We start from the raw sequence: 230,686 nt of genomic DNA, 5'->3' as shown, positions 1-230,686 counted from the left end.
GATTTTCACATGAGCAAAGTACTGGTTCTGAAATCAAGCATTCTGGCAAACTTCTCTCAGTCAAACCAACTGACCGACTACTTTGTGGCGCAGTACAAAGCCACTCACAACGGTTCACAGGTCACCGTACGTGATCTGGCCGCGGATCCAATCCCGGTTTTGGATGGCGAACTGGTTGGCGCACTGCGTCCTTCCGATGCTCCGCTGACGCCACGTCAGGAAGAAGCGCTGGCGCTGTCTAATACCCTGATTGAAGAATTACAGGCTCATGACGTGATTGTTATTGCGGCACCTATGTACAACTTCAACATCCCGACTCAGCTGAAAAACTACTTTGACCTGGTAGCCCGTGCCGGTGTGACGTTCAAATACACCGAAAAAGGCCCGGAAGGTTTGGTGAAAGGTAAACAAGTTATCGTTCTGACCAGCCGTGGTGGTATCCATAAAGACACCCCTACAGATCTGGTTGCACCGTACCTGTCTCTGTTCCTGGGCTTCCTGGGAATGAGCGATGTAGAATTCATCTTCGCTGAAGGCATCGCTTACGGTCCGGAAGTCGCGACTAAAGCACAGGCAGCAGCGAAAGAAGCTATCGACGCAGCAATCAAACAAGTGGCTGCGGCGTAATTACCCTACGTATTATCACATTCAGGAAAGAGTCATTACCCTCAAAATCTGTTGTCTGCGGTCCTTCCTGAAGTTGTTGTGATAACGCTATTGCGCGCTGGAAAGCGCGCTTTTTTTTGCCTGTTTTTTACTTAGCGCTTCAAAGAAAAACGAAGCAGTCTTCTTACTTCTGCAACCACTGTCCGTTAATCCCTCGCACGAACTCGCCCTTCCCGGCTCTGGCCACCAGCTTCTGACCCGCCAGTTTTGCCACATCAGAGGTCGTAACCTGATTGTTCTGTGCCACCTGCTGATACTGCTGTTCACGCCCTGCATTAATACGTTTAACCAGTGTCAGGGTTTCATCGTCCTGCTGAACCGGTGCCAGATAGCCAGACAGCGTCTCTCCCACGCGGCCCTGCTGCTTGGCTTCATCCAGCGTTAAGGCAAACGCCGCCGAGCTAAACAATAAAACAGAGGCCAGCAGAACTTTGGCTGAGTGTCTGACGGTGGACATTTTTATCTTCAAAGAACGCATACCGACTCCCGAATCAGAACAGATCGCTTTGGTTTTTCAGCAGATTTTCCACGTCTTTATCAACTTTAATGTGGATCTCATGTTCGATTTTAACGTTCATATTGATGGTGATCGGCTCTTTCGGCGCAGACAGTTCGATGCGCGGCACACAGCCGTTGAGCAGCAAAACCGAGAGCGCCATCAGGGCAGAGACCAGCGTACGGTAAGCGGATAGCGGTTTCATTGTGGGGTCCTCAAATCAGTGTCCTTTTTAGTGCGCGAGGAAGTGGCCTCAGATTGATGAGACAGCGCATTCGCCGGCAGCGAGATCTGCTGTTGTAGCCATTCCTGCAAATTGTCACCAAAGCGCAAACTGCGCCAAAGCTGATACACATTTTCCTGATGGGTGTAGTTGAGGATCACTTCGCGATCCTGCTTATCGGACGTATTCGCTCCCATCACGTGGGAGGCCATGGTCAGCTCCCCGAGATTATCCAGATTGACCTTAGCCTGCATCTCGCGGATCTCCATATAGCGTATCCACTCAATGACCAGGCGGTTGGCAATATTGCCGCTGGCCATCGCATCGGCAAATTGTGGGTCGAGGCGCAGCGTCAGCCAGCCATCGTTTTTAATCCAGCCGTTACGGATGATCCACTTGGGGTCATTCACATACAGCGGCAATTCCCCGTCTACGTTACCGGACATCGCCAGCTGTTTAGGTTTAAGAACGGTGAACAGTTCGCTTAAATTGATTTTGTCCAGCTTAAGCACCGCTGCATCATGCTGCGGCATCCGCAGTGCCGAAAGACTAACGTGACCGCGCAACATATCCACCCCCAGATTGCTCAAAGTCAGCGGGGACGTTTCCGTCCACGGATAGTTGCCTTGCAGGTCAGCGGTAATGTTTTCCAGTTTAGCGAGGTTGTTCACTTCACGGATACGCAACATCACCGGCTCTTTGACGCCTAACATCCAGATCTGATTTTTCAGCCGGTAAGAGAGGCTGAAATCCATGCCGCTGAGGTCGCCGTCGGGTAACCACATCCCGCCGTCTTTCACCACCCAGTGCCCACCGGCCACAAAGCCCTGCCCGCGCGCCATTGAAAACGCCGTCTGTGCATAGAAGGAACCTTCACGCAACTTGATACCAAAATCCGGGGTCAACAGCGGCTGGAATGCGGTCAGTTGTTGCTTCGGCCACCAGCCCTCACCGCGCAGACGCTCACCGTCCCAGCGGCCGCTCAGGCGTATAGGTCCGATAGGTCTGGCGTCCAGCATGCCCCGTACGTTGAAATGCTGCGGATCCGTGCCGTTGAGTAACAGTTGCAATTCCGCTGGCGGCAGATAACCGCCATTTTCCAACGCAATTTTTTTCGCCACCAGTTTTATCGCCCCGCCAAACTGTAAAGGCTGTGCCGGAAGCTGATCCTGATAACGCGGCGGCACCGGGCGGCGCCAGGTCAGCGGTTCCTCCAGCGTCAGGCGTGGCGCATCAACATCGACCAGCCCGTAATGCAGACGATTAAAACCGGTCGACAGCGACGTCAGGGTGATCAGATTATTGTGCCAGCGGCCTTTACCGGACATATCCCACTGCCCGGCCAGCGGCGGCAGTTTGCCGTTGCCCCAGTAGTTGAAATCCCACCGTCCCTGATCCGGCCAGAATTTTTGCGATTTACCGTTCAGATGCAGGTCGAACGCGCCCCAGTAACTGTCACGCGCTTTGACGATAGCCTGTAACGGCCCGCTCACCCCTTCGGCAGAGACTTTAACGCCCGCCAGTGGCCAGCGCACATCCTGCAAGGTCAGTTCAGGGGTCGGTTTCCCCCAGGCGCGCAGTAAGGCACCGCTGCGCAGGGCAAGCTGCGGGTTAAGCACTGAACCGGTAAGGGTTCCCGGCAGGGAAACACTCAGTGAAGTGACGATCATGTTTGCCTGACCGGTCAGTTGGAAAGCCAGGTCACTGTCGAGCAGGCCGATTTTCCCCGGCCCCAGCGTGAGCACCACGTTGGCTTTGCCGTTATGCCCCTGAGTCAGGACGTTAAGACGTGCGGTGATGTGAGTCTGATCAAAGGTATCGCTCCAGTCACTCAGCGTCAGGTTCACGCCACCGGTCAGCGGCTGTGTGCCATAAGGCCAGCGCCACTGTCCCTGAGTGATCTGTAACTGTTTCTCCTGCAAGGCCCACGGAAGCATCGCCAGCGGCTGTGTGCTGCCTTTTTCCATCAGCGTCAGTACGCCGGAGTTTTTTTGCCATTGCAGGGTGATATCCAGCGGATTCGGCACTTCGGCGGTTTGCATTTCGCCGTGCAGTTCACCGGTTTGAGGAAGCTGGTCAAACGTTGCAGGTAAGGTCACTTTTCCGCCGAGTGACAACGGCACATCGCTGCCCGGTGGCATCAGTTGCAGAGACGTGATGGTCAGCTGTTGCTGACTGTCTAGGGAGGCGTCAAGTTTCAGCGCGGCCCCCTTTACGGTGAGGTGCTGGGCCGCGCCGTCATTATCCAGATGCAGTTCACCGGCGTAACGCTGCCACGGCGTGACCAACAACTGGTGAATAACCAGCGAACCAGAGGGCAATGTGTTCTGGATATCTGCCAGCGTCAGGGGTTTACTCCCAGCGCTGGCGGGCATATTGCTCAGACAAGCGGTGTCGACGGTCAGTGCATCCATTTCCAGCGCCCAGCGGCCGGTGCCCTGACTTAAACGGGCATTTTTCGCCTGTGCCAGTACGCAGTCCCCGGCTTTATAGCTGAGACCGGACAATGATAGTTCGCCGTCTGACCAGCGTGGGGAGTCGGAAAGGCTCAGTTGTGTCCCTGCGGGTAGCCAGTGCTGGGCCAGTGCGGGCAACCAGCGCGGAACGGTTTTCCACAAAATCAGCGCCAGCAATAGCAGGATCAGCACGACGGACAGCGCCACCCGTACGAATATTTTCAATCCTTTCCTCATGAAATGCCTTGTTTTTCACTAAACCGCTATAAGATACCATAATTAGAGTATCTACTTAAAAAGCCTATCATGGAGAAAACTGATGAAACTGGCTGTCTACAGTACTAAAAATTATGACCGTAAGTACCTTGAGCTGGTAAACCAGCACTACGGCTACGAGCTGGAATTTTTTGATTTCCTGCTGACACCGCAAACGGCTAAAACTGCGCTTGGCGCGGATGCCGTCTGTATTTTCGTTAATGACGATGGCTGCCGTGAAGTGCTGCAGGAGCTGAAAACGCTGGGCGTAAAAACGCTGGCGCTGCGCTGTGCGGGCTTTAATAACGTGGATTTGGAAGCGGCGAAAGAGTTCGGTATTTCCGTAGTACGCGTGCCTGCTTATTCGCCGGAAGCCGTCGCTGAACACACCGTGGGCATGATGCTGTGCCTTAACCGCCACATTCACCGTGCCTACCAGCGCACGCGCGAGGCAAACTTCTCGCTCGAAGGGCTAATTGGTTTCAACATGCACCAGCGCACCGCGGGGATTATTGGCACTGGCAAGATTGGCGTCGCCACCATGCGCATTCTTAAAGGTTTCGGTATGCGTATTCTGGCATACGATCCGTTCCCAAGCCCGCTGGCGCTGGAGTTGGGTGCTGAATACGTCGATCTCGATACGCTGTATGCCGAGTCAGACGTTATCTCCCTGCACTGCCCGCTGACGCCGGAGAATCACCATCTGCTGAATGCCACCTCTTTTGCCAAAATGAAAGACGGCGTGATGATCGTTAACACTAGCCGTGGCGCACTGCTTGATGCCACCGCTGCCATCGACGCGCTTAAGAAACAGAAAATCGGCGCGCTCGGTATGGACGTGTACGAAAACGAGCGCGACCTGTTCTTCGAAGACAACTCCAACGAAGTGATTCTCGATGACGTCTTCCGCCGCCTCTCGTCCTGTCACAACGTGCTGTTCACCGGCCACCAGGCATTCCTGACCAGTGACGCGCTGACCAGTATTTCGGAAACGACATTAATGAACGTGTCGCAGTTAGCGAAGGGTGAGCATTGCCCTAATGTGCTTTAGTTTTTAACCGGGCGGACTGCCCAGGCCTGCTTTTAAATCTTCAAATTCAACGTCGTGGGCGTCGGCCCACACCGAAGACCTTGGGCTGCCGCCCAAACCGGCCTTAAACCTTGGGCCTGCTGCCCAAACCCGCCCAAGAGGAGGCGTAAACGCGCCTCCTCTTGGATCTCCTGCGTTTTTTAACTGCGCGCTATCGCTGAATCGGGATGGCCGTGTTTCAGGGGCCGCGGTTATAGCCGCAAAATAGCGCCGCGTTGCGGTACCTTCATTTCGGGTTCGGACCAGCTCGCATAAAAACCGCTCGCCGTTTCTCACCTCTCATTCAGCGCGATTTTTGAATGCGGCCGAAGCTTCTTCCAATTCAAAATCGTCACTGTATTTGTCTTTAAAAATGTCAAGACCGCGTTCAAAACGACGTCGAGGGAGAGGCGCAAAACCGCGTGGATTTTTACGCGGGTTGAAGCCCGAACTGAGAGCACCGCGCAGCGGCGGAGTTTGCGGCTATAACGGAAATACCTGAAACACGGCCATTGTGATCAGCGCAGCTACGGAAGCCTAATAAAAAGGCGCGGGATGTCCAGAAGGGCCGCGCCTACGGCCATTCTGGGCGGGTGTGGGCAGCAGGCCCACGACCTTGACGTTGAAGTTGAAGATTTAAAGCGGTCAAAGGCCGCAGGCCTTTAATCCTCACCCTGCTGTGCATCGCCCCTGCATCAGCGCTCCTTCCGAGCACTGGCGTCCATTCGCCATCGAACACATCCCGACACGGCTGCCATCGAGCTGAGGGGCCAGACGTAATTGCCCACCCGCCATTGAACAGGCTGCATAAGCCGGGCTGTCCATATTCACGCTGTGGTTGCTGAGATTCACGCTGTTTCCTTTCTGGGGAACGTCGGCGGAGTCATCGTGGCTGCTGCAGGCTGCCAGCACCAATACGGCTCCGGCCAGTAGAACGCGTAACGCAGTGATCATCAGTGCGGCTCCTGAATATGAATGAGGGGGAATTATTAGCAGCGCTCATCTTATCCGAGCCATTCCTCAGACGTCGAGCTTTGCTGTCAATTAATATCAACTTTTTCCTAAAAATAAACGATTAGATACACTTTATTGCGTTCGGTTATTTCTTTGACTCATAAAATGAAAGCTAATTAATCGTTTTTAGCCATCGAACGCCTAAAATAATCATAAAAACATCGTCAGAAAGGAGACCTGCTAAATGCTGACAGATTTACTATTACGTATTGCTCTCGCCGGTGTATTGGGAGGGCTGATTGGTATCGAACGCCAATTACGCGCCAAAGAAGCCGGGCTGCGAACCCATGTGTTAGTAGGTATCGGCAGCGGAATGTTTATGATTGTGTCGAAATATGGTTTTCAGGATTTGCTGGCCTTCGGCCACGTGAGTTTTGACCCAAGCCGCGTCGCCGCGCAGGTCGTGAGCGGTATGGGTTTCCTCGGTGCGGGGACCATCATAATTCAAAAACAGGTAGTCAAAGGGTTAACCACCGCCGCCGGATTATGGGTGACCGCTGCCATTGGTTTGGTGATTGGTAGTGGCATGTATGAGATCGGTATTTATGGCGCCTTTATGACGTTAATTGTGCTGGAGGTATTCCGCCAAATCAGTAATAGGCTGATAGGCCATCACCATCTGATTGAAATACGCCTGGCCCCGCAAAGCGTTCCACCGGTATTAATTGCCTTGCAGAAACTGCGTATTCGCCCAGGTCACATTAAAGTCAATCAACGTGATGACGACGACACCAAATGTGAATTAGTACTGGACGTCGTACTGAGGCCAAAACAGAGCGTCGATATACTGTACGAATCACTCATGGCCGTCGGCGGCATCAAACGTATTGATATTAATTAATTCCGTTCGCCCTTTTATCATTGTGATCCGGGCCATTAATCACGGCCCGTCATTAATAAATATCCTAAACCTCATCTTCCCTGGCTAACCCTCTCTTTTCTTTCAGCTATTCCCCCTGCACACAATCAGGATAAATCGTTGCGACTGCCCGGTGATAGACTTTTTCGCATCAGACCGGTGCAGGAATGCTGTATCCGGTTGCAGTTAAAAAGCATGAAGGGGTTTCCATGATCACCACTGACGGTAATAACGCAGTCGCTTCCGTGGCCTATCGCACCAACGAAGTGATTGCCATCTATCCTATTACGCCAAGTTCGACCATGGCTGAAATCGCCGGCGCCTGGTCAGGTGAAGGGAAAAAGAATTTATGGGGCGATGTCCCAACGGTGATGGAGATGCAGTCCGAAGCCGGAGCCATTTCTACCGTACACGGTGCGCTGCAAACCGGTGCGCTCTCCACCTCCTTCACGTCATCGCAGGGTTTACTGCTGATGATCCCAACGCTTTACAAAGTGGCCGGTGAGTTAACGCCGTTTGTATTGCACGTCGCCGCCCGTACCGTGGCCACCCACGCGCTCTCGATTTTTGGCGATCACTCTGACGTGATGGCCGTGCGCCAGACCGGTTGTGCACTATTAAGCGCCGCCAGCGTGCAGGAAGCGCAGGACTTCGCGCTGATTTCACAGGTGGCCAGTCTCAACAGCCGCGTGCCTTTCATTCATTTCTTCGATGGTTTTCGCACGTCGCATGAAATCAATAAAATCTCACCGCTGAGCGATGACACACTGCAACAAATGTTGCCGCAGGCACAAATTGACGCCCACCGCGCCCGTGCGCTGACGCCAGACCGCCCGGTGATCCGTGGCACCTCCGCTAACCCGGACACCTATTTCCAGTCGCGTGAAGCCACCAACCCGTATTACGACGCCACCTGCCAGCACGTGATTGACGCCATGAACGCCTTCGCCGCCCTCACCGGCCGCGAATACAAGCCGTTTGAATACGTGGGTCACCCGCAGGCCGAACGCGTTATCGTCCTGATGGGTTCCGGCATCGGTACCTGCGAAGAAGTGATAGAAACCCTGCTGGCGCGCGGCGAAAAAGTGGGTGTGCTGAAAGTGCGCCTTTACCGCCCGTTCAGCGCTGAACATCTACTGTTTGTCCTGCCGTCGTCGGTGAAAACACTGGCCGTGATGGACCGCACCAAAGAGCCCGGTGCGCTGGCAGAACCGCTCTATCTGGATGTCATGACCGCTTTAGCCGAAGCCTACAGCCGGGGTGAGCGCGACAGCCTGCCGAAAGTGATCGGCGGCCGTTATGGCCTCTCCTCCAAAGAGTTCGGCCCTGATTGTGTGCTTTCCATCTTTGACGAACTGGCGCTCAGCCAGCCGCGCCCGCGCTTTACCGTCGGTATTTATGATGACGTCACCGGCCTGTCGCTGCAGGTCAATGAAGAAGAGTTACCGCAGCACGCCTCGCTGGAAGCGCTGTTCTATGGCCTTGGCAGCGACGGTTCGGTATCCGCCACCAAAAACAATATCAAAATTATCGGTAACAGTACGCCGATGTTTGCTCAGGGTTATTTCGTTTATGACTCCAAAAAGGCCGGTGGTCTGACCGTCTCGCATCTGCGCGTCAGCCAGCAGCCTATCAAATCAGCTTATCTGGTGACTCAGGCGCATTTCGTGGCCTGCCATCAGTGGCAGTTTATCGACCTCTATCAGATGGCAGAACGCCTGCGTCCGGGCGGAATTTTCCTGCTCAATACGCCGTTCTCGGCTGATGAGGTGTGGGAGCGCCTGCCCCTGGAAGTTCAGGCTGCGCTGCACAAACGCGACGCCCGCTTCTACGTGATCAACGCCGCCAAAATCGCCCGTGAATGTCATCTCGGTGCGCGCGTGAATACCGTCATGCAGATGGCTTTCTTCCATCTGACACAAATTCTGCCGGGCGATCAGGCGCTGAAAGAGTTGCAGGGTGCCATTGCCCGCAGCTACAGCAGTAAGGGTGAAGAAGTGGTGATGCGTAACTGGCAGGCGCTCGGCGCCACGCTGGAACAGCTGATCGAAGTGCCGTTACAGGCTATTCCTGAAAATCCACGCAAGCGTCCGCCTATTGTCTCCGACGCCGCACCGGATTTCGTCAAAACCGTTACCGCCGCCATGCTGGCTGGCCTCGGCGACGCCCTGCCGGTTTCCGCCTTCCCGCCGGACGGTACCTGGCCGACCGGAACCACGCAGTGGGAAAAGCGCAATATAGCCGAAGCGGTGCCCATCTGGCAGCCGGACCTCTGTACACAGTGTAACCACTGTGTCGCGGCCTGCCCGCACTCAGCGATTCGCGCCAAAGTGGTTCAGCCGGAAGCCCTCGACGGCGCCCCTGCTGCGCTGCAATCGCTGGATGTGAAATCCCGCGATATGCGCGGTCAGAAGTATGTGTTGCAGGTTGCGCCGGAAGATTGCACCGGGTGTAATTTGTGTGTCGAAGTCTGTCCGGCCAAAGACCGTAAAAATCCGGAAATTAAAGCCATCAATATGGCGGATCGTATCGAGCACCTGGAAGAGGAGCGCGCTAATTATGACTTCTTCCTCAAGCTGCCGGAAATCGACCAGAGCACGCTGGAACGTATTGATATCCGTACCTCGCAGCTGATCACCCCGCTGTTTGAATACTCCGGTGCCTGTTCCGGTTGCGGTGAAACGCCGTATATCAAACTGCTGACCCAGCTCTACGGCGACCGCCTGCTGATTGCCAATGCTACCGGTTGTTCTTCTATCTATGGCGGTAACTTGCCGTCCACGCCGTACACCACCAATGCCGAAGGCCGTGGCCCTGCATGGGCAAACTCGCTGTTTGAGGATAACGCCGAATTCGGTCTGGGCTTCCGCCTGACGGTGGACCAGCACCGCCGCCGCGTGCTGCGTCTGGTCGCGTCGCTGGAAGAACATATTCCGGCTGACGTGCTGGGCGGCCTGCGCGATGAGACCTCAACGCCCGAAGTCAAACGTCAGCATGTTACTGCGCTGCGTAACATTCTGGCCGAGATCGACACGCCGGACGCCCGCCAGCTGGCAACGGACGCCGATTACCTGGTGGATAAATCCATCTGGCTTATCGGCGGCGACGGCTGGGCTTATGACATCGGTTTCGGCGGTCTGGATCACGTACTCAGCCTGACCGAAAACGTCAACGTGCTGGTTCTCGATACCCAATGTTACTCCAACACCGGCGGTCAGCAGTCGAAAGCCACGCCGATGGGTGCAGTGACCAAGTTCGCCGAACAGGGGAAACGCAAATCGCGTAAAGATCTGGGTGTCAGCATGATGATGTACGGCCACGTTTACGTGGCGCAGATTTCACTCGGCGCTCAGCTCAACCAGACGGTAAAAGCCATTCAGGAAGCCGAAGCCTACCCCGGTCCTTCACTGATAATCGCTTACAGCCCATGCGAAGAGCACGGTTATGATTTGGCGCTCAGCCACGACCAGATGAAGCAGTTGACTGCCACCGGTTTCTGGCCGCTCTACCGATTTGACCCGCGTCGCGTTGATGAAGGAAAACCCGCGTTGGCACTGGATTCACGCCCGCCAAACAGCAACCTGACCGAGACGCTCAACAACGAGCAGCGGTTCAGGCGGCTGAATGCCCAACAGCCGGAGGTAGCAGCGCAGTTGTACGCGGCGGCAGAGAAAGAACTTCAACAAAAATATGAGTTCCTCGAACTCCTGGCAGGGAAAAGGACGGATCGCGATCCGAACTCGCTTTAACTTTAAGGTCAACACCTTGGGTTGCCGCCCACACCGGCGACCTCGGGTTGCGATCCGAACTTGCTTTTTAAATTCAAGGTCGTGGGCTCGCCGCACACACGGGCCCAAGGGAGGCGTAAACGCGCCTCCCTTGGAACCCTGCGTTTTTTAACTGCGCGCTATCGCTGAATCGGGATGGCCGTGTATCAGTTACCACGGCGATAGCCGCAAAATCCCGCCGCGTTGCGATCCCCTCCGTTCGGGTTACACCCGCGCAAAAACACGCGCAGTTTTCCACCTCTCCTCCGGCGGCATTTTTCAATGCGGCCTCTACATTTTAAAGGTCAACACCATGCGAGTTTTTAGCAGGTTTTGAATTTGAATTTAAAAAAGCTCCGGCCGCATTCAAAAATGTCACCGACAAGTCGGTGGCGAGACAACGTCTTTACCGTTGGCTCAAACCCGCAGCCGGGAATCGCGGAGCGATGACATTTTGCGGCTATAACAGAGGTGACTGAAACACGGCCATTGTGACCCGCGCAGCTGTTGTTTTTAAAAAGCTCGGAGTCCAGAGGGCCGAGCGACTGCGGCCCTCTGGTCGCTGTGGGCCGACGCCCACGACTTTGAATTTGAATTTGAATTTGAATTTAAAAACTTTCATCCAAGCCTGTGCTTGTGGCCTCTCATTAACCCCAGCGAAGCCGAATACGCGGCTCCTTCGTCTCCCGCCATGATCGCTTCATAAATCATTTTATGCTCGGCAAGACACATGCCGCCTTCTTTGGAGGAATACTCAAAGAACCATTTGAAAATGGTGGTCAGCACGTTACCAAAGGGGACGTAGAAACAGTTGCCGGAAGAGATAAAAATCAGGCGGTGAAACTGAGTGTCGATTTCTACCCACTGCGCCTGATCGAACTGTTCGGCGACCTGACACATCTGGCGGTAAATTCGTGATAATTCGATGCGCTGCTCTTTGGTGGCGTTGAGCGCCGCCAGCGCGGTGGCATGAGGCTCGATGGCTTTACGAAATTCCAGAAACTGGTGGTAGATCTCTTCGGTTGCTTCCATCCCCTGCATCCACTCAAGTAACTGCGGATCAAGCATGTTCCACTGCGGACGGTCTTTGACGCGGGTACCGATTTTTGGCCGCGACTCCAGCAATCCTTTGGAGGTCAGCAATTTTAACGCCTCACGCAGCGCCGTGCGGCTGACACCAAACTGCTCACCCAGTTCGACTTCGCTTGGCAATATCGCGCCCGAGGCCAGCTCGCCGGAGAGGATCTTACGGGCGATATCGCGGGCTATATGAGTATTGAGGCCACGCGTCATGCCTGCGGCTGTTTCAAACTGCATCGTCATGCTATTCCCTATTGTCTGTGCAGATTGCCGTCATGATAGTTCAGACTGCGGGGCAGCGCATGTACAAGCCGCCCCGGATGCGACGAACGGCGCGTTATGGCGCCATTTGCCCGCCGTTGACATCTAGGATCTGCCCGGTGATGTAGCCACTACAGGCGTGCGAGGCGAAGAACAGGAAGCTCGGAGCCAACTCTTCGCTGGTGCCAAAACGCCCCATCGCGATGCCGCTGGAGATTTTATCCCGCACTTCCGCGCTTTTATCCGCATGGAAAACGGTATCGATAGTGCCGGGGGAAACCACGTTGAAACGGATATTATCTTTGGTGAACTCTTTCACCCAGTTGCGGTGAATATTGTGCAGCCAGGCTTTGGACGCCGCATAAATCGCCGCGCCCGGACCACCGCCTTCTCGACCGGCAATCGAGCCGGTGCTAATCACCGACGTGGTTTTACCGCTCTGTTTAGCCGCACTGCGCAGATGCGGGATGGCATATTTGGTCACCATCAGCGCCGAACGAGCGTTAAGATCCATGACGTGCTGATAAAACTCATCGTCAATGATCTCCAGACCTTTTCGCCCGCCCAGACCACCCGCGTTGTTAATGAGAACATCGATGCCGCCAAAGCGTTCGACGAAATCTTTCACCAGCTTTTCGCACTGATCGGTTTTGGTCAGGTCCGCCGCAAAGTACTCCACTTCGCCACCAAGTGCCGCCACTTCTTTGGCAAGCTGTTGCAGGCTGGCGTCACTGCGGTGGCCGTTAAGGCCAACTTTGGCTCCTGCCCGGGCAAAGGCCTGCGCCGTTGCCAGACCGATACCTTTAGTGGATCCGGTAATTAACACGCGTTGGTTTTTCAGGTCACTGAACATAAAAACTCCTTTAACGGAATGGAAAATGTAGGGACGTGGTTTCTAAAAATAATAAATAACTTCGGGCCGGAGGATCACTGCCACGCGGCGCTGAACTCAGTGCCAGCCTCTGGCGCATCACGGTTGTTGATCACCACCTGTAAAATGCGGAGATCCGCACAGTGAATACGCAGTTCAGTTATTGCTTCGCTGTCAGACAGCACCTCGACGCGGGCCACTTTCCCCCGCGCGTCGCGAGAGGTTTCGGTGGCTTCATCAAAGAATCCGTGGCTTTCAATTACGCTCGCAAACAGCACGTCCGCGCCGTGCTGACGCAGCAACAAGGCCGGTTCATTGCGCAGGTTAAAATGCGGGTCGCTGGCACCGCTGCGGGCAACAATCAGCTCACCGCCCTCGGACATCGCGCTGACCAGCGTGGTGTAACTGTGCCCGTCCAGCCAGCTGAACAATGCGGACTCCCCGGCAGGCACCTCTGCCCGTGCGCAGTCCCACAGGTGTTGGTAACCGTTGCCGGTGCCGAGTGGTTTCAGGGTTTCGGCCACACGAAGCCCGGCGTCACTGCGTACGAACTGCCCCAGATGATGCAGGCAGTAATCATATTGATGAGGCTGCGCACTGGTGATACGAAACACATCCACCAGCAGCGGTTGTTCAAATTCGGGCAAGTCGAGCATCAGCACCGTTCGCTGCATCAGCACGCACGGATAATAGTCATGCAGACGGGCGCTCATGCCCTGTCCCGCTGGATTATCCGCCGCGAAAAAGTGTCGTTCGCCCCAGCGTTTTTCAGCTTCAGCGCTCTGGCCGAGATTCTGACTCTGTTCGTCCACCACCACGGTATTGTGGGCGACGGTTTGTTTGCAGTAGGTGTTGTTTTCTGGGATGTAACGACCGCCGAATTTAGGCTCGACGTTCACCCAGCGGCCAAAACCGTAATCGCGCAAGGATTCACGCCCGCTGCTAAACACGCTCAGATGCAAACCGTCGAAATGGCCGTGGTTCAGCGCCGAATGCAACCGGGGGATGCTGCCGTGCTGGCCGTACCACATCAAAGCCATCAACAGATCGCCGTGCGCATTTTCCTGCCGCAAAATAGCCAGTTCACCCTGCCGGCCCTCCGGCCCGTCTGACAAGGTCAGGCTACCCCAGTGATGTGGGTGCGCAGGCTGATATTGCATCGCAACCGACAGCGCCAGACCGGCGGCGCCGACCCACAGATTGCTCTGCTGCCAGGCGGTGGCGACCCACTGCGCCTGATGCCCATACCGGTGGAAACAGACGCTGGCCGCCACCACCGCGCCGTCATCATGAATGTTCATGCTTTTTGAAGCGTCATTGAGTGCAGGCAGCGTGCCGTCCGGGAATGCCGTCTGCATCAGCGCTTCGCAGGTTTTGCGGATGATCTGCCCGCGAAACTGATAAATATTCAGTTCCGGCTGACGGCGGTGAATGGCTTCCGCCAGCAACAGCAACGGACGCAGGGCAAAGCGCTGGTAGTACGGCCCTTCGATGTAATAGCCGTCAGGGGAAAAGAGTTGTGAAAGCTGGGCGAAGAACCCGCCGCTTTCACGGTCCCCCTTCAGCCCGTACAGCGCGTGATCCACCAGTTTCTGATTGCCCGTGACGTACCCGCACACCGCCGCTGCCGCGACCGACCAGACGCCGTGGTTATGCACGATGTCGAAATCTTGGGTGTGCCGCGTCAGGGCGTCATCCACCATCACACGAAACAGCTGGCTTTCGATCATGCTGCGTTCAGCGACCTTCAGGGTCGGTATAATGCAGTGATAACCCTCTGCCGCGTTCAGCAACCACATGTTTTCATTGAGCGTCTGATGAAACAGCCGCCCCGGCGCATTGCTGTCCTTGCTGACGTTGCTGCCAAGCCAGGGGTAAATCGCCGCATAACCGTTCAGCAGCCGCAGCGCGAACTCCCGGTAGACGGGATTCTGGCTAATCATAAACAGCCGCCCCGCCAGATTGATGAAGAACGCATTCTGCTTGTGACGCGCATGTTCCGGTCCGCCCGCTTCGCCCTGTCCTGGGATCTCCACCGGCTGCGCCAGATAAGCGTCAAGGGCGGCGATCTGCTGACGCAGGACGCGGCCCATCAGGGAGTCGGCGTCGATCTGGGCGCGTAACTGCTGCGCTTCGTCGGGTGAGATAAACAGCGGCTGCCAGTCGGTCATGATGAGGTGTCTCCGGTTTTCAGCGCCGGTTGGGGCGCGACGTAGCCTTTGGCCCAGGACGGCAGCGAGAGCAGCCAGGTTTCGCGCTCTGCTTCCATCACGGCACCACGGGTAACATCCGCGTGATAACCGTCTTTGAGTTTCTTACCGGCCGGCGGCAGGCTGAACGACGCGCTGCGGATCTGCTGCTGATAGCGGGACGTTCCGGTGGCGTTATCCGCCCAGGAGAGCAGCGGCACCGGCCTTACGCTGATACGGTCGAGTGTTTTGTACGGCCACGGCTGGCTGTCGTCAGTGTATTTCGCCATAAAATCCAGCGATTTGATGACGCTGCCCCCCTGCAGCGTGGGGTAATTCCACAGGTCGATGCCATTTTTCTGCGCCAGTATGGCCATCATGCTGATGGCCTGCAGGTCAAAATAGCTGTAATGGAAGGAACGGGTACGCGCCAGCTCGGCTGGCTGGGTGCCGTCTGGCATCAACTGGACGTCGAGTTTGCTTTTCATCAGCGCCGCCATCTGTTTAATCACCTGCGGCTGATCGAGATACCAGGCAATCCCCGCCACCTGCGTCACATACCAGTTACCGTGATTGTTCTCGGTGCGTCTCTCTTTTTTAGCAATCTTATTACCCTGTAACCACGCCAGATAGTCAGTCATCCATTCGTGCATGGCCTGATCATCTGAGGTTTTCCACGCCGGATTGCCGTGCAGCAGCACCACCGAATCTACAATGCGTGTTGAGAAGTAACGCCCGTCGAGTACCCCTGCGTTACGCCCCGGCGCAATACCCGGCACGCCCTGTGCAAAATTGAGATTCGGATTCATGCGGGTATCCGGGTCAATAAACCAGGTGCGCATCAGGCTTGCGGCTTTATCGGCATATTTCTGCTCACCGGAAAAATACCAGGCCAGCGTCAGGTTCTGCACACGCGCGGTAAAATCAGCCAGACGCACGCCGTCGCTTTGATCGTTCTTACTGGCCGGATTCACCTTGCCGTCTTTGCGGATCCACGGCAGGCCATCGGGTTTGCTATCGTCCGCCCACCAGTAAGCGCTCAGGCTCAGATAGTCGTGCTTCGACCCGCTCGGCGGCGTCATGCCTTTATCCGTCACGCTGAGATTGGGTTTGCCGAGGGCGTTGTCGGCCGTTTTAAGTAACTGCTTATAAGCCGCCGTAGTTTGCGGCGCGGCCTGCTGGTCAGCCAGTTGCCGTTTAATCACCGCCAGTTGCGCGGCGTTGAGAAATGCCGGTTCCGCCGCCATCAGTGAAGCACTGAAAAACAGTCCGGCGACGGCGCTGAGACCTATCGTTAAACCTGAAACCTTCATGCACTTTCCTCTTAAGCGATACCGGCCACTCCGCCTTTAGTAATACAAATAAAGCAGAAGCTGTTTGAGTTCGCCACCTTAAAAGTGACTTTTGCACGTTTAATCCTGCATTAATGCCCATGAAGTGACCATTGTCACATTCTGATAACAAATACCGGGTTTCTTATTTGTCGGACTATTAATTTCAAATCTCTCTCCTACTATTGCTCATTAAGCCTGTCCAAAAGATAACCAAAAAAACTCACCCTACACTGAAGAGATTAACGACGATGGATATTAACGTTCTAGTGATGATCGGTTACTTCGTGTTAATGATTGCGATCAGTTATGCATTTAAAAAGATGGCCTCCGGCTCCTCCAGCCACTATTTCCGCGGTGGCGGGCGAATGCTTTGGTGGATGGTGGGCGCGACGGCCTTCATGATCCAGTTTAGCGCCTGGACCTTTACCGGCGCCGCCGGGCAGGCCTACCGCTACGGTTTCAACGTAGTCAGCGTTTTCGCCGGTAACGTGTTTGGTTATCTGGTGGCCTGGTGGTGGTTCGCCACCCGCTTTCGCCAGCTGCGCGTGGACACCGCGACAGAAGCCATCAATCACCGTTTCGGCAAAGGCAACGAACAGTTTTTTACGTGGATGATCATTCCGCTGAGCATTCTCAGCGCCGGGGTATGGCTTAATAGTCTGGCAGTGTTTGCCAGCGCCGTTTTCAAGCATGACGTAACGCTGACGCTCTGGGTGACCGGGCTGGTGGTGCTGGTGATTTCACTGCTGAGCGGCGCCTGGGGCGTGGTGGCCAGTGATTTTGTGCAGACGCTGGTGGTCGCGATTATCTCCATCGCCTGTGCGGTGGTGGCACTGGTGAAAGTCGGCGGGCCGGTGAATCTGGTGACTGAATTCCCGTCCGGGTTTATTACCGGGCCGGACGTCGGACCGCATTACATTTCCCTGCTGGTGGCCTGCTTCCTGTTCTTCTTTATTAAGAACGTGCAGAGCATTAATAACCTCCAGGACTCCTACCGTTTTCTGAATGCCAAAGACAGTTTCAACGCCAAAAAAGCCGCGCTGTTTGCACTGGTACTGATGTTTGTCGGCACCCTGATTTGGTTTATTCCGCCGTGGGCCGTGGCAATTCTCTACCCAGATGCTGCCACCGCGCACCCGGAATTAGGTAAGAACGCCACCGATGCGGTGTACCTGATTTTCGCCGAACGCGCGATGCCGCTCGGCACCGTCGGGCTGCTGATGGCCGGTCTGTTTGCCGCCACCATGTCGTCAATGGACTGCGCGCTGAATCGTAACTCTGGGATTTTCGTACGTAGTTTCTGGACGCCCATCGTCAACCGCAACAAAGAACGCAGCGATAAATATCAGCTCCGCGTCGGTCAAGCTGTCTGCGTGGTCAACGGCGTGCTGGTGATTTTTGTCGCGCAGTACATGCATACCATGCAGACCGTCAGCCTGTTTGACCTGATGATGAAAGTCGGTACGCTGATGCAGGCACCGATCGTGGTACCGCTGTTCCTTGGGGTATTTATTCGCAAAACGCCTGACTGGGCCGGTTGGGCCACGGTGCTGTTCGGGCTGATGGTCTCTTACGTGGTCGCCAACGTGTTTACCGCGCCGGACGTGGTCAAGCTGCTGGGCATGAACTTTACCGCCCGCGAAATGCTCGACATTGCCATTATGTGGAACATCTTCTCGCATATGGTCTTCACCGGCGGTTTCTTCTGTCTGACCACGCTGTTCTATAAAGAGCAGGCAACCGAACGCACGGCCATCCGTAATAAGTTCTTCGTTGATATGGAAAGGCCGGTCTACGCCGACGACGAACAGGACGAATTCGACCGTCTGCAACGCGACAAGATCGGCAAAATTTCGATGTATATGGGGGCCGGACTGCTGCTGATGGTATTGGTGCCGAATCCGCTGTGGGGACGGGGTCTGTTCCTGATCTGCGCCCTCTCCATTCTGATCTTTGGATGGGTATTACACCGCAGCGCGGAAAAAGGCATGCAAGCCGCAACGGCGGAAAAATCTGCCGTGGCGGCCTCTCACCGCTAAGGGGAATAAGTACAAAATGCAGGGCAGTCCTTCGAGGTGCCCTGCATAGATCGGCTCAAAACAGGTATTGGCTTAAAGCAATCCACGCTGTTTTAGCGTAATGCGCGTGGCCTCGTTTAAGTCGTACTTCGTTAAATCTTCTTTGCACACCCAGGCATAACGTTCAAACTCGTCGTTCAGGGTTATCGTCTGGTTCTTCGCCTGACAGGTAAATATCAGGTAAATCATGTAGATCTCTTCTTTGATGCCATCAGGAAACGTCTTTACACGGATATCATCGCGGAAAGTCCACGGCGTGATATGCGTCAGTTCCAACGCCTCGCCCAACTCTTCGCGCACTTCCCGCAGTAACGCCTGTTCAATAGTTTCACCCGGCTCCATCCCGCCGCCCGACAAGGCCCACTGGCCGGGAAACACCCCGCGACTGGACGACATTTTACACAGCAGATACGTTCCTTCGTATTCAATTAACGGACAAACAATGGTTCTCTGACGCATAGCAACCTTCACTGGTTAGGGGTCTCTTCAGAGCATGAAAAATAGCATCTTTGTGGTTACTGGCATGGGAGTTGAGTCAAGATTGGTGAAATTTCACAAAATCCACCTGACAGAAGGGAGCAAAATCCGTACCCTACTGCGCATAGAGTCAGGCGGCCTGCGCCGCAGTTCCCAATACGAAAGAGATCTTTGTGACAACTCCAATTCAAAAACAGAAACACAACCTGGATAAACTGCAAAAGCGCCTGCGTCGTGACGTGGGTAAAGCCATTGCGGATTTCGGTATGATTGAAGAAGGCGACCGCATTATGGTCTGCCTTTCCGGCGGCAAAGACAGCTACACCATGCTGGAAACTTTGCGTAACCTGCAACAGAGCGCGCCGGTAAATTTCGAACTGATTGCCGTCAATCTTGACCAGAAACAACCGGGCTTTCCGGCGCATATTCTGCCTGCCTATTTAGAGCAGCTGGGTGTGGAATATAAAATTGTTACCGAAGATACCTACGCGATCGTGAAGGATAAAATCCCGGAAGGCAAAACCACCTGCTCACTCTGTTCACGCCTGCGTCGCGGTATTTTGTACCGCACGGCGACCGAACTGGGCTGTACTAAAATCGCGCTCGGTCATCACCGCGATGACATTCTGCAAACCCTGTTCCTCAACATGTTTTACGGCGGCAAGCTGAAAGGTATGCCACCTAAACTGATGAGTGACGACGGCAAGCATATCGTGATCCGCCCGTTGGCTTACTGCCGCGAGAAAGACATTGAGCGTTTTGCGGTTGCGCGCGAATACCCGATCATTCCGTGTAACCTGTGTGGTTCACAACCTAACCTGCAGCGTCAGGTGATTGGTGACATGCTTAACGACTGGGACAAAAAATATCCCGGCCGTATCGAAACCATGTTTACTGCGATGCAAAACGTGGTGCCATCGCATCTTAACGACGCCAGTCTGTTTGATTTCAAAGGCATTAAGCACGGCGGTGAAGTGGTCGATGGCGGTGATCTGGCATTTGACCGGGAAGACATCCCTATGCAGCCGGTTGGCTGGCAGCCGGAAGACGAAGAAAACGCCGCAACAATTGAGCGTCTTAACGTGTTAGAAATTAAATAATTCAGAGCAATAAAAAAAGCAGTACTAAAAAATTCGCCCGTTTCATCATGAGACGGGCTTTTTTTATGCCGTTTTCAGGCCAGAAATTCCACCTGCTGCCAGTTGTAGTTACACATGACCAGCCTGACCGGCACTGAAACATCGCCAAAATTCTGATTCTGAAAACGTAAAAACAGCGCATACAGTTCAGGCGACACTACATCGGCGTTGTAACGCAATAACGTGCTGTGCCAGAACGGCTGAGGAATATCCCCGTCCGGGTAGCGCGCCCGCACCTTACCGGCCCACGTTGAAGCCAGCAGCGCCTCAGCAAATTGTTTGCGCACCCGCAGACTCTGCGCATCGGGCAGCCCCGCCAGCAGAATCTGATTAGGCAACGCCACCAGCCGCAACTGGCTGATGTGCATGACATGATCTGCGCAGCAGCGGGTAAACATGGCGGCCACCTCATCGCGGTCCTGCGCTTCTTCCACGCTGTCATACAGGGCGTTGGTCACCGGGAAGAAACTAAAATGCAAACCTTCAGCCGGGTTGGGATCTGCCAGCGAGTCGCCCTGCGTGGACGCTTTCATCTCACTGAGCAATGACAGCAATTCGGGGCTCAGCGGGGGTCGGTTACCGCTGGAAATCGCCAGTTTGGTCGGCGGATAAAACGGTTCATCGCGCACGACGCCCTGGCCGGCAGATTTTTCCCACACTTTCAGCGTTTTTTGAGTCACATCTACATAGGCCTGATGAAGGCTTTCTAACGGCGACATAAAATCTCCCTGTCTGACAAAACTGCCCCTATGTGCTTCACAGAACTGTTCAGCAAAGCACCGGCTGGCGACAAAATCCAAAAAAGATTGCGCGAAATCAACATATCCGTCCCGCAACAGGTCCAGTATCTATTCCGCAGGTGAATGCAACGTCAAGCGATGGGCGTTGTGCTCCATATTGTCTTATTTCCAATTTTTTAGAATTAATCCGCTAGATATTTAATTCGAACGACGCCGGTCTTCTGACCGGCTTTTTTTTGCCTTTTTCCGCCCACTTCCGCGCTATAACCACTTACTTTTCTTCAGCCACCAGGCTACGCCGCCCACTAATACCAGCAACGACAAGCAGAAAACGGTGAATCCATAGGGCGACGTATTACCCGGAATACCGCCGAGGTTGACCCCAAACAGCCCGGTCAGGAAGGTGGTCGGCAAAAACAGCATCGCCAGCATCGACATGGTGTAGGTACGGCGGTTAAGCGCATCAGCCATCAGCGAGCCTATTTCGTCCGCCAACACGCCGGTACGGGCAATGTTGGCATCAAGATCATCCAGCCCGCGTCCCAGACGGTCGGCAATTTCCTGCATGCGGCGGCGCTCGTCGTCGTTCATCCACGGCAGGCGTTCGCTGGCCAGACGCGAGAACACATCGCGCTGCGGCGACATGTAACGACGCAGCACGATCAACTGCTTGCGCAGCAGCGCCATCTGGCCACGTTCCGGCACCTGCTGCTCCATCAGGTCGTCTTCGATATCGATGATCTTGTCATGCATATCTTCGATGAAATCACTGGTGTGATCGGTCAGCGCATCGCAAATCTCCACCAGCCAGCTGCCGGTATCACTCGGGCCGGTGCCGTGCTGCATGTCTGAGATAATCTCATCCATCGAAAAGACTTTACGGTGACGCGTGGAGACAATCATTTTACCCGTGAGGTAAACGCGAATCGTCACCAACTGGTCGGGGCGCGAATCAGCATTGAGATTGATACTGCGCAAGGTGATCAGCGTCCCCTCGCCCATACGCAGGACTTTCGGGCGGACGCTCTCGCCGGCCAGCGCTTCACGCACGGTATCCGGCAGGACTGGCGTGGAGTTTATCCACTGTTCACTGGCCGGCAGCGTGTAGTCCAGATGCAGCCAGCATGGCTTGTCATCACTGGCGACACACTGGGTATTAATTTCGTTAACGCCACCCTTGCCGTCGAACTGGTAAGCGTATACTGCATCAGACACCTGAAGTTCTTTACCCTTAATGACTTCCACGACATTCCTCGCTGTTAAATTCGTTATCTGTCCGGCAGTTTAGCGTTTAACGCAAACCTGCGGAACCCTGGGTTGGCAGCTGCATTTCAGCCAGTGCAGGCATCACACTGCGCATCATGTCGAAGAATTTCCTCAATCGGGCTGGATAATACGTTGAATAGGGATAAACCAGATAGACCGGCAGTGGCAAGGCGCTCCAGCCGGGTAAAATCTGCTGCAATCGCCCTTCGGCGATATCTTCCATGACAACCCAGGAGGAGACGACTGCCGCCCCCAGCCCGGACAGCGCAGCCTTACGCACCGCATACAGGCTGTCTGTTGCCAGCCTGGGCGTGATGATGCAACTTTCCTTGCGCCCGTCGCTTTCGTGACGCAGCGTCACCTCGTTGCGATAAAAAGTACTGAATGACACCCAGGGAAGCCGCCCCAGTTCGCTGACCGCGGTCACCGGAGAGTGACTCAACAACTCAGGTGTTGCCACCATAATGCGTGGCACTTCAGCCAGCAGCAGCGCGATCATCGACGGGTCATCAACCTGGCCGACCTGAATTGCACAGTCGATATCTTCAGAGATAAAGTCGGGCGTACGATCGTTAAGCATCCAGTCAATCGTCACTTTCGGGTAACGTTGTAAATAACGGGTCAGCGGTTCAATCATCTGATCCTGCCCGAAAGCGTGCGGTGCACGAACGCGCAGCGTGCCCACCGGTTCATCGCCGGCGCCGTGCAGTTCATCCTCCAGCGCAGCCCAGCGTTCAAGCAGTAATTTGGCCTGCTGGTAGCAGCGTTCGCCGTCGTCGGTGAGTTTCATCGCGTGGGTGGTGCGCAGAATCAGTTTCACCCCCAGCATCCGCTCGAGCGATTGCAACCGGCGGCTGATGGTCGGCTGGCTGGTATTGAGTTGTACGGCCGCGGCGGACAAACTGCCACTCTCAACGATGCGCACCAGAGTTTGCATCAGGTCTATGCGGTCAATCCCGCTGGGATTCAATGTGTTCATACGTTATACGTATAACAGTTTTACCTTCCGGCTGGCTACCGTCTATAACCGTTCGGATGAAAAATAGCGCTCAGGTCATCTCATCCATCGGGAATCACATCATGTCAGAACTTACCAATGCCCCTGCGGCAGAAAACGAACCCGAGCTGTCCGGGAAAATAGTCTTTACGCTGGCGGCGGGTGCAGGTCTCAGCGTGGCATCAATCTACTATAGCCAGCCGATGCTCAGCCTGATGGGCCAGGGAATGCAGGCTACACCATCGTCTGTTGGCATGATCCCCACGCTGACGCAGGCCGGATACGCGCTGGGGATCCTCTTACTGGTGCCCCTTGGCGACCGTTATGACCGCCGCAAGATCATTTTGCTGAAAAGTATTTTACTGGCCATCGCGCTGCTGTTTTGCAGCATTGAACCGGCGATAAACGGCCTGCTGGTAGCCAGCCTTATCACCGGTGTAGCGGCTACAATGGCGCAGGACATTGTTCCCGCGTCGGCAATACTGGCTCCCGCCGCGCAACGGGGAAAAACCGTCGGCACAGTGATGACCGGGTTGCTGGTGGGGATCCTGCTTTCGAGGGTGATCAGCGGATTTGTTGCCGAATATTTTGGCTGGCGGGTGATGTATCAACTGGCAGCGGTGAGCGTAGCACTGATTGGTCTGGCGCTTTGGCGGGTGTTGCCGCGCTTCACACCGGCATCGCGTCTCAACTACTCCAGCCTACTGCTGTCGATGTATCACCTGTGGCAACGCTACCCGACGCTGCGCCGTGCCGCCATCGCACAGGGCCTGCTCTCCCTGGCGTTCAGCGCTTTCTGGTCCACGCTGGCGATTATGCTCAATGAGACTCATCACCTTGGCAGCGCTGTGGCCGGTGCCTTCGGACTGGCCGGAGCGGCAGGCGCGCTGGCAGCACCGCTGGCCGGAGCGGTGGCCGACAAAAACGGACCAGCGCGGGTCACGCAGTTTGGTGCGGCTCTGGTGATGATCTCTTTTGCGGCAATGTTCCTGCTGCCGCTGCTGCCTGCGGAAGGACAACTGGCGTTAATTGCGGTCAGTGCCATCGGGTTTGATCTGGGTATTCAGGCCACGCTGGTCGCCCATCAGACGCTGGTTTACGGGCTGGAACCCGCAGCACGTGGCAGGCTGAATGCCCTGCTCTTTACGCTGGTGTTTATCGGCATGTCGGCCGGCGCCGCACTCGGCAGCTTTGCTCTGGAGAAAGGCGGCTGGCCGGCAGTGGTATTACTGGCGACCGTCGCCTCGGCCGTCAGCCTGACGCTACGCATACTGAGCCGCCGTCTGCACTGATGGGCTGATTGCAAAAAAAAGAGCGCCGTTGATGAACAACGGCGCTCTTTGTCTTTCTGACGCGGAAAATCAGTGCTTGAGAATGTACATCTCCTGACTGTACGCCACGTCTTCAGGATTAGTGATTGGATAACCTTTCACCCAGGGTTTAATCAGGCGGCCGTTAGTGTACTGATAAATCGGCGCGATCGGTGCCTGTTCGGCGATGATCTGCTCGGCCTGGTTGTAATCGGTATTGCGGCGCGCGTCGTTGGTTTCACGGCTCGCCTCGCTGATGGCTTTGTCATAATCGGCATTGCTGAACTTACTGATATTGCTGTTGTGCGTTGAAGTCAGCAGCGACAGGAAAGTCGAAGCTTCGTTGTAATCCCCCACCCAGGAGGCGCGGATCACGTCGAAGTTGCCGGTATTGCGGCTGTCGATGTAGGTTTTCCACTCCTGATTGACCAGCTTAACGTCAGCGCCCAGCGTCTTTTTCCACATCGAGGCCACGGCAATGGCAATCTTCTGGTGACTTTCTGAGGTGTTGTAGAGCAGCGTCAGCTTCAGGGGCTTATCCGGGCCATAACCGGCCGCCGCCAGCAGACTCTTGGCCTGCGCATTCAGCTCTTCCTGCGTGTATTGCTGAAGAATGCTCTTGGTTGGCGTAAAGCCATTGGTGACATCCGGCGTGAAGTGGTAGGCCGGGATCTCACCGGTGCCCAGCACTTTTTCGGCAATGATTTTGCGATCAATGCTGTAGGACAACGCCTGACGCACGCGCGGATCGTTGGTCGGTGCTCGCTGGGTGTTAAAGGCATAATAGTAAGTCCCGAGCTGGAACGGCGTGTAAACCTGCCCAGGAATATCTTTCAGCAGCTTCTGATACTGATCTTTCGGGAAGGATTCGGTGATATCGATATCGTCAGCCAGATAACGCTTGGTGGCATTGGACTCTTTGTTAATGGGCACAAAGGTCACTTTGGTCAGCACGGTATGCGCATGATCCCAATAGTACGGATTGGGTTCGAGCACCAGTTTTTCATTAACTACGCGCTCTTTGAGCACATAGGCACCGTTACCCACCAGATTGCCGGGTTTAGTCCAGTCTTCACCAAACTTCTCCACCGTCGCCTGATGCACGGGGAACAGGCTAAAGTTCGCCAGCAGGCTGACAAAATACGGCACCGGACGTTCCAGCTGCACTTTAAGCTGATGGTCGCTGATGGCCGTTACACCGAGCTTATCGACCGGCATTTTCCCGGCAATGATGGCGTCGGCATTTTGAATTCCGGCCAGCCCCGCAAACCACGCGCCGGAGGATAGTCCCTTCGGATCCACCAGACGGCGCCAGCTGTAGACAAAATCTTGCGCCGTGACAGGGTCACCGTTAGACCAGCGGGCATCTTTGCGCAGCGTAAAGATAAAGGTCTGATTGTTCTGGTTCTGCCAGCTCTGCGCCACACCCGGCACGTTTTTGCCGTTAGCATCCTGATTCACCAGCCCTTCAAACAGGTCGCGGGCCACCTGGGCTTCAGGCAAACCGATCACTTTGATCGGATCCAGCGAGGCGGGTTCATCTTTAATGTGACGGACGATTTCTTGCTTATCCGCCAGTTGGGTTCCTGCCGGAACCTGAGCTGCCGTCGCGCTGCCTAAAGAAAGCGCAATCAGCCCGGCGCAAACGGTGTAAGAAAATGGACGAAACAGTTTTCCCTCAAGCATGAACTTCCCCTGACAAGCAATTGATTTAATGATGTTCAGGAGTTGTATCATTCATTGATTTCATACCCTATAAAAATTCGTGACATATTGGTCTCAGCGCACAAAACTTCAGCGAAAAATGTGCTGAAGGTTGAGAAAAGGTGATAAATGCCCGCCGCCGAACAATAAAGCTACATTCCGGCGGCAAACTGCGGTAAATAAAAGCCATCCTCATCCCATTATTGTTCTGGAACTTTTATGACTGACATTCGCCCCCGTCACCTGCGTGGACGGTTAAGCACGCTGGGTACACCCTACGGTAAATCCCTGCTCGGCGCGCCGCTGATCTACTTTCCGGCCGCCAAACCGGATCACACCACAGGCTTGATTCTGGCCGGTACGCATGGCGATGAAACGGCGGCTGTAGTTTCACTCTCCTGCGCGCTGCGCAGCATTGAACCGGCGCAGCTTAAGCATCACGTGGTGCTGGCAGTGAATCCGGATGGCTGTCAGTTGGGGCTGCGAGCCAATGCCAACGGCGTCGATCTCAACCGCAACTTCCCCAGCGCCAATTGGCAAAGTGGTGAAACGGTGTATCGCTGGAACAGTGCGGCGCAGGAAAGAGATGTGCTGCTGTCTACCGGTGAGAAAGCAGGCTCAGAACTGGAAACTCTGGCGCTGTGTCATTTGATCCACAGACTCGCCCCGAAATGGGTAGTGACCTTCCACGAGCCGCTGGCCTGTATTGAGGATCCACACAGTTCCAGCCTGGGTGTCTGGTTGGCAGAAGCCTTTACGTTACCGCTGGTGACCAGCGTGGGTTACGCCACGCCGGGCTCTTTTGGCAGCTGGTGCGCGGACATCAGCCTGCCATGTATAACGGCTGAATACCCGCCAGTTTCAGCCGATCACGCCAGCGAAATCTACCTGCAGGCGCTGATAGATTTACTGACCGGTGTGGCGCAGTAATGTCACTGTGAGGCGCTGAGATCAATGACGCCGCAGTGGAACGCCAGCGGCGGTTCGACGTCCTGCGCCAGCCAGGTCGGACCGTCGAGGTCAATAAATTTAGCCCCGACGGTGAGCGGTAACGCCGCGCGTACCGCCAGCGAGGTGCATAACATGCAGCCAAGCATGATCTCAAAACCCTGCTGGTGCGCCTGCTCTGCCAGTGCCAGCGCACCGGTCAGCCCGCCAGTTTTATCCAGCTTGATATTCACCATCTCGTAGCGCCCTTTCAGCCGCGGCAAATCCTCTGCCGTGTGGCAGCTTTCGTCAGCGCAAATCGGCAGCGGGTGAATAAAGTTCTCCAGCGACTCATCCTGCCCGGCGGGCAGCGGCTGTTCAAGCATCATTACGCCAAGGTCCGCCAGTAACTGACAGCGCGCCGCCAGCCCTTCGCTTTGCCATGACTCATTGGCATCCACAATCAGCGTGACATGCGGAACGGCGCTGCGGATAGCCACCATGCGTTCGGTGATCAGATGGTCATCGAGTTTAATTTTGAGCAGCGTGGCCCCGTTTTTTTGATGGCCGATAGCCGCCTGCGCCATCGCTTCCGGTGTATCCACGCTCAGGGTTTGCGCCATGCTGATGCACGAAAGCGGCGCGATGCCGGTCAGTTGCCAGAGCGTCTGCCCGGTGAGCTGGCTTTCGAGATTCCACAAGGCGCTGTCGAGCGCATTACGCGCAGCACCGGCGGGCAGAAGATGTTGTAACGCAGCGCGATCCGCGCCCTGCTCAATGGCCGGAAGTGCGCTGGCAATCTGCGCCATCACACTGGCTTCACTTTCGCCATAACGCGGATACGGCGTGCACTCTCCTACACCACGAACTCCGTTTTCTTCAATTTCTACCGCAACCACTCTGGCTTCGGTCCTGCTCCCACGGGAAATGACAAAGGCCGTATGCAACGGCCAGGCTTGCGGATAAAAGCGCACACTTCTCATCGATGGCTCCTGACGGCTCTTTTCGCTGCCTCCGGCTGATGCACGGAGGTCATCACTCAACATAGTTCACTAAAATGATTAGCAAACTTTATATACCAAATTTACATTTGATACCCTAAACTGATTGCCGTTTGTCTCATCTGTACAAAGGAAAATACCATGACCCAGACAGTACATTTTCAGAGTAACCCGGTCAGCGTTGCTGGCCAGCTTCCGCAACAGGGTGACGTTGCCAAACCTTTCACTTTAGTCGCAAAAGATCTCTCTGATGTCAGCCTGAGCAGTTTTGTGGGCAAACGCAAGGTGCTGAACATTTTCCCAAGCATTGATACCGGTGTTTGCGCGGCATCCGTGCGTAAATTCAACCAACTGGCTGGCGAAATCGACAACACTGTAGTGCTGTGTATTTCTGCTGACCTGCCGTTTGCCCAGTCACGTTTTTGCGGCGCTGAAGGCTTGTCGCACGTGGTGACGCTTTCCACCCTGCGCGGCGGCGAGTTCAAAAATGAGTACGGCGTGGCAATCACCGATGGCCCGCTGTCTGGCCTGACTGCCCGCGCAGTCGTGGTTCTGGATGGTCAGGACAACGTCCTGTACAGCCAGTTGGTGAATGAAATCACCACCGAGCCTGACTATGAAGCTGCCCTGGCCGTGCTGAAAAAATAAGCCTGCACCAGCCTCGAACGATACAAAAAAGCCCTGCAAATGCAGGGCTTTTCTATGGAGGGGAAACGGGTAAATTACTCGTCGCTGGTGTCTGACTTCCTGCTGCTTAAACCGTATTCCCGCAGCTTGTTGGCGATGGCAGTATGGGAAACCCCCAAACGCTTGGCCAGCTTGCGGGTACTCGGATAAGTGCGATAAAGGCGCGTCAGCACCGAGCGCTCGAAACGCTTGCTGATGTCATCAAGCGAACCGTTCAGCGCCTCTTCACCCAGCGTCACTTCCGCATCGAAATCAGGCAGAACGATGTCCTGCGGTCGCAGTTCACCACCTTCAAGCTGAGTCAGCGCGCGGTAAATGGCGTTTTTCAGCTGTCTGACGTTACCCGGCCAGCCGTAATGCGTCAGGTAATTTGCCAGTTGCGGCGACAACTTTGGCCGCGCCATGCCCTGCTCATCGGAGAAACGCGCCACGAACAGCTCCGTCAGCGGCATGACATCGGCCTGACGTTCACGCAGCGGCGGTAGCGTCAGGGACAGCACGTTGAGGCGGTAATAAAGATCTTCGCGGAACTCACCGCGCTGCACCAATTCCACCAGATTCTTCTGCGTGGCGCACATCACCCGCACGTCAACCCGCACTTCATGCTCTTCACCCACACGGCGGAAAGTGCCGTCATTGAGGAAGCGCAGCAGTTTAATCTGCATACGCGGCGACATTTCGCCAATTTCATCGAGCAGCACCGAGCCGCCATTGGCCTGTTCGAAGAAACCTTTTTTGCCTTCCAATGCGTTGGGGTAAGCCCCGGCGGCATAGCCAAACAGTTCGCTTTCCACCACATCATCCGGCAGTGACGCACAGTTGAGGCCGAGGAAGGCATTTTTGCCACGGGCGCTGCGCAGATGGCAGGCGTGAGCCAGTAAATCCTTGCCGGTGCCGGTATCGCCAACGATCAGCAACGGAGCGTCGAGCATCGCCAGTTTGCGGGCCTGATCCAGCACCTGACGCATTTTGCCGCTGACGGCCACGATATGGTCGAACTCACTGTCATCGTTAACGGTCAGATCTTGCAGCTGACGCCCCATCCGCGCGGCGGATTTCAGCATCACCACCGCGCCCACCACTTCACTTTCCTGATGTTCATCATCATTAAGTTGAATAGGCGTCAGGTCCATCAGGAAATCCTGAGAGCGAATGACGACACGTTCAGAGTGCGGGCGGTTGCTCTCATGCTCCAGCCAGCGCGTAATGTTGTAGCCAGAGATCAGGCTGGCAGCGGTTTGCTGACGAATCTTATCTTCGTCGAGCTCAAACAGCGCCTGTGCCGCGGGGTTGGCCAGCTCCACTTTGCCCTTCATGTCGATGGAAAACACCGGCTCAGGCATAGAAACCAGCAACGCACGCAGTGCGCGGTGCTCACGTTCGGAGGGCATAAAAGGCACGGTGCGCACGTCGGTCACGCCATCAATACGGCGGATTTCGGCCATAAGGGCGCGGAAAGTATCAAAATCCAGTTGGGAAAAATTCAGGTAAATACGGCCAATAGCGGCAATTTCAATGCCACGCAGATCGATGCTGCGCAGAACCAATAAATCGAGTAACTCTCGGGCAAGACCCAGGCGGTCTTCGCAAAAAACTTCCAGACGCATCAGTGTTGACCTTTTTCTGCCGGTGCGGAAATCGCTGAGGGGCATAATACTCTTTCATGTACAGCCAAAGAAGGGACTGTCACAAAATGTTGACAGAAATATCTACTAAATTTCCTAATCACTGTCATTCATGCCCTTTTACCGTGGCTGCCCTGCGGGCGAACAGACGCGACTGTACAGTCTGCTCCACGTACCATTCAGAAAAAGAATCTGCTACCATCGGCTCCTGATTTCATCGCCAAATGGTTCCCGACTATGAAGTTCGTCTCCTTTAATATCAACGGATTGCGTGCGCGTCCGCATCAGCTTGCCGCGATCATCGAACAGCACCAGCCTGACGTCATCGGTTTACAGGAAACCAAAGTACATGACGATATGTTCCCGCTGGAAGAGGTCAGCCAGCACGGCTACCACGTCTTCTATCACGGGCAGAAAGGCCATTATGGCGTTGCCATGCTGACCAAACAGGAACCTGTCGCCGTACGCCGTGGTTTCCCCGGTGATGACGAAGACGCGCAGCGCCGCATTATCATGGCCGACATCGAAACGCCGCAGGGCCTGCTGACCGTGATCAACGGCTACTTCCCGCAGGGTGAAAGCCGCGACCATCCGACCAAGTTCCCGGCCAAAGAGAAGTTCTACCGCGACTTGCAGGATTATCTCAACACCAGCCTGTCGGTGAACAATCCGGTACTGGTGATGGGCGATGTCAATATCAGTCCGACGGATCTGGATATCGGCATTGGTGAAGACAGCCGCAAACGCTGGCTGCGCACCGGTAAATGCTCGTTCCTGCCGGAAGAGCGTGAGTGGATGGAACGCCTGAAAGGCTGGGGTCTGGTGGATACTTTCCGTGCCGCTAACCCTGACGCAGCCGACAAATATTCATGGTTTGATTACCGCTCACGCGGGTTCGATGAGAACCGCGGTCTGCGCATTGACTTGCTACTGGCAAGCACCCCGCTGGCTTCGCGCTGCATTGCGACAGGCATTGATTACGATATCCGCGCCATGGAAAAACCCTCTGACCACGCACCGGTGTGGGCTGAGTTCGATCTGAAATAAGGTCCGGCCATGAAAGTCATTGACGTGGTGGCGGCCATTATCGAACGTGAGGGCAAAATCCTGCTCGCGCGCCGTGATGCCTCAGGCGATCAGGCGGGTTTCTGGGAGTTTCCCGGCGGGAAAGTGGAAACGGGTGAAAGCCAGCCGCAGGCACTGATACGAGAATTGCAGGAAGAACTGGGCATCACCGCGCAGGTTGAAGAGTGGATCGCCAGTCACGATTTTCAGCAACCGTCACGAATTATTCGCCTGCATCTCTGGCGAGTCAGCGGGTTTACGGGAGAGATAACGTTACAGTGTCACTCGGAAATTGCCTGGGTTGTTCCTTCTCAAGCCCACCACTTTGCGTTAGCGCCTGCCGATGTGCCTTTACTGGAAGCCTATCGTCGTAAATAACATGTCAGAGGCAGAAAAGTGAACGGGGGCGCAGTGTCATACTGCGCCCCCGTTGTTTATCAGTGTTACCCCGTTAATCGGCCACGGCGCCTTTCGTCACTTTCACTTCCTGAGACACCTGCTGCGCCTCTTCTTTCGCGACTTTCTTCGCATAACGCGCCGCCAGCACGGCGCAGACCATCAGCTGTACCTGATGGAAAATCATCAGCGGCAGCACCATGGCTCCCACGGCAGACGCCGGGAACAGCACGTTGGCCATCGGGATACCGTTCGCCAGGCTTTTCTTCGACCCGCAGAAGACAATGGTGATTTCATCTTTGGTGCTGAAACTCAGCCAGCGCGCCACCAGCGTGTTGATGATCAGTACAATCGTCAGCAGCACAATGGAACAGACCAGAATCGCCAGCAGTGACCAGCCATCAATCTGATGCCAGATCCCTTCGACGACCGCGGCGCTGAACGCGACGTACACCACAAGCAGAATCGAGGAGCGGTCGGTGACGTTAACAATCTTCTTATGGCGCTGCACCCAAGCCGCTATCAACGGGCGGCACAGATGGCCGATGATAAACGGCACCATCAGTTGCAGAATGATCGACCCAATCGCATGCAGCGTATCGTTGGTACCGCCCTGCGTATGCATTAGCAGACCGACCAGCACCGGCGAGAGAAACACGCCAAGAATACTGGAGGCAGACGCGCTGCAAATCGCCGCCGCAATGTTACCGCCCGCCACCGAGGTATAGGCGATGGCCGACTGCACCGTCGCAGGCAACGCGCAGAGATAAAGGAAACCGTAATAGAGGGTTGGCGTCAGAATCCCCAACGGCACCAGCCATTTCATGCCTAAACCCAGCAGCGGGAAAAGCGCGAAGGTGCTGAGAAACACCACCAGATGCAACTTCCAGTGACTTATCCCCGCCATGATCGCTTCGCGCGACAGCTTGGCCCCGTGCATGAAAAACAACAGCGCAATGGCGGCCGTGGTCAGATATTCAAAAATCGTCTTATAAATGCCTTCACAAGGGAAGAAAGAGGCGAGCACTACCACAGCAACTAATATCACCAGGAACTTATCAATACGCAGACGTTGCAACCAGGACATGGAGCGTTTCCTTGCAAAAGAATAAAGGGGAATTTAATAAAATCTTAGTCAGAAAATAAAAAACGCGCACCCTCCGCAGTGCGCGCTTTGTCTCTCAGCGCATTCAGTCTTTAGCGACTTTTAATGTTTTCTGCTGTTGAGAGGAGTGGATGCCCAGCTCAATTAACTCCATTACGCGGATAGCGTCAGAAGCCGGTACCGGATTTTTACCTTTTCCGGTGATCGCATCACGCACACCGGCGTAATAGGCCGGATAATCGCCCGGCAGCGTCGGCAGATGTTTATCCGCCTGCACGCCTTCAAAGCTCAGCGTCAGCACGCCATCGCGCTTATCCTGACCCCAGTTTGCCTGCGGCGGACGAACGCCAGCTTTCAGGCTATCTTCCTGCGTATCCAGCCCGAATTTTACAAAGCTGCCCTTTTCACCCTGCACGATAAAACGGGCAGTTTCAGCGGAGGCGTACACCGTACTGTGCAGCACCACGCGGCGGCGACCATAGGTCAGCACCGTGTTAAAGTAATCCACCGCTTTACCGCCGGGACGTACCACAGCGAGATCGGACTGAATGGTGTCCGGCATCCCGAACAGCACCAACGCCTGATCCAGCAGGTGCGAGCCTAAGTCATACCAGATACCGCTCCCCAGTTCGTCGTTTTCGCGCCAGCGCTCCTGGACCTGCGGTTTAAAGCGGTCGTAATGCGATTCGAAATAGACGATTTCGCCCAGCATCCCTTCGTTTATCAGCGCTTTGACGGTGAGGAAATCAGAATCCCAGCGGCGGTTGTGGAACACCGAAAGCACTTTGCCTTTTTCCTGCGCCAGGATGTTCAGCGAACGCGCTTCACCCAGGGTCACGGTAAAAGGTTTATCGACAATCACGTGTTTACCGGCTTGGAGCGCTTGCTGCGCCAGCGGAAAATGGGTGGTGTTCGGGGTGGGGATCACCACCAGATCGATGGAGGGATCGGAGAAGATTTTCTCAGGCGAATCCACCACGGTGACGTTAGGCCAGTCGGCATGGACCTTGGCGGCATCGCTGCTCGATACCACGGCCAGTTCTAAGCCCGGCGTACCTGAAATCAGCGGGGAGTGAAATGTTTTGCCAGCAAAGCCATAGCCCACCAGCCCGACGCGTAGGGTATCAGTCATTTCTTTATCCTTTTATTTACAAAGCTTCAACCTGATTTGACACCAGCAGAGCAGCCGCGACAAGTCTTAAATGTGACAAAGGCCACATCGTGTGGCCTTTCGCAGCAGCAGGTTTCGCAACAACCCGATGTCAGAATTGATACGCAGCGGCGTTTTCCGGTTCAGGCCACGGGTGCGAACGGTAAGGTTTGGCCGGATAATTGATTTCCACGCTGCGGCGGCGGAAGTCACTCGGGCTGACGCCGACCCGTTTGCGAAATACCCGGGAGAAGTAAAGCTGATCGTCATAACCGACCACGCGGCCAATGGTGGCGATGGACTCCTGCGTGGTTTGCAACAGCAGTTTGGCGCGGATCACCCGCTGATCTTCACGCCAGCGCAGAATGTTAATGCCCACCTGCTCACGAAACAGATGCGCAAGTCGCGACGGCGAAAGGCAAACGTGACGTGCCACTTCATCGATACGCAGCTCACCGGCCAGATTGCCGGTAATAAACTGACAGGCTTCAATCACCCGCGGGTCCATGATTTTCTGCGGGCTTTTCGGATCCTCTTCCATCGCGCGTAATAACAGGCGCTCCAGCAGATTCATCCCCAGCTCTTCGCAAAAACGCCGTCCGGACTTTTGCGTCTGTTCGATATTGGCAAACAGACGGTCAAACTCCAGCAGCAACGTATTGTTAGGCAGCGAAAGCCGCCCGACATCGTTGGTTTTGGTGTGCCACTCCAGCCAGTCAGCCCAGTAGGCACGTGGGCGGAAATAGACCCACCGGTGATACCAGCAGTCGCTGTTGGCAGAACGGCCATAGAGATGACGCGCTTTGGGCGGGAACAGCAGCAGGTCGCCGGGATTGCAGTAGAAGGTGTCTTCTCCGTCAAACACTTTTCCCTGACCTTTCACTGTCAGGTTAAGAATAAATCCTTTCATGCCGCCGGGCCGGTCAATGGCGAAATCCAGCGGGCCGTCGGCCAGTATCGGGGTCATCCCTGCCACCAGATAAGCGTTAAAACTGTAACCCGGTAACAACGGGTTTTGCTGTTGATCCTGGATCATGCGGTGATACATCGGGACCTCCTGAAAATCACTCTGGGGCGGGTATTCTTCTATTCTATCGACCGGTGAAAGCGCTGCCAGAAAACGTTGCAAAAATGTGAACAAAAGCGGACTTTTGCGGTATCTGACCCGTAAAAGCGTTAGATGCCGCGTGTCTACTTCGTGAAAGCGTTATCACTAACCTCCTTTATTCTTCGAATCGCGGATGCGCTGGTGGCACGTAATTCCCCAGTCACATCATTATGTATGCGCTTGGTGCGCTGGCGTTTGCCGCCTTCCTGCAATTCACATTATTTTTGGGGACTGATTAAACTACCCTTTTCGCTTTCTGTTTGTAGCGGTCAAATATCACCGCCGCCAGCAGTATCAGCCCGCGCACCACATATTGCGAGAACGGCGAAATGTTCAGCAGGTTCATGGCGTTTTCTACGGTACCCAAAATCAAAATACCGGCCACCACGTAGGAGATTTTACCGATGCCGCCCTTAAGAGAAACGCCACCCAGTACGCAGGCGGAAATCACAATCAGCTCATAGCCCAGCGACGTCATTGGCTGGCCGCTGGTCATGCGGGAAGCCAGAATGATCCCCGCCGCCGCCGATACCAGCCCGGACAGCATAAAGATGATGATTTTGGTACGCACCACCGGTACACCGGCCAGCCGTGCAGCGTCCTCATTGCCGCCAATCGCCAGCGTGTTGCGCCCAAAAGTGGTTTTATTGAGCAACAGACCGAAAATGATCAGGCAACCCACCGTCAGCCAGATCGGCGCAGGCAGACCGAACCAGTTGGCGTAACCCAGCGCGAAGAAACGCTCGTCTTCGATGCCTACCGCTTTACCGTCGGAGATGATATACGCCAGGCCACGCACGATCTGCATGGTGGCCAGCGTGGTGATCAGCGCATTGATTTTCAGCCGGGCGATAACAAAGCCGTTCAGCAAACCGGTCAGCATCCCCAGAATCAAACCGGCACCGACGCCAATCCACAGGCTTTCGGTCAGGTTAATCACCACTGCGGTGGTAACACCGGCGCAGGCAATCACGGAGGCGACAGACAGGTCGAAATCACCAGAGGCCAGACAGAAAAGCATACCGCAGGCCACCATGCCGGACATGGAGATCGCCAGCAGCAACCCTTTCATATTGATAAACGAACTGAAATTGGGGACGAATATCGTACAGGCCAGGAACAGCACGGCGAACACCACCAGCATGCCGTAGCTGTCCCAGATGCGCATAATGCCCTGACCGCCACGGGCGGCGGCAGAGGAGTGCTCCGGTTTACCGGAATTTGTGGTCATAGATGACATAATTTTATGCTCCTGCCGTCAGTTCTGGCGTTCTTAACATCGCCAGCCCTAATGCTTTTTCTTCAGTGGCGTCGTCATGCAGCAACTCGCCGGAAATCGCGCCTTCGCGCATTACAATAATTCTGTCCGCCAGCCCTAAAACTTCGGGCAAATCACTGGAGGCAAACAATACGGCGATGCCCTGCTTCGCCAGCGCATAAATCACGTTGTAAATTTCGTGCTTGGCACCGACATCAATGCCGCGGGTCGGTTCGTCGAGCAGGATCACTTTCATCTCCTCCGACAGCCAGCGGCCCAGAATGGCCTTCTGCTGATTACCGCCGGACAGATTCATGATCAGTTGCTGCGCACTGGGCGTTTTGATATTCAGCGAGGCGATGTGCTTGTTGGCATTCTGCATTTCCCACTTGTTATTAATGAGGCATCCGGCCGTAACCGTTTTGCGCCGTGCACTGATGTTGATGTTGTCCTGCACTGAGTGAACCGGAATGATGCCATCGGCTTTGCGGTCTTCCGGGCAGAGCATGATCCCCTGACGGATGGCATCGGCGGGCTTGCGGATATTGAGCACTACGCCGTCGAGCGAAAGCGTACCCGCCGTGATCCTTGTGCCGCCAAACAGCCCTTTCATCAGCTCGCTGCGCCCGGCACCGACCAGCCCGAACAGGCCGACGATCTCCCCCTGACGCACGCTGAGGCTGATGGGTGTTTTCACACCCGGCGCCTTGACCGCGTCGAGTTGCAGACGGATTTCTCCATGCGGACGCGGCGCGTAGTCATAGATATCGCCGAGATTACGCCCGACCATCGCCTGCACCAGTTTCTCGTTATTCACCTGCGCCATATCATCAAAAGTGCAGACATAACGGCCATCTTTGAAGACGGTGACGGCATCGCTCAGGGCAAAAATTTCCTCCATGCGGTGAGAGACATACAAAATCACCCGCCCTTCGGCGCGCAGTTCACGGATAACGCGGAACAACTGCTCGATTTCGCGGGCCGACAGCGAACTGGTCGGTTCATCGAAGGCAATGATTTTGGCATTACGCGCCAGCGCCTTGGCGATCTCCACCATCTGCCACTGCCCGATAGACAGGTATTTCAGTGGGGTATCCGGGTCGATATCCAGCCCCAGATGCTCCAGCTGAATTTTGGCTTCATAGCGCAGCAGTTTGCGGTTCACACAGCCATATTTGCTGGGCAACTGCCCGAGATAGATGTTCTCTGCCACCGTCATTTCCGGCACCAGATGCAGTTCCTGATAAATAATCGCCACACCGGCGTCCAGCGCATCGGTGGTATGAGTAAAACTCACCGGCTGGCCCTTGATGTGGATTTCACCCTGCGAGGGCTGGTAATTACCGCTGAGGATCTTGAGCAGCGTGGATTTCCCTGCGCCGTTCTCGCCCATCAGGGCGTGAATTTGCCCGGCTTTACAGTTAAACGAGATGCCATCCAGCGCTTTCACGCCGGGAAACGTCTTGCCAATATTGTGAAACTCCAGATACGGCACAGCCGCATCAAACGCCGTCAGCGACGGTTTCAGCAGCGAGGCATTGAGTAAGGCTTGCTGAGTCATAGTAGTTACCTGAAGACGAGAAAATGGGGTCCTGATCATTAACGACCAAATCTTTCCTCTGAATACTTCGGGTTGCAGGCAGGCTACAACCCGAAGTATGACGAGGAAATTACATCAGGCCCTTCTTCTTCAACTCCACCTTGAAGTTGTCGCGGGTAATTAAAACAACGTCGGTCACTTCGGTGAATTTCGGTGGCTCAACGCCTTTGGTCACCCACTCATTCAGCATCTGGATACTTTTGTAGCCATGAATGTCCGGGCTTGGCAGCAGGGAACCGTAGAAGCCGGTCTGCGCGCCTTTAGAAAGTTCGTTCACCGCGTCAACACCGTTGATACCGATGCCGATCACGTTCGCCGCTTTAAAGCCCTGTCCTTCGGTGGCACGCACGCCGCCGAGAACGGTATTGTCATTCATGCCGAGGATCAGCCAGTTTTTCACCTGCGGATGTTGTACTAACAGAGAGTTACCGGCATCCAGCGCGCCCGGAATATCGTTAGATTTGGTCGGCACTTTATATATTTGTTTATCCGGGAAACCGGCCGCTTTCAGCGCGTCCATCGCACCAGTGGTACGGCGGCGTGCTGTGTCGAGCTCATCTGCGGTGATGGCCATTACGCCGGTATCCGCCACATTCCAGCCACGTTTTTGCATCTCTTTATACAGTTCCTGCCCCTGACGCTCACCGATTTTGGTGGCGGCCATCATCACTAACGGGACCTCTTCCATCGGTTTGCCTTTGGCATTCACAAACTGGTCATCGACCTGAATCACTTTCATATCGTAGCTGCGGGCTTTCGCCATAATGGCCGGTCCCAGACGCGGATCCGGCGTACAAATCACAAATCCTTTTGCCCCGTTGGCCGCCAGACTGTCGATAGCGTTCAGCGTTTTTTCGCCATCCGGTACTGCAATTTTGATCACCTGGAAGTTCAGATCCTTGCCTGCTTTATCCGCGAACTTCCATTCAGTCTGAAACCACGGCTCTTCCGGTTGTTTAACCAGAAAGCCCAGCTTCATGGTCTCCGCCATAGCTGAATGTGACATAACGACAGCAAAACCTGCCATCGCTAACGCCTTAGTGAATTTATGCATGATGTTCTCCGACTTTTATTGTTGTCGCTCGCGACGTTGCGTCGAAATCTCTCAGCTCAGTCGCGGCGTGAAAACGTTCTCAGTAGGGTGAAACCAAAAAGCGAACCTGCTTTCATCTGCCTTATAACGGCGTTTTGTGGACAAGATCGCTCTTTTTGCTAAACAGGACGGGGACAGTTTTAACGGGAAATTAACGCTGGAAGGTAGAGCGCTATCACACTTGGGGATTACAGCAGGATCGTGCATAGATATAGCGATTTTAGCCAACCGTTAACTTTTGACTAACCTCACATAAACATCATGAGGAGCAGGATTGTACATACTTGTAGCTAACGCCTCCTCACGCAACACGCTCACCCACGCACAGGATATTCAGCAGACATATTTCATCTATATCTTGGGAGTGAGAAGAATGACGCAAGGTGCAATTGCTCTTGGTCTGGATTTTGGCAGCGACTCCGTACGCGTGCTGGCCGTGGACTGCCAGAGCGGTGCAGAGATCGACACCGACGTGGTTTACTACCCGCGCTGGCAGGAAGGTCTGTTCTGCAACGCCGCGCAGAATCAGTTCCGCCATCATCCGCGTGACTATATAGAAGCGATGGAACAGGCGATTGTGAATCTGGTGGAGCGCCTTGGTAGCGATCGTTGCGCGAAGATTATCGGCATCGGCGTGGATTCCACCGGTTCCACCCCGGCGCCGGTGGATGCACAGGGCCAGGTGCTGGCACTGCGTCCCGAATTTGAAAACAACCCGAACGCCATGTTCGTGTTATGGAAAGACCACACCGCGATTGAAGAAGCCGAGGAGATTAACCGCCTGTGCCGCAGCGGCGACTTCCCCGACTACTCCCGCTACATCGGCGGCGTTTACTCCTCTGAATGGTTCTGGGCCAAAATTCTGCACGTTTCCCGCGAAGACGCCGCCGTGCGCAAGGCCGCGGCCTCCTGGGTTGAACTGTGCGACTGGGTGCCTGCCCTGCTTTCCGGCACCACGGATCCGGCCGATATGGCACGCGGACGCTGCAGCGCCGGGCACAAAATGTTGTGGCACCCGTCCTGGGGCGGCCTGCCGCCGCGTGATTTCTTCACCGCGCTGGACCCGATTTTGGTCGAAAATCTGCCTTATCCGCTGTTTACCGACACCGTCACCGCCGATAAACCGGTCGGTACACTGACTGCCGAATGGGCCCGGCGTCTGGGACTGCCGCAAAGCGTGGTGCTCTCCGGCGGCGCATTCGACTGCCATATGGGTGCCGTCGGCGCCGGTGCGCAGCCTTACACGCTGGTCAAGGTGATCGGTACCTCCACCTGCGACATTCTGATTGCTGACAAAGAGCGAGTGAATGACCGCGCCATCGGCGGGATTTGCGGTCAGGTGGAAGGCAGCGTGGTGCCGGACATGATTGGCATGGAGGCCGGGCAATCGGCGTTCGGCGACATGTACGCTTGGTTCAGCCGCCTGCTGAGCTGGCCGCTGAACCAGGCCATGCATGCCCATCCTGAACTCAAACCGGTTCTTTCCATCCTGCAAAAAAATCTGCTGCCGGATCTCACGGCGGCCTGGGCGGCGAATCCGTCGCTGGATCACCTGCCGCTGGTGCTCGACTGGTTTAACGGACGCCGTACCCCCTTCGCTAACCAGCGTCTGAAAGGGGTGATCACCGACATTAATCTCGGCACCGAAGCGCCGGAGCTGTTTGGCGGATTCATCGCCGCCACCGCCTTTGGTGCGCGCGCCATCATGGAGTGTTTCGAGCAGCAAGATATTCCGGTGGAAAACGTCCTGACGCTGGGCGGCATTGCACGTAAATCACCGGTGATCATGCAGGTCTGCGCCGATGCCATGAACCGTCCGCTGCAAATTGTGGCCTCGGATCAGTGCTGTGCGTTGGGCGCGGCCATTTTTGCCGCCGTCGCCGCTGGTGAGTATTCCGACGTGCCGGCCGCGCAGAAAAATATGGCGTGCAGCATCGAACGCACCCTGTTACCTGACCCGCAGCGCGTGGCGCAGTACCAGAAACTTTATGAACGTTATCAGCAGTGGTGCAGCACCACAGAACCGCTGTTTGCAGCAAAAACGACTCACTGAACCCCCTTCTTAATTTGTGCAGGAGTAATAAATGGACGCGTTTAAACATCTCGAAGTTTGGTTTGCCATCGGCAGTCAGCACCTTTATGGCCCGGAAACATTGCGTCAGGTAAAAGAGAACGCCGAGAAGGTGGTCAACGGTCTCAACAATGAGGCCGGTTTGCCGATTAAGCTGGTGCTAAAACCGCTGGTCACCACGCCGGACGAAATCACCGCACTTTGCCGCGAGGCCAACTACAGCCAGTCATGCGTGGGTTTGATCACCTGGTTACACACTTTCTCTCCGGCGAAAATGTGGATTGCCGGTCTGACTATCCTGCATAAGCCGCTGCTCCAGTTCCATACTCAGTTCAACGCCGAAGTGCCGTGGGATACCATGGACATGGACTTTATGAACCTCAACCAGACCGCCCACGGTGGCCGTGAATTTGGTTTCATCGGTGCCCGCATGCGCCAGCAACACAGCGTGGTGGCCGGTCACTGGCAGGATGGCGAATCTCATCGCCGTATTGGTCAGTGGATGCGCGTGGCTGCCGCTAAAAACGAAAGTCAGAACCTGAAAGTGGCCCGCTTTGGCGACAACATGCGTCAGGTTGCGGTGACAGAAGGTGATAAAGTCGCGGCACAAATTCAGTTTGGCTATACCGTCAGCGCCTTTGGTATCGGCGATTTAGTGGCCGTGATTAACGAAGTGAGCAAAAGCGACGTTGATACGCTGGTCGAAGAGTACGAAGCCACTTACCGCCTGACCGATACGGTCAAACTGCACGGTGAACGCCGTGAAAACCTGCTCGACGCGGCAAAAATCGAGCTGGGCATGACCCGCTTCCTCGAACAGGGCGGATTCCACGCTTTCACCACCAACTTCGAAGATCTGCACGGCATGAAACAGTTACCGGGGCTGGCGGTTCAGCGCCTGATGCAAAAAGGCTACGGTTTCGGTGGCGAAGGTGACTGGAAAACCGCCGCCCTGCTGCGCATCATGAAAGTGATGGCCGGTGGCCTGAAAGGGGGTACCTCGTTTATGGAGGATTACACCTACAACTTCAAAACCGGCAACGATCTGGTGGTGGGTTCGCACATGCTGGAAGTCTGCCCAAGCATCGCCAAAGAACCAAAACCGCTGCTGGATGCGCAATACCTCGGCATAGGCGGCAAAGCCGATCCGGCGCGTTTGATCTTCTCCACCCCCGCCGGTCCGGCCGTCAACGCCAGCGTTATCGACATGGGCGACCGCTTCCGTCTGCTGGTCAATCTGGTCGATACCGTCGAACAGCCGCATGAACTGCCAAAACTGCCGGTGGCCCGCGCCATCTGGAAAGCCCAGCCAACGCTCGCAACAGCGGCTGAAGCCTGGATCCTGGGGGGCGGCGCGCACCACACCGTGTTCTCGCAAGCGCTGGATATCGACCATCTGCGTTTGTATGCGGAATTCCATAATATGGAGTTACTGGTGATTGATAACGACACGACACTGGCGGACTTTAAGAATCAAATTCGCTGGAATGAGGTTTATTTTAAACTTTGCGGAAAGTAATACCGTTTTAAAATCGACTTCAACTTCAACACCGTGGGGTGGCGGCCCGAACCCGCCTTTTTAAATTTAAGGTCAAGGTCGTGGGCACCGGCCCACACCGGGTTAAGGGCAGTAAACGCTGCCCTTAACAATCCTGCGTTTTTTCTATGTGGCTCCTCCAGCTGCGCGGGTCACAATGGCCGTGTTTCGGGCATTAAAGTGATAGCCGAAAAATCCCGCCGCGTTGCGGTCCCCTCCGTTCGGGTTACAACCCGCGCAAAAAGACGCGCGGTTTTCCACCTCTCCTCCGGCGGTACTTTTGAATGCGGCCAAAGCTCTTTAAAATTCAAAACCAGATTGGTTGTAATTTTTTCTTTTCATTTTTTGACCTAGATAGCCGCTAAGGCGCAGTCAAAAATGGCACCGGATGAGCGGTTCGAGACCAAAGGCTCGAATCCCGAAATGCGGGGACGGCGTAGCCGTGACATTTTGCGCCGTGAACGGAAGTGGCTGAAACACGTGCCCTGTCAGCAGCGTAGCTGTCGGTGTCTCATGAAAAAGCCCGGGGGTCCAGGGGGCGGCGGCGACTGGCCGCCCCCTGGTCGGTGTGGGCCGACGCCCACGACCTTGAATTTGAATTTGAATTTGAAGATTTAAAAGCGGGTTTGGGCAGCAGCCCAAGCGCCCGTTATTCGCTAAATAACCTGTCATATACATGTTGCAAATGCCCCTGCATCGCCGCCCTTGCGCCCTGCGCATCTCTCGCCAAAATGGCGTCGGTGATGGCTTGATGATCGGTGTTCATTTCGCGGGCAAAGTCGGTGTCGGTGTAGTGGGTTTCCAGACGCACAAAGCGGCGGGTATTACGTTTGTCCCATAAGTACTCCATCATGTCGCGCAGCACTTCGTTGCCGGTCATTTCGCTGATCATCAGGTGAAAACGGCGGTCCTCTTCCAGAAACGCATCGTTATTCATGTTCAGTTGCGTCAGTTCGTGGTTAATCTCGGCCAGTTTTTCACGTTGATCGTCGGTGGCGTTTAACGCGGCCAGTTCAGCCGTGGTGCATTCATAAATCTGGCGTGCCTTGATGAGCGATTGCAGGCTGAACTCTTCCTCGCTCTGGGTCACCGGTTGCAGCGGTAGCGGGTTGCTGACATAGACACCGTTGCCGGTGCGGATCTCAATCCAGCCCGTGATCTCCAGGGCAATCAGCGCTTCACGAATCGACGAGCGGCTGACGCCAAGCTGTTTGGATAAATCGCGCTCGGAGGGAATCATCTCACCCGGCGCAAACTGACCACTCTTAATGCAGTTGATCAGAACATTTGAAATCTGGCGGTACAGCCTTTCCACTTTTAGGGTTGGTAATTCCATTCTTATTCTCCGGCTGATGCCTGTTTTCTGGTCGGCAGGTAGCATACAAAAATTTCTGTCGATCCGAAAATTGCCAAGCAGATCACATTAATGATCCTTTTCATACTGAATGATGTACCGGTCAGGTGGCCTGACCACCCTACCACCTGACCATGCAACGTTTGTAGATTGAACTTCCAACCTGCACGGCGTCAAGAAAACTAAAACTAGTGATGTCACAGATTGCGCATTTTTCACCAGAACCGCGCAGGACGATTGATGATATCCGCCTTATGAAAGGACCTGCTATGTCTTCTTCCTCTGTTGAACAGGCTCTGCCGCAGAACATCGCCAGATCGCAAAAAATTAAACGTATTCAGACCATTTCCCTTACCCTGCTGTTTTTAGCCGGGATCATTAACTTCCTCGACCGCGGCTCGCTGTCGATTGCCAATCAGGCCATCCGTGCGGATCTCGGTCTGTCAGCGACCGAGTTTGGTTTCCTGCTCTCGGCATTCTCGCTCTCTTACGGGATTTCACAGTTGCCGAGCGGCATCCTGCTGGACCGCTTCGGCCCGCGCGTGGTTCTCGGCGGTGGCCTGCTGTTCTGGTCAGCCATGCAGGCACTGGCGGGCAGCGTAAACAGTTTCAGCCACTTTATTATGCTGCGCATCGGTCTGGGCATCGGCGAAGCGCCGTTTATGCCAAGCGGCGTGAAGGTGGTCAACGACTGGTTTAACGTCAAAAAACGCGGACTGCCGATGGGCATCTTTAACTCATCAACCACGCTCGGGCAGGCCTTCGCCCCGCCGATTCTGGTGGCGCTGATGCTGGCCTTTGGCTGGCGCATGATGTTTGTGATCATCGGCGTAGCCGGGATTGCCGTCGCCATTTGCTGGTACGCCTGGTACCGCAACCGCGACCAGATGAACCTCAGCGCTGAAGATCAGGCCTATCTGGACGAGGGCAGCAAACCGACCGCCAAAACGCGTCTGAGCTTTGCCGAATGGGGTTCGCTGTTCAAACGCCGCACCGTCTGGGGCATGATTTTAGGCTTCAGCGGCGTGAACTACACCGGCTGGCTCTATCTGGCGTGGTTACCGGGATACTTGCAGGCGGAACGCGGCCTGAGCCTGGCAAATACCGGTTGGGTGGCAGCAATTCCCTTCCTGTTTGGTTCGCTCGGGATGCTGGTGAACGGCGTCGTTGCCGACAAACTGGCTAACAAAGGCTACTCACTGCTTAAAAGCCGCAAGGCGTTGATCTGCTTCGGGCTGGTCTGTTCTGCCGCCTGCACCCTGCTGGTTATCCAGTCAAGCAGCACGGCGATGGCCGTCGCATTCATCAGTATGGCGCTGTTCTTCATTCACTTTGCCGGTACGTCAGCGTGGGGTCTGGTGCAGGTCATCACCCCGTCACGCATGGTGGCCTCGGTCAGCAGCATTCAGAACTTCGGCAGTTTCATTTTTGCCTCCTTCGCACCGATTATTACCGGCTGGGTACTGGATACCACCGGATCATTTAACTGGGCGCTGGTGGTCTGTTCCTGCGTGACCTTCGCGGGCGCACTTTCTTACTTCTTTATCGTCAAAGATCCGATCGAGTCGGCTGAATAGCCCTTTATTGTCTGTAACACTGATTGTCTGAAATTTTTATTGTTTGAAAAATTGGTTAAAGCTAAACACACACATTTGAGCACAAGGAGTTTCACATGGAACAAACATGGCGCTGGTATGGCCCGAAAGATCCGGTCTCACTGGATGACGTAAGACAGGCTGGAGCAACCGGCGTAGTGACCGCCCTGCATCACATTGCTAATGGCGAAGTCTGGCCGGTTGAAGAAATTAAAAAACGTCAGGCCGAACTGGCAGCGAAAAATCTGGTGTGGTCGGTAGTCGAAAGCATCCCGGTGCACGAAGAGATCAAAACCCGCAGCGGAGACGTCGAAAAGCACATCGCCAATTACCAGCAGTCCATCCGCAATCTGGCGGCCTGCGGTATTGATACGGTCTGCTACAACTTCATGCCGGTTCTGGACTGGACCCGCACCGATCTGGGCTATCTGCTGCCGGACGGTTCACGCGCCCTGCGTTTTGACCACATCGCCTTTGCTGCTTTCGAATTGCACCTGCTGCAACGCGAAGGGGCAAAAGAGTATTACTCTGCCGGCGAGCAGGCACAGGCGGCGGCCTACTTTAAAGCGATGAGCGACGCGGAAAAAGAGACGCTAACCGCCAATATCATCGCCGGTTTGCCGGGCGCTGAAGAAGGTTACACGCTGGACCAGTTCCGCGCCCGTCTGGCGACCTACGACGGTATCGACAAAGCTAAACTGCGCGAAAATATGGCGCACTTCCTGCGCAGTATCGTGCCGGTGGCCGAGCAGCACGGTCTGAAACTGGCCGTGCATCCAGATGACCCTCCGCGCCCGATCCTCGGCCTGCCGCGTATTGTGTCAACCATCGAAGACATGCAATGGCTGAAAGAGACGGTAGACAGTATTCACAACGGGTTCTGTTTCTGCACTGGCTCCTACGGCGTGCGCGAAGATAATGATCTGGTGAAGATGATGACGACCTTTGCTGACCGCGTGCATTTCATCCATCTGCGCGCCACCCAGCGTGAAGCCACGCCGGGCAGCTTCCATGAAGCCGATCATCTGGACGGTGATGTTGATATGGTGGCGGTGATCAAAGCGATTCTGACCGAAGAACAGAAACGTCAGCGAGCGGGCAATCTGCGCCCTATCCCTATGCGCCCGGACCACGGCCATCAGATGCTCGATGACCTGCATAAAAAGACCAATCCCGGTTATTCGGCGATTGGTCGTCTCAGAGGGCTGGCTGAACTGCGCGGCGTTGAACGTGCATTGAAGCAGACGCTGTTTGCTGAGTAATAGCGATATCCTCCCCTGCAAAGGGGAGGAATTTTTACTCCCCCCAGGTTCTTTCCAGCACGTTGACCCAGTTTTTATGGGCAATCTTGCCGATCAGCGCTTCTCCATAACCGGCCTCACGCATCGCGTTAATCAGCACCGGTAAACCGCTCACATCTTTCATGAAAGGGGCCATCGAGGCACCGTCAAAATCTGAACCAAAGCCCACGTGATCTTCACCCAGTTTTTCCACCAGATAATCCAGATGACGCAGATAGTCCCCTGTGCCGGTATCCGCATCACGCGTGCCGTCGGCCCGCAGGAACGGCGTGGCGAAGTTCAGGCCGACAAAGCCCTGCGTCTCCTTAATGGCTTCCAGCTGGCGGTCGGTCAGATTGCGCGACTGCGCGCAAAGCGAAAACGCGTTGGAATGGCTGGCGACCAGCGGTGCATCTGAAATTTCTGCCACCTGCCAGAAGCCTTTTTCATTCAGATGCGACAAATCCACCATGATGCGTTTGCGGTTACAGGCTTCAACCAGTTTCACGCCAAGGTCGGTCAGCCCCGGTCCGGTATCCGGCGAGGTGTTGAATTTAAACGGCACGCCGTGGCCGAAGATGTTCGGGCGGCTCCACACCGGCCCGAGCGTGCGCAGCCCCATCTGGTAGAGCACATCGAGCGTGTAGAGATCCGGATCGATGCCCTCGGCCCCTTCGATATGCATAACGACAGCTAATGCCTGATTTTGCATCGCCTCTCGGATCGCTTTCGCGCTGCGGCAAATTTTCACCGCCCCCTTCGACTCCGCTTCAATACGCAGCAAAAAAGCCATCATGCCAATTGTGACGTCACGCGCAAATTCGAAAGAAGGTGTCGGAGAAAAATCCGCATGTTTTTGAGTACCTTCCAGTAAAAAACGTGGGTCGATGGTGAGATCCGGCACGCTACTTGCAGAGTCAAAACGTGGAGACGGCACCCAGGCGGCAAAAAGCCCGCCGGCAAAGCCTGCTTCACGGCAGCGCGGCAAATCCATCTGTCCGCTGGCGGGACCATTAAGGAAAGTCTGGGCCGGATTTTCGCGATGTTCATTCCAAAGTTGCAATAAAACATCGTTATGTCCGTCAAATACCGGCATTAAGCCTTCAGTTTCATGCGCTACGTTATTCATAAAAAAGGTCTACCCTTGGTTAAGCATGACAAAAACCGCTGACAGTTTGCTCGTCCACGGTGCATTTAACGCCCGTTACTGCACTACCGATGATCCAATGTCCAGATTTTCAGATGAATTTTTCTGAGAGGCAAAAGCAGCGTTTTAAACGCGTGGCTGATTTTCAATTAAAACCACCAGCATGCTTTCAAGTCAAGGGTCCACCAGAGTCATTTTCTATTTTTGATTTAACTATCAACATCATGGGAGTTATTATGGTTACCAGACGTCAATTTGTTACCGGTTTTGCAGCCGTACCTGTTCTGTCCTACCTGAGCTTTGAACCTGTCTTCGCCGCCACCCCGACCTCGATATTGGTGATGGCTATCAAACTCGACATCATCACCAGTCTTGATCCCCACGAAGGCTTTGAATCGGTAGGCAGCGAAATCACCGGCAATATTTATCAACAACTGGTGAAACCAAAACTGGCTTCCCCTGACGAAATTGAAGGCGACCTGGCCGTCTCCTGGACCGCCTCACCTGACATGAAAACCTTCACCTTTAAACTGGACCCGAAAGCCAAATGGGCCGACGGCAAACCGGTCACCGCCGAAGATGCCGCGTTCTCTTTGCAACGTTCAGTCAAACTGGACAAAAGCCCGGCTTATATCATCAACCAGTTTGGCTACACCAAAGACAACGTTGACACGTTTATCAGCGCACCGGACGCCGAAACATTGGTGATCAAAACCGCCGATCCGGCTTCTGAATCCTTCCTGTTGTACTGCCTGAGCGCTAACGTGGGCAGCATCGTGCAGAAATCCGCCTGCATGGCGAATCAGGTGGGCGACGATTTAGGCAATGCGTGGCTGAAGAAGAACAGTGCCGGTTCCGGCGCGTTCAAACTGCGTGACTGGAAAGTCAGTGAGTCGGTCATTCTGGAAACCAATAAAAACAACCCGCACGCCGGTAAAATTCAGCGCATTATTCTGCGCCACATCGTCGATCCCTCTGCGCAACTGCTGATGCTGAAAAAGGGCGACATCGATATTGCCCGTGACCTGAACACCGAGCAACTGCGTCCGCTGGTTGACGATAAAAACTTCACGCTGGTGCGTAAAGGCATCGCCGGTACGATGATGCTTTCCGCGAATACCGCTCACCCGAACCTCGCCAAACCGCAGGTGTGGCAGGCGATAAAATGGGCCATCGATTACGACGGCATTCAGCAGCATATTGTGCCGCTGACACACAAAGTGCATCAGAGCTTCCTGCCCGAAGGTTTCCCGGCGGCGGTGAACACCATCATGTACAAGCGTGATGTGGCAAAAGCCAAAGCGCTGATGGCCGAAGCCGGTTTCCCGGACGGTTTTGAAATCACGCTTGATCACTACTCCTCTTCGCCGCAGGCCGATATCGTGCAGGCGTTGCAGTCGAATCTGGCCGAAATCGGCATTAAGGTCACCTTGCTGGCGGCCGAAAGCCGTCAGGTACTGACTAAAATGCGCGCCCGTCAGCAGCAGCTGGCCTTCACCCAGTGGGGCGCGGACTATTTTGATCCCAACTCCAATGCCGAAGCCTTTTGCAGTAACCCGGACAACACCGACAAAACCAAAAGCCGTACCCTCGCATGGCGTTGCAGCTGGCAGGATCAGTCGATTGCCGATCTCAGCCAGAAAGCGCTGCACGAACCGGACCCGGCCACCCGCATCAAACTGTATGAAGAGTTGCAGACCCAACATATGGAAAACAGCCCGTTTGCCATCATGATGCAACCGACGCTGACCGCTGCCTGCCGTCATGAAATCTCCGGTGTGGTGTTAACCGTAATGAGTACCAGCCCTTATGAGAAGGTTGTGAAAGCGTGAGCAAGAGACTCAATGGTTTTCTGAGTACCTGCATCAGCGTTTGTCTTACCTTGTTCGGTCTGTCGGTTGTGACCTTTTTCATTGGCAGGGTCATGCCAACCGATCCGGTACTGGCTGCGGTGGGCGACAACGCACCGCAGGCGGTAGTCGAACGTGTTCGCCATGAAATGGGGCTGGATCAGCCCCTCTGGATGCAGTTCCTCCACTATCTCAATCAGGTGTTTCACGGTGATTTAGGCCGTTCAGCCGTGACCACTAACCCCGTCATTACGGACATCGCGCGTTTCTTCCCCGCCACGCTGGAACTGGCTACCGCCGCAATAATCATCGCAGCGTTGGTAGGCATTCCTCTTGGCGTCTGGGCGGCAACGCGTCAGGGCAGCTGGATTGATCAGACCATAAGGGTGGTATGTCTGGCCGGTCACTCGCTGCCGGTGTTCGTGCTGGCCTTACTCAGCCTGCTTATCTTCTACTCGGTACTCGGTATCGCACCGGGGCCGGGGCGGCAGGACATCATCTATCAGGACATGATCCCGCAGGTCACCGGATTACTGACGGTGGACACCCTGCTGGCCGGTGATATGGGTGCATTTCGTGATGCGCTGGCGCACATGGTGCAGCCGGTGCTGATCCTCGCTTATTTCAGCATGGCGTACATCACCCGCATGACCCGCACCTTTATGCTCAACGCACTGAGTGGTGAATTTGTGATCACCGCCCGCGCCAAGGGGCTGTCGGCACGCACCGTTATCTGGAAGCACGCCTTCCCGACCGTCGGAGTGCAGCTGATCACCGTGCTGGCGCTGACCTATGCGGGGCTGCTGGAAGGAGCCGTGGTCACCGAGAACGTCTTCTCCTGGCCGGGCCTCGGACAGTACCTCACCGTGTCCCTGATGAACGCCGATATGAACCCGGTGATTGGCTCCACGCTGCTGATTGGTGCGATTTACGTCATGCTCAATCTGTTCGCCGACCTCCTCTACCGACTTCTGGACCCACGCGTAAAATGACCACTCTCCCTGCTCTGCCTCAACCCCGCACCGGTTCACGTGCCTGGCTGCTGGCCGATACGCCGCACACCCGCACGCAGGCCGTGTGGGGGCGTCGTTATCGCCTCTGGCTGGGTCTTCGCGCCAATCCTCTGGCGGTGATTGGCCTGTTCACAGTACTGCTGGTGCTAATCATTTCAGTCTGTGCGCCGCTGCTGACCAGTTACTCCCCGGGAACGCAGGACTTAGCCAACCGGCTGGCAAAACCTTCAGCCCAGCATTGGCTCGGCACCGACGAACTTGGCCGCGACACCTTCAGCCGTATTCTCTATGGCGGGCGGATCACACTCGGCATGGTGATCACCGTCGTGGCCATTGTTGCTCCGCTTGGCCTGCTGATTGGCTGCGTGGCGGGATACACCGGCGGCCTGCTCGATCGCATCCTGATGCGCATCACGGATATCTTTCTCGCATTCCCGCGTCTGATTCTGGCACTGGCGTTTGTCGCCGCGCTGAAACCGGGGATTGAAAGTGCCATTCTTGCCATCGCCCTCACCGCCTGGCCGCCTTATGCGCGTCTGGCCCGCGCCGAAACCATGCAGGTGCGCGGCACGGATTACATCGCGGCCTGCCGCCTGACCGGTGCCACTTCAGCGCGAATTATTTGGCGGCACATCATGCCGCTGTGCGTACCGAGCCTGGTGGTGCGTATCACACTCGATATGAGTTCGATCATTATCACCGCTGCCAGCCTGGGCTTTCTGGGCATGGGCGCTCAGCCACCTTCGCCGGAATGGGGGGCGATGATCGCCACTGCCCGCCGTTTCCTGTTCGAAGAGTGGTGGGTGCCGCTGATCCCGGCCGTGGCAATTTTCGTGACGTCTCTGGCGTTTAACTTCCTCGGCGACGGTCTGCGTGACGTCCTCGATCCTAAGGAGCGCTGATGCTGGTTGATATCAAAAATCTGCACATTACGTTCGCCACCAACAGCGGCAGTTTTGACGCCGTGCGTGGTGTTTCACTCTCACTCGGCAAGGAAAAATTCGGCATTGTGGGCGAGAGCGGCTCGGGGAAATCCCTGACGGCACGCTGCCTGATGAATCTACTGCCCGCCAGCGCCAAATGCCGCGCCGATACCCTCTCTTTTGACGGTATCGATCTGCGTAACGCCAGCGAAAAACAGATGCGCCAGATCCGTGGCAAACGGGTGGGGTTTATTTTACAGGACCCGAAATATTCGCTTAATCCGGTAATGCCGATTGGCAAACAGGTGGCCGAAGCGTGGCACACCCACAAAGGCGGCAGTAAAAAACAGGCGATGGAAGCCGCCATCGATTTACTCGATCAGGTGCGCATCCGCGAGCCACATAAAGTGGCGCAGCGTTATGCCCATGAAGTCTCCGGCGGCATGGGTCAGCGGGTAATGATCGCCATGATGCTGGCACCGGATCCGGAACTGATGATCGCCGATGAACCCACCAGCGCGCTGGACGCCACGGTGCAGGCGGAAATTCTGCGCCTGCTCGACGATCTGGTGTCCAGCCGCGGCATGGGGCTGATTCTTATCAGCCATGATTTGCCGCTGGTATCGAAGTTCTGCGACCGCGTGGCGGTTATGTACGCCGGTCGTATCGTTGAAACCCTACAGGCCGGTGACCTGCTCAATGCGCAGCATCCTTATACCCGTGGTCTGCTGGAGTGCCTGCCATCACTGAAACATCCGCGTGCGCGGCTGCCGGTGCTGGTACGTGACGAGGCGTGGAAAACATCATGAGTGAGAGCAACGAAAAATCTAACGCTAAGATAATCTTAGATAATTTACGCATTTCCTTTGGCGATACTGAGGTGGTAAAAGGGGTAAGTTTTGCGGTCGCACCCGGCGAGTGTTTTGGCATCGTGGGCGAAAGCGGTTCGGGAAAATCCACCATTTTGCGCGCCTTGGTGGGGCTGAACCAGGCCTGGTCCGGCGGCATGACGATTGGCGGCGAGGCACAGTTACCGGTGCGTCAGAAACGCTTTTACCGCCGCGTGCAGATGGTATTTCAAGACCCGTATGGGTCGTTGCATCCAAGGCAAACTATTGATCGCATCCTGAGTGAACCGCTGATTGTCCACGGTTTCCTCAACATCGAGAAACGCATCACCGATGCACTGAGCGAAGTCGGTTTGCCGCAGGCGGTGCGTTTTCGCTTTCCGCATCAGCTCTCCGGAGGGCAGAGGCAGCGCGTGGCCATTGCCCGTGCGCTGATTTCTGAACCGGAAATCTTGCTGCTCGATGAGCCCACGTCAGCACTCGATGTCTCCGTTCAGGCCGAGATCCTCAACCTGCTGACTGACCTGCGTGAGCGCCGCAAGCTCACTTATATTCTGGTTAGCCACAATCTGGCTGTGGTTACGCATCTTTGCACCAGAATCGGAGTGATGATTGGTGGTGAAATGGTAGAGCTTCTGAGCGCAGACGATTTACGGGCGGGACGCGTCACCCATCCGCATACGGCAGAGTTGCGATCGTTAAGTCTCAGTCTTGAGGAACCGGGCTAAATCACCGTGAGCACGGTTTCAACGGGCAGCAAGGCTGCCTTTCAATCACAGATTAACGTTATTAAGGGGAGAAGGAATGACATCCACTCTACCGTCGTTACATTGGCAGACAGCCCTCACTGTGGCCAATACGATCACCGAAAAATGGAACCAGCCCGGAGAACCGGGTGGCGCCATCACTCTGTTTGACAGCCGTTCACTTCAGGGGCACAGCGCAGGCGGGCTGGCGAATCTGACCACCGGTGAACGCTTCAGTATTGACGACGTCGTGCGCTACGCCTCGGTCACTAAACATATTTTCGCCGCGCTGGCGCTGCTGCGAAGCGATGCCGGATTATCCCTCAGCGACACACTCGGCCAATATCTGCCTCAGTTGAAACCGCCGATGTCACTGGTAACTCTCGGTCAGGCGCTGGATATGACCGGCGGCCTGCCTGACGTCCGCGAAACGCTCTCCCTGCTCGGCGTGTCGGTTTATACCGCCAGTGAACCTGATGCTATTCTCGATTTTCTCGCCAAGGACGGTTCTCTGAATTTCCCGGCGGGCAGCGAGATCTCTTACTCCAATACAGGTTACCGTCTGGTTGAAGCGATATTAAACAGCAAAGGAATACGGTTTGAGGATTTGCTGCAACAGCATATCGCCCGCCCGCTGGAGATCGCGCTGCACGCACCGGAAACCTGGTTTGACGTGGTTCCGGGATTAGCACCTGGTTATTGGAAAGACACCTCGGGCTGGAAAACGGCGAGCGCCGGGCTGCATCTTTCGGCCTCTGGCAGCCTGACCGGCAGCCTGCGTTCACTGACCGTCTGGCTGCAAAGCCTGCTGGCGAATCGCGGTCCCGGTGCCGGTGTGCTGGAAACGCTGACTGCACAGCGTCATTTACGCGGTGATACGGCGTCCGCCTACGGGCTGGGCACCACCTCTTCAACGCTTGGCAGCCATAAAGTCTACGGTCACGGGGGTTCACACGCAGGTTACAAAACCTATTTTCTGTTACATCCCGAACTCGACGCCGGTGTGGCGCTGGTTTCGAATCGTGAAGATACCGCCGCCTACGGCGCAGCACTCGATGTGATGGCCGCCCTGCTCAGCACCCCGTTACCCCCGCGCAGTCAGGCTATTCCCGACGGGCTGTACGCCAGCGTTGCCGAACCTTACTGGCTCAAGGTGAACAATGGCGTAGCCAGCTATCTGGGCTCCGGTGACAACCTCTTTGAAGGTGCCGATAAAAACGAAGCGGTTTCACTTTCCGCCCATATGCCTATGCGCTTGCGCTGGGACGGGCACGCCATACAAGGCGAGATTGGTCACGCCCCGCGCCGCTTTGTGCCGGTCGAGCCGAATGACTGTCTGGGGATGGTACAGGGCCGCTGGTTTCACCGCGATTCCAAAGCCGCCTTTGATATTGAAGGCGATCAGTTCGTCATGGGCGTTGGCCCGTTGCGTACGAGTGGAAGGCTAACCTCGCTGGGCCTCGGCCGTCTGCTGGTTGAAATGCCCGATGGCCCGTGGCAAAAATCTTTCTGCCTCTATTTTCAAGGTTATAACGTCAGGCTTATCTCCAACCGCAGCCGTGTTCTGAATTTTCGCCGGGATGAATACCGTACCGACTGGAAACCTGTGGCTTAAAGTTCTGCGGCAAATAAACGCAAAAGCCTTCCGATGGAAGGCTTTTCTTGTTGTGACTCAGCTCTGGTCGGGAGAGCGTTAGTTAATAAACGCCGCACTGTGAAAATCGATCTCCCACTGTAACACCTGCCCGTATAACACGGACAGGCGCTGCCTTTCGGTAGCAGAGAGTTCGGCGGCGCAGCGGTCAAGCTCAGCTTTTAGCCAGCTAGCCTGATCAATAAACGTTTTTTCCGCATGCATCATCACCCAGGCTTTCACATCGGGGTCGGCAATTTCTGCGTGACTGACCCGCTCACACCAGTGGTAGTACATCCATTCAGCACCAAACATCAGGGTCAGGATCTCAGCATAGCTGCCCGTTTCAGCGGTGCGCATCATGCCCTGACTGAAGCGGTAAACCTCTGGCGCGCTGCGCAAATAGTCCGCCGGATTGACATCACGCGCCCTCATGACCCGTTCGAAATAGACGATCTGTTCATTAGCCAGTGCATCGAGTACGCCTATCAGCCAACGCTGATGGCGGATATCTGGTGCCTTGATCACCGCATAAGAAAATATGCCGATGGCCGTTGCAACAAAATCGCCCTCAAACACCAGATACTGATTGAACACCCGTGCAGGCAAGATGCCGTTTTCAATGCCTGTCACAAAAGGGTGAGTTTGCATCGCCTGCCAGCTTACGTGATGCTCAGCCAGCAGCTGTTCGGTAAAAACCTGTCCGGTCACAGTATTACTCCTCAAGCCCGGCGCGGGCGACTGACATGAAATGTTTTACGCGTTCCAGCTCAACCTGATTCCACCATACACCGCCAAACTTCAACGTGCTGGCGACAATCACGCCCTGGGTACGCTGTAAAATAGCGCAGATGTTGTCTGGCGTAACGCCGGAACCCACCAGCAGCGGCAATTCTGTGGCAGAGCGGATCTCGTCAATCTCTTCCATGGTGGCGCTGTCGCCAGTCCGCTGACCGGTTGCAATAACGCCGTCGGCCAGGAAGAAGTCCACGTCGCGGGTCAGCTCAGGGATAGAGCGGTCCGCCACAATGGCGTGACTGCCGTGTTTTACGTGGCTGTCGGCAAAAACTTTGATGTGCTCGGCGCGCAGCTGTGAACGATAACGCAGTGCGGTGGCAGCAGCCCCTTCGATAAACCCTTCGTTAGCGATGTAGGCGTTAGCCCATTGATTGACGCGGATAAAATCTGCCCCACCCGCCAGCGCCGTGGCAAAAGCCGGAATGGCCGCGTTCGCCAGTACGTTGATACCCAGCGGGCAACCGAACTCCTGTTTAATTCTGTCAGTGATAACCGACATAAAAGCCGCAGTTTCATGGCCGATGTGTTCAGGTTTAGAAAAAGGAATATCGCCATGGTTTTCGATAATCAGACCGTGAAGGCCGCCTTCTAAATAAGCCTGGGCATCGCTCAGGGCGATATCAATTATTTTATTAATTGATTTCCCCTGATAATTTGGCGAGCCGGGAAAGGCTTCGCAATGTACAACACCAATAATTGCTTTAGGACGAGAAAATATTTCTTGAATTGCGCTTGGTTTTCCTGCTGATATAGAGCTCATCTTTATTCACCTTCCAGGGGTTATCTATGCGTGTTTTCGTCGTGGGAAATATAGGCGTTGACGAAACGTATGTAATAAATGAAATACCAGAAAAAGGCGCATCCGTTCACGGCCAGAAAATAAATCAGGATCTGGGCGGAAAAGGCGCTAATCAGGCAGTAATACTTTCCCGGTGCGCGGTTAACACAATATTAATCGCTGCCACGGGCAATGATAATCAGGGCCAGTGGTGCCGGCAGAAAATAGCTCAAGAATCATTAATGTTATTTCCTGATGACTCATTATATTGCCGCACGGACACCTCACTTATTCTAAATACTGCCGACGGTGACAATTCTATTATTACCACCACCACCGCCGCCGACTCATTATCACTGGGCGATATTCAACAGGCCTTATCCACGGCAAGTCCCGGTGACGTGGTATTGCAGCAGGGGAATTTCTCACTGGAGAAAACCGCTGCCCTGTTCCGGTATGCCCGCGAGCACCGGCTGCTGACCGTTTTTAACCCTTCGCCGGTCAAACCTGCCTTCAGCGAACTCTGGCCGCTGATTGATCTGCTGGTGGTTAACCGGGGCGAAGCCGAATACTTTACGGCAACCTCTGACACCCCGGCCAAAGCCGCACACTATTTCCAGGCGGCGGGCGTTGCCAGTGTGGTGATCACGCTGGGTGCCGAAGGCGTTTATCTCGCCTCTTCGCAGCATCAGATCCAGGTATCCACGCCGCGCTGTCATGTGGTGGATACCACCGGCGCCGGGGATACCTTCCTGGCGGTGATGCTCGCCTCCATGTTGCAACGCGATGCCAATGAGCCTGAGAAAATCGATCTGCAACGCGCCGGTCAGGCGGCCGCCATTACCATTGGCCGCTCGGGTACTTTCAGTGCTTTTCCTTGCGCAGCCGAACTGGAGATGCTGCTAAAAAATTAAATATCGGTGCCTGAAAGCGGGTTATGAATTCATAACCCGCTAATAGAAAAAGACTATATTGTTATTGTTTGAACATCGGGCGGAAAGTATCCACGTTAGCTTTGGTGACAATCGTTGCCGGAACCTGGATAGTTTTATCGACTGTTTTACCTTCGACCACAATTTTATTCAGCGCCTTCACCGCTTCAACACCCATGTTTTCCGGGTCCTGTTGCAGTACGGCCGTCACGTAACCCTGATCGATACCGCTCACCGCTTTTGCCGTCAGGTCCCAGCCAAAGACTTTGATATCTTTCTGACGCCCCTGATTCTCCACGGCGGCAATAGCCCCGAGCAGAGCCGGTTCGCCGGTGGCGTAGATTGCCGTCATATCCGGGTTACCGGTGATCAGATTTTCAGCGGCTGTTAAGGCGTCGTCCTGAATGTTACGGCCATCGACCACCCCCACCACTTTGATGCCCGGATGCCCCTGTAACGTATCGACAAAACCTTTCTGGCGCTGATTCTGAATCGCTGAATTGAGCGCGCCGACGATGCCCAGTTTGGCTTTATCACCCATGTTTTTCTTCACATAGTTGGTAAAATAGTTGCCCAGCAACGCCCCGCCTTTACTATTATCCACACCTACCTGCGCTTTATGTGCCCCCTCTGGAAGCACGGCATCAATAGCAATCACCGGTATATTCGCCGCCGCGGCCTCTTTAATTGCTGGCAGGATGCCATTGACGTCAATGGCATCGACCATAATTCCTTTTACGCCCTGCTGAATATAAGTTTCAATCGCATCATTTTGTGAAACCGGATTATCATTAGCATTGAATATAACCAGTTTTGCACCGGATTTTTTCGCCTCTTCCTGTGCCCCTTTATTCATGAGATTAAAGAACAGCGCCTGCTGATTAATTTGCACCAGTGCATAAGTGGGTGCTTCGGCTGAAAATGCCGAATAGCTAAAAAGAGAAAAACCTAATGAAGTGATAATAGCGCAGGCAGACTTTTTAAGATTCAACAAATTATAAGCTGGAACGGTTCTTTTCTTGCCGGCGTTGATAAACATAATGACATCCTCAATATTTGGTGATGACAATGCAATGCGCTGGACTGAATAAATCACAACGGAATTATTCATCAGCTGAACCTCTGGCACGGTTAGAAACCCTGGCCTTGAGGGAATGTTGGCGGGAGCACACATCAGAATGTGTTTTTAGCGAAAAATACCGTTCCAAACGGAGAGTTTTCGGTGAAGCTGTTAATGCGGGTAAACTGTCAAATAGAATTAAACGAGGCTCAAAAATTGTCAAGTATAAATTTTATCTGATCCGTGGCATTGTGAGCACCGTAAAGCTAACGAAGCTGACGCCACCGTAATTTGAGGTGAGCATGAGCCGCTAACGCCGCCATAATTTGAAGGATGAAGAGTAATGGCTAATTTATCAGATGTCGCTAAGCGTGCAGGCCTGTCAAAAGCCACCGTGTCGCGGTATCTCAACAAAAGTATCGTGCTCCCGCAGCCTACGGTGGCGCGCATCGAAGATGCCATCAAAGCACTCGATTACCGCGCCAACAGCCTGGCCCGCAGGCTGAGCATGGGCGGCAGTGAAACTATCGGTCTGGTATTGCCTGACATCGCCAACCCGTTTTTTGCAGAACTGGCGGACGCCGCTGAAGAGACAGCCTCGCTGCATAAATACAGCCTGGTGCTATGCGTCACGCGCAACAATCTGGAAAAAGAGCGTCAGTTTATCCGCTGGCTGGATACCCGTCAGGTGGATGGTCTGTTATTCACCACCAACCGCCCTGACAACGGCCAGTTGCGCGAGCAGCTGAAAGGCCAGCGTCACGTGGTGCTGCTCGATGAAGATGTGCCGGGCAGCACGGTTCCCAAAGTGTTTTCAGACAACGTCCACGGCGGCGAACTGGCAGCCAGTCAGTTGATCGCCGCCGGGCATCAGCGCATTGCGTTTGTCGGCGGTCCGGATGAGCTGATGAGCGTACGCGAACGCCATCAGGGTTTCCGGCAAGCACTGCTGAATGCCGGTCTGCCTTACGACCCTGACATGGTTTTGTATGGCGATTACAGCCGCGGCTTTGGCCGTCTGGCGCTGGATACGCTGCTGGAATTACCGCAGCCACCCACAGCCGTCTTTGCCGCCAGTGATTATCTGGCGCTCGGCCTGCTCGATGGCCTGCGCCAGCGGGGTTTATCTGCCCCGTCTGCACTTTCACTGGTCGGTTTCGATGACGCGATTTACTCGGATCTCATCACCCCGCGCCTCTCCACCATCCGCCAGTCAGCCCGCGAACTGGGCCGTGCAGCGGTGGAAACGCTGATCAAACTGTTTAACAATGAACCCGATATCCCCCCCGTTTCGCGCATTCCGGTAGAGTGGATTTCCCGTGACTCGGTCACCGCACCCACTATACCCCGGTGACGGCCAATGTTGGTGCACAAAGCAGGCGCATTTGCGCCTTTTTTGTGCAACCCGGCACACAGCAATAATGTTTGTTCCTTCTGCACTGACACATAGAAACTGTGATATTGACCCCAAAAAATTAAATTTTCGCTTTTTTGTCACCTAATCATCACATTGATACGTAAGATATTTAACACATGCAGTGTTCAATATTTGAACCACATCACTTTCCTCTCTGCGATTAACTGGCATACATTCTGCTACATTCACATCGGCGACACAGAGTTCCACACTCAGAATATTATTTGACCATTCCGGGTGCGGGAAAAAACATCGCCGTTATTTTTGCCTTTCGGGTAAACCGGTTTACAAGGAAAGAAAAACCGGTAAGGGCAGGAAGACGGCGCTGTCAGCAGGAATCATGTCCATTTCGGCTTTTTTTTGAGCCCAAACCGGCGCCCTGCACCCGCCAGCCCCTCACCAGTTGGAGAGCAGTTATGTCCCAAGAGATGTCCAGAAATCTGTCTGGTTCACCCCGGGTGGAAATGGTAAATATCACCAAAACCTACGGCTCGATCCGCTCACTGCGCGGTGTCAATCTGAGCCTGGCTCCCGGCGAAGTACTGGGTCTGGTCGGTGACAACGGTGCAGGGAAATCCACCCTGACGAAAATTCTGGCTGGCGCCGTGGTGCCGACCGGTGGAACCTTGCGTATCGACGGCGAAGACGTCCATTTTGCTAATCCGTCAGACGCCCGCCGCTGCCATATCGAAATGGTCTATCAGGATCTCTCCCTGTGCGACACGGTCAACGTGGCTGGCAATCTGTTTATGGGGCGCGAACCCCAAACCCGCCTGCTGGGCATTCCCTTTCTCGATGAGAAAAAGATGCACGAACAGGCACGAGAAATGTTGCAGGGCTTAGGGATTTCGATTCCCGATACCCGCCTGCTGGTGCGCAATCTCTCCGGCGGTCAGCGCCAGGCGATCGCGATTGCCCGCGCCGCCGCTTTCGGTCCTAAAGTGCTAATCATGGATGAACCGACGGCCGCACTCGCCGTGGCTGAAGTCGAAGCGGTGCTGGAACTGATCCGCCGCGTCAGCGCACGGGGCGTCAGCGTTATCCTGATCACTCACCGCTTGCAGGATCTGTTCCTGGTCTGTGACCGCATCATGGTGATGTACGAAGGCACTAACGTTGCCGACCGGCAAATTGCCGACACCAGCTTATCTGACATCGTGAACCTGATTGTCGGTGAGAAATTCGAGGCGCACTCCGCGCGCGGTTCTGTTCAACACGAGCAGCGCCCACACTGAGTCTCTGCCCGGCAACGGGCGGTGGCGGGTTGATGCAGACTCGTACTGATAAGGGTAAGCCCATGAGTATCATAAATATGTCCAGTCCCCGACTTATAAAGCAATCGGTTACGCGTCGCATGTTGCACAACCACTCCGGCGTGGTGAGTATCGCGGTGTTCTTTATTTTCTGCTGTGCGGTGTTCTCCTTCGCTACTGACAATTTCCTCAGCGGCGCTAATTGGCTGAATATTTTGCGTCAAAGCGCCCCGCTACTGATCGTCGCCGCGGCCATGACGCTGGTGATCACCACCGGCGGCATTGATTTATCCGTCGGCTCAACGCTGGCACTCGTCGGTGCGCTCTCCGCCATTGCGCTTAATAACTGGGGTCTGCCGTGGCCGGTAGTGCTGATGGGTGGCCTGCTGTTAGGCGGGTTGATTGGTGCGATCAACGGCTACTTTATCGCCTACGAGGGTATTCCGGCGTTTATTGTTACTCTGGCAACGCTTGCGGTGATCCGTGGCGTTGCGCTGCTGATCACTCAGGGTTATTCCATCCCTATTCCCGCAGACAGCCCGTTCACGCTGCTCGGCCGCGCCTGGGTTCTCGGCCTGCCGCTGCCTGCGATCATTGGCGTACTGGCGCTGTTCTTTGGTCATATCCTGTTGAATCACATGCGTTTCGGCCGCTACGTGACCGCCATCGGGGCCAATGCCGAAGGGGTACGCCGCGCCGGGGTTAACACCAAAACCATCACGCTGCGCGTCTACGTTATCTGCGGCATGTGTGCAGCGCTGGCCGGAATGATCATTACCGCACGTCTGGGCAGCGGCTCGTCGAATCAGGGTGAAGGCTTTGAATTGCAGGTGATTGCCGCCGTCGTATTAGGCAGCACCAGCCTGTTTGGCGGGTTCGGCACCATCATCGGCACCCTGCTCGGCGCACTGTCAATTGCCGTGATCCAAAACGGATTGATCCTGTCGCATATGTCACCGTTTTATACCCAAATCGCCACCGGCCTGATTATCCTGCTGGCTATCTGGCTGAACACCCGCATCTTCAATCCGGTCCGAAGTACAAAAGGATAGCGACATGTCATCAGACTCTGCTTTTTCAGGTTCGCTGTTCCGCCACGCCGATCCTTTTCCGCTCGGCACGCAAAGCGGTTTTGCGATGACCGTTCTCGGGCCGCTGCCGGTGGAAAAACTCGGCGTAACCCTGATGCACGAACATATTCTGCTCGACGCCGCTGGCAAATGGGTGCCCCCCTGCTGTTGCAGTGAGAGGCATATTGCCGAAATGCCGGTCAGGATCGAAAACCTCGGCGAACTGCAACTCAATCCGCTGATGAGCCGCGACAACTGCCAACTGTTTGATGTCGATCTCGCCGTCGAGGAGCTAATGAAATACCGCGCGCTGGGAGGAGAAACGGTCGTGGATCCGACCAACATCGGCATCGGCCGCGACCCCAAAGCCCTGCAGCGAATTTCACGTCTGACGGGTCTGAACATCATTATGGGCACCGGTTTTTACCTTGAACCTTCGCATCCGGATTATGTGAAAACGCACTCGCTGGAAACGCTGACCGATCAGATTATTTATGATGTTGGGGGATTCAGCGACAAACCCGAGGTGGTTGCCGGGTTGATTGGTGAAATTGGGGTGTCGGCAGCGTTTACCCCTAACGAGGAGAAATCCTTGCGGGCGGCGGGACGGGCAAGTGCCCAAACCGGCGTGCCGATGCAGATCCATCTGCCGGGCTGGGAGCGTTACGGTCATAAGGTGCTGGATATCCTGGCCGAAGAAGGCACCCGCTTGCAAAACGTGGTGCTGTGCCATATGAATCCGAGTTTCGCGGATAAAAACTATCAGCGGACGCTGGCCGAGCGCGGCGCATTTCTGGAATATGACATGATCGGCATGACGTACTTTTATGCCGATGAAAGTGCGCAGTCGCCTTCGGACGAAGACAACGCCCGCGCCATCCGCGAGCTGATCGATGACGGGTATATCGGGCAGGTGTTGCTGTCGCAGGATGTTTTTCTGAAAACCATGCTGACGAAATTTGGCGGCCATGGTTACGGTTATATCCTCAAACATTTCGTGCCGCGCCTGCGCCGCCACGGCGTGACCGGCGAACAGCTGGAAACGCTGCTGATAGGCAATCCTCAGCGCGTGTTTTCCATCAAGTCGTGATCGTTTGGCAGGTGTTTGAGAATGAATGAAGCCGTAATTGCTCTGACCCGCGCCCTGCTGGGTTTCAATACCATCAATCCGCCGGGTAACGAAGCGGAATGTCTGCGCTGGTTGGCGGCATTCCTGACTGAAAACGGCTTCGACGTTCAGCTCCATCAGTTCGGTGAGAACCGTTTCAACCTGCTGGCGTCGCTGCCAGGGTCAGCCGCCGGTAAACCGCTGGCTTTTACCGGCCACCTCGACACCGTCCCGCTGGGTAATGCCCCGTGGCAGCAGGATCCGTTCGCCGGTGAGGTGATTGATGGCCGGATTTACGGACGTGGCAGCAGCGATATGAAAGCGGCCATTGCGGCTTTTATTATCGCCTGCATAAACAGTGCAGAGGCTATTGCTGCCGGGAGTGGCGTAGTGCTTATCCTGACCGGTGGCGAAGAAACCGGCTGCGACGGTGCACGGGCGATGATGAATGACCCCGCCATGATCTTACCGCAGCCCGGTGCGCTGATCGTCGGCGAACCGACGGCCAATTACCCGATCATTGGTCACAAAGGGGCGCTCTGGTTGCGCTGCGAAACTCAGGGAAAAACCGCGCACGGGGCAATGCCAGAGCTGGGCATTAATGCGATATATCTGGCGGCGGATGCTATCGGCAAAATCCGTCAATTTGACCCCGGCCCGCCGCACCCGCTGATGAAAAAACCGACCCTGAACGTCGGTACTATCCGAGGCGGGCTGAACATCAATTCGGTGCCAGACCGCGCCAGCTTTGACGTAGACATGCGCACCGACCCGACGCTGGCGCATCATCCTCTGACCGTAAGATTACAGCAGTATTTAAGTGACACCGTCACTATTTCGACATTGATTGACCTGCCTGCGGTACTCACTGAGCGCCGACATCCGTGGATACAGCGGGTATTTACGCTCTGCGCCGCCCTTCATGCTGAGCCGCTCGAAGCCAGGATCGTGCCCTACTTTACCGATGCCGCCTTGCTGCTCGATGCCATCGGCTCGCCGCCCTGCATTATCCTCGGGCCGGGGGAACCTTCGATGGCGCATCAGACCGATGAATATTGTTCGCTCGCGCGGCTGTATGAGAGTGTCGAGTTATACCGGGAGGTCATCGACGACTATTTTCTTTTTGGGCTGGCTGCCCAAACCCGCTTTTAAAGCTTTAAATTCAAATTCAAGACCTTGGGTTGCCACCCAAACTGGCCAAGAAGGCGCGTAGGCGCGCGCCCTCTTGACTCCCGCGCCTTTTAAAAACAGCAGCTGCGCTGGTCACAATGGCCGTGTTTCAAGTATTTCCGTTATAGCCGCAAAATGTCATCGCTCTGCGATTCCCGGCTGCGGGTTTGAGCCAACGATAAAACGTTGTCTCGCCACCGACTTGCCGGTGACATTTTTGAATGCGGCCTCGACGTTTTTAAGGACAAACACAGCACAGGTTTTGAATTTAAAGAAGCCATGGGCGCATTCAAAAATGGCGCTGAGCAAGAGGTTCGAGACCTATGGCTCGAACCCGCAGCGAAGGCACCGCCTAAGCGGCGACATTTTGCGGCGTTAACAGCGGTACCTGAAACACGGCCATCCCGATTCAGCGATAGCGCGCAGTTAAAAAAAAGCAGGGGTCCAGGGGAGGCGCGTTTACGCCTCCCCTGGTCGGTGTGGGCCGACGCCCACGGTTTTGAAGTTAAAGTCGAAATTGAAAACAAAACAGCTTGTGCCGTATTAACTGCTTCAGCTTCAGTGCTGCCTGCGATGGTGGCTGGTCGCGGCGGCTGAGCAAAATCACCTCGAACGGCAGGGCTTCCACCACGGGCAGGATTTTAAGCTGATGGGTATAACGCAGCGCAGTGAAGGTATCCACCACACCGACACCGCCACCGGCGAGCACCAGATCGGCGATCACCGAGTAGGTTTTAATGTGCAACTGAGCGCGCGGGGTTAACCCGTTTTCGCGCAGGACCCGGCTGAGTACCTGACCAAGCGGATCCTGCTGTTGCAGCATCAGCAGATCGTTATCACACAGCCAGCTCAGGGAAACCACGCCTTCCTGCGGGCTGTCAGGCGGCAATAGCGCCACCATATTGGCCTGATAAATCGACTCGGAGACCAGCTCTGATGAAACCTGCTCACCAAAAGCCAGCGCGAAATCCATCTTATAATGCAGCAGATCCTGACTCAGCGTATTGAAGTGTCCGGTCACCAGTTCAACGCTGCCACCGGGGATTTGGCGGCGGAAATCCACCAGCACCGGCGCCATTATGCTGTGACCCAGTGCATGAGCAGAACCAATGCGCACGTGCTGACCTTCGCCCTGGCGCAACTGTTCTGCCAGCACACCGATGGCCTGAATATGGCTGAACAACGCCTCGACTTCTGGCAGCAATCTGCGCCCTTCCGGCGTGACGATCAACCCCTGCGGGCTGCGGTCAAACAGTGCAAAGCCCAGTTGTTGCTCAGCGTGATTCAGTACGCGGCTGACATTTGGCTGCGATACGTTGAGCAACCTCGCGGCACCGCTGACGCTACCCGCCTGTAAAACGGCCTGAAACACTTCAATATGGCGTAAACGCATGCGCTGCCTGCCCTTCACAAAATCCGATATCAGCCAGTATACCCAAGATCATTCACGCGGCTATTTTTGCGTAGAGGCCAGATAAGAGAATGCGCTGAGCAGACTAATAATAGAGGCGACGCTGGCGCTGGTGTAGCTGACGGTCACGGCATCGAGACGTTCGACGCCGGGGATCAGCATAAAGATATCGGCCAGTACCGGTTTCGTCGCCATCAGCTCAAGGGTATAAGGTGCAGAAAAGCGGTTAGTAATTCCCGGTACCCCTTTACTGACGGCCAGCGAGGCCTGTTTGCGTATCTGCGCGCGGGCAATGGCCGGGCTGTCCGATTCGGCGGCATTCGCGGAGATGGCGCGTTTTACACAGACGTATTGTGAATAAGGGTAATGCTGATTGACCCAGCGTTCCAGCTGGTCATCACCGGTTACCAGCCATAAAGGAACGTTGAATTCCGCGGCGGCGGCGGCATACAGATCGCTTTCACCCACCACCTGCCCGTTAAGTTTGACCCGGTAAAATGCCCGACCATTGATGGTATGCGCCAGCACTCCCGCTTCACCCGCCGCAGTGTGAAAACCCACCAGCATCAGACCGTCATACTGCTGCTGCGCAATACCTTCAATCATCGACAATGCGCGGGGTTTGCCCTGCACCAAACGTGCACGTGGATCGATATTTTCTGCACGCAGGTTTTGCATTGTGGCATGGCTGTCGGCCACCGTGACCGTCGTTGCGCCACCAGCGAAGGCGCCGTCGATGGCGGCGTTCACTTCCTGCTCCATTAATGCCCGGGCGGCGTCGTAATCGGCATGACCGGGGGTGCATTGTTCCGGGCGCATCACGCCCGCTACGCCTTCGATATCGGCAGAAATGAAAATTTTCATAAGGGTTTCTCGTTATAGTGATCCAATACATCCCGCAGGGAAACGCGGTGATGACCGCGAAAACCTGTAACAGACTCAGCGCACAGCATGGCGTCAAGCACTGCGTGTTCTGTGGCGTCGGCGGCCATCGCCAGTAACGGTTCGAGCTTATCATCAGAGGGCGTGACACCGTCACGAATCGTGGAAAATGCCAGCGCGATGTCGCCGGATCCGTGCCCCCAATAACTGCCTAGCCGCCCCAGACCTGCGCCAGCCCGTTTAGCGATGCGCGTGAGTTGGCGGCTGTCGAGGTAACGGTCACAGGCCATAATAATAATCACCGATCCGGCGTCAACCTGGGGCGCGAGTTGCGGCAATCGTTCCTGCACCGCCGCGCCCACCCGCACACCATCGAGCGTCAGCTCGGACAGCGTACCAAAGTTAGCCAGTACCAGAACGCCAATCGTGGCGCTGAGACGTTCACACCAGCGCGACGCGGTGCCAATCCCCCCCTTCAGTCCGAAACAACTCATACCGCGTCCGGCCCCCACGCTGCCACGGGCGAATTCATGGCGTGCGGTATCCAGCGCGGCCAGCGCGTCATTTTCCGTGACGGCCAGCGCCTGAATGTCGTTGAGATACGCATCATTACACTCGAGGATCACCGGGTTGATGGTCGCGTCAGGACGGCCAATCTGCGGGAACTGCTGACAACTGCGCCGCACGAGCGCATTAAACAGCGTCCCGGCGGCGAAAGTATTACTCAGGAGAATGGGCGTTTGCAGCTCACCAAGTTCCATCACCTGAATCAGGCCGATGGGTTTGGCAAAACCGTTGAGCACCGAGACACCACAGGGCAGCGGCGCGGCATAAAGGTTATCGCCCGGCGGCACAACGGCCGTGACGCCGGTTTGAATATCGCCAGCGGCCAGCGTGCTGTGACCGACGGTGACGCCGGCAACATCCGTCAGGCTGTTGGTGGGGCCACAAGGGAAACGCGGATGAAAAATCTGCTGTTTTCCGGCCCAGCGTGTCAGCAGCGCCTGCATTCCTGACGCTGAGAAGTTATCTGAATTTGTTTTCATATCTTAAGTTTAGAAGCCCTGAAGGCATTGCGCAGGGTAAAAAATGGGAATTACAGCCAGATTTCACCTTGGTGATAACGCAGTGCCGGTTCAGCGTCCTGCGCCAGCCAGATAGGCCCGTCGAGATCGACCCGTTCGGCCTGAACGGCCACCGGCAAGGCGGCTTCCATAGCAATTGAGGAACCGAGCATGCAACCAACCATCACCCGCAGGCCGAGCGCTTTGGCCTCCGCACTCATCGCCAGCGCCTCGGTCAGCCCGCCGCATTTATCCAGTTTAATGTTGATCATCTCATAACGGTCGCGCAGCCCGGCAATGTCACCGCGCTGATGGCAACTTTCGTCGGCGCAGACCGGGATCGGGTGCAGACAGCGCACAAGGTCGTGGTCATTACCGGCAGGCAGCGGCTGCTCGATCATCGCGATATTAAATTCATGCAGGGCGTTGAACAGGCTCTCCAGATCCAGCCCGAGCCAGGATTCATTGGCGTCTACCACCAGCGTTGCCTGCGGCGCGGCGGCGCGGATTGCCGCTACCTTCTCAACAATCTGTTCACGGTTGAGTTTGATTTTCAGCAACTTAGCGCCACCGTCGACGGCCACTTTCGCCGCTGCGGCCATATTTTCCAGCGTATCCAGACTCAGCGTTTCGGCAGTGATCACCGTTTTTGGCGGAGTATTGTTCAGCAACTGCCAGACAGTTTTACCCTGCCGCGCTGCGTCAAGTTTCCACAATGCGCAGTCTAGAGCGTTACGCGCCGAACCCTGCGGCAGCGTGTGTTGCAGCGCCTCGCGGCTCAGTCCCTGTTCTATCTGCGGCTGAACCTGTACCAGCTGCTCGGTCACACTTTCGGCAGACTCCTGATAATGCGGCGTCGGCGTACATTCGCCGGTCCCGCTGAATTCGCCGTCGGTCAGATGAACCCGTACCACGGTGACCGCCGTACGGGCGCTGCGTGAAATCACAAACGGACGGGCCAGCTTCAGTTCCAGCGTTTCAAAGGTCATGGTGATCATCAGCCGTTGTCCTTAACCCACTGCGCCATCTCTTTGATCCCGAAACGCACCGGATCGGTGGCAGGAACGCCAAATTCTGCCGTGATCGCCGCCAGTGCACTCAGGGCTTCTTCTTCGCTGACGCCGGAAGTATTAAGGGAGAAACCGGCCAGCCTGACATCCGGGCTGGTCAGGCGGGCGGCGGCGAGATTGCTGTCCACGCACTGGCGCAGGGTTGGCATCGGCTGATGCGGCAAATGGCGCATATGCGCACGGCCAAGTTCGTGGCACATCACCAGCAGATGGGCTTGTGCGCCATGAATTAATCCCATGCTAACACCGGCGAACGACGGGTGATAAAGCGATCCCTGTCCTTCGATAATGTCCCAGTGTTGTTCATCATTGGCCGGAGAAAGCGCTTCGACGGCACCGGAGATAAAGTCAGCAATGACTGCATCAATCGCAATACCCGCCCCCGCCACCAGCACACCGGTCTGGCCGGTAGCACGAAATTCAGCATTGATATCCAGCTCACGCATCGCCGCTTCCAGCGCCAGCGAGGTGTACATCTTGCCGACCGAACAGTCAGTACCCACCGTCAGCAGGCGTTTGCCGCTGCGCTTAATGCCGGTGCCAGTATCCAGTGCCGGGCGCATATGGCGCACATCGAACAGTTCAACCTGATGCGCTTTCGCCAGTTCCACCAATTCGGGAATGTCATTCAGCCCCTGATGCAAACCATTGGCTACGTTCATTCCTGCGCGAATTGCAGTTTTGATGGAGTCCAGCCAGTGCGCCGGCAGTTTACCGCCAGAGTTAGCGGTGCCGAGCACCATGGTTTTCGCCCCACGCGCTTTGGCGGTCGCGATATCCATCTCCTCAAGGCCCAGTGAAACCGAGTCCGTCGCCAATCGTATCTGGCCGACGCACGAATCGGGCCGCCAGACGTGAATACCGCGCGCCGTTTTCGCCGCCAGCGGATCCGTCACATCACCGAGGAACAGCAGATACGGCATAGGAATATGTTGCATGTCAGTTTCTCTCCAAAAAAGTCAGGGAACAGATCCGGTTTATGTCACCGGTGAGACTGACTATTTCATGCGGCAGTCACGCTGACGAATACTTGTTTGGTCAGGGGGTATACCTTGAGGTTATAGGAAGGTAAATCATTGGGCAGAAAACGTTATTTCAGATAGAGCACGGGGGCGCGGACGTTAAATTCCAGGCATAAAAAAAGGCAGAGCCAATGAACTCTGCCTTTGTAATTACCATTTTCAGACACAGAAACGGGTAATAACTCTTGTATGCAACTTAGAAACGATAAGTCAGGGCGACGGTCATGATGTCGTCGGTATTCAGGCCCAGTGCGTTATCGTCGCTCAGCTGGTTGATCAGGTAGTCAGCATAAACGTACATGTTTTTGTTGAAGTAGTAAGTGGCGCCCACTTCGAAGTATTTAACGATGTCAGCATCGCCGATGCCATTTTCGATATCGTGTGCTTTAGACTGCACATAACCTACAGAAGGACGCAGGCCGTTTTCGAACTGGTACTGAGCAACGAACTCGATGCCTTTGGTTTTGTTAGCAAAACCACTTGCTGCCGGCGCTGCACCTGTTGCTGGAACAGAGATTGGCTGCGAGTTGCGGGTTTCGTTGTACATCGCTGCCAGATAAACCTGGTTAGCGTCGTATTTCAGGCCAGTTGCCCATGCAGAAGCTTTGTCGCCTTTACCGTAAGCGGCATTGGACTGGCCGTTGGTACGGTCAGAAGAAGAACCCGCCAATGCTGCGCCGATGCCTGAACCTGCGATGTTTTCATAATCGAGTGATGCGCCGTAGCCGTCGCCGTTCGCTTTAGAATCAGCACGGCCAGCGTCGCCTTCATTTTTGCCCTGATATTGCAGTGCAAAGTTCAGACCTTCAACCAGACCGAAGAAGTCCTGGTTACGGTAAGTTGCCAGGCCATTTGAACGGCCAACCATGAAGTTATCGCTGTTACCGGTGTCGCCGCCGTATTCAGGCATCATATCGGTGAACGCGATGGCGTCATAAACAACGCCGTAGTTACGGCCGTAGTCGAATGAACCCAGATCTTTCACTTTCAGACCCGCGAAGCCCAGACGAGTCTTGGTGCCTTCGGTGCCTGATGCTTCAGCGTGGTTAGCCTGAACGTTGTATTCCCACTGGCCGTAACCGGTCAGTTGGTCGTTAATTTGAGTTTCGCCTTTAAAACCGAAACGCACGTAAGTTTTGTCACCGTCTGAACCGGTGTCATCACTGAACTGGTGTTTACCATTCACACGACCGTACAGGTCCAATTTATTGCCGTCTTTGTTATAAACTTCGGCTGCGTTTGCCGCTGAGGATGCAACAATTAAAGAGACCACTACGGCCAGCACACTGCGCTTCATCATTATTTAAGATTCCTTGATTTTTTTATAAAGGATTTCTCATGCCCGCTTTTAAATATCGGGCTGTGAGTTTTTAAATGTTTTAAAATGATTCTGTCTGTAAATCGATTTGAACCTTAGCACTAAGCACAAAAAGTTAAAATGGAAAAGTTCGGACGATTTGGTTAATTTACCGTAAAGACTTGTAACTAAATATTACAAAGACGGCATTGTAACTCACTGATTATATGCGTTTTGCGCATAATGGCTCGCACCACAGTGGTGCGTTGCACTATTTTTGTGCAATAAAGATTTCAGTGTGTATCTAAATTGTAACGAAGATCACTTTTCTGTCAGGGTTTGGCACCATTAACAATCGTTAATAAAATGACATTGAGAATAGTGTTAATGCCTTTAAATAGTGCATAGCGTGGTAAGTAATTTAAATAGGTTTTGCTTATACAAAAAACAGGAAAAGCCAAAAAGTCATTTCTCTACTACGCCATTTTTTACTGTTTTTCTTCTCGCAAAATTAATAAGTCAAATTATGCACAATCACGAAGGCAATATAATTACCGGCGTGATTGAATTGAACGAACAGAGATATTTATTAGATGACCGTTTTGGTTGTTTTTTATTCCAGACGAGATATTGAGTTTTCCCCTCACCGTAAAAGTAAGGGGAAAGGTCTGAGAGATGGGAGTCATTACGCTTAAAGAAGGACTAACGATTATCTGAATTGTGCCGCATGCAGTTGCGCATAGCGTCCCTGAAGCGCTAACAGGGCATCGTGAGTGCCCTGCTCAATAATACCGTCCCTGTCGACGACGATAATCCGGTCAGCGTTCTGAATCGTCGCCAGACGGTGAGCAATCACCAGCGTGGTACGCCCCTGAGATAATTCGGCCAGAGATTGCTGAATCGCCTGTTCGGTGGCCGTATCCAGTGCTGAAGTTGCTTCATCAAGGATCAGGATTGGCGGGTTCTTAAGGAAGATACGCGCAATCGACAGGCGCTGTTTCTGCCCGCCGGAGAGCTTCACACCCCGCTCGCCAATGACCGTATCCATTCCCAGCGGTAATGCATCAATCACCTCATCCAGCCGTGCCTGACGGGCGGCCTCACGGATCTCCGCTTCGGTCGCTTCCAGCTTCCCGTAGGCGATGTTCTCACGGATAGTGCCGCCGAACAGGAACACGTCCTGCTGCACAATACCGATGTTATTACGCAGCGAAGCCTGCGTCATGTCGCGGATATCAATCCCGTCGATAGTTATAGAACCGCTGTCGAGTTCGTAAAAGCGCGGCAGCAGCGAACACAAGGTCGTTTTACCCGCACCCGACGGCCCGACGAACGCCAGCGTCTCGCCCGCTTTGATTTCAAGATTGATGCCGTTGAGAATTTTACTGGCCGGCGTATAGCCGAACACCACGTCGCGATAACAGATATCACCACGCAGATGCTCAACGATCTGTGCATCAGGACGATCGACAATGTCAGGTGCGGTATCAATCAGCTGAGTGAAGCGTTTAAAACCGGCGATGCCTTTCGGATAACTTTCCAATACCGAGGTAATTTTCGCCACCGGACGGAAGAACACTTCCACCAGCAACAGAAAGCCGACAAAACCGCCGTAGCTCAGCTGACCGTTCACCACATACCAGGTTCCGGCAATCATCACGATAATCTGGATCAGGCGCGTACTCAGATAGCTCAGCGTCAGGCTGGCGGTCATGATGCGATAGGCTTTGAGCTTGGTGGTGCGGTAGTTTTCGTTATCCGAAGCAAAGAGTTTTTTCTCATGCGCTTCGTTGGCAAAGGCTTTCACCACGCGGATGCCGCCAATGCTCTCTTCGATACGGGCGTTGAAATTCCCCACCTGACCAAACAGACGCCGCCAGGTTTCAGTCATCTGCGCGCCGTAGCGGCTGACCAGAAACGTCATGAACGGCACAATAATGATGGTCATCAGCGCCAGCGGCAGATGCACGGTCGCCATTAAGATGAACGCGCCGATGAAGGTCATGATCGCGATAAACAGATCTTCCGGCCCGTGGTGTGCCACTTCCCCCACTTCTTCCAGATCCTTGGTGACGTGAGTAATAATGTGGCCGGTTTTGGTATTGTCGTAATAACGGAAAGAGAGTTTCTGTAAATGGCTGAATGCCTGACGGCGCATATCCGTCTCGATACCGACCCCCAGCGCATGTCCCCAGTAGTTGACGATAGCCATCAAACCGGTGTTGAGCATATAGATGAGCAGCAGACCGACGGTCGCCGCCAGAATCAGCACAAAGTCATGGGCTGGCAGCAGTTTATCAATGAAGACTTTGATCGCCATCGGAAAGCCCAGCTCCAGCAACCCACCCAGGATGGCGCAGCCGAAATCGAGATAAAACAGTTTTTTATAGGGTGCGTAATAAGAGAAGAAACGGTGGAGCATCATGCATCCTCAGAGGAATGGCCCTGGCGCGGGCAAGTTCGCTAGTCTAAATGAAAACTGTTCTCAGTTCACGAGGGAAATGGCGTTCCCGATTCGCTTCGAAATGCGGTTCGAATCCGCTTTTTAAATTCAAAACCGTGGGCGTCGGCCCACACCGGCCAAGGGAGACGCGCGCGCCTCCCTTGGAACCCTGCGCTAATTACTCCGTTGCTTCGCCAGTTGGGATGGCCGTGTTTCAGGCACCTTGGTGATAGCCGCAAAATGTCGCCGCGTTGCGGTCCCTTCGCTACGGGTTCGAGCCATAGGTCTTGAACCTCTTGCTCAGCACCATTTTTGAATGCGGCCTCGACATTTTAAAAGATAAACACAGTCTGGATTTTGAATTTAGAAAAGCGTCGGCCGCGTTCAAAACGACGTCGAGGGAGAGGCGCAAAACCGCGTAGGGTTTTACGCGGGTTGAAGCCCGAACGGAGAGCACCGCGCGGCGGCGACTGGCCGCCTTCTGGGCAGGTGTGGGCAGCAGGCCCACGGTTTTGACGTTGAATTTAAAAAGCCGGTTTGAGTGGCAGCCCAAGGTCTTGAATTTGAATTTAAAATCAAAATGAAATCTAAAACCTACTGCTTCGCCTTCCGCTTAATCACGATCCAGCTAATCAACCCGAGGATGGCCCCAAAAACGATAAACCAGATCCCCAGTGCAAACTGCGGCGGCATTTCGCCAAGCGACGGGTCGCTATTGCCGACAATCAGACCGTGGATCACCGCGACAATGCCAATGACGATAAGTATCAGACTGTTACGCAGTAAACGGCGCGGCAGGGAGAAGGGTTTTCTTTCAATGGCCATGGGGGCATCCTTGAGATCAAATTTGGAAAAAACGAAGGGCGCATCATAGCGCCCTTCTGTTTCTTGTCAAAATACCGTGTGCAGTCACTGTCAGCGACGGTTACGCACCAACTGGTAACGGCGGGTGAGATATTCAACCGGCGCGCTCCAGATATGCACTAAACGGCAGAACGGAAACAGCAGGAACAATGTCATCCCGAGCACCAGATGCACGCGGAAGATAAATGCTACGCCATCAAGATGCGCCGCTGCGCCGCCGTGGAAAGTCACCACGGATTGTGCCCAGCCGACCAGTTTCATCATTTCACTGCCGTCCATATGCTGGGCGGAGAATGGAATAGTGCTGAGCCCCAGCGCACACTGAATCACCAGCAGTGCGATGATCATAATGTCACCGAAACTGGAGGATGCACGAACGCGGTCGTTGCTCAGACGGCGCCACAGCAGCATGCCTCCGCCAATCAGCGTCATCACGCCGCAGGCGCCGCCTGCCCACATCGCCATTTGCTGTTTCACCGGCACCGGCAGGAAGGATTCGTACATCCAGTGCGGTGTCAGCATCCCGAAGGCATGACCGGCGATGATGCCGAGAATACCAACGTGGAACAACGGCGACGCGATACGCAGGATTTTTTTCTCCATGATCTGGCTGGAACCGGCGCGCCAGCTGTACTGGCCGTAGTCATAACGCAACCAACTGCCGACCAGGAACACGGTGCCGCACAGGTACGGATAGATATTAAAGAAGAAGTTGTTGAGGAAGTCAGTCATTTGCGTGGTTCCCCCGCAGGTGTGTCATCTAGGTTCAGGTACTGGGGCGCAACCGCACCCGCAAAGCGTTTCTGGTGCGCGGCTTCATCACCACTCGCACAGCTTTGCTCGCCGAGGAACTTAATTTGTTCCTCTTCCCAAACAGCATCCAGCGCGGCCGGTGTGTCATCACGCGCTTCCTGTTTAATACTGTCGCGCACGGTTTGGGTGGCAATATCCGCACCGGACATCGCCAGCAGCAGATCAAACAGTTCAGCGTAATGACTGTTGCGCTCCTGCAAACGGGCGCTGAGCAAGGCCAGAATCGGCGCGATATCACGCAGGCCATCGCGCGCCTGCGGCTCATCACCGGTGGTCAGATACTCCAGATAAAGCGGCAGGTAATCCGGCAGCTCGCGGCTGTCGATTTCCAGACCAGCTTCACGGTACTGCCCCATCAGATCCACCATCGCCTGTCCGCGATCCCGTGATTCGCCATGTACATGCTCAAAGAGCAGCAGCGACGTGGCGCGGCCGCGGTCAAACAGACCGGTGTAGGCAGACTGCGCATCTAACAGGTCTTGCTGGCAGAAATTCTGGATATAGAGCGCCAGATCATGGCGCTGTTGCACACTAAGCTCAGTGGATTTGTCCACTGCTTCGAACAGTTCCAGCCGGTATTCCCACAGGTCAGCGGACGGATAATCAAGCAGTAAACCTATGACACGTAAACTGTTCATGAGTCCTTCCTTTCAGTTTTCGCGCCGATGTCGATAGCGTCGATACGTTTACTGTTGAACAAGTTGAATTTGGTGTCGCTGCCGTGGCAGCCGTCGCCGAAGCTGAAACCACAACCTTTGGCTTCTGGGAAGGCTTCACGCGCCTGCTCACGATGGCTGGAAGGCACCACGAAACGGTCTTCGTAGTTAGCAATCGCCAGATAACGGTACATCTCCTGCGCCTGCGCTTCGCTCAAACCGACCTGCTCCAGCGCGCTGGTGTCTACCACGCCGTCTACCGATTCGGCACGTTTGAAGTGACGCATCGCCAGCATACGTTTCAGGGCCAGCAGCACCGGCTCCGGGTCACCCGCCGTCAGCAGATTTGCCAGATATTGCACCGGAATGCGCAGGCTTTCGACGTCAGGCAGCACGCCGGTGTGCGGCAATGCGCCCGCGTCGGCGGCGGACTGAATCGGAGACAGCGGCGGCACGTACCAGACCATCGGCAGCGTGCGGTATTCCGGGTGCAGCGGCAATGCCAGCTTCCACTCAATCGCCATTTTGTACACCGGCGACTGACGGGCAGCGTCCATCACTGACAGGGGAATACCGTCGATTTCCGCCTGAGCAATCACTTGCGGGTCATTCGGATTAAGGAAGATGCTCATCTGGCTTTCGTACAAGTCTTTCTCGTTTTCGACGGAAGCGGCCTGTTCGATGCGGTCTGCGTCATACAGCACCACGCCGAGGTAGCGGATACGGCCTACGCAGGTTTCGGAGCAGACGGTCGGCTGACCGGCTTCGATGCGCGGGTAACAGAAGATACATTTTTCTGACTTGCCGCTTTTCCAGTTGAAATAGATTTTTTTGTACGGGCAGCCGGTCAGGCACATGCGCCAGCCGCGGCATTTGTCCTGATCGATCAGCACGATACCGTCTTCGCCGCGTTTATAAATCGCGCCGCTCGGACAGGTCGCCACGCAGGCCGGATTCAGGCAGTGTTCACACAAACGTGGCAGATACGCCATGAAGGTGTTTTCGAACTCGCCATACATCTCTTTTTGCATGTTGGCAAAGTTCTGGTCAGCAGAACGCTTGCTGAATTCGGTGCCGAGATCGTCTTCCCAGTTCGGGCCGCCAACGATATTTTTCATGCGTTTACCGGTCAGCAGTGAGCGCGGACGGGCTACGGGCTGATGTTTACCGTCTTTGGCGGTGTGCAGATGCTGATAGTCAAAATCAAACGGCTCGTAGTAATCATCGATTTCCGGCATATGCGGGTTAGCGAAGATTTTATGCAGCAGGTTAACTTTGTTACCCATGCGCGGTTGCAATTTACCGTTGATTTTACGGATCCAACCGCCCTTCCATTTTTCCTGGTTTTCCCAGTCGTGCGGATAACCCAGACCCGGTTTGGTTTCCACGTTGTTAAACCACGCGTACTCCATCCCTTCGCGGCTGGTCCAGACGTTTTTACAGGTCACGGAACAGGTGTGGCAGCCAATGCATTTGTCGAGATTCAGCACCATGCCGACTTGTGAACGAATTTTCATTTGGCTTTCTCCTGTACTTTTTTAGGGAGGACTGCGGCCTGCACGTAGTCGTTGCCTTCGTCGTCTAACCAGTCGATACGGTTCATCTTGCGCACAATTACAAACTCATCGCGGTTCGAACCCACGGTGCCGTAGTAGTTAAAGCCGTAAGACAGTTGCGCGTAACCGCCAATCATGTGGGTCGGTTTCGGGCAGACACGGGTCACGGAGTTATGAATACCGCCGCGCTGCTGGCTGATCTCAGAGCCCGGAATGTTCACGATACGTTCCTGCGCGTGATACATCATGGTCATCCCCGCCGGTACGCGCTGGCTGACCACGGCACGGGCACTCAGGGAACCGTTGGCGTTGAAGGCTTCGATCCAGTCGTTGTCTTCGATACCCAGACGTGTCGCATCCTCTTCACTCAGCCAGACAATCGGACCACCGCGGCCTAACGTCAGCATCAGCAGGTTATCGCTGTACGTGGAGTGAATGCCCCATTTCTGGTGCGGCGTCAGGAAGTTCAGCGCCATCTCCGGATTGCCATTCGGTTTAGCGTTGAGCAGTGGCTGCGCAGCGCGGGTATCGATTGGCGGACGGTACACCAGCAGGCTTTCACCGAAGGCGCGCATCCAGGCATGGTCCTGATAAATCTGCTGACGGCCTGACAGCGTGCGCCACGGGATCAGCTCATGCACGTTGGTGTAACAGGCGTTATAAGAGACGTGCTCATCTTCCAGGCCTGACCAGGTCGGGCTGGAGATGATTTTACGCGGCTGAGCCTGAATATCACGGAAGCGGATTTTCTCGTCTTCTTTATTCAGCGCCAGATGCGTATGGTCGCGACCGGTGTTGGCGCTGAGCGCAGCCCAGGCTTTCACGGCGACCTGACCGTTGGTTTCAGGTGCCAGTGTCAAAATCATTTCGGCGGCGTCGATAGCGGTGTCGATATTTGGACGCCCTTTGGCCGCTCCGCTGGCTTTGGTGTAATTCAGTTTTTTGAGCAGATCGACTTCACTGTCGGTATTCCAGTTGATGCCTTTACCGCCATTGCCCAGTTTTTCCAGCAACGGACCGATAGACGTAAAACGCTCATAGGTGTTCGGGTAGTCACGCTCAACCACCATCAGATGCGGTGCAGTGACGCCAGGTATCAGTTCGCACTCGCCTTTTTTCCAGTCTTCCACGCCAAACGGCTGAGCCATTTCAGCGGCGGAGTCATGCTGGATCGGCAGCGTCACCAGATCGCTTTCCACACCTAAATGGCCGACGCAAACGCGAGAGAACTCTTTGGCGATGCCTTTGTAAATTTCCCAGTCGCTTTTTGAATCCCAAGCCGGGTCAACAGCCGCAGACAACGGGTGAATAAACGGATGCATATCCGAGGTATTCATGTCGTCTTTTTCGTACCAGGTGGCGGTCGGCAGAACGATGTCGGAATACAAACAGGTGCTGGACATACGGAAATCAAGCGTCACCACCAGATCCAATTTGCCTTCGCCGCCCTGTGCTTGCCACTCCACCTCTTCAGGCATGATGCCGCCCTGCACGCCGAGATCTTCTCCCTGTATACCGTGTTCAGTACCCAGAAGATATTTCAGCATGTATTCGTGGCCTTTACCGGATGAACCCAACAGGTTAGAACGCCACACAAACAGGTTGCGCGGGAAGTTCTGCGGTTCATCAGGCTGTTCGGCCGCAAAACGCAGGCTGCCGTCTTTCAGGCTGTCTACAGCGAACTCCTGAGTGGTTTTTCCGGCTTGTTTGGCCATGTCGGCCAGATTCAGCGGGTTAACGCTCAACTGTGGCGCAGAAGGCAACCAGCCCATGCGTTCAGCACGCACGTTGAAGTCAATCATGCTGCCGGTGAACTGGGATTTATCCGCCAGCGGTGACAGTAATTCCTGCGGCGCGACGGTTTCATAACGCCACTGGCTGGAGTGGTTATAGAAGAAGGAGGTGCTGTTCATCTGGCGCGGCGGGCGCTGCCAGTCGAGGCCGAAGGCCAGTGGCTGCCAGCCGGTTTGCGGACGCAGTTTTTCCTGGCCGACATAATGTGCCCAGCCGCCGCCGCTCTGACCAACGCAGCCGCAGAAGATCAGCATGTTGATCAGGCCACGGTAGTTCATGTCCATGTGGTACCAGTGGTTCATACCGGCACCGACGATGATCATCGAACGACCATGGGTTTTGTTGGCGTTATCTGCGAATTCAGTCGCGATACGCACGATGTTTTGTTGTGAAACGCCGGTGATCAGCTCCGCCCAAGCCGGGCTGTAGGCTTTCACTTCGTCAAAGGTTTTGGCACAATTTTCATCATTCAGACCGCGTTCTACGCCATAGTTGGCGAGGGTCAGGTCATAAACGCTGGCCACCAGCGCGGTGGACCCATCGGCCAATTGCAGGCGTTTCACCGGCAGTTTGTGCAGCAGCACCTCTTCCAACGCGACGCTGTTGAAATGTTCGCTGACCGCGCCACCAAAGTAGGGGAAACCGACGTTAACGACGTCGTCGTGCTTGTCCATCAGGCTCAGTGTCAGGTTAACTTCCTGCTGATCTTTACCTTCGCGGGCTTCCAGATTCCACTGGCCCTTCTGGCCCCAGCGGTAACCGATTGAACCTTGCGGGGAGACCAGGTCGCCGGTGGTTTCATCGATAGCGATGGTTTTCCACTGCGGGTTATTCTCCTGACCGAGGTTGTCCACCAGGTCAGACGCACGCAGCATACGGCCTGCGGCGTAGTGGCCCTCTTCACGCTCTTCGAGCATCACCAGCATCGGCATGTCGGTGTAACGACGCACGTAGTCGGTGAAATATTGGCTCGGGTTATCGAGGTGGAAAGACTTGAGGATCACGTGGCCCATCGCCAGCGCCAGTGCGCTGTCGGTGCCCTGTTTCGGTGCTAACCAGTGGTCACACAGTTTGGCGACTTCGGCGTAGTCCGGCGTGATAGCAACAGTTTTGGTGCCTTTATAGCGTACTTCGGTGAAGAAGTGGGCGTCCGGAGTACGGGTCTGCGGAACGTTGGAACCCCAGGCGATAATGTAGGAAGAGTTATACCAGTCGGCGGATTCCGGCACGTCGGTCTGCTCACCCCAGGTCATCGGCGATGCCGGTGGCAGGTCACAGTACCAGTCGTAGAAGCTCAGGCAAACGCCGCCAATCAGGGAGAGATAACGCGCGCCCGCGGCATAAGAGACCATCGACATGGCCGGAATTGGCGAGAAGCCAATGATGCGGTCAGGGCCGAACGTTTTGGCGGTATAGACGTTGGATGCGGCAATCAGTTCATTCACTTCCTGCCAGCTTGAACGCACAAAACCACCACGTCCGCGTGCTGCTTTATACTGTTTGGCTTTTTCTGGCTGGCTGATAATTGAGCCCCAGGCATCCACCGGATCACTGTGCTGCAACTTGGCTTCGCGCCACAGTTGGATCAGTTTTTTACGCATCAGTGGATATTTCAGGCGGTTGGCGCTGTAGAGATACCAGGAGTAGCTTGCGCCACGCGGGCAACCGCGCGGTTCGTGGTTCGGTAAGTCCGGACGGGTGCGCGGATAGTCAGTTTGCTGGGTTTCCCAGGTGACCAGGCCGTTCTTGACGTAGATTTTCCAGCTACAGGAACCGGTACAGTTAACGCCGTGGGTGGAACGCACCACTTTGTCATGCTGCCAGCGGCTGCGGTAACCGTCTTCCCAGTCACGATTGGTATTGAGCGTCTGGCCGTGGCCGTCGGCAAAAGGTTCAGCTAACGTTTTAAAATAGCGAAACCGGTCAAGAAACTTGCTCATCCGGGACTCTCCTGTGCAGCCGCCTGAAGCGTGCTGTCGTTATGGTATAAAGCGGGGAATGTCGACATTGCTCTTGGTACTCAACGTAACTGCGAGGGTAATCAGTACGGGGAGGCGGCTAATTGATTGTGATCAACCCAGCGCCGTTAGGTATTATTTTATATATCGAAAAATACCCCTAAAGAGGTACTCCACAAATGTGAGTTAACTTATTGATTTTTAAGATGTATAACGTGGTTTATATCTACAAGAGAGGCTGACAGGTTAACGAAGGAAAATTGGAGGTATTGGCAAGAAAACGGCCAGTTTTCACACAGACCGCCCTGATTCACAAAAAATTTTTGGCTTTATTCAGCAGTGAGGCTTTGGTTATCACCCCGAGTAAACGACGGGTTTCAGCATTTTCGAGCACCGGCAGACGCTCCAGCGGTGAGTCACTGAACATCGCCCACGCCTGCTCAACGCTGGCATCCTGATACAGCGTGGTGAATTCCTGCTCGATAAACGCTGTTATCGGGTCGTCGGCTTTGAGGCTACCGTCAATAATGCCGCTGGCCAGCACGTTGGTCGGCACCACGCCGAGAAAACGCGCCTGCCGGTCCACCACGTACACGTAGCGCGTACGCTGTTTCAGCCCTTCACCCACCACGTCGGCCAGGGTGGAATCCACCACCATTTTCGAGCACGGTGCGATCAGGGAGGCCACCGAACTGTATTCAAACTCATTTTTGGCCGCAAAGCGCGCATTGTGCCGCGTCAGCACCGGATACGTTCCTCCGGTTTTCAGGCGTGATGCAACCACATAGGAAATAGCGGTCGCCAGCATCAGCGGGAACAACAACGAGCTGTTGAGAGTCATCTCAAAAGCCATCATGATCGACATCAACGGCGCATGGCTGGTCGCTGCCAGCAGCGCACTCATCCCGATGGCGGCGTACAAACCGACGGGGCCGGGATCGAAACCCAGCGATTGCAAAAACGTACAGACCAGCGCCCCGCTTGCCGCACCAATCAGCAGTGATGGGGTAAACAGCCCGCCGACCGCGCCGGAACCGACGGTGATCGCTGTGGCGACAATCTTCAGCACCAGCACCAGCAGCAGCGAAGTGTGCAGGTCGCCGTCGTTAAGGATCAGATCAATCACTTCAAAACCGTTACCCAGCACCAGCGGTGACACCATTGCCACCAGCCCGACCGCCAGACCGCCAAGCCCGAGGCGCAGCGCGGGGTGGGATATCGGCTTCATCCACTGACGGACTTTATCGATAGAAGCGATAAACAGCGGCCCAAGCGTGCCGGTTACCACGCCAATCGCCAGCACGGTGACAATCGCACCCGGCGACGGACTGAAGGTGGCTGACGAGAACAGATAAAGCGGTTCGTAATCGGTGATGGAACGCACGGTCAGCACGGCTACCGAGGCGGAAATAAACAGCGGGATAAGCCGCTGCACGGCAGTGACGCCAAAGGCGATTTCCGCTACAAACAGCGCACCGGCCAGCGGCGCATGGTAAACCGCTGCCAGCCCGCCCGCGGCCGCCATAGCGATCACGTCAGACTGATGCAGCCCCTGAAAGCGCGAAAAACGCCCGAGCAGGCTGCCGCTCAGCGCCGAAAGCTGCACCATCGCCCCTTCGCGGCCGATAGAACCACCGCTGGCGATACTGGCGAGTGACGACGCCGCGCGCAGCAGCGTACTGCGCAGCGGAATGCCCGGCAGGCGCTGGTCGATAACATCCAGATAGTCCGGCATTTTTCCGTGTTTACGTTCAACGCTGAACGCCCACAGCAGGATAAACCCCGCAATAATGCCGCCCGCCGCAGTGATAAGCGGCCACACTGCACGCGGGTACTCAAGGAAGGCTTTAGTGATGTCCGTTCCGTCGGTAAACATCAGGCCATTGATGCCGGAGATAGCACCGCGAAACGCAATCGTCACCAGCGCGGCGATAATCCCGGCAGGGATGGCAATCAGTAAGTTAATCCAGTCGCCCTTCTGCCAGGCATCAGGCACTTTCAACGTCATAGTTATTCCGTATGGTCAGCGTATCGGCCGGTGACGCAGGGTAGCACTTTACTGCCCGTTATCGCACCTGCTGAAAACAGGCAATACAGGACTTTCCACTCCTCGGTGGCTTTCTCAAAACATTCATATAAATGCCTTATATTTGACCAAATAGTCCAAATATTAATCACTAAACCGCTTTACTAAACCGGTTTACTTTGTTATCACCTTGATACGGAAAGTTTGAAAACAATGATGCCCTCACCAGGGAATTCATTCAGGAGAAGAGATCCATGACTAAACGCGTTTTGTTATTGGGTGAAAGCTGGGTCAGTTCCGCCACGCACTATAAAGGCTTCGACCAGTTCGGCAGCGTCACTTTCCATTTAGGCGCTGAGCCGTTGGTCAATGCGCTAAAAGGCAGTGAGTTTGAACTGACCTACATGCCCGCCCACGAGGTGGTAGAAAAAATGCCGTTTGATCTCGAAAGCCTTAAGGCTTATGACGCGATCATTTTGTCGGATATTGGTGCCAACTCCCTGTTACTGCCACCTGCCGTCTGGCTGCACAGCAAACCGATGCCCAACCGGCTGAAACTTTTGCGTCAATGGACCGAAGAAGGCGGTGGTCTGATGATGATTGGCGGTTACTTCTCGTTTCAGGGGATCGACGGCAAAGCGCGCTGGCGCAATACACCGGTCGAAGACGTCCTGCCGGTCACCTGCCTGGCGTATGACGACCGTCTCGAAGTGCCGGAAGGTTTCTCCGCGCATATCACCGGTGATAAAAATCATCCGATCCTGCAAGGGATCGACGGTGAATGGCCGCTGCTGCTGGGTGCCAACGAAGTGCTGCTTAAACCCGGCGCGCAAGTGCTCGCTACCCTGCCCGCCGACGAAGGTGGCCACCCGCTGCTGGTCACTGGCCATTACGGCAAGGGCCGTTCAGTAGCATGGACGTCAGACATTGGGCCGCACTGGGTTCCCGGCGAGTTTATCGCTTGGCCGGGTTACGACCTGCTGTGGAAAAACTGTCTGCGCTGGCTGACGCGTCTCGACAACGCCTGACCGTCCGTTACTGCAGGAGTAACAACATGACTCAGCCCTATGTGAAAGCCATCAACATCACCAAACGCTTCGGGGCGCTCACCGCCCTGAACGACGTCAATCTCGAAATTTATGCCGGGGAAGTGCTGGCGCTGCTGGGCGATAACGGGGCGGGGAAGTCCACCTTTACCAAAGTGCTGGCGGGTGCACACCCGGCCAGCGGCGGTGAGCTGGTGGTGAACGGAAAATCAGTGACGTTTTCGTCACCGAAAGACGCCTCCGACTGCGGCATCGCCACCATTTTTCAGGAACTGGCGCTGTCGGAAAATCTCTCCATTGCCGAGAACGTTTTTCTTGGCCGTGAGCTGAAACATTCGGTACTGGGTATTCCGTTTTTGCGCCAGCAAGCGATGCGCTCACGCGTTGCCGATCTGCTGCACGAACTCGATGCCCATATCTCCGACGCCGAAGCACCGGTCGGCAGCCTCTCCGGGGGACAGCGTCAGGCAGTGGCTATCTGCCGCGCTCTGAATCTCAACGCCAAACTGGTGATCATGGATGAACCCACCGCCGCACTGGCGGTAGCAGAAACCCGCAAAGTGCTGGCGCTGACCCGCAAACTGGCGGAGCGCGGCTGCGCGGTGGTGCTCATCAGCCACAACATTGCCGACGTCTTTGAGGTCGCCGATCGTATGGTGGTGTTCCGTCGCGGCAGAAAGATCGCTGAACGCCGCCGTAGCGAGACCACACCCGAAGAGATTGTGTCGCTGATCACCGGTGCACATCCCGAAGCAAGAGCCTTTGAAGCAGCACGAGTCTGACAAGAAAAATATAATTTTTTGCGACGTTTTCTTTCCAATTAATCACAGGTCCAGGGGTTCATATGTTGAAAAAAATGATCAGCACCATGGTGGCATCCGCTCTTTTCAGCACAATCGCGGTCGGCGCTTATGCGCAGGACAATACCGCAAGACCTAAAGTGGCCTTCGTGCCGCAAATCATCGGTATCCCTTATTTTCAGGCGATGGAAGACGGCGGCAACCGTGCAGCCAAAGCGTTCGGCGTTGATTTCATCTATTCCGGCCCGGTCGACACCAACCCGATGGACCAGTTACAGATTGTGCAAAACCTGATTGCACAAGGCGTAAACGCCATTTCAGTCAGCGTGCTGGACGCCTCCAGCATTGCGCCAGTGGTGGCGCAGGCCAAAGCCAAAAACGTCAAACTCTTCACCAGCGACAGCGATGCGCCGGACAGCGGCCGTGCGGTGTATGTGGCACAGGCCACCGACGAAGGGCTCGGCGATACGGTGATTGACGAGATGGTCAAACGCGTCGGTGACCATGCCAAAATCGGGATTGTCTCCGGCGAAGCCACCGCCTCCAACCTCAATGCCTGGATTGGCTTTATGCAACAGCGGGTAAAAGAGAAATACCCCAACGTCACCCTGCTCAAGCCGCAGTTTGCGGGCGGCACCTCCAGCCGCGCAGCGCAGATCTCCGCTGACATGATCGCGTCCAACCCTGACCTGAAAGGCATTATTGCCGTGGCGTCAACCACCTGTCCGGGCGTGGCGCAGGCCATCGAAACCGCCGGGAAAATCGGCAAAGTGGTGGGCACCGGTTATTGCAGCCCGAACACCGCGCGCGCATATCTGAAAAGCGGCTCCTTTGGTTTCTCGGTGTTATGGGACCCTGAAAAACTGGGCTACCTCACCGTCTGGGCCGGTAAGCAGCTGATCGACGGTAAACCGTTCAGCAGCGAGAACAGCGTACCGGGGCTGGATCAAAAAGTGAAATATGACGCCAAAACCGGCGTACTCCTGCTCGGCGCACCGGCGGTCTTCACCGCGCAGAACGTCGATCAGTTCCACTTCTGACAGAGGAAGCGCCGTGGCGATTTCATTCTCCCGCGCCCTGAAATTTTCAGGGCGTGAACTGACGCTGGCCTGCGTTTGCATTCTGGCGATAGTGATTTTCAGTCTCTCATCGCCCTATTTTGCCACGGAGGACAACCTGACCACGGTGTTGCGTAACAGCACTGAACTGCTGCTGATTGGTCTGGGAATGACGCTGTTGTTAGCCATGGGCGGCGTGGATGTCTCGGTCGGCGTGGTGATGGGGCTGGCGGCGCTGGTCATCGGCCAGTTGCTGAATGCAGGCGTATCTCCGGGCCTGACCGCCCTGTCCGGCCCGGTTGTGGGGGCGCTGATTGGCGTTATCAGCGCACTGGTGGTGGTAGCCGGTCGTATTCCGGCCATCGTCGGCACGCTTGGTCTGTATGGCGTGTACCGCACCGCCGTATTTGCCCTGCTCGGCGGCCAGTGGCTGTCGGGCCTGCCTGACTCGCTGACCCGCATGGTGGCAACGCCGCTGCTGGGTTTACCGGTCACGGTGTGGGTGATTGCGCTGGCCTACGCGCTGGTGTGGATAGCGCTGCGCCGCACGCCGTACGGCCTGCATCTGCTGGCTATCGGTAATTCCGAAGACAAGGCGCGGCTCTCCGGCATTGCGGTGACCCGCGTTCGCTTCGCCACTTTTATCATCAGTGGCTTGCTGTGCGGTTTGGCGGCAACGTTTTATGTCGCCACCTACCGCAACGTTGAAATGACCATCGGCAGCCAGTTAGCGCTAGAAGCCATTGCGGCGGTGGTGCTTGGCGGTACCGGCATTATGGGCGGCCATTGCAGTCTGCTCGGCACCGTACTCGGCGTTTTCCTGCTGCGTATTCTGCAAAATGGTCTGCTGCTGATGGGGGTTCCGTCTCTGTGGCAGACGGTGGTCACCGGCGGTTTACTGCTGCTGGTACTGATAGCCGAAGTGCTGGCCGGCAGGCTGCGCATTTACAGCATTAATGTGCGCAAAAATAACCCATCTAAAAATCCGCTCAGGGGAGAACCAACAGCATGATTCTGACGGCGGGAACCGCCCGGTTTTATAAAAAAAATGTCGTGCTGACGCTGCTGTGCGGGCTTTGGGTTGCGCTGGCGCTGACGCTGCTGATCGCTCAGCCGTCGGTGCTTTCCGGTGCGACATTAACCAGCATTTTGCAGTTCGCTACCTTACTGGCGCTGGTGTCACTCGGTCAGGCCATGGTGGTGCTGGCCGGTGGCGCGGGCATTGATTTGTCGGTCGGTGGCAATGTGTCGCTGTCGGCCATCGTCGGGATGATGGCCTTACAGGCGGGCGTACCGGCACTGTTTCTGCCATTCATCTGCCTGCTGTGCGGTTTTCTGCTTGGTGCGGTGAATGGTTTGCTGATCGCCCGGCTGAAAATCTACCCGCTGATCGTCACCCTTGGCACTTTTTATGTCTATTCCGGTCTGGCGCTGGCGCTGACCGGCGGCGCGGCGCAGGCAGGTGTTCCGGCCTGGGCACTGCCGTGGGGGCGCGGCGTGCTGGCGGATATTCCTCTGCCGTTCCTGACGCTGGTGATCCCAGCTTTTCTTATCACCGCATTGCTGCTCTCTTTCACCGCCTGGGGCCGCTGGATTTACGCCATGGGCTTTAACGAACACTCCGCGCGTTTGGTGGGGATCCCGGTCGACCGTGCCCGCATTCTGCTCTATTCGCTGTGCGGGATGCTGGCCGGTGGCGCCGGATTTGTTTCGCTCTCGTGGCTCGGCAGCGGCAGGCCGAATGCGGGGGTCAATCTTGAACTGGAGTCCCTGACCGCAGCGCTGCTCGGCGGCGTGGCGATTTTTGGTGGCAAAGGCGGCGTGGCAGGCGTGTTTGCTGCGGTTCTGCTGCTGGTCACCCTGAAAACCAGCATGTTGCAGTTTGGCATTAATACCGTTTGGCAGGTGGGCGTGGTCGGGCTGTTGCTGATTGCGGTTCTGCTGGCCGATCGTCTTTCAAAAAACCGGAGCTAAAAATGACTTTTTCTTCTCAGGCGCTGGCGGCGCACATTGAGGCCAATAAGCAGCGCATTGTGCAGACGCTGTGCGATATTTTGTCGTTCCCTTCCATCGTGATGGCGGACCCGACGCAGTGCGGGCCGGGCGAGCGTGACTGTCAGCTCTATCTGCAACAACGACTGCACCGGCTGGGCATGGAAACGGACCTGTGGGATCCGGACGGTCCGGCACTGTACGAAAAATACAAAGGCCGTCCCGGCGCCAATAAGGGCCGCACCTTCGAAGGCCGCCCGAATCTGGGCGGTACGCTTAAAGGCAGCGGCGGCGGTAAATCCATTATGCTGACCGGCCATATTGATGTTGTACCACCCGGCGCACGCGCGCACTGGCGCACGGATCCGTTCGAACCACAGGTGATTGACGACTTCGTCTACGGCCGTGGCGCGGTGGATATGAAAGGCGGCGTGGCCTGTATGCTGATGGCGGTAGAGTTTCTAAAAGATTTAGGCGTCGGACTTTCCGGTGACGTCGTTTTCACTACCGTCGTGGATGAAGAGATTGGCGGCATGGGATCGCTCGCGATGGTTGACCGTGGTTTCCGCGCCGATGCAGGCATCATGACCGAACCAAGCGCCAATCAGATAGCCCCGATTTGCCACGGTATTTTGTGGGGAAAAATCATCGTCAATGGTGTAGGCGGTCATGCGGAACTGACGCCAAACGCCTGGGACAGTACCGGTCCGGTGGATGCCGTCGAGTTGTGCCGTCAGATCATGGATGGCATCGACATTCTTAACCGCCGCTGGCAGTACGATCCGAAGAAAAATCATCCGCTGATGGAGATGCCTAATAAGGTGATGATCACCCAGCTCAACGTGGGTGAACATCCCTCTTCCACCGCAGGTCACGGCGAAATCATCATCGACGTGCAGTACCTGCCTGCAGAGAAAGACGAGTTCGGTCTGGGCGGTCATGTGAAGCGTGAAGTCGAAGCGCATATCGCCCGCGTTTGCGAGGCGGACCCTTACCTGCGCGCGCACCCGGCGCATATCGAGTGGATCCTCGACGCCGACTGCGCCGAAGTGCCGTCCGACCATCCGTTTGTCACCACCTTCCAGCAGGCCGTGGTTGAAGCTAATCTGTCACCGGTGTTAACGGGCTTCGGCGCGCACAGTGATATCGGTTTACCGACCGGCATGGGCAATACGCCAACCGTCAATTTCGGTCCCGGCGACCCGGCGCAATCTCATCAGCCGAATGAGCGGGTCTCGGTGGAGGATTTGGTGAATTGTACGAAGGCCATCGCGTTTGCGATTGAGAAGTGGTGTCGGTAAAGAGGGGAGCCCTTTGACCCCAAGGTCAACACCGTGGGCCTCCTGCCCACACCTCCTAATTCAACGACAACACCGTGGGCCTGCTGCCCACACCTGCCCAGAAGGCGGCCAGTCGCCGCCGCCCTCTGGACTCCCGGGCTTTTTCATGAAGCACCGACAGCTGCGCAGGTCACAATGGCCGTGTTCCAGGTATTACTGTTATAGCCGCAAACTCCGCCGCTCCGCGGTCCTCTCATTTCGGGTTCGGACCAGCTCGAATAATAACCTCTCGCCGTTTCTCACCACTCATTCGACGTCGTTTTGAACGCGGCCTCGGTATTTTTAAAGACAAACACCATGTCGGTTTTGAATTTCAAGAAGCTTCGGCCGCATTCAAAAATACCGCCGGAGGAGAGGTGGAAAAACGCGCGTGTTTTTGCGCGGGTTGTAACCCGAACGGAGGGGACCGCAACGCGGCGGTATTTTGCGGCTATCACAGAGGTCACTGGAACACGGCCATCCCGATTCAGCGATAGCGCGTAGTTAAAAAACGCAGGGTTCCAAGGGAGGCGCGTTTACGCTTCCCTTGGGCCAGTGTGGGCGGCGAGCCCACGACCTTGAATTTGAATTTGAATTTAAAAGGCTTAACGAGCCTTCTTCGTCGCAAACCCTTTATTCAGATTCCGCCAGTAAACTACCCAAGTGATCACCGCACAAACAATGTAGAACACCAGGAAGACTTTCATCGCGCCTGCCGGTGAACCGGTCATCGCCAGTGACGTCCCGAAGGCTTTTGGAATGAAGAAGCCACCGATGGCACCAATGGAAGAGATAAAGCCCAGAGCTGCGGCAGTATCGGTTACGGCTTCACGCTGTGCTGATTCGGCACTGTCGCCACGGGCCAGCGCGGAGTCGGTGGTCAGTTTGCGGAAGATCACGGCAATCATCTGGTAAGTTGAACCACTCCCCAGACCGGCCGTCAGGAACAGCACCATGAACACGCCGAAGAAGGCCGGGAAGTTACCCCCCACGCCGCCGTGTGGCAGGGTCAGGAACAGCAGTGCGGCTGCAATCGCCATCACTACGAAGTTCCAGAACGTCACTCGCACACCACCCAGACGGTCAGACAGCATACCGCCAACAGAACGCGCCAGTGCACCGAAGAACGGGCCGAAGAAGGCGTAGTGCATGATATTCACTTCAGGGAACTGGGTTTTGGTCAGCATAGCAAAACCGGCAGAGAAGCCGATGAATGAGCCGAATGCCGCCAGATAAAGCACACACATGATCCACAGGTGACCGCGTTTTAGCACCGGCAGTTGCTGACGGATAGAGGCTTTTGATGACGCCAGATCATTCATACCAAACCAAGCGGCAACGGTACAAATTACCAGGAACGGCACCCAGATCCAGGCGGCGTTTTGCAGCCACATGCTGCTGCCGTCGGCCAGCGTTTGCGGATCACTGAAAGCGCTGAAAATCCCCAGAGAGATTGCCAGCGGTGCCAGTAACTGCATCACGCTCACGCCCATGTTACCGAGCCCGCCGTTAATACCCAGCGCGCCGCCCTGCTTGGCTTTCGGATAGAAGAAGCTGATGTTCGCCATGCTCGACGCAAAGTTCGCACCACCAAAACCACACAGCAGGGAGATGATGAGGAAGGTATTGTATGACGTGGTAGTATCCTGCACCGCAAAGCCCAACCAGGCGCATGGGATGATCAGGAAAACGGTACTGATTGCTGTCCAGCGGCGGCCGCCAAACAACGGGATCATAAAGGAGTAAGGGACACGCAGAATGGCGCCGGACACCGAGGGAATGGCCGTCAGCATAAATAGCTGGTCGGTCGTGAAGTTAAAACCGACTTTGTTAAGGTTGACGGAAACCAGACTGAACAGCATCCAGACGCAGAAGCCGAGCAGCAGAGAGGGAACAGAGATCCACAAATTGCGGCTGGCTACTTTAGAACCGGTTTTAGCCCAAAATGCCGGATCTTCCGGTCTCCAGTCCTGAAGCAGCCGTGACTGTTTTTCAGCCGGTGTAGATGAATTATGCGACATTGAAACCTCGGTATGCAGAACATTGTTGTTATTAATGCTGCACACACTAGGTAGTGGCCTGTTGTACGATGTTGATGCAAATCAAGCGGATGACGGGTAAGTTGCCGGTGTAAAATGAGTATGCGTCCTTTGTGAGTAGGCCACCGCTTGTCAATAAACAGCTATAATTCATACTCTTGATAGTCATTTCTTTCTGTATAAATCCTTCGCATACCCACCATGGAAATTAGTGAGTACCTCCAAGGGGGTATAGGTGATAGCGGCCGGATCATAAAAAATATGCCCATACAGACAGGACGTCTTTTATCACAAGGTGTAGCAACAGGAACCCATTCATGATGAAACGTGCCCTCCCCCCGCTCTCGCTCGTCAGCCAGATTGCCTTATTGATGCTGCTGCTGGGCCTGCTGGGAATTGGCAGCATGAGCGTGGCGGCTTGGATGGCACAAAGTATTCAGGGTAACGCACACGCCATTAATAAGGCCGGTTCCCTGCGTATGCAAAGTTATCGCTTGCTGGCCTCCGTTCCTCTGACCAAAGAGAGCGATGGCTATTTACGCCAGATGGAGCAGGATCAGGACAGCTCGGATTTACTGCGGGCGGTGCAAAGTGAAAAGCTGCAACCGGAATTTGATGCCCTGCGCCGCTACTGGATGACGACGCTTAAAGGCCAGATCCAGCAGGCGCAGCGTCCTGCTCAGGTGGCGTCCAACGTTGCGGTGTATGTCAGCCAGCTCGATAAGCTGGTCGCGGCTCTCGAGCACAAAACAGAATATCATCTGACGCTGATTTCTATGGTGCAGCGCGGTCTGCTGGCGATCACCCTGCTGCTGCTGGCGCTGACCATCTGGTTTTTACGCCGCCGTTTACTCGAACCCTGGCAGCGCCTGCTGGCACAGGCCAATGCGGTCAGCGCCGGAGACTTCAGTCAGCGCTATCAGCTGATGAAGACCCCGGCAAAGGATGTGAACCGCGCACCGCGGCCGCATAACGAAATGGATATTCTCGGCCAGTCGCTCAACAGCATGTCGCTGGCGATGGAACAGCTGGTTGACAGCCTGGCGCAAATGGTCGCCAGGAAAACTGCCGATCTGCAACAGAAGAATCAGGTACTGGATTTTCTCTACCGCGTCAGCCGCCAGTTACATACCAGTGCGCCGCTGGAACAGCGTCTGGTACCGGTGCTCGAAGAGTTACAGACACTGACACCCTTGCAGTCCGTGCAGCTACGCCTGTACGAGAACAACAGCGCCGAGTTATTTGATGAAATTGGCAACGCCAGTCCTCAACCAGCGGGGCATTCACGTCATGTCGCCGATAATCGCGACCAGCACCACCTGCTGAGTGAAAATATTGAGCCGGACGAAGGCCTGCTGCGTCAGCCTTTAAGCTGGAGCCTGCGGGATGATCGGGAGAATTATGGCGTTTTGCTGGCGCAGTTGCCGCAGGACTGCGAACTCAACGAAGATCAGCAGCAGCTGATCACCACCCTGCTCGAACAGCTGACGAGTTCGCTGATGCTGGCGCGGCAAGCTGAACATCAGCAGCAACTGATGCTGATGGATGAGCGTTCCGCCATCGCCCGCGAGCTTCACGACTCGCTGGCCCAGTCGCTCTCCTGCATGAAGATCCAGATTGCTTGCCTGCAAATGCAGGGCGGTGATCTAAGCGAAGAAAACAGCCTGCTGATCCAGCAAATGCGCGACGAACTGAACACTGCCTACCGCCAGCTGCGCGAACTGCTGACCACCTTCCGCCTGAAGATGAATGCGCCGGGTTTGCGTGCCGCGCTGCAACATGCGGTGGATGAGTTCTCAGCACGAATGGGCGTGAAAATTGCCTTTGATTATCAATTGCGGCCGCGTTCTGTACCAGCAAACCAGGCGATTCATCTGCTGCATATCGCCCGCGAAGCGCTGAATAATGCTTTTAAACATGCTAATGCGAGCGACATTTCCCTCACGCTGACCTGCGAAGAGGGCCAGATCCTGATGCAGGTGGCCGACAACGGTCAGGGACTGCCCGAGAACGTGGACCGACAAAATCACTATGGCCTGATCATCATGCAGGATCGCGCCAGAAGTTTGCACGGCGAATGCACGGTTGCCCGCAAAGCCAGCGGTGGCACCGAAGTCACCGTTCGTTTTCGCCCCGATGCATTGCCCATCAATCCCCAGGAGCAAGTATGACCGACATGACCCCTTCCACGATCTTACTGATCGATGACCACCCGATGCTGCGCAACGGCGTCAAACAGCTTATCGCGCTGGACACCACGTTGCAGGTAGTGGGAGAAGCCAGTAATGGTGAACAAGGCGTGGAGCTGGCCAAAGAGCTGGACCCGGACCTTATCCTGCTCGATCTGAACATGCCCGGCATGAACGGTCTGGATACACTGGATAAAATGCGCCAGACCTCACTGTCAGGCCGAATCGTGGTATTTAGCGTCTCGAATCATGAAGATGATGTGGTGACAGCGCTTAAACGCGGGGCGGACGGTTATCTGTTAAAAGACATGGAACCGGAAGATTTGCTCGCCGCGCTGCACAACGCCGCAGGCGGGAAAATGGTGCTAAGCGAAGCCCTGACGCCAGTCCTCGCTGCCAGCCTGCGCGAAAGCCGCCCAAGCGGTGACCGCGACATTCAATCCCTGACGCCGCGAGAGCGCGATATCATCAAACTCATCGCCGAAGGCTTACCAAATAAGGTCATCGCCCGCCGCCTCAACATCACGGAAAGCACGGTCAAGGTGCATGTGAAGCATCTGCTGAAGAAGATGAAGCTGAAGTCGCGCGTTGAAGCGGCCGTATGGGTGCTCCAAAGCAACGTGATCTAGGCGGGCACCGGCCCGCAGCTGCTTTTTAACGTCAACGTCAAGACCGTGGGCCAGCTCCCCCACACCTGCTTTTAAATCTTTAAATTCAAAACCGTGGGCGCCGGCCCACACCGGGGTAAGGGGATTTAAACGAATCCCCTTACCAATCCCGCGTTTTATTCACTCCGTTGCTGCGCAAGTTGGGGCGGACGTGCTCCAGTCACCTCTGTTATAGCCGCAAAATCCCGCCGCGTCGCGGTACCCTCCGTTCGGGTTCCAACCCACGCAAAAAGAAGCGCGGTTTTCCACCTCTCCTCCGGCGGCATTTTTGAATGCGGCCGACGCTTTTCTAAAAGACGGCATAGTTTTGGTGGTGAATTTATACGTGTTTTAAGAAAGACAAAATGAGTTTGGTTTTGAATTTGAAAAAGCCCCGGCCATGTTCAAAATGTCACCGGCAAGTCGGTGGAGAGACAACATTTTAACCGTTGGCTCGAACCCGCAGCCGGGAATCGCGGAGCGATGACATTTTACGGCGATAACGGAAACACCTGAAACACGGCCATTGTGACCCGCGCAGCTGCTGTTTTTAAAAGAGTCCGGGGTCTTGGGGCGGCGGCGATTGGCCGCCCCAAGTCGGTGTGGGCCGACGCCCACGGTTTTGAATTTGAATTTAAATTTAAATTTAAAGAAGAGTTAAAGCGGGCTTGGGCAGCAGCCCAAAGGCTTAAAAATTAAGCCCTTGATCTTGCATTCCCGCACTGAGCGGCGGCGGCGCAACATCAAGCGTTATCCAGTTTGAGGTGACGTGCTGTGATTTGCTGTCCACCACCGTGACCGACAGCCGGTAGCTGTTGCTGGCGCCGGGCGAGCTGTCCCATGCTGGAATGATCACGCTCCAGCCGTCGGTATCACGGTTGTTGTGCGGCGGCGTCAGGCTCAGCGCCTGAGTGTCACCCTGCCAGCTCAGCGCCGTCAGACTGTTGAGCGCTCTCACTTGTAATTTCAGTGCTAGCGTTTCACCCGGTAGCAGCGTCCACGGCGGCGTGGCGAGGAAAACGGAGAGGGTTTTGCGCTGTTTGAACTCCATCACCGGCATATTATTACGTTCCACCGTGTCCATGCGGCTGCCGCGCAGCGAATGAGCATCATCCACATAATTTGCTGAGAGCTGCTGGGCCAGCGGGACGCCTAAACGGTAATTGAGCGACAACTGCACGGTGTCCTGATTGTCGCCATCCTGCCCGGTCTGATGGGCCGCTTTCACCGTCACCAGAGGCACCGGCGTGTAATTAACACCAAATGTCATGGCCGACGGATTGGTCTGCCTTGTGCCGTTACCGAACAAGTCCACCTGATCACCGTAATACTGCTCGTAACTCAGGGATGCACCAATCTGGCGGTAAAAAGGCAAATAGCCTTTGGTCGTGATGTCGTAACCGCGCGCCTGCCGCCGCAGCTGGGACGATGTGCTGCTGTCTGGCCGGTAAGAGGAGAACGGCTGATAAACGTTGGTGGAGAAATGCAGGTAATCGGTCCAGGCTTCAGCGCCCACGCTACCGCGCGTCAGTTGGTGATCGAAATCGTTATCCACAAAAGCGTTATACCCCAGCATCCACGCGCCGGTATTCCAGCGCTGGCCTAAGCCAAAATTGCCCACCGTCGCACCGGTGGCGCTGGTCACGCCGACCTGGCTGTATGTCAGCAGATTTTTGCCGTTATAGAGCGGGCTGAACAACTGACCGGAGCTGCCGTCGAAATTCCGTCCGCTGACGTCAAGCGACATGCTGGCCGTGCCGAGCGGTGAGAGTAAACTGCTGGTCTCTTTCTGCACCAGTTTGGCGGCCTGGGTCAGCGCCAGCGTTTCAGCCTGTTCCCGCAAAGGATCTTCGCTGTCGCTGGAGGTGCTTTGCTCGCCGAACTGTTTCAGGGTGGTCGCAATTTTGGTGGCCGTGGCACTGGCACCGGTCGGGGGCTTGTACCAGCTGCTGCCAAGGCTCGGCAGGCCGTTAGGATCCGGGCGTGGCGAACCCGCGTTGAACTGGGAATCCGCGTCGCCCGCCGGAGCAGAAAGATCCACATCCGGGGATAATGGCTGGTAGACGTCTACCGTCAGCGCGCTGGCGCTTGCAGTATAAAAAGCTGAACCCAATAACCAAAATATTGGGGTGCACACCGTCGGCGCAATTCGCTTTAGTAAATTGGAAAATAAATCCGTGACGTCTGTCATATCCTACACAAATTAAGAATGAGATTCGATCTTACCCCACGGTCGGCATTTTTCAACCCTCAATCCCGCTTAATGCCTCTGCTTACAATGCTTTCGGGTGATTCCGAGCAGGAATCGGTATTTGGTTTAAGTCCCGTTCAGCCGCTGTCCGCTATACCTCAATGACGCCCCTGCACCCGGAGACAACAGATGCAGACAGCATCGAAACAACGCTTCATCGGTTTGGAATGGTTGCGGTTTCTGTTGGGCTGTTATGTCATGGTCTACCATTCCCTGCATCAATATCCCCAACGTTTCACTGTTCCCTATCTGGCTGAAATCAGCAGCATGGGCTTTTTTGCCACCAGTACGTTCTTTGTGCTTTCGGGCTTCCTGCTGACGCACGTCTATTTTGATGGCAATACAATGCGGGAATCTGGCGGGAGCTTTCTGAAAAAACGCTTCTGTAATTTGTATCCGATACACATCGTGGCGCTGGTCAGTTCGGTTCTGGTCGTGAGCCTGATGCAGTGGCTGGCTATTGCGCCGGAAGGCCCCGGTGCCAGCTTGCGCTTTGTGGTGTATGACAGTAATTCAGAACTTGCGGGCACCAGTCCGGAGCTGTTTCGCCACTATATGACCAATGCCCAGTTAGCGTTTAACAGCGTGCTGCAATTGCTGATGTTACAGGCGTGGAATCCCTACTTCCTGACGTTTAACGCACCACTGTGGTCGCTTTCCACCCTGTTCTTTTTCTACCTGTTTTTCCCTTGGCTGGCACCTAAACTGCTGGCCGCACGGCACAAGTGGTTGTGGATGTTGTTGATCTGTGCCCTCTATTTACTGCCACCGGCCTGGGTTATCTGGCAGCAACAATATGGGATGCCTTACACGGGTTTGTTGCAGCGTGGGCCGCTGTTCCGTTTACCGGAATTTCTGGCCGGGATCCTCGCTTACGGTATTTTCCGTCAGCACCGGCAGGCCAATCTTTCCCTTGCCGGTTCAGCCAGAACCCTGATGGTGGTGGGCATCTTGCTTTGTTTCGGCATCGCCACCGCGCTGTTTACCCACGGCAGCGGGCGCTACTGGTATTTTCTGCTGCATAACGGGTTGCTGCTGCCCTCGCAGGTTTGTCTGGTCTATCTCAGCGCACTGGCACGCGATCCGGCCAGCGCCTGGTTGCGTCACTGGTCTCCAAGGCTCGGCGCTGCCTCACTGTCGATTTTCGCCCTGCACGTACCGTTGTTTAACCTGTTCCGGACGCTGGAACAGTTTTTACGCGGCGATCCGCTGCTGTGCTTTCATGATTGGCAGGCGTGTATCGCCTCAGCGGGTAAGGTGCCGCTCAGTATTGCCGGTTACCTGATTTATCTGCTGCTGACTGTGGCAATTTGTGTGATTTTTCAGGAACGCTGTGTGGTACGGATGCGCGATGCCATGTTACGGCTAACTTCCGGTATCAAAAAAACGCAACCTCAGTAAATACGGGGTCTGTGGGATATTTTTTCCTTCTCACAGGCTTTTATAAATGCCTTGAATTGTGTAAATTTAGCGCGTTTTTCATAATACCCCTACCCAAAAACACACATTTCATAACATTTTTAACATCTGAACGCGTTCTCTTTACAAGCGCTTTTCATCTATCCTAATGACGTATGTTTGATGTGGCTACGCCACCCGAATGCAAATTTTTATTTGCAGTGCGTGACTATCATCACAGTTTATTGACGTTATCAGCACGACGTCTCCCACTCGCCAAACAGCACAGACTGGTTGGTGAGAAGTGCGCATTCTATAAAACAAGGGAACATAGATGAGCAAAAAAACCTTGCCCGGCGTCACGCGCCGGCAAATCCTGACGTTCACTGCCGCCTCCGCTGTGCTTGGCGCAGCCAAAGCCGCCAATGCTGTCACGCTCAAAGGTACGCCCGTGTGGAGCCCCTTTGACGCCAGCCCGCCCCCGCAAATTGAAACCGACGGCTGGGTGTTTTTCACCGACGCCGAAGCTTCCGCACTGGAAGCGATTGTTGACCGCCTGATCCCGGCCGACGACCTGAGCATCGGGGGCAAAGACGCCGGTTGCGCCGTGTTTATCGACCGCCAGCTGGCCGGCTTTTACGGCACCTACTCCCGCCTGTATATGAAAGGCCCTTTCCAGCCCGGCACGCCTGAGCAAGGCGACCAGTCGCCACTGGTACCGCAGCAGCGTTACCGCCTCGGGTTGGCAGGTCTTGAGCAATATACTCAGGCCCAGCATAAAAAATCCTTCAAAGATCTAACCGGTGACCAGCAGGATGAGATTCTGAGCGGTTTACAAGGCGGAAAAATCGCTCTGAATGGGATCGATTCCAAACTCTTCTTCGATACCGCGCTGAAGAACACGATGGAAGGTTTCTTCGCTGACCCGATTTATGGCGGAAACCGCAACATGGTGTCCTGGAAAATGCTCGGTTTCCCAGGGGCCCGCTACGACTACCGTGAATACGTCGGCAAACATAACCAGAAATTAGATCTGGAACCGCTGAGTATCTCCGGTGGAGATGCATGGAAGATTAAAAGCTAGGGGCGAAGAGAAAGATTATGGCAAAGAAATTACCCAAAACTGATGTGGTGGTGATTGGACTCGGCTGGGCCGGATCCATCATCGCCAATGAACTGGCAGACGAAGGCCTGAATGTCGTGGCCATTGAACGTGGCCCGTGGCGCGATACCGCCCGTGATTTTAACGTGGCAACCGTGACCGATGAATTGCGTTACAACAGCCGTCAGGAACTGATGGTTCAGACCGCGCAGAACGCCATCACCATCCGTAACAACCCGTCGCAAACCGCGCTGCCGATGCGCGAATGGGGTTCGTTCCACCCGGGTAACGGCACCGGCGGCGCGGGCAACCACTGGGCGGGTATCACCTTCCGCTTCCAGCCAGACGAATTCCGTCTCAAAAGCCATCTGACCGAAAAGTACGGCGCGAAAGCCATTCCTGAAGAGCTGGTGTTGCAGGACTGGGGCACTGACTGGGAAGAGATGGAACCGCATTACGCCTCGTTTGAACGTCTGGCCGGGGTTTCCGGTAAAGCCAGCAATGTCAACGGCGAACATCATGAAGGCGGCAACCCTTACGAGGGTATGCGCTCAATTGAGTATCCGACCAAACCGATGGACATGCCTTACGGCCCGACGCTGTTTGCCGAAGCGGCCCGCAACATGGGTTACAAAGCCTTCCCCGTGCCCTCTTCGCTAGTGTCCGAAGCCTACACTAACCCGCTTGGCGTCAAGATGGGGCCATGCACCTATTGCGGTTTTTGCACCAACTACGGGTGTGCCAACTACTCCAAAGCCAGTGCGATTACGACGGTTCTGCCTTCGCTTATCCGTAAGGAAAACTTCGAAGCGCGCACCAGCTGTGAAGTGATGCGCGTGGTCAAATCGCCGGACGGTAAACAGGTCACCGGCGTGGTGTATATCGACTCCTCCGGTGACGAGTGGGAACAACCGGCCGATCTGGTGGTTGTCACCGCGTTCACCTTCGAAAACGTCCGCCTGATGCTGCTTTCCGGCATCGGTAAACCTTACGACCCGATCAGCGGTACCGGCACCACCGGCCGTAACTATGCATACCAGACCGCCAACAGCGTGCAGTTGTTCTTCGATGACAAGAACTTCAATCCGTTCATCGGTGCGGGCGCGGTCGGCATGGGTATTGACGATTTCAACAATGATAACTTTGACCACTCTGGCCTTGGCTTCTTCGGCGGCGGTAGTATCCGTGTAACGCCCATCGGTGGCGCGCCTATCGGTTACCGCCCTGTTCCGCCGGGAACACCCAAATGGGGTAAAGAGTGGAAGCAGGCGACCGTCAGCAACTATCTCAGCAGTATGTCGATTGGCTGCGAAGCCAGCAGCTACACCACACGCACCAACTATCTGTCGCTCGATCCGAACTATGAAGACCGTCTGGGCCGTCCGCTGCTGCGTGTGACGTTCGACTTCCCGCAAAACGACCTGAAAATGGCCGCCTATTGCACCGGAAAAGTCGGCGAGATCGCCAAAGCCATGAACCCGCGTCAATACGTGGAAAACCCAATGAAAGGCCACTGGAACGGCTCGCCGTATCAGTCTTCGCATATTGTCGGCGGTTTCGTGATGGGCGCCGATCCGGCCACCAGCTCAGTGAACAAATATCTGCAAGTCTGGGACATGCCTAACCTGTTTGTGGTCGGCGCTTCTGCCTTCCCGCAAAACCCGGGTTATAACCCGACGGGCACCGTTGGCGCGCTGGCCTTTAAAGCCGCTGAAGCCATTCGCAAAAATTACCTGAAAAAACCGGGAGAGATGATTGTATGAAGACATTAACCTCATTCTCACTCGGATTGGTGGCCCTGACCGTCTCCGGACTGGCACACGCCGCCGGTGACGGTGCTTTCGAACAGGTTGAGCGCGGACGTTATCTGGCGACCGTTGGCGACTGTGCGGCCTGCCATACGGCCTCCACGCCGGATGCCAAACCTTTTGCCGGCGGTGTGCCGATTCAAACGCCGTTTGGCCGTCTGGTTGGTGCGAACATCACGCCAGATCCGCAAACCGGCATCGGGCGCTGGACCTTTGATGACTTCCAGCGCGCCATGTCAGAAGGTGTCGGCCACGGCGGCAAACGTCTGTACGGCGCGATGCCGTTCACCGCTTACACCAAAGTTACCCGTGACGATAACGCCGCCATCTGGGCCTATCTGCAGACGGTGCAACCGGTGCACAGCGAAGTGGAATCCAACCAGCTCCCCTTCCCGTTCAACATCCGTACGAGTCTGATGGGCTGGAACTGGCTGAACTTCACCCAAGGCGAATACAAGCCGAAGATGGATAAATCAGCCGAATGGAACCGTGGCGCGTACATCGTCGAAGGTCTGGGTCACTGCGGCACCTGCCACACACCGAAAAACCTCATCGGCGGTGATAAAGACAGTGAATTCCTGCAAGGCGCGGTGATTGAAAACTGGGTCGCACCGGATATCACGACCAATAAGCACACCGGGATTGGCAACTGGACCGAAGCCGACCTGATGCAATATCTGAAGACCGGTGCCAACCGTTTCGATATTGCCTCCGGACCGATGGCCGAAGAGGTGGATCATTCGTCCCAGCACTGGACAGATGCCGACCTCAAAGCCGTGGCGGTGTATCTGAAAGACAGCGGCCATGACAGCGGGTCAAAAGCAGCGGAACCGCTGAAAGCGGATGACAAAACGATGATTGCCGGGAAGCACATTTACGCCGACCGCTGTTCAGCCTGTCACACGCCAGACGGCAAAGGACAGGAAGGCATGTTCCCACGCCTGGCCGATTCCGCGCTGATCAATCAGGGTGATGCAACCTCGCTTATCCGCGTCGTCCTGGCTGGCAGCCGCCCTAGTGCCACCAACGCCGCACCGACCGCACCCGCGATGCCTTCGTTTGACGCTAACATGAGCGATGAAGATATCGCCAACGTGCTGACGTACATCCGTAACAGTTGGGGGAATGCTTCGGCAGCCGTTTCCAGCTCGGATGTCAAAGATTTACGGGCAGAACTGAAGAAATAATTAAGGTTTTACCTTAATAATCCCAGGTATCGGGGCGCTGAAAAGCGCCCTTTTTTTCGTTTGAAAACGAGTGGGCTTTTTAAATTCAAATTCAACACCTTGGGTTGCCACCCAAACTGACCTTAAGGTCAAAACCTTGGGCCTGCTGCCCAAACCCGCCCAAAAGGAGGCATAAACGTGCCTCCTCTTGGAACTCCTGCGTTTTTCTCTGAGACACCGACAGCTTCGCGGCTGGCAGGGCACGAGTTTCAGTCGCTTCTGTTCACGACGCAAAATGTCACGGCTGCGCCGTCCCCGTATTTCGGGTTCGAGCCTCTGGTCTCGAACCTCTCATCCGGTGCCATTTTTGACTGCGCCTTAGCGGCTATGTAAATCAAAAGATAAAACATGGTCTGCTTTTGTCTTTTAAAAAAGCGTGGGCCGCATTCAAAAATGGCGCTGAGCAAGTGGTTCGAGACATGAGGCTCGAACCCGCAGCGAAGGCACCGCCTAAGCGGCGACATTTTACGGCTGTCACAACGGCCCCTGAAACACGTCCATCCCGATTCAGCGATAGCGCGCAGTTTAAGAGCCGGAGATTCTGAAGGGGTGTGGCGATAGACACCCCTTCAGGCCAGTTTGGGTGGCAACCCAAGGTCTTGACCTTGAAGTTAAAGATGAAATTGAAAAGAAAACAGTTATGGCATTTCCCCCTCTCCACCTGTTATGCATCGCAATTTATTCGTCTGCTATGCTTTCATACACATTCCCTCGAAAGGATTTAACATGTCCCCATGTAAAGCGCTGTTAAAAACGGCCGCTGCCGTCACCCTCACCGCCTGGTTACCCTTTGCCAGCGCGGCCAATATCTTCACGCTCTCCTCTCCTGACTTCAAAGATGGCGAGATGCTGGCGCAAAAATTCGCCGGGAATATTAAGGGGAATGCCTTCTGTACCGGTGAAAATGTCTCACCGGCGCTGAACTGGGAGAACGTTCCGACGGGCACGAAAAGTCTGGCGCTGACGCTGGTTGATCCCGAGGGCCGCGGCGGTCTGGGGGTTAATCATCTGGTGGCTTACGGCATTCCGCCTGATGCCAAAGGCTTCGCGCAGAACGATCTGTCGGCCGGGAAAGGTTTTGTTGGCGGAAAAAGCACTCAGGGTAACGGCCACTATAATGGCCCCTGCCCGCCGGTCAGCGCAGGGGTGCATCACTATACCTTCACGCTGATCGCCACTGATTTAGCCCCACAAGACCTGCCGGCAGGCTTAACTCGTGAGCAACTGTTCGAAAAACTGGACGGCCACAGCAAAGGTGCCGCAGGCATCATCGGACGTTTTGGCAACAAATAAGTGCCTATGGCGGACGGACAGTTATGCCGTTCGCCATTGCGCGTTGCCGCGCACCAGCAGATAAACACCGGTAAAGATTTGCCAGAAGGTGATGGAATAGACCGACCCGCGCTCAGCAAGCCCCACCGGAAGAATACCGGTTGTCAGGATAATCACGTTGAGTAAACCGATAACCCCCAGCACCCAGGTCAGGCGGCTGAATATGCGCCACTGCGGCCTGTTCCACTGGCTCCAGCCAGCGGATAATAACGTGAGATTCCCGCCGACAATCGCCAGTACAGCGCCAAACTGATGCACTGAAATATTCCCCAGCATGGCCCCCTGCGGTTCGCTGTGGAAGACAGCAATGACTACGCCCCCGACGCCGTGCAAAAGACCAAACGTCAGAAACAGTTTCCCTGCAAAACCCGTAAACAGCGGCTTTAAGCACCAGCAGGCAATAAAGAACAGCACGCCTTCGAGAATAAACCCGCTGTTCATAACAACATGTAAGGGGGAACACAAATCCCTGCCGTCCGTCATCACGCCACACTGCGCCACACCCAGATCGCTGATGTAATTAGTGGTGTAACGATAAAAAGGAGTGTTCCAGCTTAGCGAAGCGATTTTTTCAGCCAGTAAATACACCACGCCACCGAGCATAAAACACAGCCCGCCGAGTTTTTGCCGCCGTTGCTTAATGCACATAGCCAGTTACGCCCTTAATGAAAAAGATGAAAGGTTGTCACAGATTACAGGAGTTTGTGTTAAATAAGCGTGAATATGGCAACGGATAATTTGGTGCATTATTTCGCGAGGCTTTAACAAACAGTATGTTTTCTATTCCCCTTCCCTTTATGATTTCACTGCTGCTCGCCATGCTATGGTTGAGGCTGTTTTTGGGCAACGACAGTGCGCGTTATCGCTTGTTACTGCTCGTCGCAGTATGTTGGTTACTCGCGACGCTGGTTGGCATCCGCTGGACATTTCACTGTCCTGCCATTCGCTTCATTCAACCTGTTATTGCGTCTGTTTTACCGCCACTGGCGTGGTGGTGTTTTTCGAAAGCAAGATTTCAACGTGCTTCAGCACTCTGGCAAATTTCGATCCCCATCGTGTTTACGATGTTTTCATTGCTGCCCTTGGCCGGATGGAATTTTCCACTGGATGCTGCACTGGTGACGCTTTATCTGGCTTATGGCATTGCGCTGTGTCGAATCGCCCTCAGTAATCCCGCTCACTTATCCACTGTCCGGCTGTCAGACCATGCAAGAATGCGCTACAGCGTCCTGCTGACGGGATTGATTTTGTGTTTTTCCGGGCTATCGGATACGTTTATTGGCCTCGATTTCGCGTTGTTTAATGGCACTCACGCCGCGCTGGTCATCACTCTCTCTCACGTCGTCGTCCTGCCGTTTCTGGCTTTCATCGTCACCATGGCGCCGCAAAGCGTGCCGTCACCATTACCTGAGCCTGAAGTTACCGACATCACGCCACAGGTCGATGAATACCAGTTAGTGGAAAGATTGAAAACAGTGATCCGCGACAAGGCTCTGTTTCGTGACCCTGACCTGACGCTAGACCGCCTCTCGCGCAAAGCGGTTATCCCTGCTCGCCAAATTTCTCAGGCGGTGAATCGCGTACTCAAATGCAACGTATCGCAGTGGGTGAATCGCTTTCGGGTGGAAGAAGCCTGCCGCCTGCTCGATGAAACCGATTTGCCCGTCACCACAATTATTTTCGAGTCAGGCTTTCGCACTAAATCGAACTTTAACCGTGAGTTTCTCAGGCAAACCGGCATGAATCCGGGCGATTATCGGCGCGCTAATGCGCAGGGATCGCCTGTTTCAGAAACGCGATAATGAGTGTGGAAACCTGTTGATGAATTGCCTGACGATCGCGACCGTTACCGTCTTTACAGACGACGCCATCGTCGGGTGACTCCTCCTCCAGCAGTGCCACAGCTCCCGGTTTGCATAACTGCATAAAGCTAAAATGTGTGGCGTCATTGATTAACACATAACGTGATGATGCTTTGGGCAAACCAGCAACCAGATAACCGGACTCCAGTTCCGCTGGCAGATCTGCAATGTCCACCCCCGCAGCAAGTACCAGCACGGGCACGTTAACTGCCGCAAGGCTTTGCGGTGTAAAGCCTCTCGCTACGCCTAAATCTAAGGAAACAACAGCCTTCACGCGCGGATCACGCAAGTCAGCATCTAATTGAGCGACAAACTCAGGGGATTTATTGATCCCAAACTCGGCCGTTAATCCGCAAATGCGCGGATTAACGCCATGCTGGCAATCCTGCACAAATTGTTGGGTATCGAATCTCGCACCAGCCAGTTCGACGACGGTCCAACCACCCAGTGAATGCCCTATCGCCGCGATACGCGTCTGATCAATATGTCCAGCTATGGACGGTGTGGCAATCAGCGCATCTATCACATGGCTGACATCTTTGGGCCGTTGCCAAAGTTGTTGGGCCTGCGCGGGGTTTCGGTCATGCGTCGTCGTGCCAGGATGATCTGGCGCGGCAACAATATAGCCCTGCTTTACCAGCTCAGCAGCCAGCCAGTTGACGTTGCGCCAGCTCCCCCGAAAACCATGCGAGAGCACCACCAGCGGATAGGTACCTGACGCAGCTTGAGCGTTTCTCACACCATCAATCCCGACAAAAACCTGATCTTCACCGATTTTTTCAACGATATGCGTTTGAGAGGAAACCGCGGGATACCAGACACTGACATGCAGAGGGCGTGGGCTTGTTTGATCCAGCGTTGTCTCACGAAAACCGACGACATCGGCGGCACTGACCACCTGAATCAAACAAATCCACAAGAGTACTGTTGAAGAAATACACGTAAACATAGAGACACTCCATCAAGTTATGAAGCGCCCTGTATATTACTGAACTCAGGTCCAGCGCGACCTGATACGCGATTCAGGTCGTTTTATTTAGAAACCGTGTCCAGATAGAGCTGGCTTCCGGCAACGTTTTGGCTGGCACCTGTGACATTGTCACGTAATGCGACCAATAATTTGCTTTGCAACGCCACAACAAACGGGGAATTACGCTGCAATTCGCGTTGCAGGTCGGCATAACGGGCCAGACGTTTGGTGGGGTCTGATTCAGCGGCCGCAGCACGGGTCTGTTTGCTGATTTCAGGGATCACCCACTGGACGCGCTGGGCCAGTGTTTTCGGACCATCCGGCACGTTATAGGCAAAGGTACTGGCGTTGGTGTTCGGGTCCAGATAATCCGCGCCCCAGTAGGTGAAAATGGACTGGAATTTATGCGCCCGCATACGGGTCAGTACGTCACTTTCCACCAGCGGATGCACGACCAGGTTGATATCCGCTTTGGCGAAGCTGGCCTGCAGTGACTGCGCAATATCGGAGTACGGCGGCTGGTTAATCACAATCAGGTCAATTTTGGTTCCCGGTGCAATTCCTCCTTTGGCGAGGATGGCTTTGGCTTTGGCCACATCAAGGCTAAACGGCTGGTCATCGATTGCACCGGCCAGACCGTCAGGCAAGAAGGTCTGATGAATGCCGTACTGGCCTTTTAGTAAATCCTGCGAAATCCCTTTGTAATCCACCAGCCAGCGTGCCGCTTCCCAAAGCGCAGGGTTATTTAGCGCAGGCTGCGTGGTATCCCCGGTATTAAAGGCCAGATAAAACACTTTCGCAGCCGGGAACTGCGCCACGCGTACACCCTTCTCTTTTTGCAGCGACGCAAACTGGTCAGCGCCTAAATCATAGGCAATATCAGCATCACCATTAAGTACCAGCAGGCGGCGCGTGGCTGGATCAGCAACGTTTTTAAACAGCACGTTATCAATTTTGGCGGCAGGCTGAGCATGAGGATTACGTTTGAACAACAGCGCCTCGTGCGGTACATAGTTACGTACTTCAAATGCGCCGCCGCCCGCAGAGCGTGAACGTAGCCAGCCGTTGCCGAAGTCGTTATTTTCAGCGTGAGACTGCACCAGTTTGCTGTCGACAATCGCCGCAACCGGCGCAGTGAGCACGCGTAATACCAGCTCACTGCCAATGTCCGCAGGCCAGCTCAGCTGAAGTTTATCGTCACCCACTTTCTTAAACTGGGCATCGACGTTATCCGGCGTCCAGCCCAGTTCACCTAAAATAAATGACGGGCTTTTATTGAGTTTTACAGCACGGGTAAAGGAGTAAATAACGTCATCCGCCGTTACCGGATTCCCACTGGCGAACTTCGCCCCCGGTTTGATGGTGAAAATCAGGCTGTGATCGCTGTCGCCTTTACTCCATGCCGACGCAACATCCGGATCAAGGGTGTCAGGATGCTGACGATCAGGTGAAACCAACTGCTGATATAAATTGATTAAGTTGCCAGAGCTCACCGTTTCAAAGCTCTCGGCCGGATCCAGACTGATGATCCCTTCAAGAGACCCCGCCACGACCAGCGTATCTTTCGGCGTTGCCGCATGAGCACTAAACGCCGCCGTGACAGCCAGAAAAAGTAAAGAAGGAAGACGAACTTTCATTAAGGCGGAACTCCCAAAAGTGATGTGTTTTAGGAGTGTAGGGATACTGGCCCCAAGGCAAAACAATGAAATTAAGCAATATAATTCAGGAAAATAGCTAAGGGGAAAGATGGCGATCTTCGGCGCTGAATTAAAGTCAAATTCAAGATCAAGACTTTGGGTTGCCACCCAAACTGGCCTTAAGGTCAAGACCGTGGACTCGCCGCCCACACTGGCCCAAAGGAGCCGTAAACGCGGCTCCTTTGGAATCCTGCGTTTTTTTATGCTACTTCCGTAGCTGCGCAGGTCACAATGGCCGTGTTTCAGGTGCCTCAGTTATAGCCGCAAAACACCGCCGCGTTGCGGTTCCTTCGCTACGGGTTTCGAGCCATTGGTCTCGAACCACTTGCTCAGCGGTATTTTTGAATGCGGCACACTGGCATCTACATCGAAAGTTATTCTGTCGGGTTGGGTTTTATCTTTTGACCGACATAGCCCCTAAACCGTATTCAAAAATGGCACTGAGCAAGAGGCGGAAAACCGCGCGTTAGTTTGCGCGGGTTGAAGTCCCGCAGCGAAGGCAGCGCCTAAGCGCTGACATTTTGCGGTGTGAACGGAAATCACTGAAACACGTCCGTCCAAACCTGCGCAGCAACGGAGTGAAAAGAGCGTGGAGTCCAGAGGCCCGCGCGATAGCGGGTCTCTGGTCGGTGTGGGCCGACGCCCACGACCTTGAAGTTGAATTTGAATTTGAATTTAAAAACTGTCCGGGGCAGCCCCCCATCACCCGACTATATGCCCCCGCTCCATATGCACCGCCCTGTCACACATATGATCCACCACATCGGCATCATGACTTACCAGCAGCATGGTCAAATCTCCGGCGGATTTCAGATCATTGAGCAGGTTGAGAATTTCGGCCTGAACGGACATATCGAGGGCTGAAGTGGGTTCATCGAGCAGCAACAGTTTTGGTTTAAGCAACAGCGCGCGCACGATGGCTACGCGCTGGCGCTGACCGCCGGAAAGCTGGTGCGGATAACGGTTCATCAGGGCCGGATCAAGGCCCACCTGACGAAAACCTTCGGCAATTTTCTGCTCGATATCCTGCTCTTTGAGGATTTTCAGCGGCTCGGCCAGCGTGCGGCGCAGACGATGTTTCGGATGCAGTGAGGCGTATGGGTCCTGAAATACCATCTGTACGTCGCGGCGCAGGGATCCGGTAAAAGGTTTGCCCGGCGTGAGCGGTTGCCCCAGCAGCGTCAGGCTGCCGTCCCACTGGCCGTTTAGCCCGGCCAACACCCACAGCAGCGAGGACTTACCGCAGCCGGACGGCCCGACCAGCCCGAAGCACTCACCCTGATTAATGGTCAGATGAACGTCATGTACCACGGTACGCACGTCATAACCATGGCGATGCGAAACGCTGAGATGTTGCAGTTCGGCGACAGGTTGGCTCATCGCTGTGGCTCCTGCGGAGATGCATGTTTCAGGGATTCCAGTAACGCTCTGTCGAGTACCGGCAGGCGCTCGCCGTGCGTGGCTTTACTTGGGCGGCAAGACCACAGCGTTTGAGTGTAGGGATGCGTGGCGTGTGCCAGTTGGTCAGCCGGAAGCTCATCCAGCAGGTCGCCTTTATACATCACCAGTACCCGTTCGCAGAAATGCGACACCTGTTGCAGATCATGGCTGATAAGAATCAGCCCCATATTGCGCTGTTCGACTAAGCGTTCAATCAGCCCCAGCACCTGCTCGCGCATATCAAAATCCAGCGCCGACGTAGGTTCATCCGCAATCAGCCATTGCGGGTCATTAATCAGCGCAATCGCCAGCATCACGCGCTGTCCCATGCCTCCGGACAACTGATGCGGATACTGCCCGCATATCCGTTTTGGATCGGGTAAACCAACCGCATTGAGCATATCGAATACTTTCTCCTCCCGCGCTTTACGCCCTAAACGGGTATGCAGACGCAGCGGTTCTTCCACCTGCCAGCCAATCGGCCGGGCCGGGTTGAGCGCGTGTTTTGGATCCTGCATCACCATCGACACACGGTTACCACGAAGGTGATTCCACTGGCGTTCACTCAGGGTAAGAAGATTCTGCTCACCCAGCGTCAGCTGGCTGGCATGCATCGCACACGGATGCGGCAGCAGGCCCATCAGGGCGCGTGCAGTAAGGGATTTTCCCGAGCCAGATTCGCCCACCATCGCCACCCGCTCTTTGCCCACGCTAAAGGAGAGCGATTTCACCAGCTCTACCGGACGCGGGCCGGGCAGATAAACGGTCAGATCTTTAGCGACAAGCACGTCGTTATGGACGGTCTTTTGCTGATTCAATTCGAAATCATTTGCCATGTCGCGGGTCCATTTTGTCACGCAGGCCGTCGCCCAGCAGGTTGAAAGCGAGGCTGGCGAACAAAATTGCCCCGCCCGGTGCAGCAGCAACCCACCACTGGTCGAATATCACTTTGCTGCCTTCGGCGACCATCGAGCCCCATTCGGCCGTAGGCGGTTGAATGCCCATGCCGAGAAAACCCAGCCCGGCCGAAGCCAGAATAATCCCGCCGAGGCTCAGCGCGGCACGCACCACAGCACTCGGCAGACACAGCGGCAGAATATGTCCAAACATCAGGCGCAGTCCGCCGATGCCCTGCATACGCGCCGCGGCCAGATAATCACTGCGGCGCAGCGCCAGCGTCTCTGCCCTCGCCTGACGGGCAAACGGCGGCCAGCTGGTAAAGGCCAGCGCCAGCGCACCGTTCATCAGGCCGGGGCCGAGGATCGCCACCAGCGCCAGCGCGATCACCAGACTGGGCAGCGACAGCACGATATCCGTCACGCGCATGATAATGCGCTCGTACCAGCCGCCAATGTATCCGGCGCTGATGCCCACCAGCAGGCCAACGGGAATGGTCAGCACCAAAATCAGTGAGACCAGCAACAGCGTTGGCCGTGCGCCGTAAATCACGCGCGACAGCAGGTCACGGCCAAAGCCGTCCGTACCCAGCCAGTGTTCTGAAGAAGGTGGCAGCAGACGAAATTCGATATGCTGAATATTTGGGTCAAACGGCGCCAGCCACGGAGCCAGCAGCGCACAGGCAATCAGAATAATCACCAGCAACGTACCCATCGACAGCGTAGTAATACGCCAGGCAGGCCGCCATGCGGGGTTGGCATCGACCTGCGTTGGCTGGTCGGGAATAAGTTGAGTCATATAAGTTGCGTCATAAAAGTGGGCCTGTTATCGGGTGCGCGGATCGAGCAGATACGTCAGCGCATCCGCCAGCGCGTTCAGCAGCACAAAGCAGGTGCCAATCAGCAAGGTCGCGCCAAGGATTGCTGGTGTGTCCGCCGCAAACAGCGCGGTCGTCAGATAGCGTCCGACGCCGGGCCACGCAAAGACGGTTTCCGTCAGTACCGCGCCTTCGAGCAGGCTGGCGTAGGAGAGCGTCAGCACGGTGATCAGTGTCCCAAGCACATTGGGGAAAACATGACGTAATAGCACACGCCCGCGCCCTGCGCCCTTCGAACGGGCAAGGATCACATACTCTTTATTCATCTCACCGAGCATTGAAGCGCGCAGCAGACGGGTGATGCCCGCCATCGACAGCAGCGCCAGCACGGTCACCGGTAACCACAGATGACTGATGGCGTTATAGAACATGTCACGATCGCCCGACAGCCAGGTGTCGACCAGCACAAAGCCGGTTTTCGGCTCCATGCTGTAGAGATAGACATCGTCCAGCCGCCCCGGCCCGCCGGCCCAGTGCAGCACGGCGTAAAACAGCAGCAACCCGAGCAGGCTGAGCCAGAAGATGGGGACCGAATAGCCGAGAAGCGAAATCAGCCGCGCGGCGTTATCCAGCCAGCTTCCCGGTTTCCACACCGCCAGCAACGCCAGTGAGATGCCAAAGAACGCTCCGAGGATAATCGCACAAGTCGCAAGTTCTACCGTGGCAGGAAAAGTGCGCGCCAGATCGCTGGCGACCGGCTGCGCGGTGATACGCGACATCCCCATATCACCGTGTGCCAGATGCTGAATATAGCGGCCAAACTGCACCGGCACGGACTCATCCAGGCCCAGATCGCGGCGAACTTGCGCGTAAGTGGATTCACTGGCGTGATCCCCGGCAATTTGCAGCGTCGGGTCGATCGGCGCGAGATGGGAAAGCGTAAAGGTAAACGCCAGCAGACCAAGCAGCGTCAGCGCCAGCGATACCACACCGGTCAGCAAACGGCCTGACCAGCGCCAACCCTGCCGGACGAATCCGGCGGGTGTTGAACTGTCTGTCATTACTTGGTGACCTTGCTGTAGAAGACCATGTCAGGGTTGATGCCCTGCACGTAGCCCTGAATATTGTCGCGTACGGCAATCAGGCTTTTTGCCTGTAAACCAATCACGAACGGCGAGTTCTTCTGCACTTCCAGTTGAAGCTTACGGTAGTCCGCCACGCGTTTGGCCTGATCAGGTTCGGCGATCGCTGCCAGCGTCAGTTTGTTCAATGCCGGAATCGACCAGTTCGCGCGCCAGGCGAGGGTTTTACTGCCATCTTCCGGGTTAAACGCAAACGCCGAGGCGTTGGTGTTCGGGTCAAAGTAGTCAGGGCCCCATGAAGACATATAAGCATCGTACTCATGGGCTTTCACTTTCGTGGAGATTTGCTGGCTCAGACCCGGATCCAGTTTCACCGTCACGCCTCCCTGAGCAAAGCTTGCCTGCAGTGCCTGGGCGATATCCAGATACGGCGGCTGGTTAGCCGTGGAGAGAGTGAAAGTGACATTTTTCAGCCCGGCTTTTTCCAAAATGGCTTTGGCTTTGGCCGGATCATAGGTGTACGGATTCTCGTTCAGCGCGCCAAGGTAACCTTCCGGCAGGAATGCCTGATGGACCTGGAAGTTATCTTTCATCAGGTCATGGGCGATTTTGTTGTAATCGAACAGGTAACGGGCAGCTTCCCAGAAGGCCGGGTTACCCAGCGCCGGTGAGGCTTTAGCGTTGAATTGCAGGAAGTACAGCGAGGCGTAAGGGATCGCCAGAGGCTTCACGCCCTTCTTACCCGCCAGTGCAGCCATCTGGTCAGCGCCGAGGTTACGCGCTATGTCCGCGTCGCCCTGCTCAATCAGCAGACGGCGGGCTGCCGGGTCCGGCACGTTTTTGATCAGAATAGTTTTCAGCTTCGGCGCGCCTTCAGGCGACGTCGGGTTGGCGTCCAGCACCACCACTTCGTGTGGCACATAGGTGCGGATTTTATACGGACCGCTGCCCGCGGAGTGGCTGCCCAGCCAGTCGTGACCGAGATCATCACCTTTGGCGTTCTCTTTCACCTGTTTGCTGTCAACAATCGACGACACCGGCGCGGAAAGCAGGCTCAGTACGAAGTTCGGGCTGACATCCGCCGTCCAACTGATTTTTACATGGTGATCATCGACTTTAGTCAGGAAGGAATCGACGTTTTTGTCCGACCAGCCCAACTGCGTCAAGATGAAAGATGGCTCGAGGTTGAGTTTCACTACGCGGGACAGCGAGAAGATAATGTCATCAGCCGTCAGTGGGTTGCCGCTGGCAAAGGTGGCTTTCGGGTCCAGAGTGAAAGTCAGGCTACGGTTGTCAGCACCGGACTCCCATGATTTTGCCAGTGTTGGCTTCAGATCAATCGGGTTATTAGGATCAGACTGTACCAAACGCTGATAGATGCTGTTGAACGCCTGTATGGTGGTCAGTTCGAAGCCCTGAGCCGGGTCAAAGCTGGAAGTGTCATCAATAGATTGCGCAATAACCAGCGTATTTGCCGGTGTTGCGGCCTGAACAGTGAAGCTGGCCGCGATAGCAGCAAAAAGAACGGACGGGATAAAGGCTTTCATGGTGAACGACTCTCCAACATAGCGAAATTGCTAGTAATTTGAAGAGTGTATGTGAGTCTTGAACGGACATTAAAGTCGTTTAACGACTAACGTTATGCTTATTTCGCATAACGTTATGAGCGTGGTTATAAAACGGGCGTTAATACAAATGTTCAGTATCAAAGCCTGTACCGCAGGTGACTCAGCCCAGACCGGCAATGCCCTCGCCCGGCGATATTGCCAGCAACATGCGAACCTGATTCACCAGTTCGCTCATGCAGTCGTCGCGCATACCATAATTGGCCAGCTCTTTTTCCAGCGCAAACAGATACTGCGCATTGGTGCCAAGCGGACCGCTGGCTTTGGCAATAAGGGGCGCAATCACCTGATAAGAGGTGTCTGCTTCAAACAGCGGATGCGCAGGATCCATAATAAAGACCAGCGCGGTCACCCTGCGGCCATCGTCAAGATCCAGTTCACACCAAGTCGGCCGGTAGCAGCCGGTCAGCATTTCCCGTTTCCACAGTAGCTCCAGCTCTTCGCGTAGCTTCTCTTCCGGCAGGCGAAACGCCAGACCGGTCGTGCGGCCACCGTCTTTCAGGGCCAGCATTCGTCCCGGCTGAGCGTGCGTACCGCGCCCGGCGGTCAGGCGCAAACAGAATGCGCGATGAAAACCGTTGAGCGTCGCAGGTCGCGCCTCTTCTGAGTCGAACACCGGGTTCCACATCAGCGAGCCGTAACCGAAAATCCACACCGGACTGTTATCCGGACGCCGCGCAAGGGTGCAGTCCAGCGAGGCGGAGCGTTGTTCGGAGGTCAGGAGCATCGATTCATCAATGCTGCCGAATGCTGTTTTGCAATCTGCGTTACGCAGAAAATCACGGGTTAACATCATTCATACCCTCCATCGAAACCACTGCTTAAAATACTTGCCATGCTGTTGACGCTGTTATCTCCGTTAAAGACCCTACACTTCAGAATTTATTTATCACGTTAATAGTTCAAACCTTATGCGTTTCTGCGCCATCAATCAAGATTGAAGGTGATCACAAAACGAAAATTAAGTGAACATTTAATGAACATTGATGGAAAGTTGGCCCGCAAGGCAAAATAAAGCGTCTCTATTGATATCCTGCGCATGAGCAGGAAGTACGTTTCGTGCCGAATCCGGGCGCGCTGACCGGTTTTAATAAGGAATAAGCGGGTTCCTATTAAACGATTTTGTAATCACCCTGCGCAGACTCTGACACAGACCTGAGTCTGGCAGCTACGCTCAATGGGGCTATACGCATTCGTCTGATATGGCCGAATATTATGATTAAGTTAAAGAAAACTCAGGCTGTGTAAAGCCAGGTAAACTTCCGAGCAAAATCCCACACAAAATGTGGATATAACACAAATTATGCATAAATAGACCCATGATGTTATAAAATAGAATTAAGTAAATAATTATCTGTTTTTAAACGATTTTAAAATCAACAATAAAAAGTAATGACGACTTATTTCGCACAGTAAATCAAATTACGACTCACAAAACCGACCGTTAATTATTTTTTTCTATCAAGTAACGGTTTTTCTGTTAATTGAATGCTTTTTCTACTATAGTTAATGCGTTAAACCGTTAGACGATAACGTGTTTTTTGTACTGGCAGCTCTGCTCGACTGACAAGGTTAAGGCTGCCGTTTCGTGAAGCCGGTTCATCCGGGGACGCGCGTGTTTATAAGGAGAAGAATCATCATGGTGTCATCTCAGGAGCATCCGAAGCACAAATCCCGTCATCAGGAATACACATTGATTTTTCCCATCGCCGCATTATTGGTGCTGGTCTTTTTCAGTAACAGCAGCGACTTCCTCACCGTTGTTGGTATCAATTTAATCGCGTTGGTCGGTATTCTCGCCAGCGCATTTAGCGTCGTACGTCACGCTGACGTGTTAGCCCACCGTCTGGGTGAACCTTATGGTTCCCTGATCCTCAGCCTGTCGGTGGTGATTCTCGAAGTCAGCCTGATATCCGCCCTGATGGCCACCGGCGACGCTGCCCCGGCCCTGATGCGCGACACACTGTTCTCGATCATTATGATTGTGACCGCCGGTTTGGTGGGTTTCTCACTGCTGCTTGGCGGACGTAAATTCGCGACGCAGTATGTGAATCTTGGTGGGATTAAACAGTATCTGATGGCGATCTTCCCGCTGGCGATCATCGTGCTGGTGTTACCTGCCGCGCTGCCAGAGGGTAATTTTTCCACCGGTCAGGCGCTGTTTGTTGCGGCAATTTCAGCGGCGATGTACGGCGTATTTTTGCTGATCCAAACTAAAACGCACCAGAGCTTGTTCATTTATGAGCATGAAGATGAAGGCGAAGAAGACGGCCACGGTAAGCCCTCTTCCAAAAGCAATCTGACGCATACGCTGTGGCTTATCGTGCATCTGGTGCTGGTTATCGCGGTGACCAAGTTCAACGCGAATCCGCTGGAAACCTTGCTGACCGAATTGAACGCACCGGCGCAGTTCACCGGTTTCCTGGTCGCATTGCTGATCCTCTCTCCGGAAGGTCTGGGTGCGCTAAAAGCCGTCATGCAAAATCAGGTACAGCGCGCGATGAACCTGTTCTTCGGTTCGGTGCTGGCGACGATTTCATTGACCGTTCCGGCTGTCACCATCATCGCCACACTGACCGGTCAGGAACTTATCTTCAGCCTGGCACCAGCCAATATTGTGGTGATGCTGGCCGTGCTGATTCTGTGTCAGATCTCCTTCTCCACCGGGCGTACTAATGTCTTAAACGGTACGGCTCACCTGGCACTGTTCTGCGCGTATATGATGATTATCATGCTTTAACACACCGCAATAACAACAAAGGCCGCCCTGTTCAGGCGGCCTTTTACATTTCTAAGGGGAAGATTAAGAGTAAGCGTGCAGCGTGCGTTTACACAGCTCCGAGCGCACACAATCCTCTTTGCCAAATTCTATGATGCCGACCATCTCGTCTTCTTCAAAGCGGGACATCGCATCGCTGAGACCTGATACCACGCCGCGCGGTAAATCGCACTGAGTAATATCACCGTTAACAATCACCGTCACATTTTCACCCAGACGGGTCAGGAACATTTTCATTTGGCTGGCCGTGACATTCTGGGCTTCATCCAGAATAACCACCGCATTTTCGAAAGTACGCCCGCGCATATATGCAAAAGGTGCAATTTCGACTTTGCCTATTTCCGGTCGCAAACAATACTGCATAAATGATGAACCCAGACGACGGACTAAAATGTCGTATACCGGACGGAAATAAGGCGCAAATTTCTCAGATATATCACCCGGCAGGAAACCGAGATCTTCATCAGCCTGCAATACAGGACGGGTGACAATAATTCTCTCTATTTCTTTATGGATTAATGCCTCTGCAGCTTTCGCCGCGCTGATAAATGTTTTGCCACAGCCTGCTTCGCCGGTAGCAAAAATTAACTGCTTATTCTCTATGGCTAATAAGTAATGACCTTGAGCTTCAGTTCGAGCCTGGATTGTTGACGAGTCGCGAGTGTCACGCGCTGCCATTCCAATCGATTCCACACCGCCCATTTGTATTAAAGAGGTCACAGTTTCTTCCTCACGTTGGCGGTGACTGCGTGAATTGCCACGGATAACACGTTTCGCTTCACGACGAGCTTTGATCACTTCTTTTTGTCTTCCCATAGTGGCACCTTACAGTTTGATTCACTTAACGCTCAGGCGGTTGCCCGCACGGTTATGTTTCACTAACAAATGAGGTTTTGGTCTCCTTTTAGACCAAGTAAAGCCAATGAATAACGTGAAGAGGAAAATGAAATATGCAGATTGAAAAATAACCGCGCATTGATTTTCTTTAGACTCAAAGTCTGTTCACGAGGAGGCATTGCCATTAACGACAAACCGCTGACCTCAGCAGTATTTAATCCAGCAGAAATGACCAGTAAATAACCAGTTGGTTTCAATTTAATCGAGGGGTCAGTTAAAGAACGCAGGTGCTGTTGTGTGATTAAAAAAAGTCGGGATAAACAGGAAGTGGTAGAAGTCTTGCCGGCAAATATCAGAGAGTCGACGTTTTCTCCCTCGTTGGCGGTTAAGCAACAATAACGAGTGGAGTGGGTAAATAATCTATTTTTATAACCTAGCCCAAAAAAGGACTTTCCCATTCGCGATCCCCGCTGTGATATTTACGGCTTCTGACCGTACACCGAGTAAACTTTTTAGTCTTGCCGTGGGCTAAACATTTCACCCTCACTAAAAAGTACCGCCTGATAATGTCAGTATAGTGACAGCTGACACCTTTGCTACCAATATTCGTTACCAATTTCTTACTGAAATGTAAAAAAGTTTGATCAGAAGGTCAACAGGATCTTTGAAGATCTTTTTCAGATCCTGCTGACTTCGGGCATTCAGCCTGCACCAAACCGCTTATTACACAGTGAGAAAATAGCGATGGAACCGCTGACGGCAAACAGAATAGGGATTAAAAAATCATGCCCCACGCGGGTGAATTCCATGATGAGTACCACGGCCGTGATCGGCATTTTCATGGAGGAAGCCAGAAATGCCGCCGCGCCAATGATAGCAAATGCACCCAGCGACGTGCCGGGCCAGAAAATATTCCACACTCCGCCAAGAATGCAGGCCAGCAGCGCACCGTTAGACAGTCCCGGCGTCAGCAACCCACCCTGCGCCCCGGCCCGCAGCGTGCCCCAGGTGATCAATACTTTACCGGCCAGAATAATGGCCGCCAGCATAACGGTGATCTCATTATCAAAACTGATTTGCGCCGGCCCTTTTCCATTGCCCAACAGCTCTGGCAACCAGCCCGCTAACAAGCCAATAATGGCAAAGTTGATCAGGTTATACAGCATCAGTTTCGCGCCCCGTGGGGCCTGCGCTTTAGCGCGAGTGGTCAACCGGGTGAACATGAACGCCGCAACACCAAACACCGGCCCCATGATCACTGCCCACACCAGCAGTGACGGCGTGATAGCCAGCGGCAACACATGGTACTGGGATTCATTTCCCAGCCCAATCCACGCCACCAGCGCAGCAATGGCCGACGTACATACCGCAGGCAGCAGCAACTGCCAGCTGAACGCACCGAGCAGCACTTCCAGCACGAATACGGCACCGCCCAGCGGCACGTTGTAAACCGCCGCCAGACCGGCCCCGGCACCGCAGGCAATCATAATCTGTGTTTCACGCACGGTGAGGGAAAAACGCTGTGAGAGCCAGCTGGCGGACACGGCGCCTATTTCACGCGGGGCCACTTCCCGCCCGAGCGGTGACCCCAGCGCCACGGTAATGATTTGCAGCAGCGCGTGGATCGTGGTGCTTAACATCGGCATTTCAGGCTTATCAGATTTCACCGCTGCCGCAATACTCACCAGCGGTTTCCCCCAGCGGTAGAGCGCCCACCACCCCAGCCCGGCAATCAGCCCGCAAACCACCAGCACAGCAAAACGCCGCAAGTGGGAAGCGGCAGTGACGCCGGTTAAAAAACTCTCATTGCTGATGATCGCATCCGGGCTGTAACCGAAAGCCAGATGCTGGATAGCGTGTAGGATCAGCGCCAGCATCATACCGCCCAGCCCCGCCAGCACGCCCGTCATCAGCGTAACCAGCGTCAGGCGCCATGCAGGGCTGGAAACTTCTGTTTGATTCAAATCTGTCTCTCCGCAATGCAACCCGAAATATCCTTCATTGTGGTTCAGCTTATAAAACCCTGCTTAAACAAAGCGTCAGCTCAGCAGATTATTTTTCTTCTCGTTGATGAAATAACTGTTAATGCCGTCGGCCAAGGCGCGGGCCATCTTCTCCTGAAATACCGGTTCGCCCAGTAATTTCTCCTCCTGCTTATTGGTGATAAAGGACGTCTCCACCAGCACCGACGGAATACGCGGCGATTTCAGTACCGCAAATCCCGCCTGTTCCGGATGCGGGCTGTGCATGTGATGCACTTTGATAATGTTTGACGCCAGATGACGGCCGAAATCCAGACTGCGGCTGATGGTTTCCCGCTGGTCGAGGTCAAACAGCGTCTGCTTCAGATAGGCATCGTTGGTCTTGAAATCATCATCATAGAGTACGTCCACGCTGTTCTCGCTTTGTGACAAATAGCGCGCCATTGCGCTGCCCGCACCGTGTGGTGACAGCGCAAAAACCGAGGCGCCGGAGACATTGTCATTACTGAAACCGTCGGCATGGATCGAGATAAATAGATCGGCCTCGTGCTGATGCGCCAGGCTGACGCGGTGATAGAGCGGGATAAAGACGTCGTTCTGTCGGGTCAATACTGCATGAATACCGTGCTGCTGTTGCAACAGCGTTTGCAGCCGTTTAGCAATGTGCAGTACGACATGTTTCTCATAGGTGCCTTCATTGCCGATGGCACCGGGATCCTTGCCACCATGGCCGGGGTCAATCATCACGAGCAAGGGTTTGGTCGTTGCTGGCGCAGCGACGGGCATATTTTGAACGGGTGCGGCATCCGCCACCCTGATTGCCACTGAAAGATTTCCCGCCTCGGACGTTCGTTGCAGCGACGGCGCACCACTGACTTCCAGCACAATGCGGGTAATTTGCGGGGTGAAGTGGGCAATTTGGGTGTGAATGACCCACGGAAATTTCTGTTTGACTACGCTCAGCGAGTGCACCAGCGACGGCGGAAAAGCCTCCAGCGGGACGTCAATTACCACCCGATGCGGCGACGTCAGCGTAAACACCCGGCTGCGTTGGTCACTGGCAGGCAGCGAGATAGTGATCTGCTCAGAGCCGGAAGTGAGCGTGACCGGCAGAACGGCGGCTTTGGCATACACGCGCGGCGCAGTGAGCGCCATGCCCACGCCGAGGATCAGCAGTTTTCTGCGCTGGTGATTGATGGTCATAAACAAAGGTTCCACAGGCGTCGTGACGACTTAGTATCATGACATTCCTCACCTTTTTATGATTTAGCCGGAGTATTAACAGGCCATGAATTCGGTAACCAGCGGTAAGAATTGACGCCTTCCGTTTTCAAAACACAAGGCGTCTGACCGTCAGGCCTCAATCAGTGACTGCCCCAGATAGTGGCTGTCATCTTTCACACCCGGTAGCGTAAAGAAGAAACCGCCGCCGACCGGATGGATATACTCTTCCAGCGGTTCGCCATTCAGGCGTTTTTGCACGCTGAGGAAGCCTTTCTCCAGGTCATGCTGGAAGCAGACAAACAGCAGCCCCATCTCCAGCTGCCCGGAATTAGTCACACCGAGGGAATAACTGTAACCCCGGCGCAGCATCAGGTTATCGTCGGTGGCTTCGGTTCGCGGATTCGCCAGACGGATATGCGCGTCGAGCGGGATCACCTTGCCGTCGGGGTCTTTGGTGTAGTCCGGCACGTCGTGCTCTTTTTCCATGCCGAGCGGTGCACCGGTGTACTTATGACGGCCAAAGATAGTCTGTTGTTCCTGCAATGGCGTGCGGTCCCAGAATTCGACGTGCATGAGAATAATGCGCATTGCCTGATAACTGCCACCCACGGCCCAGGCTGGTTCGCCCTGCTCCGGCGTCACCCAGATGGCTTTGTCCATCAGCGGTGCATCTTTGGTGTCTGGGTTCGCGGTACCGTCTTTAAAGCCCAGCAGGTTAATAGGCGTCTCCTTGCCCTGACTGCGCGCAGCATGAGAGGAGATAAACCCGTCACGACGCCAGCGCACGCTGAGCAAGTCCGGCGTGTACTTGATGATGTCACGCAGTGCGTGCACCACAGTGTCACTATTATTGGCGCAAATTTGCAGCAGCAGATCGCCATGACACAGCTTGGCGTCCAGCTTGTCATTCGGAAAACGCGCCATGCGTTGCAGTTTCAGCGGTTTATGCGCTGCCAGACCAAAGCGCTCGTCAAACAGCGAATCCCCGGCGGAGAGCGTCATGGTCAGGTTATCAGGGTAGATTTCCGGGCCCATCACGCCGGAATCCATCGGCGAGAATCTCGGGTCCGCTTCAGGTACCGTTCCGCCAGTGGTCAGGAAGGTAAAGCGGGTGGTCAGCAGGCGAAACAGTCGCTCAAGATCGGCCTTACTGGTTGCCAGCACATCGAAGGAGATCAGCATCATCGAGGCCTGTTGCGGGGTCAAAATCCCGGCCTGATGCACACCGTGAAACGGCTGCTTACTCCAGCGCTCATCCGGTGACACCGTTCCCGGTTCATAGCCTGGCTTGGAACCGGTGGTTTTCGACGGCTGTGAATTTTCCATTCCGGCAGCGGCAGCGCCGCCAAGGGCAAATGCACCGCCCAGTAAACCGACGCCTTTCAGTAAACGGCGGCGTGAAGAAGAGACGTCCTGTGAACCGGACTTTTTGTCGTTATTGTCACTCATTGCTTATGCCTCAATACGTCATTACTGCATCGTGCTATGCAAAAGAGCGCCGAAGCGCTCTTTTATTTCAATCAACACGGGTTAATCCAGGCCCAACACACCGCGCAGTTTCGCGAGGTCTTCTGCCAATGTGGTGATCGGCCCTTTCATCGCTTTACGGTCAGCGTCAGACAGCTTTTCATAATGCTCGTAGCCTTCTTTGGTTTTGTATTTATCCAGCAATGCATCAACGGTTTTGAAGTTCGCATCGATTTTATCCAGCAGCGGTTTGTCGGCTTTCACCAGCAACGGACGCAGCAGGTTAACAATTTTCTGCGCGCCATCAAGGTTGGCACGGAAATCCCACAAATCGGTACGGCTGTAGCGGTCTTCTTCACCGCTGATTTTACTGGAGGCCACTTCTTCGATCAGGCCCGCTGCGCCACCCACGACCTTGCTTGGCGGGAAGGTCAGATCGGTGATGCGTTTTTGCAGATCCAGTACGTCGTTGTAGAGCTTGTCAGCAAACTTCTCGGTGCCTTTGGTGGTTTTATCTGCGAACAGGATTTTTTCCAGACGGTGGAAACCGGTAAAGTTTGGATCTTCCGCTTTCTTCTCGAAATCGTCTTCACGGGCATCGATGCTGCCGTCAAGGTCAGAGAACAGCTCGGCGATAGGCTCGATGCGCTCATAATAAACGCGGGTAGACGGGTAAAGTTCCTGCGCTTTCTTCAGGTCACCCTTTTTAATCGCGTCAGTAAAGGCTTTGGTGTGCGAAACCAGTTCACCCACTTGTTGTGTCACATACACCTTATATTCGGCAATCGGACCAACCAGCGCCATGGCGTCAGGTTTGGTCGCGGTGCCAGCGCCTTCAGCCGTGACGGTCAGCTTGCCTTTCGGGTTGCTAAGCAGGCCACAGGTCATGTCATATTCGCCCGGTTCAAGATTGGCGGTCATTTTCTGGGTGAAGCCCGGCGCGATGTTTTCACGCTCTTCGACGACCATCACGCCTTTGAGAATTTCCCACTCCAGCCCTTTCTGGCTGGCGTTGTGCACCACAAACTGGGTTTTACCGGCAGGCACGGTGAGCGACATCGGATCACACTGCTTGTCATTCACGGTGATTTTCACCTGAGGAACATCAGCAGCCAGCGCGTTGGCGCTCAGGGCAAACGCAGGCAGAGATAAGAGCGCAATCTGTAGCGCTTTACGGCGAAACACGGTGGTCGAATAAGACATGAATAACTCCATGAAAGAGACAGTGTATGGACAGACAAATGTTGCGTAATTAACGCTGTGTTTTTTGTCCGGAGGCCGCCGAAACCGCCACCGGTTGTTTGCCCTGCGGCATGAAGAACAGGAACAGCGCCGGGATCAGGTACAGAAAATAGACGGATACTTCGCTGACGGTAGGCGCTTCCTGATAGCCAAACATCCCTTCCAGCAACGTGCCAAACAGGGAATGCGTGGAGAGAACGCTGCTCAAATCAAAGGCGACGTCCTGCATACGGTTCCACAAACCGGCTTCGTGGAAGGCACGAATTGCACCCGCTGCCAGACCTGCGGCGACAAACAGAATAAACAGGCTGGTCCATTTGAAGAACTTCGCCAGATGTAGCTTCACACCGCCGTAGTAAATCAGGAAACCGAGCACGATAGCGGCAGACAGCCCGAGAATCGCACCGATCGGCGCTGCAATACCGACGTCCTGTTGAAAAGCGGCCAGCAGGAAGAACACGGATTCCAGCCCTTCACGCGCCACGGCGAAAAACACCATTGCCACCAGCGCCCAGCCCTGACCGCGGCCCGAATTCAGCGCGTTATCGATAGCGCCCTCAAGATGCACTTTGATGGAGCGGGACACTTTACGCATCCAGAACACCATGTAGGTCAGAATGCAGACGGCGATCACCGCCACGATGCCTTCGAACAGTTCCTGCTGTTTCTGCGGGAATTCACCGGTGGTTTCATTGATGAAGATACCGAGCGCCAGACAGAGTGCTGCGGCGACTATCACACCCATCCACACCACACCGAGCCACTGCCCGCGCTGCGTCCGCTTCAGATAGCTGGCGATCAGGCTGACAATTAATGCGGCTTCCAGCCCTTCGCGGAACATAATGAGAAAGGGGACGAACATAGATGAGACTCCCGGCACCGAAATGCAAAAACATTTAAACGCGAACTTATCGTGTAAAGATAAGTAAAATGAAAACGATAGTGATTATCATTCTTGCGAAAATAAAAACAAGTGGCTATGGGGGATTTTTTGCAACATAACGCCGCTTTCAGGCTGATAATTTATTGCTGATTATTTCTGCGAGGGGTGAACACGTAGATGAAAGCGGAGCCAGAATGCCTGACTCCGCGCTTTCTGACGGCATGTATCAGACGGTCTTAAACTCCGCTTCAGCCGTGTCGAAACGCTGTTCGACGGCGGCGGACGGCTTGCTGCCCATCAGGCTGACAACCCAGATCGCAAACGAGGCAAAGATAAAGCCGGGGATGATTTCATACAGGTTCAGCCAGGCGTATTGCTTCCACACCAGCACGGTAATGGCACCGACCAACATTCCGGCCAACGCGCCGTTGCGGGTCATGCGTTTCCACATGACTGAAATCAAAATCACTGGCCCAAACGCCGCGCCGAACCCGGCCCACGCATAGCTCACCAGCCCCAGCACGCGGTTTTCCGGGTTTGCGGCCAGCGCAATCGCCACCAGTGCGACTACCAGCACCATCGCGCGGCCAACCCAGACCAGCTCGAACTGGCTGGCATTTTTGCGCAGGAAGGCTTTGTAGAGATCTTCTGTAATAGCGCTCGAACAGACCAGCAATTGACAGCTCAGCGTACTCATGACGGCCGCCAGAATGGCGGAGAGCAGCACCCCGGCCACCCACGGATTGAACAGAATTTTCGCCAGTTCAATGAACACGCGTTCACCGTTTTGCGACACATTGCCCGCCTGCCCCGGATTATTACTGAAATACGCAATACCGAAGAAACCCACGGCGACGGTTCCTGCCAGACAAAGGATCATCCAGGTCATGCTGATGCGGCGTGCACTGCGGATAGTGCGGTGCGAGTCGGCCGCCATAAAGCGCGCCAGAATGTGCGGCTGGCCGAAATAGCCCAGTCCCCAGCCCAGCAGCGACAGGATCGCCACCAAATTCATGCCTTTAAACATATCGGTATATTCAGGATTTTTGGCGTTGATCACCATCATTGAGGTATCAATGCCGCCCACCGCCAGAATCACAATCACCGGCGTCAGGATCAGCGCAAAAATCATCAGGCTGGCCTGCACGGTATCCGTCCAACTGACCGCCAGAAAACCGCCGATGAAGGTATAGATGATGGTAGCGGCGGCACCGGCCCACAGTGCAGTCTGGTAGGTCATGCCAAAGGTGCTTTCAAACAGACGCGCACCGGCCACGATGCCGGAAGCACAATAGATGGTGAAGAACACCAGAATGACGATGGCCGAGATAATGCGCAGCATTTTGCTCGAATCTTCAAAGCGATGCGTGAAGTAGTCCGGCAAGGTCAGCGCGTTATTGTTGGCCTCGGTATGGACCCTTAACCGCCCCGCCACCAGCTTCCAGTTGAGATAGGCTCCGATAGTCAGCCCGATGGCGATCCAGCTTTCAGAAATACCGGAGATAAAAATCGCACCCGGCAGGCCCATCAGCAGCCAGCCGCTCATATCGGACGCTCCGGCTGACAGGGCCGTCACCACGCTACCCAGACTGCGGCCACCGAGAATATAGTCATCGAAATTCTTGGTCCGCAAATAGGCAATCAGCCCGATGAGGATCATCCCGAAGATGTAAACACAAAACGTCACCATCATTGGCGTGTTCATTGTCATGCAAGTTCTCCACGTGTTGTTCTGTACACAATCTAAAAAAGAGTCAGTTCTGATGCGCCTCTGTTCGGGCTTTAGCACCAGCTAAAAAATCAAATTCGGCGGGATACTCTGCGAGCCAAAGTGCAATTACAAGATTTTTAACAAGGTTGTCACAAGAAGCTGATTCCAGGTCACATTTATTATGATTACGGGTTGCACCTTGCATTACATGCAGTTGCACCCGCCACAATTCGCGCACAGCGCGGTGAACATCAATAGCGGCAGAGTGGAAAATGTTAATAATCGAAGGAAATTCGGCATTGCCGCACATCATGTATTTAACAGGGTTGCACAAAGTTGCAACATCGATGATATTGCTGCACATAACAATGATCTTTCTTCACTCAATCTTCATCTGCACAGATGGATAATGGAGCTACAGGGTATGGGTATGACGACGATGGGCGTTAAACTGGACGAAGCGACGCGCGACAGATTGAAAGTCGCGGCTCAGGGCATCGACCGCACGCCGCACTGGCTGATCAAACAGGCAATTTACTCCTATCTGGAGCGGCTGGAAAATGGTGATGCGCTGCCTGAAATCCCGGCGTTGAATGCCAGTCATGCAGCAGAAAGCGATGAGCTACCCGCCCTTTCCTCCGTCGAGTCACATCAGCCTTTCCTCGATTTTGCCGAGCAGATTCTGCCGCAATCTGTCAGCCGTTCTGCCATCACCGCCGCCTACCGCCGCCCGGAAGCCGAAGCCGTCTCCATGCTGCTGGAGCAGGCCCGTTTACCTGCCCCGATGGATCAGGCAGCGCACAAGCTGGCCTATGATCTGGCCAGCAAACTGCGTAACCAGAAAAGCGCCAACGGCCGCGCCGGTATGGTACAAAGCCTGCTGCAAGAGTTCTCGCTCTCCTCGCAGGAAGGTGTGGCCCTGATGTGCCTGGCCGAGGCCCTGTTACGTATTCCGGATAAACCGACGCGTGACGCCCTGATCCGCGACAAAATCAGCACCGGCAACTGGCATTCTCATCTGGGCCGCAGCCCGTCGCTGTTCGTCAACGCCGCGACCTGGGGTCTGTTATTCACCGGTAAGCTGGTCGCCACGCACAACGAAACCAACCTGTCACGCTCACTGAGCCGCGTTATCGGCAAAGGCGGCGAGCCGCTGATCCGCAAAGGCGTGGACATGGCGATGCGCCTGATGGGCGAGCAGTTTGTCACCGGCGAAACCATCGCCGAAGCGCTGGCCAATGCGCGTAAACACGAAGAGAAAGGTTTCCGCTACTCCTACGACATGCTGGGTGAAGCCGCGCTGACGGAGAAAGATGCGCAGGCCTATCTGCTCTCTTATCAGCAGGCCATTCACGCCATCGGTAAAGCCTCCAACGGGCGCGGTATTTATGAAGGTCCGGGCATTTCCATCAAGCTTTCGGCCCTGCACCCGCGTTACAGCCGTGCACAGTATGAGCGCGTGATGGACGAACTCTATCCGCGTCTGCTGGCGCTGACCCTGCTGGCCCGCCAGTACGATGTCGGTATCAATATTGATGCTGAAGAAGCTGACCGTCTTGAGATCTCTCTCGACCTGCTGGAAAAACTCTGTTTCGAGCCGGAACTGGCAGGCTGGAACGGCATCGGTTTCGTGATTCAGGCCTATCAGAAACGCTGCCCGATGGTGATCGACTATCTGACCGGTCTGGCGCAGCGCAGCCGCCGCCGCCTGATGATCCGTCTGGTGAAAGGCGCCTACTGGGACAGTGAAATTAAACGCGCTCAGGTAGACGGTCTGGAAGATTACCCGGTCTATACCCGCAAAGTGTATACAGACGTCTCTTATCTGGCCTGTGCCCGCAAACTGCTGGCCGTACCGAACCTGATTTATCCGCAGTTCGCCACCCATAACGCCCACACGCTGGCCGCCATTTACCAGCTGGCAGGCAATAATTATTACCCCGGACAGTACGAATTCCAGTGCCTGCACGGCATGGGTGAACCCCTGTACGAACAGGTGGTCGGTAAAATCACGGAGGGCAAACTCAACCGCCCTTGCCGTATTTATGCTCCGGTCGGCACCCATGAAACCTTGCTGGCCTATCTGGTCCGCCGCCTGCTGGAAAACGGGGCCAATACGTCGTTCGTCAACCGTATTGCTGATGCGACGTTACCGCTCGATGAACTGGTTGCCGATCCGGTGAAAGCCGTCGAAGCGCTGGCGGCCAGTGAAGGTCAGATCGGCCTGCCACATCCACGCATTGCGTTACCGCGTCACTTGTATGGTCAGGATCGCGTCAACTCGTCCGGGCTCGATATGTCCAATGAACACCGTCTGGCCTCGCTCTCCAGCGCCCTGCTGAGCGGTGCCGCGCATCCGTTAAAAGCCCAGCCAATGATTGATGCGGATCTCGATAACGGCGAGTTTATACCCGTAACTAACCCGGCAGAACCGTCCGATGTTGTCGGCCATGTGCGCGAAGCGACCGAGGTTGAAGTCAGCCGTGCGCTCGACGCCGCCGCCGCCGCTGGCCCGATCTGGTTTGCGACACCTCCCGAAGAGCGTGCTGCAATCTTGCAACGTGCCGCAGAATTGATGGAAGGCGAACTGCAAAGTCTGCTTGGCGTGCTTGTGCGTGAAGCGGGGAAAACCTTTAATAACGCCATCGCCGAAGTGCGTGAAGCGGTAGATTTCCTGCACTACTACGCCGGGCAGATCCGTGAGCAGTTTGACAACAACACGCACCGCCCGTTAGGCACTGTGGTGTGTATCAGCCCGTGGAACTTCCCGCTGGCGATTTTCACCGGACAGATCGCCGCCGCGCTCGCCGCTGGCAACAGTGTACTGGCCAAACCGGCTGAACAAACACCGCTGATTGCCGCACAGGCCGTGCGAATTTTGCATGAAGCAGGCATTCCGGCGGGTGTATTACAACTGCTGCCAGGCCAGGGTGAGACTGTCGGCGCACAGCTGGTCAATGATGAACGCGTACGCGGCGTGCTGTTTACCGGCTCCACCGACGTAGCAGGTATTTTGCAACGTAGCATTGCAGGTCGTCTGGATCCGCAGGGCCGCCCTGTTCCGCTGATTGCCGAAACCGGCGGGCTGAACGCCATGATTGTGGACTCCTCAGCCCTGACCGAGCAGGTGGTCACCGACGTCGTGGCATCGGCCTTCGACAGTGCCGGACAGCGCTGTTCTGCTCTGCGCATCCTGTGTATTCAGGAGGACGTGGCCGAACATACGCTGCAAATGCTGCGCGGCGCCATGGCCGAGTGCCGTATGGGTAACCCGGAGCGTCTGTCTACCGACATCGGTCCGGTAATTGATGGTGAAGCGAAAGAGGGTATCGAGAAACACATTGATGCCATGCGCGCCAAAGGCCGTGTTGTGTATCAGGCCGTGCAGCACAGCGGGCAGGACCAGCCGGAATGGTCGCGCGGAACGTTCGTTAAGCCGACCCTGATTGAACTGGATAGCTTCGACGAACTAAAAAAAGAGATCTTTGGCCCGGTACTGCACGTCGTGCGCTATGCGCGTCAGGACCTCGATAAGCTGATTGAGCAGATCAACGCAGCAGGTTATGGCCTGACGTTGGGCATTCACACCCGTATTGATGAGACCATCAACCGTGTGACGTCCAGAGCCAAAGTCGGCAACATGTACGTTAACCGCAATATGGTCGGTGCAGTCGTTGGTGTACAGCCTTTCGGCGGCGAAGGTCTCTCAGGTACCGGTCCGAAAGCCGGGGGGCCGCTCTATCTCTATCGCCTGCTGTGCAGCCGCCCGCAGAACGCAGTGTCACAAACGCTGCGCATTCAGGATCAGGAACTGCCGCTGGATGTCTCACTGCTCGAGGCGTTGCTGGCTCCGCATCAGGCGCTGCAACAGTGGGCCGCCGGTGAGAAACACCGCGAAGAACTGGCCTCACTGTGCGAACGCTTTGCGCTCGCGGCTCAGGGCGGCACGGTACGCATTCTGCCGGGCCCAACAGGCGAACGTAACACCTACGCTCTGTTACCACGTGAACGCGTGCTGGCACTGGCCGATAACCAGGATGACGCGCTGATCCAGCTCGCCGCCGTGACGGCGACCGGTTGCCGTATCTTATGGCCGGAGGCACCGTTGCAGCGTGAGTTGTTCAAGCAGTTGCCGAAAGCCGTTCAGGAACGGATTGATTTCGCCGTGGACTGGCAGGTTAATGGGCCCGAATTCGATGCCGTCATCTACCACGGCGACGCAGACCAGCTGCGCGCACTGTGCCAGACGGTTGCCAAGCGCCCTGGCGCCATTGTCTCGGTTCAGGGCTTTGCCCGCGGCGAAGACAATATCCTGCTGGAGCGGTTGTTGCATGAGCGCTCATTGAGTGTGAATACGGCGGCGGCCGGGGGTAATGCGAGTTTGATGACGATCGGGTGATGACTATGTGAGATCTTCCCCCTGCGTAGAGTAGCACTCTGAGATATACGACTTCATTCAGAGTTCAACCAGACAAAGGGGGAAGCAAAATAGAGCGACCGCAAATTCAATCTATTAAGTCTTATCGTAAAAATCTGATTTTTTATAAAAATGATAATTGTTAACCAACAAAGCCTCTCTTTCGTAAGCGCAATCTATATTTAATGTATATTTTTCGTTAAGGGATGTGCGGGCTATGTACTGTAAGAACATCAGTGTATCCGGTACTTTACTTATTAGTCTGACATGTATTCCTGTACAGGCTCAGACAGACATCCCCACCTCTTCAAAAACGGTTGTTTTACAAACTTTGGCTCCGGCGGAGTCATCATTTCTGCTGCCCGCAAACGGCAAAATCAATACCAATTCCGGCGATAGTATAGATGGTGATAATTCCCGCAACTGGCAATTACTGATTTATGGCGTCGTCAACGCGGCCAGCAGCGGTGTATCCCTCTCATCTGCCATTACCGGTGGCCTGCTTATCAATAACTACGGGAAGATCATATCGAGAAGCACGTCAGCCTCAGAGGCGGGCGTGGTATTGCAAAACGGCGGTGTACTGAGCAACTACGGCATCATTACCGGCAGCGGTGGTACAGCTGTATTATTCAGCGGCCCAAACAGTACCCTGGCATTGAATACAGGTTCAGTGCTGAACGGGGACGTCATCAGCAATGGCGCGAACAATACGCTGATTTTTAACGGTACCGGCAGCACGACAAGTCATTTCGCAGGCAGCAGCGGATTTAGCCGTTTTATCGTCAATGCAGATCCCTTTACGAGTGATCAGAATCATTGGAAGACCTCCGGAGATATTCTGCTCAACGGTTCATCTTTCACCAGTGGTATGATCAATAGTGGATTGCTGGTCACGAGCGGTAATATCAATGCTACTAACACCGCGGCCGGGATCACTGTCGCCAAAGGGGCATTTTTGCAGGTCGGTCAGGGAGGAACCACAGGGCAAATTAATGTGCCAGTAGTGGTCAACGGTGTCCTTACCTTCTTCCGCTCCGACGCGTCATTGCGCATTAATACAGAAGTGGCAGGTAACGGTGTTGTTATTCTGCGCGGTACCGGTGTGAATGGACAGTCCACCTATGTACTGGATTCACATAGTGAAGATTTTCACGGCAATATTATTATTGGTGATGGTGCAAGACTTCAGTCAATCGCAGCGAATCCGACGCCGCAGGCGAATATTTATGTTGCTGATGGCGGCACACTTTGGCTTGGTAGCTCAGCTAACTATGCTACGCCTGTTTATTTGCAGGGCAACGGCTGGAATGAAACTGGCGGCCAGCAATATGGAGCACTGAGACTCGACAGCAACGCCGAACAATCAGGTCCGGTCACGCTGCTTGGCAATACACGGATTACAGCAATATTCGGTGAATATTTTGGTACGATCAGCGGCAATATCAGTGATGGTGACAACGGATATGTTTTAACAAAAACCGGCGCTGGGGAAATTAGCCTGCTCGGAAATAATACTTACAGTGGTGGCACGCTGATTGCTGATGGAGGACTGGTTGTAAGTGCCGATACCAATCTTGGTACACCGACGGCCCCCCTCAGCTTCCTTACCGGCACGTTAAAGATGGCGGAGCCTTTCGTCAGCCAGCGCCCGCTGGTGTTTAACGCCGGCTCCGGCACACTGACATCGATGTCAGCTAATGCATTCAATGGTGATATCAGCGGCATTGGTCACATTAATATCCAACAAGGCAACATCACCTTCGGGGGTAATGATAGCCACACCGGAGGTACATTCATCAATAACGGTGCACTGCTGCAAATTGGATCTGGCCTGCAAAATGCCAATAGCGGCACCCTGAATGGTAACGTCGTGAACAACGGTACACTGATATTTAACCGGGCGGGGACCTCAGAATACAAAGGTACCCTCAACGGAACGGGTGCTCTGTTTAAGGAAAATAGCGGAACCGTGGTGCTCTCAGGCACTGGCTCAAGTCAGCACAACATTCAGGTTAACGGCGGTAAACTGGTCTTCGCCTCGCCCGGCGTGTTCAATACCACAGGCAGTGTGGCAACCGCTGCAAACGCCACTACGTCAGTTTCCTCCGGGGCGATTTTGCAAATTGCCACCGAATTGCAACAGGAAGCGCAGGCCAACCTAGAAGTGTCAGTGAACCTGATGCAGCCTGCCATCGTGGCAACTCAGTTTCTGCTTGATGGCACATTGAGCCTCAGCGGTGCCATTGCCTCAGCAACCGAAGCCGCCAGTAAAACCCTGACTATTTTACACAGTACCAGTACCGCCGGGATCAACGGCGATTTTACGTCTCTGGGATTTAGCAACTCTGCCGATTATCTGGTGGTATATGGCGGTAAGGCCAATGCCGATACCGACTACGTACTGGATTTCGGGCTGCGCTGGCTAGCCGGGCCTGCGTTGGGCAACGGCACTTTCACCCTCAATAACGCGGCCGATATCTTTAACGTGGATGTGGCCCTCAACGATCAAACTGGCCCTTTTAGCCGTGGCTGGGATGGTAAAACGCTGACGAAAGCCGGCGCCGGAACGCTTATTCTTTCACAGGTTAACGGCTACGACGGCGCGACGCAGATTAACGGCGGGACACTGCAAACTAATATCGCTGATGCCCTGCTTTCCTCTTCATCCGTCAGCATCGCGGGTGGCGCAAACCTTGCGCTCAATAATTTCAATCAACACATCAATAATCTGAGCGGTAACGGCAATGTTGCCCTTGGCAGTGCTAGCCTTACCGCCATCAGTAATGATGCGACACAACTCTCCGGTAATATCAGCGGCACGGGTGGCCTGAGCAAAGAGGGAGCGCAGTCATTGACCCTTTCAGGTAACAGCACTTACAGCGGTGGGACACAAATTAACGATGGGTCAGTGATTGCAACAACCGGTAGTGCATTAGGCAGCGGCACCGTAACAAATTCCACCCTGCTTGACCTCAATTTCAATACCAATGACGTGATGAATAATTTACTGACCGGCAGCGGCTCGCTGGTGAAAAGTGGCACGGCTATCGCGGCGCTTACGGCCTCTGACTCAAGGGTCGGAAGCGTCGCAACACAGCAAGGGACTCTGCTGCTGGCCACGAATGGCAGTTTTACTACTGCCGGCGATTTTCTCACCACCGCAGTTGCAACGAGTGCCATTGGCCCACGCAGCAGCGTAAATACCGGTGGGCTGTTTGACGTCGAAGGTACGCTCTCTCTGCTGCTAGGCGGTATCGAACCCGTCGTTCAGGCCACTCAGGTCGCGCTGGGGTCACTCTCTACGCTGAATATCGCCGGAATAACTTCGCCAGAGGGCGCCACCGAGGAGCAACTGGCAGTAAACAGCTATCTGGCCTTGAAAGCCGGGTCGCCAGGTGCACTCACCGGGGTATTCTCCACGTTGCATATTGGTGGTGCTTCATTACCTGTTGATTATGCCTCGGTCACCGGCTTCACCGATCTCCAGCAACAAAATTATAACGTCGGGATCCGCCTTAACTGGTACGCCGCACACTCGGACACGCCAGATGTTGCTACCGGTACTTTTACGCTGGCAAACGGCAGTGAAGAGTTTGATCTGGCGACGCCGCTGATTGACCAACCCGCAAATATTCTGACCGGCTGGGACGGCAAAACGCTAACCAAAGCGGGAGACGGAACCCTCATCCTCTCGCGGCATAATGTTTACACCGGTGCAACGTTGATTACGGAGGGGACACTACAAACCGGCATTACCGATGCATTTACTCAAAGTAGTAATATCGCTATCTCCAACGGCGCGCAACTTGCGCTCGGCGGCTTCGATCAGCACATCAATGCGCTTTCCGGTAGCGGTGATATCAGCCTCGGCAGCGCCACGTTGTTCCTCAATAACACAGAGGATAATCGCTTTGCCGGGCAAATCAGCGGCGACGGCGGTGTGACAAAATCAGGTAACGGCTCATTAACGGTGACGGGCGATTCCACCTATACCGGGACGACCACCATTAATGCAGGAACACTGTTGCTTGGCGTTGCCGATAGTCCCGCAGACCTTGCAAGTTCTCAGGTAAATATCGCCAGTGGCGCCACTTTTGGCGGTTACGGCAGCACTGCGGGCAACGTAAATAATCAGGGGACATTCGCTATCGCCGATGCTGTCCCGGCCTACAGCAACGACGCGACCGGTCATTTCAATATCGGCGGTAATCTGCAAAACAACGGCAATATTATTATGGCCAGCACCCTGCCTGCCAGTACCCTGACGGTGAAGGGAAATTATACCAGCAACAATGGTCTGTTGACGTTAAGCACGGTGCTGGGCGGTGACAATTCGGCAACCGACAAACTGGTTATTCTGGGCGATAGTGCCGGAACAACACGGGTTCAAATTAACAATGCGGGTGGCCAAGGTGCGCAGACCAATAAGGGCATTGAGCTTATTTCCGTGGCCGGTCAGTCAAAGGGTGTTTTCACTCAGGCAAACCGCGTCACCGCCGGTACCTATGACTATTTTCTGCAAAAAGGTCCTTCAGATGGCAATTGGTATCTGCTTTCACAAATACAGCCTAACCCACCCACGCCTGTCGAGCGGGTTATCCGCCCGGAGGCAGGCAGTTACACTGCAAATATGGGTGCCGCCCGTACCTTGTTTAATCATCAATTAAGCGATCGTGCCGGACGTGCTGAGAACTCGACATTGTGGCTGCGTCAGAGTGGCTCACACACCAATTTCTACGATAATTCAGGCCAGCTCAAAACCACCTCTAACCGTTATGTGGTTCAGGGTGGAGGCGAATTGTGGTCGGGGCAGTTTGACATTCAAGATAGCCTGGGTATCGGCATGATGGCGGGTTACGGCAATGCGCACAGCAATACGGACTCCGGGCGCAGCGGCTATCAGTCAAAAGGTACGGTTGACGGCTATAGCAGTGGCCTGTATGCCACCTGGTACCAGAATGCGAAAACCCAGGAAGGGGTCTATGCCGACAGCTGGTTGCAGTACAACTGGCTTAACGCCAGCGTTAACGGTGAACAGCTCTCCTCTGAGGATTACGGCATTAACGGATTTAGCGGCTCAGTGGAGTCCGGATATCGCCAGCCGGTGTATCATGGCGAAAATGGAGATGTCCTTATCACCCCTCAGGCGCAGCTTATCTGGAGCGGGATGCGAGCAGACGACCATACCGAAAGCAACGGCACACGTGTCAGTTCAACCGATGGCAACAACCTGCTGAGCCGTTTGGGTATGAAAATTTCCCGCGATGGCGTCTCCAGCCAAGACCGCACCAGCGGTAAGCTTTTCACCACCTACGTAGAGGCTAACTGGCTACATAACACGGCTTCTAATGGCGTTAGTCTGGATGGTGACAACGTTACAGAGGCAGGAACTTCAAATATCGGTGAAGTAAAACTGGGCGTTGAGGGAAAATTGAATAACCATCTGAACGTGTGGACCAATGTTGGCCAGCAGATCGGCGGTGAAGGTTACAGTGATTTATCCGCGGTTATTGGGATGAATTATCAGTTTTGATACGGACATGGTTAAGAGGGCTTGACCGGCCCTCTTAACCATGTGTAAAAAGAAACACAGTCGGTGTATCAGTGTGCGAGAAACTTCTCGAGAAACTGCTTTGTACGCGCCTGCTGCGGATTCGAAAAGAGCTCTTTCGCTGGCCCCTGCTCCACAATTCTCCCCTGATCCATGAATATCGCCCGGTCGGCAACATCGCGGGCAAAACTCATCTCATGGGTCACGATGACCATGGTGCGGTGCTCCTGCGCCAGAGCGCGGATAGTGTTGAGCACTTCACCGACCAGTTCGGGGTCGAGCGCGGAGGTGGGTTCGTCGAACAAAATCACTTCCGGGTTCATCGCCAGTGCGCGGGCGATGGCGACACGCTGCTGCTGCCCACCGGACAAACGCCGGGGATAAGCATCCTCTTTACCGCTCAGGCCGACTTTCTCCAGCAACTGACGGGCGTAGGCAATGGCTTTGGCGCGCGGTTCACCCTTCACAATCACCGGCCCTTCAATGATGTTTTCCATCACAGAACGGTGCGGAAACAGGTTGAAGTTCTGGAACACAAAACCGACCTGCTGGCGCAACTTGCGAACGTTCTCTTTCTGTTTGCTTATCGGACGGCTGCCGTCGATTTGAATATTGCCCACGGTGATGGTGCCGGAATCCGGCTCTTCCAGCAGATTAATGCTGCGCAACAACGTGGTTTTGCCTGAACCGCTCGGCCCGATGATCGCCACCACTTCGCCCGAGTTCACCTGTAAATCGATACCGTGCAGCACCGTCTGACCGTTGAAGGCTTTCGTCAGTTGTTTAACGTCAATGGTACTCATGAAGGCTCCTGATCCTGACGGTTAACCCGGTCTTCCAGACGATTTTGCAGGAAGGATAAAACGGTCGCCAGCACCCAGTAAATCAGTGAGGCGGCGAGGTACATAGTGAACACTTCCAGCGTGCGCGACGTGACCAATTGCGCCTGACGGAACAGTTCAGGGACCTGAATGGTAGCCGCAAGCGAGGTGTCTTTCACCAGACCAATAAAGCTGTTGCCCAGCGGCGGCAACGCGGTACGGGCAGCCTGCGGTAAAATCACGCGGCGCATCGCCTGCCAGCGGCTCATGCCGATGCTGGCGGCAGCTTCCCACTGGCCCTTCTCGATGGACGAAATCGCCGCACGCAGGGTTTCCGAGGTGTAAGCCGCCGTATTGAGTGACAAACCAATCATCGCCGCCGGAATAGGATCCAGCTCAATGCCGAATTGTGGCAGGCCGTAGTAAATCATGAATAGCTGTGCAATCAGCGGCGTACCGCGAAATATGGACACATAGAAACGCGACAACCATGACAGCGGCCAGAATTTCGACAGACGCATCAGCGCCAGCATGAATCCGAGCGCAAGCCCGAACACCATCCCGCCCAGACTGAGCTGAAGGGTGAACAGCGTACCTTTTAATAAAAAGGGTGCTGAATCCAGCACCAGTTGAAGACTTTCTTGCATCCGATAAGAACCTTTTGGATCAGTGCCCTAAATAATTGAGGCTGCATCAAAACGACAAGCGCAGAGACAGCCCCAAGTATGGCGGGCATTATTTGGTGACGTCAGCGCCAAACCATTTTTGCGAAATCTTAGCTAAAGAACCGTCTTTCTGCATTTCGGCGATCGCGTTATTGATTGCGGCCAGCAGTTCCGGATTGTCTTTGCGGATCGCAACGCCTGATTCCTGACGGGAGAATGGTGCGCCTGTCACAGCCAGAGTGTTACCCGTTTTCTTCACCAGATCGAGTGCTGCCAGGCGGTCAACCAGAATGACGTCAATACGTCCTACGCGCAGATCCTGGTATTTAGTCGGGTCATCATCATAGGTACGAACATCCACGCCCGGTACGTTGGCACGCAGCCACTGCTCATAATTGGTGCCCAAACCGACGCCAACTTTTTTCCCTTTCAGATCTTCAGGTTTAGAGAAATTAGCCTCGTTGCCTTTTTTAGTCAGCGCCTGAATACCGGAAACAGTATATGGCGTTGAAAAATCATATTTTTTCTGACGCTCAGGGGAGATGGTCACCTGGTTAATTACCACGTCAATTCGCTTGGATGCCAGTGATGCCAGCATCCCGTCCCACTTGGTCGGTTGAAGCTTGGCTTTAACACCCATGTGTTGTGCCAGAGATTCGGCGAATTCGACTTCAAAACCGGTCAGTTTACCGTCTTCACCTTGGAAACTGAACGGAGGATAGGTGCCTTCCAGACCGACAATCAGCGTCCCACGCTCTTTCACTTTAGCCAGTAAACCTTCGTCAGCGGCAAAGCTGTTGCTGACCATACCGCTGGTCAACGTGAGTGCGACAGCACCCAGAAGTAAACGACGACGCAATGTAGAGAAACCCATATTCACCTCATTCGATTCAATTGTTGTTATGAACAATTTGTTGTTATGAACAAATAAATGTTATCAACGGCCACTGCGTTTTTAATGCGCATAACTGGCGGAAAATCATCATTATTCTCATGTCTTCATGCCAGGCGAACGTTAACACCCGTCAGAAAGATTATCAGGAATATAATCCTCTAATCTTAGCGCAAAAAAGAATAAGTGTTGCTGTACGGGCATAAGTGCAACATCAGGCTGCGCCTATCACTGCGATAAGTGACGGGAGCAGCCTAAACTGCCGGTTTTACACCTGCGGGTGATAGGCGAACAGTGCAGGTGCGCCGCCGGTATGAATGAACAAAATCGGCCCTTCCCCCGTAAAACGCCCGCGCTCAATGCCGTCCAGCAAACCCGCCATCGCTTTGCCGGTATACACCGGATCCAGCAGCATCGCTTCCTGTTGGGCCAGTAATTTGATCGCCGCGAGCCCCTCTTCACTTGGCTCGCCATAGCGCGGACCAAAATAGTCGTCCCACAGATGAATCGGCGGCAATGCTTCGTCAAACTGCAATCTTTTAGCGACGTCACGCGCAATTGCTTCGACTTTCGGACGCTGCTGATCGGCAGTACGTGACACCGTCACGCCAATCAGTTTGGTGGCAGGCATCAGATGATGCAGCGCAACGGCCAGCCCTGCGTGGGTTCCTGCGCTGCCGGACGCCACCACAATGGCGCTGAAATCGACAAAGCCGGAGGCACTTTGCTCGGCAATTTCCAGCGCGCATTGCACATAACCCAGTGCACCCAGCGCGTTGGAGCCGCCCACTGGCACAATATAGGGGCGGAACCCCTGCGCTTCGAGTTTTTCCGCTTCGTCGGTAAGCTGGGTCATCGGGTCATGCAAAGCCTCGCACATCACCACGTCCACATTGAACAGGTCGAGCAGCAAACGGTTCCCGTTGGTCAGGTAGTTGACCTGCGTGGTGCCGATCGGGTTCTCCAGCAGCGCCACGCACTTCATGCCGAGCTTGGCGGCAACGGCGGCGGTCTGTCGTACGTGGTTGGACTGAATAGCACCGGCAGTGATCAGCGTATCCGCGCCCTCTTCGAGCGCTGCTGCTGCCAGAAATTCCAGCTTTCTCAGTTTGTTACCGCCCATCGCCAGCGGCGTGACATCGTCACGTTTAATATAAATCGGGCGGCCAACGTAATCGGAAAGACGGTTGAGTCTCTCCAGCGGCGTCACGCTGCCCAGCAGATCCAGGCGTGAAAAGGCTTCCAGCCGATGTTTAACCAATGAAATTTGAGCAGGCACAGTGTTCCCCTAAGCGCTTGATGGCACGCGCTATCGCTATGATGAGAATGAGATTGATGACGATAAGATGTGTGGATTGTTATCAGTAAATTATATACAGAATCTATACAATCTTGCGGTGGATGCAACACAAAAAAAACAGGCCCCCGAAGGAGCCTGTCGATAACCGAGCCTTTAGCAAAAATCCATTATGCCGATTTTTGCCATGCCAGATACTGATCGTACTTTCGCAACGCAATCCGGTAGTTATCATGCGCTGCCACCGGCAGGTCGCTGATAATACGCTGATGGATGCTCTCCCCGCGCGTCCGTTCCAGGGGATAATTTTGGGCAACCAGAATTTCATCCAGACGGCGCAGGCGCACAACATATTCGCGTACCGTGCTGTGATTCATTTCGGTTTGCTCAAACAGATACTGCTTGAACGCCATAATGTCGAAGTAAGACGAATGGCTGTTACAGCTGATCTCACTGCAAAAACGGCACAGCGCGGTCAGTTCCTGCGAAAGATTGCGCCACACCTCGTCGTCAATAGGCTGGTCCATCTTGGCGATGGCCTCTTTATTGATGACCTGCCCACGAAATACCAGCGCCATCCGGTCGAGTTCTTTCGCGCATTGTGAACAGTGAGTCTGACTGTGTTTAAAATCTTTTAGATAACGGCTGAGTGGCCGCGTTTTTAGTCCCGCTGGCATAATTTATTCCTGGTGAGGAGGATAAAATATATACCCACAATATTTCGGGTTGCAGGAACGCGGGAAACGCCAGCGCCCCCAGATTCACGGCTAAACCATGTGACTGGGGTTGAGAGCGGCCAACGCCTGTGCAACTCAAAGTATGACGGGTATTTAACCGGCCAGGAAAAAGCGGATTAGTGGTCGTTAGCCAGGCGGGCGCGTAAACGCTTAATGGCCTGACTGTGTAGCTGGCTGACGCGGGATTCCCCGACGTCCAGTACTGCCCCAATCTCTTTTAAATTCAACTCTTCCTGGTAGTAAAGCGTTAATACCATCTTTTCCCGTTCTGGTAGTGCGTCAATGGCATCCATCACCCGCTGGCGTAAATTACCCTCCAGTAAATGATGTAACGGGTTGGCCTCTTCGTGCCCTTCCATCAACGCTTCGGCTGTGTCGCCGTGTTCTTCGCGCCATTCGTCATAAGAGAATAACTGGCTGCTGTTGGTATCCATCAAAATCTGGCGGTATTCCTCAATGGGAATATCCAGCGTCTGCGCCACTTCGCCTTCGCTCGGTGGTCGCCCTAACCGCTGTTCCGTATGGTGCATCGCCTGAGAAACTTCACGCGCATTACGCCGCACGCTACGAGGTACCCAGTCACGGCTGCGCAGCTCGTCGAGCATTGCACCACGGATTCGCTGAACCGCATAGGTAGTAAATGCCGTACCTTGCATGGCATCAAACCGGTCAACCGCATTTAGCAGACCAATCCCTCCCGCTTGCAGCAGATCGTCGAGCTCTACGCTGGCGGGAAGCCGTACCTGCAAACGCAGGGCTTCATGGCGCACCAGAGGAACATAGCGCTGCCATAAAGAATTTTTGTCTATCACGCCGCTGGCGGTATACAGATCGCTCACTATCGTAACCTGGCAATGGGAGGGTCTGTACTATTATGCTTTCGCCACCACTTTCCAATCGCCTGAATAAGGACTTAAAAACGCGGCTATTTGGATTATGTCGCCGTGTTGAATAAATAACGGTCAGTGACTATATCAGCGATTTTGTCGGCGGCATCACAGTAAAAGGTAAAAATTGGTTAAAATTGGGGCAGGTCAGAAATGAAAAAAACCCCGCCGGAGCGGGGTTTTGCAGTCAACATCTTAGCGGTAAGGCGATTAGCCCTGCAGCAGAGACAGTACTGACTGAGGAACCTGGTTAGCTTTAGCCAATACTGAAGTACCTGCCTGCTGCAAGATCTGCGCACGGCTCATGTTAGATACTTCGGTAGAGTAGTCAGCATCCTGAATACGGCTACGTGCAGAAGTCAGGTTATCAACGGTGTTGCTCAGGTTAGTGATGGTAGATTCGAAACGGTTCTGAGAAGCACCCAGTGAAGAACGCTGAGTATCAACAGCTTTCAGCGCGGCATCGATATCAGCCAGTGGTGAAGTACCAGCAGAAGCACCTGTTTGGTCAACTTTACCGGTCAATACATCGAAGCCCTCAGCGGCTACGGTACGCAGGTTACCGTTTACTACGGTACCAGCAGCACTGTTACTTGCTGCAGCAGTACCGGCAGTTTTAGCGCCAGCGTAAGTGGCCAGATTGGTATCAACCTGAGTAGCAGCAGCTAATGAAGCATCTGCACTTGTTTTATCTCCTGCAACTGGTGTAGTTGCTGCATAACCAGTTTTGACTTTAGCTAATGCGTCAGAAATATTGGCATCACTGGTCAAACCTAATTTAGTACGCAATGCTGCTTCTGCTGTTTTTTCTGTGGCAGAGCCAGCAGTTGCAGCTGCATAAGCGCTCAACTCAGTTGCAGCGCCGGTCACTGCTGCAGTACCACCTGTTGCTGGTTTAGCCAAGGCTGTAGTGTAAGCAGTCTGGTATGCAGCGGTAGCAGTGGTGATGTTGCCGCTGGTATTGATGTTGCTGCCAGAGGTGCCGTCAGTGTTTGCTGCTGCCAGGTTCCAGCCTGCGCTTGAACCGATACCGATGCTGATTTGCTCGCCGTCTTTAGAACCCACCTGGAAATCGTAGTTGTTAGTCGCCGCAGTACGGTTATCCAACACTTTGATGCCGTTGAAGTCAGTTTGTTTGGTAACGCGGTTGATCTCTTCCATACGCTGGTTAACTTCAGACTGGATGGAGTCGATGTCAGATGCGGAGTTAGAGCTGTTCTGTGCCTGAACGGTCAGGTCACGAACACGTTGCAAGTTGTTGTTGATTTCGCCCAGTGCGCCTTCAGCGGTCTGCGACAGGGAGATACCGTCGTTAGCGTTACGGGAAGCAACGGTCAGGCCGTTGATGTTAGACGTGAAACGGTTGGCAATTGCCTGACCCGCTGCATCGTCTTTTGCGCTGTTGATACGCAGACCTGAAGACAGACGCTCGATGGCGGTGCCCAGGGATGCTTGAGATTTGTTCAGGTTGTTCTGAGTCATCAGGGACAAGCTGTTAGTGTTGATTACCGCCATAGTATGATTTCCTTAAATGCTGTTATTTAGGTTTAGGCTTCTGCCTACGGCTTTATCACCGTCCAAACTTGTATCGGCGCTACCACCAGAACCTTTAGTCAGAATCCAAAAAAATCGTAAAATAATCACTCTGCCCGATTTCTTTCCTTATACACCTAAAAATTAAGCCGCAAATTACCCCTAATATGCGCAGCTATTCTTGCCATAAAACTTTACAAACCCGGTATAAACTTCGTGACAATCTTGCCGATAACACTGGTAACAAACTTCTCTTTAAGGAATAACAAATGGCTAGTGTAAGCTCCCTCGGCGCCGGTACCACGCTTGACCTCAGCAGCTTAATGGATTCACTGACAACGGCAGAAAATGCGCGCATGACGCCGCTGACCACTCAGCAAACCTCTTATAAAGCCAAGCTGACCTCATTCAGTATTTTGCAAACGTCTCTGGATAAACTGAAAACCGCCAGCACCGCGCTGCAAAATGCCGGTCAGATTGCAGGAACCGCGGTTGCCAGCACCAACAGCTCCTTTACTGCGACCCTGACGGCCAACACCTCGGCCCCGGCGGGTTCTTACAATATTAACGTGACTCAGTTAGCCCAGTCGCAGTCCTTGTTATCTGGCGTGCAGACAGACCCCAAAGCCGCACTCGGTACCACCGGTGCCGCTAACCGCTCGATAACCATCGCTCAGAGCGGTAAAGATCCGGTCACTATCCCCCTGACTGACGACCAGACCAGCTTGAACGGTATCCGCGATGCCATCAACGCCAAGCAGGCGGGTGTGAGCGCAAGCGTGGTGAAAGCCGATGACAACAGCTACTACCTGGCGCTGACAGCGAACGATTCCGGTACTGCGAATGCCATGACGGTCAGTGTCTCCGGTGATAATGCCCTGAACAGCATCGTGGGTTATGACGCGACCGCCAGCACCAACGGCATGAAAGTCACCACACCGGCGCAGGATGCCAAATTCACCGTCAATAATCTGGAAATCACCCGCAGCAGCAACACCGTAACGGATGCGCTGGATGGCCTGACGCTGAATCTGAATTCCGTGACCAACGCGAACACCAGCAATACTGGCCCGGAAAAGCTGACAGTAACCCGCGACAGTACCGCGATGACCAAGGCGATTCAAAACTATGTGGATGCCTATAACTCGCTGCAAACCACCATCGCCAGCCAGACCGCCTATACCGCCGTGGACAAGGGTGCTGATACACAAAACTCCAGCAACGGTGCCCTGTTCGGTGACGGCACAGTACGTACCATTTCTACTCAGTTGCGTGGTCAGATTTCATCCGCCCAGCCAAACAGTGATTACGCCACACTGGCAAGTCTGGGCATCACTCAGGATATCAACGGCAAGCTGCAGGTAGACAGTACGAAGCTCAACAAAGCGCTGACGACTAAACCGACCAGTGTGGTTCAGTTCTTTGCTGGCGATGGGAAAACCACCGGTTTCGGCACGCAGGCGACTAACATGCTGACCAAGATGCTGGACTCCAATAACGGCACCATTCAGTCAGCCGAAGACGGAATTAATAAGTCGCTGAAGAATCTGTCTGACCAGATGACCAAAACCACCGCCAGCATTAACCTCAATCTGGCGAACTACAAAACGCAATTTACGAACTTATCCGTGCTGGTTAATAAACTGACCAACACCGGAAGCTATTTGACCCAGCAATTTGCCTCTACCAGCGCGAGTTAATAAGGACTGAATATGTACCACAACTCTGGCGCGAAGGCTTATGCACAAATTGGTCTGGAAAGCGCTGTCATGAGCGCTTCTCCGCATCAGCTTGTCGTAATGCTATTTGACGGGGCGCGCAGCGCCCTTATCCGCGCAGGTATTTTTATGCAACAAGGCGATATTTCCGGCAAGGGTAATGCGCTGTCTAAAGCCATCAATATTATCGATAACGGATTAATTGCCGGTCTGAGCCGTGAAAAAGGGGACCCGGCACTCGTCGATAACCTGGAAGCGCTTTATTCCTACATGGTTCGCCGCTTATTACATGCCAATTTACATAACGATCAGCAGGCGATCACCGAAGTGATGGTGCTGCTGGAAAATATAGCCGATGCCTGGCGGCAAATCGGCCCTAACTATCACCCCTCGCAGGACCAATACAATGGATCGACATCAGTACCTGGTTAAAGAATATCAGCTGATCCTGACGCTCAGCGAGCACATGCTGACGCTGGCGAAAGACGAAAAATGGGATGATTTGGTTGAACTGGAAGTCAGCTATCTGAAAGCGGTTGAGGCAACGACAAAGTTGCCTCTTTCTGAAGAGATCTCAGCGGCCGTTCAGAATTTGATTCGTGCACATTTGCGTCGCATTTTGGACAACGAAACTCAAATTAAAACTCTTTTGCAATCACGGATGAATAAGCTGGCCGAACTCATCGGCCAGTCCGTAAAACAGCAGGAGGTCAATACGACCTATGGGCGTTTTACCAACAGAGCCATCGCATTACGCGACCAGCAATAAATACGTTAAGACCTTTATTACCCCTTTGTATTATTTCTTGTGTATATTAAAGACTTCAGAGACAGAGAATAAGTCACCGTTACGCGGTTTCTTTTCTCTGTCGCCCTCTCTAATATCGTTTTAACCGGCGGAATACCGGCACCAGTCCATGGAAAGTCACCCTCTGGATCACACCGGCAATATGATGTGCTGCTTCGGGCAAACTCACGATGGTACGTAAAATTAAAGTGTCACCAGGGATCGGAACGTCCTCATTGCTCATACAGCACAGTGAGTTACTTACCAGTAATATTTTTGTCGATAAACCCGAACTTATTTTTATTCAGCAGGGTCATTCCCTTATTCGCCACGGTTTGCAGGAAACCCGCGTCAACAGCGGTGAAATGCTGGCGGTAAATAGCGGGCACACCCTGAGTATTACCAACTCCCTGTCAGAAAACGGCGTATTTAGCTGTGCCATCATGAGCTGGGATAGCTCGCTGTTCAGCGATGTGCGTCTGCACGCCTCACCCTTTGATGGGGCATTGAGTAAAGTCGAAGATATCCGGGTCATTCCGCATGTTCCCCCGGCGTTCCAGCAATCGTTTACCGATACCCACCACTCCATGCTGTGGCATAAAAGCCTGCCGCCGACGATTGCGCGTCACCGGATGATTGAACAACTGCTGTGGTTGTCGCAGCTCGGTATCAGTTATTCCCGCCAGCCGATTGAAACCGTAACCCAGCAGGTGCGCGACCTGTTGGTGAATAATCTGCATAAATCGTTTACCGCTGCAGAAGTCGCCGAACAGCTGATGATGAATGAAGTCATGCTGCGCCGCAGACTGGCAACGGAAAACAGCGTGCTGCGCAATCTGATGATCGATGTGCGCATGACTTACGCGCTGCGCCTGCTGCAATGCACCGATCTGGCCATTTCCAATATTGCTCATCAGGTCGGCTATGAGAGCAGTTCGCGGTTTGCAGAGCGTTTCCGCAAACGTTTTGGTTTCGCCCCCACCTCGATTCGCGGTCATTTGCGACCGTTGTAATAACGTTAAATGTGGAGATAAAGATCACCGTGGCGTTATAGAAGGGTTGGCTTATGCATCTCAGTTGTGAACATTGTAAGAATGTGACAAACCGCACGCATTAATTGATTACCAAATGTTAACGCCATACAATGTGCCCTGCTTTTATTTTGCCGGTTCAGGGGTCTGTTGTGCACGTTTGGTGGGAAGTGATTAAAACAATTTATTGGGGTGGTTTAGCCCTTGCTGTCGTTTTCACGCTGTTGATGAGTCGTGGTACGTTCAAAATCCGCTTACTGACCTCAGGGATCATTGGTTTTACCTGGCCAATGAGCTTTCCGGTCGTCCTGCTGTTTTCACTGTTCTAGTCGGCTAAAACCGCAGTAAAAACCCGGCACCTGGGCCGGGCTGTATCTCGTAATATGTCGAAATGCCCTTTATTTGCGGGTCTGGATCCAGAATGCGTGGATAAGACCAGGCAGGTAACCACATAGGGTCAGCACGATGTTCAGCAGGAATTGTAAGCCTAAACCATTGCCGATAAGCACACCCAGCGGAGGGATAAGAATGGTGATTAATACTCTCCAAAAGCCCATAACGCTCTCCTTTTTGATGATTAATTATTTGATGCTTTAGAGAAATTTAGTCAAAAAAGTGTGACCGGACAATCAGACAAATCGTGAAAAGCGTTTTTCGGAAAGAAGTGTGAATGGCAGATACAAAATATAATGCCGATATCTGGGACAATAGTGTGAATAATGAGTGATCCGAAATGGGGCCTTCCTATCAGCTCCGCGTCCTTCACTTTACCGGGATCCCCTATGCCAACTCACAACCCTGAAACACCCCCTAAAAAACGCGACCCGTTCCGCTTCCACCATAAACATTCCCACCTGACCCCAACCTTTGGCGAAAGCTGGTTTGCCCTGAAAGCTGAAGCCTTTGCGCGTTTTTTCGGTACCCCACTTTTTCTGGGTGGGCAAACGGTGATTGTAGCCGTCTGGATTTTCCTTAACGTCGCTGGCATCGTTAAATTTGACGTCTACCCGTTCATTTTACTGAATCTTGCCTTCAGTCTGCAGGCCGCCTATGCCGCACCGCTGATCCTGCTGGCGCAAACCCGTCAGGCTGAGCGGGACAAAGCCCATGCGGATGCCGATGCACAGCACCGTGAAGAGCTGGCCGTGGCCAACGAACAACGTCAGGAAATGGCAGCCCAACATGCAGAGCAGATGATTGAGCTGCTGAAGCAAAATACTGAACTGACCAATATGACCAAGCAACTCACTGAACGCATTGAAACGCTGACCTCGCAAGTGCATAAAAAAATGCTGGAATCCTGATCTCCAAACCGCTCTTTTTGCACGATGTCCGGGGTAAATTCACCCGGATACCGTGCCGCCATAAAGTGATAGCCGTCACACTTCAGCCTTTGTCCCTCCTGAGATTTTTCCCCTGCCCTATAATTTAGAGCAACCGGAAACCTTGCAGCCAGCGGCTCTCCGGCTACTTTGTCCCCCATCATTAAGGAGTAGGAGGAATAATGTCTGAATACCATTATTTGCTTCTTGGCGGGAGTCGCCATGGACAGAAACATGTCGATGAATGCCATCAGTTTTCGCTGTATTTCTGGGGAGATAACCGTCTGGAAAAAGCCCGGGCGGATTCAGAAATTTATGGCGTGCAAAATGAGCGTTACAAGGTCTGCCCGGAAAAATGTGCAGACGGCAACTGGTATCTGGTCGGTTATTGCGGGGTCTGTCCGGAAATTCCGGTGGATGAACTCACCCATTTGGTGATCCACAAGAACGTCAAGCCGATGATGTGAATGAAAAGCGTATCTTACCGTTAAATAACCCCGCCCGTAGCGGGGTTTGTCATTTCAGGAGGCGGGGGAATTAACCGGCCATCCCCTGGATATTCGCGGCGTGAAATTCCACAAAGCCGCCAATTTCAAAATGCCGGTGAGTCGTTGAAACCCGACCGAGGGGTGAGACGCGAAGTATCTCCCCTTCAAACTCGCCGTCCATGATGCGGCGGATAGCAACATCCAACTGATAACTTGCGGGTTCAACACCGACGGGAAAGGTCAGCAGTTTCACTTTATCACCGACCTGAAAGCGCGTAAGCATGGGGAGCGGCGCCTGCTCAAAGATATCCTCGTTCATCATACGTTTCCTTGTTTTTCGGGATGATTAATAAGAGGATAGAACACTTCAACGCCACCTGCCTTAAAGGTAACCAGGAAATCCCATGATTAAGCTGACCCACCAACAGTGCGTGATCCTCACCGGTTTTACCGGCATTTTGCACGGCGAGTTCGAGTGGTTCCACACTGATTTAGAATCCCGTCTGGGCCGCGAAGTTCAGACCTCAGAACTGGGCTACCCCGAGTTTATCGCCGAGTGCAAAGCCCTGTACGAAGAAGATTTTAATGCGCTGATGCCGGAGTAAGTTTTCCTACACCTGCATATTCATCACTTCCTGATAGGCCGCTACCAGCTTGTTGCGTACCTGAATACCCAGTTGCAGCGAGATGCCTGATTTTTGCATATCAACCATCACATCATTGAGGCCGACACCGGGAACGCCCAGTTCGAACTTTTGCGCCTGCAATTTGGCGGTGTTTTGCGTCTCACTGATTTTGCCCAACGCCGCTTTCATTTCACTGGCAAAGCCCGCTTCCTGTAAAGGTTCTACCGGTTGCTTCATCCCCGCCTGCAACGCCGTGGCCTGTAATTGCTGCAAAACACTCTCAATGCCTTGAATTGCCATAAATTCCTCAGTTTTAGCTGCTGTAACGCATTCGACATAAATCAAAATCCCACTCACAGGCCGACACCCTATCACATAGGATTTACCCTAAACGCCCTAATTGACCGCAAAAACCATGGCTTATCGGCCCATTAACTTTGCATAAGGAGGCAAATAATGGCTTACCTGAAAAATCAGGTTTCTCTTGTGTTGCCTGAGAGGAACGAAAAAAAATTTAATGCCTGTTGAGATCACCCCGACAGGTTTGCGCATCTGGGAGTCCGTTTTGTTACGACACGATCGGTTACGACACAATACGAATATCGCCGTTCAACCGCTGAACAGGGATTTGCTATGAGTTCCGCATTAGCCGGCGCTGACACTTCTGAAAACGGAATGACTGCGTTTATTAATCGACTGCGTGCTAATCCGAAAATACCTCTTGCCATCGCCGCTGCGGCCGCACTGGCGATTGTCGTTGTGATGATGTTGTGGGCCAAAGCGCCAACCTATCGCGTACTGTTTAGCAATCTCAATGATAAAGACGGTGGTGCGATCGTTACACAGCTGACGCAGATGAACATTCCGTATCAGTTCTCTGATAACGGCGGTGCCATTCTGATCCCTGCTGATAAAGTCTATGAAACCCGTCTGAAACTGGCTTCTGCCGGTCTGCCGAAAGGTGGTGCAGTCGGTTTTGAACTGATGGATCAGGAGAAGTTCGGTATCAGTCAGTTCAGCGAACAGATCAACTACCAGCGCGCACTGGAAGGTGAACTCTCCCGCACGATTGAAACCCTGGGACCGGTACAAACGGCCCGCGTTCATCTGGCTATCCCGAAACCTTCCCTGTTTGTCCGTGAGCAGAAAAACCCGTCGGCGTCTGTGACCCTGAATTTGCAATCGGGCCGCGCGTTGGATGACGGCCAGATCAATGCCATCGTTTATATGGTATCGAGCAGCGTCTCCGGCCTGCCTCCTGCCAACGTGACCGTAGTCGACCAGAGCGGTCATCTGCTGACCCAGTCAGACAACAACGGGCGTGACCTGAATGCCGCACAGCTGAAATACGCCAACGAAGTTGAAGGCCGCCTGCAACGCCGTATCGAAGCCATCCTTCAGCCGGTAGTCGGTAACGGCAACGTGCATGCGCAAATCACCGCGCAGATTGACTACGCCGTCCGCGAGCAGACTGACGAAAATTACCAGCCAAACGGTTCAGCGGATAAAGCCGCTGTGCGTTCCCGCCAACTGAGCACTAACGACCAGATGGGCGGTTCAGGCATTGGCGGCGTACCGGGCGCGCTGAGCAACCAGCCAACCGCTCCGGCGACGGCGCCGATCACTAACGCGACGGCCAACGTCAACAACCCTAACGCTGCGGCCGGTCAGCAAAACACCGCACAGAATAATGCGGCAAGCCGTACGACAGCCCCGAGCGGTCCGAGCAGCAACCGTCGCGATGAAACCACTAACTACGAGCTGGATCGCACCATTACCCATACCCAGCACAGCGCCGGTGGCGTACAGCGTCTGTCGGCCGCGGTAGTGGTTAACTATCAGCCGGGCGTGGACGGTAAATCCAAACCACTGACCGATGAACAGCTTAAGCAGGTTGACTCACTGGTGCGCGAAGCGATGGGCTTCTCTGCCGAACGCGGTGACACGCTGAACGTGGTAAACACGCCATTTAATGAAACGGTTGATGACGCCACTGCCCAGCCATTCTGGAAGTCCCCTGCCTTCTTTGACCAGTTGCTGAATGCCGGTCGCTGGTTGCTGGTGCTGATTGTTGCCTGGCTGTTGTGGCGCAAAATGGTTCGCCCTCTGTTGCAAAAACAGCAGGCTGACCGCGATGCCGTGGCCGCTGCCAATGTGGCTGCTTCTGCGCCGCCATCCGACGGCAGCCCGATAGTCAAACTCTCCAATGACGAGCTGGCGAAGCGTAAACGTTCACAACAACGTGTCAGTGTCGAAGTGCAGACCCAACGTGTTCAGGAGCTGGCCGATAAAGATCCTCGTATCGTCGCCCTGGTTATCCGCCAATGGATGAGTACCGAACAACCATGACAATGACTGGAACTGAGAAAAGCGCCATCCTGATGGTCACGCTGGGTGAAGACCGCGCGGTGGAGGTGTTCAAGCACCTCAACCCACGCGAAGTTCAGCAAATCAGCGCCGCGATGGCCAACATCCATCAAATCTCCAATAAACAGCTGAGCGAAGTGCTGGGCGAATTTGAAGATGAGTCCGAGCAGTACGCAGCGCTGAGCGTCAACACCAGCGAGTACCTGCGTTCGGTGCTGACCAAAGCGCTCGGCGAAGAGCGTGCGGCCAGCCTGCTGGAAGACATTCTCGAGTCGCGCGAAACCACCAGCGGCATGGAAACGCTCAACTTTATGGAACCGGTGATTGCCGCTGATCTTATCCGCGACGAACATCCGCAGATCATCGCCACCATCCTCGTTCACCTCAAACGCGGTCAGGCTGCCGATATTCTGGCCCTGTTCGACGAGCGTCAGCGCAACGATGTGATGCTGCGTATCGCCACCTTTGGCGGTGTCCAGCCAGCGGCACTGGCAGAGCTGACCGAAGTGCTCAACAACCTGCTCGACGGCCAAAACCTCAAGCGCGCGAAGATGGGCGGTGTTCGTACTGCCGCGGAGATCATCAACCTGATGAAAACCCAGCAGGAAGAAGCGGTTATCGAAGCCATGCGCGGTTACGACGGCGAACTGGCACAGAAAATTATCGACGAGATGTTCCTGTTCGAAAATCTGGTGGATGTCGACGACCGCAGTATCCAGCGCCTGTTGCAGGAAATCGAAGGCGAAGCGCTGCTTATTGCACTGAAAGGGGCCGACGCGCCGCTGCGCGAGAAGTTCCTGCGCAACATGTCGCAACGCGCTGCCGATATTCTGCGCGACGACCTGGCAAACCGCGGTCCGATGCGTATGTCTCTGGTGGAAAACGAACAGAAAGCCATCCTGCAAACCGTTCGTCGTCTGGCCGAATCTGGCGAAATGATGATTGGTGGAGGCGAGGATTCCTATGTCTGATGCCCTGACGCCACAAGATAAACCGGCTGAGCCAAAGAAAAGCACCGCCGAGAAGAAGGCCGAAATGCTCAACGCCCTGCCATGGCAGCCGTGGAAGCTCAATGACCTGAATACACCGACCTATAAGACGCCAATAGAACCGCTGTTTCCTGAAGATGAGGTCGAAAGCCAAGACGATCTTCCTCAGGAGCAGGTTGACCACAACGAACTGGTTCGTTTGCAAATGCAGGCGCAGCAACAGGGTCATAAAGAAGGCTATGACGCCGGTCAGCAACAGGGTTATCAGGCTGGTTTTCAAGCCGGTCAGGAAGCCGGACAGTTGCAGGGCGTGCAGGAAGCTCAGCAACAGCAGGCCGTACTGACGGAACACTGGCAGCATATGGTGACCGATTTCCAGCAAACGCTGGATGCGCTGGACAGCGTGATCGCCTCACGTCTGATGCAGATGGCATTGACTGCCGCCAAGCAGGTGCTCGGACAGCCGCCGATTTGTGACGGCTCTGCTCTGCTTAACCAGATTCAGCAGCTCATTTCGCAGGAGCCGATGTTCAAAGGCAAACCGCAGCTGCGCGTTAACCCGGCCGATTTTGAACGGGTTGAGCAGCAACTGGGCGTCACATTAAGCCTGCACGGCTGGCGTCTGCTGGCTGACAACCAGATCCACGCGGGCGGTTGTAAAGTCAGCGCGGAAGATGGCGACATGGACGCCTCGCTGGCGACCCGCTGGCACGAACTGTGCCGCCTTGCAGCACCGGGTGATCTCTGATGACCGCCCGTCTCAGCCGCCTGCTTAAAACGCTCGATGATGCCGAAAAACGCATGGAGCGCACGCCTGCGCTGCGCCGTTACGGCCGCCTGACCCGCGCAACCGGGTTGGTACTTGAAGCCACCGGCCTGCAATTGCCGCTCGGCGCCACCTGTCTGATTGAACGCCATGACGGCAACAACGTGCAGGAAGTGGAAAGTGAAGTCGTCGGGTTTAACGGCCAGCATCTGTTTTTAATGCCGCTCGAAGAAGTGGAAGGTGTGCTGCCTGGCGCCCGCGTGTATGCGCGCATCTCGCCGGAAGGTCATACCGCCAGCAAACAATTGCCCCTAGGCCCGCAATTACTGGGCCGCGTGCTCGACGGCAGCGCTAAACCGCTCGATGGCCTGCCGCCGCCGGATACCGGTTATCGCGCGGCGCTTATCACGCCGCCCTTTAACCCGCTGCAACGTACGCCTATCACCGACGTACTTGACGTCGGCGTGCGCGCCATCAACGCCCTGCTGACCGTCGGTCGCGGCCAGCGTATGGGTCTGTTCGCCGGTTCGGGCGTCGGTAAATCCGTCCTGCTCGGCATGATGGCACGCTACACGCAGGCTGATGTGATTGTGGTTGGACTGATCGGTGAACGTGGCCGTGAAGTAAAAGATTTCATCGAAAACATTCTGGGTGACGAAGGTCGCGCCCGCGCGGTGGTGATCGCCGCGCCCGCTGACGTCTCGCCGCTGCTGCGTATGCAGGGTGCCGCTTACGCCACGCGCATTGCCGAAGATTTCCGCGACCGCGGTCAGCATGTGTTGCTGATCATGGACTCCCTGACCCGCTACGCCATGGCCCAGCGTGAGATCGCGCTGGCTATCGGTGAGCCACCGGCCACCAAAGGCTACCCGCCTTCCGTGTTTGCCAAACTGCCCGCACTGGTTGAACGCGCCGGTAACGGTATCAGCGGCGGCGGTTCGATCACCGCTTTCTATACCGTACTGACCGAAGGCGACGACCAGCAGGACCCGATTGCCGACTCCGCCCGCGCCATTCTCGACGGCCACGTGGTGCTGTCGCGCCGTTTAGCGGAGTCCGGACACTATCCGGCCATTGATATCGAAGCCTCAATCAGCCGTGCCATGACGTCGCTGATTGATGACGCCCAATACAGCCGCGTGCGTGATTTTAAACAATTGCTGTCAAGCTATCAGCGCAACCGCGATCTGGTCAGCGTGGGCGCCTATGCCGCAGGCAGCGATCCGCTGCTCGACCGTGCTATCCGGCTTTACCCGCAAATGGAAGATTTTTTGCAGCAGGACATCATGGAGCGCAGCGCCTATGAAGACGCCTGTCTGCAACTGAAAATGATGTTACCCAGTTAATTATCTGAGGACTGTATATGGAAAGCTCATCACCATTAGTCACTCTTTGTTCGCTGGCCCAAAAGGCGCTGGATCAGGCCACCAATCATCTGGGCCAGATCCGGCAGTCGCACAATCAGGCACAGGAACAGCTGTCGATGTTACTCAATTATCAGAACGAGTACCGGCAGAAGCTCAATACCACCATGACGGCCGGGATCGCTGCGAACACCTGGCAAAACTACCAGCAGTTTATTACCACGCTGGAAGTGGCTATCGACCAGCACCGCCAGCAGTTGTTGCAGTGGAACCAGCGTCTGGATGCCGCCGTTAACCAGTGGCAGGATAAACAGCAACGCCTCAATGCCTATCAGACACTGCAAAGCCGGGCCAGCGAGCAGCAACGCCAGCAGGAAAACCGGCTTGATCAGAAACAGACGGATGAGTTCGCCCAGCGCGGCACACACAGGAAAAAACAGTGATGAATATGAATATCGTGCCCGCTGCCGTGACGTCAGCCAAACCCGCAGCCACCAGCAATAAAACAGCCAGTGCCACCGACAGCAGCGCCCTGTCCGACACAGAGAGCGCGGCTTCGGGCGATTTTGCCACTCAGCTGGAAGCCCAGCTCGGTGCCAAAACCGGTGTGCCGACTGGCCAGCTGGCAAAACAACTGAGCAGTAAAGACCCGGCCATCGATAACAACACGCTGGCACAGGCCATTAACGCCGGTGCTAAAGCGGGTACGCTGTCGCTGCTCGACCAGACCCAACTTAAGCAGGTGATGACTGCCGTTCAGAACCTGCCAGACAGCAGTCTGAAAACGGCCGACCTCAACGTACTGAAAAATCTTATCAGCGGCGACAAAGATGACGCCATTGATGGCAAAGCTGAAGACACCAGCGCCCTGCCGGTGCAGGCGCTGTTCGCCATGCTGGCTGCCCAACCGGTCCAGCAACCGGTTACCGCCGCCGCGGTTCAGGGCGCCACGCTGACCCAGACGGGCGACAGCAAGGAGAAATCGGCCCTGCTGCAAAGCCTGAGCGGTGATGCTAAATCACTGCTTGCCAGGGATGATAAAACGGCTGACCACAAAACTGCCGTGACCGACAGCAAGTCCGCCGTCAGCCCCCCGGCGGTCAGCAGCAAAAACAGCAATGCTTCCGACTTTACTACTGCACTGGCGGCGATGACTGCCGCGACCGGCACCGCCCTGCAACCGGACAGCCAGCAGAAAAGCAGTGACAACGGCAGCCTGATGCAGACGCTGACTCAGGTGAACAGCGCAGCGATGGCAGCCCCGGCAACCGCCGTTTCCAGTACGCCGATCACCACGTCGCTGGTCACTGCCCCTAGCGTTCCCCAACTGAACGCCCAGCTCGGCAGCCCGGAGTGGCAGCAACAGTTAGGCCAGCAGGTGATGATGTTCAACCGTCAGGGACTGCAGACAGCGGAACTGCGATTGCATCCGCAGGATCTGGGCTCAATTCAAATCAGCATGAAGATTGAAGACGGTCAGGCGCAGATGCACTTTGTCTCAGGCCACAGCGGCGTGCGTGCGGCGCTGGAAGCAGCGATGCCTCAGTTGCGTACTTCGCTGGCCGACAGTGGTATTAACCTCACCCAGAGCAACGTTGCCAGCGATACTTCACAGTGGCAGCAGGGTTCGCAACAATCCGGCCAGCAGTCAGGTTCGTCACAAGGTAATGCCGCCAGCTGGGCTGCGTTTAACGACACCGGCGCGGTCTCTGCCAGCGATGCCCTGCCGGTTCCAGCCTCGCTTCAGCAATTGGCTAACGGTAAAAGCGGTGTCGATATTTTCGCCTGACCTTAAGCGAAATATTCTTAAGCCGTGATCTGCGTGCATTTACCCCGCCTATTCCGACTATTGAAAGCCGGGATACGCGGGATAATCCTCAACAGAAGTTAAATTAACAGGAATTTTTTTCACCCATGTCTGACTCTGCTATTTCGACCAAGCGTAAAAGTAAACGCCCGATGCTGATTATTCTGCTGGTTCTGGTGGCCCTTGCCGCCTGCGCCGCAGCTGGCTACGCATGGTGGATGTTGCATAATCAGCCTGCCGCACCGGGCACGGCTCAGGTAAAAAAAGAGATCCCTCCGGCTCCGCCGATCTTCCTGGCGCTTGACACCTTTACCGTGAATCTGCAAAACGCCGATAACAACCCCGATCGTGTGCTGTACATCGGTCTGACCCTGCGCCTCCCGGATGAGAAAAACCGCGCGGCGCTGAGTGAGTATCTGCCTGAAGTCCGCAGCCGTTTACTGATGCTGTTGTCGCGCCAGAAAAGCGATGACTTAGTGAGCGAGAGCGGCAAACAGCAACTGATCGCTGAAATCAAACAAGTTCTGACGACTCCTTTTGTCAAAGGTCAGCCTAACCTGCTGATCAGCGACGTGCTTTTCACCGCTTTCATACTGCGATAATCAAATTATGGCCGACAGCATTCTTTCACAGGCGGAAATTGACGCGCTGCTTAACGGCGACAGCGACAATGCGCAGGAGGTCGACACCACCGCGGGTAAAACTGACGACGGTGTAAAACCTTTTGACCCCACCACCCAGCGACGCGTGGTTCGTGAGCGGTTGCAGGCGCTGGAAATTATTAACGAGCGCTTCGCCCGTCACTTCCGCATGGGTTTGTTCAACCTGTTGCGCCGCAGCCCGGACATCACCGTCGGCCCGATTAAAATCCAGCCGTACCATGATTTTGCCCGCAACCTGCCGGTGCCAACCAACCTGAACGTGATCCACCTGAAACCGCTGCGCGGTTCGGCGCTGTTTGTGTTTGCGCCAAGTCTGGTGTTTATCGCCGTGGATAACCTGTTTGGCGGAGACGGTCGTTTCCCGACGAAAGTCGAAGGCCGCGAGTTTACGCATACCGAACAGCGCGTGATTAAACGTATGCTGACGCTGGCGCTCGACGCCTACGAAGATGCGTGGAGCGCAGTGTACAAACTCAGCGTGGAGTACGTCCGCGCCGAGTTGCAGGTGAAGTTCACCAATATTACGTCGTCGCCGAATGACATCGTGGTGACGACGCCGTTCCATGTGGAAATTGGCGCACTGAGCGGCGATTTCAACATCTGTATTCCGTTTAGCATGATTGAGCCGATACGTGAACTGCTGACCAACCCACCAGTTGAGAACTCGCGTAACGAAGAGAGCCAGTGGCGCGAAAATTTGGTACATCAGGTCAAGCACTCCCAGCTTGAACTGGTGGCAAACTTTGTCGATATTCCGCTGCGCTTGTCGCAAATCCTCAAGCTGCAACCCGGTGACGTTCTGCCGATTGAGAAACCGGACCGTCTGATTGCGCACGTCGACGGCGTTCCGGTACTGACCAGTAAATATGGCACCCTCAACGATCAGTACGCCCTTCGCGTTGAACATTTGATTAACCCAATTTTGAATTCCCTGGATGAGGAACAGCCCCATGAGTGACACCAATAAACCGTCTGACAGCGGATCAGAAAACGTTGACGATTTATGGGCTGATGCCTTTAACGAACAGCAGGCGGCAGGCGGCAATGAAAAAGCGTCCACCGACGGCGTGTTCGCTGCGCTGGGCGCCCAGGAAGGCAGCGGCAGTCTGCAAGATATCGATATGATCCTCGATATCCCCGTCAAACTGACCGTTGAATTAGGCCGTACCAAAATGACCATCAAAGAGCTGCTGCGTCTGTCGCAGGGTTCCGTGGTGGCGCTGGACGGGCTGGCGGGTGAACCGCTGGATATCCTGATCAACGGCTATCTGATTGCTCAGGGTGAAGTGGTCGTCGTGGCCGATAAATACGGCGTACGCATTACCGATATCATCACGCCATCCGAACGTATGCGTCGTCTGAGCCGTTAATGAGCAACACTGCCGCAAATCCGGATTCCCCCTACCTGACGCCGTCGGTGCCACATGCTGCCGTGCAGCAGGCCGCCCCGGCGATGCCCACCAGTACGGTACTGACGCAGGTCAGCAGCGTGCTGGGCGGTATTTTGCTGCTGATTTTGTTTATCGGCTGGGTTGCCAAACGTACCGGTTTTGCGCCGCAGTCCAGGAATAACAAGCTGCTGAAAGTGACGGCCAGCTGTCAGGTGGGTCGCGGTGAAAAAGTGGTCGTGGTGGAAGTGGGCAGTGATGACGCGAATAAGGCCTGGCTGGTGCTCGGTGTGACCTCTCACCAAATCACCCCGCTGCATACGCTGAGCGCACCGCCCGCGCTGATGATCACGGATGACGTGACAACGTCACTTAAACCGGTTGACTTCGGTCAGTTGTTGAAGAAAGTCTTAAAACGTCCGGGAAACAAGGCATGAGCTCGCTGAAATCTTCTTTGCGCTGGCTGTTGCCGGTGCTGCTACTGGCCAGCCCTGCGGCTTTCGCGCAACTTCCGGGTATCATCAGCCAGCAGCTGTCCAACGGCACCCAGAGCTGGTCTTTGCCGGTACAGACGCTGGTGTTTATCACCACGCTGACGTTACTGCCCGCGATGCTGCTGATGTGTACCAGCTTTACCCGCATCATTATTGTGCTCGGGCTGTTGCGAAATGCGCTCGGTACGCCGTCCGCACCGCCGAACCAGGTCATGCTCGGTCTGGCGCTGTTCCTGACCTTTTTCGTGATGTCACCGGTGTTCGATAAAATCTACACCGATGCCTATCAACCCTTCAGTGAAGATAAGATCAGTATGCAGGTGGCGATGGACAAAGGTGCAGAGCCGTTGCGCCAGTTCATGTTGCGCCAGACCCGCGAAAGCGATCTGGCCCTGTACGCCCGTTTAGCCAATTTGCCGCCGCTGGCGGGTCCGGAAGCGGTGCCGATGCGCATTCTGTTGCCGGCCTACGTCACCAGCGAACTGAAAACCGCCTTCCAGATCGGCTTCACTGTTTTTATTCCTTTTATGATCATCGATCTGGTGGTCGCCAGCGTGCTGATGGCATTAGGGATGATGATGGTCCCGCCCGCCACCATCTCACTGCCCTTTAAGCTGATGCTGTTTGTCTTAGTCGATGGTTGGCAGCTCCTGCTCGGTTCGCTGGCGCAAAGCTTCTACAGTTAAAAATTTTTCGCGCTCGACCGCACGAATCGATGGTTCTACCTTCGTGTCGACTTGATGGGCGTCAGCATCGCAGCCAGTTTGAAAACGGCCAGCGCGGAGGAACCGGAGCGTACATAAGTACGTGAGGATTCCGAGCACTGCCCGGATTCAAAATGGCAAGTAAGCTAGCCCAAGCAGATTAATATTTAAGAGAATACTATGACTCCTGAATCGGTAATGGCGCTGGGCAACCAGGCAATGAAGATAGCGTTGGCCGTGGCAGCGCCCCTGCTTTTAGCCGCGCTGGTTACCGGCCTTATCGTCAGTCTGTTACAGGCGGCAACGCAGATCAACGAACAGACGCTGTCGTTCATCCCGAAGATCTTGGCCGTGGTCGCGACTATCGTTATCGCCGGTCCGTGGATGCTGAACCTGTTGCTGGACTACATGCGTACCCTGTTTACCAGCCTGCCCTATATTATCGGCTAACCGATGATCTCCTTTGACAGCACACAACTGGCCGGCTGGCTGAGCATGTACTTCTGGCCGCTGCTGCGCATTCTGGCGCTGATCAGCACCGCGCCCGTCACCAGTGAGAAACAGGTGCCGAAGAAGGTCAAACTTGGCCTCGGGCTAATGATCACGTTTCTGATTGCCCCCGGATTACCGCCGATTGACGTGCCTATGTTCTCCAGCGGCGCGCTCTGGCTGGCGGCGCAGCAGATTATTGTCGGCACTGCGCTCGGGCTGACGATGCAGCTGGCCTTTGCCGCGGTACGTATGGCGGGTGAAATCATCGGCCTGCAAATGGGTATCTCGTTTGCGACCTTCTTCGACCCCAGCAACCGCCTCAACACACCGATTCTGGCGCAGATCCTTAACCTGCTGGCGGTATTACTGTTTCTGAGTTTCAACGGCCATCTGTGGCTCATCTCCCTGCTGTCTGACAGTTTCCATACGCTGCCCATCCGTTCGCATCCGCTCAACGGCAACGGGTTTATGGCGCTGGCAAAAGGCGGAAGCATTATTTTCAGCGCCGGTCTGACGCTCGCCCTGCCGATCGTGACACTGTTGCTGACGCTGAGCATGGCGCTCGGCTTGCTTAACCGCGTTACCCCGCAGCTCTCGGTGTTCGTCATTGGTTTCCCGCTGACCCTGGGTATTGGGATTTTGTCGATTGGCCTGATGATGCCGATGGTCGCGCCCTTCTGCGAACACCTCTTCAGCGAAGTGTTCGACAAATTGATTCTGGTATTGAACCAGCTGGCGGCCTGATGTTTGCGGATTAACGGCGGGAAAGTAACGCCATGACTTCGTAGTGTGCCGTGTGCGGGAACATGTCGAACAGCTGAACGCGTTCGATATGGTAGTCGGGCAGACGGGTCAGATCCTTCGCCATCGTTTGAGCGTTGCAGCTGGAATAGAGGATCGTCTGCGGCGCCATGCGGCTGAGATACGCGCAAAGTTCAGCGCCGATACCGCGCCGTGGCGGGTTGACCAGCACCAGATCCGGCACGTCGCCTTTGCCGGTAGCAAAACCGGTCGAATCCAGCGCCTGAAACTCCACGTTCTTCAAACCCAGCCTTGCTGCCGATTCGCGCGCGCAGGCAATCGCTTCAGCGCTGATTTCAATCCCGGTGAGTTTCATTTCAGGCGTGGCACAGTGCAGGCCAAAACCGCCCACACCGCAGAATAAGTCCCACATGCTGGCAATGTTAAGATCGGTCACCCAATCACGCGCCGTGGCGTAAAGTGTGGCGGCGACCTGCGGGTTGGTCTGGAAAAAGCTCTGCGGGCGAATAAATAGCGGTACGCGGTTGAACTCTTCCTCCAGCGCCTGCTGCGCCGTTAGCGGGATCTCCACGTCACCTTCGAGGATCGCCATATGCACCGGCTGAATATTGGCGGAGATCACTTTCAGCTGCGGCAGTTGCTGTTGCAGCCACGGCAATGCCGCACGCAGCTGAGCCAGTTTGCTTTCTGAACGCAGTACGAAACGCAGCATCATGCCGCCCTCTTTCTGGCTTTCGGTCAGCAACAGAAATTTCAACTCGCCGCGTTTACGCGCGACGTTATAGGGCGTCAGCCCGGCGCGGGCGATGAAGCTTTTCAGGACGGCAAATACGGCGGGAAAACGGGCCGGATAGAGCGGACACTCGCAGAGATCAACCGGCGTGCCATCACGGTGCAACATGCCTAACAGCGGGCGTTCGACGCTGCCGCTGACCACCATTTTGGCTTTATTGCGAAACGCACTTTCTGCACCGGTGACCGGTTCGCACCATTGCCCGACCGGCAGGCCTTCGAGCAACTGGCTCAGGTCCTGTTGTTTGTCGGCCAGCTGGCGTGAATAGGGTTTGTCGAGCCACTGACACGAGCGGCAGGTCCCGGCGGTATAGAGTGCGCAATGCATGAAAGATGACCGTTATCTGGAAAGCAAAAGAAAAGTTGGCGCGCAGTGTACCACTGGCTCAGCGGCGGCGCAGGAAAAACCGACGGCTGACCGGGGGAACGAACAGCAGCAGAACGACCACGATGTCCGGTATTTTCTGCATCAGCAGCGCAGAGAGAAACTCGCCTTGTGTGTCTGTTTCAAAGCGAAAAATCTTTGGCCCGAACCACTCAAACGACGCCAGCAGCATGTAACTCACCACCACCACCTGACAGCCAATATAAACCCAGCGTCCCCAGTTGCGCCCGCGCATCATGGCGTAGGCTGCATGGCACTCCGCCAGCACGATAATCAGGCTGGAGAGCAGAATGATGCAGTTAAGCCAGCTTCCGGCACTGGCGCGCAGAAAGTCGGTGATGCCCGCTACGCCCATGGCATCGAACAACAAAATGAATTCCAGACAGCGCGTCGCCACTATGGCTGACGCGCCGATCATTACAGGAACGGGCACAAATTGAAATCTCATCCCCTTCGTCCTTGATGCTGCCACTGCGTTGGCTGCTCTCGTTCACCTGTATCACTGACCGATGTCAGCTCACTGGGGTTCACTCGCTTGCCGGCTTGCTGCAACGCTAATGGCTTTGTGGATGTCTCACTGTCAATAACTTCGATATGCACGTTGTATCTCTTTCACTCTCTTTTTTTCTGCCCGCGACATAAACCACCAGGCAATCATGCCGATGATGCCGACCACCAGCAGGATAAGCGTAGCCAACGCGTTAATCTCAGGGTTCACGCCCATCCGCACGCTGGCAAACACCAGCATCGGCAAGGTGGTGGAACCCGGCCCGGCGACGAAGCTTGCGATCACTAAGTCATCCAGCGACAACGTAAAGGCCAGCAGCCAGCCGGAAACCAGCGCCGGGGCAATCATCGGAACGGTGATAATAAAAAACACCTTCAGCGGTGTGGCACCGAGATCCATCGCCGCCTCTTCTATAGAGCGGTCCAATTCACGCAGCCGCGCCGCCACCACCACCGCAACATAGGCGCTACAGAAGGTCACGTGCGCCAGCCAGATAGTGAACATGCCGCGCTCGGCGGGCCAGCCAAACGCATGGCCCATCGCGACAAACAGCAGCAACAGCGCAAGCCCGGTGATCACATCCGGCATGACCAGCGGCGCCGTTAGCATAAAGGCAAAACCGGTCGAGCCGGTAAAGCGCCCGAACCGCACAATCACCACCGCCGCCAGCGTGCCGACAATCACCGCCATGGTCGCGGCAGCGGTCGCAATACTCAGGCTCATACCGACGGCGTTGATCATCGCGGTGTCGTGGAACAGCTGAGTATACCAGCGAGTGGACCACCCGGCCCAGACCGTTACCAGCTTGGAGCTGTTGAACGAGTAAATAACCAGCATCAGCATCGGCGCATAGAGAAACGTAAAGCCGATCACCAGGATAAGAATTCGCCAGGGCGAACGAACAACTGGCAATTTGTTCATTCTTTATCCCCCAGCTCTTTATTTTGATATTTGTGGAACCACAGAATCGGCATGATCAGCAGCAGTAACATAATCACCGCCACCGCCGAAGCCACCGGCCAGTCACGGTTATTGAAGAACTCTTCCCACAAAATCCGCCCGATCATAATGCTGTCCGGCCCGCCGAGCAGTGCAGGAATGACGTACTCGCCGACCGCGGGGATAAACACCAGCATGGAGCCAGCAATAATGCCGCCTTTGGTCAGCGGCACAATCACGCGGAAGAAGGTTTTCAGCGGACGCGCCCCTAAGTCCAGCGAGGCTTCCACCAGCGAGTAATCCAGACGGGTCAGCGCGGTGTAAATCGGCAGTACCATAAACGGCAGATAGGAATAAACAATGCCAATATAGACCGCCAGATTGGTGTGCAGGATCACCAGCGGCTGGTCAATGACGTGCAACCAGAGCAGAAAATTGTTCAGCACGCCGTTGTCTTTCAAAATCCCCATCCACGCATACACGCGGATCAGAAAAGAGGTCCATGACGGCAGGATCACCAGCAGCAGCAAAATGTTTCGCGTCGAGGGGCTGCTGTGCGCCACCGCCCACGCCAGCGGATAACCAATAACCAGACAGCAGAGCGTGGAAATCGCCGCCACTTCTAGCGACTGCAGGTAGGCCTCAATGTACAGCGGGTCGTCGGTCAGCGAGATATAGTTGCCCAGATTCAGGGCAATATTAAGCATACCATCCGACCAAGTCATCAGATCGGTGTAAGGCGGAATGGCGCGGGCCATGTCTGCAAGGCTGATTTTAAAAACAATCAAAAACGGCAGTAAGAACAGCAGCAGGAACCACACCAGCGGCAACAAAATAACCAGCTTGCGACCCTGCTTTTGCTGCATCCGGCCGAAGAAGGCGCTGATGCCCCCCGGTGGTTTAGCGGGTTCAGGGCGATCGGGTTGTGCAGAGATGAAGGACATGTTTGAACTCCCCTTAAACGGTCAGCACGACACAGCTGTCGGCTTCCCAGCACAGGCGCATTTCGTCGCCCCAGGTTGGCATGCCTTTGCGGAAACGGTGGCCGTTCTGTAACTGCGCGGTGATCATCTGCCCGCTGTGCAGTTTGACGTGGTAAATCGACAGATCACCGAGATAGGCAATATTGACCACTTCGCCGACGGCAAAGTTGCAGCCATCTTCAGGCACCACTTCACACAGCATGATTTTTTCCGGACGTAGCGCCACAAACACCGGCACACCATCGACGACGGAAGCATCGGCATCGACTTTCAACGGATGCATCAGACCCGGGCTGCTGATGATCAGCGCGTCGTCCTGACGCTCCTGCAATACACCGTCGAAAACGTTCACTGAGCCGATGAATTCGGCGCTGAAACGGCTGGTCGGGTGCTCGTAAATTTCTTCTGGCTCACCGATCTGCACAAATTTGCCACGGTTCATGATGGCGATGCGCCCGGCCATGGTCATGGCTTCTTCCTGATCATGGGTGACCATGACGCAGGTCGCACCGACGCGTTCAAGGATATCCACCACTTCGAGCTGCATACGGTCGCGCAGCTTTTTATCAAGCGCGCCCATCGGTTCGTCGAGCAGCAGCAACTTAGGCCGTTTTGCCAGACTGCGGGCCAGTGCCACGCGCTGGCGCTGGCCGCCGGAGAGCTGATGCGGCTTTCGTTTGGCAAACTCCTGCATGTGTACCAGCGTCAGCATTTCGGCCACGCGGCTTTTGATCTCCGCTGACGGCAGTTTGTCCTGCTTGAGCCCGAAGGCGATGTTCTGCTCCACCGTCATGTGCGGGAACAGCGCGTAGGACTGAAACATCATGTTGATCGGTCGCTGATAAGGCGGCACCTGCGACAGGTCCACTCCGTCGAGCACAATCTGGCCCTGCGTGGGAGTTTCAAAACCGGCCAGCATGCGCAGCAGCGTCGATTTACCGCAGCCGGACGCGCCGAGCAATGCAAAGATTTCGCCTTTATAGATGGTCAGGCTGACATCATCAACCGCCGCCTGACCGTCAAAGGATTTGGTTAAATTACGAATTTCTAACAAAGGCGTAAAACCTTTGTGTGCTTTAGGCTGAGGACGGGGAATCGCATCATTCACTCAGGGACATCTCCGGCAGAGGCGGCGGAACACCGCACAAATTGAGGAACCGCAACAAAGGTAACGGCCCCGCCAGAAAGCTGCGGAGCCGCATTTGCAAATACTCAAATCATTCGAGTCGCCTGGCGGCAGCTTGAAAGATGAAGAGTATCACTTACCCGTTTTTACCTTGGTCCACGAACGGGTGATCACACGGTCAATCTTCGGATCCTGCACCTTCAGGGTGAAGAGTTTGGCGCGTACATCCGCTGGCGGATAAATTCCCGGATTGTTTCGCACATCGGCATTGACCAGTGGCGTCGCTGCAAGATTGCCGCTGGCGTAGTAGACCGTGTTGCTGACCTGCGCGATCACCTTCGGCTCCATCAGATAGTTGAGGAACTGGTAGGCTTCATCGAGGTTTTTGGCATCAGCCGGTATGGCAAAGACGTCAAAGAAGGCCAGCGCCCCCTCTTTCGGAATGCTGTAGGCCACGTTCACGCCATTCTTGGCTTCTTTCGCACGGTTTGACGCCTGCATGACATCACCCGCCCAGCCAATCGCCACGCAGATATCGCCATTCGCCAAATCGTTAATGTACTGGGAAGAGTGGAAATAACGGATGTTCGGACGCAGTTTCAGCAACAAATCATTCGCCGCGCCGGTGTAGTCACTGGCCTTGGTGCTGTTCGGGTCTAGGTGCAGATAGTTGAGCACGGTGGCGTAAATCTCTGCAGGTGCATCAAGGAAGGAGACTCCGCAACTTTTCAGTTTTTCGAGGTTTTCCGGCTTGAGCACTAAGTCCCAACTGTCCACCGGCGCATCTTTGCCCAACGCCGCTTTCACTTTATCAACATTATAGCCAATACCGGTGGTAGCCCACAGGTAAGGAATGGCGTATTTGTTACCCGGATCGTGCTGGGCAACCATCTTCAATAAATCCGGATCGAGGTTTTTGTAGTTGGGCAGTTTGCTCTTGTCGAGTGGCTGGAAAACCCCGGCTGCTAACTGACGCTCAAGGAAACTGGCTGACGGCACCACCAGATCAAAACCCGTGCTGCCCGCCATTAATTTGCCTTCCAACACTTCGTTGGAGTCGAATACGTCGTAGACCACTTTAATGCCGGTTTCCTTCTGGAAATCTGGCACGGTATTTGGCGCAATATAATCAGACCAGTTGTAGATATGCAGCGTTTTTTCTTCCGCAGACGCTGTGACGGACGCGGCCATCACCAGACCGGCAACAACACCCGATAACCAATTTTTACGCAGGGTGAACATCCGTTACTACCTCCATTGAGGGGGAAAATAAAAATTGAAGTTGTATCTCAAACGGATACAAAACCTTTCATTCACCGGCCCGCTGCCGCAACAGGAAAATTGCATAGGCATTCAGTGCTGACCAGCCCGCCGCTTGCGAAATAACCGTTTGGCTTTACGGTGTAAACGACGCATTGCGCAGAATCAGCAGCATAGTCGCTGACTTTCCTGTGCGCCAGCATGAGGGGGCAAAAACGGGGTTTATCGATTATTTATGCACTTTTGCTTTATGGCCTGTGGCATTTTCGGCGCTAACAAAGTGAAATATCTGGCAACAATGGGTAAACGCCAGCATAACCGCGGGTTAAATCCTGAGGGAAAAGCGAAAAAACAGCGGAGCCACCGGTCAGAGCGGCTCGCAGAGGAATTTGGGGGGTAACAGCAGAAGATTTTAGTGTAAAAGCGGCACGTTCAAGCCGGTAACCGGTTCACCCTCTTCTTCATCACCCAGGAACAGCATGTCATTGGCATGAGCTTCAAGGATGATCATCGACATCTGCTCTTCTGCCTGTTGCAGGAAGTGAGCGAACTGCGACTGGGTGACACCCACGGCAATCGACAGTGCCTGACAGACAATCAGTTTCGGCAAGTTATCATCCTGAATATCCACGAAAGCTTTGACCGTCAGCGAGCTGGCGTTGATTTGACTGAGATCAGCCACAATCGGGATCAGCGCCGTGGGTTTTACTTCCGCCAGCGACGAGAAGAGGATCACGTTGTCGACAATGTCCAGTTTGGCATCGAATACGCCATCAAAATTCTGCATATGTGGCAAATGAAGAGCCTGACAGGAATCACACTCGAAAAATGAGATGCCCAACTGATCCAGCCAGCGCCGAAGCAACGCTAAATCAGGGACGATGAGCGAATCCATAAAATGCCTCATAAGTTCAAAACAATGAAATCAAACCGCAGAAAAGCGCGCCGTCATGCGGCGCGAAGGGGACATAGCTTACGGAATATTGGCTGCCAGCGCCATGATCAATACGAGCTTGATGAACATTTTACTTCGAAGAACGCATAATGCGATGAAGTTATCGAAACTCATCCTCCAGATTTAAGCCTGAACCCCGGCTTCGCACGATGTTCGATGAACTCGATCATCATTTTGGCGATATCCAGACCGGTGGTACTTTCGATCCCTTCGAGGCCCGGCGAGGCGTTAACTTCCATCACCAGCGGACCACGGTTTGAACGTAAAATATCGACGCCCGCAACGTCCAACCCCAGCGTACAGGCAGCCTTGATGGCAATCGCCTTCTCTTCGGCAGTGATCTGCACTTTGTTGGCCGTACCACCGCGATGCAGGTTAGAGCGGAAATCTCCCGGTTTGGCCTGACGCTCAATGGCGCCGACCACCCGCTTGCCGACCACCAGACAACGGATATCGCGCCCTTCAGCTTCGCGGATGTACTCCTGCACCAAAATATGCGCGTTCAGGCCACGAAAAGCATCAATCACGCTCTCTGCCGCCTGCCGCGTTTCGGCCAGAACGACACCAATCCCCTGCGTTCCTTCCACCAGCTTTACCACCAGCGGCGCACCGCCCACTAACGCAATCAGATCTGAGGTATCGTCAGGCGCGTTAGCAAAGCCGGTGGTCGGCAAACCGATGCCCTCACGCGCCAGAATCTGCATTGAGCGCAGCTTGTCGCGCGCGCGGGTGATCGCCACCGATTCATTCAAGGGAAAACTGCCCAGCATTTCAAACTGGCGCAGCACCGCCGTGCCATAAAACGTAATGGCAGAGCCGATGCGCGGGATCACCGCATGGTACTTATCCAACTGACGGCCCTGATAATGCACGCTGGGTGCGGCCGGATTAATATTCATATAGCAAGACAGCGGATCGATAATATCGATTTCATGTCCACGGCTTTCGGCCGCCTCCCGCAGACGTTTGCACGAATACAAATTTCCATCACGGGAAAGAATAGCTATTTTCATCCGACACTCCGTCGCCGTTATCGTGTGATCCAGCCTTGTTTGTGCAGGGCATCCAGCATATGCGGGCGCTGCTCTTTTTTCAGGGTGCGCATGATGAGATCACTCCAGGTATCGCGGCGCGCATTGCTGTCGCGCTGCTGATAATAACTGTTGAGCTGATCGTCATATTCGGCCAGAACCTGTCGGTTGACAGGCTGATAGCTGTTTTCATGCACCAACATGGACTGCGGCATACGTGGTTTAACCTGATGATCCTGCGCCGGGTAGCCGATGCAAAAACCGAACAACGGCATCACAAACTTTGGCAGTTTAAGCAGTGCGATGACATCATCGACCTGATTACGAATACCACCGATGAATACCCCACTCAGCCCCAAAGATTCCGCCGCCGTCATGGCATTTTGCGCCAGCAATGCGGTATCCACACATCCCAGCAGCAGTTGTTCGGCCAGACCGAGTTCGGCCTCAGGATTGATCTGCTGGTTACGGTTGAAATCGGCGCAAAAGACCCAAAATTCAGCGGCACTGGCGACGTATTTCTGTCCGCCGGTGTATACCACCAGCTTTTCACGCAGCGCGGGAGCGGTAATTCGGATAATGGACGAACATTGTAAAAAACTGGACGTGGAAGCGCCCTGTGCTGCGCCGATAATGGCTTCGCGCTGCTCGTCAGACAAAGGCTGGTCGGTAAACGAGCGAATGGAGCGGTGGGCGCGCAGAAGATCGATAGTGGGCGTCATTGAAAATCCTTGAACTGAAGCGAAATAAAAGAGTGGCAGTGTCAATTATCATTGATGCTGTGCGACGTGTTTGCAATAGCGCGCCGGCCGAATGCTGTAACAAAACCTGCAAAGCGCAGGTTTCCTGATCAGGGATAAAAATCGTTTGTCAGCCGGATGATAGGTTACATGGATGAGATCGAAAGGCATTTCCTGCTTTTTTTTAGCGTTTGTAACAGGCATAGTAAACCCAACAAAAAAGGTGACGCACTTAACAGAATTGGTGCTACTCACTGTTTAAATCTTTCATTTTACTGGCATTAAAAATCAAGGAGTCTCCATGTTTGCAGTAATTTTCGGGCGTCCTGGCTGTCCTTATTGTGTACGTGCAAAAGAGTTGGCTGAAAAACTGACTGAAGAACGTGATGATTTCAATTTCCGTTATGTTGATATCCACGCTGAAGGCATTTCTAAAGCCGATCTGGAAAAAACTGTCGGTAAGCCGGTAGAAACCGTTCCGCAGATTTTTATTGATTCCACCCACATCGGTGGTTGCACAGATTTCGAAGCTTACGCAAAAGAAAATCTGGCACTGTTCCAGTCTTAAGTCAGACAAAGACCACACAGCATAAAAGGCGCTCAATGAGCGCCTTTTCTTGTTAGGGCTTAACCCCTTTTCTGTCCGTAGCTTTCAGTGACGGTTCATCTGCTGCACGAATGCACGCAACAGCAGGTAGAACAGGGCTCCCATGACGCACCAGAAAATAGCACTGCCCGCATAGGCCATCTCCTGTAGCAGAGTGCGCACTCGGACAAAGTAAAGCATACGCAACGTATAGCAGACGGGTATCGCCAGGATCGCGCCGAGGAAGGCATAAAAAAGTTGGGAATGTCGGATGACGTGCGCCGTGATAATACCGGGAAAGATAAACAGCAGCAGGCCGTACTGCGGCCCATTTAAGCCCGGCCGAACAACGATCAGCTCTGTTTTCAGTAAAACAAAAATCGCCACAAACGAAATACAACAAATAACCGGACCGAACCGATCGCGAAAATGCATAAGGCCTTCCTCCTTAAAGTGTCGTTCATTCATTGCCTGCGCTGACCAACATCCTGCACTGACAATCATTGCCCTGTTCTTTCCCTGATGTGTCACACCATCCTGTGCAACACAAAACATGCTTTCAAGACGTTTCTACCGGCTTTTCTCTGGCTGAATGGCCGATCTGCGACTAAAATAACGCGCAAAGTTGCGTTGTTTTAGTCACTGGCTATTTCATTGGCCTTTGAGTTAGCAGTTAAAATATAATGCATCCGAATTTATCCCTTACACTCCCTCATATCAAGAATTTGTTGGTAAACAATAAGTTATCCTTGTGAATATAAACGTCGCCAGTTTGTTAAACGGGAATTACATCCTGTTATTATTTGTAGTCTTAGCGCTCGGGCTCTGTCTCGGAAAAGTTCGGCTTGGTTCCGTCCAGTTAGGAAACTCCATAGGTGTATTAGTGGTTTCCCTGCTGCTCGGCCAACAACACTTCAGTATTAACACCGAAGCGCTAAATCTCGGATTTATGCTGTTTATTTTTTGTGTTGGCGTCGAAGCCGGTCCTAATTTTTTCTCGATTTTCTTCCGCGATGGCAAAAACTATCTGATGCTGGCGCTGGTGATGGTCGGCAGCGCCATGCTGTTGGCGCTGGGACTTGGGCGGCTGTTCGGATGGGACATCGGCCTGACCGCCGGTATGCTGGCGGGCTCCATGACCTCCACGCCGGTACTGGTGGGCGCGGGGGATACGCTAAGAAATACGCTGGGCGGCAATAAACTGCTCGGACCGGAGCTGGATAACTTAAGCCTCGGCTATGCCCTGACCTACCTCATCGGGCTGGTGAGCCTGATTTTCGGTGCCCGCTACCTGCCAAAATTACAGCATCAGGATTTACCGACCAGTGCGCAGCAAATTGCCCGTGAACGCGGTCTGGATACCGACAGCCAGCGCAAAGTGTACCTGCCGGTTATTCGCGCTTACCGCGTCGGACAGGAACTGGTGGCATGGGCAGATGGCAAAAATCTGCGCGAACTCGGCATTTACCGTCAGACAGGCTGTTATATCGAACGCATCCGCCGTAACGGTATTCTGGCGACACCGGACGGTGACGCCGTTTTGCAGGTTGGCGACGAGATTTCACTGGTCGGTTATCCTGACGCTCACTCCCGTCTTGATCCGAGCTTTCGTAACGGCAAAGAGGTGTTTGACCGTGACCTGCTCGACATGCGTATCGTCACGGAAGAAGTGGTGGTTAAAAACAACAGCGCCGTCGGTAAACGCCTCAGCCAGTTAAACCTGACCGACCACGGCTGTTTTCTTAACCGCGTTATCCGTAGCCAGATTGAAATGCCGATTGATGACAGCATTGTGCTTAATAAAGGTGATGTATTACAGGTGAGCGGCGATGCCCGCCGCGTAAAAGCCGTGGCTGAGCGCATCGGCTTTATTTCGATCCATAGTCAGGTCACCGATTTACTGGCCTTCTGCGCCTTCTTTATTGTCGGGCTGATGATTGGCCTCATCACCTTCCAGTTTAAAAGCTTCAGTTTCGGCATTGGTAATGCGGCCGGGTTGCTGTTTGCCGGTATTATGCTGGGCTTTTTGCGCGCCAACCATCCGACCTTCGGCTATATCCCACAGGGTGCGCTGAACATGGTGAAAGAGTTCGGGCTGATGGTATTTATGGCCGGTGTAGGGCTCAGTGCCGGTGCGGGCATTAATCAGGGATTAGGAGCGATTGGCGGCCAGATGCTGATTTCCGGTCTGATTGTCAGTCTCGTGCCGGTGGTGATCTGTTTTATCTTCGGGGCTTACGTATTGCGCATGAACCGCGCACTGCTGTTCGGCGCCATCATGGGCGCACGTACCTGTGCACCGGCCATGGAGATCATCAGCGACACCGCGCGCAGTAACATTCCGGCCCTCGGTTACGCCGGTACCTACGCTATCGCTAACGTATTGCTGACCCTCGCCGGTACGCTCATCGTGATCATCTGGCCTGGGGCATAATGCAACCCACTGATCCGTAATGGTGATGTAAAAAATCAATAATTTTTTTGAATTTTTGCAGCATGGAACGAACTTTGTATCGAAAAGGCAGTCTTAATTAATGCCACTGCTTTTCTTTGAAGTCCCCACTTTGGAGAGCCCGCTAATCCCGCCTGTTTAGGTTCAAGATTAGTGGGTTTTTTCTTTTCTGGCCCCCAATCAATGCGTTATCAACTCCCTCTCTTCGCCAGCCAGACTGTATGCCCGGTGCATTCGGGGTCTTCGGCGATCATTTTTATCACGTTAAAACCGTTGTCGGCCAGCAAGGCACGATACTCATCCGAAGCCAGACTCGCGTGATACAGCGGTTCGCCCTGAAACTCACCTATCGCTTCGCCGTTGGCGGGTCCGCTGGTGAACATCAGTACTGCATTGTCGCGGGCGTGAGCGCCAAAAATAGGGAACATGTTTCGCTGATCGTCGCGGGTGAGATGGAAAAAGCTGTCCCAGGCAATCAGCCCGTCAAAGTGCTGATGCAGTGACAACATGCGCATATCAGCCACGTGCCATTGCTGCATCGGGAAACGCTGGCAGCAAAGGGTGATCATCGCTGGCGACGAATCAACGCCGGTTACGTTATGGCCTTTTTTCAGCAAGTGATCCGCGATGGGTTTCCCCGACCCGCAGCCGATATCAAGAATATCGGCACCGGCGGGCAGTAAGGCGCGAAAGCGTTCCAGCCAGGAAGCTTCATAAAACAGATCGCGGCGAATGGCATCCCAGTGACCGCTGTGTTGCTGGTACAAGCTGATGATGTTTTTAGCGCTGTAGTGATCCATCGAATACCCAGTTTAAACGTGGTGAAACCCGAGATATTTCCGCTACATCAGATAATGCGCTGCACTTTTTGCGCCGCGCCCCCTATGCGGCCATCGACCTGATTCCATTCCTGAATATAGGACTCATAGGCAAATACGAACGCGTTGTGACCGGTAGAGAACCAGCGGTCAGGTTTGCGCTTCCAGCCTGCATAAGTGTCGTAGCGCAGGATTTCAAATCCGCGCGGCTGTGAGCGGATGATATAGGTGTAATGCTCATAAAGATCTTCGTCAGCGGGGATCTCTTCTTCAGGTGCCAGCGTAATAAACAGCCCGCCGAGTTTTACTTTAATCATCCCGATCCCTTCATCATAAAATGTTCTTTTTCATCACCCAGAGTTCGGTGGTTTGCGTGGGTGTGACATAGGCACTCGCGCCATGTATCGACATGCCCTGTCGTTCATAGAAACCGATGGCGGTGGTGTTGCTCTTGAGTACGGTCAGCCACAACCAGGCCTGCTGGCGTTCCACAGCCTGTTGTTCGGCACGCGCAAACAGCGCAGCACCCAGCCCACGGGATTTAGCCAAAGGTTGCAGATAGAGTTTGCACAGCATCGCGCCCTGCTCCTGACTGTCAGGAAGCGGCTGATTATAATGAACTTTAGCAAAGCCTGTCGGCACCCCATCTTCTGTTGCCAGCAACCAGTTCTGCTCAGGGTCACTCAGGCCTTGTTGTAAGGTCATCAGAGAAAAATCATTATCCAGAAACTGTTGCAACTCCGCCGCATTTTGCCAGAGCGAGCCAAAATAGTGACAGTAAGTTTCCATTCCCACTTTTTGTAGCCGTTCACTGTCTGTGATATCCGCCTGCCGAATGTCCACGTTTTTCTCCATGACCTTTTTTACTACACTATGTCCGCCGATACCGGCACAGGATAACTTTTTAAAGGAGTCATGAACATGACGCAAAATATTTATGATGATGAAGCGTTTTTCGAGGGTTATGCGCAACTTAACCGCTCGGTTAAGGGCCTTGATGGCGCGCCGGAATGGCCTGCGCTTAACGCCATGCTACCCGAAGTGCGCGGCGCGAAAGTGGTGGATCTCGGTTGTGGTTACGGTTGGTTCTGCCGCAATGTGCGCGAACAGGGTGCCGCGCAGGTGCTGGGGCTGGATGTGTCTGAAAAAATGCTTAATAAAGCCCGCAGTATGACGTCAGATCCCACTATCGAATACCGCCGAGAAGATCTGGAGCAATTGCAACTGCCTACCGAAACTTATTCACTGGCGTACAGTTCGCTGACGCTGCATTATATTCAGGCGTTGCCTGAGCTGTTTGCCACGGTATATCAGTCACTGGTTCCGGGCGGTCATTTTGTCTTTTCCGCAGAGCACCCGATCTTCACCACGCCATCGCAACCCGGCTGGATCATCGGCAAAAACGGGGAGAAAGTCTGGCCAGTCAATGGTTATCAGCAGGAAGGCAAACGCATCACCCATTGGTTTGCGGAAGGTGTCATCAAGCAGCATCGTAAACTGGCGACCTACATCAATCTGTTGATCGGGGCCGGATTTGTGATAACCCACCTTGACGAATGGGGTCCGTCGGCTGAGCAACTGGCCGCCACACCGGCGCTGAGTGAAGAGACAGAACGTCCGATGATGTTCTTGCTTTCGGCACAAAAACCACGCTAATCCCCTGCTGTATCTTTGCTCCGCTGTTTTACCCGCTTTCTTAAAACGTTTCGCATAACAGACTTTTCAAGTCGGGAGGCTGGTCCTCCCGCGTGCCTTAAGGCTTTCTTAATTTCCTGTCTGTACCCTTAATTTCATCGTGAAACTATACCGCGCTTAAATGGAGCGGAATATTCAGATAATCCCCGTTTACCCTGCTGCCTGCACAAACTAAAGTTGAAGCGGCTTGCAGATGTGTAGTCAATAAGTTACTGGAATATTTTGCGGCCTCGCTTTGGCCGATACTTACGATGAGGGTACAGATGTTGCGGACAGATATTTTAAGGGATCAGGCATGGAACAGTTAAACCACCTGCTTTTTACCTGGATTAATGCGACGCCTGCGTCGTCCCCGGCGATGATCAAATTCGCCACTTTTATGGCTAATGACATGATAATGGTGGTGCCATTGCTGATCATCGGTTTGTGGCTTTGGGGGCAACATGAACAGATCGCCTCCCAGCGCACGCTGGTGACCAAAACGGTGATCGCACTCGGCTTCGCCATGACCACCGCAAAAACCCTGTCTATTCTCTTCCCGCACGCACGCCCGTTTGTCGAAGGCTTTGGCTATAATTTCCTGCACCATTCGCCGGACGACTCCTTTCCGAGTGACCACGGCACGGCTATTTTTACCTTTGCTATCGCCTTCCTGTGCTGGCATCGCTTATGGTCTGGCGCACTGCTGACAGTGACCGCTCTGGGCATCGCCTGGTCACGGGTTTACCTCGGCGTACACTGGCCGATGGATATGCTGGGCGGATTGCTGGTTGGAATGCTCGGCTGTCTGTTTGCGCAGCTGGTGTGGAATCTGTTTGGAGAGCAGATCTCCGGCGGACTGGATAAGCTCTATCGCTTCAGTTTTGCGATTCTCATCCGTAAAGGTTGGGTACGTGGCTAAAAGTTTGCACCCGTTAGAAAAGAAAAAGGCTTTGCATCATGCAAAGCCTTTTTTATTGTTTCCGTCAGACGCTATGTGACGGTTTATTTACCGAAAATCGATCCAAACAGGCCGGTAATTTTCATCATCACGAAATCCCAGATGCGGCTGAGGAATCCCCCCTCTTTGACCTCTTTCAATGCCACCAGCGGACGCTGATCGACCACTTTACCATCCAGACTGAAGTCGACCGTACCAACCACCTGATTTTTCGCAAGCGGCGCTTCCAGCTGTTTGTTGGTCAGCGTGAAGCTGGCTTTCAGATTTTTCAGCTGGCCTTTCGGGGTGGTCAGTGACGCATTTTCGGCCACGCCGAGCGGCACCATTTTGTCTTCGCCGAACCAGACACGCTGGCTGGTAAACGCATCGCCGGCTTTAATCGGGGTCAGGGTTTCGAAGAAACGGAAGCCCCAGGTCAGCAGACTCTCACTCTCGTTAAAACGAATGCGATCGCTGGGCGCGCCCATCACGACGGCAATCAGACGCATCCCGCCGGGGTCGCTGGCGGAAGAGACCAGGTTGTAACCCGCACCAGAGGTGTAACCGGTTTTGATGCCGTCCACGTTCAGATTGGTGCTCCACAACAGACGGTTGCGGTTAATCTGGCGGATATGGTTGAAGGTAAACTCTTTCTCTTTGTGCAGCGCGTACTCTTCCGGTGTATCGCGGATCAAGGCCTGTGACAGCAGCGCCATATCGCGGGCTGAGCTGTACTGTCCGTCGGCATCCAGCCCGTGAACGGTTTTGAAATGGGTGTTTTCCAGCTTAAGCTGCTGGGAATAACGGTTCATCAGGTTGACGAAGGAGTCCTGACTGCCCGCCACATAGTCGGCCAGCGCAATGCTCGCGTCGTTGCCCGACTGAATCACAATGCCTTTGTTTAGCTCAGAAACCGGCACTTTATCGCCCGGTTTGAGAAACATCAGCGAGGATCCGCGCAGTACTGGATTGCCGGTTGCCCAGGCATCCTGACCTACGGTGACCATGTCATCCGGCGTCACTTTACCGGATTTAATCGCCTGACCGACCACATAACTGACCATGATTTTGGTCAGACTGGCGGGGTCAAGGCGGGCGTCAGGATTTGATTCAGCGAGTACCTTGCCACTGTTGTAATCCATCAGCACCCAGGATTTAGCGTTAATCTGCGGAGCAGCCGGGTTGGTATCTGCCTGAGCAGCAGGAAGCGCCAGCAGCATGACGCCGCCACCGAGCGCACAAAGAAAGGTCCGTTGGAATTTAGGAGAGATTGTCATAGGTTTGTCAGCGCTTTTGTCCGGGTAACTGAAATTTATCTTATCTTTCAAACAGCTTTTACGACTTGCGATTAAGAAGTTCGCCGATGTTAAAACCTACCGGTTTATACGCCGCGAAGAAACCGTTGCAGTGTAAAGATTGTTAGAATAGTCCTCATTTCTGCCGTTTGGGGCTTTTCACGCGCATTTTTTATTCTGTGGTCACGTATTGACCGCACGTCCCGAGTCGGGCAAGTTTGTGCCCCTGTAATGAATAATTATCGATAACTATAAGACGCTTATCCACAATGAATGCTCAACGTTCAGCGCTAAGCGGCGGAGAAGACGGCGTGACGGGACTGATAATTAAAGCACTGATTGGCGCACTGATGGTGGTGGCGATCGCAATATTGTCGAAAACACGAAATTATTACATCGCCGGTTTACTGCCGCTGTTCCCAACGTTTGCCCTGATTGCCCACTACATCGTCGGTACAGAACGCAGCATTGACGCCCTGCGCACCACCATCGTCTTCGGACTGTGGGCGGTTATCCCTTACATGGTGTATTTGATTTCACTCTATTTTTTCATCGGCGGGATGAAACTGCCCTACGCCCTGCTGAGCGCCGTGGTCTGCTGGTCGCTGGCAGCGTGGTTGCTTATCACCCTGTGGAGCCGCTTCCATGCCTGAGCCGTCCCAGCTTCCCATCAGGCAACGCTGCCTGCGGTGATACCCGGATGCATAAAGTGCGTTTCGCGCCTATAGTCTCTGCGAACTGTTTTTAAAATATCTCAATAAATCAACCCATTCAGGGAGTAATAAACATGCTGACGGTATGGGGTCGAGAAAATTCGACCAACGTGAAGAAAGTGTTATGGCTGCTGGATGAACTCGGTGAGATGTATCAGGTGATCAACGCGGGCGGTGCCTACGGTAAACTCAGCGAACCGCTCTACCTGTCGCTCAATCCAAACGGGCTGGTGCCCTGCCTACAGGATGACGATTTTATTCTGTGGGAGTCAAACGCCATCCTGCGCTATCTGGCTGAGCGCTCTGGCAACCCGACATTCTGGGGCAGCGATGCCCGCCAGCGCGCGTCGGCAGACAAATGGCTGGACTGGGTAAGCAGCTCACTGCCTGTCCCTTTCCGTCAGGTATTTATTAATCTGGTGCGCACCCCTGAAGATCAGCGCGACATGGCGGCAGTGAAAACCGGTATGGCTGCTTTTGAGAAACAGTGGGCCGTGATCGATGCCGTGCTCGCCAAACAGACCTGGCTGTCAGGGGAAAAATTTGGTCTTGGCGATATACCTATGGGTTGCTTCGCGTATGCGTGGTTTGGGCTGGATATTGAACGTCAGCCGCATCCGCACCTTGAGCGCTGGTATCAGCAGTTGACCCAGCGTCCGGCTTATCGCAAACGGGTGATGATCCCACTGAGTTAGCCATGACTCGCCGCCGGATGCAGCCGCATCCGGCTTCCAGCAGTAAATGCTCCCCCTCGCACAACCATAATTTCAATCAATATTGAACCGAAAAAACACCTCATTCATTCATAAAACATATTAATCTCTTGCACCCTGCGGCTCAGTGGATGAAAATAAATCAAAATATAGGATTTTTCGCAGACGTCAGGCACGACGTTCCTTCTGACTCACGTTTAAAACAAGGATGAATTTATGAGCTCAGTATTAATTATTGACGATCACCCGGCTATTCGCGTTGCTATCCGCGCGCTGCTCACGCAATCTCCGGAATTTACTGATATTTATGAGGCCATTGATGGCCAGCAGGGCCTCAATATGCTGGCCGTTCATCCGGTGGATGTGGCGATCATCGATATCGAGCTTCCCGGCTATGACGGTTTTGCGCTGCTCAAGAAAATTCAGAAAGCCTATCCCAATACCCGCACGCTGTTCCTGTCGGCAAAAAATGAGTCGGTGTACGCCTGCCGGGCCATTCAGGCCGGTGCCAACGGCTTTATCAGCAAGAATAAAGACATTAATGACATTCTGTTTGCTACCCAGAATGTTCTGCGCGGTTATGCTTTCTTCCCGTCCGAAGCCCTTAATCTGCTGGCGGGCAACTCCGTCACCAATGACCCCCTCGACCGCGCCCACAGTCTCACGTCTCGCGAAATCAACGTATTACGTTATCTGGTCAACGGTTTTTCCAATAAGCAGATTGCTGATGAGATATTTATCAGCAACAAAACCGTCAGCACCTATAAAACCCGCATTCTGACCAAACTCGGCCTCACCTCTGTGATTGAACTGGCTAATTATGCCCACGAACATCACCTGGTGTAGCGTGCATCGTGTTGTATGTTGCGTTGCTGTAGGGTTAGTTCTGGCGTTTGGGTGGGCAAATACTGCCTCCGCGCAGGAAAATAGCTGCGATGTCGGCCTTCTTCAGACGCTACACAGTCTGGCAAACAGCTACAGCGATGAACTGGTTCTGCCGACTGAATTTGATTCCGCCTATACCCGTGGTAAAGCGGTTCGCGTCGGCGTGGTGCTGGAAGCCAACACCCCGCTGGTTATTCATCGCGATGACGGCGCGGTGGAGGGCATTGTGGCCGACTACCTGAAAATCATCGGCGATTCGAGCCGCCTCAGCTTTCAGATAGTCGGTTATTGTGACTACGCACAAGTGCTGGCGGCGCTGGAGGCCGGAAAGATTGACCTGATGGCCGGGACGCCAATTTTACCCCAGCAGGGTGAAATCGCGTCACATGCCTTCTTCACCAACCGGCATGTAGAAGTCCGCACGCGCAACTGGGAGCCCAATCAGCGCCGTCACCCTGAAGTGGTGGCGATTGCCAACAATGAGCCTCTGTCCCCTGAGTTTTTGCAGAACTATCATGCCGACAGCGTGGCGGTTTACCCGAACCAGCTGCAAGGTTTGCTGGCTGTGGCCTACGGCAATGCCGACCTGTTTGTCAGCAACGCGACTGCGGCCAACTATCTGATTGATCAGCTACAGCTGCAACCCCTGCAAATCCGTAATTTCGCCCCCTACCACCAGCCGCCCTACACGTTCATCGCCAGTAAAAGTCATGCAGAGCTGCTCAGTTATCTCAATTTGATCCTCGAACTGCTGCCGAGCCGGGCCACCGGTGATATCCAGCAGCGCTGGTTTGGCGGGCGCAGTCATTACAATGTGGATGACAAACTTTTGCTGACCGAACAGGAACTGCGCTGGATCCAGCAGCATCCGGTCATCAACTACGCCGCCCCTGCCGATCTGGCGCCGCTGGCCTTTCGTGAGCGCAATAGCGGCCAGATGAACGGCCTGTCGATTGATGTCATGAACACCATCACCCGCCGGACCGGCATCAAATTCAATCCCGTTTATGTGCAGGATACCGGCGAAGGAATGCGGCTGTTCCAGCTTGGGAAAATCGACATGCTGCCCGGTGTCGGCGTCAATATTCAGAGCAATGCCACCTCACTGTACACCTCGTCGTTTGCCAAAACGCTGTGGGGTATTATGGTGCGCAGCGATCGGACCGACATTAATAACAATAATGACTTAGCGGGAAAACGGGTCGGCGTGCAGTCGGGTACGATTTCGCAAGATATCATCACTAACCCGCAGCTTGCAGCCAGCATTGACTACTTTTACGCACCGGATAATAAAACCCTGATGGCCTGGCTGGATCAGGGAAAAGTGGACGCGGTGTTGAATAACCTGCTAACCGCTAACTTTCTGACGTCACAGTCCTCGCTGGGCGACACCCGAATCGTCGCCGTTGCGGGTGAAACGCCGATTCAGCTGGCGTTTGCGGTCAACAATTCGATGCCGGAACTCAAGGCCATTATCGACAAAGTACTTGAATCTATCCCGCCCGAAGATCTCGATAAGCAGCTTAGCGAATGGAGCTCTTTCAAGCCCAAAGTGGTCTATGTTCCGCAGGACAAAACCTACCAGAACGTGCTGAACCTGCTGAAGGTTTCTTTCGTGCTGTTGGTGCTTGGCGCGCTGTGGCTCCTTTTCGTGGTCTGGAGCAAACGCCGTCAGGCGGCGCAGTTGCACCGTCATCTGCTGTTGCAGGAATCCCTGATCGATGGCGTCCCTTTTGCGCTGTTTATCCGCACCGCCGCTGGTGAGCTGGCGACCTTCAATCCCTTATTTGCCGAAGCCCGCACAGAAAATCTGACCACGCTCTTACACGGCAGCGGTAAAACCGCACCCTGGCCGATGAATACCGCACTGGATCGTATGCTCGACCAGCTGTGCCGCGAAGTTCAGGCCAGCAATAAGCCGTATTTACAGGATCACTGTGTGGAGATTCTGGGCGAACAGCGGGATGTTTTCCTGTGGGTGATCCCCCTGCGCAATAAAGAACAGAGCTTGCTCGGCGGCTGGGAAGATATCAGCCAGCGTAAAACCGTTCAGCGTCAGCTTGAGTCGGCACGCCTTGAAGCGGAGAGCGCCAACCGCACCAAAAGCACCTTCCTTGCCACCATCAGCCACGAACTGCGCACCCCCATGAATGCGATCCTTGGCCTGCTGGAGCTGGAGATCCGCGGCAGAGGCCCGGTAAACAGGCAAACGCTCGGCACAGTCTCCGCCTCCGCCCATTCGTTGCTGCGCCTGCTCGATGACATCATTGATTCTGCCAAGATTGAAGCCGGTCAGTTGCAGGTGACGCCGCATCCTGTCGCGCTGCGCGAGGAACTGTTACGCCTGTTTACGCTCTACCAGCCTATCGCACAGGAAAAAGGGCTGACCTTTAACGGCTCAGTCGATGAAGACATGCCCGCCTGGCTGATGGCCGACATGCTGCGCGTGCGTCAGGTGGTGAGTAATCTTCTCGGCAATGCGCTGAAATTTACCCGGCACGGGCACGTTTCGGTAGACGTTATTTGGCACCCGCTCGGCATTGAAAACGGTGAACTGCAAATTGATATCACCGATACCGGCATCGGTATTTCCGAGCAGGCGCAGGAAACGTTGTTTCAGCCCTTCAGTCAGGCCCGCGACCAGCGCGAACCGGGCTTTGGCGGCTCGGGGCTGGGTTTGTGGATCTCCAGCCAGCTGGTTAAAAAAATGCGCGGCAACATTGAGCTGGAGAGCGCACCCGGCAGCGGCACCTCGCTCTATGTCACCCTCCCGCTCTGCGTCGCCCATCAGGAGCACGTGGATGCCAGCGCGGCGAAAGCGATGGCAGAGCACACCCCGGCGACGAAAGACGAGTTCCGCCATCATGCCCTGCGGGTATTGGTGGTGGATGATCTGCCGGCTAACCGCCAGCTGTTGAGCCAGCAACTGGCCTATCTGGGTATTACCCGAGTGTCGATGGCCGAAGAGGGTCGCGAGGCGCTGGATAAACTGCGCAACCAGACCTTTGATCTGCTGCTGACCGATTGCAGTATGCCGGTGATGGACGGCTATGCGCTGGCGAAGGCCGTACGCCTCGACCCGGATATCGCGCATCTTCCGATAGTCGGTTGCACCGCCGACGCCAGGCCGGAAGCGCGGATCCAATGCCTTGATGCAGGCATGGATGACTGTCTGACCAAGCCCATCGGGCTGGACGCGTTGCAAAACTGTCTGTGTGAACTGGGAATGTTCAGCGCGCCTGAACCCATTGTAGCCGCCACGATCGCATCACCGGTACCGTCGATCCGCGACGCCATCCGTCAGTTATCCGGGGGCGATGAACAGACACAAAATAAGCTGCTGCAATCGCTGTATGACAGCAACCGGGCCGACGGTGCCGCGCTCAGTGACGCCATGGGCAAAGGCAATTTGCGCGACGCGGCCCGGCTTATCCATCGCATCAAAAGCAGCGCCGCGATGCTGGGCGCACAGCAGCTGTTTACCGGTTGCGAACAGATGGAGATGCTGATCGAAACCGGACAGACTGACGAACTGGGTATTCGCTGGCGTCAGTGGCAGGTACGCTTCACCGAATTGAATCAACAACTTGCACGCCATCTCAACACCCCGCCTTTCTGAGGCTTTATTTCGCCTCTTTCCTCCCTGTCAGAAATTTCGTACCGATATCGGAGACGCCTCTGATATCAGTACGCGCCCTGTCTTATTACACTTGTGCCTCACAACGATAAAATCTTCACCTCCCCCCTATCTCCGGAGAACACTATGAAGTCCTCTTTTTTGGCACTGGTTCTTTTGCTTCTGCCACTGTTTTCAATCTCAGCGCTGGCGAGCACGTCAAACAACACGCTGAAGTTTCAGGGTGAAGTGGCCGATCAAACATGCGTCGTCGATATCAACGGAACGGCCAATACACCGGTAGTTTTATTGCCGACAGTCGCCACCTCAGATCTGAAAAGCCCGAATGACGTTGCAGGTTTAACCAGCTTTACCATCAACCTGACCGGATGTTCTGCGGCGGTGTCTGATACCAACATCAGCTCGGTCTTTCAGGGCATGAACACCACCACGGCAGGGAATCTGGGTAATACCGGCACCGCGACCAATGTGGCCATTCAGCTGCTTGACCCGAAAGGCGATCCGGTCAATTTATCCGCCGGTATGGTGCAGGTCCCCGGTATTGTGCTGAAAACGGGCGCATCCACAGCGTCGCAAGATCTCTCCGTGCAGTACATCTCAGAAAGCGGATCCGCTACCCCTGGCAGCGTTATGGCCACCACCCAGTACGCCATTACCTATCCCTGATCGCTGATTTTCACAGACCGTCTGACTGAAAGCTGCACTCAATACAGTGCAGCTTGGATTCAGTGTGGGTGCCGGGATCTACACCAAAAGGAAATGTCCATGATGATCACTATCAAACACCTGATTGCCACCTGCCTCGTGCTGGCTACAGCCAGTTTTGCTTCTCATGCCAGCGTCGTCATGACAGGTACCCGCGTCATCTATCAGGAGGGAAGCCGCGACAAGGTTTTGCAACTGAATAATAAAGATGACCACCCCAATCTGGTGCAGATGTGGGTAGACAATGGTCAGGCTGTTCCTGCAAAGGGTGCAGCCACCACGCCGTTCCTCGTAACGCCACAGATATTTCGCATGGAGGCGCACAGCGGCCAGGTGGTGCGGGTCAGTTTCCCTGGCGCACCTTTGCCAAAAGACCGCGAATCTCTCTTTTACCTGAATTTCCTGCAAATCCCGGCCATGAAAAGCAGCGACCAAAGTCAGAACAAACTGGTGCTGATCGTCAATAACAGGCTGAAGTTGTTCTACCGCCCTAAAAACTTGCAGGGTGACGTCGACAAGCTCGGCGAACAGCTGAGCGTCACTTTTTCAGCCAGCAAACCAGGGATGATCACCGTCACTAATCCGACCGGCTACTTTGTCAATCTGCGTAACGGGCTATTGAAACGTCAGGGGAAGCCACTGGCGTTTGCCCTTGCGGCGATTATCGCCCCTAAGTCGAGCGCCGAACTGACGCTGCCGGCCGGGGCCACCAAAGGCAGCGTCATCAGCCTGATTCTGGTCAATGACTATGGCGCCAACGTCACCTCAACATTCACCCTGTAAAAATCGTGAATGCCACGACAGGATCCCCGGTGTGAAACTGAAGCCATGGTGGTTGATGACCGCGCTGCCCTGCTTGCTGTTCAAGCTGACGCTGGCACAGGCCAGCCCAATGGCCGAAACCGACGACTATACGTTTGACGATAATCTGCTGCGCGGCAACCCGCTGGGTCTCGGCACGCTTTCACGTTTCAACAAAATTGACAGCGTGGAGCCGGGCAACTATCAGGTTGATTTATACCTCAATGACCACTTTGTCCGTCACCTTGAAATGGTTTTTGAGCAGGAGGGTAACGAAACCCACGCCTGTTTTTCCGCCGACATTTTGCTGGCAGCAGGCGTGAAAAAAGAGGCACTGGCGAAGCCGGTGATACAGGGCCATTGTCTGGATCTGAATGCCACGCTGCCCGTCAGCAGCAGCCGCCTGGATTTCAGCCAGCTGCGCCTGAACCTCAGCGTGCCGCAAAAATGGGTGGCCGTACTGCCCCGCGGCTATGTTGATCCGCGCAATCTCGACAGCGGCACCAGCATCGGTTTTCTCAATTACAACGCCAATCAGTACCACGTTGATTCGCTCAACGGCAGCGGTCAGCGGCGGGTAGACTCCGCCTATGTCGGGCTGAACGGCGGTGTGAATGTCGGGCTGTGGCGGCTGCGCCAGGACGGCGCACTGCGTAGTGACTCACGCGGTAACCGTTGGGAAAGCAACCGTCGTTATGTACAGCGCGCACTGCCGGACTGGCGCAGCGAACTGACTGCCGGGGAGACTTACACCGGCGGTCAGTTCTTTTCCAGCCTGGGCTACCGTGGCGTCGCGATCTCCACCGATGACCGCATGCTACCTGACTCACTACGCGGCTATGCGCCGGTGGTGCGGGGCATTGCCAAAACCAACGCACGCGTCACGGTGTATCAGAATGACCGCGCAATCTACCAGACTACGGTGCCACCCGGCGCTTTTCAGATTGATGACCTGTCTGCCACCAACTATGGCGGCGACCTTCAGGTAAACGTCAAAGAAGCCGACGGCAGCATCAGCAGCTTTCGCGTACCGTTTGCCTCCGTGCCGGACTCCCTTCGCCCCGGTCTGAACCGCTATTCGCTCGCCGCGGGACGCGTCCGAGATACCGGTAATAACGAACCTTTCACCGAACTGACCTTTCAACGCGGCATCAGCAACCCCTTCACCCTTAACAGCGGTTTGCGGGTCGCCGACGGCTATCAGGCAGCCATGCTCGGCGGCGTGTTTACCCATTACATCGGGGCTTTCGGGCTGGACACCACTTACTCCAGCGCCGACCTGCCGGACGGTGATCATCAAAACGGCTGGATGATGCGGGCTTCTTACAGCCGTTCGTTTCAGCCACTCGGTACCACTTTTACGCTGGCGGGCTACCGCTATTCCACCGAAGGCTACCGGGATTTAAACGATGTGCTGGCCCTGCGGGCACAGGGCAACAGCCAGGCGTCCACCACGTATTTACAGCGTTCGCGCCTTGAAGTGTCACTCAACCAGAGTTTGCAGGATTATGGCTCGGTTTACCTGTCGGCCTCGTCGCAGGACTACCGTGATGACCGCTCGCGCGATACACAGATGCAGTTCGGCTATTCGGCTGTTATCTGGGACAACGTCTCGCTCAATCTGTCCGTCACCCGCCAGCGTACCAGCAGCAGCCGGTCATCGGTGAGCAATACCGATGACCTGACGCCGACCTGGAACGCCAGCAACGCGACCGGAGAAAACCAGACCGAAACCCTGTCGCAGATCAGCCTGTCATTCCCGCTCGGAAGCAGCCCGTCTGCGCCTTATGTTTCAGCGGGCATGTTTAACAGTAAAAATAACGGGGCGAGTTATCAGACCTCCCTGTCCGGCGTCAGCGGGGAGGATCAGTCACTCAGCTACAGCGCTGAATTCGCCCGCCAGCAACAGAGTGGCGAAAACACCTGGAGTGGCAGCCTGCAAAAACGCCTGCCGCTGACCAGCCTCAGTGCCAGTGCATCGCGAGGCAGCAGCTACTGGCAGAGTTCGGCCAGCGCACGCGGCGCGGTTGCTGTTCACCGCGGCGGCGTCACCCTCGGGCCTTACCTCAGCGATACCTTCGCGCTGGTCGAGGCCAAAGGCGCCACCGGTGCCAAAGTGCTTTATGGACAGGGTGCCAGCATTGACCGGTTCGGCTACGCGCTGGTGCCCACCCTGACGCCCTACCGCTATAACACCGTCACGCTGGACCCGCAGGACATGCCGCAAAATACCGAGTTACAGGAGGGCCAGCGCCGTGTGGCGCCTTTTGCCGGTTCCGCCGTCAAAATCACGTTCCGTACCCTGACCGGTTATCCGGTGCTGATCGCCACCCATTTACCGGACGGTGACACGGTGCCGATGGGCGCAGACGTGCTCGATGCCCAAGGCGCGTCGGTAGGAATGGTGGGTCAGGCCGGACAGGCCTACCTGCGTGCCGCCACCCTGAAAGGCCGCCTGACGCTCAAATGGGGTGACGGCAGCACGGAGCGTTGCCACCTCGATTATGACCTCGGCCATCCGGCCAAGGATCAGCCCATCATTAACCTCAGCGCCGCCTGCATGCCCGGCTGAGTTGAGAACTGGAGAACATCATGTTTCACCCTCTGCCTGCCTTTCGGGGCTTGCTGTTCACCTTGCTGATGGCGGGTTTCAGCCTGAATGCCAGCGCCAACTGTCAGTGGAAAGGCCGTAATATCGGCGGTGACAATTACGGTGCCTCGCTACGCTTTGGCAATATCAATATGACCAACAACTACATCCAGCCGACCGGCAGCCTGCTGGCGACGTCGGTAATAAGTCTTGTGCCCGCACAGTACTGGAGCGACCCGGAGGCGGTGATTTACGAGTGCGATCTGGCCGATGCAGACAATATTTTCGAAGTCTTTGCCACCAACGGCGACAGCAACGTCGGCGGCTGGACCAATCTGGGCGACAACTATTTCCAGACCTATTTCCCCTACACCGGACTGAAACTGATCCATATGGATTCCGGGCAGGAGTTCACCCGCATCTGGAAACAGGTGGCGCTGAAAAAGTACGACATCGTAGGCAATAAAATTCAGATCAAGGGCAAGCATTTCAGCCAGATCCGTGCCGAGCTTATCAAAACCGACAATATTGACCGCACCGCGGGGCCATCCAGCTGGGGCTGCGCCGGGCCTGCCGCCGCCACCTGGACCGGTGCCTATAACTGCAACCAGCCCAACGGCTATGTCGTCTTTAAAGGGCCGGGAATGCCGGTGCCGGAAGCAGGATTAGATAGTGCCAGCAACTATCAGACGTGGGGGTCAGGCCGTTACATGGCGTGTGGTATGAATACCTCCCCGGTTGCGACCCTGACGCGCAAAAACACCTGTGCAGTGCGTAACGTCACACCCTATGTGTTGCTGCCCACCGTTTCGGTGAGCGATCTCAACAGCGGCGGAAGCAGCCGCGCGCCCTTTAGTGTGGAAGTCGAATGTCAGGATGGCACCGTCTCCGGGATCAGCAGCGGCCAGACGTCTATCGGCATTCAGACTTCCCTGCCGGCTTATGTTCAGGCGCAAAAGCTCGGGCTGGTGAATGCCGCCGGAGGTGTCAGTTATCTGCTTTCGGATAGTTATGGCAGCAGCAATATCGCCAGCGGCGTGGGTATCCGGCTGGAGGACAGCAGCGGTGCCACGTTGAATTTTGTCGGCTGGCGCGGCTGTCAGGGAAACTGTACCAGCGCAATCAACGCGGGCTGGTATCCGGTGCTGAGCAACGCCAGCGCCACCGGCAGCGCAGCGTCCGGTTACACCAGTTATGTGCGCGACTATATGGCGATCCTTGAGAAGCTGCCGGGCCAGACGCCAGTGGCAGGACGCGTAGACGCCACAGCCTACGTGCTGGTGAAAGTACAATGAGGAAGGTAACCCTTTTACTGGTCGCACTCACAGTGATGCTGCTGCCGGAGCGCGTTCAGGCTGGCATTATCGCCTCCTCGACCCGCCTTATCATGACGGAGCAGCAGCAGGCGCTGTCGGTGATCCTCGCCAACACCAATGACTATCCGGTCATGGTGCAAACCTGGATTGATAACGGCGCACCGGACAGCACGCCGGAAAAGGCCGGTGCGCCTTTTATTCCGCTGCCCGCTGTATTTCGTATGCAGCCCGCCGCCGTACAGGCACTCCGGGTGATTAATAAACAGGATGCACGGCTCAGGGCGTTGCCCGCTGACCGGGAATCTGTGTTCTGGCTCAACCTGTATGAAATCCCCCCGAAAAACCCGCAAATTTCTCGGGCTGATGCCCATGTCGCGATGGCGATGAATACTCAGATGAAGGTGTTTTACCGCCCGGCGGCTTTGAGCGGAGAGCATGACAGTATCACCAATGATTTACAGTTTTCGCTGGTAAAACAGGGCAATGACTATTTGTTACGTTGTCACAACAAATCGGCCTTTTATGCTTCTTTCGGCCAGATGACTGTCGTGGCAGGCGATGCCCGTTATCCCTTAACGCAGGAAATGGACATGATGACCGCACCCTTTAGTGAGCGTGACTACCGGTTGAGTTCCCCGCTGGCTGCCCAGCCTGCTACCCCCGCCCGTCTCGAATTTGTGTTATTTGACGATGACGGCGCGGGGAGAAAAAGCGTTGTGACACTCAGCCGTTCAAGCGTGCTGTGACGGACTGGCTATTCCAAACAGGAATAAGGCGAGTACTAAATATAATAACTACATAGCATTCCCTATTTATTAACAACTGGGTAGACTGCTTTGACAGATAGCCGTCTGGACAGACAGACTTCTGTACATCCTCATAATTGGGTGGCTCCTGTTGAGCTCCCGAAAAACCACCTTGCGAAATCGCGTTCGCTGCCCTGCCGGAGTAGTTAATGAAAAAAATATCCGCCTCTTTACTGGTTCTGAGTCTGTTCGCTGCAGCACCTGTCTTTGCAGCCGACGCCACGCTGGCCGCCGTTCCTGCTGTGATTGCACAGCACGCTGGTCCGGTTCGCGTTGCGGTGATCCGCAATCTGGGTTCCGATGACAACACCACCCAATTTTTAGCCGGTGCCATCAAAGAGGGCCGCAAACTGGGCTTTAAAGTCGACACATTCCTGAGCAACGGCGACGACGCCAAATTCCAGGATTTCGTCAATCAGGCCATCAGCCAGAAATATGACGGCATTATCCTGTCGCAGGGGCGTGGCCCTTACTCCATTGAACTGGTGAAACGCATTACTGCTGCGGGCATCGCGGTTTCCGTCTTTGATACCGAAGTGCCGGACAACACTCCGGGCGTGACCGTAACCCGTCAGGATGACGCCTCCCTGACCCGCACTTCCGTCGGCCAGCTGGTGAAAGACTTCAATGGCAAAGCTAACATCGTCAAATTATGGGTAGCCGGTTTCCCGCCGATGGAACGCCGTCAAAAAACCTACGAAGAAATTCTGAAGCAGAACCCAGGCATTCATCAGTTGGAGTCCATCGGTGCCGTTTCTTCTGACGTTCAGGGCGATACCGCCAACAAAGTCGGTGCTATTTTAGCCAAATATCCGAAAGGCAAGATTGATGCTATCTGGGGCGCGTGGGATGCCTTCAGCCAGGGCGCCTATAAAGCCCTGAAGGAAAATGGCCGCACTGAAATTAAACTCTACAGTATCGATGCGTCCAACCAGGATTTGCAGATGATGCGCGAAGAAGGCAGCCCGTGGAAAATTACTGCTGCGGTGGACACTCAGCTGATCGGTGCCGTTAACCTGCGTATTGTAGCGCTGAAAATCGCCGGAGAAACCACGCCTGCGACCTATGAATTCCCGGCTCAGGCCATCCCGCAGGCCCTGCTGCAAAGCCAGACCGGTGGCATTAACGTGAACGGTTTGAGTAAAATCATTCCGGGCTGGGGCAAGTCTGAAGATTTTACCGCACCATGGTTTGCTACGCTGGAAGCGAAATATAAGAAATAAGTCACACCGTTGTTTCCGTACCCAGCCCCTTTCTGTGAACCGAAAGGGGCTGTTCTGTAACAGATTTACCACTCTGCCCCCGCCCGATCCTCTCTCTGATCACAGAAATAAAGAAACGTAATTTCAGAACTAAAAATCTCAATAGCTCCTTTGCGCCTCAACCGTTACAACCTTAAGCTCATCTTATAAATACGGACATTGAGTTCATGAGCACAGAGATTCTGTCGGTTAAGGAAAAAATCGGATATGGCCTTGGCGATGCAGCCAGCCATATCATTTTTGATAATGTCATGCTGTACATGATGTTCTTTTATACCGATATTTTCGGCATACCTGCCGGATATGTTGGCACTATGTTCCTGTTGGCCCGCGCGCTGGATGCCATTTCAGACCCGTGCATGGGGCTGATGGCCGACCGTACCCGCACCCGCTGGGGAAAATTCCGCCCCTATGTACTGTTTGGCGCCATTCCCTTCGGTATTGTCTGCGTCTTCGCCTATTCGTGTCCAGATCTGAGCATGACCGGAAAAATGGTGTATGCCGCCATCACGTATACGCTGCTGACGCTGATGTACACCGTGGTTAACATCCCCTATTGCGCCCTTGGCGGCGTGATAACGGCTGACCCCACTCAGCGCATTTCCCTCCAGTCCTACCGCTTTGTGCTGGCAACCGCAGGCGGCATGTTAAGTACCGTGCTAATGATGCCGCTGGTGACGTTTATCGGCGGTGAAGACAAAGCCTTCGGCTTCCAGGGCGGCATCGCCGTGCTGTCTGTTGTGGCCATCATCATGTTAGCGATTTGCTTTGCCACCACCAAAGAACGCGTCACGGGTGAAGGGAAACCGACCGGTACGATGCGCGAAGATCTGCGTGATATCTGGCATAACGATCAGTGGCGCATTGTCGGCCTGCTGACCATTCTCAATATCGTGGCGGTCGCTGTGCGCGGCGGCGCAATGATGTATTACGTCACCTATATCCTCGGCAATCCGATGCTGTTTGTCTGGTTCCTCACCGCGTATTCCGTCGGTAACTTGTTCGGCAGCGCGCTGGCTAAACCGCTGACCGACTGGAAGTGCAAAGTCAGCGTTTTCTGGTGGACTAACGCCATTCTGGCTGTACTCAGCGTGCTGATGTTCTTCCTGCCTATCAGCGCCAGCATCACCATGTTTATCTTCATCTTTGTGATCGGCGTATTCCACCAGATGGTGACGCCAATCCAGTGGGTGATGATGTCCGACACCGTCGATTACGGCGAGTGGAATGACGGAAAACGCCTGACCGGCATCAGTTTCGCAGGCACCCTTTTTGTCCTGAAACTGGGCCTGGCACTGGCTGGCGCGCTTATCGGCTGGGTACTGGCAGGTGCCGGTTATCAGTCCGGTGCTGCTACCCAGAACCCCGCCACCATGACCAGCATCATTGCCCTGTTCACCCTGGTGCCGGCGGTCTGTTATCTGCTCAGCGCTATCATCTGCAAACGCTTCTACATTTTGCGCACGCCTTTGCTGCGCCGGATCCTCGATGAAGTGGCGCAGGGTATCCGCCGCAATCAGCAAGAATATATGAAGTAATTTATTGAGTTATTTACTAAATAGCCCCGAAAACCTTTGGGCTGAACGCTGAGTCAACCCAAAGGATGAAGGGTAAAGGAGAGAGCAATGAAAATCAGTGATGGTAACTGGTTGATACAGGAAGGCCTGACACTAACGCACCCGCTTTATGTTTCAGAGGTGCAGAAGTCAGGCAACGATATGATTGTCTATGCCGCCCCGCGCGAGGCGAGTGAGCGCGCAAATCAGCTGGATACTCCGCTGTTTACCCTGCGCTTTTTCTCACCGCAAAGCGGTGTCATTGGCGTGCGCATTACCCATTTTGATGGCGGTTTGGATCTCGGTCCGGATTACCCGCTGATTGGCGAGTCGCAGCATGAAGTGACCCTCGAGGAGACGGACGAATTTGCCGCTCTGCACAGCGGAGACCTTAGCGTACGTGTCACCAAAGGGGCGAACTGGTCGCTGGACTTCCTGCGTCACGGCCAGCGGATCACCGGCAGCGTAGCCAAGTCCAACGGCTATGTGCAAAACATCCGCGACGGTAAAAACTACATGATGGAACGCCTGGATTTAGGCGTTGGCGAGACGGTCTATGGCCTCGGCGAGCGTTTTACCGCCCTGGTTAAAAATGGTCAGACAGTAGAAACATGGAACCGCGACGGCGGAACCAGTACTGAGCAATCCTATAAAAATATTCCGTTCTATCTGACTAACCGTGGCTACGGCGTACTGGTGAATCACCCTGAAGCCGTGTCGTTTGAAGTCGGCTCCGAGAAAGTCTCGAAAGTGCAGTTCAGCGTCGAAAGTGAATATCTGGAATATTTCGTGATTGACGGCCCGACGCCGAAAAAAGTGCTCGACCGCTACACCCGCCTGACCGGCCGCCCTGCACTGCCTCCGGCCTGGTCGTTTGGCTTATGGCTGACGACCTCGTTCACCACTAATTACGATGAGCAGACGGTGAATAGCTTTATCGACGGGATGGCCGAGCGCAACCTGCCGCTACACGTTTTCCATTTTGACTGCTTCTGGATGAAGGCCTTCCAGTGGTGTGATTTTGAATGGGATCCGCAAACCTTCCCGGATCCACAAGGTATGCTTACACGCCTCAAAGCGAAAGGGTTGAAGATCTGCGTGTGGATTAACCCGTACATCGGGCAGAAATCGCCGCTGTTTAAAGAAGGTAAAGAGAAAGGCTACCTGCTTAAACGCCCGGACGGTAGGGTGTGGCAGTGGGATAAATGGCAGCCAGGACAGGCTATCGTTGATTTTACTAACCCGGAGGCGAGTGCCTGGTACGCAGGGCATCTGAAACGCTTAATCGACATGGGTGTTGACTGTTTTAAAACCGATTTCGGCGAACGCATTCCGACCGACGTAGTATGGCATGACGGCTGTAACCCGCAGAAAATGCACAACCACTACGCCTTTGTTTATAACAAGCTGGTATACGAAACATTGCAAGAAAAGCTGGGTGAATCCGAAGCGGTACTGTTTGCCCGCTCGGCCTCGGTCGGCGCACAACAATTCCCGGTACACTGGGGCGGCGACTGCTACGCTACCTACGAGTCAATGGCCGAAAGCCTGCGCGGCGGGCTCTCTATCGGCTTGTCAGGCTTTGGTTTCTGGAGCCATGACATCGGCGGGTTCGAAAACACGGCGCCTGCGCATATCTATAAACGCTGGTGCGCCTTCGGTCTGCTCTCCAGCCACAGCCGCCTGCACGGCAGTAAATCCTACCGCGTGCCTTGGGTTTATGATGACGAAGCGTGCGATGTGGTGCGTGAGTTCACCGAGCTGAAATGCCGTCTGATGCCCTATCTGTATCCGGCGTCAGCACAGGCCGCCATTCATGGAACGCCGGTGATGCGCGCCATGATGCTGGAGTTCCCGGAAGACCCGGCCTGTGACTACCTCGACCGTCAGTACATGCTCGGTGATGACCTGCTGGTTGCGCCAGTCTTCAGTGAGCAAGGCGATGTAGATTTCTATCTGCCGCAAGGCCGCTGGACACACTTGCTCAACAATGACGTGATGGAGGGTTCCCGCTGGCACCGTCAGCAGCACGGCTTTAACAGCCTGCCGCTGTATGTGCGCCCGAATACACTACTGGCGCTCGGCAGCAATAACCAGAAACCGGATTACGACTATAGCGACCGTCCTGAATTCCATCTGTTTGAATTGGATGATGGCGTCACGGTTGAAAGTCATCTGACTGACTTACAAGGCAATATTATTTTCACACTGACGGCAATGCGCAATGGCAATGTGATAACTGTCACCTCGAATGGCAACGCAAGTCACTGGACTCTCTGTTTACGTAATAGGGATAAAGCGGAAGATATTATAGGAGGATCTCATAGCCTGCATACCAATGGGCTGTTGATTCAGCCTGGAGACAGTGTTGCCAGTGTGACGATAAGACTCTAAATAGAGTTAAACGCTTTCCCCGCCCGCAATAGACCTCTGTTGCGGGTTTTTTTGTCCATTTTTTCTATCTTACCCTTTCCTCACCCCAAGCGATTGCAATGTTACTGTATTTTCCGTTTCGTGTTGTCAGGTGAAATACCCTATTGCGATTGCGACCCGCATTTCTCTATGAACAAAATACCGGTTTAGATTAATAAATAGTTAAATTGTGAAATATCGCACTACCAGTCACTTCTCATTGCCAAATCTAAGCAATAACTGGCAATCAGAGAAAGGTTCTATTTTTAATATTTTTTATACTGATTTCGCTACTTATCCTAACAAGAATTTAAAATCAGGAGTCAGCGAAAATGGAAATGCTATCGCAACCCGCCACTGAAGGCCCATCTGAATTATCAAAAATTGTCTTTGGCATGCCAATAAAACTCTTCTGGGGTTATATTGCCATTGCCATATTTATGACAGGTGATGGCGTCGAATTAGCCTTTTTATCAAAATACATTATTGATATTGGTTTTAACGTTTCACAAAGCGCTATGGTTTTTACCGTATATGCTATTACTGCGGCTATTGCCAGTTGGTTATCCGGGGGAATCAGTGAAATTTATGGCCCGCGAAAAATCATGGCACTCGGCGTAATCTGGTGGGTGGTCTTTCACGTGCTGTTTATTCATTTTGGTCTGGCCGCCAAAAACTACCCGCTCATTTTGGTGTTCTATGCTTTACGTGGCTTCGCTTATCCTTTGTTCTTTTATGCTTTTTATATTTTGGTCGTACAAAGAACCCCCTCACACCGACTGGCTTCAGCTACGGGTTGGATATGGTCAATGTTTACCATCGGCTACGGTATCATCGCGTCATTTCTTCCCAGTGTCACTATTCCCCTGATCGGTTTTATTGCCACTTTGTGGATGTCGCTGGTCTGGGTAGTCGTCGGCGGCGCAGTGGCCTTATTAACGTTAAAAGACATCAATTCACAGAACAAAACCCACTCTCCCATATCCGAAAAAATACTGGAAATCAGCCGGGGGGTCACATTGATCTTTCAAGATAAAGATATTTTCCTGTCTTTGATTATCCGCATTCTTTGCAATATGGCTCTGTTTGGGTTTCCTATCTTTATGCCACTGCATTATACCTCCGCTGCGGTTGGCTTTACGCCTGAACAATGGATGCGAATTTGGGGCATTTTCTTCCTTGTTCAACCCGTTACCAATGTGTTGTGGGGAATTATAGGCGACCGCATTGGTTGGTTATTCCAGATGCGTTGGGTTGGGTTCTTTGGTTGTACAATCACCACCTTGCTGTTTTATTTCATGCCATTGTACTTCCCAGCCAATCTTGGTATCGCTATCTTTTTTGCCTTGCTGCTAGCGTTGACTATCACATCCTTTGTTCCCATGGGTGCCATATTTCCTATGCTGGCCCCTGATCACAAAGGGGCTGCCATCTCGGTACAAAACCTCGGCGGCGGTATCGGCAACTTCATCGGCCCGGCTATCGCTACAGTGCTGTTCAGTGCCTCTTTTGATATCAAAACGGTAGTCATCTGCTATTCAGTACTGTATTTCGCAGGAGGGGTTCTTACCTGGTTTATCCGCAACCCTCAGCCGCGACATATCCCAACAGCAATGACTGAAAATAATATGGCTGCACTGTCTATTAAGGATACAAAATGAACATCAATGAGTTTTTTGGTATTAAAAGGAAAGTCACCTTAATCACTGGCGCATCGGCAGGTATTGGTCTGGCGATCACCGAGCTGATGAGTCAATTGGGTGCCACGGTGATCATGGTCGATAAAAACCCGCAAGTTGTTGCCCAGGCTAAAGATCTGCCAGGTGATGGATTTGGTATTGTCGCTGATTTGTCTGATATCGAAGCAATCCCAGCACTGGTCAGGCAAGTTGTCGAACGCTATGGACGTATTGATATTCTCGTGAATAATGCAGGGATCGGCATCCTCGAAGCGGCTACTGAAGTGAAAAAGGAGAGCTGGGACACTACACTGCTCATCAATTTGACCGCTCCGTATTTTCTGTCGCAGGCCGCTGGGAAATATATGATAGAACAGGGCTATGGGCGTATTGTCAATATTGCTTCACAAGCCAGCATCATAGCGCTAGAGAACCACGCAGCCTACTGCACCAGTAAGGCGGGTCTAGTGATAGCCTCAAAAGTTCTGGCTGCGGAATGGGGGAAATTTGGTATTACCGTCAACGCTATCTCACCTACCGTCGTGGAGACTGAATTAGGTAAGCGATACTGGCAAGGTGAAAGAGCGACACTGATGAAGGCAAAAATTCCTGCAGGACGTTTTGCAATGCCGGATGAACTCGCGGCAACGGTCGCCTGGCTGGTCAGTGAAAAAGCCGGAATGGTCACTGGCGAAAATATTATTATCGATGGTGGATATACCATCGTTTAATGGGTTATAGCTTTTTCTACAGAACCTTCAATATTGGCATTCAAATAATACCAGCCCCTAAAAATTCAGGGGCTGTTAATTTTAACTCAGTAAATCACTTCGCCATGCTTATCACGGTACTCTTTCGGCGTCATGTCATACCCTTTCTTAAACACCGAGTAGAAATATTGTAATGATGGGTAGCCGCACATCTGCGAGATCTCATTGATAGAAATCGATGTTGCGGCCAGCAGGTTACGCGCCCTGTCCAGCTTTTCATCGTGGATCACGCCATGAATGGTCTGGCCTGTTTCGTCTTTAAAACGCTTTTCAAGGTTAGAGCGGGAAATACCAATCGCGTCTAATACCTGCTCGACTTTGATTCCCTTGCAGGCGTGATAACGAATGTAATGCATGGCCTGAATAACCGCAGGATCACGCAGTGAGCGGAAATCCGTTGAGCGCCGCGCCATGACTTTTACCGGCGGAACCAGAATGCGTTGTAACGGTAACTCCCGCTCATCCAGCAACTGATGTAATAACTTGGCCGCGCGATAGCCCATCTGCCGCGTCCCCTGCACCACAGATGACAGTGCTACCCTGGACAGGTAGCGGGTCAGTTCTTCGTTATCAATACCAATTACGCTGAGTTTTTCCGGCACCGGAATATCCAGATGTTCACATACCTGTAAAAGATGACGCGCGCGAGCATCGGTCACCGCAATAATTCCGGTTTGCTGTGGCAAGGTTTGTACCCAGTCGGCCAGCCGGTTTTGCGCATGCTGCCAGTTCTCTGGTGCAGTTTCCATCCCCTGATAAACCACGCCCTGATACTGCTCCGCAGAGACCAACTGGCGGAATGCATGTTCGCGCTCCTGCGCCCAGCGTTTGTCCCCAACTTCAGGTAAACCGTAAAAGGCAAAACGATTAATACCCTTCTCTTTGAGGTGCATAAATGCTGCTTCCACCAGCGCATAGTTATCAGTCGCGATGTAATGTACTGGCGGGTAATCTTCTTCACGGTGATATGACCCGCCCACGCCCACGATCGGCACATTGAGACCTTTCAGCACCCGCTCAATTTCACGATCGTCATAGTCAGCGATAACACCATCGCCAAGCCAGTCGCGGATGTTGTCGATGCGACAACGAAAGTCTTCTTCAATAAAAATGTCCCAGTCGCTCTGAGACGCCTGTAAATATTCACCGACGCCTTCAACAACCTGACGGTCGTAGACTTTATTGGCATTAAATAACAAAGTGATGCGATAACGCTTTTCAAACATGCCTGTTTCTCAACGATAATTTACGCAAAAATAAGCCGGGTAGTCCTCACCACAACTCGTAAGAGGTAGCTCAATATCACAACCTCCTCCGCGTTGCAGTAAAAACTCACTTTGTTTAACACTTAGTAAGTATTTCCTGAAGAGAGATTTCAAGCTATAGGAAAGCGGCAAGTGAGAGAATCCCCAGGAACTTACTCAGGTAAGTGACGGTGGTGAGCTAACGCAGACAACGCACCTGCAGCTTGAAAGATCCTTCAGGAACGCCGTTTGGTGGCAGAGTCCATCCACACAGCCAGCAGTAAAATTGCACCTTTCACGATGTATTGCCAGAACGTTGGGACATCAAGCATGCTCATGCCGTTATCCAGGGACGCCATAATAAATGCTCCCATCACCGCACCGGCTACGCTGCCCACGCCACCGGCCAGACTGGTCCCACCGATGACACAGGCCGCAATCGCGTCCAGCTCGGCAATATTTCCAGCGGACGGTGAACCGGCGCCCAACCGTGAGCTAAGAATCAGCCCAGCGATGGCAACCATCAGTCCGTTAATGGCAAAAACAGCCAGTTTGCTTCGCTCAACGTTCACGCCGGATAACCGGGCGGCATCAATGTTGCCACCAATGGCATAAATACGCCGACCGAAAGAGGTGCGGGACGCCATAAACATGCCGCCGAGCATCAAGGCTACCAGCACCAGCACCGGCGTAGGCACACCGCGATACTCGTTGAGCAACAGCACGGCACCCAGCGCGATAATGGCGGTCAGAGCCTGACGGGTGACATCACTTTTAACCTGTGTCAGAGGTAGTCCTAATGCAGCACGCTGTTTGCGCCGACGCCATTGCCAGCCGATAAACAGTGCCAGCGCCACCGCGCCGATGCCAAAGCCGAGGCCATCCGGCAGATAACTTTGGCCAATCAGGGACATTTGCGGCGTGGTTGGTGCGACAGTGGTTCCGCTAGTGATGCCAATTAAAATGCCACGAAACGCCAACATCCCGGCCAGCGTAACAATGAAGGATGGCACTTTACGATAGGCTACCCACCAGCCATTCCATGCCCCCAGCAGCAGCCCCAGTAACAGCGTCACCGCAATAGTCAGAGGTAAAGGCCAGCCCAGCCAGACGTCAAAAATAGCCGCGACACCGCCAAGCAATCCCATCATCGATCCGACGGAGAGATCGATTTCCGCTGAAATAATCACAAATACCATTCCGACCGCCAGAATGCCGGTGATAGCTGTCTGGCGCAGCAGGTTGGAGATATTGCGCGCACTGATATAGGCACCATCGGTTGTGAATGAGAAGAACACAATGATCACCGCAATGGCAGCCAGCATCACGTAGACCTGGAGATTAATTGTTTTCAGTTTCTGCAATGAAAACAGAGAGGTGCCGGTGGCGGTATCCGCGGTAATGGACACGTCACCCGAAGGGTGTAATTTAGACATAGGTTTCACTCCTTAATGCGGCTTCCATGACCTGCTGTTGCGTTAAATTATCATTGGTCAGGCAGGCTTTGAGCTGCCCCAGGTGCATGACCAGAACGCGATCGCTCAGCCCCAGAACTTCCGGTAGTTCCGAGGAAATAACGATGACGGCCATGCCCTGCGCCGCTAACTGGCTTATAAGTTTGTAGATTTCATGTTTCGCACCGACGTCAATACCCCGCGTGGGTTCATCCAGGATGAGGATTTGGGGATTCAGCAGTAAACAGCGGGCCAGAATAGCCTTCTGTTGGTTCCCGCCACTCAGGCGGCCGATAGCCAGCGCCGGTGATGACGTTTTGATTTTGAGCTGCGAAACAGACTGGCTGATCGTTTGCTGCTCACGGGCATCATTGATCACACCACCGGCGGTAAAATCCCCCAGCGCAGCCAGCGTAATATTGCTGCCTACCGCCATCACGGGAACAATACCGTCACGTTTGCGATCCTCAGGCACCATCGCCAGCCCCAGACGCATCGCTTCACGACAGGAGGTGATCACCACCCGCTTGCCCGCCAGCCATACCTCCCCCTCCCAGCGGCCGGGATATACGCCGAAAAGGCACTCCATGGTTTCAGTCCTCCCGGCGCCCACTAACCCCGCGACACCCAGCACTTCGCCAGCGTGCAGGGAAAAACTGACATCGTTGACCCGTTTAATATGGCGGTTAACCGGATGCCAGGCGCTGAGGTGAGCGACGCGCAGCACTTCTTCGCCAGAACGGCGATGCCGGGGGGGGAAAAGTTCCGTCAGTTCACGCCCCACCATCATGGCGATGATCTCCTGCTCGGTAATCCCGGCCGCGTCCCGTGTTGCAATGTGTTGCCCATCACGGATGACGCAGAGCTTGTCGGAAATCGCCCTCACTTCGTTAAGCTTATGAGAAATATAAATGCAGGCGATATCGTGATGACGTAAGTCGCGAATGATATCGAGCAAGATCTCCGTTTCGCTCTCTGTCAGCGAAGCCGTAGGTTCATCTAGCACCAATAACCGGACCTGCTTATTCAGCGCTTTCGCGATCTCCACCAGTTGCCGCTGCCCCAGACCCAGTTCGCCAACCAGCGTATGGGGGTCAATATCCAGTTTGACCTGCGCCAGCATCCTGCGGCAGCGTAAATACATCTGGTCGGTATCGAGCAAGCCATAATGTCCCCACTCATTACCGAGAAACATGTTCTCCAGTACGCTCATCTGTTTCACCAGCGCCAGTTCCTGGTGGATAATGGCAATTCCCTTTTGCTCGGTTTCTCGGATGCCTTTTGCCATCAGCTTTTCACCGGAGAAATAAATTTCGCCGTCAAATGTACCGTAAGGATATATACCGCATAACACTTTCATCAGGGTGGACTTACCTGAACCATTTTCACCACACAACGAGAGCACTTCTCCGGCCTCCAGCCGGAGGCTAATATTATCGACGGCTTTTACCATGCCAAATTTTTTGGTGATATGGCGCATCTCCAGGAGAAATGATTTTTCCGCGACTCCACAACCAGCTAATCCAGACATAACTTACCTCGCAGCACCCTGAAATTATTTTAAATAAAATCAGGGCTGCAGAATAATGAAAGGAAATACAATAAGCTTCCTATTTAAGATCTGACTGCTTGTGGAACCCGTCGGCAATGACGGTGCTTTCAATATTGTTTTTATCGACAGAAACTGGCGTTAACAAATAGGACGGAACCTCTTTTTTACCATTATTTAATGTCGCATTGGATTTAGGTGTTTCGCCTTTTCCCAGTTGAACGGCAATTTCAGCTGCATCATTTGCCAGTTTTGTGATCGGCTTATAGACCGTCATGGTTTGTGTACCGGCCTCAATACGTTTAATACCTGCGAGGTCAGCATCTTGCCCAGAAATTGCCACTTTTCCTGCCAGCCCCTGTGCGGATAGCGCCTGAACTGCGCCGCCTGCCGTTGCATCGTTCGAGGCCACCACCGCATCAATTTTGTTGTTGTTTGCTGTGAGCGCATTTTCCATTATTTTGAGCGCATTCTCTGGTAACCAGCCATCAGCCCACTGGTCGCCAACAATCTTAATTTTTCCGACTTTGATCAGCGGATTAAGGACTTTCATCTGTCCGGCACGGAACATTTTGGCATTGTTATCGACCGGTGACCCGCCCATCAGAAAGTAATTTCCCTGCGGTACGCGGTCAACCAAGCTTTGCGCCTGCAATTCACCGACCTTTTCGTTATCAAACGAAATATAAAAATCGATATCAGCGTTGTTAATCATCCGGTCATAAGCCAGAACTTTAATGCCTTCCTGCCTGGCCTCGGCGATAACATTACTCAGCACTTCGCCGTTGTAGGGGATAATCACCAATACATCGACACCGCGGTTAATCATATTTTCGATCTGCGCCATCTGCGTTTCTTCATTGCCGTTAGCAGATTGTACAAAAACATCGGCTCCTAACGTTTTGGCTTTCGCCACAAAAATATCCCTGTCTTTCTGCCAGCGTTCCAGTCGCAGGTCATCGATTGCCATACCAATTTTTATTTCCTTTGCCAGCCCAGTGTGGCTGAAAAAGAGTAGTGCGGCGCTGGCAGTAAGTAATAGTTTTTTCATTTTCATCTTCTAAGACCTTTTTTATAAAGAGGCAGGGAAAGAGAAACAAATCTTGAGCAACCACAGGGAAATCGTTGCGGATGAATTGTTGTCGCTCAGCAATTATTCAGCAATTGCAGATTTTAACGGCAGCGTTACGATTTTTAGTTTCTTTTCTAATATTTGATGAAGATCATGGTTTGATTGTAATAGACCTATTTCACGTGCGGACTCTTTCGCGTCCCCTCGAACTTATTGAAAAATAATGCCGCTGAACAGCTTATTTCTGCGATCTACCGCACAGTTAATAATTAAGTTAATTTGAGTGTTAAATAACGTAATTGTGAGTCGTGCATACAACTCCGAAGATAACCACTCTCACTCCCCAGCAGGTCTGGGCCAGTTTCCAAGGAGTTTTCAATGCACGCTTATTTCGACAAGCTTGACGCGGTTCGCTACGAAGGAATTAACAGCAAAAATCCTCTTTCATTCCGCCATTACAATCCAAATGAAGTGATTCTCGGTAAAACCATGGCAGAACATTTGAGATTTGCCGCTTGTTACTGGCATACGTTCTGCTGGAATGGATCTGATATGTTTGGCCTCGGTGCATTTGACCGCCCGTGGCAACAACCGGGTGATGCGCTGGAACTGGCAAAACGTAAAGCTGATGTGGCCTTCGAATTCTTCAAAAAACTCAACGTGCCTTATTACTGCTTCCACGATGTCGATGTTTCGCCGGAAGGCAATTCGCTGAAAGAGTACGTCAATAACTTTGCTGTGATGACCGACGTGCTGGCACAAAAGCAGGAAAGTAGCGGGCTGAAGCTGTTATGGGGCACCGCTAACTGCTTCTCTAATCCGCGCTATGCTGCCGGTGCCGCGACCAATCCGGACCCTGAAGTGTTTGCCTGGGCGGCGACGCAGGTCTTTACTGCCATGAATGCGACCAAGCAGCTTGGCGGTGAAAACTACGTGCTCTGGGGCGGCCGCGAAGGTTATGAAACCCTGTTGAACACTGATTTACGTCAGGAGCGCGAACAAATTGGTCGCTTTATGCAACTGGTGGTCGAGCACAAACACAAAACCGGTTTCCAGGGTACGTTACTAATAGAGCCAAAACCGCAGGAACCGACCAAGCACCAGTATGATTACGACGTCGCCTCGGTCTATGGTTTCCTCAAGCAATTCGGGTTGGAAAAAGAGATCAAAGTCAACGTAGAAGCCAACCATGCCACGCTGGCAGGCCACTCTTTCCATCACGAAATCGCTAACGCGATTGCACTGGGTCTGTTTGGCTCAGTGGATGCCAACCGTGGCGATCCTCAGTGCGGCTGGGATACCGACCAGTTCCCCAACAGCGTCGAAGAAAATGCGCTGGTGATGTATGAAATCATTAAGGCCGGTGGCTTCACGACCGGCGGCCTGAACTTTGATGCCAAAGTTCGCCGCCAGAGTACCGACAAATATGACCTGTTCTATGGGCATATTGGCGGTATGGACACAATGGCGCTGGCGCTGAAAGTGGCCGCAAAAATGATCACCGACGGCGAGCTCGACAAACACGTAGCACAGCGCTACTCCGGCTGGAATGCGGAGCTGGGTCAGCAAATTCTGCAAGGTAAGATGTCGCTCGATGAGTTAGCGAAATTTGCCCAGCAACATCAGTTCGCGCCGGTGCATCAGAGCGGCCATCAGGAACAGCTGGAAAATCTGGTTAACCGCTACCTGTTCGGTTAAGGGCAGCGCAAGAGCCTAAATTTGCCCGGCGGCTTTAGCCGGGCAATATTGTTTTAACCATCATCATCAATTTTAGGGAAAGGAGTGCACATGTATCTCGGTATCGATCTCGGTACATCCGGTGTAAAAGCCATTTTACTCAGCGAAGCCGGTCAGGTTCTCGCCTCGCACAGTGAACCTCTCACCCTTTCCCGTCCTCATCCGCTATGGTCAGAACAGGATCCTGCCGATTGGTGGAACGCTACCGACAAGGCTATTTTGGCGCTGGCGGCCGTTTCGGACCTCGCTCAGGTAAAAGCGCTGGGTCTGACCGGACAGATGCACGGTGCCACACTGCTTGGCAAACAGGGTGAAGTATTACGCCCGGCTATTTTGTGGAACGACGGGCGCAGCTTTGCGCAATGTCAGGCGCTGGAAAGTGCCGTTCCTGAATCCCGCCGTATTACCGGCAACGTAATGATGCCGGGTTTCACCGCGCCAAAACTGGCGTGGGTAAAACAGAACGAACCTGACGTGTTCAGTCAGGTAGACAAAGTTTTATTACCGAAAGATTATTTGCGCTGGCGCATCACGGGTACCTTCGCCAGCGATATGTCCGACGCTGCGGGCACGATGTGGCTGGATGTCGCGAAACGCGACTGGAGCGACGTTATGCTCAATGCCTGTTTCCTGCACCGTGACCAGATGCCTGCCCTGTATGAAGGTAATCAGATCACCGGCGAAGTTTCAGCTGAACTTGCAGACCACTGGGGCATCGGGCGTATTCCGGTAATAGCCGGCGGGGGTGACAATGCGGCCGGTGCCGTCGGCGTAGGGCTGTACCGTGTGGGTCAGGCGATGTTGTCTCTCGGAACGTCAGGCGTCTATTTTGCCGTCAGCGACGGATTCCTCAGTAACCCTCAACAGGCCGTACACAGCTTCTGCCATGCTTTACCGGATACCTGGCATCTGATGTCCGTCATACTTAGTGCGGCATCCTGTCTGGACTGGGCAGCAAGGCTGACCGGCACGGCATCGGTGGGTGAGTTGCTTAAGCTGGTTGAGCACTCCGCACCGGCCGAAACACCTGTGTGGTTCCTGCCTTATCTCTCCGGTGAACGCACGCCACACAACAATCCACAGGCAAAAGGTACGCTGTTCGGCCTGACCCATGACCATGGGCCCGCGGATATTGGCCGCGCCGTGCTGGAAGGCGTCGGTTTCGCTCTGGCGGAAGGCATGGACGCACTGCACACAACCGGCCTGAAGCCGGACTCCATCACCCTGATTGGCGGTGGCGCGCGCAGCAGTTACTGGCGGCAAATGCTGGCGGACATCAGCGGGCAGACACTTGAATACCGCACCGGCGGGGATGTCGGCCCGGCGCTAGGCGCTGCGCGGCTGGCACAAATTGCCATGAATCCGCAAAAATCACGGGAGGAGTTACTTCCCGCCCTGCCTCTGGAACAGATCCACGTACCAGACGCGGACAAACATCACGCTTACCAGGCCCGCCGTAAAGTTTTCAGTCAGTTGTATTCGCAGCTCTTGCCTTTAATGAGTTGAATTATCACGGGGTCTGGCCTGACTGTCGCCAGACCCTGCCAGATAAATCCATCATAAATGTCCTAATTACCCCACGTTCCTCGTTCCAAAATGGCATACACTTCATTCATTAATTTCATACTCTGCTTTGTGGCACAGATCACAGTTTAATTGTATGATGAATGCGTCACCTTATTGGAATGAAGGCCATGCGCAACGTAATAACCCTGTTTTTACAATATATTCGGGCATTTATTTTGATATACCTCTGTCTGTATGCAGGTATCGGTATTTCATCTCTGCTGCCGCTGACTATTCCCGGCAGTATTATCGGTATGTTGATCCTGTTCACCCTGCTCTGCACCCAAATTTTGCCTTACCGCTGGGTAAAACCGGGCTGTAATGTGCTGATCCGTTACATGGCGCTGCTATTCGTCCCCATCGGCGTTGGCGTGATGACCTACTACGATATGCTGCGCGCACAGTTTGGACCACTGGTTGTTTCGTGCCTAATCAGTACACTGATTGTACTGCTGGTAACCGCCTATTGTTCTCACTTTATCCACCGGGAACCCCCGGTCACTGGCGAAGCGGAGGAGAAACCATGATCGATATTCTGTGGTCCCTGCCTTTAACGCTGCTGGTCTTTTTCGCTACGCGCAAACTGGCAGTAAAGCTCAAACTACCTTTATTAAATCCGCTGCTGATGTCGATGGTTATCATCATCCCGCTGCTGCTGGTCACAAATATTCCTTATGCCCGCTACTTTGCTGGCAGCAAGATCCTCAATGACCTGCTGCAACCGGCGGTGGTCGCGCTGGCCTTCCCGCTGTATGAGCAATTGCATCAGATCCGCGCCCGTTGGAAGTCCATTATCAGTGTCTGCTTCATCGGCAGCGTAGTCGCGATGGTCACTGGTACTGCGATTGCCTTATGGATGGGCGCCACGCCTGAAATTGCCGCATCGGTGCTGCCGAAATCTGTCACCACGCCTATCGCGATGGCAACAGCACAGTCGATTAACGGTATTCCTGCCATCAGCGCGGTCTGCGTTATTTTCGTCGGGATTTTGGGCGCGGTGTTCGGTCACACCATTTTGAATATTCTGAAGATCACGACAAAAGCTTCACGCGGCCTGGCGATGGGAACGGCCTCACACGCACTGGGCACCGCCCGCTGCGCCGAGGTGGACTTCCAGGAAGGTGCGTTCAGTTCGCTGGCGCTGGTCATCTGCGGGATCATTACTTCGTTGCTGGCACCCTTCCTCTTCCCGGTGTTATTGACCGTCTTTGGGTAAATCAGCAGGGTTATGGCGGTACGCAGGTTTATGATTGGTTTCAAAAAACGTATGCCACCCCGCTCTTAGCAAACAGGGTGACATACAAAACTGAGTACACCCGGTTTAAGTATGCTCAGAAAATCTTGGCAGATCGGGGCTTCTCAGCCCCGTCGGAAAAGGCAGATCAAGATGGAGGGGTTACGAATTCATCTGGAAGAGTGACAGGCCCTGCATACTGGTAAAGGTTTTATACGAGGCCTGTAAGGCAACCTGTTGCAGGCTGTATTGAGAAATCGCGGCCGTCCAGTCTACCCCCACCAGCGCATTCAACTTATCACCGTTAATTTGTTTGGTGTCGTTGCCCATCGTGTCGAGTTTGTCGAGTTCATCCATTTGCGTGCCAAGCTCAGAACGTACAGACAGTACGTTATTCAACGAGTTACGCAAACCCCGATTCGCCTTGTCGATAGCTGCCGTATAGTCCGTAGTATTAGGAAAACTGTCTTTCGGCGTTTTCAGTGCAGTGATGGCAGTATCAAGCGTTTTGAAAATATCACTTTCACCGGTTGAGCCATCTGGCTCTTTAACCGCATCCCCTGTCAGGGTGTTGAAGACCTGCGTACCCGTGTGGCTTATCGTCATGGTACGGCTGGCATCAACCTGCTGCGAAAGCGCTTCAGAGCCGCCCTTGTAGGTGACTGCGCCGGTTGTGGCATCAACGGTAAAGGGCGGCGTATCGCTTTTGTAACCGGCAAAAATATATCGGCCGTTACCGTCGGTGCTATTAGCCATGTTCACTAGCTGATCTTTAATGCCCTGCAATTTGGTGGCCAGAGAAGACCGGTCATCATCACTCAATGCGCCATCGCCCGCATTGACGATAACGCTCTGCGCATCCTGAATGGCATTCGTGACATTGGTCAGAATATTCTCTTCTTGGCCCATGCTTTGATTTGCGAAAGTACGCGCAATGGCAAACTGATCATTTTGCGCCTGTGCTTGCTGAACCATCACGGCCTGAGATGCCGCCAGAGGATCATCCGAAGGTTTGTTAACACGGTATCCCGTGCCTAACTGCACTCCCGTATCCTGCCACAGTGACTGCGCATTGCTGACACTGCTCATATTTTGCTGGTAAATCATGTTGGTACTAAGGCGCATGGCGTCAGTTCCTTATCTCATCAAAGTTAGAAATTAACGGATGTTGATGATTGCGTCGAAAATAGTCTTCGCCGTCTGAATCACCTGCGCGTTAGCCAGATAATATTGTTGGTAGCGCTGTAAATCGCCGTACTCTTCATCAGTGTTTACGCCCGAAATCGACTGCTGCTGCTGCTGCAGGTTGGTCACGATATTCGTTTGCGCGGTGGTGTTGGTTTTCAGGCTGGATACCTGATTACCCACATTGCTGACCAAGCTGGCGTAAGCGCCTGTGAGGGTAGATTTACCTTCCACCAATTTTGCTGTCTGCAGATCCAGCAGCTTTTGCGCGTTGGTATTATCACCCACGCCTGAATCTGTTGCGCCAGCGGTAGCAATTTGTGATGAATCGGTGAGTGCGACGTTCAGGCTGCTTGCCGCTCCGCTGACGGTTTTAACCGTAATGCTGTCTTTCGTTGCCGGCGTACCGCTCACTGAAATTTTCAACCCGTCAAAACCCATCGTAGTGACGCCTTGAGCATCGGTACTCTGTGTTGGGGTGAATTTTTCTCCATCAGAAACACGCGTCGCAGACCATGAGCCGTTGTCATATGACATGACATAATCACTGGCTTTGACGGCAGTAGCATCATCATAAGTGACGGTCATTTTGGCATCGCCGGTGTTTTTGGTGTTGGCGATGGTGGTGGGGTCACTGAAGCTGAAGAAGTTTTTCCCCGCCGCACCGGTCAGGTCAAAGCCGCCGGTATTGACGGTGTTGAAGCTGCTGCCCAGTGAAAGCGCTAACTGACCCAGTTGGTTAATCGCTGGCTCCAGGTTATCTTTGCGGAAACTCAGCACGCCGCCCAATGCGCCCGTGGTGATTCGGTCTTCACTGATTTCTGTCACGCTACCATCAGGCTGGGTCATGCCGACGGTGAGTTTGCTTGGGTCTGCGCTCGAAGGCGTGGCAACGACAGTGCGGGTATTTGTCCCCTGCACCAAAGGCACGCCGCTGGCGAAGGAGACGTTATAGGCGTCGCCGTCCTGCTGAGTCACTGTCACACCAGCGATGTCGTTCAGTTGGCTGACCAGCTCATCACGCTGATCGAGAAGCGCGTTGGGCTCCTGACCTGTGCTGCCACGCGTAGTGGTGATTTGTTTATTCAGCGAGGCAATTTGCGAAGCATAATTGTTAATTTGATTCACATTGTCAGTAATTTGCTGATTCACGCCCGCATTCATATCGCTGAGGTATTTTGACGCGCTGTTGAACTGCGCCGTCATGCCTTGCGCCTGGCCTAACACCGCCTGACGCGATGCGCTGTCACTGGCGTTGCTGGTCAGCGTTTGCAGGCTTTTGAAAAAGTTCTGCATGGTGCTCGACAAGTTTGTCGTGGTATTGGACAACAGGTTGTCAATTTGGCTTGCCTGAGAATATTGCGTGCCCAGCGCGCTGTTAACCGTGCTGGCGCCAAGTAACTGGTTAGAGACAAACGCATTGTATTCGCGGTTGATGCTGCTGACGGTCACACCGTTACCGATGTAACCCGCTGCCGTATTGGTGCCGTTACTTTGGCCAATAATTGCCGTCTGGCGGTTATAACCGGCCACACTGACGTTGGCGATGTTGTTACTGACCGTACTGAGCGCAGCCTGCGCCGCATTCAGCCCGCTCATGGCGGTATTGATTAAGCTGTTGGACATGAGTGTTTTATCCCAGTGTGACGCCGCTGACGTTGTTAATTACGAAAGATTTCTAAGCTGAAAGTGTTATCGGCGTCAGACGCCGGAACTTGAGCGATAATTGTCAGAAAATCTTACTCAAATCGGTGCTGTAGGCTTTGACGGCCTGCTCGCCTGCACCTTTGATTTTCTGGATAACGCTGACCAGCTTGTCGGCATAGTTCGGGTCAGTGGCGTAACCCGCAGCCTGTAAGGCGTGAGCGGCTTGCTCAGGCGTTCCCGCCGCCGTCACACGGGCATAGCGCGGGTTGTTGGTCAGCAGTTTGACGTAGTCGGAAATGGCCTCAACGTAGGAGCCGTAGACCCGGAAACTGGCCTGTACTTTTTTCGCCACGCCGTTGGTGTACTCGGTGGTGGTGATATCAGTAGTTGGCCCACCCCAGTTACTGCCGGCTTTGATGCCAAACAGGTTGAAGCTCTGTTTACCATCGGCGGTCGGGATCTCACGCTGGCCCCAGCCGGATTCCAGCGCGGCCTGCGCCACAATCAGCTGATGCGATATGCCGCTCTCTTTGCTGGCGACCTGCGCCGGGATGCTCAGGCGTGATACAAACTGACCGCTGTCCTGCCCCAGCGATGTGCCACCGGAGATGCGGTCTGGCGCATGAGGAATGGCTTTGCGGATCATTTGTTCCATAGCCAGCAGCGGCATGGTGCTCAGCACTTCTTTATCGAGCGCCATCGGCACCGAACCCGCCGTCTCGGCAGGTTCGGTGTTACCCCCGGTCAGCTGCTTGACCATCAAATCTGCCATGCCCAGCCCTTTTTCGGACATGTTCATGGCAATTTGCTGATCATACATCGATGTATAAAGCCGGGTCTGGTCACTGCTCATCAGGCCATCCTGCGGCAGGGCAGAACGCATACTTTTTAGCATCATCTGCACGAAGACACCCTCGAACTGCTTGGCGACTTCTTTGATGTGCGCCTGCGGATCTTTTTGCACCGCCAGCTTCAAACTATTTAGCGACTGCGTGTCATACGCCGCCCCGGACATCGACATCAGATCGCTCATCAGATGATTTCCAAATCAGCACGTAAACAGCCCGCGGTTTTCATGGCCTGCAAAATAGACATCAGGTCGATTGGCGTCGCGCCCAGTGCGTTCAGCGTGCGCACCACGTTGTTCAGACTGGCGCTGGACTGCACCTGCTGCACCGCGCCGCCCGACTGACGAACAGAAATATTGGTGTTGGGGGTGACCACCGTCTGCCCACCGCCAAATGGCGTGTTCGGCTGGCTGACATCATTTTGACGGTCAACCACCACCGAGAGATTACCCTGCGCCACGGCACAGGAATCGAGCGTGACATCGCGGTTCATGACCACCGAACCGGTACGCGAGTTAATGATCACTTTGGCGTCCATCGGGCCGACGGTCACTTCCACGTTCTGAATTTGCGCCAGGATCCGCACCTGAGAACTGTTGCCTCGCGGCACCATCACCTGAATATTGCGCGCATCCAGCGCGGTGGCTGAACCCATGCCGCCCTGACGATTAATAGCATCGCTGACCTGCTGCGCCAGATTAAAGTCTTCTTCGTTAAGGAGCAGATTGATCACGCCTTCCGTACCAAAGGTGCTGGGCAGTTCGCGTTCAATCGTTGCGCCCGCCGTGATCCGCCCGCCCGAAAGCTGGTTAACGGTGACGCTGCTGCCACCGGCAGAAGCGCCCGCACCGCCTACCAGCACGTTACCCTGTGCCAGTGCATAAACCTGGTTATCCACCCCTTTCATCGGGGTCATCAGCAAGGTGCCACCACGGATGCTTTTGGCGTTACCCATCGAGGAAACCACGACGTCGATGGTCTGGCCGCTTTTGGAAAATGGCGGCATTTTTGCCGTCACCATCACCGCCGCCACGTTTTTCAGCTGCATATTGGTGCCCGCAGGCACCGTGATGCCCAACTGGGACAACATGTTGGTCAGCGTCTGAGTGGTGAACGGCGTCTGGGTTGTCTGGTCACCGGAACCGTCAAGCCCCACCACCAACCCGTAACCGATCAAGGCGTTATCACGCACGCCCTGAACGCTGGCAAGGTCGCGAATACGCTGAGCCGACGCAGGCAGTGCCATCAGGGCACACAGCGTCAGGCACAGAATACCGGGAAGAAGTTTTCTCATGATTGCCCCATTAGTACGGCGAAAGATTAAGGAAGAACCGCTGCAACCAGCCCATGTTCTGCGCTTCATTGATGTAGCCGTTACCGACATATTCGATACGGGCATCCGCCACCTGCGTAGACACCACGGTGTTCGAGCCGCTGATGGTGCGCGGATTCACCACGCCAGAGAACCGGATAAACTCGGTGCCCTGATTAATTTCGATCTGTTTCTCACCCACAACGCGCAGGTTGCCGTTTGCCAGCACTTCGTTGACGGTTACGGTCAGCGTACCGCTGAAGGTGTTGTTGGCAGCAGCACCGCCCTTGCCACCGAAGGTGTTGTCGCCGGACATATCCATGTCAGCGCGGGCGTTGCCGAATAAGCCTTCGAGATAGCGCGGCGTAACGGCGGCGCCAAATTTACTGGAACCATTGCGGCTGGCGTTAGCGGACGAGCTTTTGCTGGCGCTGACGTTTTCTTGCAACACGATGGTCAGGGTATCGCCGATATTGCGTGGTCGGCGATCTTCAAACAGGGGCTGATAGCCATAATTCATCGGCTGGACGGACTGGAAAATAGAGCCGTTCGGTACCGGTGGCGCCGCAGGGGCCGGTTGGGCCGACGTCGTGCCTTCAACCAGCGGCTTGTGCGGTAAATACGCGCAGCCGTTAAGCAGCAAAGTCACTAATAGCGGCAGAGTCAACACGCCGTGTCGGTGAAAGTACGCGCTGTTTACCGACGTTAATTTCATGGTCACCACAGATATCGCCTTAAAAGTATCGACATTTATTACTAAGGGCACAGCGCCTGAACTTCCCCGCCGTGCCCTGCTTTTACTGTCTTATCGGAATTACAGCTGCGTTAACTTCTGCAACATCTGATCTGACGTTGATACCGCTTTACTGTTGATCTCATACGCGCGCTGCGTCTGGATCATGTTCACCAGCTCTTCTGCCACGTTAACGTTGGAGGTTTCAACATAGCCCTGATAGAGCAGACCAGCTCCGTTGAGGCCCGGCGTACTTTCCGTTGGCGCACCGGAGCTTTGGGTTTCCTGATAAAGATTTTCACCCGTGGCTTCCAGACCGCTGTCGTTAATAAAGGTGCTTAACGTCAGTTGTCCTACCTGCTGCGCCGCCGTCTGACCCTGTTGGGTCACGCTGACGATACCGTCGCGGCCCACGGTGATAGACAAGGCGTTGGCCGGAATAGTGATGGCCGGGATCACCTGATAACCGCTGGAAGTCACCAGTTGACCGTTCTGATCCACTTGGAACGAACCGTCGCGGGTGTAGGACGTGGTGCCGTCAGGCAATTGCACCTGAAAGAAACCCTGCCCTTTAATGGCGATATCTTTACTGTTGTTGGTCTGTGACAGGTTGCCCTGCGCGTGTAAACGCTCAGTGGCGACCGGACGTACACCGGTACCGATTTGCAGCCCGGACGGCAGATTGGTCTGCTCGGACGACTGCGCACCCGGCTGGCGGATGGTCTGGTACAGCAAATCTTCAAACACGGCGCGCTGGCGTTTAAAGCCGTTGGTACTGACGTTCGCCAGGTTGTTGGCGATCACGTCCATGTTGGTTTGCTGCGCGTCCAGGCCAGTCTTCGCAATATAAAGCGATGGGATCATGTTGTTACTCCTCTGCGGTCATTAGCTCAACGACAGCAGCGCATTGGCGCGTTGTTCGTTTTCATCCACGCTGTGGATGACCTTCATCTGCATCTCGAAGCGACGGGCGTTGGCGATCATGTCAACCATGGTTTCGACCGGTTTGACGTTACTGCCTTCGAGCGTGCCCGACATCACATGGATGCCCGGATCAGCCTGCAGGGCATTACCCCTGGCCTGCGCCGTGGCCGGTGTGAGACGGAACATCCCGTCATCACCGCGCATCACTTCACTCCCTGTGGCTTTCACCAGCTTCAGCTTACCGAGCTCCCCCATGGTATTGGGATCAGCCCCCGCTTCGAGCACCGCAATGGTGCCGTCTGACGAGATGGTCAGCTGTGAATTCGGTGGCACTTCGATCGGGCCGTTATCGCCCATGACCGGATTGCCCTGAATGGTCAGTTGGTTGGTTGGCGACACCTGAATGTCGCCGTTGCGGGTATAGGCTTCGGAACCGTCAGGCATCTGCACCGCAAGAAAGCCGTCCTGCTGCAGCGCCACGTCCAGCGGGCGTCCGGTGTAATTGAGCTGTCCCTGCGTCATGTCAGCGCCCGGCGTTGAGGCCGTCACCAGCGTGCGTGTTTCGAGACTTGGCCCGTTTACCGGCACGGCCCGCAGCGCCATCAGCTGCGCGCGAAAACCCGGCGTTGAGGCATTTGCCAGGTTACTCGCGGTGACCGATTGCTGGTTGAGCGTCTGGCTGGCGGCGCCCATCGCGGTGTAGATTGCGTGATCCATAGTGTCTTCCTGCTCCGTCTGTCAGTGCTGCGCTCATTAACTACGATTAGCGCAGGTTGACCAGCGTGTTCAGGATGGAATCCTGAGTTTTGATGGTTTGCGCATTCGACTGGTAGTTACGCTGGGCAACAATCATGTTGACCAGTTCTTTACTCAGATCGACGTTCGACGCTTCCAGCGCACCGCTGGTCATGCTGCCGAAACCGCCCGCACCCGCCAGACCGGTAATAGGCTGACCGGAAGACTGCGTGGAGGACCACACGTTGTCGCCTTCAGATTTCAGACCTTCCGGGTTAGAGAAGTTGCTCAGCACGATCTGGCCTAACAATTGAGTCTGCTGGTTGGAGTAAACGCCAGCGATGGTGCCGTCATCATTGATCTGATAACCGGTCATCTGGCCTGCCGCATAACCATTTTGCTTAAGCGTACCGATGCTGTTGCTGCCGGTGTTCTGCTGAATACTGCCCTGGAAGCTAAGGGAAACCACTTGCGGGGTGGTCGCGCCATTGGCGGCGGTGTTCATTGGCAGGTCGAAGGCCAATGGAACGGTGGTGGCTGAACCGTCGGCATTGGTCGTGCTGGTCAGAGTTCCGCTGGCGCTGAAGTTCAGGTTACCGATTTGTGCTGCCGTGGCTACCGGCGTGGCGCTGGTATCCTGCGTGTACACTTTCCATGAATTTTCTGGCGTCGTTGACTTCACAAAGTACACGTTGTTGTCGTGTGAGTTACCGAGTGAATCATAGGTCGTGATGGTGTTGACGTAGTTGTAGCTGCTCGGGTCTGAACTGGAGAAAGTGGCGGTGGCCGGGATTTTATCGCTGGAGTTCAGGTTAGCGGCCATGGTGCCCGTGGTAGACGCTTTGGCGATCATCATGGTGTTCGGGATATTCAGCGGTACTGGCTGTGCACCCTGCGCGATGGTCGGTGGCGTACCGGTGGCCGGGTAACCGGTCAGGCTCAGGCCCTGCGAATTGACCAGATTGCGGTTTTCGTCCAGAGAAAGCTGGCCGTTACGCGAATAGAACACGCCGCCGCTGGCGTCAGTCAGACGGAAGAAACCGTTACCGCTCAGTGCAACGTCCAGACCACGGTTCGTCGTGGTGGTGGTGCCGTCGCTGAAGTCCTGAGTAATGGCGGCAACTTTTACGCCCATACCGGTTTGTGAACCGGCAAACATATCGGCAAAAGAGGCGGTCGCTGATTTAAAGCCAGACGTGGCGGAGTTGGCAATGTTATTACCAATAACGTCCAGGTTTGACGATGCTGCGTTCAGGCCGCTGACTGCTTGGGAAAAGCTCATGGTCTGCTCCATTAACACTCTTCATCCTTCGGGCGGCTGCGGTGTGGGCGGCCATCGAAGTGATGCTGAGTATTTTCAAAGTGTTGAATTTCAATAAAAAACGTTTATTTGCTGCTGTGTAAAAATGTGGCGCTTACAGAATCTGTCGCACGTTGGCCAGCGTACTGGTGCCGCGAACGCCAAGATCCAGCACGGCACCGGAACTGTCGTTGGTGACGCCGTTAACCAGCGCGTAGTTCAGTGAAGTCGCCACCATCTGCTCGCCGCCGTTGGTGGCATTAATGCTGAAGCTGTAGCTGCCATCCGGTGCGGCGGTGCCGTCATCCTGCGTGCCATCCCAGGTGTAACTGTGAACGCCTGCCGTCTGCGCGCCGAGACCGATGGTTTTCACCACTTTGCCGGTCGAATCGCTGATGGTGACATTCGCGGTATCCACGGAACGCTCCAGTTCCAGACCAAATGGCGTGGTGCTGACTTTGCCATCGGCGCTGCCGACCAGAATCGCTTTGCCCGCCACCATCACGCCATGCCCAATCAGCGCCGTTGCCTGTACAGACTGGTTGCTGTTGATCTGGCCGGAGATGCTGCCGAGCGTGGTGTTGAGTTTTTCGATGCCGCTGACGGTATTGATCTGCGCCAGCTGGCTGGTGAGCTGGGCGTTATCCATCGGATTGGTCGGGTCCTGGTTCTTCAACTGCGCAACCAGCAGCGTCAGAAAGTTACTCGACAGATCGTCGGCGGTAGATTTAGGCGTCGTCGCGCTGCTGCCTGAAATCGTGTTGTCGGTGGTGTCGTTGATTGAGCTTAAAACTGACATAAGAGCCTCCGTTATTGACCCAGTGTCAGGGTTTTCAACATCAACGATTTGGTGGTGTTCAGCACCTCAACGTTGGCCTGATAGCTGCGGGAAGCAGAAATGGTGTTGACCATTTCACTGACGACATCGACGTTGGGCATCTGCACGTAGCCTTTGGCATCCGCCATCGGATTACCGGGCTGATACACCATGCGCATCGGTGACGGGTCATCAACAATTTCGGCCACTTTAACCCCACCGGTTTCCTGCCCCGGTGCGGCGTTAACCTGAAACACCACTTGTTTGGCGCGGTACGGCTGGCCGTCCGGGCCCGTCACGCTATCGGCGTTGGCCATGTTACTGGCGCTGACGTTCATGCGTTGCGACTGGGCAGAGAGCGCCGATCCGGCGATATCAAAAATACTGAGCATGGACATGCGGGTTATCCTTGGAGTACCGACATCATCCCTTTCACCTGGCCGCCAAGCACGGTCAGGTCGGTCTGATATCGCACACTGTTGTCGGCGAAATTGGTACGTTCACGGTCCATATCGACCGTGTTGCCGTCCATCGACGGCTGATCGGGAATGCGATACATCAGATCCAGATCCGCACCCGCGCTGGTAGACGCAGGAATGTGGCGCGTATTGGTCAGCTCCAGCGACATGCCGCTGCCGTTGGCCCGGCCAGCTTCCATCACCTTCTGTAACTGGCTGGCGAAATCGATGTCCCGCGCCTGATACCCTGGGGTATCCGCGTTGGCAATGTTCGCCGAGAGTATTTCCTGCCGCTGGGCGCGCAAGTTGAGCGCTTCCTGTTGGAACTGTAGTGCGGCGTTCAATTTGTCGAGCATGCGCCCTCCGCAAAATGAGAATTTGGAGCCGACAGCATAAATCCCCCCGTCAACAACCTATCGCAGGAATAAGCGCAAAATGCCCCGCTATTTGTCGCATTGGGAAATCGGCACTGCGGGTAGACTTGTTGTCAGAAGTAGGAATTCCACGGCAGTACTCATAGCGATAAGCATGGCGGGGCGAAGAGCGGAATGAACAAGCTGATGATCGGGAAATATGGGTGGATACTGGGGCTGTGCCTTGTGACCTTGCCTGCACAAACACTGGCTGCACCGGTCAAAGCAGTGACCACCTCATCGAACAGCGATACGCTATTTGCCGGTCAGATTCAGCAGTTCTTCCAGTTGCAATACGCCAGTAGCGGAATGCAGGTAAAAACCGTGGTCACAACCCCGGCCGCCCGTCAGCCGCAGTGTTTGTCGCCGCAATTTTCCCTGTCGCCGAATGGCCGCACCTGGGGCAATGTCTCAGTGGCGGTGAACTGCAACGGACTGAAAAGTTACGTGCAGACCAAGGTGCAGGTCAGCGGTACTTACTGGGTTGCCGCGCGCAATGTCTCCTCCGGCGCGCATCTCAGCGCGACGGATATGCAACAAAAGAGCGGAAGGCTGGATTTATTGCCGCCACGGGCTATCCTTGACAGCCAGCAGGCGCTGAACGCGGTGACGCTGCGCAATATCAATATCGGCCAGCCTCTGACGCTGTCGATGTTGCGCCGTCCCTGGATGGTGCACGCCGGACAACAGGTGCAGGTGCAGGCGACGGGCAGCGGTTTCAATGTCTCCAGCGCAGGTCAGGCTATGAACAATGCTGCCGCTTCCGAAACCGTACGGGTCAGAATGCCGTCGGGGCAGATAGTCAACGGCACCGTGGGTGCAGACGGCACGGTAAGCATTGCGATTTAAGGTTTTGGCTTAGCGACAATTGCAATAAGGGTTAAAGTTTTGGCCTGAGATGTCGATAACCTACTATCAGAGCCGTATTTGACGGCCTTACTCAGAGTCGTTAGCGGGTTATCAGACATCAGATCCGTTTTATTGGAGAATCATTATGAGCATCGAACGTACCCAGGCATCACAACCTGTCAGCCCGATCCAGCAACGCGATCCATCTGACGTTGCCGCACAGGCTGCCAAAAAAGAGAACAATGTTACAGCACCGGTCAGCGGCACGGCTGTAACCCTGAGCGACGCGCAGGCCACCCTGACGCAGTCAAGCTCACAAGATATTAATACCGCCCGCGTGGAAGAGCTGAAACAGGCTATCCGCGATGGCAAACTGACGATGGATACCGGCAAAATCGCCGATGCGCTGCTGCAAGACACCCAAGACTATCTGAAAAACGTGTAGTAGCAGGTGTCTGCGTTGCAAGCTATTTATGTTGAAAGCTACTGTGTTGAAAGGTCATAAAGCCCGATGAAGACTTTTATCAAGACGATGAATACGTTGGTTGAAACGCTGCAAGCCCTGGATCTCATCATCCATCATGAACAAACGTTGTTATGCTCCGGGCGCGTCAATGGGGTGGCTTTGCAGCACATCACCGAGCAAAAAAGTTCATTGCTGACCACCGTCGATTATCTTGATAAACAGCGCCGTGAACATGATGTCAGGCTCAAGCAAACCGCCCCCTATTCGCGTCAGCCGGAAATTGCTGGCATGTGGAAGACCGTGGTGCAACTGAGCGAGAAGCTCAGCCACATCAACCGCCACAATGGTATGCTGCTCGATAAGCAGCTGGCTTATAACAGCCAGGCGATGGCGATCCTTAACGCCAGCCAGACCCAGAAATTGTACGGCCCAAACGGACAGACCTCCGTCAGCGGACAATCCGTACGTAAGATTTCGGTATAAATCCCCTCTTCACGCTAAGCATCACTGCCTGAGTTATTTTCCTGCCCTCGCGCCGCAACGTTCCGCTGAGCCGACCGCAGGAAATGTCGGGAATGTTCCACTTTGATGGAAAATCCGATGACCTCAGGCATAAGATATTTCCCAGCCTTTGTCAGTATCGCCCGTAAAAACACCGATTGTCAGTAACCCGCTAGCGCACCCCAAAAAAAACGGTAATATGCTGTCAAATTATACGATTTGGCCGTTGCCACTTCCCTGTTGTTGAAGACCTGCCGGTTTCATAAGGATATTTGTGACTTTACAAGGAAATACCCAATCTTTCCGTGCCACTTATGGCCCGCTGACACCGCTGAAAATCATCGCGACAGGCGCGGCGCTGCCATCCACCAAAGTGACGTCGGCAGAACTGGATATCCGGCTCGGTAAACCTACCGGTTTTGTGGAAAAGCGCTCTGGTATCGATTTTCGTTTCCACGGCAGTGATAGCGCCAGCCAGGTTGATCTGGCCGTTGCTGCGCTGCGGGATGCGTTGAATCGTCAGGCTATTGCCCCGGAGTCTATCGATTTACTGATCTACGCGTCGGCGATCCCGGTTCAGGCCCTGCCTTTTAGCGCTGCGCATGTACTGAAAGCGTCGCCGCTGAAAAAAGGCATCAGCAGTTTTGATATCAACACCAGTTGCGTGAGTTTTATTTCGGCGTTACAGGTCGCCGCCGGGTTGCTCAATACCGGCGCTTACCGTCGTATTGCCATTGTCAGCGCCGAACTGGCATCGCGCGGGATTGACTGGGAACATGAAGAGTCGTCGATTATTCTTGGCGACGGCGCTGCCTGCGCCATTGTTGAACAGGGAGACGGGCAAAGCGGTATTCTTTCCTGCCTGCTGGAGACTTATCCTGCCGGAATCGACCTGTGCCAGATCCGCGCAGGCGGCACTCGCCGCAACCCACGCGCCGGGTTACATCACAGCGATTTTCTGTTCCAGATGGACGGTAAACGCCTGTTCCGTCAGGCGGCAGCGCTGATTGAAGGTTACTGGCAGCGGTTGTTGTCATCTGCCGGTTGTTGTCAGACCGATCTGGCGACGGTTATTCCGCATCAGGCCAGCCACGTCTCACTCGAACACATGCGCCGCCGGCTAAACGTGCCCGCCGACGTGCTAATTGATATCTATCGCCAACATGGCAATCAGGTCTCCGCATCCATTCCGACCGCCCTGCACTACGCCATTACACATGGCCGCTTCAAACCCGGCAAACCGGTTGCTCTGGTAGGTACCGCCGCGGGCTTAACGCTTGGTGGCATGGTATTGATGCCATGAAAATAGTCGTAACGGGTGCCGCCAGCGGCCTCGGGCGCAATGCCACCGAGTGGCTGCTGGCGAAAGGTCATCAGGTGGTCGCCACCGGTCGTGACCTCCATACGGGGAAAGCGCTGGCGCAATTGGGCGCAGAGTTCCGGTTTATCGATCTCGATGTCGCCACACAGGCGGACTGCCTGTCGCTGGTTAAAGGCTGCGACGCTATCTGGCATTGCGCGGCGAAGTCGTCGCCGTGGGGCAGTGAACCCTCGTTCATGCTGACTAACACTCAGGTCACCGATCGGTTGGCCGCTGCTGCCGGGCAGGCGGACATCCCGCGCTTTGTGCATATTTCCACCCCCGCCATTTATTTTGATTTCACGCACCGCACTAATATTGATGAACGTTTCCGCGCCAGAGCTTTTGCCAATCATTATGCAAAAAGTAAGTTTTTAGCCGAACAACATATTCAGCAACGCCAGCAACAATTCCCTCTGACGCGCTATACCATTTTGCGCCCCAGGGGGCTGTTTGGCCCGCATGATCGGGTGATATTGCCCCGCGTGCTGCAACAGATTCGTCAGCAAAAAGGGGTTCTGCGCTTGCCGCGCGGTGGCGACGCACTGCTGGACCTGACGTTCACGCTCAACGTGGTCGAAGCCATGTGGCTGGCAACGGTGCAGGACGTCCTGCCAGCCGGTGCAGCTTATAACATTACCAACCACCAGCCTCAGCCCCTGAACGTCATGCTAAACCAGTTGTTGGGTGAAGAGCTGGGGATCAACTTTACGATTAAAACCGTCGCCTATCCGCTGCTTTATAGTCTGGCCGCCGGTATGGAAGCCGTAGCCCGGTTTACCCACAAAGAACCGATGCTCACCCGCTACAGCGTGGGGGCGGTCAATTTTGATATGACGCTGAGCCAGATGCGCGCGCGCACTGAACTGAAGTATCAGCCGGTCTATTCGCTGGCGGAAGGTATCGCCCTGACGGCAAACGCCATGCGGAAAAATCCAGGGAGTCTGAATGGCTAACATCACAACATTTGAGGTGGGTTATTGTCTGCACCCCGGCTGCATGGCGCTGAAAGGAGCCGGCTGGCGGGTGTGTAAATTTCCGGCCCGCGCCTGGTTACTGGAGGCTCAGGGCAAACGCTGGCTGTGGGATACCGGCTACGCCGATCACTTTGAACATTACACTTCGCAGGGCATTTTCCGCCTGTACCGTAAAACTACTCCGGTCCATTTCAACTCTGGCGATGCCCTGTTTCGTCAGTTGGAAAGTCAGGGTATTTTGCCCGCCGATATTCACGGGCTGATCATCTCCCACTTCCATGGGGACCATATCGCCGGTCTGCGCGATTTTCGTGGCGTGCCGTCAATTTGCAGCGCGGTGGGCTGGGAAGCCAGCCGTACATTGCGTGGCTTTGCGGCCCTGAAACGGGCGTTCGTACCGGGTCTGATCCCGGACGACTTTGAGCGCGGTTTGCAGTTTATGGAACGCTTTGACCAGATCGCACTGCCTGTCGAACTGGCCCCCTTTGAGCAAGGTTTTGCCTTGCCGGAGAGTGCTCAGGAGATCATTCTGGTGCCGTTGCCCGGTCACGCGGCCGGGCATATCGGGGCATTTGTGCAAACGGAATCGGGCTGGGTATTGCTGGCCAGCGACGCTGCCTGGTCACCGCTCAGTTATCAACATCTGCGCGGCCCGTCGCGGCTGGCGCATCTGGTGATGGACGATGCCCCGGCCTATTACCGCACCCTTGACCGGCTGCATCAGTTATTTCTCGGCGGGAACGTTGAAATCCGTCTGTGTCACGAGGGCGATTTATGATGTCACTGACCACCCTCTGGCATTATCTGCGCACCCGCCGGTTACGCTTTCGCGACCGCGACGCGCTGCTCGACTGGCAGCAGAAAAAGCTGCGGCAATTTGCCCGCCGGACCCTCTCCCGCAGCCCGTGGTTTCGGGGTTATAACCCCGCTCATCATCAGGACTGGCCGGTGATGAACAAGGCCCTGATGATGGCCCATTTCGATCAGATGAACACAGCCGGATTGCATAAAGACGCGTTACTGGCCTGCGCCCAGCGTGCCGAACAGGATCGCGATTTCACACCGCAGGTAAACGGTTTCAGCGTGGGCTTGTCGTCCGGCACCTCCGGCCAGCGCGGCTTGTTTGTGGTCAGCCCGCATGAACAGCAGATGTGGGCCGGTGGGATGCTGGCGAAAATGCTGCCCGACGGTTTTCGCCGTGGTGAACGCGTCGCCATGTTTTTACGGGCGGATAGTCATCTCTATCACAGCGTCAATAACCGCTGGCTGAGCCTGGAATTCTTCGACCTGTTCTCACCTTTCGACCAGCAAACGACCCGTTTGCTGCAGTTTGCCCCGACGATCATCGTGGCACCGGCGCAGGTCTTGCGGCAACTGGCGCTGGCGGTGCTGCATCAGCAGTTGAATATGACGGTAAAGCGGGTGATTTCCGTCGCCGAAGTGCTGACACCTCAGGATCGCCAGTTGTTAGAACAGGTTTTTCATCACGTTGGCGAAGTGTATCAGGCCACCGAAGGCTTTCTGGCCGCGACCTGCGAGCGGGGAACGTTGCATTTAAACGAAGAGTTTATTCACGTCGAGCCGGAGTGGATCGACGAACAGCGCTTTGTTCCGGTGATCACAGACTTTACCCGCCATACCCAACCGATTGTCCGCTACCGGCTGGATGATGTTCTGGTAAAACGCCAGTTACCTTGCCCCTGTGGCCGGGTGACGCTGGCACTGGAGCGGATTGAAGGCCGCTGTGATGACTGGCTGGTGCTGCCGGGAGCAGGGCAAACAGAGAAAGTGATGTTTGCCGACGCCTGCAACCGCGTGATCGCCAATGCGCTCCCGCTGACCGCCGACTACCGGCTGGTTCAGCACAATTCGCGGGAACTGCACCTGCACAGCGACGGTAGCCCGGCGGAAATTGAGCACTGTAAAACGCAGTTGGAGAAGCATTTTGCCGTACAGGGCGTCGATGTGGCACGGCTGCAATGGACGTTGCAGGCCGGTGAAATCGCACAACAGTTTATGCATAAAAAGCGGCGGATCCTGCGTCATAAGGAGAGCGTCAATGCGTGATCGTTTAGTGTGCCTGTTGACCGGCTGGGGCGGCGTCGGCGTGGTTTACCACCTCACGGATGCCTTCCAGCGTCCGGGGACCGTGCTCTCGCCGTCGTTTATCGACCGGATGGTGACTTTTAGCCCCGACGGCATCTGGCTTTATCTGTCGTTTTTCCTGATCATCCCGCTGGCCTATCTGACCTGTCCGGCCGCGCGGCTGCACTGGCTGAGAAATGCCATGGCGATCACCGCGCTGTTTTCCGGCGCGGTCTATCTGCTGTGGCCGACTACGTTGATCTATCCGACATACAGGCCAGATGCCTCGCTCAGCGCGAAGCTACTGACTCAGCTTATTCACATCGATTCCGCCCAAAATTGCCTGCCTTCACTGCATATGGCGCTCACCGTGCTGGCCGTGTGGGCCTTGAGCCGCCGCGAACACCCGTTAAGAACGGTGCTGTATGTGTTGTGGTGTGTGGCAATCGGTTTTTCTATTTTACAGCTACGCCGCCATTTGTTTGTCGATTTACTGAGCGGTTCTGCACTGGCATTTTGCGTCGGCGCCGGGTTATGGCGCGTTATGAGACAGTCTCAAACGACATCACAAGGAAGGATCCCATGACAGATTTAATTATCCCCATCATCTTTATGTTGGTCGTCGTCACCGGCGAAGCCTGGATATTAGAGCGGGTGCATAAGGAGGCCGTGAACTGGCGGGATGTGATTTTCAACCTGAACTCCGGTCATATTATGCTGTGGCTTTTCCGCGGTCTGGAGATATTTTGTTATGGTATGGTCGCTGCGCATTTCAGTCTCAACTGGCTGAGCAGTTGGCCTGCGCCGCTGGTGTGGTTATTTGCCCTGCTGGCCTGGGATTTCGGGTTTTACTGGTTGCACCGTTTGCATCATAAGCTGGGGGCGCTCTGGGCGGTGCATGTGGTTCACCATCAGGGGGAGCACTTTAATCTTTCTCTCGGGGTGCGTAATTCGTGGTACTCCTCGCTGACCTCCATCCCTTTCTTTATGCTACTGGCCGTTCTGGGCGTGCCGCTGTCGGTGTTTATCACCGTTTCGCTGCTGCACTACACGATACAACTGTTTAATCATAATGCGCTGACCCCAAAATTAGGTTTTCTTGAGAAGATATTTGTGACACCGTCACATCACCGCATTCATCATGTCAATGACCGTTTTTACTCGGATAAAAACTTCGGCGGCAGCTTTATTTTCTGGGACAAATTGTTCGGCACTTTCTGCCCAGCCCTGCCAGAAGGCGATTTCAGCTTTGGCGCAGGCAAAGAACGCCACTCAGAAAACCCGTTCTGGGCCAGCAATCTGCCGTTCTTCCGCTATCTGAAACTGCCCTTCCGCACGCAGCAGAAAACGGCACAGTTTCACTGTTCGGTCGCCAGTTTGTTTATCGGCGCGATGCTTTTATTCTCGCTGGTAATTGGGTATGTCTACCGGTTTGGCTATGGCTATGACGCCATTGGCCTGCCGCAAATCTGTCTGTTTTTACTGCTGGCGTCGGGCACTCTGGCGTTTGGCGGAATTTCTGAAGGCCGTCACTGGGGCGTCACGCTGTGGCTGGCCATTACGCTGTCCCTGCCGTTGGTTTTCATCGCGCTGCTGGAATGGCGTGACGCATTTTGGATGGTGCTGATGCCGCTCGCTTTGCTGCACGCCTTTACCCTGGCCTGTGGCCTGGGCCGCCGCCAAATATCGCAGGTTGTCAGCCATGAGTAAATTACCCGATATGCCGCTGTTTATGCCCGACGGTGAACAGGCGTTCCATCGTCAGTTACACCGCGAAGCGCAGGCGTACCTAAAAGAGTTGCAAGATCACCGCTTCGCCGACGGGATCCACCTGTGCAAAGCCTTAGTGCTGGCACTGGCGTGCGTTGGCGGCTATCTCCTCTGTCTGACACAGCAAAACAGCTGGGGGTTTTTCGGCGGCTATCTGCTGTTTGTGATGGCGGGCATGTTGCTGAACGTCAATGTGAATCATGACGCTTCCCATAACGTTTTTTTACGTATCCCGCGCGCTAACCGGATCATAGGGCGTCTGGTGACGCTGCCGCTGGGTGTTGACCCCGACTACTGGCGCTTACGCCACGTCGAGTTTCATCACCGCTATGCCAATGTGGAACATTACGATCTGGATACCGAGGAGAACGGTTTTTTCCGCCAGAGTCCTTATCAGCAGCACCGGTCTTATATGCGTTTTCAGCATATTTACTGGCCACTGATTGCCGCGCTTTCGCTGCCCTATATTGCGTGGATATTTGACTGGTCAGACAGACTGGGTAAAACGCCGCTGGCGCAAAAAGGGGCGTTGCCCGGAAAACGGGGCTGGTTGATCTTTACGGCGGCCAAAATCGCACACTTGCTGGTCGTTCTGATGATCCCGTTATGGACTGCGCATCTCCATGGTATTGGTGCGGGTGTGGTCATTGTCAGTTATGTTATTAGCCAGATGATTGCTTCGCTGATGGTGGTTTTTTTGCTGCTCGGTACCCACTGGGCACAGGCTGAGTTTTACGATGCGCCCACCGACGGACGGATGCCGCAGGGCTGGTATAAGCATAATTTCGCCACGGCTTGCGACTGGCAGCCTTCTCCATTATGGCTGCAAAAATGGTTTGGCATGCTTAACCTGCACCTGACGCATCATCTTTTCCCCGGTTGGCATCATCGCCACTGTCCGGCACTGGCGAAAATCATTGAACGCGTCGCCCGCCAGCACGGCATGAATTACCGCTGTATTGGCTATCGTCAGCTTATGCGTGAACAGCAGCAATTTCTAAAAACCATGGGAAGCGGCGATGACCCGCGCACCGGCCATACGGAGAGCCCATGGCAGCCGAAGTGAACGCCCCGACTTACCAGCAGCGTGACGATCTGGCCCTGCATCGCGACCTGACTCAGGCAGCCAACCAATATTTGCTCACGAACCGCGATCACCGCTTCGCCGACGGCAGGATGATCGGCAAACTCCTCTTTCTGATATCGCTCTGCGCGCTGTTTTACACGCTGAGCCTGACGGCAGGAAGCACAGCGGGTTTCGCCTGCGGATATTTTGGTTTTATTTTTACCGCCATGCTGCTGGCCATTAACGCCGTGCACGATGCATCCCACAACGCCTTCTTTCGCCAGCAATGGGCTAACCGTGCGCTGAACATGGTGATTTGTATTCCGCTAGGCCTCGACCCGGATTGCTGGCGGGTGCGCCACGTCGAATGTCATCACGCGCATCTCAATGTGAAGGGGTTCGATCTCGATATTGAGGAAAACGGCGTGTTGCGCCAGACGCCGTTTCAGCGCATTAAAGGCTTTATGCGCGCCCAGCAATACTATTGGCCCTTTGTCGCTGCGCTGACGTTTCCCTGCATCATCTGGTTTTTCGACTGGTATGACCGTGCAGGGAAAACCCGCGTGCAGCCAAAAATGCGCCACCACGGCGTGACCGGCTGGGGTATTTTTCTGGTCACCAAAGCCCTGCATTTGCTGCTGGCGCTGGTTGTGCCTTATTTCGTTCTGCATCCGCAAGGGGCCAGCGTACAGACTCTGCTGTTATGTTATTTAGGTAGCCAGATGCTCTCATCGTTGATTTTTGTGGTGCTGATTTTAGGGTCACATTGGGCGATGGGGACATTTTATGAGGCTCCCGCCGACGGGCGCTTCAAACATGGTCGCTATCGCCATGTTTTCGCCACGACCATCGACTGGGTGCCGCGTCCGCGTCAGGCATCCTACTGGATGGGCGAACTGAACCGGCATCTGACGCACCATATTTTCCCTAACTGGAATCATCGTCATTATCCGGCGCTGTCCGCCATTATTGCTGATGTTGCGCCACGCCATGGCGTGACCTATCACAGTGTCTCACTGGGGGATATTCTGGCCGCGCAGCAGCGCTTTCTGCGGGCTATGGGGCGTGGACAGCCCGCTCACGGGCTGTTAAAAACACCGCAAAAACGGCGTTCCGATTAGCGATAATTGACGATCACTTGCTGGCTGACGATGCGCAGCGGCGGGTTTAACCTGCCCTTGCCTTCGACAAAAAACACCAGTCTGAAAGGGGTTTGTGCCGACTGGCCGAAGAAGGCGCGGGTCTGCCCGCTGGCGCCGTCCAGCTCTGCACAGCGGTTGTTGGTGTTGCACAATTTGACCTGTAACCCTGCGGGCTGCGGGCCGTACAACCGGTAGTTCCAACTGACCGATTCAACGGTCGCCGACGGCGTCTGCCTGACCGGCGCACTGTCTGGCGGAGTCAACGCCGGGGCTGAACTCGCCACGCCCCGGTTTTGCAAAGTCACACCCGGCTGGCTGTCAGACCAGGATCCCGCCGCGTAAGATGGCGCACTCAGCACAGAAAGCAACCCCGCGCAAATCAATGACACGTTGTTCGACATCACTCGCCCCCGATGGTCGCCGTCATGCGAATCTGGCGGGTGTCGCTCATTTCCAGATTCGACATGACGGCAATCTGCGGTAGCGAACGGCGCAGGAAGCGGGAGAGCAGCGCACGCAGGGCGTGATTGACCAGCAGCACCGGCGGTGCACCGTTCATTTCCTGACGCTGTAACGCAGCCTGCGCCTGAGTCAACAGACGTTCAGCCAGACCTGGTTCGAGGCCACCGCCTCCCTGTAGCGCCTGCAACAGCAAACGTTCAAGCGAGGTGTCCAGCCCGATAACCTGCACTTCTCCCGTTCCAGGGAACCACTGCTGGGTAATGGCGCGGCCCAGTGCAACACGCACCACAGAGGTCAGTTCGTTCGGGTCATTCTGGTTCGGCGCATGTTCGGCCAGCGTTTCAATAATCGTGCGCATATCGCGGATAGACACCCGCTCGGCGAGCAGGTTCTGCAACACTTTGTGCAGCGTGGTCAGCGTCACCACGCCCGGCACGAAATCTTCAGTCAGTTTCGGCAGCTCTTTGGAGACGCGCTCGAGCAGCTCCTGCGTTTCTTGTCGCCCGAACAGTTCCTGAGCATGCAGGCTGATCAGGTGGTTAAGGTGGGTGGCGACCACTGTACTGGCTTCCACCACGGTAAAGCCCTGAATCTGCGCCTGTTCACGCAGTGCCGGTTCTATCCATACGGCGGCCAGACCAAAGGCGGGATCTTGTGTTATTTCGCCCGGCAGTTCGCCGATGGCGTTGCCTGGGTTGATCGCCATCCAGCGGCCCGGATGCGCTTCGCCGGTGCCGATTTCCACGCCTTTCATCATAATGCGATAACCGGCCGGTGGCAGTTCGAGGTTGTCACGAATGTGAATAACCGGCGGCAGATAGCCCATCTCCTGCGCGAATTTTTTACGGATGCTGCGAATACGGCCCAGCAGTTCGCCGTTCTGTGCGTAGTCCACCATCGGAATGAGGCGATAACCCACTTCCATTCCCAACGAATCTTCCAGCTGAACGTCAGACCAACTGGCTTCGACCAACTGTTTATTATCGGTATTCACCGGGACAACGTCTTTCGCCGCCGCCGGTTTTTGTTGCTGACCGCGCGTCCACCATGCCAGCGCGAGCAGGCCGCCGGTGAACAGCAGGAAGACGAAGTTTGGCATACCGGGTACCAGCCCCAGTAAGCCCAGTACGCAGGCGCTCAGCATCATGACGCGCGGATTGCGGAACAGCTGGGTGACCATCTGCTCGCCGACGTCTTCGTTGGTACCGACGCGGGTCACGATAACCCCCGCCGCCGTAGAGATAACCAGCGCGGGGATCTGTGCCACCAGACCATCACCGATGGTCAGCAAGGTGTAGCTCTCCGCCGCGTGGCCGATGTCCATGTTGTGTTGCAGTACGCCGACCAGTAAGCCGCCGACGACGTTGATGATCATGATCATCAGACCGGCGATGGCATCACCGCGCACGAATTTACTCGCACCGTCCATCGAGCCGTAAAAGTCGGCTTCCTGCGTCACTTCGGAGCGGCGCTGTTTGGCTTCATCTTCGCCAATCAGACCGGCGTTGAGGTCAGCGTCAATCGCCATCTGTTTGCCGGGCATCCCGTCGAGGACAAAACGCGCGCCGACTTCGGCAATACGTCCGGCACCCTTGGTGATCACCATGAAATTGATCAGCACCAGAATGATAAACACCACAATGCCGATGGCAAAATTACCCCCCACCAGGAAGTGGCCGAAGGCCTCTACGACGCGCCCCGCCGCTGCAGTGCCGGTATGGCCTTCCAGCAAAATAATACGGGTCGACGCGACGTTGAGTGACAGTCGCAGCAAGGTGGAGAACAGCAGAATGGTCGGGAACGCGGCAAATTCCAGCGTACGCTGGGTGAACATCGCCACCAGCAACACCATGATCGACAGCGCAATGTTGAAGGTAAACAGCAGGTCGAGAATAAACGGCGGTAACGGCAGTACCATCATCGACAGAATAATCAGGATCAGGATCGGTCCGGCCAGCACCTGCCACTGTGTGTCTTTGAAACTTGGTAAGCGCAGTAGCGCAGCCAGATTACCCATGTGTTTCTATCTCTCCAGCAAAGTCCAGTGCCTCAGGCACGGGTAAACGTTCAGGTTTCTTCGGAGCTAATCCGCCTTCACGCTTCCAGCGTTTCAGTTGATAAACCCACGCCAGCACTTCTGCCACGGCCGCATAGAGCGCCGCAGGGATTTGCTGACCAATGTCACTGTGACGATAAAGCGCACGCGCCAGCGGCGGTGCCTCCAGCATCGGAATGTTGTGTTCAGCGCCGAGTTCTTTAATACGCAGGGCTACGTCGCCTGCCCCTTTGGCCAGCACTTTTGGCGCACTCATTTTATTTTCACTGTATTGCAGCGCGACGGCGTAGTGCGTCGGGTTGGTGACAATCACGTCGGCTTTTGGTACATCGGCCATCATGCGGCGTCTGGCCATTGCGCGCTGTTGCTGACGGATGCGCCCTTTGACGTGCGGGTCG

At 54.5% G+C, this 230,686-nt stretch carries 199 protein-coding genes (1 of these 199 cut by a window edge); 98 read left to right on the top strand and 101 right to left on the bottom strand.

The window, feature by feature from the left end; genetic code table 11:
• Positions 1 to 9 precede the first annotated feature (9 nt).
• Positions 10 to 627 (top strand): FMN-dependent NADH-azoreductase, encoded by a 618-nt coding sequence (locus tag ACZRKO_RS06250; RefSeq protein WP_463736355.1) that lies wholly within the window; start codon positions 10 to 12, stop codon positions 625 to 627.
• Between the two features lie 163 nt (positions 628 to 790).
• On the opposite strand, the gene ACZRKO_RS06245 is transcribed toward ACZRKO_RS06250, so the two are convergent.
• From ACZRKO_RS06245 to ACZRKO_RS06235, 3 genes are read right to left on the bottom strand one after another with little or no spacing between them, the layout of a single operon-like run.
• A complete protein-coding gene (locus ACZRKO_RS06245) occupies positions 791 to 1,123 on the bottom strand; it encodes a YdbL family probable chaperone protein (RefSeq protein WP_463737489.1) in 333 nt (110 codons plus the stop codon).
• 34 nt (positions 1,124 to 1,157) lie between these two features.
• Positions 1,158 to 1,325, bottom strand: coding sequence for a YnbE family lipoprotein (locus ACZRKO_RS06240; RefSeq protein WP_463737488.1), 168 nt, complete (start codon positions 1,323 to 1,325; stop codon positions 1,158 to 1,160).
• Positions 1,326 to 1,363: 38 nt separating this feature from the next.
• The gene (locus ACZRKO_RS06235) at positions 1,364 to 4,078 is read right to left on the bottom strand and encodes a YdbH family protein (protein WP_463736354.1); all 2,715 of its coding nucleotides are present in this window, start codon (positions 4,076 to 4,078) and stop codon (positions 1,364 to 1,366) included.
• Between the two features lie 82 nt (positions 4,079 to 4,160).
• Between ACZRKO_RS06235 and ACZRKO_RS06230 the strand changes: the two genes are divergently transcribed.
• A complete protein-coding gene (locus ACZRKO_RS06230) occupies positions 4,161 to 5,147 on the top strand; it encodes a 2-hydroxyacid dehydrogenase (protein ID WP_463736353.1) in 987 nt (328 codons plus the stop codon).
• A 687-nt stretch (positions 5,148 to 5,834) separates the two neighbouring features.
• Here ACZRKO_RS06230 and ACZRKO_RS06225 read toward each other — a convergent pair.
• Positions 5,835 to 6,119, bottom strand: a complete 285-nt coding sequence (locus ACZRKO_RS06225; protein ID WP_463736352.1) for a putative hemolysin — start codon at positions 6,117 to 6,119, stop codon at positions 5,835 to 5,837.
• A gap of 244 nt (positions 6,120 to 6,363) precedes the next feature.
• On the opposite strand from ACZRKO_RS06225, the gene ACZRKO_RS06220 reads away from it, so the two are divergent.
• On the top strand, positions 6,364 to 7,020 hold the full coding sequence (locus ACZRKO_RS06220) for an MgtC/SapB family protein (protein ID WP_463736351.1): 657 nt from the start codon (positions 6,364 to 6,366) through the stop codon (positions 7,018 to 7,020).
• A 227-nt stretch (positions 7,021 to 7,247) separates the two neighbouring features.
• The gene (gene nifJ, locus ACZRKO_RS06215; protein WP_463736350.1) at positions 7,248 to 10,787 is read left to right on the top strand and encodes a pyruvate:ferredoxin (flavodoxin) oxidoreductase; all 3,540 of its coding nucleotides are present in this window, start codon (positions 7,248 to 7,250) and stop codon (positions 10,785 to 10,787) included.
• A 636-nt stretch (positions 10,788 to 11,423) separates the two neighbouring features.
• On the opposite strand, the gene ACZRKO_RS06210 is transcribed toward nifJ, so the two are convergent.
• The 4 genes from ACZRKO_RS06210 to ACZRKO_RS06195 form a co-directional block, all read right to left on the bottom strand.
• On the bottom strand, positions 11,424 to 12,122 hold the full coding sequence (locus ACZRKO_RS06210) for a FadR/GntR family transcriptional regulator (protein WP_463736349.1): 699 nt from the start codon (positions 12,120 to 12,122) through the stop codon (positions 11,424 to 11,426).
• 100 nt (positions 12,123 to 12,222) lie between these two features.
• Entirely contained in the window at positions 12,223 to 12,999 is a 777-nt protein-coding gene (locus ACZRKO_RS06205) for an SDR family NAD(P)-dependent oxidoreductase (RefSeq protein WP_463736348.1), read from the bottom strand.
• A gap of 74 nt (positions 13,000 to 13,073) precedes the next feature.
• Positions 13,074 to 15,188, bottom strand: a complete 2,115-nt coding sequence (locus ACZRKO_RS06200; protein ID WP_463736347.1) for a heparinase II/III domain-containing protein — start codon at positions 15,186 to 15,188, stop codon at positions 13,074 to 13,076.
• The gene (locus tag ACZRKO_RS06195) at positions 15,185 to 16,519 is read right to left on the bottom strand and encodes an alginate lyase family protein (RefSeq protein ID WP_463736346.1); all 1,335 of its coding nucleotides are present in this window, start codon (positions 16,517 to 16,519) and stop codon (positions 15,185 to 15,187) included. Before ACZRKO_RS06195 ends, ACZRKO_RS06200 begins: the two co-directional genes overlap by 4 nt.
• Before the next feature lie 269 nt (positions 16,520 to 16,788).
• Between ACZRKO_RS06195 and ACZRKO_RS06190 the strand changes: the two genes are divergently transcribed.
• Complete coding sequence (locus ACZRKO_RS06190) at positions 16,789 to 18,579, top strand: sodium:solute symporter family transporter (protein ID WP_463736345.1); 1,791 nt, start codon at positions 16,789 to 16,791, stop codon at positions 18,577 to 18,579.
• Positions 18,580 to 18,651: 72 nt separating this feature from the next.
• Here ACZRKO_RS06190 and nudI read toward each other — a convergent pair whose 3' ends face one another.
• A complete protein-coding gene (gene nudI / locus ACZRKO_RS06185) occupies positions 18,652 to 19,077 on the bottom strand; it encodes a nucleoside triphosphatase NudI (RefSeq protein WP_463736344.1) in 426 nt (141 codons plus the stop codon).
• 191 nt (positions 19,078 to 19,268) lie between these two features.
• Here nudI and ttcA point away from each other — a divergent pair, with 191 nt between their 5' ends.
• Positions 19,269 to 20,195, top strand: a complete 927-nt coding sequence (gene ttcA / locus ACZRKO_RS06180) for a tRNA 2-thiocytidine(32) synthetase TtcA (protein ID WP_463736343.1) — start codon at positions 19,269 to 19,271, stop codon at positions 20,193 to 20,195.
• Between the two features lie 74 nt (positions 20,196 to 20,269).
• Here ttcA and ACZRKO_RS06175 read toward each other — a convergent pair whose 3' ends face one another.
• From ACZRKO_RS06175 to ACZRKO_RS06165, 3 genes are all read right to left on the bottom strand, one after another.
• Positions 20,270 to 20,953, bottom strand: a complete 684-nt coding sequence (locus ACZRKO_RS06175) for a hypothetical protein (RefSeq protein WP_463736342.1) — start codon at positions 20,951 to 20,953, stop codon at positions 20,270 to 20,272.
• 282 nt (positions 20,954 to 21,235) lie between these two features.
• Positions 21,236 to 22,219, bottom strand: a complete 984-nt coding sequence (gene zntB, locus ACZRKO_RS06170) for a zinc transporter ZntB (protein WP_463736341.1) — start codon at positions 22,217 to 22,219, stop codon at positions 21,236 to 21,238.
• Positions 22,220 to 22,265: 46 nt separating this feature from the next.
• Entirely contained in the window at positions 22,266 to 23,219 is a 954-nt protein-coding gene (locus ACZRKO_RS06165; protein WP_463736340.1) for a LysR family transcriptional regulator, read from the bottom strand.
• Between the two features lie 101 nt (positions 23,220 to 23,320).
• On the opposite strand from ACZRKO_RS06165, the gene ACZRKO_RS06160 reads away from it, so the two are divergent.
• On the top strand, positions 23,321 to 24,529 hold the full coding sequence (locus tag ACZRKO_RS06160) for an MFS transporter (RefSeq protein ID WP_463736339.1): 1,209 nt from the start codon (positions 23,321 to 23,323) through the stop codon (positions 24,527 to 24,529).
• Between the two features lie 69 nt (positions 24,530 to 24,598).
• On the opposite strand, the gene ACZRKO_RS06155 is transcribed toward ACZRKO_RS06160, so the two are convergent.
• On the bottom strand, positions 24,599 to 26,233 hold the full coding sequence (locus ACZRKO_RS06155; protein WP_463736338.1) for an ABC transporter substrate-binding protein: 1,635 nt from the start codon (positions 26,231 to 26,233) through the stop codon (positions 24,599 to 24,601).
• A gap of 237 nt (positions 26,234 to 26,470) precedes the next feature.
• Here ACZRKO_RS06155 and mpaA point away from each other — a divergent pair, with 237 nt between their 5' ends.
• Entirely contained in the window at positions 26,471 to 27,181 is a 711-nt protein-coding gene (mpaA, locus tag ACZRKO_RS06150) for a murein tripeptide amidase MpaA (protein WP_463736337.1), read from the top strand.
• A 2-nt stretch (positions 27,182 to 27,183) separates the two neighbouring features.
• On the opposite strand, the gene ycjG is transcribed toward mpaA, so the two are convergent.
• Positions 27,184 to 28,161: an L-Ala-D/L-Glu epimerase gene (gene ycjG / locus ACZRKO_RS06145; RefSeq protein WP_463736336.1), complete on the bottom strand. Its 978-nt coding sequence runs from the start codon at positions 28,159 to 28,161 to the stop codon at positions 27,184 to 27,186.
• Positions 28,162 to 28,320: 159 nt separating this feature from the next.
• Here ycjG and tpx point away from each other — a divergent pair, with 159 nt between their 5' ends.
• The gene (tpx, locus tag ACZRKO_RS06140; protein ID WP_463736335.1) at positions 28,321 to 28,827 is read left to right on the top strand and encodes a thiol peroxidase; all 507 of its coding nucleotides are present in this window, start codon (positions 28,321 to 28,323) and stop codon (positions 28,825 to 28,827) included.
• A gap of 74 nt (positions 28,828 to 28,901) precedes the next feature.
• Here tpx and tyrR read toward each other — a convergent pair whose 3' ends face one another.
• On the bottom strand, positions 28,902 to 30,473 hold the full coding sequence (tyrR, locus tag ACZRKO_RS06135) for a transcriptional regulator TyrR (RefSeq protein WP_463736334.1): 1,572 nt from the start codon (positions 30,471 to 30,473) through the stop codon (positions 28,902 to 28,904).
• 255 nt (positions 30,474 to 30,728) lie between these two features.
• On the opposite strand from tyrR, the gene xthA reads away from it, so the two are divergent.
• Both xthA and ACZRKO_RS06125 read left to right on the top strand, forming a co-directional pair.
• Entirely contained in the window at positions 30,729 to 31,538 is an 810-nt protein-coding gene (xthA, locus tag ACZRKO_RS06130) for an exodeoxyribonuclease III (protein ID WP_463736333.1), read from the top strand.
• A 9-nt stretch (positions 31,539 to 31,547) separates the two neighbouring features.
• On the top strand, positions 31,548 to 31,934 hold the full coding sequence (locus ACZRKO_RS06125) for a pyrimidine (deoxy)nucleoside triphosphate diphosphatase (RefSeq protein ID WP_463736332.1): 387 nt from the start codon (positions 31,548 to 31,550) through the stop codon (positions 31,932 to 31,934).
• 73 nt (positions 31,935 to 32,007) lie between these two features.
• Here ACZRKO_RS06125 and ACZRKO_RS06120 read toward each other — a convergent pair whose 3' ends face one another.
• The 6 genes from ACZRKO_RS06120 to ACZRKO_RS06095 form a co-directional block, all read right to left on the bottom strand.
• Positions 32,008 to 33,039 carry a bile acid:sodium symporter family protein gene (locus tag ACZRKO_RS06120; RefSeq protein ID WP_463736331.1) on the bottom strand — a complete coding sequence of 344 codons (1,032 nt, stop codon included), beginning with the start codon at positions 33,037 to 33,039 and terminating at the stop codon, positions 32,008 to 32,010.
• A gap of 103 nt (positions 33,040 to 33,142) precedes the next feature.
• Positions 33,143 to 34,189: an oxidoreductase gene (locus ACZRKO_RS06115; RefSeq protein WP_463736330.1), complete on the bottom strand. Its 1,047-nt coding sequence runs from the start codon at positions 34,187 to 34,189 to the stop codon at positions 33,143 to 33,145.
• Between the two features lie 130 nt (positions 34,190 to 34,319).
• Positions 34,320 to 35,255 (bottom strand): arabinose operon transcriptional regulator AraC, encoded by a 936-nt coding sequence (gene araC, locus ACZRKO_RS06110; protein WP_463736329.1) that lies wholly within the window; start codon positions 35,253 to 35,255, stop codon positions 34,320 to 34,322.
• A gap of 295 nt (positions 35,256 to 35,550) precedes the next feature.
• Positions 35,551 to 36,555 (bottom strand): L-arabinose ABC transporter permease AraH, encoded by a 1,005-nt coding sequence (gene araH, locus ACZRKO_RS06105; protein ID WP_463736328.1) that lies wholly within the window; start codon positions 36,553 to 36,555, stop codon positions 35,551 to 35,553.
• A 4-nt stretch (positions 36,556 to 36,559) separates the two neighbouring features.
• Positions 36,560 to 38,134 (bottom strand): L-arabinose ABC transporter ATP-binding protein AraG, encoded by a 1,575-nt coding sequence (gene araG, locus ACZRKO_RS06100; RefSeq protein WP_463736327.1) that lies wholly within the window; start codon positions 38,132 to 38,134, stop codon positions 36,560 to 36,562.
• Positions 38,135 to 38,243: 109 nt separating this feature from the next.
• Complete coding sequence (locus ACZRKO_RS06095; protein WP_463736326.1) at positions 38,244 to 39,227, bottom strand: arabinose ABC transporter substrate-binding protein; 984 nt, start codon at positions 39,225 to 39,227, stop codon at positions 38,244 to 38,246.
• A gap of 412 nt (positions 39,228 to 39,639) precedes the next feature.
• On the opposite strand from ACZRKO_RS06095, the gene ACZRKO_RS06090 reads away from it, so the two are divergent.
• Together ACZRKO_RS06090 and araA are read left to right on the top strand one after the other, a co-directional pair.
• Positions 39,640 to 41,319, top strand: coding sequence for a ribulokinase (locus tag ACZRKO_RS06090; protein WP_463737487.1), 1,680 nt, complete (start codon positions 39,640 to 39,642; stop codon positions 41,317 to 41,319).
• Positions 41,320 to 41,350: 31 nt separating this feature from the next.
• The gene (gene araA / locus ACZRKO_RS06085; RefSeq protein ID WP_463736325.1) at positions 41,351 to 42,856 is read left to right on the top strand and encodes an L-arabinose isomerase; all 1,506 of its coding nucleotides are present in this window, start codon (positions 41,351 to 41,353) and stop codon (positions 42,854 to 42,856) included.
• A gap of 667 nt (positions 42,857 to 43,523) precedes the next feature.
• Here the strand turns inward: araA and ACZRKO_RS06080 are convergent.
• Positions 43,524 to 44,210 (bottom strand): FadR/GntR family transcriptional regulator, encoded by a 687-nt coding sequence (locus ACZRKO_RS06080; protein ID WP_463736324.1) that lies wholly within the window; start codon positions 44,208 to 44,210, stop codon positions 43,524 to 43,526.
• Between the two features lie 287 nt (positions 44,211 to 44,497).
• Between ACZRKO_RS06080 and ACZRKO_RS06075 the strand changes: the two genes are divergently transcribed.
• Positions 44,498 to 45,805, top strand: coding sequence for an MFS transporter (locus ACZRKO_RS06075; protein ID WP_463736323.1), 1,308 nt, complete (start codon positions 44,498 to 44,500; stop codon positions 45,803 to 45,805).
• A gap of 95 nt (positions 45,806 to 45,900) precedes the next feature.
• Positions 45,901 to 47,085, top strand: coding sequence for a mannonate dehydratase (gene uxuA / locus ACZRKO_RS06070; RefSeq protein WP_463736322.1), 1,185 nt, complete (start codon positions 45,901 to 45,903; stop codon positions 47,083 to 47,085).
• A gap of 34 nt (positions 47,086 to 47,119) precedes the next feature.
• Here uxuA and ACZRKO_RS06065 read toward each other — a convergent pair whose 3' ends face one another.
• The gene (locus tag ACZRKO_RS06065; protein ID WP_463736321.1) at positions 47,120 to 48,232 is read right to left on the bottom strand and encodes a dipeptidase; all 1,113 of its coding nucleotides are present in this window, start codon (positions 48,230 to 48,232) and stop codon (positions 47,120 to 47,122) included.
• Between the two features lie 254 nt (positions 48,233 to 48,486).
• On the opposite strand from ACZRKO_RS06065, the gene ACZRKO_RS06060 reads away from it, so the two are divergent.
• The 6 genes from ACZRKO_RS06060 (at position 48,487) to ACZRKO_RS06035 (ending at position 55,245) form a co-directional block, all read left to right on the top strand.
• Complete coding sequence (locus ACZRKO_RS06060; protein ID WP_463736320.1) at positions 48,487 to 50,082, top strand: ABC transporter substrate-binding protein; 1,596 nt, start codon at positions 48,487 to 48,489, stop codon at positions 50,080 to 50,082.
• A complete protein-coding gene (locus ACZRKO_RS06055) occupies positions 50,079 to 51,092 on the top strand; it encodes an ABC transporter permease (protein WP_463736319.1) in 1,014 nt (337 codons plus the stop codon). Before ACZRKO_RS06060 ends, ACZRKO_RS06055 begins: the two co-directional genes overlap by 4 nt.
• Positions 51,089 to 52,015: an ABC transporter permease gene (locus ACZRKO_RS06050; RefSeq protein WP_463736318.1), complete on the top strand. Its 927-nt coding sequence runs from the start codon at positions 51,089 to 51,091 to the stop codon at positions 52,013 to 52,015. Before ACZRKO_RS06055 ends, ACZRKO_RS06050 begins: the two co-directional genes overlap by 4 nt.
• Positions 52,015 to 52,845 (top strand): ABC transporter ATP-binding protein, encoded by an 831-nt coding sequence (locus tag ACZRKO_RS06045; RefSeq protein ID WP_463736317.1) that lies wholly within the window; start codon positions 52,015 to 52,017, stop codon positions 52,843 to 52,845. The genes ACZRKO_RS06050 and ACZRKO_RS06045 overlap by 1 nt, the downstream gene beginning before the upstream one ends.
• Entirely contained in the window at positions 52,842 to 53,612 is a 771-nt protein-coding gene (locus ACZRKO_RS06040) for an ABC transporter ATP-binding protein (protein WP_463736316.1), read from the top strand. Before ACZRKO_RS06045 ends, ACZRKO_RS06040 begins: the two co-directional genes overlap by 4 nt.
• Before the next feature lie 76 nt (positions 53,613 to 53,688).
• Positions 53,689 to 55,245 carry a serine hydrolase domain-containing protein gene (locus ACZRKO_RS06035; protein WP_463736315.1) on the top strand — a complete coding sequence of 519 codons (1,557 nt, stop codon included), beginning with the start codon at positions 53,689 to 53,691 and terminating at the stop codon, positions 55,243 to 55,245.
• A 78-nt stretch (positions 55,246 to 55,323) separates the two neighbouring features.
• On the opposite strand, the gene ACZRKO_RS06030 is transcribed toward ACZRKO_RS06035, so the two are convergent.
• Together ACZRKO_RS06030 and ACZRKO_RS06025 are read right to left on the bottom strand one after the other, a co-directional pair.
• The gene (locus ACZRKO_RS06030; RefSeq protein WP_463736314.1) at positions 55,324 to 55,974 is read right to left on the bottom strand and encodes a TenA family protein; all 651 of its coding nucleotides are present in this window, start codon (positions 55,972 to 55,974) and stop codon (positions 55,324 to 55,326) included.
• 4 nt (positions 55,975 to 55,978) lie between these two features.
• Entirely contained in the window at positions 55,979 to 56,821 is an 843-nt protein-coding gene (locus ACZRKO_RS06025; protein ID WP_463736313.1) for a BtpA/SgcQ family protein, read from the bottom strand.
• Between the two features lie 26 nt (positions 56,822 to 56,847).
• Here ACZRKO_RS06025 and ACZRKO_RS06020 point away from each other — a divergent pair, with 26 nt between their 5' ends.
• On the top strand, positions 56,848 to 57,753 hold the full coding sequence (locus ACZRKO_RS06020; RefSeq protein ID WP_463736312.1) for a ribokinase: 906 nt from the start codon (positions 56,848 to 56,850) through the stop codon (positions 57,751 to 57,753).
• Between the two features lie 61 nt (positions 57,754 to 57,814).
• Here the strand turns inward: ACZRKO_RS06020 and ACZRKO_RS06015 are convergent, their stop codons facing one another.
• Entirely contained in the window at positions 57,815 to 58,810 is a 996-nt protein-coding gene (locus tag ACZRKO_RS06015; protein WP_463737486.1) for an ABC transporter substrate-binding protein, read from the bottom strand.
• Positions 58,811 to 59,174: 364 nt separating this feature from the next.
• Between ACZRKO_RS06015 and ACZRKO_RS06010 the strand changes: the two genes are divergently transcribed.
• The 5 genes from ACZRKO_RS06010 (at position 59,175) to ACZRKO_RS05990 (ending at position 64,831) form a co-directional block, all read left to right on the top strand.
• Complete coding sequence (locus ACZRKO_RS06010; protein ID WP_463736311.1) at positions 59,175 to 60,185, top strand: LacI family DNA-binding transcriptional regulator; 1,011 nt, start codon at positions 59,175 to 59,177, stop codon at positions 60,183 to 60,185.
• Between the two features lie 527 nt (positions 60,186 to 60,712).
• Positions 60,713 to 61,483, top strand: coding sequence for an ATP-binding cassette domain-containing protein (locus tag ACZRKO_RS06005; RefSeq protein ID WP_463737485.1), 771 nt, complete (start codon positions 60,713 to 60,715; stop codon positions 61,481 to 61,483).
• 71 nt (positions 61,484 to 61,554) lie between these two features.
• Positions 61,555 to 62,553 (top strand): ABC transporter permease, encoded by a 999-nt coding sequence (locus ACZRKO_RS06000; RefSeq protein WP_463737484.1) that lies wholly within the window; start codon positions 61,555 to 61,557, stop codon positions 62,551 to 62,553.
• Positions 62,554 to 62,557: 4 nt separating this feature from the next.
• Complete coding sequence (locus tag ACZRKO_RS05995) at positions 62,558 to 63,661, top strand: phosphotriesterase family protein (protein WP_463736310.1); 1,104 nt, start codon at positions 62,558 to 62,560, stop codon at positions 63,659 to 63,661.
• A 21-nt stretch (positions 63,662 to 63,682) separates the two neighbouring features.
• Entirely contained in the window at positions 63,683 to 64,831 is a 1,149-nt protein-coding gene (locus ACZRKO_RS05990; RefSeq protein WP_463736309.1) for a M20 family metallopeptidase, read from the top strand.
• Positions 64,832 to 65,354: 523 nt separating this feature from the next.
• On the opposite strand, the gene ACZRKO_RS05985 is transcribed toward ACZRKO_RS05990, so the two are convergent.
• From ACZRKO_RS05985 to ACZRKO_RS05925, 13 genes are all read right to left on the bottom strand, one after another.
• On the bottom strand, positions 65,355 to 66,242 hold the full coding sequence (locus tag ACZRKO_RS05985) for a LysR family transcriptional regulator (protein ID WP_463736308.1): 888 nt from the start codon (positions 66,240 to 66,242) through the stop codon (positions 65,355 to 65,357).
• 60 nt (positions 66,243 to 66,302) lie between these two features.
• Positions 66,303 to 67,124: a M55 family metallopeptidase gene (locus tag ACZRKO_RS05980; protein WP_463736307.1), complete on the bottom strand. Its 822-nt coding sequence runs from the start codon at positions 67,122 to 67,124 to the stop codon at positions 66,303 to 66,305.
• Positions 67,121 to 68,188 (bottom strand): DmpA family aminopeptidase, encoded by a 1,068-nt coding sequence (locus ACZRKO_RS05975; protein ID WP_463736306.1) that lies wholly within the window; start codon positions 68,186 to 68,188, stop codon positions 67,121 to 67,123. The genes ACZRKO_RS05980 and ACZRKO_RS05975 overlap by 4 nt, the downstream gene beginning before the upstream one ends.
• 50 nt (positions 68,189 to 68,238) lie before the next feature.
• Positions 68,239 to 69,204 carry an N-acetyl-D-Glu racemase DgcA gene (gene dgcA, locus ACZRKO_RS05970; protein ID WP_463736305.1) on the bottom strand — a complete coding sequence of 322 codons (966 nt, stop codon included), beginning with the start codon at positions 69,202 to 69,204 and terminating at the stop codon, positions 68,239 to 68,241.
• A complete protein-coding gene (gene dgcN, locus ACZRKO_RS05965) occupies positions 69,204 to 70,214 on the bottom strand; it encodes an N-acetyltransferase DgcN (protein WP_463736304.1) in 1,011 nt (336 codons plus the stop codon). Before dgcN ends, dgcA begins: the two co-directional genes overlap by 1 nt.
• A gap of 280 nt (positions 70,215 to 70,494) precedes the next feature.
• Positions 70,495 to 71,598, bottom strand: a complete 1,104-nt coding sequence (locus tag ACZRKO_RS05960; protein WP_463736303.1) for a porin — start codon at positions 71,596 to 71,598, stop codon at positions 70,495 to 70,497.
• Between the two features lie 706 nt (positions 71,599 to 72,304).
• Positions 72,305 to 74,017 (bottom strand): ABC transporter ATP-binding protein, encoded by a 1,713-nt coding sequence (locus ACZRKO_RS05955; protein ID WP_463737483.1) that lies wholly within the window; start codon positions 74,015 to 74,017, stop codon positions 72,305 to 72,307.
• Between the two features lie 615 nt (positions 74,018 to 74,632).
• Positions 74,633 to 74,863, bottom strand: coding sequence for an LPXTG cell wall anchor domain-containing protein (locus ACZRKO_RS05950; protein ID WP_463736302.1), 231 nt, complete (start codon positions 74,861 to 74,863; stop codon positions 74,633 to 74,635).
• A 90-nt stretch (positions 74,864 to 74,953) separates the two neighbouring features.
• On the bottom strand, positions 74,954 to 75,634 hold the full coding sequence (gene narI / locus ACZRKO_RS05945; protein ID WP_463736301.1) for a respiratory nitrate reductase subunit gamma: 681 nt from the start codon (positions 75,632 to 75,634) through the stop codon (positions 74,954 to 74,956).
• Positions 75,631 to 76,353, bottom strand: a complete 723-nt coding sequence (gene narJ / locus ACZRKO_RS05940) for a nitrate reductase molybdenum cofactor assembly chaperone (RefSeq protein WP_463736300.1) — start codon at positions 76,351 to 76,353, stop codon at positions 75,631 to 75,633. The genes narI and narJ overlap by 4 nt, the downstream gene beginning before the upstream one ends.
• Positions 76,350 to 77,888 carry a nitrate reductase subunit beta gene (gene narH, locus ACZRKO_RS05935; RefSeq protein ID WP_463736299.1) on the bottom strand — a complete coding sequence of 513 codons (1,539 nt, stop codon included), beginning with the start codon at positions 77,886 to 77,888 and terminating at the stop codon, positions 76,350 to 76,352. The genes narJ and narH overlap by 4 nt, the downstream gene beginning before the upstream one ends.
• A complete protein-coding gene (locus ACZRKO_RS05930; RefSeq protein ID WP_463736298.1) occupies positions 77,885 to 81,661 on the bottom strand; it encodes a nitrate reductase subunit alpha in 3,777 nt (1,258 codons plus the stop codon). The genes narH and ACZRKO_RS05930 overlap by 4 nt, the downstream gene beginning before the upstream one ends.
• 328 nt (positions 81,662 to 81,989) lie before the next feature.
• Positions 81,990 to 83,687 (bottom strand): ClcB-like voltage-gated chloride channel protein, encoded by a 1,698-nt coding sequence (locus ACZRKO_RS05925; RefSeq protein WP_463736297.1) that lies wholly within the window; start codon positions 83,685 to 83,687, stop codon positions 81,990 to 81,992.
• Between the two features lie 272 nt (positions 83,688 to 83,959).
• Here ACZRKO_RS05925 and ACZRKO_RS05920 point away from each other — a divergent pair, with 272 nt between their 5' ends.
• The 6 genes from ACZRKO_RS05920 (at position 83,960) to ACZRKO_RS05895 (ending at position 89,902) form a co-directional block, all read left to right on the top strand.
• Positions 83,960 to 84,733 carry a glutamine amidotransferase gene (locus ACZRKO_RS05920; RefSeq protein WP_463736296.1) on the top strand — a complete coding sequence of 258 codons (774 nt, stop codon included), beginning with the start codon at positions 83,960 to 83,962 and terminating at the stop codon, positions 84,731 to 84,733.
• 26 nt (positions 84,734 to 84,759) lie between these two features.
• On the top strand, positions 84,760 to 85,533 hold the full coding sequence (locus ACZRKO_RS05915) for an ATP-binding cassette domain-containing protein (RefSeq protein WP_463736295.1): 774 nt from the start codon (positions 84,760 to 84,762) through the stop codon (positions 85,531 to 85,533).
• Between the two features lie 62 nt (positions 85,534 to 85,595).
• Positions 85,596 to 86,591: an autoinducer 2 ABC transporter substrate-binding protein gene (locus ACZRKO_RS05910; RefSeq protein WP_463736294.1), complete on the top strand. Its 996-nt coding sequence runs from the start codon at positions 85,596 to 85,598 to the stop codon at positions 86,589 to 86,591.
• A gap of 13 nt (positions 86,592 to 86,604) precedes the next feature.
• Complete coding sequence (locus tag ACZRKO_RS05905; protein WP_463736293.1) at positions 86,605 to 87,621, top strand: ABC transporter permease; 1,017 nt, start codon at positions 86,605 to 86,607, stop codon at positions 87,619 to 87,621.
• A complete protein-coding gene (locus tag ACZRKO_RS05900; RefSeq protein ID WP_463736292.1) occupies positions 87,618 to 88,583 on the top strand; it encodes an ABC transporter permease in 966 nt (321 codons plus the stop codon). Before ACZRKO_RS05905 ends, ACZRKO_RS05900 begins: the two co-directional genes overlap by 4 nt.
• Positions 88,584 to 88,585: 2 nt before the next feature.
• Positions 88,586 to 89,902, top strand: coding sequence for a M20 family metallopeptidase (locus ACZRKO_RS05895; RefSeq protein WP_463736291.1), 1,317 nt, complete (start codon positions 88,586 to 88,588; stop codon positions 89,900 to 89,902).
• A gap of 623 nt (positions 89,903 to 90,525) precedes the next feature.
• On the opposite strand, the gene ACZRKO_RS05890 is transcribed toward ACZRKO_RS05895, so the two are convergent.
• A complete protein-coding gene (locus ACZRKO_RS05890) occupies positions 90,526 to 91,941 on the bottom strand; it encodes a NarK family nitrate/nitrite MFS transporter (RefSeq protein ID WP_463736290.1) in 1,416 nt (471 codons plus the stop codon).
• 338 nt (positions 91,942 to 92,279) lie between these two features.
• Between ACZRKO_RS05890 and narX the strand changes: the two genes are divergently transcribed.
• Positions 92,280 to 94,130 carry a nitrate/nitrite two-component system sensor histidine kinase NarX gene (narX, locus tag ACZRKO_RS05885; protein ID WP_463737482.1) on the top strand — a complete coding sequence of 617 codons (1,851 nt, stop codon included), beginning with the start codon at positions 92,280 to 92,282 and terminating at the stop codon, positions 94,128 to 94,130.
• Complete coding sequence (gene narL / locus ACZRKO_RS05880; protein ID WP_463736289.1) at positions 94,127 to 94,777, top strand: two-component system response regulator NarL; 651 nt, start codon at positions 94,127 to 94,129, stop codon at positions 94,775 to 94,777. Before narX ends, narL begins: the two co-directional genes overlap by 4 nt.
• Positions 94,778 to 95,483: 706 nt before the next feature.
• Here narL and ACZRKO_RS05875 read toward each other — a convergent pair.
• Positions 95,484 to 96,986: a YchO/YchP family invasin gene (locus ACZRKO_RS05875; protein WP_463736288.1), complete on the bottom strand. Its 1,503-nt coding sequence runs from the start codon at positions 96,984 to 96,986 to the stop codon at positions 95,484 to 95,486.
• 189 nt (positions 96,987 to 97,175) lie between these two features.
• On the opposite strand from ACZRKO_RS05875, the gene ACZRKO_RS05870 reads away from it, so the two are divergent.
• The 5 genes from ACZRKO_RS05870 to ACZRKO_RS05850 all read left to right on the top strand — a co-directional run bounded on the left by ACZRKO_RS05870 (position 97,176) and on the right by ACZRKO_RS05850 (position 103,873).
• Entirely contained in the window at positions 97,176 to 98,447 is a 1,272-nt protein-coding gene (locus tag ACZRKO_RS05870) for an acyltransferase family protein (protein WP_463736287.1), read from the top strand.
• Positions 98,448 to 98,778: 331 nt separating this feature from the next.
• On the top strand, positions 98,779 to 99,528 hold the full coding sequence (locus tag ACZRKO_RS05865; protein ID WP_463736286.1) for a gluconate 2-dehydrogenase subunit 3 family protein: 750 nt from the start codon (positions 98,779 to 98,781) through the stop codon (positions 99,526 to 99,528).
• Positions 99,529 to 99,545: 17 nt separating this feature from the next.
• Complete coding sequence (locus ACZRKO_RS05860) at positions 99,546 to 101,309, top strand: GMC family oxidoreductase (protein ID WP_463736285.1); 1,764 nt, start codon at positions 99,546 to 99,548, stop codon at positions 101,307 to 101,309.
• Positions 101,306 to 102,541, top strand: a complete 1,236-nt coding sequence (locus ACZRKO_RS05855) for a c-type cytochrome (protein WP_463736284.1) — start codon at positions 101,306 to 101,308, stop codon at positions 102,539 to 102,541. The genes ACZRKO_RS05860 and ACZRKO_RS05855 overlap by 4 nt, the downstream gene beginning before the upstream one ends.
• A 765-nt stretch (positions 102,542 to 103,306) precedes the next feature.
• Positions 103,307 to 103,873: a YbhB/YbcL family Raf kinase inhibitor-like protein gene (locus tag ACZRKO_RS05850; RefSeq protein ID WP_463736283.1), complete on the top strand. Its 567-nt coding sequence runs from the start codon at positions 103,307 to 103,309 to the stop codon at positions 103,871 to 103,873.
• A 21-nt stretch (positions 103,874 to 103,894) separates the two neighbouring features.
• Here ACZRKO_RS05850 and ACZRKO_RS05845 read toward each other — a convergent pair whose 3' ends face one another.
• Positions 103,895 to 104,560, bottom strand: coding sequence for a DUF998 domain-containing protein (locus ACZRKO_RS05845; protein ID WP_463736282.1), 666 nt, complete (start codon positions 104,558 to 104,560; stop codon positions 103,895 to 103,897).
• Between the two features lie 125 nt (positions 104,561 to 104,685).
• On the opposite strand from ACZRKO_RS05845, the gene ACZRKO_RS05840 reads away from it, so the two are divergent.
• Entirely contained in the window at positions 104,686 to 105,714 is a 1,029-nt protein-coding gene (locus tag ACZRKO_RS05840; protein ID WP_463736281.1) for a helix-turn-helix domain-containing protein, read from the top strand.
• Here the strand turns inward: ACZRKO_RS05840 and ACZRKO_RS05835 are convergent.
• The 8 genes from ACZRKO_RS05835 to ACZRKO_RS05800 form a co-directional block, all read right to left on the bottom strand.
• Positions 105,677 to 106,723, bottom strand: a complete 1,047-nt coding sequence (locus ACZRKO_RS05835) for an alpha/beta hydrolase family protein (RefSeq protein WP_463736280.1) — start codon at positions 106,721 to 106,723, stop codon at positions 105,677 to 105,679. The genes ACZRKO_RS05840 and ACZRKO_RS05835 overlap by 38 nt on opposite strands.
• Before the next feature lie 83 nt (positions 106,724 to 106,806).
• On the bottom strand, positions 106,807 to 108,381 hold the full coding sequence (locus tag ACZRKO_RS05830) for an ABC transporter substrate-binding protein (protein ID WP_463736279.1): 1,575 nt from the start codon (positions 108,379 to 108,381) through the stop codon (positions 106,807 to 106,809).
• Positions 108,382 to 109,143: 762 nt separating this feature from the next.
• Positions 109,144 to 109,821 (bottom strand): ABC transporter ATP-binding protein, encoded by a 678-nt coding sequence (locus ACZRKO_RS05825; RefSeq protein WP_463736278.1) that lies wholly within the window; start codon positions 109,819 to 109,821, stop codon positions 109,144 to 109,146.
• Positions 109,818 to 110,717 carry an ABC transporter ATP-binding protein gene (locus ACZRKO_RS05820; protein ID WP_463736277.1) on the bottom strand — a complete coding sequence of 300 codons (900 nt, stop codon included), beginning with the start codon at positions 110,715 to 110,717 and terminating at the stop codon, positions 109,818 to 109,820. The genes ACZRKO_RS05825 and ACZRKO_RS05820 overlap by 4 nt, the downstream gene beginning before the upstream one ends.
• Positions 110,707 to 111,576, bottom strand: coding sequence for an ABC transporter permease (locus tag ACZRKO_RS05815; RefSeq protein ID WP_463736276.1), 870 nt, complete (start codon positions 111,574 to 111,576; stop codon positions 110,707 to 110,709). The genes ACZRKO_RS05820 and ACZRKO_RS05815 overlap by 11 nt, the downstream gene beginning before the upstream one ends.
• Before the next feature lie 27 nt (positions 111,577 to 111,603).
• Positions 111,604 to 112,656: an ABC transporter permease gene (locus tag ACZRKO_RS05810; RefSeq protein WP_463736275.1), complete on the bottom strand. Its 1,053-nt coding sequence runs from the start codon at positions 112,654 to 112,656 to the stop codon at positions 111,604 to 111,606.
• Complete coding sequence (locus ACZRKO_RS05805; protein WP_463736274.1) at positions 112,656 to 114,224, bottom strand: ABC transporter substrate-binding protein; 1,569 nt, start codon at positions 114,222 to 114,224, stop codon at positions 112,656 to 112,658. Before ACZRKO_RS05805 ends, ACZRKO_RS05810 begins: the two co-directional genes overlap by 1 nt.
• A 181-nt stretch (positions 114,225 to 114,405) precedes the next feature.
• Positions 114,406 to 115,095, bottom strand: coding sequence for a gamma-glutamylcyclotransferase (locus tag ACZRKO_RS05800; RefSeq protein WP_463737481.1), 690 nt, complete (start codon positions 115,093 to 115,095; stop codon positions 114,406 to 114,408).
• Positions 115,096 to 115,941: 846 nt separating this feature from the next.
• On the opposite strand from ACZRKO_RS05800, the gene chaA reads away from it, so the two are divergent.
• Positions 115,942 to 117,042, top strand: coding sequence for a sodium-potassium/proton antiporter ChaA (gene chaA, locus ACZRKO_RS05795; protein ID WP_463736273.1), 1,101 nt, complete (start codon positions 115,942 to 115,944; stop codon positions 117,040 to 117,042).
• Positions 117,043 to 117,105: 63 nt separating this feature from the next.
• Here chaA and phoH read toward each other — a convergent pair whose 3' ends face one another.
• The 9 genes from phoH to ACZRKO_RS05750 form a co-directional block, all read right to left on the bottom strand.
• Entirely contained in the window at positions 117,106 to 117,897 is a 792-nt protein-coding gene (gene phoH, locus ACZRKO_RS05790) for a phosphate starvation-inducible protein PhoH (RefSeq protein ID WP_463736272.1), read from the bottom strand.
• A gap of 62 nt (positions 117,898 to 117,959) precedes the next feature.
• Positions 117,960 to 118,376, bottom strand: coding sequence for a hypothetical protein (locus ACZRKO_RS05785; RefSeq protein ID WP_463736271.1), 417 nt, complete (start codon positions 118,374 to 118,376; stop codon positions 117,960 to 117,962).
• Positions 118,377 to 118,619: 243 nt separating this feature from the next.
• Positions 118,620 to 119,828, bottom strand: coding sequence for a chloride channel protein (locus ACZRKO_RS05780; protein WP_463737480.1), 1,209 nt, complete (start codon positions 119,826 to 119,828; stop codon positions 118,620 to 118,622).
• A gap of 129 nt (positions 119,829 to 119,957) precedes the next feature.
• Positions 119,958 to 121,103 (bottom strand): N-acetylmuramoyl-L-alanine amidase, encoded by a 1,146-nt coding sequence (locus tag ACZRKO_RS05775; protein ID WP_463736270.1) that lies wholly within the window; start codon positions 121,101 to 121,103, stop codon positions 119,958 to 119,960.
• Between the two features lie 150 nt (positions 121,104 to 121,253).
• Positions 121,254 to 122,573: an iron uptake transporter deferrochelatase/peroxidase subunit gene (gene efeB / locus ACZRKO_RS05770; protein ID WP_463736269.1), complete on the bottom strand. Its 1,320-nt coding sequence runs from the start codon at positions 122,571 to 122,573 to the stop codon at positions 121,254 to 121,256.
• An 81-nt stretch (positions 122,574 to 122,654) separates the two neighbouring features.
• Entirely contained in the window at positions 122,655 to 123,794 is a 1,140-nt protein-coding gene (gene efeO / locus ACZRKO_RS05765) for an iron uptake system protein EfeO (protein WP_463736268.1), read from the bottom strand.
• A gap of 49 nt (positions 123,795 to 123,843) precedes the next feature.
• Positions 123,844 to 124,695 carry an iron uptake transporter permease EfeU gene (gene efeU / locus ACZRKO_RS05760; RefSeq protein ID WP_463736267.1) on the bottom strand — a complete coding sequence of 284 codons (852 nt, stop codon included), beginning with the start codon at positions 124,693 to 124,695 and terminating at the stop codon, positions 123,844 to 123,846.
• A 247-nt stretch (positions 124,696 to 124,942) separates the two neighbouring features.
• Positions 124,943 to 126,427: a sodium/proline symporter PutP gene (gene putP / locus ACZRKO_RS05755; protein ID WP_463736266.1), complete on the bottom strand. Its 1,485-nt coding sequence runs from the start codon at positions 126,425 to 126,427 to the stop codon at positions 124,943 to 124,945.
• Between the two features lie 43 nt (positions 126,428 to 126,470).
• Positions 126,471 to 126,791 (bottom strand): hypothetical protein, encoded by a 321-nt coding sequence (locus tag ACZRKO_RS05750; protein WP_463736265.1) that lies wholly within the window; start codon positions 126,789 to 126,791, stop codon positions 126,471 to 126,473.
• 60 nt (positions 126,792 to 126,851) lie between these two features.
• Here ACZRKO_RS05750 and putA point away from each other — a divergent pair, with 60 nt between their 5' ends.
• Together putA and ACZRKO_RS05740 are read left to right on the top strand one after the other, a co-directional pair.
• Positions 126,852 to 130,826, top strand: coding sequence for a trifunctional transcriptional regulator/proline dehydrogenase/L-glutamate gamma-semialdehyde dehydrogenase (gene putA, locus ACZRKO_RS05745; RefSeq protein ID WP_463736264.1), 3,975 nt, complete (start codon positions 126,852 to 126,854; stop codon positions 130,824 to 130,826).
• A 235-nt stretch (positions 130,827 to 131,061) separates the two neighbouring features.
• Complete coding sequence (locus tag ACZRKO_RS05740; RefSeq protein ID WP_463736263.1) at positions 131,062 to 136,380, top strand: autotransporter outer membrane beta-barrel domain-containing protein; 5,319 nt, start codon at positions 131,062 to 131,064, stop codon at positions 136,378 to 136,380.
• A 68-nt stretch (positions 136,381 to 136,448) separates the two neighbouring features.
• On the opposite strand, the gene tcyN is transcribed toward ACZRKO_RS05740, so the two are convergent.
• From tcyN to ACZRKO_RS05705, 7 genes are all read right to left on the bottom strand, one after another.
• Entirely contained in the window at positions 136,449 to 137,201 is a 753-nt protein-coding gene (gene tcyN / locus ACZRKO_RS05735) for an L-cystine ABC transporter ATP-binding protein TcyN (RefSeq protein WP_463736262.1), read from the bottom strand.
• Entirely contained in the window at positions 137,198 to 137,866 is a 669-nt protein-coding gene (gene tcyL, locus ACZRKO_RS05730; RefSeq protein ID WP_463736261.1) for a cystine ABC transporter permease, read from the bottom strand. The genes tcyN and tcyL overlap by 4 nt, the downstream gene beginning before the upstream one ends.
• Positions 137,867 to 137,954: 88 nt before the next feature.
• Positions 137,955 to 138,758: a cystine ABC transporter substrate-binding protein gene (gene tcyJ, locus ACZRKO_RS05725; protein ID WP_463736260.1), complete on the bottom strand. Its 804-nt coding sequence runs from the start codon at positions 138,756 to 138,758 to the stop codon at positions 137,955 to 137,957.
• A gap of 286 nt (positions 138,759 to 139,044) precedes the next feature.
• Positions 139,045 to 140,055 (bottom strand): D-cysteine desulfhydrase, encoded by a 1,011-nt coding sequence (locus tag ACZRKO_RS05720; RefSeq protein WP_463736259.1) that lies wholly within the window; start codon positions 140,053 to 140,055, stop codon positions 139,045 to 139,047.
• A gap of 188 nt (positions 140,056 to 140,243) precedes the next feature.
• Complete coding sequence (fliZ, locus tag ACZRKO_RS05715) at positions 140,244 to 140,750, bottom strand: flagella biosynthesis regulatory protein FliZ (protein ID WP_463736258.1); 507 nt, start codon at positions 140,748 to 140,750, stop codon at positions 140,244 to 140,246.
• A 176-nt stretch (positions 140,751 to 140,926) separates the two neighbouring features.
• Positions 140,927 to 141,649 (bottom strand): RNA polymerase sigma factor FliA, encoded by a 723-nt coding sequence (locus ACZRKO_RS05710; protein WP_463736257.1) that lies wholly within the window; start codon positions 141,647 to 141,649, stop codon positions 140,927 to 140,929.
• Positions 141,650 to 141,907: 258 nt separating this feature from the next.
• Complete coding sequence (locus tag ACZRKO_RS05705) at positions 141,908 to 143,212, bottom strand: FliC/FljB family flagellin (RefSeq protein WP_463736256.1); 1,305 nt, start codon at positions 143,210 to 143,212, stop codon at positions 141,908 to 141,910.
• Positions 143,213 to 143,499: 287 nt separating this feature from the next.
• On the opposite strand from ACZRKO_RS05705, the gene fliD reads away from it, so the two are divergent.
• From fliD to ACZRKO_RS05680, 5 genes are all read left to right on the top strand, one after another.
• Positions 143,500 to 144,930, top strand: coding sequence for a flagellar filament capping protein FliD (fliD, locus tag ACZRKO_RS05700; protein ID WP_463736255.1), 1,431 nt, complete (start codon positions 143,500 to 143,502; stop codon positions 144,928 to 144,930).
• 12 nt (positions 144,931 to 144,942) lie between these two features.
• Positions 144,943 to 145,380 (top strand): flagellar export chaperone FliS, encoded by a 438-nt coding sequence (gene fliS / locus ACZRKO_RS05695; RefSeq protein ID WP_463736254.1) that lies wholly within the window; start codon positions 144,943 to 144,945, stop codon positions 145,378 to 145,380.
• Positions 145,355 to 145,717 carry a flagella biosynthesis regulatory protein FliT gene (gene fliT, locus ACZRKO_RS05690; protein ID WP_463736253.1) on the top strand — a complete coding sequence of 121 codons (363 nt, stop codon included), beginning with the start codon at positions 145,355 to 145,357 and terminating at the stop codon, positions 145,715 to 145,717. Before fliS ends, fliT begins: the two co-directional genes overlap by 26 nt.
• Positions 145,718 to 145,926: 209 nt before the next feature.
• Positions 145,927 to 146,748: a helix-turn-helix transcriptional regulator gene (locus ACZRKO_RS05685; protein ID WP_463736252.1), complete on the top strand. Its 822-nt coding sequence runs from the start codon at positions 145,927 to 145,929 to the stop codon at positions 146,746 to 146,748.
• Between the two features lie 170 nt (positions 146,749 to 146,918).
• Positions 146,919 to 147,095: a GhoT/OrtT family toxin gene (locus tag ACZRKO_RS05680; protein ID WP_463736251.1), complete on the top strand. Its 177-nt coding sequence runs from the start codon at positions 146,919 to 146,921 to the stop codon at positions 147,093 to 147,095.
• 69 nt (positions 147,096 to 147,164) lie between these two features.
• Here the strand turns inward: ACZRKO_RS05680 and ACZRKO_RS05675 are convergent, their stop codons facing one another.
• Positions 147,165 to 147,323 (bottom strand): YqaE/Pmp3 family membrane protein, encoded by a 159-nt coding sequence (locus tag ACZRKO_RS05675; RefSeq protein ID WP_463736250.1) that lies wholly within the window; start codon positions 147,321 to 147,323, stop codon positions 147,165 to 147,167.
• A gap of 225 nt (positions 147,324 to 147,548) precedes the next feature.
• On the opposite strand from ACZRKO_RS05675, the gene ACZRKO_RS05670 reads away from it, so the two are divergent.
• Both ACZRKO_RS05670 and ACZRKO_RS05665 read left to right on the top strand, forming a co-directional pair.
• Entirely contained in the window at positions 147,549 to 148,070 is a 522-nt protein-coding gene (locus ACZRKO_RS05670; RefSeq protein ID WP_463736249.1) for a DUF1003 domain-containing protein, read from the top strand.
• 200 nt (positions 148,071 to 148,270) lie between these two features.
• A complete protein-coding gene (locus ACZRKO_RS05665; protein ID WP_463736248.1) occupies positions 148,271 to 148,555 on the top strand; it encodes a hypothetical protein in 285 nt (94 codons plus the stop codon).
• Positions 148,556 to 148,625: 70 nt separating this feature from the next.
• Here ACZRKO_RS05665 and ACZRKO_RS05660 read toward each other — a convergent pair whose 3' ends face one another.
• A complete protein-coding gene (locus ACZRKO_RS05660) occupies positions 148,626 to 148,898 on the bottom strand; it encodes a hypothetical protein (protein ID WP_463736247.1) in 273 nt (90 codons plus the stop codon).
• A gap of 82 nt (positions 148,899 to 148,980) precedes the next feature.
• On the opposite strand from ACZRKO_RS05660, the gene ACZRKO_RS05655 reads away from it, so the two are divergent.
• Positions 148,981 to 149,181, top strand: coding sequence for a DUF7736 domain-containing protein (locus tag ACZRKO_RS05655; protein WP_463736246.1), 201 nt, complete (start codon positions 148,981 to 148,983; stop codon positions 149,179 to 149,181).
• A 6-nt stretch (positions 149,182 to 149,187) separates the two neighbouring features.
• On the opposite strand, the gene fliE is transcribed toward ACZRKO_RS05655, so the two are convergent.
• A complete protein-coding gene (gene fliE / locus ACZRKO_RS05650; protein ID WP_463736245.1) occupies positions 149,188 to 149,502 on the bottom strand; it encodes a flagellar hook-basal body complex protein FliE in 315 nt (104 codons plus the stop codon).
• Between the two features lie 333 nt (positions 149,503 to 149,835).
• Between fliE and fliF the strand changes: the two genes are divergently transcribed.
• From fliF to fliR, 13 genes are all read left to right on the top strand, one after another.
• Entirely contained in the window at positions 149,836 to 151,551 is a 1,716-nt protein-coding gene (fliF, locus tag ACZRKO_RS05645; protein WP_463736244.1) for a flagellar basal-body MS-ring/collar protein FliF, read from the top strand.
• Positions 151,548 to 152,540 (top strand): flagellar motor switch protein FliG, encoded by a 993-nt coding sequence (fliG, locus tag ACZRKO_RS05640; protein WP_463736243.1) that lies wholly within the window; start codon positions 151,548 to 151,550, stop codon positions 152,538 to 152,540. The genes fliF and fliG overlap by 4 nt, the downstream gene beginning before the upstream one ends.
• Positions 152,533 to 153,306, top strand: a complete 774-nt coding sequence (fliH, locus tag ACZRKO_RS05635) for a flagellar assembly protein FliH (protein ID WP_463736242.1) — start codon at positions 152,533 to 152,535, stop codon at positions 153,304 to 153,306. The genes fliG and fliH overlap by 8 nt, the downstream gene beginning before the upstream one ends.
• Positions 153,306 to 154,670: a flagellar protein export ATPase FliI gene (fliI, locus tag ACZRKO_RS05630; RefSeq protein WP_463736241.1), complete on the top strand. Its 1,365-nt coding sequence runs from the start codon at positions 153,306 to 153,308 to the stop codon at positions 154,668 to 154,670. The genes fliH and fliI overlap by 1 nt, the downstream gene beginning before the upstream one ends.
• A 17-nt stretch (positions 154,671 to 154,687) precedes the next feature.
• Positions 154,688 to 155,131 carry a flagellar export protein FliJ gene (gene fliJ / locus ACZRKO_RS05625; RefSeq protein WP_463736240.1) on the top strand — a complete coding sequence of 148 codons (444 nt, stop codon included), beginning with the start codon at positions 154,688 to 154,690 and terminating at the stop codon, positions 155,129 to 155,131.
• A complete protein-coding gene (locus ACZRKO_RS05620) occupies positions 155,131 to 156,477 on the top strand; it encodes a flagellar hook-length control protein FliK (protein ID WP_463736239.1) in 1,347 nt (448 codons plus the stop codon). The genes fliJ and ACZRKO_RS05620 overlap by 1 nt, the downstream gene beginning before the upstream one ends.
• Before the next feature lie 125 nt (positions 156,478 to 156,602).
• Complete coding sequence (fliL, locus tag ACZRKO_RS05615) at positions 156,603 to 157,097, top strand: flagellar basal body-associated protein FliL (RefSeq protein ID WP_463736238.1); 495 nt, start codon at positions 156,603 to 156,605, stop codon at positions 157,095 to 157,097.
• Positions 157,098 to 157,104: 7 nt separating this feature from the next.
• Positions 157,105 to 158,115, top strand: coding sequence for a flagellar motor switch protein FliM (fliM, locus tag ACZRKO_RS05610; protein ID WP_463736237.1), 1,011 nt, complete (start codon positions 157,105 to 157,107; stop codon positions 158,113 to 158,115).
• Complete coding sequence (gene fliN, locus ACZRKO_RS05605; RefSeq protein ID WP_463736236.1) at positions 158,108 to 158,527, top strand: flagellar motor switch protein FliN; 420 nt, start codon at positions 158,108 to 158,110, stop codon at positions 158,525 to 158,527. The genes fliM and fliN overlap by 8 nt, the downstream gene beginning before the upstream one ends.
• Positions 158,527 to 158,982 (top strand): flagellar biosynthetic protein FliO, encoded by a 456-nt coding sequence (gene fliO / locus ACZRKO_RS05600; RefSeq protein ID WP_463736235.1) that lies wholly within the window; start codon positions 158,527 to 158,529, stop codon positions 158,980 to 158,982. The genes fliN and fliO overlap by 1 nt, the downstream gene beginning before the upstream one ends.
• Positions 158,979 to 159,725 (top strand): flagellar type III secretion system pore protein FliP, encoded by a 747-nt coding sequence (fliP, locus tag ACZRKO_RS05595; RefSeq protein WP_463736234.1) that lies wholly within the window; start codon positions 158,979 to 158,981, stop codon positions 159,723 to 159,725. The genes fliO and fliP overlap by 4 nt, the downstream gene beginning before the upstream one ends.
• 198 nt (positions 159,726 to 159,923) lie before the next feature.
• Complete coding sequence (gene fliQ / locus ACZRKO_RS05590; RefSeq protein ID WP_140469842.1) at positions 159,924 to 160,193, top strand: flagellar biosynthesis protein FliQ; 270 nt, start codon at positions 159,924 to 159,926, stop codon at positions 160,191 to 160,193.
• A 3-nt stretch (positions 160,194 to 160,196) separates the two neighbouring features.
• A complete protein-coding gene (fliR, locus tag ACZRKO_RS05585; protein ID WP_463736233.1) occupies positions 160,197 to 160,979 on the top strand; it encodes a flagellar biosynthetic protein FliR in 783 nt (260 codons plus the stop codon).
• 10 nt (positions 160,980 to 160,989) lie between these two features.
• On the opposite strand, the gene rlmC is transcribed toward fliR, so the two are convergent.
• From rlmC to nfsA, 9 genes are all read right to left on the bottom strand, one after another.
• Positions 160,990 to 162,117: a 23S rRNA (uracil(747)-C(5))-methyltransferase RlmC gene (gene rlmC / locus ACZRKO_RS05580; RefSeq protein WP_463736232.1), complete on the bottom strand. Its 1,128-nt coding sequence runs from the start codon at positions 162,115 to 162,117 to the stop codon at positions 160,990 to 160,992.
• A gap of 58 nt (positions 162,118 to 162,175) precedes the next feature.
• Entirely contained in the window at positions 162,176 to 162,622 is a 447-nt protein-coding gene (locus tag ACZRKO_RS05575) for a YbjO family protein (protein WP_463736231.1), read from the bottom strand.
• Positions 162,623 to 162,754: 132 nt separating this feature from the next.
• Entirely contained in the window at positions 162,755 to 163,603 is an 849-nt protein-coding gene (potI, locus tag ACZRKO_RS05570) for a putrescine ABC transporter permease PotI (RefSeq protein ID WP_463736230.1), read from the bottom strand.
• Complete coding sequence (gene potH / locus ACZRKO_RS05565) at positions 163,600 to 164,565, bottom strand: putrescine ABC transporter permease PotH (protein ID WP_463736229.1); 966 nt, start codon at positions 164,563 to 164,565, stop codon at positions 163,600 to 163,602. Before potH ends, potI begins: the two co-directional genes overlap by 4 nt.
• A 13-nt stretch (positions 164,566 to 164,578) precedes the next feature.
• Complete coding sequence (gene potG, locus ACZRKO_RS05560; RefSeq protein WP_463736228.1) at positions 164,579 to 165,712, bottom strand: putrescine ABC transporter ATP-binding subunit PotG; 1,134 nt, start codon at positions 165,710 to 165,712, stop codon at positions 164,579 to 164,581.
• 150 nt (positions 165,713 to 165,862) lie between these two features.
• On the bottom strand, positions 165,863 to 166,972 hold the full coding sequence (gene potF / locus ACZRKO_RS05555; protein WP_463736227.1) for a spermidine/putrescine ABC transporter substrate-binding protein PotF: 1,110 nt from the start codon (positions 166,970 to 166,972) through the stop codon (positions 165,863 to 165,865).
• A gap of 430 nt (positions 166,973 to 167,402) precedes the next feature.
• Positions 167,403 to 167,885 carry a YbjN domain-containing protein gene (locus ACZRKO_RS05550; protein ID WP_463736226.1) on the bottom strand — a complete coding sequence of 161 codons (483 nt, stop codon included), beginning with the start codon at positions 167,883 to 167,885 and terminating at the stop codon, positions 167,403 to 167,405.
• A gap of 170 nt (positions 167,886 to 168,055) precedes the next feature.
• Positions 168,056 to 168,958, bottom strand: a complete 903-nt coding sequence (gene rimK / locus ACZRKO_RS05545; protein ID WP_463736225.1) for a 30S ribosomal protein S6--L-glutamate ligase — start codon at positions 168,956 to 168,958, stop codon at positions 168,056 to 168,058.
• Between the two features lie 17 nt (positions 168,959 to 168,975).
• A complete protein-coding gene (nfsA, locus tag ACZRKO_RS05540; protein ID WP_463736224.1) occupies positions 168,976 to 169,698 on the bottom strand; it encodes an oxygen-insensitive NADPH nitroreductase in 723 nt (240 codons plus the stop codon).
• Between the two features lie 319 nt (positions 169,699 to 170,017).
• Between nfsA and ACZRKO_RS05535 the strand changes: the two genes are divergently transcribed.
• A complete protein-coding gene (locus ACZRKO_RS05535) occupies positions 170,018 to 170,284 on the top strand; it encodes a GrxA family glutaredoxin (RefSeq protein WP_140469853.1) in 267 nt (88 codons plus the stop codon).
• 84 nt (positions 170,285 to 170,368) lie between these two features.
• On the opposite strand, the gene ybjM is transcribed toward ACZRKO_RS05535, so the two are convergent.
• Positions 170,369 to 170,806, bottom strand: a complete 438-nt coding sequence (ybjM, locus tag ACZRKO_RS05530) for an inner membrane protein YbjM (RefSeq protein WP_463736223.1) — start codon at positions 170,804 to 170,806, stop codon at positions 170,369 to 170,371.
• 247 nt (positions 170,807 to 171,053) lie between these two features.
• Here ybjM and ACZRKO_RS05525 point away from each other — a divergent pair, with 247 nt between their 5' ends.
• A complete protein-coding gene (locus ACZRKO_RS05525; protein WP_463736222.1) occupies positions 171,054 to 172,736 on the top strand; it encodes an aspartate:alanine antiporter in 1,683 nt (560 codons plus the stop codon).
• Between the two features lie 209 nt (positions 172,737 to 172,945).
• On the opposite strand, the gene ACZRKO_RS05520 is transcribed toward ACZRKO_RS05525, so the two are convergent.
• Genes ACZRKO_RS05520 through ACZRKO_RS05510 form a run of 3 tightly spaced genes read right to left on the bottom strand, consistent with a single transcriptional unit; the run spans position 172,946 to position 174,415 of the window.
• Positions 172,946 to 173,554, bottom strand: a complete 609-nt coding sequence (locus ACZRKO_RS05520) for a class I SAM-dependent DNA methyltransferase (RefSeq protein WP_463736221.1) — start codon at positions 173,552 to 173,554, stop codon at positions 172,946 to 172,948.
• A gap of 47 nt (positions 173,555 to 173,601) precedes the next feature.
• Entirely contained in the window at positions 173,602 to 173,889 is a 288-nt protein-coding gene (locus tag ACZRKO_RS05515) for a hypothetical protein (protein WP_463736220.1), read from the bottom strand.
• 13 nt (positions 173,890 to 173,902) lie between these two features.
• Positions 173,903 to 174,415 (bottom strand): N-acetyltransferase family protein, encoded by a 513-nt coding sequence (locus tag ACZRKO_RS05510; protein ID WP_463736219.1) that lies wholly within the window; start codon positions 174,413 to 174,415, stop codon positions 173,903 to 173,905.
• A gap of 78 nt (positions 174,416 to 174,493) precedes the next feature.
• Here ACZRKO_RS05510 and ACZRKO_RS05505 point away from each other — a divergent pair, with 78 nt between their 5' ends.
• Positions 174,494 to 175,228, top strand: coding sequence for a class I SAM-dependent DNA methyltransferase (locus ACZRKO_RS05505; RefSeq protein WP_463736218.1), 735 nt, complete (start codon positions 174,494 to 174,496; stop codon positions 175,226 to 175,228).
• A gap of 334 nt (positions 175,229 to 175,562) precedes the next feature.
• Positions 175,563 to 176,168 carry an undecaprenyl-diphosphate phosphatase gene (ybjG, locus tag ACZRKO_RS05500; RefSeq protein WP_463736217.1) on the top strand — a complete coding sequence of 202 codons (606 nt, stop codon included), beginning with the start codon at positions 175,563 to 175,565 and terminating at the stop codon, positions 176,166 to 176,168.
• Positions 176,169 to 176,251: 83 nt separating this feature from the next.
• On the opposite strand, the gene ACZRKO_RS05495 is transcribed toward ybjG, so the two are convergent.
• Entirely contained in the window at positions 176,252 to 177,463 is a 1,212-nt protein-coding gene (locus ACZRKO_RS05495; RefSeq protein ID WP_463736216.1) for a serine hydrolase, read from the bottom strand.
• A 287-nt stretch (positions 177,464 to 177,750) separates the two neighbouring features.
• Here ACZRKO_RS05495 and ACZRKO_RS05490 point away from each other — a divergent pair, with 287 nt between their 5' ends.
• The 14 genes from ACZRKO_RS05490 to ACZRKO_RS05425 all read left to right on the top strand — a co-directional run bounded on the left by ACZRKO_RS05490 (position 177,751) and on the right by ACZRKO_RS05425 (position 197,287).
• On the top strand, positions 177,751 to 178,134 hold the full coding sequence (locus ACZRKO_RS05490; protein ID WP_463736215.1) for a GlpM family protein: 384 nt from the start codon (positions 177,751 to 177,753) through the stop codon (positions 178,132 to 178,134).
• A 134-nt stretch (positions 178,135 to 178,268) separates the two neighbouring features.
• Positions 178,269 to 178,889 (top strand): glutathione S-transferase family protein, encoded by a 621-nt coding sequence (locus ACZRKO_RS05485; protein WP_463736214.1) that lies wholly within the window; start codon positions 178,269 to 178,271, stop codon positions 178,887 to 178,889.
• A 234-nt stretch (positions 178,890 to 179,123) separates the two neighbouring features.
• On the top strand, positions 179,124 to 179,753 hold the full coding sequence (locus ACZRKO_RS05480; protein ID WP_463736213.1) for a response regulator: 630 nt from the start codon (positions 179,124 to 179,126) through the stop codon (positions 179,751 to 179,753).
• Positions 179,728 to 183,411: an ATP-binding protein gene (locus tag ACZRKO_RS05475; protein WP_463736212.1), complete on the top strand. Its 3,684-nt coding sequence runs from the start codon at positions 179,728 to 179,730 to the stop codon at positions 183,409 to 183,411. The genes ACZRKO_RS05480 and ACZRKO_RS05475 overlap by 26 nt, the downstream gene beginning before the upstream one ends.
• 144 nt (positions 183,412 to 183,555) lie before the next feature.
• On the top strand, positions 183,556 to 184,095 hold the full coding sequence (locus ACZRKO_RS05470) for a fimbrial protein (protein WP_463736211.1): 540 nt from the start codon (positions 183,556 to 183,558) through the stop codon (positions 184,093 to 184,095).
• Between the two features lie 102 nt (positions 184,096 to 184,197).
• Positions 184,198 to 184,917 carry a fimbrial biogenesis chaperone gene (locus tag ACZRKO_RS05465; RefSeq protein ID WP_463737479.1) on the top strand — a complete coding sequence of 240 codons (720 nt, stop codon included), beginning with the start codon at positions 184,198 to 184,200 and terminating at the stop codon, positions 184,915 to 184,917.
• 55 nt (positions 184,918 to 184,972) lie between these two features.
• On the top strand, positions 184,973 to 187,507 hold the full coding sequence (locus ACZRKO_RS05460; protein WP_463737478.1) for a fimbria/pilus outer membrane usher protein: 2,535 nt from the start codon (positions 184,973 to 184,975) through the stop codon (positions 187,505 to 187,507).
• 68 nt (positions 187,508 to 187,575) lie between these two features.
• Positions 187,576 to 188,820, top strand: coding sequence for a fimbrial protein (locus tag ACZRKO_RS05455; RefSeq protein ID WP_463737477.1), 1,245 nt, complete (start codon positions 187,576 to 187,578; stop codon positions 188,818 to 188,820).
• Entirely contained in the window at positions 188,817 to 189,587 is a 771-nt protein-coding gene (locus ACZRKO_RS05450; protein WP_463736210.1) for a fimbrial biogenesis chaperone, read from the top strand. Before ACZRKO_RS05455 ends, ACZRKO_RS05450 begins: the two co-directional genes overlap by 4 nt.
• Before the next feature lie 209 nt (positions 189,588 to 189,796).
• A complete protein-coding gene (locus ACZRKO_RS05445) occupies positions 189,797 to 190,870 on the top strand; it encodes a sugar ABC transporter substrate-binding protein (protein WP_463736209.1) in 1,074 nt (357 codons plus the stop codon).
• Between the two features lie 206 nt (positions 190,871 to 191,076).
• Complete coding sequence (locus tag ACZRKO_RS05440; RefSeq protein ID WP_463736208.1) at positions 191,077 to 192,447, top strand: glycoside-pentoside-hexuronide family transporter; 1,371 nt, start codon at positions 191,077 to 191,079, stop codon at positions 192,445 to 192,447.
• 87 nt (positions 192,448 to 192,534) lie between these two features.
• Positions 192,535 to 194,859 (top strand): alpha-xylosidase, encoded by a 2,325-nt coding sequence (yicI, locus tag ACZRKO_RS05435; protein ID WP_463736207.1) that lies wholly within the window; start codon positions 192,535 to 192,537, stop codon positions 194,857 to 194,859.
• 350 nt (positions 194,860 to 195,209) lie between these two features.
• The gene (locus ACZRKO_RS05430; RefSeq protein WP_463736206.1) at positions 195,210 to 196,538 is read left to right on the top strand and encodes an MFS transporter; all 1,329 of its coding nucleotides are present in this window, start codon (positions 195,210 to 195,212) and stop codon (positions 196,536 to 196,538) included.
• Positions 196,535 to 197,287: a GolD/DthD family dehydrogenase gene (locus tag ACZRKO_RS05425; RefSeq protein WP_463736205.1), complete on the top strand. Its 753-nt coding sequence runs from the start codon at positions 196,535 to 196,537 to the stop codon at positions 197,285 to 197,287. The genes ACZRKO_RS05430 and ACZRKO_RS05425 overlap by 4 nt, the downstream gene beginning before the upstream one ends.
• A gap of 86 nt (positions 197,288 to 197,373) precedes the next feature.
• Here the strand turns inward: ACZRKO_RS05425 and xylR are convergent, their stop codons facing one another.
• From xylR to xylF, 4 genes are all read right to left on the bottom strand, one after another.
• Complete coding sequence (gene xylR / locus ACZRKO_RS05420) at positions 197,374 to 198,552, bottom strand: D-xylose utilization transcriptional activator XylR (RefSeq protein WP_463736204.1); 1,179 nt, start codon at positions 198,550 to 198,552, stop codon at positions 197,374 to 197,376.
• A gap of 254 nt (positions 198,553 to 198,806) precedes the next feature.
• Complete coding sequence (locus tag ACZRKO_RS05415; RefSeq protein ID WP_463736203.1) at positions 198,807 to 200,006, bottom strand: sugar ABC transporter permease; 1,200 nt, start codon at positions 200,004 to 200,006, stop codon at positions 198,807 to 198,809.
• Positions 199,999 to 201,555, bottom strand: a complete 1,557-nt coding sequence (locus tag ACZRKO_RS05410; RefSeq protein WP_463736202.1) for a xylose ABC transporter ATP-binding protein — start codon at positions 201,553 to 201,555, stop codon at positions 199,999 to 200,001. Before ACZRKO_RS05410 ends, ACZRKO_RS05415 begins: the two co-directional genes overlap by 8 nt.
• Positions 201,556 to 201,634: 79 nt before the next feature.
• Positions 201,635 to 202,630, bottom strand: coding sequence for a D-xylose ABC transporter substrate-binding protein (gene xylF / locus ACZRKO_RS05405; RefSeq protein WP_463736201.1), 996 nt, complete (start codon positions 202,628 to 202,630; stop codon positions 201,635 to 201,637).
• A 393-nt stretch (positions 202,631 to 203,023) separates the two neighbouring features.
• Between xylF and xylA the strand changes: the two genes are divergently transcribed.
• The 4 genes from xylA to ACZRKO_RS05385 all read left to right on the top strand — a co-directional run bounded on the left by xylA (position 203,024) and on the right by ACZRKO_RS05385 (position 207,164).
• Complete coding sequence (gene xylA, locus ACZRKO_RS05400; RefSeq protein WP_463736200.1) at positions 203,024 to 204,343, top strand: xylose isomerase; 1,320 nt, start codon at positions 203,024 to 203,026, stop codon at positions 204,341 to 204,343.
• A 90-nt stretch (positions 204,344 to 204,433) separates the two neighbouring features.
• Complete coding sequence (gene xylB / locus ACZRKO_RS05395; RefSeq protein WP_463736199.1) at positions 204,434 to 205,888, top strand: xylulokinase; 1,455 nt, start codon at positions 204,434 to 204,436, stop codon at positions 205,886 to 205,888.
• A 188-nt stretch (positions 205,889 to 206,076) separates the two neighbouring features.
• Entirely contained in the window at positions 206,077 to 206,475 is a 399-nt protein-coding gene (locus tag ACZRKO_RS05390; RefSeq protein WP_463736198.1) for a CidA/LrgA family protein, read from the top strand.
• The gene (locus tag ACZRKO_RS05385; protein WP_463736197.1) at positions 206,472 to 207,164 is read left to right on the top strand and encodes a CidB/LrgB family autolysis modulator; all 693 of its coding nucleotides are present in this window, start codon (positions 206,472 to 206,474) and stop codon (positions 207,162 to 207,164) included. Before ACZRKO_RS05390 ends, ACZRKO_RS05385 begins: the two co-directional genes overlap by 4 nt.
• Before the next feature lie 180 nt (positions 207,165 to 207,344).
• Here the strand turns inward: ACZRKO_RS05385 and flgL are convergent, their stop codons facing one another.
• From flgL to flgB, 11 genes are all read right to left on the bottom strand, one after another.
• Positions 207,345 to 208,307 carry a flagellar hook-associated protein FlgL gene (gene flgL, locus ACZRKO_RS05380; protein ID WP_463736196.1) on the bottom strand — a complete coding sequence of 321 codons (963 nt, stop codon included), beginning with the start codon at positions 208,305 to 208,307 and terminating at the stop codon, positions 207,345 to 207,347.
• A 33-nt stretch (positions 208,308 to 208,340) separates the two neighbouring features.
• Positions 208,341 to 209,993, bottom strand: coding sequence for a flagellar hook-associated protein FlgK (gene flgK, locus ACZRKO_RS05375; protein WP_463736195.1), 1,653 nt, complete (start codon positions 209,991 to 209,993; stop codon positions 208,341 to 208,343).
• Positions 209,994 to 210,096: 103 nt separating this feature from the next.
• Entirely contained in the window at positions 210,097 to 211,047 is a 951-nt protein-coding gene (gene flgJ, locus ACZRKO_RS05370) for a flagellar assembly peptidoglycan hydrolase FlgJ (protein WP_463736194.1), read from the bottom strand.
• The gene (locus ACZRKO_RS05365) at positions 211,047 to 212,156 is read right to left on the bottom strand and encodes a flagellar basal body P-ring protein FlgI (RefSeq protein WP_463736193.1); all 1,110 of its coding nucleotides are present in this window, start codon (positions 212,154 to 212,156) and stop codon (positions 211,047 to 211,049) included. Before ACZRKO_RS05365 ends, flgJ begins: the two co-directional genes overlap by 1 nt.
• A 10-nt stretch (positions 212,157 to 212,166) precedes the next feature.
• On the bottom strand, positions 212,167 to 212,889 hold the full coding sequence (locus ACZRKO_RS05360; RefSeq protein WP_463737476.1) for a flagellar basal body L-ring protein FlgH: 723 nt from the start codon (positions 212,887 to 212,889) through the stop codon (positions 212,167 to 212,169).
• A 99-nt stretch (positions 212,890 to 212,988) separates the two neighbouring features.
• Positions 212,989 to 213,771, bottom strand: a complete 783-nt coding sequence (gene flgG / locus ACZRKO_RS05355) for a flagellar basal-body rod protein FlgG (protein WP_463736192.1) — start codon at positions 213,769 to 213,771, stop codon at positions 212,989 to 212,991.
• Between the two features lie 21 nt (positions 213,772 to 213,792).
• Positions 213,793 to 214,548, bottom strand: a complete 756-nt coding sequence (locus ACZRKO_RS05350; protein ID WP_463736191.1) for a flagellar basal body rod protein FlgF — start codon at positions 214,546 to 214,548, stop codon at positions 213,793 to 213,795.
• Between the two features lie 46 nt (positions 214,549 to 214,594).
• The gene (flgE, locus tag ACZRKO_RS05345; RefSeq protein WP_463736190.1) at positions 214,595 to 215,848 is read right to left on the bottom strand and encodes a flagellar hook protein FlgE; all 1,254 of its coding nucleotides are present in this window, start codon (positions 215,846 to 215,848) and stop codon (positions 214,595 to 214,597) included.
• A 133-nt stretch (positions 215,849 to 215,981) separates the two neighbouring features.
• Entirely contained in the window at positions 215,982 to 216,665 is a 684-nt protein-coding gene (gene flgD, locus ACZRKO_RS05340) for a flagellar hook assembly protein FlgD (RefSeq protein WP_463736189.1), read from the bottom strand.
• 11 nt (positions 216,666 to 216,676) lie between these two features.
• Positions 216,677 to 217,081, bottom strand: coding sequence for a flagellar basal body rod protein FlgC (gene flgC, locus ACZRKO_RS05335; protein WP_463736188.1), 405 nt, complete (start codon positions 217,079 to 217,081; stop codon positions 216,677 to 216,679).
• A gap of 5 nt (positions 217,082 to 217,086) precedes the next feature.
• A complete protein-coding gene (gene flgB / locus ACZRKO_RS05330; RefSeq protein WP_463736187.1) occupies positions 217,087 to 217,497 on the bottom strand; it encodes a flagellar basal body rod protein FlgB in 411 nt (136 codons plus the stop codon).
• A gap of 192 nt (positions 217,498 to 217,689) precedes the next feature.
• On the opposite strand from flgB, the gene flgA reads away from it, so the two are divergent.
• From flgA to ACZRKO_RS05275, 11 genes are all read left to right on the top strand, one after another.
• Positions 217,690 to 218,403, top strand: coding sequence for a flagellar basal body P-ring formation chaperone FlgA (gene flgA / locus ACZRKO_RS05325; RefSeq protein ID WP_463736186.1), 714 nt, complete (start codon positions 217,690 to 217,692; stop codon positions 218,401 to 218,403).
• A 145-nt stretch (positions 218,404 to 218,548) separates the two neighbouring features.
• Positions 218,549 to 218,848, top strand: coding sequence for a flagellar biosynthesis anti-sigma factor FlgM (flgM, locus tag ACZRKO_RS05320; protein WP_463736185.1), 300 nt, complete (start codon positions 218,549 to 218,551; stop codon positions 218,846 to 218,848).
• A 66-nt stretch (positions 218,849 to 218,914) separates the two neighbouring features.
• A complete protein-coding gene (locus ACZRKO_RS05315) occupies positions 218,915 to 219,352 on the top strand; it encodes a flagella synthesis protein FlgN (protein WP_463736184.1) in 438 nt (145 codons plus the stop codon).
• A gap of 292 nt (positions 219,353 to 219,644) precedes the next feature.
• The gene (locus ACZRKO_RS05310; RefSeq protein ID WP_463736183.1) at positions 219,645 to 220,673 is read left to right on the top strand and encodes a 3-oxoacyl-ACP synthase III family protein; all 1,029 of its coding nucleotides are present in this window, start codon (positions 219,645 to 219,647) and stop codon (positions 220,671 to 220,673) included.
• On the top strand, positions 220,670 to 221,686 hold the full coding sequence (locus tag ACZRKO_RS05305; protein ID WP_463736182.1) for an NAD-dependent epimerase/dehydratase family protein: 1,017 nt from the start codon (positions 220,670 to 220,672) through the stop codon (positions 221,684 to 221,686). Before ACZRKO_RS05310 ends, ACZRKO_RS05305 begins: the two co-directional genes overlap by 4 nt.
• Entirely contained in the window at positions 221,679 to 222,485 is an 807-nt protein-coding gene (locus tag ACZRKO_RS05300) for an MBL fold metallo-hydrolase (RefSeq protein ID WP_463736181.1), read from the top strand. Before ACZRKO_RS05305 ends, ACZRKO_RS05300 begins: the two co-directional genes overlap by 8 nt.
• Positions 222,482 to 223,774 (top strand): F390 synthetase-related protein, encoded by a 1,293-nt coding sequence (locus ACZRKO_RS05295; protein WP_463736180.1) that lies wholly within the window; start codon positions 222,482 to 222,484, stop codon positions 223,772 to 223,774. Before ACZRKO_RS05300 ends, ACZRKO_RS05295 begins: the two co-directional genes overlap by 4 nt.
• Positions 223,767 to 224,378, top strand: coding sequence for a phosphatase PAP2 family protein (locus tag ACZRKO_RS05290; RefSeq protein ID WP_463736179.1), 612 nt, complete (start codon positions 223,767 to 223,769; stop codon positions 224,376 to 224,378). Before ACZRKO_RS05295 ends, ACZRKO_RS05290 begins: the two co-directional genes overlap by 8 nt.
• On the top strand, positions 224,375 to 225,502 hold the full coding sequence (locus ACZRKO_RS05285; RefSeq protein WP_463736178.1) for a sterol desaturase family protein: 1,128 nt from the start codon (positions 224,375 to 224,377) through the stop codon (positions 225,500 to 225,502). The genes ACZRKO_RS05290 and ACZRKO_RS05285 overlap by 4 nt, the downstream gene beginning before the upstream one ends.
• Positions 225,495 to 226,628, top strand: coding sequence for a fatty acid desaturase family protein (locus ACZRKO_RS05280; protein ID WP_463736177.1), 1,134 nt, complete (start codon positions 225,495 to 225,497; stop codon positions 226,626 to 226,628). The genes ACZRKO_RS05285 and ACZRKO_RS05280 overlap by 8 nt, the downstream gene beginning before the upstream one ends.
• Complete coding sequence (locus tag ACZRKO_RS05275) at positions 226,613 to 227,749, top strand: fatty acid desaturase family protein (protein ID WP_463736176.1); 1,137 nt, start codon at positions 226,613 to 226,615, stop codon at positions 227,747 to 227,749. Before ACZRKO_RS05280 ends, ACZRKO_RS05275 begins: the two co-directional genes overlap by 16 nt.
• Here the strand turns inward: ACZRKO_RS05275 and ACZRKO_RS05270 are convergent.
• The 3 genes in view from ACZRKO_RS05270 to flhB are tightly spaced (each overlapping or abutting the next) and all read right to left on the bottom strand, a layout consistent with a single transcriptional unit that may run on beyond the window.
• Positions 227,746 to 228,171, bottom strand: a complete 426-nt coding sequence (locus ACZRKO_RS05270; protein WP_463736175.1) for a flagellar protein FlhE — start codon at positions 228,169 to 228,171, stop codon at positions 227,746 to 227,748. The two genes, ACZRKO_RS05275 and ACZRKO_RS05270, sit on opposite strands and share 4 nt — an antisense overlap.
• A complete protein-coding gene (gene flhA / locus ACZRKO_RS05265; protein ID WP_463736174.1) occupies positions 228,171 to 230,249 on the bottom strand; it encodes a flagellar biosynthesis protein FlhA in 2,079 nt (692 codons plus the stop codon). Before flhA ends, ACZRKO_RS05270 begins: the two co-directional genes overlap by 1 nt.
• On the bottom strand, positions 230,242 to 230,686 hold the end of the coding sequence (gene flhB, locus ACZRKO_RS05260) for a flagellar biosynthesis protein FlhB (protein ID WP_463736173.1). It continues 707 nt past the right edge of the window; the window shows 445 of its 1,152 coding nt (coding positions 708-1,152); the start codon falls outside the window, past its right edge; its stop codon occupies positions 230,242 to 230,244. Before flhB ends, flhA begins: the two co-directional genes overlap by 8 nt.

Source organism: Ewingella sp. C233 (assembly GCF_055407225.1).
The sequence above is the reverse complement of the archived record's forward strand: the minus strand, read 5'-3'. Positions and strand labels throughout refer to the sequence as shown.

Bases quoted from the DNA above. Each gene is read 5' to 3' on its own strand.
- fliL (WP_463736238.1), top strand. From the start codon at position 156,603: ATGTCTGACTCTGCTATTTCGACCAAGCGTAAAAGTAAACGCCCGATG.
- narJ (WP_463736300.1), bottom strand. From the start codon at position 76,353: ATGAACAGTTTACGTGTCATAGGTTTACTGCTTGATTATCCGTCCGCT.
- ACZRKO_RS05830 (WP_463736279.1), bottom strand. From the start codon at position 108,381: ATGAAAGTTCGTCTTCCTTCTTTACTTTTTCTGGCTGTCACGGCGGCG.
- ACZRKO_RS05670 (WP_463736249.1), top strand. From the start codon at position 147,549: ATGCCAACTCACAACCCTGAAACACCCCCTAAAAAACGCGACCCGTTC.
- ACZRKO_RS05655 (WP_463736246.1), top strand. From the start codon at position 148,981: ATGATTAAGCTGACCCACCAACAGTGCGTGATCCTCACCGGTTTTACC.
- flgB (WP_463736187.1), bottom strand. From the start codon at position 217,497: ATGCTCGACAAATTGAACGCCGCACTACAGTTCCAACAGGAAGCGCTC.
- ACZRKO_RS05900 (WP_463736292.1), top strand. From the start codon at position 87,618: ATGATTCTGACGGCGGGAACCGCCCGGTTTTATAAAAAAAATGTCGTG.
- potF (WP_463736227.1), bottom strand. From the start codon at position 166,972: ATGTTCACCCTGCGTAAAAATTGGTTATCGGGTGTTGTTGCCGGTCTG.
- flhA (WP_463736174.1), bottom strand. From the start codon at position 230,249: ATGGGTAATCTGGCTGCGCTACTGCGCTTACCAAGTTTCAAAGACACA.
- ACZRKO_RS06235 (WP_463736354.1), bottom strand. From the start codon at position 4,078: ATGAGGAAAGGATTGAAAATATTCGTACGGGTGGCGCTGTCCGTCGTG.
- ybjG (WP_463736217.1), top strand. From the start codon at position 175,563: ATGGAACAGTTAAACCACCTGCTTTTTACCTGGATTAATGCGACGCCT.
- ACZRKO_RS05960 (WP_463736303.1), bottom strand. From the start codon at position 71,598: ATGATGAAGCGCAGTGTGCTGGCCGTAGTGGTCTCTTTAATTGTTGCA.
- phoH (WP_463736272.1), bottom strand. From the start codon at position 117,897: ATGGGAAGACAAAAAGAAGTGATCAAAGCTCGTCGTGAAGCGAAACGT.
- ACZRKO_RS06210 (WP_463736349.1), bottom strand. From the start codon at position 12,122: ATGCAGTTTGAAACAGCCGCAGGCATGACGCGTGGCCTCAATACTCAT.
- ACZRKO_RS06160 (WP_463736339.1), top strand. From the start codon at position 23,321: ATGTCAGAACTTACCAATGCCCCTGCGGCAGAAAACGAACCCGAGCTG.
- ACZRKO_RS05515 (WP_463736220.1), bottom strand. From the start codon at position 173,889: ATGATTAAAGTAAAACTCGGCGGGCTGTTTATTACGCTGGCACCTGAA.
- ACZRKO_RS05740 (WP_463736263.1), top strand. From the start codon at position 131,062: ATGTACTGTAAGAACATCAGTGTATCCGGTACTTTACTTATTAGTCTG.
- ACZRKO_RS06035 (WP_463736315.1), top strand. From the start codon at position 53,689: ATGACATCCACTCTACCGTCGTTACATTGGCAGACAGCCCTCACTGTG.
- ACZRKO_RS05975 (WP_463736306.1), bottom strand. From the start codon at position 68,188: ATGAAAACAAATTCAGATAACTTCTCAGCGTCAGGAATGCAGGCGCTG.
- ACZRKO_RS05385 (WP_463736197.1), top strand. From the start codon at position 206,472: ATGATCGATATTCTGTGGTCCCTGCCTTTAACGCTGCTGGTCTTTTTC.
- flgL (WP_463736196.1), bottom strand. From the start codon at position 208,307: ATGCGCCTTAGTACCAACATGATTTACCAGCAAAATATGAGCAGTGTC.
- ycjG (WP_463736336.1), bottom strand. From the start codon at position 28,161: ATGAGAAGTGTGCGCTTTTATCCGCAAGCCTGGCCGTTGCATACGGCC.
- ACZRKO_RS05950 (WP_463736302.1), bottom strand. From the start codon at position 74,863: ATGGCCATTGAAAGAAAACCCTTCTCCCTGCCGCGCCGTTTACTGCGT.
- dgcA (WP_463736305.1), bottom strand. From the start codon at position 69,204: ATGATCACCATGACCTTTGAAACGCTGGAACTGAAGCTGGCCCGTCCG.
- ACZRKO_RS05470 (WP_463736211.1), top strand. From the start codon at position 183,556: ATGAAGTCCTCTTTTTTGGCACTGGTTCTTTTGCTTCTGCCACTGTTT.
- ACZRKO_RS06220 (WP_463736351.1), top strand. From the start codon at position 6,364: ATGCTGACAGATTTACTATTACGTATTGCTCTCGCCGGTGTATTGGGA.
- ACZRKO_RS05800 (WP_463737481.1), bottom strand. From the start codon at position 115,095: ATGTTAACCCGTGATTTTCTGCGTAACGCAGATTGCAAAACAGCATTC.
- araH (WP_463736328.1), bottom strand. From the start codon at position 36,555: ATGTCATCTATGACCACAAATTCCGGTAAACCGGAGCACTCCTCTGCC.
- ACZRKO_RS05895 (WP_463736291.1), top strand. From the start codon at position 88,586: ATGACTTTTTCTTCTCAGGCGCTGGCGGCGCACATTGAGGCCAATAAG.
- fliS (WP_463736254.1), top strand. From the start codon at position 144,943: ATGTACCACAACTCTGGCGCGAAGGCTTATGCACAAATTGGTCTGGAA.
- ACZRKO_RS06075 (WP_463736323.1), top strand. From the start codon at position 44,498: ATGTCTTCTTCCTCTGTTGAACAGGCTCTGCCGCAGAACATCGCCAGA.
- ACZRKO_RS06095 (WP_463736326.1), bottom strand. From the start codon at position 39,227: ATGCATAAATTCACTAAGGCGTTAGCGATGGCAGGTTTTGCTGTCGTT.
- fliP (WP_463736234.1), top strand. From the start codon at position 158,979: ATGAGCTCGCTGAAATCTTCTTTGCGCTGGCTGTTGCCGGTGCTGCTA.
- araA (WP_463736325.1), top strand. From the start codon at position 41,351: ATGGACGCGTTTAAACATCTCGAAGTTTGGTTTGCCATCGGCAGTCAG.
- tpx (WP_463736335.1), top strand. From the start codon at position 28,321: ATGACCCAGACAGTACATTTTCAGAGTAACCCGGTCAGCGTTGCTGGC.
- ACZRKO_RS05820 (WP_463736277.1), bottom strand. From the start codon at position 110,717: ATGGCAAATGATTTCGAATTGAATCAGCAAAAGACCGTCCATAACGAC.
- ACZRKO_RS06005 (WP_463737485.1), top strand. From the start codon at position 60,713: ATGGTAAATATCACCAAAACCTACGGCTCGATCCGCTCACTGCGCGGT.
- nudI (WP_463736344.1), bottom strand. From the start codon at position 19,077: ATGCGTCAGAGAACCATTGTTTGTCCGTTAATTGAATACGAAGGAACG.
- ACZRKO_RS05685 (WP_463736252.1), top strand. From the start codon at position 145,927: ATGGTACGTAAAATTAAAGTGTCACCAGGGATCGGAACGTCCTCATTG.
- ACZRKO_RS05280 (WP_463736177.1), top strand. From the start codon at position 225,495: ATGAGTAAATTACCCGATATGCCGCTGTTTATGCCCGACGGTGAACAG.
- ACZRKO_RS05925 (WP_463736297.1), bottom strand. From the start codon at position 83,687: ATGACGTTGAAAGTGCCTGATGCCTGGCAGAAGGGCGACTGGATTAAC.
- flgM (WP_463736185.1), top strand. From the start codon at position 218,549: ATGAGCATCGAACGTACCCAGGCATCACAACCTGTCAGCCCGATCCAG.
- ybjM (WP_463736223.1), bottom strand. From the start codon at position 170,806: ATGATTGTCAGTGCAGGATGTTGGTCAGCGCAGGCAATGAATGAACGA.
- ACZRKO_RS05930 (WP_463736298.1), bottom strand. From the start codon at position 81,661: ATGAGCAAGTTTCTTGACCGGTTTCGCTATTTTAAAACGTTAGCTGAA.
- ACZRKO_RS05805 (WP_463736274.1), bottom strand. From the start codon at position 114,224: ATGAAAGCCTTTATCCCGTCCGTTCTTTTTGCTGCTATCGCGGCCAGC.
- fliT (WP_463736253.1), top strand. From the start codon at position 145,355: ATGGATCGACATCAGTACCTGGTTAAAGAATATCAGCTGATCCTGACG.
- ACZRKO_RS06050 (WP_463736318.1), top strand. From the start codon at position 51,089: ATGACCACTCTCCCTGCTCTGCCTCAACCCCGCACCGGTTCACGTGCC.
- efeU (WP_463736267.1), bottom strand. From the start codon at position 124,695: ATGTTCGTCCCCTTTCTCATTATGTTCCGCGAAGGGCTGGAAGCCGCA.
- ACZRKO_RS05305 (WP_463736182.1), top strand. From the start codon at position 220,670: ATGAAAATAGTCGTAACGGGTGCCGCCAGCGGCCTCGGGCGCAATGCC.
- narH (WP_463736299.1), bottom strand. From the start codon at position 77,888: ATGAAAATTCGTTCACAAGTCGGCATGGTGCTGAATCTCGACAAATGC.
- flgG (WP_463736192.1), bottom strand. From the start codon at position 213,771: ATGATCCCATCGCTTTATATTGCGAAGACTGGCCTGGACGCGCAGCAA.
- dgcN (WP_463736304.1), bottom strand. From the start codon at position 70,214: ATGCAACATATTCCTATGCCGTATCTGCTGTTCCTCGGTGATGTGACG.
- ACZRKO_RS06225 (WP_463736352.1), bottom strand. From the start codon at position 6,119: ATGATCACTGCGTTACGCGTTCTACTGGCCGGAGCCGTATTGGTGCTG.
- potH (WP_463736229.1), bottom strand. From the start codon at position 164,565: ATGTCCTTCATCTCTGCACAACCCGATCGCCCTGAACCCGCTAAACCA.
- putA (WP_463736264.1), top strand. From the start codon at position 126,852: ATGGGTATGACGACGATGGGCGTTAAACTGGACGAAGCGACGCGCGAC.
- ACZRKO_RS06115 (WP_463736330.1), bottom strand. From the start codon at position 34,189: ATGACTGATACCCTACGCGTCGGGCTGGTGGGCTATGGCTTTGCTGGC.
- ACZRKO_RS06175 (WP_463736342.1), bottom strand. From the start codon at position 20,953: ATGTCGCCGTTAGAAAGCCTTCATCAGGCCTATGTAGATGTGACTCAA.
- ACZRKO_RS06200 (WP_463736347.1), bottom strand. From the start codon at position 15,188: ATGACCGACTGGCAGCCGCTGTTTATCTCACCCGACGAAGCGCAGCAG.
- ACZRKO_RS06020 (WP_463736312.1), top strand. From the start codon at position 56,848: ATGCGTGTTTTCGTCGTGGGAAATATAGGCGTTGACGAAACGTATGTA.
- ACZRKO_RS05430 (WP_463736206.1), top strand. From the start codon at position 195,210: ATGGAAATGCTATCGCAACCCGCCACTGAAGGCCCATCTGAATTATCA.
- ACZRKO_RS05910 (WP_463736294.1), top strand. From the start codon at position 85,596: ATGTTGAAAAAAATGATCAGCACCATGGTGGCATCCGCTCTTTTCAGC.
- ACZRKO_RS05825 (WP_463736278.1), bottom strand. From the start codon at position 109,821: ATGAGCCAACCTGTCGCCGAACTGCAACATCTCAGCGTTTCGCATCGC.
- ACZRKO_RS05985 (WP_463736308.1), bottom strand. From the start codon at position 66,242: ATGCGTTTACGCCATATTGAAGTGTTTCAGGCCGTTTTACAGGCGGGT.
- nfsA (WP_463736224.1), bottom strand. From the start codon at position 169,698: ATGACGCCCACTATCGATCTTCTGCGCGCCCACCGCTCCATTCGCTCG.
- ACZRKO_RS06015 (WP_463737486.1), bottom strand. From the start codon at position 58,810: ATGTTTATCAACGCCGGCAAGAAAAGAACCGTTCCAGCTTATAATTTG.
- potI (WP_463736230.1), bottom strand. From the start codon at position 163,603: ATGAACAAATTGCCAGTTGTTCGTTCGCCCTGGCGAATTCTTATCCTG.
- ACZRKO_RS05295 (WP_463736180.1), top strand. From the start codon at position 222,482: ATGATGTCACTGACCACCCTCTGGCATTATCTGCGCACCCGCCGGTTA.
- fliZ (WP_463736258.1), bottom strand. From the start codon at position 140,750: ATGCCAGCGGGACTAAAAACGCGGCCACTCAGCCGTTATCTAAAAGAT.
- xylF (WP_463736201.1), bottom strand. From the start codon at position 202,630: ATGAAAATGAAAAAACTATTACTTACTGCCAGCGCCGCACTACTCTTT.
- fliI (WP_463736241.1), top strand. From the start codon at position 153,306: ATGACCGCCCGTCTCAGCCGCCTGCTTAAAACGCTCGATGATGCCGAA.
- ACZRKO_RS05840 (WP_463736281.1), top strand. From the start codon at position 104,686: ATGTTTTCTATTCCCCTTCCCTTTATGATTTCACTGCTGCTCGCCATG.
- ACZRKO_RS05270 (WP_463736175.1), bottom strand. From the start codon at position 228,171: ATGTCGAACAACGTGTCATTGATTTGCGCGGGGTTGCTTTCTGTGCTG.
- ACZRKO_RS06090 (WP_463737487.1), top strand. From the start codon at position 39,640: ATGACGCAAGGTGCAATTGCTCTTGGTCTGGATTTTGGCAGCGACTCC.
- ACZRKO_RS05815 (WP_463736276.1), bottom strand. From the start codon at position 111,576: ATGACTCAACTTATTCCCGACCAGCCAACGCAGGTCGATGCCAACCCC.
- ACZRKO_RS05995 (WP_463736310.1), top strand. From the start codon at position 62,558: ATGTCATCAGACTCTGCTTTTTCAGGTTCGCTGTTCCGCCACGCCGAT.
- nifJ (WP_463736350.1), top strand. From the start codon at position 7,248: ATGATCACCACTGACGGTAATAACGCAGTCGCTTCCGTGGCCTATCGC.
- ACZRKO_RS05780 (WP_463737480.1), bottom strand. From the start codon at position 119,828: ATGACGGGCGTGCTGGCGGGGCTGGGCGGTATGATGCTGGCGCTGATC.
- flgD (WP_463736189.1), bottom strand. From the start codon at position 216,665: ATGTCAGTTTTAAGCTCAATCAACGACACCACCGACAACACGATTTCA.
- efeO (WP_463736268.1), bottom strand. From the start codon at position 123,794: ATGTCTTATTCGACCACCGTGTTTCGCCGTAAAGCGCTACAGATTGCG.
- ACZRKO_RS05410 (WP_463736202.1), bottom strand. From the start codon at position 201,555: ATGTCTGGATTAGCTGGTTGTGGAGTCGCGGAAAAATCATTTCTCCTG.
- ACZRKO_RS05455 (WP_463737477.1), top strand. From the start codon at position 187,576: ATGGCGGGTTTCAGCCTGAATGCCAGCGCCAACTGTCAGTGGAAAGGC.
- ACZRKO_RS05550 (WP_463736226.1), bottom strand. From the start codon at position 167,885: ATGGATTCGCTCATCGTCCCTGATTTAGCGTTGCTTCGGCGCTGGCTG.
- ACZRKO_RS06195 (WP_463736346.1), bottom strand. From the start codon at position 16,519: ATGAAGGTTTCAGGTTTAACGATAGGTCTCAGCGCCGTCGCCGGACTG.
- ACZRKO_RS05285 (WP_463736178.1), top strand. From the start codon at position 224,375: ATGACAGATTTAATTATCCCCATCATCTTTATGTTGGTCGTCGTCACC.
- ACZRKO_RS05390 (WP_463736198.1), top strand. From the start codon at position 206,077: ATGCGCAACGTAATAACCCTGTTTTTACAATATATTCGGGCATTTATT.
- ACZRKO_RS05415 (WP_463736203.1), bottom strand. From the start codon at position 200,006: ATGTCTAAATTACACCCTTCGGGTGACGTGTCCATTACCGCGGATACC.
- ACZRKO_RS05990 (WP_463736309.1), top strand. From the start codon at position 63,683: ATGAATGAAGCCGTAATTGCTCTGACCCGCGCCCTGCTGGGTTTCAAT.
- fliQ (WP_140469842.1), top strand. From the start codon at position 159,924: ATGACTCCTGAATCGGTAATGGCGCTGGGCAACCAGGCAATGAAGATA.
- ACZRKO_RS06230 (WP_463736353.1), top strand. From the start codon at position 4,161: ATGAAACTGGCTGTCTACAGTACTAAAAATTATGACCGTAAGTACCTT.
- ACZRKO_RS05890 (WP_463736290.1), bottom strand. From the start codon at position 91,941: ATGTCGCATAATTCATCTACACCGGCTGAAAAACAGTCACGGCTGCTT.
- ACZRKO_RS05775 (WP_463736270.1), bottom strand. From the start codon at position 121,103: ATGACCATCAATCACCAGCGCAGAAAACTGCTGATCCTCGGCGTGGGC.
- putP (WP_463736266.1), bottom strand. From the start codon at position 126,427: ATGACAATGAACACGCCAATGATGGTGACGTTTTGTGTTTACATCTTC.
- araC (WP_463736329.1), bottom strand. From the start codon at position 35,255: ATGTATCACCGCATGATCCAGGATCAACAGCAAAACCCGTTGTTACCG.
- ACZRKO_RS05520 (WP_463736221.1), bottom strand. From the start codon at position 173,554: ATGGATCACTACAGCGCTAAAAACATCATCAGCTTGTACCAGCAACAC.
- fliN (WP_463736236.1), top strand. From the start codon at position 158,108: ATGAGTGACACCAATAAACCGTCTGACAGCGGATCAGAAAACGTTGAC.
- ACZRKO_RS05350 (WP_463736191.1), bottom strand. From the start codon at position 214,548: ATGGATCACGCAATCTACACCGCGATGGGCGCCGCCAGCCAGACGCTC.
- tcyL (WP_463736261.1), bottom strand. From the start codon at position 137,866: ATGCAAGAAAGTCTTCAACTGGTGCTGGATTCAGCACCCTTTTTATTA.
- ACZRKO_RS05485 (WP_463736214.1), top strand. From the start codon at position 178,269: ATGCTGACGGTATGGGGTCGAGAAAATTCGACCAACGTGAAGAAAGTG.
- ACZRKO_RS05835 (WP_463736280.1), bottom strand. From the start codon at position 106,723: ATGTTTACGTGTATTTCTTCAACAGTACTCTTGTGGATTTGTTTGATT.
- ACZRKO_RS05980 (WP_463736307.1), bottom strand. From the start codon at position 67,124: ATGAAAATTTTCATTTCTGCCGATATCGAAGGCGTAGCGGGCGTGATG.
- ACZRKO_RS05870 (WP_463736287.1), top strand. From the start codon at position 97,176: ATGCAGACAGCATCGAAACAACGCTTCATCGGTTTGGAATGGTTGCGG.
- ACZRKO_RS05810 (WP_463736275.1), bottom strand. From the start codon at position 112,656: ATGACAGACAGTTCAACACCCGCCGGATTCGTCCGGCAGGGTTGGCGC.
- xylR (WP_463736204.1), bottom strand. From the start codon at position 198,552: ATGTTTGAAAAGCGTTATCGCATCACTTTGTTATTTAATGCCAATAAA.
- ACZRKO_RS05425 (WP_463736205.1), top strand. From the start codon at position 196,535: ATGAACATCAATGAGTTTTTTGGTATTAAAAGGAAAGTCACCTTAATC.
- fliM (WP_463736237.1), top strand. From the start codon at position 157,105: ATGGCCGACAGCATTCTTTCACAGGCGGAAATTGACGCGCTGCTTAAC.
- fliJ (WP_463736240.1), top strand. From the start codon at position 154,688: ATGGAAAGCTCATCACCATTAGTCACTCTTTGTTCGCTGGCCCAAAAG.
- flgK (WP_463736195.1), bottom strand. From the start codon at position 209,993: ATGTCCAACAGCTTAATCAATACCGCCATGAGCGGGCTGAATGCGGCG.
- rimK (WP_463736225.1), bottom strand. From the start codon at position 168,958: ATGAAAATAGCTATTCTTTCCCGTGATGGAAATTTGTATTCGTGCAAA.
- ACZRKO_RS05490 (WP_463736215.1), top strand. From the start codon at position 177,751: ATGAATGCTCAACGTTCAGCGCTAAGCGGCGGAGAAGACGGCGTGACG.
- ACZRKO_RS05460 (WP_463737478.1), top strand. From the start codon at position 184,973: ATGACCGCGCTGCCCTGCTTGCTGTTCAAGCTGACGCTGGCACAGGCC.
- tcyJ (WP_463736260.1), bottom strand. From the start codon at position 138,758: ATGGGTTTCTCTACATTGCGTCGTCGTTTACTTCTGGGTGCTGTCGCA.
- ACZRKO_RS06045 (WP_463736317.1), top strand. From the start codon at position 52,015: ATGCTGGTTGATATCAAAAATCTGCACATTACGTTCGCCACCAACAGC.
- ACZRKO_RS05480 (WP_463736213.1), top strand. From the start codon at position 179,124: ATGAGCTCAGTATTAATTATTGACGATCACCCGGCTATTCGCGTTGCT.
- ACZRKO_RS05855 (WP_463736284.1), top strand. From the start codon at position 101,306: ATGAAGACATTAACCTCATTCTCACTCGGATTGGTGGCCCTGACCGTC.
- mpaA (WP_463736337.1), top strand. From the start codon at position 26,471: ATGACTGACATTCGCCCCCGTCACCTGCGTGGACGGTTAAGCACGCTG.
- flgJ (WP_463736194.1), bottom strand. From the start codon at position 211,047: ATGAGCGATCTGATGTCGATGTCCGGGGCGGCGTATGACACGCAGTCG.
- narL (WP_463736289.1), top strand. From the start codon at position 94,127: ATGACCGACATGACCCCTTCCACGATCTTACTGATCGATGACCACCCG.
- ACZRKO_RS05845 (WP_463736282.1), bottom strand. From the start codon at position 104,560: ATGTGCATTAAGCAACGGCGGCAAAAACTCGGCGGGCTGTGTTTTATG.
- fliF (WP_463736244.1), top strand. From the start codon at position 149,836: ATGAGTTCCGCATTAGCCGGCGCTGACACTTCTGAAAACGGAATGACT.
- flgA (WP_463736186.1), top strand. From the start codon at position 217,690: ATGAACAAGCTGATGATCGGGAAATATGGGTGGATACTGGGGCTGTGC.
- ACZRKO_RS05850 (WP_463736283.1), top strand. From the start codon at position 103,307: ATGTCCCCATGTAAAGCGCTGTTAAAAACGGCCGCTGCCGTCACCCTC.
- xylA (WP_463736200.1), top strand. From the start codon at position 203,024: ATGCACGCTTATTTCGACAAGCTTGACGCGGTTCGCTACGAAGGAATT.
- fliE (WP_463736245.1), bottom strand. From the start codon at position 149,502: ATGGCAATTCAAGGCATTGAGAGTGTTTTGCAGCAATTACAGGCCACG.
- efeB (WP_463736269.1), bottom strand. From the start codon at position 122,573: ATGAGTGACAATAACGACAAAAAGTCCGGTTCACAGGACGTCTCTTCT.
- ACZRKO_RS05360 (WP_463737476.1), bottom strand. From the start codon at position 212,889: ATGAAATTAACGTCGGTAAACAGCGCGTACTTTCACCGACACGGCGTG.
- tcyN (WP_463736262.1), bottom strand. From the start codon at position 137,201: ATGAGTACCATTGACGTTAAACAACTGACGAAAGCCTTCAACGGTCAG.
- ACZRKO_RS05275 (WP_463736176.1), top strand. From the start codon at position 226,613: ATGGCAGCCGAAGTGAACGCCCCGACTTACCAGCAGCGTGACGATCTG.
- ACZRKO_RS05660 (WP_463736247.1), bottom strand. From the start codon at position 148,898: ATGATGAACGAGGATATCTTTGAGCAGGCGCCGCTCCCCATGCTTACG.
- ACZRKO_RS05300 (WP_463736181.1), top strand. From the start codon at position 221,679: ATGGCTAACATCACAACATTTGAGGTGGGTTATTGTCTGCACCCCGGC.
- ACZRKO_RS05750 (WP_463736265.1), bottom strand. From the start codon at position 126,791: ATGTGCAGCAATATCATCGATGTTGCAACTTTGTGCAACCCTGTTAAA.
- ACZRKO_RS05445 (WP_463736209.1), top strand. From the start codon at position 189,797: ATGAAAAAAATATCCGCCTCTTTACTGGTTCTGAGTCTGTTCGCTGCA.
- ACZRKO_RS06190 (WP_463736345.1), top strand. From the start codon at position 16,789: ATGGATATTAACGTTCTAGTGATGATCGGTTACTTCGTGTTAATGATT.
- fliG (WP_463736243.1), top strand. From the start codon at position 151,548: ATGACAATGACTGGAACTGAGAAAAGCGCCATCCTGATGGTCACGCTG.
- ACZRKO_RS05495 (WP_463736216.1), bottom strand. From the start codon at position 177,463: ATGACAATCTCTCCTAAATTCCAACGGACCTTTCTTTGTGCGCTCGGT.
- tyrR (WP_463736334.1), bottom strand. From the start codon at position 30,473: ATGCGTCTGGAAGTTTTTTGCGAAGACCGCCTGGGTCTTGCCCGAGAG.
- ACZRKO_RS05705 (WP_463736256.1), bottom strand. From the start codon at position 143,212: ATGGCGGTAATCAACACTAACAGCTTGTCCCTGATGACTCAGAACAAC.
- ACZRKO_RS05315 (WP_463736184.1), top strand. From the start codon at position 218,915: ATGAAGACTTTTATCAAGACGATGAATACGTTGGTTGAAACGCTGCAA.
- ACZRKO_RS06205 (WP_463736348.1), bottom strand. From the start codon at position 12,999: ATGTTCAGTGACCTGAAAAACCAACGCGTGTTAATTACCGGATCCACT.
- ACZRKO_RS06165 (WP_463736340.1), bottom strand. From the start codon at position 23,219: ATGAACACATTGAATCCCAGCGGGATTGACCGCATAGACCTGATGCAA.
- ACZRKO_RS05290 (WP_463736179.1), top strand. From the start codon at position 223,767: ATGCGTGATCGTTTAGTGTGCCTGTTGACCGGCTGGGGCGGCGTCGGC.
- ACZRKO_RS06025 (WP_463736313.1), bottom strand. From the start codon at position 56,821: ATGAGCTCTATATCAGCAGGAAAACCAAGCGCAATTCAAGAAATATTT.
- uxuA (WP_463736322.1), top strand. From the start codon at position 45,901: ATGGAACAAACATGGCGCTGGTATGGCCCGAAAGATCCGGTCTCACTG.
- fliH (WP_463736242.1), top strand. From the start codon at position 152,533: ATGTCTGATGCCCTGACGCCACAAGATAAACCGGCTGAGCCAAAGAAA.
- ACZRKO_RS05575 (WP_463736231.1), bottom strand. From the start codon at position 162,622: ATGAGATTTCAATTTGTGCCCGTTCCTGTAATGATCGGCGCGTCAGCC.
- ACZRKO_RS06155 (WP_463736338.1), bottom strand. From the start codon at position 26,233: ATGCTTGAGGGAAAACTGTTTCGTCCATTTTCTTACACCGTTTGCGCC.
- ACZRKO_RS06010 (WP_463736311.1), top strand. From the start codon at position 59,175: ATGGCTAATTTATCAGATGTCGCTAAGCGTGCAGGCCTGTCAAAAGCC.
- narI (WP_463736301.1), bottom strand. From the start codon at position 75,634: ATGACTGACTTCCTCAACAACTTCTTCTTTAATATCTATCCGTACCTG.
- ACZRKO_RS05920 (WP_463736296.1), top strand. From the start codon at position 83,960: ATGACTAAACGCGTTTTGTTATTGGGTGAAAGCTGGGTCAGTTCCGCC.
- ACZRKO_RS06080 (WP_463736324.1), bottom strand. From the start codon at position 44,210: ATGGAATTACCAACCCTAAAAGTGGAAAGGCTGTACCGCCAGATTTCA.
- fliD (WP_463736255.1), top strand. From the start codon at position 143,500: ATGGCTAGTGTAAGCTCCCTCGGCGCCGGTACCACGCTTGACCTCAGC.
- xthA (WP_463736333.1), top strand. From the start codon at position 30,729: ATGAAGTTCGTCTCCTTTAATATCAACGGATTGCGTGCGCGTCCGCAT.
- ACZRKO_RS06250 (WP_463736355.1), top strand. From the start codon at position 10: ATGAGCAAAGTACTGGTTCTGAAATCAAGCATTCTGGCAAACTTCTCT.
- ACZRKO_RS05875 (WP_463736288.1), bottom strand. From the start codon at position 96,986: ATGACAGACGTCACGGATTTATTTTCCAATTTACTAAAGCGAATTGCG.
- xylB (WP_463736199.1), top strand. From the start codon at position 204,434: ATGTATCTCGGTATCGATCTCGGTACATCCGGTGTAAAAGCCATTTTA.
- ACZRKO_RS05620 (WP_463736239.1), top strand. From the start codon at position 155,131: ATGAATATGAATATCGTGCCCGCTGCCGTGACGTCAGCCAAACCCGCA.
- ACZRKO_RS05505 (WP_463736218.1), top strand. From the start codon at position 174,494: ATGACGCAAAATATTTATGATGATGAAGCGTTTTTCGAGGGTTATGCG.
- ACZRKO_RS05675 (WP_463736250.1), bottom strand. From the start codon at position 147,323: ATGGGCTTTTGGAGAGTATTAATCACCATTCTTATCCCTCCGCTGGGT.
- ACZRKO_RS05465 (WP_463737479.1), top strand. From the start codon at position 184,198: ATGATCACTATCAAACACCTGATTGCCACCTGCCTCGTGCTGGCTACA.
- ACZRKO_RS05665 (WP_463736248.1), top strand. From the start codon at position 148,271: ATGTCTGAATACCATTATTTGCTTCTTGGCGGGAGTCGCCATGGACAG.
- fliO (WP_463736235.1), top strand. From the start codon at position 158,527: ATGAGCAACACTGCCGCAAATCCGGATTCCCCCTACCTGACGCCGTCG.
- ACZRKO_RS06120 (WP_463736331.1), bottom strand. From the start codon at position 33,039: ATGTCCTGGTTGCAACGTCTGCGTATTGATAAGTTCCTGGTGATATTA.
- ACZRKO_RS05365 (WP_463736193.1), bottom strand. From the start codon at position 212,156: ATGAGAAAACTTCTTCCCGGTATTCTGTGCCTGACGCTGTGTGCCCTG.
- ACZRKO_RS06125 (WP_463736332.1), top strand. From the start codon at position 31,548: ATGAAAGTCATTGACGTGGTGGCGGCCATTATCGAACGTGAGGGCAAA.
- ACZRKO_RS06240 (WP_463737488.1), bottom strand. From the start codon at position 1,325: ATGGCGCTCTCGGTTTTGCTGCTCAACGGCTGTGTGCCGCGCATCGAA.
- ACZRKO_RS05955 (WP_463737483.1), bottom strand. From the start codon at position 74,017: ATGCTCCACCGTTTCTTCTCTTATTACGCACCCTATAAAAAACTGTTT.
- ACZRKO_RS06040 (WP_463736316.1), top strand. From the start codon at position 52,842: ATGAGTGAGAGCAACGAAAAATCTAACGCTAAGATAATCTTAGATAAT.
- ACZRKO_RS05450 (WP_463736210.1), top strand. From the start codon at position 188,817: ATGAGGAAGGTAACCCTTTTACTGGTCGCACTCACAGTGATGCTGCTG.
- ACZRKO_RS05915 (WP_463736295.1), top strand. From the start codon at position 84,760: ATGACTCAGCCCTATGTGAAAGCCATCAACATCACCAAACGCTTCGGG.
- ACZRKO_RS05440 (WP_463736208.1), top strand. From the start codon at position 191,077: ATGAGCACAGAGATTCTGTCGGTTAAGGAAAAAATCGGATATGGCCTT.
- araG (WP_463736327.1), bottom strand. From the start codon at position 38,134: ATGACTCAGCAAGCCTTACTCAATGCCTCGCTGCTGAAACCGTCGCTG.
- narX (WP_463737482.1), top strand. From the start codon at position 92,280: ATGAAACGTGCCCTCCCCCCGCTCTCGCTCGTCAGCCAGATTGCCTTA.
- flgE (WP_463736190.1), bottom strand. From the start codon at position 215,848: ATGAGCTTTTCCCAAGCAGTCAGCGGCCTGAACGCAGCATCGTCAAAC.
- flgC (WP_463736188.1), bottom strand. From the start codon at position 217,081: ATGTCCATGCTCAGTATTTTTGATATCGCCGGATCGGCGCTCTCTGCC.
- ACZRKO_RS06245 (WP_463737489.1), bottom strand. From the start codon at position 1,123: ATGTCCACCGTCAGACACTCAGCCAAAGTTCTGCTGGCCTCTGTTTTA.
- ACZRKO_RS06065 (WP_463736321.1), bottom strand. From the start codon at position 48,232: ATGAATAACGTAGCGCATGAAACTGAAGGCTTAATGCCGGTATTTGAC.
- ACZRKO_RS05535 (WP_140469853.1), top strand. From the start codon at position 170,018: ATGTTTGCAGTAATTTTCGGGCGTCCTGGCTGTCCTTATTGTGTACGT.
- ACZRKO_RS05785 (WP_463736271.1), bottom strand. From the start codon at position 118,376: ATGGGAAAGTCCTTTTTTGGGCTAGGTTATAAAAATAGATTATTTACC.
- rlmC (WP_463736232.1), bottom strand. From the start codon at position 162,117: ATGCATTGCGCACTCTATACCGCCGGGACCTGCCGCTCGTGTCAGTGG.
- ACZRKO_RS05475 (WP_463736212.1), top strand. From the start codon at position 179,728: ATGCCCACGAACATCACCTGGTGTAGCGTGCATCGTGTTGTATGTTGC.
- ACZRKO_RS05860 (WP_463736285.1), top strand. From the start codon at position 99,546: ATGGCAAAGAAATTACCCAAAACTGATGTGGTGGTGATTGGACTCGGC.
- yicI (WP_463736207.1), top strand. From the start codon at position 192,535: ATGAAAATCAGTGATGGTAACTGGTTGATACAGGAAGGCCTGACACTA.
- fliR (WP_463736233.1), top strand. From the start codon at position 160,197: ATGATCTCCTTTGACAGCACACAACTGGCCGGCTGGCTGAGCATGTAC.
- ACZRKO_RS05865 (WP_463736286.1), top strand. From the start codon at position 98,779: ATGAGCAAAAAAACCTTGCCCGGCGTCACGCGCCGGCAAATCCTGACG.
- ACZRKO_RS06060 (WP_463736320.1), top strand. From the start codon at position 48,487: ATGGTTACCAGACGTCAATTTGTTACCGGTTTTGCAGCCGTACCTGTT.
- chaA (WP_463736273.1), top strand. From the start codon at position 115,942: ATGGTGTCATCTCAGGAGCATCCGAAGCACAAATCCCGTCATCAGGAA.